Genomic DNA, 211,726 nt, shown 5'->3' on the forward strand with positions numbered 1-211,726 from the left:
ACCTCGTCCGCGCACGCGACCGCGAATGCCTCATCCCCTGGTGCCACCGCCCAGCCCGCCACTGCGACCTCGACCACCACCACGAATGGGCCCGCGACCACGGCCCCACCTCCACCACCAACACCGCACCACGCTGCCGCCGACACCACCGACTGAAAAACGCCCCCGGCTGGACCACCCACCACAACCCCCACCACAGCACCTCGTCAGTCACCACACCCCACGGCGCCACCTACACCGCACACCACGAACCCATCCTCACCCCACGACCACCCCGCCAGACGCCGCCACGGCCACCGAAACCACCGCGACCACCGCTCCCCGACGCCGCGCCCTTCTAGACGTCGTAGAACGGTGGCGGCCCCGCCGTCGCGGCAGCCACACTCGGAACCGGCGCCGGACACGCCGGGACCGCTGACCGATGCACGTCTAACCGACGATCGCGACGCCGTCGGGGTCGAGTGCGAGGCGTACCTCGTCGCCGGGACGGACGGTCTCGGACATCGCCGCCACCGCATCCACGGTCGACACGCCCGGCACGGACGCCGACACGTCGACCGTCACCCGCGTGTGGTCACGGCGACGCGCCCGCGTCACGACCTCACCCGGCACACCGTCGGCGGCGACGCGCAACGCGTGCGGCCGGAGCCCGACCGTCACGGCGGCGCCCGACGACCCACTACCCCTCGACCCGGTACCCGTCGACGCCGCACCCGTCGACGCCGCAGCGCCTGTCGACGAAGCGGCACCCGCCGGGGCCCACGGGAGGTCGACGGAACCGAACGGGCAGCTCACCCGGCCGTCGACGAGCTCGCCGGACAACACGGTGGTGACGCCGAGGAAACGGGCCACGCGTTCGTCGGCGGGTGCGCGCCAGACGTCGACGACGTCGCCGGACTGGCGGACATGGCCGTCGTCGAGAACGGCCAGGCGGTCGGCGAGCGTGAAGGCCTCCTCCTGGTCGTGGGTGACGAGCAGGGTCGTGGTCTTGGCGCGGCGCAGCACGCCGACCAGGTCGAGGGCCAGCGACTCGCGCAGCTCGGCGTCCAACCCGGACAGTGGTTCGTCGAGGAGCAACAGCCGCGGCCGGGGCGCCAGCGCACGCGCAAGCGCGACCCGCTGCGCCTCGCCGCCGGACAGCTCGGTCACCGGCCGTCGCTCGTATCCGGCCAGGCCGACCAGGTCGAGCAGCTCGGCGACGCGGCGCTCGCGGTCGGCGGGCGGCGTGCCCTGCATCCGGGGGCCGAACGCGATGTTGCCCGCGACGTCGCGGTGCGGGAACAACTGGCCGTCCTGGAACACGAGTCCGAAGCCGCGCCGGTGCACGGGAACGCCCGCGAGGTCGTCGCCGTCCCAGCGGACCGCGCCGGTGGCCGGTTCGAGCCCAGCGATGGCGCGCAGCAACGTCGACTTGCCCGACCCGGACGGGCCGAGCAGGGCCAACACCTCGCCGTCGGCGATCTCCAGCGACGCGTCCCGCACCGCGGGCGTGCGGTCGTAGGTGACGGTCACGCGGTCCACGGTCAGCATTCAGAACTCCCCGACGTTCGGCGTCCGCAGACGGTCGATGACGGCCGCCACGGCCGCGGTCACGACCATCAACAGCGTGCACGCGGCGTAGGCCGCCTGTGTGTTCGGTTCGCCCGGCCTGCTGATCAGCTCGTTGATCGCGACCGGCAGGGTCGGCGCCTCGGGCCGGGCGAGGAAACTCGTCGCGCCGAACTCGCCGAGCGCCACGACGTAGCCGAACGCCGCGGCCGCCGCCAGGGACCGGGCCGCGAGCGGCAGATCGACCGTCCACCACACCCGCGCCGGCCGTGCGCCGAGTGTCCCCGCCGCCTGCCGCAGCCGCTCGTCGACCGACCGGAGCACGGGCAGCACCATGCGGATCACCAACGGCACGACGACGAGCGCCTGAGCCAACGGCACCAGCAGCGGCGACGTGCGCAGATCCCCGGGCAGCGCATCGAGGGTGACGAGATACCCGAAGCCGACGGTCACCGCCGAGACGCCGAGCGGCAGCATCAGCGCCGCGTCGAGCGTCTCACCCGCCAGACGCGCCGCACGTCCGCGCGCACGTCCCGCCGCGACGAGTGCGACGGCGGCGAGCACCCCGACGATCATCGCCAGCATCGTCGCGTCGAACGCCGTCCGGAGCGAGTTCAGCGCGGCCTCCCAGCCGGTGACGCTCAGCGCGCCGTCGCCCGACCCGGACAACGCGCGGTAGCCGTCCAGTCCCCACCCGTCGCGTGTGGACAGTGAGCGGACGACGAGCGCCGCGATGGGCACGAGCAGCGCGGCCACCACCGTCAGCGCCGCCCCGACGACCCAGCGTTCCCTACCGGCGGGCCTGCGAGCCGTCGTCGCGGGAGCGCGCAACGGCGCGGCACGCTCCCGGCGCCGCCGCGCCACCCCGCCGACGACCAACGCGAGGACCACCGCCGCCAGCTGCACCAGCGACAGCGCCGCCGCGCCGGGCAGGTCGAGCAGCTGCACGGTGCGCAGGTAGATCTCGGTCTCGAGCGTCCGGTACCGCCCGCCGCCGAGCATCAACACGACACCGAAGCTCGTCGAGCAGAACAGGAACACGACCGCGGCCGACGAGGCGAGCGCCGGGGCGAGGGCGGGCAACGTCACCGTACGGAACGCCCGCCACGGCGACGCACCCAGCGAGCGGGCCGCGTCCTCGGCCCGGGGGTCGAGGTGGGCCCACAACCCGCCCACGGTGCGCGCGACGACGGCGACGTTGAAGAACGCGTTGGCCAGCACGATCGCCGCCACCCCGCCGCCCGGCCACAGCGCCTTGAACGCCAGCCCCACGACGACCGTCGGCAGCACGAACGGCACCAGCAGGAACGTGCGCACCCACCCGGCAACCCGCAGCCGGACGCGGGCGAGCAGGAACGCCACGGGCATACCCGCGAACACCGCGACGACCGTCGAGGCCGCGGCCTGCCCGAGCGTGAACGCGGCGAGATCCCACGTCTGCGCCTGCGCCAGCGTCGCGGCGACGCCACCGTCGGTGACGCCGAGCCGCAGGATCGCCACGACCGGCCAGGCGAACAGCACGCCCAGGAACGCGACCGGCAGCACCGCGAGCGCGACGACGCCGACGCCGCGGGAGCCCGGACCGCGTCGCGCGCTCCGGCTCAGCCCTCGTGCAGCGTGCGCCACTGCTTGATCCACTGCTCCCGGCCCGCGCTGACCTCGTCGGCGGGCAGCTGTGCCGGATCGTCCGGCAGCGGGGCGGCCTGCTGCCACGAGTCGGGCAGCTCGATGCCGGACCGCGCCGGGTAGACGTACATGTTCTCCGCCACCGTGCGCTGGAACTCGGGCGAGAGCAGGAAGTCGACGACCTTGCGCGCCTCCTCGGAACGGTCGGTGCCCGCGAGCACGCCCGCGTACTCGACCTGGCGGTAGCAGGTGTCGAGCAGTGCCTTCGTGCGCGGCGTGCCGTCCTCGCCGATCTCCGCGGCGGGCGAGGACGCGTACGACACGACGATCGGCCGCGGGCCGTTGCCCGACGACCCGGAGAACTCCTGGCTGTAGGCCTCGGTCCAGCCGCTCACGACCTGCACGCCGCCCTTCTCGAGCTGGCGCCAGTAGTCGCGCCAACCGTCCTCACCCCGGTCGGCGATGGTCGCGAGCAGGAACGCCAGGCCGGGCGACGAGGTCGCGGGGCTCGGCGTCACGAGCAGCTTGCTGTACCGCGGACGCGCCAGGTCGGCGAACGTGCGCGGCTCGGGGATGTCGTGGGAGGCGAACCACTCGGTGTCGATGTTGACGCACACGTCGCCGACGTCGACCGCCGTGAGCCGGTCGCCACCGGAACCACCGCCCGAGCCGTCGAGGGCGTAGCGCTGCGGGCCCTGCGAGGCTGCCTGCGCGGTGTACGGGGCGAACACGCCCTCGTCGAGGGTGCGGGACGCGAACGTCGAGTCGACCCCGTAGGCCACGTCGGCCACCGGGTTCGCCTTCGTCAGAACGAGCTTGTTGGCCAGTTCCCCGGCGTCGCCCTGGTTGAGCACCTTGATACGGATGCCCGAGCGGGACTCGAAGTCGTCGAGCACGCGTTGCGGGGCGGCGAACGAGTCGTGCGTGGCCAGCGTGACCGTCGTCGCCTGCGACTCGTCGCCGTCACCGCCCCCGACGAGGGTGCATCCGGTCGCGAACAGGCCGGTCACGGCGAGTGCGGTCAGCTGGGTCAAACGGCGCGGCAACATCAGGCTCTCCTCGTCGACACCGTTCGCGGCGCCCGGCCCGGGTCAGACGATGCGGAGGGCAGGCGGCTCGACGTGAGAACGAGGTCGAGCGGGGCGTGCCTCCCTGCGCCGGCATGACCCGGATCAGGTGCGAACGGTCGTGGGCTCGGTGCCCACCTCTCAGTCCGGCCGGTTCACCGGACTCCCGTGGCGGCGGGCACGCCCGTCGTGATCGCCGAGACCACCCCGCCGGGACCACCCCGCCGGGACCGCTCCCGTCGGAAGTGGTCTCGAACGGTGGACTCGAACCGGCGACACGGCCGACATGCCCGACTGCGACTGTGCAGCCTACCCCTCCCGGCACCACCATGGACACATGACGGAGCTACTCAGTGACGACCGCATCCAGGCGGCGCTCGAACACCTGCCCGAATGGCACCGCGACGGCGACGCGATCGTGCGCGAGGCGAAGCTGCCGAGTTTCCCCCGCGCGATCGAGGTGGTGAACCGGGTCGCCGAGCTGGCGGAGAGCGCCGACCATCACCCGGACATCGACATCCGCTGGCGCACGTTACGTTTCTCCCTGAGCACACACAGTGCCGGCGGGCTCACGGAGAAGGACGTGTCACTGGCGACCGAGATCGACGGCGCCGTGGACGCCGTCATGGACGCTTCCTGACCCCGTCTCACTCGTGTCCTGTGACGTGCGCGTCATCCGGCAACCTTCGGGTGTTGCGCTGCGTTGCACGGGTATCCGACAGCAGAGGGAGGGAGTGCGCATGAGCCGAATCGCCTTACGTACCAACGATTTCCGTACCGGGTCCGCGATCGGGGCCGGCAGGCGACCGCGGCGCGCGATCGTCGCGGCGACGCTGTCGGTGCTCATCGTGCTCGGCTCGCTGCTGGCGGGTGCGATGCCCGCGCTGGCGGATCAGGAGGAGAAGCGGCAGGCGGCTGCCGACCCGTGGGACCCCTTCACGCAGGCGGTCGTCGTGGGCGGCACCGCGTTCATGATGTTCGTCGGGCTGGCAGGCGCCGTGCTGTACTACACGGCCAAGGGTCACCGTAGGCAGACGCAACCGCACTGATCCGCGAGCTGGGGACCTCATGGCGGCGCCGACCTTCGTCCGCAAGCCCGTCCTCACGGGCGAGCTGGTGCAGTTGCGTCCGGTGCTGTCCGCGGACGCCCCCGGGCTCGTGGCTCTGCTGCGCGAGGAGGCGCTGACGTGGTGCCCCGGCCGCGGCGCCTCCGTTCCCCCGCTCGACGACCTGGCAGCGGCCCAGCGGTGGTACGAGTCGTGCGGGGAGCGCGACGACCGGGTCGACCTGGCGGTCGTGGACCGGGCGACGGAGTCGTTCATCGGCGAGGCGGTGCTCGCCGACCTCGACCGGTACAACACATCCTGCCGGCTCCGGCTGGGCCTGCTGGGCCCCTACGGCGACGGCCACCGCGACGAGGCCACCCGGCTGCTGCTCGGCCACGCGCTCGACGGCGCCGAGCTGCACCGGGTGGAGACGCAGGTCGCGGCCTGCCACGTCCGGGCGAGAGAGGCCTACGAAGCGGCCGGGTTCGTCCACGAGGGCACGCGGCGGGAGGCGATCAGCCTCGGCGACGGCAGGGCCGACGTGCACGTGCTGGCGGTACTCGCCGACGAGGGAAGCGCCTGACCCGGTTCGGGCCCGGCGCTGCACGCCTCACCAGGTCGGAACCCGACGGATTCCTCAGCCGATCCGTGCTGCCAACGTGGACAGGCCCGGGCCGTCGAGCTCGTCCACGACACCGCGACGTCCCGCGATCGCCATGAGCAACGGTTCGCCGGGGCCGCGCACCTCGTCGCCCTCGCCGGTCGAGAAGTCCACGTCGTCGGCGACGAGGCGCAGTCCGCGGATGCGCTGCTTCGCCCGCAGCGGCGGCGCGCCCACGGCGACCGGGAGCGCGGCCGCCAGGTGCTCGACAGGCACCTGACGCGGCCTGCCCAGCGCGCGCCGGATGTCCTGGTGGTGGATCAGACCGTCGACCAGGCCGATCCGCCCACCACCGAGCGCGGTGAACCCGCGCGGGGTCAGGTGCTGGTCGAGCAGTGCGAGCAGCCGCTCCGGTTCGTAGGAGTACTCGGCGACGCCCACCTCGTTCACCGCACCCGGTCTGAACCGCCCGCGGGCGAACCGCCGCAGCACGCCCGGCGCGCCCAGCTCGTCGTAACTGATCATGTGCGCCACGACGTCACGGACGCGCCAGCCTCGCACAGACTCGGCGCGTCCCATTCGTCCGGCGTCAGCGTCGCCAGCAACTCGGCCAGCTCGGTGCGCTCCCGAGTGGCCATGGCGAGCCGGTCCGGAGCGGTCACCGCCCGTCCGACGTCCGGCGGGGCGGTGGCTCGTCCGGTACGCCCTCGATGTGGGCGCCGCCACCGGGGTAGCGCCGCGGTGTCTCGTGCGGATACTGGTCGGCCGCGCCGTCCGGCTTGCGGCGCCGGGGGAACGGCTCCTGGTGGCCCGGGTGATCGGGCGGCAGGTCGGCCCCGTGGCGCTTCTCGCCCTGGTGCCGCTCGTATCCGGCACCCCGGTCCGGATCGGGCATCCAGTCGACGCCCGGCCGCGTCCCCGGGCGGCGTTCCGGTTCGGGACTCCTGTCGGGTTCGGGCATGATTCGCCTCCAGACCCAGCCGTATTGGGACCCGGCCGTATTGGGACCCGGCCGCATGCAGACCCGGCGGCCTCCTGGCTCGGCTGCTCCTGACTCGCGTCGTCAGCGGGCCGGTCACGACCGGCTCGTCGTCAACGGTAGCCGTCGACGATGATGAGCGCCATGAGCACCGAGACCTCGACCACCGACGACGCCACAGGGCCGAGCATCCAGCAGCAGCTGTTCCCGGACATGAAGTGCTTCGGGTGCGGACCCGCCAACCCGGACGGGCTCCGGCTGAGCAGCTACGAGATCGACGGGATCGTCCGCGCGACGTTCGTGCCGTGGCCGGAGCACGACAACGGCGGCGGCTACCTCAACGGCGGGATCATCTCGACGGTGCTCGACTGCCACGGCGCGGCGGCCGTGATGCTGGAAGCCCACCGCCGAGGCTGGAAGCCCGCGCCCGGCGAGGACCTCGCCTACGTGACCGCGGGGCTCGACGTGCGATTCCGCAGGCCGACGCCGCTGGACGAGCCGGTGGAGATCACCGCCGAGCTGACGGCGGTCGACGAGCCGGAGATGACCGTCCGCTGCGAGATCCACCACGGCGGCAAGCTCCGCGCCACGGGTTCGGCCGTGTGGAAACGCTGGCGGCCGCGCACCTGACGGCCCGCGCCGCGTGCCCGGGACACGCCTGGGCACGCGGCGGGTTCGGGCGAGTCAGGCGATCCACTCCCACGTCTGCGGCCCGACGACACCGTCGACGAACAGACCGTTGGCCGTCTGGAACTCCTCGACGGCGCCTGCGGTCAGCGGGCCGAACTGACCGTCCTCGAGCAGCCGCGCGCCGAACTTGTTCAGACCGACCTGAACCGCCTCGGCCGCGGCCCCGCTGTCGCCGTTCCTCCGCGTGACGACGAGAACGGCGAACGTCTTGGGCCCGGCGACACCGTCGACGTACAGGCCGTTCGCCCGCTGGAAGTCCTCGACCGCGGCGGCCGACACCGGCCCGAACACGCCGTCGACCCGCAGGTCCGCGCCGTGGTGGTTGAGCAGGTGCTGCACGGTCTTCGCGGTCTGCGGCGGGGCGGTCCGCCTCGTCGAGACGGTCGTGAACCCGGAGTCCGCGACGGTCCACGGCGCAGGAGGCTGGGACGGCACCCACTGGCCGCGGACGAGCTTCATGAAGTAGTCCCAGTCCCAGCCGGCACCCGGGTCGGTGTGCGTGGCACCGGGAGCTTCGGAGTGGGCGATGATGTGGTCCCGATCCTTCGGGATGCCCCAGCGCGAGCACAGGTGCTGCACCAGCTTCGCCGACTCGCGGTACATCTGCGCCGTGTAAAACTGGCCTGGCTCCTGAACCCAGCCTTCGTGCTCGATGCCGACCGAGTAGTCGTTGGCGCCGTTTCCGTGCCACGAGATGCGGTTCTCCCGCACCATCTGCGTGATGTGCCCGTCGGAGGACCGGACCACGTAGTGCGCGGCGACACCGTTCTCGCCCGCCATGTGGTTGATCGCGCCGCGGTAGCTGCCCTGCGTGGTGTGGATGACCACGGCGCTGACGCTCGAGCGGGTGCCACCCAGCGCGTTCGAGCCGGCGGCGACCCAGTCGTCGGCTCCGGGGTACTCCGGCACGGAAGCCGCGGCGGCCTCGGGCAGCCCACCGCGAACGAGAGCGGGCACACCCACGACGGCGGCCGCGGCGGTACCGCCGGTCACCGCGAGCATGCGCCGACGGGAAAGGCCACGAGGGGAGTTCGGGTTCTGGTCGGTCGACATTTTTCCTCCGGGGGAACGGCAGCGACATCTCCACGGGTCCGCGCCGCCGGGGAGGGTGACGGCCCGGACTCGTTGATCGCGAACCTAGGTGCCTCGACCGGATCGAGGTCCGGAAAGCCCGGAAGTCCCTACTTTGCTACTACCGACGAACGTCGGGGGGCGGGCGTGCCGCCGAGGCGTCGACAGCCGGGCGAGCCGGCCGTGCCGAGCCGGGCCGACCGTGTCGGGCGGTGTGGGAGATGCGGGACGCGTCAGGCCCCGAAGACGCGGATGCGGTCGAAGTCCTGCGCCTTGAGCGTGCGGAACCACAGCACGTGCGACCACTGCACGGTCCCGCCGGGGTGGGTCCACGAGCCCCAGGCCGCGGCGGCCTTGCCGTGCGTGACGGCGGCCTCGACGTGCGCGGCCGTGAGCCCGTCCGGCACGATTCCCGGCAGCGCGGCGGCGACCGCCTCGCGCCCCTCGACGGTGCGCACACCGTCGGCCGTCACGATCTCGAGCACACAGTCGGGTGCGAGAACGGCGGCCAGCGCCTCGACGTCGCCGAGGGCCACGTGCTCCTCGAACCGCGCCACGAAGACGTTCTTCGGCGAGTTGCCGCACGCGTCGGTGCCCGTGATCTCCACTGCCATGGCCACTCCGTTCCCCGGTTCCCGGCTCACGCTAGCCGCAGGCACCGACGTTTCAGGCCGTGTCCCCTCCCGGAGGCGGTGACGGCTCGGTGGCACTCGTGACCATGCGGAGGGTGAGGTCGGCGTAGAAGTCGCCGAGCTGCTGCGGGGAATCGGCGCCGCCGGGCCGGTACCACCGAACGAGGTCGACACCCAGCGACAGGATCGCGCGGACGACACGGTGCACGTCGACGTCGGCGAACGCCCGCTCGTCGATCCCCTGCCGCACGGCGTCGTGGAACACGGTCGTCGTGAACCGGCGCAGTTCGAGGATCTCCTCGTGGTGTTGCGGCGAGAGGGCGCCGAGTTCGTACTGGCTGACGCGGCCGACGACGTGGTGGTCGGCGTGCCAGACGACGAACCTGCGGACGAGCTCCCGCAATCGGGCCTGCGCGTCCGGGGTCGTCTCGGCGCCGCGCAACGTGTCGAGCGAACGCACGTGCCCGGTGCGGATGATCTCGAAGAGCAGCTGCTCCTTCGAGGCGAAGTGGACGTACAGCCCACCCGGCGAGAGCCCGACGGCGGACGTGATGTCGCGCGTCGTCGTGGCGTGGAATCCGCCGGCGGCGAAGCAGCGCACGCCCGACGTGAGCAATCGGCGGGCCTGCTCGCTGCGTTCGAGGCCCCAGAATCGCGCCGACTCGGCATCCGTGCCGGCCGGGTCGTCTGCTGCACTTCCCGCCACGTCGCCCCTTCCACCGGGCTGTGCCACCGGACCGACACCGCCAGCCCGGACCGACACCGCCAACCGGGCTGGTCCGGTCGCACGCGCTCGACCTTGCGGCTATGACGTGGTTCACAGTAGCATCGCGAAGGCCGGTGAATGAGCGCTCAGTATCCGAGCTGTTTCACCGGCCGGCATCCGGAGGCAACGACGCCGAGGGAGGCACCGATGGAGGTGTCCTGCGCTTTTCCGACCGCGCTGAATTCGGCCGACCACATCGCTCTGGCCGAGCGACTCGGCTACGACAGAGCGTGGGTGTACGACACGCCGCAGCAGAGCCCGGACGTCTGGATGACGCTGGCCCTCGCCGCCGAACGCACCGAGCGGATCGGCATCGGCCCGGGCGTGCTCGTACCGAGCCTGCGCCACCCGATGGTCAACGCATCCGCAACCGCCACGCTGGCGGCCCTCGCACCCGACAGGGTGACGGTCGCGTTCGGCACGGGCTTCACCGGTCGTCGCGCGATGGGGTACGGGGCCGTCCCCTGGTCGTTCATGGACGCCTACATCCGCGCGTATCGCGGACTGCTCCGCGGCGAGGTCGTCGAGTGGGAGGGCTCGCGGATGCGGATGCTGCATCCCGACGGGCACGCCCCCGCGCGGCCGGTCGACGTTCCCGTCCTGGTGGGGGCGCTCGGCCCGAAGGGCAACAAGGTCGCCACCGAACTGGGCGACGGACTGTTCGCGACTCTGCAGGTACCGGAGTTCACGAGCGACTACGCCCACAGCGCCTACCTGGCTTGGGGCACCGTGCTGGACGACGGCGAACGCCCCGACTCGGAACACGCGCGACTCGCGGGCGGCCCCGGCTGGGCGCTGTCGTTGCACGGCGCCTACGAGTTCGGCGGACCGGAGGCGGTGCGGGCACTGCCGGGCGGTGGCGCATGGCTCGACGTGGTGACGGCCTCACCCGAAGCCGAGCGACACCTGTCCATCCACTCCGGACACTGCGTCGAGCTCAACGCCGCCGACCGGGCCGCATGGGACGCGGGAGGCCACAGCACCCTGCGCGACGTGACACTGAGCGACACGCGGGACGAGATCCGGGCGAAACTCGGCGATCTCCGCGCGAGCGGCGTCACCGAGATCGTCTTCCAGCCCTGCGGTCCCGATGTCCGGTCCGAATTGGAACGTTTCCTCGACGCCGCCCGCGGATGACGGGCCGCGTCCTCGCCGACCCGCCCGCCCCACGGAACGACGGCATCACCCGGACGACAGCACCATCGACCAACAGCGACCCGGGCCACGGGCCCGCAACGGAGGAACCATGAGCCACGACGTCACGACCGTGCTGAGCGACCTGTCGTTCCTGGAGGGCCCGCGCTGGCACGAGGGCCGCATCTGGGTGTCCGACTTCTACACCCACCGCGTCTACTCCGCGGCCGAGGACGGCGGTGACCTGCGTGTCGAGGCCGAGGTGCCGCAGCAACCGTCCGGACTCGGCTGGCTGCCGGACGGCCGGCTGCTCGTCGTGTCGATGCGGGACGCGCGCCTGCTGCGGCGGGAACCGAACGGGGAGCTCGTGTGCCACGCCGATCTGTCGGCCTACGTGGGCGGGCACCTCAACGACCTCGTCGTCGACGACCGGGGCCGCGCGTTCGTCGGCGACTTCGGGTTCGACCTCATGGGCGGCGCCCCGGCACGTCCGACGAACCTGTTGCGGGTCGATCCGGACGGCACGGTCACGACGGCGGCGGAGGAGGTGCTGTTCCCCAACGGCAGCGTCATCACCGACGACGGCACGTTGCTCGTGTGCGAGACGTTCGGCAACCGGGTCACGGCGTTCGACATCGCGGCCGACGGCACGCTCACCGGCAGGCGCACGTGGGCATCGTTCGGCGAACCGCCCACCGAAACGGAGATCGAGAAGGCGCTCCCCCAGGTGGTCGTCGCGGCGGACGGGTGCTGCCTGGACGCCGACGGGGCGTTGTGGATCGCCGACGCGACCGGCAACCGCGCCATCCGGGTGCGGGAGGGCGGCGAGATCGTCGACGAGATCCACCCCGGCACCGGCGTGTTCGCATGCATGCTCGGCGGCAGTGACGGTCGCACGCTGTATCTGTGCACCGCACCCGACTTCCACGAGGACGCGCGGACGTCGGCGCGCGAAGCGGTGCTGCGTTCCGTACGGGTGGACGCCGCCCACGCGGGCACCCCCTGACCGGGCACCGCAGCGTCTCGGCCGCACTCCTTGCCGTCGCGGAGCCACGCACGTCCACGACCCACTCGCCTGTAGTCACCGACATTGCAGGTGCACGATGCAGGTCATAGCTCCGAACCAGCTCTAATTTACAGGTGTAGTCTTGGTGGTGGCGGCGATTCGTACCGCCACCACCAAGACCACCGAAGAGGGAGATCGTGGATCTGACCGGCTACCGCATCATCGTCACCGGCGGCGCCAGCGGGATGGGCGCCGCGACCGTGCGCAACTACGCCGCTGCCGGCGCACACGTCGTGAGCATGGACGTCAACGAGCAAGTCGGGCGTGAGGTCGCCGCCGCCGCGGCCGAGGCCGGGCCCGGCACCGCCGAGTTCCTGGACGTCGACGTCTCCGACGCCGACAACGTCAACACCGTCTTCGACCGGGCCGCCGGCAAGCTCGGCGGCCTCGACGTACTGGCCCACCCGGCCGCAATCCAGCGCTCCGGCAACGCCGCGAACGTCACCACCGAGGACTGGGACGCGATGTTCGCCGTCAACGTACGCGGCACGATGCTGACGAATCAGGCCGCCCATCGCCTCATGAAGCAGGCTGGACGCGGCTCGATTATCAACTTCGGCTCGATCTCGGGCCTGCGACCTGAGGCCGTCGCGCCCGCGTACTCGGCGTCGAAGGGCGCCGTGCACTCGTGGACCCGCACGGCCGCGGCCGCGTGGGGCGGGGACGGCATCCGGGTCAACGCGATCCTCCCCGCAATCGCCACACCGATGTACGACGCCGCCCTCGCCCGGCTCGACGAGGCGGGCAGGACCGCGAACTACTGGCAGAACGAGGCCACGATCGCGCTCGGCCACGAGTACGGCGACCCTGACAAGGACCTCGGCCCCGTCATGGTGTTCCTCGCCTCGGAGTCCTCGCGGTTCATCACGGGACAGTTGTTGCCCGTGGACGGCGGCCAGGCGTCGGTCCGCTGACGCCGCTCGGATGCGGCGGTCAGCGACGTCGGTGACAGGATCACCCCGTGAGTTCCTCCGCGTCGCGGTCCGGTCGCGCGGCCGCCGATCTGTCCGAACCCCGTGCCCTGCGCACGCGTGAGCGGATCCTGGCGGCGATCCGCGAGGCAGCGGTCGACAGCGACCTCGACCGACTCACCGTCTCGGCGGTCTGCCGCCTGGCCGAGGTGCACCGCGTGACGTTCTACGGCCACTGGAGTTCACTGTCCGACGCCGTCGCGGATGCGTTCGCCGAACTCGTCGACTCGCTCGCCGCGGTGTCCGGCACCGCGATCGCCGAGGCCGGATCACCCGAGCGGCTCGCCCGGTTGTATGCGGCTGCGCTTGTGGATCAGCTCGCGGAACTGCGTGAGCACCGCGCCGTCTACCGGGCGCTGTTCTCCGAGAACGGACCACACGGCTTCGAGTCCGTGCTACGGGGGGCAATGCGGGAACGCGCCCAGCAGGCTGTGGATGCGCTCTGCGACTCGGGCATCGACGTGCCCGGCCGCGGCGGCGAGGCCGCCGCCTACCTCGCCGCCGGGGTGACGGCCTCGTTCGCCCACTTCGTCCACGGCGACGGCGAGGACCTCGACGGAACCGCACGGATCATCGCCGCCCAGTTGCCGTCGTGGTGGCCGGCGGCCGGCACACATCCGGCCGGATGAGACGCCGGCGCGCGTCGAAGGAGCCGCACCCCGGCTCCGTGTCCTCAAGGGCACCACCGGGTAGCACTCACAAGTCGCGTCACGTGACGGCGTCGCCGAAACGGGCACAGTCGGCGGCGCGGGACTTTACACTCACCTGACATGAGTGACCCGACCACCGACGGCACGGCCGGACGCCCGCGGCTCGGTCCGGTCTTCTACGTGTCGCTCGTCCTGTCCGTCGGGTTCATCGCCGTCGGGTTCGCGGTGCCGTCGCGCGTGGCGGACGCGCTCGACGCCGCGCGGCGGCTGGTGGTCGGCACGTTCGGCCCGGCGTATCCGATCACGGTCCTCGTGCTGCTGGTGTTCGTGGCCGCGCTCGCCGTGACCCCGTTCGGCCGCATGCGCCTCGGGACGGCCGACACGCGGCCCGAGTTCGGCCGGCTCTCGTGGCTCGCGATGCTGCTGAGCGCGGGGGTCGGGTTGAGTTTCCTGTTCTGGGGGACCGCCGAGCCACTGATCCACCTCGCCGACCCGCCGGGCGGCGTGGCGGAGCCCGGTTCGGCCGAGGCCGCCGCGGCGGGTGTGCGGTACTCGTTCCTGTTCTGGGGCCTGCACGCCTGGGCGATCTACGCGGTGGTCGGGATCGCCGTCGGCTACTCGAGCTTCCGCCACGGCCGCAAGCTGCTGGTGAGCGCCGCACTGCGGCCGCTGCTGGGCAGCCGGGTCGACGGGCCGCTCGGCAAGGTCGTCGACATTCTGGCCGTGTTCGCGATCCTGTTCGGGGTGGCCACGTCGCTCGGGCTCGGCACCCGCGAACTCAACGCCGGCCTGGGTCACGTCCTGGACGTGCCCGAGTCGTACGGCGTGAAGATCGCGATCATCGCCGGGTTGATGACCGTCAGCACCATCTCGGCCATGACGGGGCTGGGGCGGGGCATTCGCGTGCTGAGTCTGGTCAACATCGCGTTGTGCGCCGTGCTGCTCGGGTTCGTGTTGATCCTCGGGCCGACCGCCGACATCCTCGGCACACTGGGCACCGGCCTGCGCGACTACGTGGGCAGTTTCGTGCCGATGAGCCTCGCCACGGAGGGTGCTGCGGGCGACACCTGGACCCAGGAGTGGATCTTTTTCTTCTGGGCGTGGTGGATCGGCTGGGCACCGTTCGTGGGCACGTTCATCGCCCGCATCTCGCGCGGCCGGACGATCCGCAGCGTCGTGGCGGGCGTGGTGCTGGTGCCGACGGCGGTGAGCGTCGGCTGGTTCTCCGTCTTCGGCGGCACCGCCCTGCAGCGGGAGCAGGCGGGCACCGTTGCGGTGTCCGACGTCGCGGGCAACACGAAGTCCGTCGCGACGGTCGAGGTGCTGGGCAGCCTGCCGGGCGCGACGGTGGCGTTCGTCCTGCTCGTGCCGGTGTTGGCGCTGCTGTTCATCACGTCCGCGGACTCGGCGTCGTTCATGCTCGGCAGCACCACGTCCGGGGGCAGCATGAAACCGCCGAGGCCGCTGCGGCTGATGTGGTCGTTCGCCGCGGCGTTCGCCGCCGTCCTGCTGCTGGGACGCGGTGTGACGTCGTTGCAGGGCTCGGCCGTCGTCGCGGCGGCACCGTTCGCCGTGATCCTGATCGGACTGTGCGTGTCGCTGACGCTGTCGCTGTGGCGCGACCGCGCCGCCGAACGCGCGGGCCGTCCGGTCGGCGGCGATCCACCGGACTCGTGACGGCACGCCACGCGCAACGAGGTCGACTATCCGCCGTCGCAGGTGCAGGTCGGACGGCGACCGCGACGCAACCCAGGAACGCACTGCACCATCGGCACGGCCGGCGGGCTTGCGAAGCTCGCTCAGAACATTCGTGTCGAGCAGGTAGCCCACAGGTCGGGCACCTTCGGATGCAGCTGTACGGGTTCGAAGTCGACGTCGGCGTCCTCGGGCATGCTCAGCCGGTCCACCAGGTCGGCCCCGGTTTCACCAAGCCGCCGGTATTCGTCGATCGACAGGAGCACGAACGCGGGTTCACCTCGTTCGGTGATCAGAACAGGCCCCTCTTCGGCCGCGCGCTTGGCAGCGCTGACGTCCTGGTTGAACTCGCGTGCACTCATCGTGATCATCGTGACCACCACCGAAATGTAGGTACGTAACTACATTAGGGGTCGTGATCCGCCTCAAACAACGCCGTTCACCGCTACCGTGGCCGCGTGGACACACCACTGCCCGACGAAGTGGCCGACGCCGTGGGCGCGTATCTGCGGGCAGCCGACCGTGTGCTGCCGGGCGGGATCGTCGCGGCAGCCGTCGGCGGACGATCGGCGCGAGTCGGGTCGAATGGTGCGTACTTGGCCCGGCCCGAATGCACGCCACGATCACGAGTGGAGACGTCGTCTCCAAGGAGGAAGCCGGCCGGCGCGCACTCGAGACCTTCCCCGAGCACGCGCCGATCATCCACCTTGCGCTCGCCCGACTCCGGCGCACCGCCGTCCCCGCGGCACCCCCACGGGCGCATTGGCGTGAACAGACCCTCGACGCCATGCACGCGGTCATCACGGCGGCCACCGAGCCCCGGCCGCGGTTCAGGCGTGGTTGACATCGAGGTTGTCGGGGACCAGGTCGGCTCTGTCGGCGTACTGCCGGAAGTCGAACGCCGCTGCCCGGAAGTACGCCGAGACGCGCTGGGCGGCATCGCCGGTGACGCCGACGTCGGACAGCGCCTGGCCGAACAGTCGCAGGCAGGCCTCCTCCATGTCGGCGTCGGAGCCCTGACCCGCGTCCAGGCGGCGCATCGACGATTCGTCGCCGTAGCCGGCCGTGTACAGCGCGGGCCCGCCCAGCGCCTCGGCGAGATAGGCGGCGAGGCGTTCGTCGTGCTGCGGGTGCATGCCGTGGGAGAAGGGGTGTTGCGCCAGTGGGTCGTCCAGGCACAGCTCGTGCCACCGGCGGCACACCGCCAGGATGCGGTCGAATCCGCCGACGTCCCCGTACAAGCTCATGACCGGAGGGTAGCGGCGCGAACCCGGTCGTGCCCGGGGCCGAACGGGGTTACCGTGACGCCCATGGCCACGTTGACCGACGTCGAGCGGATCGCCGCAGGGCTGCCCGAGGTGACGATGCGCCCGGCGTGGGGCCAGCGCATGTGGCGGGTGCGCGACCGCGGATTCGTGTGGGAACGGCCGTTGAACGGCACCGACCGTGCGGCGCTCGGCGACGCCACCCCGGACGGCGAACTCGCGGCCGTCCGTGTCGCGGACGAGCCCACGACCCGCGAACTGCTCGCCGCCTACCCCGACCGGTTCCTGACGATCCCGCACTTCGGCAACTCGCCCGTCCTGCTCATCCGGCTCGAGGCCACCGACACCGAGCACCTGCGCGAGATGATCGTCGACGCGTGGCTCGACCGCGCCCCGAAACGACTCGCCGCCGCCTACCTCGCCGAACATCCCGAGGACTAGAGCTACCCGGAGGCCGGGACGAGGGTGTTCTGCCGGCGCTGAATCCACCATCTGCCCCCGCGGCGGACGAACACGTACAACGCGTTCATCTCCGGGGGCTCCCCCGACTCCGCCGCCGCACGGGAGGACCACGCGGTCTTCAGTGCGACGGCGACGTCGGGCGCGACGAGCTCGATGTCACCGAGTTCGTAGTGGGCGGTCGCGTCGCGGAGCGGACCGGCAAGGCCCGCCCGGACGGATTCCTCCACCGCCGACCGTCCACGGAGGACTCCGCCGACGGCGTTCACGATCACCGCGTCGTCGGCGACGTGCCGCACGAGCAGTTCCGGGTCGTTGGTGTTGAACCCCGTTTCGACGTCCGTGACGATCGCCTGCAACGCCGCGCTGTCGCTCTTGGTCATATCCACGACACCGTCGTAGTACCTCGACCTCACTCGAGGTCAAGTCGAGAACCGTGCCGGCCGGGCTCGTCGGACCCGGCCGGCACGGTTCCCATCGTGCTTGCCCTCCGATGTCAGTCGCGTTCGACGGGCATCCAGATGTCGCACGTGGCGGTACTGAAGTCATCGGCGCGGTCGAGCACCGACACGATCGACGGTCCGGGGCGGAGCCGCCACGGGTTGGCCGGGAACCAGTCGGTCGCGGTCGCGGCGAACCCGTCCTGCAGCGCCTTCGGGTGCTCCCCCGACGTGCGGAACACCGCCCAGTGCCCCGCGTCCACCTCGATGGCGTCGAGGTCGTCGGGAACGGGCGTACCGTCGTCGACGGCGACCCCGTGCAGGTAGGTCAGCTCGCTTCCCTCGGTGTAGTCGGGGTCGAGGTCGCCGCTCACCTGCAACAGTCCCGCCGGTTCGGTGTTGCTCAGCTGCTTGAGGCGGTTGTGCTCGCCGGCGGGCAGCGACTCGATGTGAGCCTGGATGTGCGGGTTCACGCCCTCGTGGATCAGCGGTACGCGCGCGGCGTGTCCTACGAGGCGGAATCCGGGGCGTTCGACGATGCGTGCGTCCATGGGCGCGTTCCCTTCGACGGTCAGGCGGAACCTGAGTTGCGATTGACTGCGAAGGGGGCCGCCGTGGCGTCGAACGTCGGCCGGACCGGCGCCGTGGACGGCACGGAACGCCCGGCCGAAGGCCTCCGTCGACCCGTAGCCGTAGCGGACGGCGATCGTCAGCAGGTCCTCACCACCGATCACGTCGGCCGCGGCGACGGTCAGCCGCCGACGCCGGATGTACTCCGACACCGGCATCCCCGCCAGCGAGGAGAACATGCGGCGCAGGTGGTACTCGGTGGTGCCGGCGCGACCCGCGAACGCGACGACGTCGAACTCCTCGCGGAGGCTGTCCTCCACGGCGGAGACGAGGCGATTCAGAATCTCGATCACGACTGCTCCCTTCGCGATCGATTCTTGCGACGCTCGGCTACTGCCCGCCCGATCTTTCCTGCCCGATCCTGTCGTCGCGACCCGCGCGCACCGCGGAATGCGTCCGCGGACGTTCGCCGCCCACACGACCCGCCCCTGATCGAGGCGCACCGCCCTGTCTGAGGTGCCGGGGACCGCCCGTCAGCACAGTGCGAGGAAGTCGCGCAGCCACCGATCCACGTCGCGCATGGTTGCGGCATCCACCACGCCGATCGCTTCGGAAAGCCGTTCCCGCGTCACGGTCCGCGGCTGCTCGGTCATGGCGAACGTCGGGTTCTCCAGCCCGAGATTCGCGCCCCGCAGTTCGACATGGTTGGGCCATCCCCGGTTCGTCGTGGTCGCAGGGACCACGATCGCGAGAGTGTCGGCCTGGTCCAGGTAGAGATCACTGGCGACGATCAATGCCGGCCGTCGGCCTGCCTGCTCCCGCCCTCGTACAAGGTCGAGCTGGGCCCAGACGACGGACCCGCGCCGCAGATCAGTCGCCATGCCGGTCGTCGCCGAGGGTCACGTCCCACGAGCGGAACTCGTCCCAGTAGTCGTCGCCCGCGCCCTGGAACGCGCGTCCGAAAGCCTCCATCCGCTGCCGGTACTCGTAGGCGTCGAGCAGCCCCTCGATGAAGCCGGCCGCAGTGACACCCCGCTCCTGCGCGTCGCGGTTGATCCGATCACGCAGCTCGGCGGGAACCTTGATGGTGGTCATGGACATGCCGTAAGGATACCAATCGGTATACGTTTATGGGTACCCGTGGGACATATCGCACCGTTCCACGCCTCGCGTCGTTCCGTGCAGGGTGTTGACCTCGCGCGGTCCCGTGGGCACGCCGCAGAGGAGCCGGCCGGCGCGGGCATCGAGGAACCGCTCGTCCCGAACCGGTTTCGTCGGTGTCGCGAACTAGGGTCCCGGCATGGACATCCACATCGCGGACGAACGCACCCAGCTCGAGGCGCGACTCAACGAGCAGCGTGAGCAGATCCTCGGCATCCTGGCGGACCTGGACGAACAGGAGGCGCGGGAACGGCTGGTGCCGTCGCTGACCACGCCCCTCAGCCTGGTGAAGCACGCCGTGTTCGTCGAGAAGGTCTGGTTCCACTGTCGCGTGGCAGGAGTGTCCCGTGCCGAGCTCGGACTGCCCGACAGCATCGACGAGAGTTTCGTCCTCACGCCGGCCGACACGATCGAGTCCGTCCGGCGCTCGTTCGTCGACGCGTGTGCGCATTCCCGCGCCGTGGCGGCCGAGCGCGGTCTCGACGAACAGTTCCCGTGGCGCCGCGGCCCCGTGGACCTGCGCTTCATCTACGGGCACATGATCGCCGAGTTCGCCCGCCACGCGGGCCACGGCGACATCCTCGTCGAACAGCTCCGAGCACGGCGGAACACGTGAGCGGCCACGGCACCAGCGGACGACGTCGGCGCGGCGGCCACCGACCGGCCGATGACATGACGAAGGAGGACGCGTGAGCGCCCCGCCGCGAACCGACACCAGTGCGTTCACCGGGCTGAGCGCGTTCCCGCTCACCCCGCTGCAGGACGACGCCGTCGGCGAGGCGGCGTTCGGCACTCTGGTCGCGCGGCTGGCCGACGCCGGGGTCGATTCGATCACCGCGCTCGGCTCGACCGGGTCCTACGCCTACCTGAGCCGCGACGAACGTGCCCGGGTGGCCCGGCTGGCCGTCGAGCACGCCGGCGGCGTTCCGGTGATCGTCGGCGTCGGCGCTCTGCGGACCTCCCACGTCCTCGCGCACGTCGACGACGCGGAAGCCGCCGGAGCGGCCGGAGTCCTGCTCGCCCCGATGACGTACCAGCCGCTGACCGACGACGACGTGTTCGAGCTCTTCCGCACGGTCACCGACCACACCGAGCTGCCGGTCGTCGTCTACGACAACCCCGGCACGACCCGGTTCACGTTCACGACCGAGCTCTACGCGCGCATCGCGCGGCTCCCCGGTGTCGCGTCGATCAAGATTCCCGGCGTTCCGGGAGATCCGGAGCGAGCCCGCGACCACGTCGCTGCGATCCGGGCCGCCGCGGGCGAGCACGTCACGATCGGAGTCTCGGGAGATCCGTTCGCGGCGACCGGGCTGAACGCGGGGTGCGACGCCTGGTACTCGGTCGTCGGCGGCACACTGCCGTCACCGGCGCTGGCGATCACCCGTGCCGCACGGGAGGGACGCGCCGCCGACGCCGTCGCCGAATCCGCACGGCTCGGTCCACTGTGGAATCTGTTCGCGGAGTTCGGCAGTCTGCGCGTGGTCGCCGCGATCGCCGAGTATCTCGGCCTCGCCCCACGCAGCTGTCTGCCGCTGCCGTTGCAGGGTCTCACCCGTCCGCAACGGGCAGCGGTAATCGAGGTGGTCGACGAACTCGGCCTCGGGCGGTAGCCGGACGAGCATGTCGCGGTGCCGCTCGCCCTCCACTGTCGGCCGACGCCCGCTCAGCGTGGCCGATAGTGCAGATACGCGGTGCCGTTGCCGAAGATGCGGTGTTCGACGAGGCGCAGGTCGAGCTGCACGTCGTCGGGCAGCGCGCGGAGTCCCCCACCGACCGCACGGGGAACCACGAAGAACCGGAAGTCCCGCACCATGCCGGCGCGGATGGCCGCGCTCGCCGTCGTCGGCCCGAAGATCTCGACCTGGCCCGCGGCATCGGCGACGATCTTCTCCAGCTCGGTGAGCCGAAGTTCGGGCACGAGTCGGACCCGGTCGGAGGCGAGGTCGCCGCGGGTCAACGTCGAGGATGCCACCACGTGGTCGATGCGGGACCACCGCCGTGCGAATTCGTGCTCGAGCGCGCTCCACGAGTCGTCCTGCGGAGGAGAATCCCAGTACCGCATCAGCAGATACGTGTTGCGACCCAGCACTTCGGTGGACACCGCGGCCATCCGGTCCACATGGAACTCGAACACCTCGCCGCTCGGCGCCGACCACTGGAAGTTGCCGTCCGCATCGGCGGCATAGCCGTCGAGCGACACGGTGGCCGTGTAGCTGAGCGTTCCCACCACGTCATCACCCCCACGACCGACCGGGGGTCGCAATCGGTTCACAGCGAACGTAGAGCGTGCGGTACCCGGGCCGCAACCGGTGCGCTCCAGAGATACCGGGCGGCTTTCTGTCCGGACCCGAGGACAGCGTGCGGCCGCGTGGTCTGTATCTGTTGTGCCCGCAGGATCCGATGGGAGAACGACGTGCCCCGAGAAAACCACCCCGACGACCCGATCGCCGACGAAATCCAGGAGAATCAGGACTCCCTCCTCGACACCGTCGGCCTGCTCGCGGAGATGCCCTGGCCGCACGCCGACGACGAGGACGAGGCCCAGCAGGACTGGCAGCTCGGGGCCTTTTCGGGGATCACCGCGTGGGGCATCCTGCGGCTCCTCCCGTTGACCGGCTGGTCGCCGCCCCGGCCCGTGAGCGAACGCGAACCGCTGACCGAGGCGATGGACCACCGGTGGGGCACGCGGCGGCCACTCGAGCTCGACTCGTTCCCCGACTACGATCCCGATACCGCCAAGCTCGACGTGCGTTCGCTCCTCAAGCTGCTCGCCCAGTACGCGGGTGGCAATCAGGCGCTGTGGTGGCAGGCGACCAACCGGCGCATCGTCGTCGCAGTGTTCGATCGCCGAGAACAACGGCTCCTTCGACGCCGCTCGGTGGAACAACTCGTCGGCATCATCGTCGCGCCGACCGAGATCCTCGACCCGCTCTCGGTGAACGACACCGACGAAGCCCATGCAGGCGACTCACTCGGCCCGCTGATGCAGGCGATCGTCGGCGTACTCGACGAGCCCCGGGACGGACGCGACGCTCCTGCACCCGCCGGGTGGGAGTCCTTGGCTCTCGTCGTCGGGCTGAGCGAGGACGGTTCGTGCAGCGAGTCGTACGGCTACGTCTACGGCCCCGGTACGGCGATCACGGCGATCTCCGTGCGGTCACGACTGATCGAACCGGAACTCGATGCGTTTCTCGCCGACCGCTGTCCGAATGAGCAGCCCCGGCCGGTGAAGGCGCTCTTCCAGCTGCGAATCACCGACGGCAGCTACGACGTCGTCCTCGAGTACGACGACCACATGCGTTGGAACGTGTCACCCGGAAGAGTCGAACAGGTCCAGGAGGAGCTGCGACCCGCGTTCGACTGATAGGAAAGCCCCGACGAAGACCACTCCGCCGCTGGGGGATCGCGATGACCGAACCGCACCTGGCCGATCTGTTGACCACCCCCGACCGGGACGCGTTCTGGGCCGAGATCGGATCGGCGCCACCGGTCCGGCGCGGACGCTACTTCGACCGGTCGCCGGTCTGGTTGGTCACCGGCTACGACGAGGCGCTCGCCGTGCTCAAGGACCCGGGATCGTTCAGCAACGACATCAACACGCGGAAGGACTCGGTGGACGTGCTGGCCACCGCCGGACTGCCCGAGGACGTCGCGCCGTACATGTCGGAAACCCTCGGTGCCTACGATCCGCCGGACCACGCGCGGCTGCGGCGCCTGGTGTCGCGGGCGTTCACGGTGCGGCGGGTGGAGTCGCTGCGGCCCCGGATCCAGACCATGATCGACGAGCTGGTCGACGATTTCCCGGACGAACCGTTCGATGTCGTCGAGCGGTTCGCCCATCCCCTGCCGGTCCGGGTGATCTGCGAACTGCTGGGTGTGCCCGGCGAGGACACGGAACGCTGGCGGCAGTGGTCGTCCGGGCTGACGGCGCCGGATCCGGGCGCGATGGCCGACAGCGCCCGCGGTCTGGTGACCTACATGTCCGAGCTGATCGAGCGGAAGCGTGCGGCCGGAGACGACGGCCTGCTCAGCGCGCTGATCGAGGTGCGGGACTCCGACGGCGACCGGCTCACCGATCGGGAGCTGATCTCGCTGTCGCTGACGCTGCTGCTGGCCGGTCACGAGACGACGGTGAGCGTGCTGAGCGAGGGGCTGTTGCTCCTGCTGAACCGGCCGGAGGAACAGGAACGCCTGCGCGGCGACCTTAACGCGGTACCGGCCGCGGTCGAGGAGATGCTGCGCGTAGCGGGCCCTGCGGAGATCGCGCCGATGCGTTACGCCAAACACGACGTCGAGCTCGGTGGCGTGACGATTCCCGAGGGCGACCCGGTGCAGATCGTCTACACGACGGCGAATCGCGACCCGCGGCGATTCGACGCGGCCGACAGCACCGTGCTCGACCGGCAGGACAATCCCCACCTCGCGTTCGGCAACGGAATCCACTACTGCCTGGGTGCTTCGCTGGCCCGCACGGAGGCCGACCTGGCCTTCCGCACCCTGCTGACCCGGTTCGACGCCCTCGGCCTCGCCACCACCGGCGACGAGATCCGCTGGCAACCCGGAACGGCCCGCAGACTCGCCGCTCTCCCGGTGCGGGCAACCAGGGCCCCGGCCCGCCACGACTGACCCGGGCCACGACCCCGAAGCACACCGTCGACAACCCGCGCGCTGACACCAGCCGAGCGGACCGGGCGGCCGTCGTTTCCCCGGGCCGAGCCGACAGGGCCGGTACCTCACCGGGACCAAGCAGATGCAGCAACAGCGCGGCCGGCCGACGATACGCTGGCCGCTCCCTCGAACAGCTCAGGTCACGAACACCAACTGAGCCGCTCCTCTCGCTCGAGAACCGTAACATGTAGAGCGCTCCACATGTTACGGTCGCGAAGTGACCCTGCTGAGCTTCACGGTGCACAACCACCAAAGCATCCGCGACGAGATCACGGTCGATCTCACGCGCCCGTCGCTGCGGACCCTCCGGCCGCAGGACGACGACTGGACGGCCGTGACGTACCCGATCGCGGGTGTCTTCGGCGGCAACGCGACCGGCAAGTCCGCTGTGCTGGACGCACTCCGCTACGCCTTCACGGCGATCAGGCTGTCCGCGACGACCTGGCAGGCATCGAAATCCATGCAGCGGGCGCCGTTCCTGCTCGACGGGACCGCGCGTACCTCGTCGAGCACCTACGAGCTCGACTTCGTCCACGAGGGACGCCGGCATCTGTACGGCTTCGAGGTCGACCAGGACGGGATCAAGCGCGAGTGGCTGCGCGATGTTCCCAGCTCGCGCTGGCGCACGCTGCTGGACCGCGACCGGGATGCGGGCAGACTGAAGTTCCACCAGAGCCTGCGCGCGAAGATCGAGGTGACAGGGCGTGAGCTCGTGCTCAGCCGGGCCCTGTTGCTGCACGACTCGCTCTTGAACCCGGTGGCTCGAGGGCTGGCCTCCGACTTCGACTGCGTGCTGGTGAAAGACTCCCACCGCGAGGCGCGCCTGGCGGGAATCGCGGACGCGCTGGCGGAAGGCGCAATCACCTTCGGCGACCTCGAAGCGCTGCTCCAGGTCGCCGACACCGGTGTCGCGACGGTCAGCATCGAGGAAGCCAACATCCCCGACAACGTGCGGCGTGCGCTCCATCGGCTCCGGCGCGAGCTGCGCGAGGACGAGGACAAGCCCAGCGAACCCGCCGACGAGGACGTCGAGTCCGGCGAACTCGACGACGACCAGCTCGCCCAGGTGGTACGGCATCTGGTCTTCACCCACCACGGCACCGCAGACGAGTGTCCCCAGTTCTCCATTCAGGACGAGAGCGACGGGACGATCGCCTGGCTCGCCATCGCAGTGCCCGCACTGGAGGCACTGCGCAGGGGCGGGTTGCTCCTTGTCGACGAGATCGACGCGAGCCTGCATCCCCACCTGCTCGAAGTCCTACTGGGAGCGTTCGCAGATCCGCTGGTCAACACTCGGCAGGCGCAGCTCCTCTTCACGAGCCACGAGTCCTACGTCCTCTCACCGCTGAGCGAGGTGACGTTGGAACCCGAACAGGTGTGGCTCACCGACAAGACCTACGAGGGCGTCACCGAGCTGACCTGCCTCGCCGACTTCCCGAAACATCCCGACGCGAACGTGGCGCGGCGCTATCTCACCGGCCGGTACGGCGGGACCCCGCGACTCTCGCCGAGCACTCTGGCGGCACTCGTCGACTCCGAGGAACACTGAGGGTGGCGGCGCGCAGGCGGGGTCGGCCAACCAGCAGGCCCAGGAAGCAATTCACCCGACGCATCCTCGTGGTCACCGAGGGATTGCAGACCGAACCCCAGTATGTCGAGGGTTTGGATCGCTATTTGCGCAGCACTGGCGCGACTGCGGTCGTGAAATCGGTCGCCGTGGGCAAAGACCCGATGAAGGTTGTCCGGAAGTGCATCGATATCCGAGACGATGCGGCAAACGTTGGGAAGGGCTACGACGTCTGCGTCTGCCTGGTCGATGTCGACGAGCACGAAGCGTTGCCGGCAGCCTGCCAACTCGCCTCCCGCGAGTCGATCCTGGTGCTGGTTTCGAACCTCAAGTTCGAAACATGGCTGCGCTGGCACGCGGAGGACAAGCGCTCCGCGCTGAGTACCACGCAGCTGGACGGTCTCATCGCGAAGCTGGGACTGGTCACGAGGAAGATGCTCGCCGGGAACTTCCCGTTCCACGCCGTACACGAGGCATGTGAGATCGCTCGGCGGGCGGACCCAGATCTCGGGCCGGGAAGAATCGGCCCCGATCCTTCCTCTGCGATGCCGGTTCTCGTGGACCTCATGTCGGGGCGACGCCACGAGTGACCACGATCCCGATCGCTCGGCTCCGCTACACGCGAACGACAGGCCGGTGGAGTCTCTACTGGCGCGATCGTCGCATGAATTTCCACGAGTACAAGCGCAACCGCCCGACGAAGAACGTCCGAGTTCGGCTCGATTACCTCGACAGCCATGAGGACCCGATCTTCTGGGGAAGGACCTCGGGGCTTGTCCCGTTGCCGAGAAAAGCGAAGGTAGCGGACGGCCGTAGCCGTATACGATCTCGCCATGCGGATCCGGCCCACGGCTCTTGACGATGCGGAGGTGCTGACCGACCTGCATCTCGACGTGTGGGATGAGGCGTACACCGGGCTCATCGACGCCGACATCCTTGCCGAGCGGCGTATCAACCGAGAGGAACGCGTCGAGAACTGGCGGAGGATCCTCACAGGCCGCACGAGAACCGAGCTCGTCGCGGAGGACGACGTCGGGCGGCTGATCGGCTTCACCAGTGTCGGCCCCGCCCGGGACGAGCCCGCTCCGGGCTTGCCGAAGCGTGAGGTGATGGCGCTCTACGTGCGAGCCGAGTGCTACGGGACCGGAGTCGGTTACGCACTCCTCGACTCGGCGATCGGCGATGCCCCGGCCTACCTCTGGGTCCTCGACGGCAACCGTCGAGCCGTCGAATTCTACGAACGGCAAGGCTTCCGCTTCGATGGCACCTGTAAGACCGAGCCAGTAGGCGTTGAGCGGCGCATGATCCGCGGGTAGTTCACGTCGGTAGCGAGACGAGCTCTGCGCGATGTCGCTTCACACATTGAACCGGAGCTGCACGACGTCGCCACGAGCAGCAACCTCTCAGGGCGGCCCCAGCACGCGCTTCAGCAGCCCCATCGAGCGTGAGCGTCTCGAGCACGACGAGCAGCTGCCGTTCCTCGTATCGGAAGTGGCTCCCCACGATCGCCGCGATCCCTTCGAGGTGCCTGGCCAGCGAGTACTGGAACTCGACCGAGTTCCGCACCGACGACCCTCGCCACTTCGCGATGGGGTCACGAAACGCCAAGCTGCCGCGACGGCCGGTAAGACTGCCTACGATCAGGTGGAGACGAGAACCGCAGCGGAGGTCCACGTGCGCACCGTACTCGCGGCCGGGGCCCGGCACTCGGTGCTACGTCGTGACGACGGGACCGTGGTGGCCACGGGCAACAATCAAGCCGGCGAGTGTGACGTCCTGCATTGGTCCGACGTCATCGCCGTAGCCGCCGGCAGTGTCCACACGGCCCGCAATACCGGCAAGTCTCACACCGTGGGGCTCCGAGCCGACGGGACCGCGCTCGCTACCGGCTGGAGTGACGCGGGGCAGACCGCCGTCACGCAGTGGCGCGAGATCACGGCAATAGCCGCCGGTTGGAGGACAACCGTGGGCCTTCGTGCCGACGGGACGGTCGTAGCCACCGGTCGCACCGCGGAAGGACAGTGTGACGTGCAGTCGTGGAGCGAGATCGTCGCGATCGCGTGCGGCGACTGGCACACGGTCGCCGTTCGACGCGGCGGCACAACCCTCGCAACGGGCAACAACCGGCGAGGACAAACCGACGTCGCCCGGTGGAGATACGTGTCCGGCGTCTCCGCCGGCTACCTGCACACCGTCGGCCTACGTGAGGACGGCACCGTCGTCGCTGTCGGCGATGGCAGCAGGGGCCAGTGTGACGTGTCGGCGTGGAGGGGCATCACCTCCGTGGCAGCCGGCTCCATCCACACCCTCGCACTGAGCCGGGACGGAACCGTCTACGCAAGGGGCGACAACCAGTTCGGCCAGTGCGATGTCCAGTCATGGACCGACATCACGGCGATCGCAGCCGGTGCGAAGCACTCGCTCGGGCTGCGCGCCGACGGAACAGTCGTGGCCGCGGGCGACCACGACGATCAGCAGTGCAACGTCGACGCCTGGGCGACTCGGCCACAGAGGAACTGAAGTCCAGCACGTCTGGCAGTCCAATGGGACCTGCGCCATCAGGTCGTCGCACGACGCGACGTCCGACTTTCAGCGCAGCGCGAGCATCTCCACCGGTTGGCCCGTGATCTCGGCGATCAGTTCGAAGTTCTTGTCCACGGCCAATACCGTCAGACCGGCCTTCCCGATATCACTCGAGCATCCACCCGACGTCACGTGCGACGTCGCACGTGAGCCGCGCAGGCGGCGACGATCGCACCCGCAGCGTCGATCGCCTCTGCGACATCCTGAGCGGTCGCCGTCGGACGATCGAGATCCGGATACTCGGTCGCATTGCGCACCTGCCGCATCCAATCGAACTCGTCGAGCGACGGATCGTCGACGAACACTGCCGCGGCGGTTCCCGTGTTCCGGTGAGCACCGCCCACCAGCCGCACACGCAGACCCTCGATCGCGAGCACGGCGGTGAGCGCCTTCCGCGCGCCGTCATACACGGCGGTGAACGCCATCCCCTGGTCGTCGGTCTCGGCGAGCATCCTCGCGGTGGTGAGGTGACGTTCCGCCGTCTGCACGACGGCGAGCGCATGCTCGACATTCGGATCCACGCGCTCGAGGCGACGGTTCGCCACCATCTGCTCGACCACGTCAGACATGCACGTCACCGGTCAGCACATCACCGGTCAGCACGTCGACGATCGGGCGCGACCTGATCGTCGAGACGAACGGCGACGGCTCGTCGGCTTCCCAATCGTCGTGTCCGAGCCGGGTCGCGTTCACGGGAAGGTCGAGTCGTTCACCCGCCTCGGTCGCGATCGCCGACAAGGTCCGGCGAGGCACGGAGCCGACGACGAGCAGATCGATATCGTTCGGAAACGCCCCACTCTCCCCTGCGCGGCGCGCGGCCCACGAACCGTAGATGAACACATGGTCCGTACCGTCGACGCCGTCGAACAGTTCACGCAGCACCGGGACGGGACCGTACGTCGCCGCGATCAGGTCACGCATGAGGGCGAACAACGGATGCTCCTCGTTCGCGCGCACGAGCCGGTTCCGCCCCTCGTGCCGATCGCGCAGCACATCGCTCTCCAGCAACCGGCCGACCTCGCGGTGGACGACAGGGCCGCTCACCCCCGTGCGACGCCCCAGCTCGGACAGCGAGAACTCGCGGTCGGGATGCCCCAGCAGCTCCGCGAGGATCGCCCCGACAGCATCGGACCGCACGAACGGCGTCAACTGCGACGGAGGAGTCTTCACAAAACGTAAAGATATCTTCCGGATATAGGAAACGTCAACGGTTCCGGTTCACACGTTCAACCGGAACTCGACCGCGTTCCGGCACAGACCGACGTCTGGCAATCGTCGGCACTCCGGATCAGTCAGAGCCACGGGAGGGCTGTCACGACGACGACTGCCCGTGGCCTGCGCGCGGATCGATCACATCGAGCCCGGGGTAGTTCTCGAAGTCCTTGATGTTCAGCGTGGCCAGCTGCGCGTTCGAGGTCACCGTCGAGGCAGCTATGTAGGCGTCGTTCGCCGACATCGTCAGCCCCTGCGCCTGCAACTGCGCAACGCTCGCGGCGTAGTGCTGGGCCGCCTCAGCTGTGAACGGGATGGTTCGTTGCCGGTAGGCCTCGCGAACGCTGTCGGCGTGCCGACGCAGCTCGACTTTCCGGCGCCCCTCATCGAGGAGCTCGACCCCCAGATGGATCTCACCAAGGACGACCGTGGTGATCAGGGTGCGGTGACTGACCCGGCGAAGGTAGGCGACGACCTCGGGGTCGGGCCGGGACCTGGCGAGCTCCGAGACGACATCGGTATCCAGGACGATCGGCTGCTCGCCCTGAGTCACTGGAAGTCCGCGTGCTCGTGCTCGAGCTGGTCGGGCACCTCGACCGGCTCAGCACCCCCGCCGCCCATATCGGCCAGGACGCGACCCACCGGGTCGTCGACGTCGGTGCTGCGCGCCGCGCTGAGGATGGCGCGAACTTCGGCCTCCATGGAGCGGTTGTGCCCGACGAGCCAGAGGATCACAGGTCAACGCCTGGGCGACTCGGCCACAGATGAACTGAAGTTCAGCGCGTCTGCCAGTCCGTTCGTCGGTCACACATTGAACCGGAACTCGACCGAGTTCCGCACGCTCGTCGAGCGCAGCAGCCGGTCCACGATCCTGGTCCACCTGCCCAGGCTGGAGGGCTGGGGAGAGGTGTCACCGGTGAAGAACGGTCCGTCGCTCGGCGGCTACGGCGCCGTCGCGATGAACGCCGCGCTGAGCGCGTCGATGACGAAGCTGCCCGAGCAGTTGCGCAAGACCCTGACCTGGGACCGTGGAAAAGAGCTGTCCGGACATGCCCAGTTCGCGCTCGAGACCGGGACGAAGGTGTTCTTCGCCGATCCGCACTCGCCGTGGCAGCGACCGACGAACGAGAACACCAACGGGCTGCTGCGTCAGTACTTCCCGAAGGGCACGGATCTATCCCGCTGGCCGGCCGAGGAACTCGAAGCCGTCGCCCTCAAACACGGCCGCGCGCCGACGCACCCGCATGCCCGCGTGCGATTTTCCGGCGACAGAGGCCACGGTCTCAAGGCCGATGTGCTCGTTGCCGAAGTACCGGTAGCGGACCAGGTCGATGCTGCGCTGGTGCTCGCGCACGGCGTGCGCGTCGTAGCGGGTGAAGTCGCCGGCAACACAGATCAGGCGGGGGGCGCTCCACAGGACCTGGGCCGCAGCTAGAGCCCCGAGCCTGTCTCGGACCAGGGCATCGAAGGCGCTCCGGTGCGCGGTCAGCCAGGCCATGTAGTACAGGCCCTGGTTGATCACGCCGGCATCCGTGCCGCGCTTGTACTCGATATTACCGACCGCAGGAGCCCGGATACCGGCTCTGAACTGCGACGATTCATAGACTACATGTCCGTGACGCTGAGTGCGCCGGTCGGTGTCGTTCATTGGGTCGGGCACTAAAAAATTCTGAATTTGAGCAGGCGGGCACCGTGGTCGCCGTAGCCTTCGGGTCGGACGTTCAGGGTCAGCGGGGCCGTGGGGCGAGTTCGAGGGCGGTGAGCCAGCGGTCGAGTGCGTCGACGGCGTCCTCGTCGACCGCGCCGCTGATCCATGCCTGCGCCCGTTCCCAGGCGGGCTGGGCGTCCGCCAGCGCCTGGTGGCCGGCGTCGGTCACGACGACACGGGTCGTTCGCCCGGTCGCCGAGGTCTCTGCGGCACGGACGTAACCGAGTTGGGCGAGCAGGTCGAGGTTCCGGCTGATCGTGGAGCGTTCGATGCCGAGCCAGCCGGCGATCTCCGACGGGCGGACGGGCTCGCCGGAGACGGCCATCTCGGAGAGCACTTCGACCTGCGCCAGAGTGAGTCCCGACTCCCGCAACTCCGCCTCGAAGCGCCGCGAGACGAGCCGTTGCAACCGCGCGATGCGCCTGCCGAGACACCGGTCAGCCATCCACAGAGCCCGCCGCCGCAGCTCTTCCGATCCCTGGTGTTGCATATGCACCTCCTCGTATGTAGTGTAGCCGACACGCTCACTGTTGCAGATACACCACATGGAGGAATCGTGTCGGACTTCGACGAGTTCTTGAAGCGCAACCAGGCTTTCGCGGCGAACGTCGACCTCGCCCGGCTGGCGATGCCGGAATCGATGCCGGAGCGGCTGCCGCTGGTACTGGTCTGTGCCGATCCGCGAGTCGAGCCGGCGGGCTTCCTCGGGCTCGGACCCGGGGAAGCGGGAGTGCTGCGGAACACGGGCGGACGGGTAGACGGCCGGGTGACCGAGGACATCGCATATCTGGCGGTGCGGCTCGGGGTCAGGATGGACGTCGCGATCGTGCATCACACGCAGTGCGGCACCGGTCTGCTCGCCGACCCGGCGTTCCGCCACTCCTTCGCAGAGCGCACCGGAGGCGACGACACCGTGCTCGCCGAGCGTGCGGTCACGGACCCGGCCGCGACCGTGCAGCGCGACGTCGAGAAGCTCCTCGGCGACCCACTGATGACCAGCGAGGTCCTCGCGTCCGTGTCGGGATACGTGCTGCGGCTGGAGACCGGGCTCGTCGAGACCGTCGTCGAACACGTCGTTGAGACCGCCGCCGAACCCGTTGCGCCGGCCAGCAGGTAGCCGAGCGGGAGGCGAGCGCCGACGGGTCAGTCGAGGATCGTCGCCGCCTGCCAGGCGCCTGGGCGCAGGCCCGTCGCCTTCAGGAAGAAGTTCGTCCGGGAACCTGAGTTCGCTCGCACATCGCGCCGCGGTGACGCGTTCGTGGGCCGGCAGGCGCTTCGCCCCTGCCGGCACGGCTACAGCGGACTGATCTCCGGCCTCGAAGCCGACGGCTTCACCGTCGTCGCTCCGCCGAACCCGCTGCGCGCTCTCGCGTCCGACGCGGCGTCCATCCGGACCCGCGTCGCGGCCGTCGACGGCCCCGTCGTGCTCGTCGGCCACTCCTACGCCGGCGCCGTCATCAGCCACGCCGCCGTCGGCCTCGACAACGTGATCGGGCTGGTCTACCTGGTCGCTTTCGGCCTCGATGTCGGCGAGAGCTGCCTCAGCGCACAGGACGGGTACGCGCCGTCGCTGCTCGCCACCGAGAACGCGCCGACCCCGTACGACGCCCCCGGCGCCCCGGGCGGCCCCGATCTCTACATCAACCCCGGCCGGTTCCGCGAGGTGTTCTACGCCGACTCCTCCGACGAGCTGGCCCGCGCGATGTACGCGACGCAGCGGCCGCTGTCCGCATTCGCGTTCACCGAGGCCGCCACCGTCCGGGGATGGGACCGGAAGCCGACCTGGTACCTCGTCTCCAACGACGACAACGCCATCCCGCCTCAGTTGCAGCGGGACATGGCCGACCGGATGCACGCACACACCGAGGACATCGACGCCTCCCACACGGCCTTCGTCTCACATCCCAAGCGCGTCGCGGACTTCGTCGAGCGCGCCGCCAAGGACTTCACAAAGCGCGTCTGACCCGCCGGGGGGCCGCGCACGCCCCCTTCATCCCCTCCAGCAAACCGCACCACTCCACCAGCCGCACCGACGGCAACCGCACATCCCTGGCAGGGCGATCCGCCGTCGCTCCACGTGCCGTGCGCAGCACCTCCAAGACCCGGCACGCGTCAGCGCGTCGCCGAGACACCGAACCAATCGTCCCCGTACCGGGGCATCCGGACGAAAGACACACATCATGACCGCAGATGCAGGCTTGTCCGTCTTCGAGCAGCTCGACCTGCCCGACACGAGCCTCGCCCGGGACACCTATGCCTATGTGGACCGGATCTCGCCCGCATTCGTTCTCCATCACAGCGTCCGTAGCTATGTTTTCGCTCGCGCTCATGCTCATGCTCAGGGTCTGCGCGCCGGTAGCGACTACGACGACGAGTTGCTGTTCCTCAGCTGTGTTCTGCACGACATCGGCCTGACTGACGAGGGCAACGGCGACCAGCGCTTCGAAGTCGACGGCGCTGACGCCGCAGCGGCATTCCTGCGCGAGCGCGGCGTCGAGGAACGGCGTATCGCCATCGCCTGGGACGCCATCGCCCTGCACACCTCGGACGGCATCGCCGCGCGGAAGGGCACGGAGGTCGCGCCGGCCCAGGCCGGTATCGGCACCGACATCCTCGGAGTCCAGCGTGACAGCCTGCCATCCGGCCTCGCCGACGATGTGCACGTCCTGCTCCCGCGCCTGGACCTGGCCTACGCGCTCAGCGACGCCATCCTCACCCAGGCCACGGCCAAGCCGCACAAGGCATCCCCGATCACCTTCCCGGGCGAGCTGCTGCGCCGTCACCTGCCGTACGGCGCCTATCCCTCCTGGTACGACCTACTGGCCTCGGCCGGCTGGGGCGACAAGCCGGTCGGTCTCACCGCCCGGCGCCGCGCTGAGACGCCTCAGCAGGTGGGGACCTTGTTCATGGAGTACCTGGAGGCAGGGGACGTCGAGGGTCTGGTGTCGCTCTACGAGCCGAACGCCCACTTCGTTCCTGCCCCCGGGACTCACTTGACGGGCACCGACGCCATCCGCGCGGCCATGCAGCAGATGGTCGACAGCGGCTCCCACCTCAACCTCGAACTGCGAGACATCCGACAGGTTGACGACATCGCCCTGGTGTCGAACAACGCCACACTCACCGGAGCCGGACCGGAGCCGGTGATCTCCACCACCACCGAGATCCTCCGACGTCAGCCGGACGGCGGCTGGGCCCACGTCGTGGACGACCCGTTCGACAACGTCGGGCGGGTGTAGATTTGTTTCCGCACGGGGCCATGAGGCCGTGAAGAAGGCGTGTGGATGTATCCTCTCCCTACTCACCCGTCGCACCGGGCAGCGCACTGTCCGAAACCCAGCACGGGCGTTCCCATCCCAGCACGGTAGGGATGAGCAGGGGTGATGACAGGTGACGAGGGGTCAGATATCCCAGCACCATCCCAGCGCGGGAGAAAAACCAAGGGCCCGACTCCGAGGAGTCGGGCCCTCTCTGACCTGGGCGTTTGCCAGATCAGCGACGTGGTGATATGTCAGCGGCTACACGTTGAAGCGGAACTCGACCACGGTGAACTGCGCGCTCCGAAACCAGCTCTGACCAGGCATTTATACATTGAATCTGAATTCGACCACGTCGCCGTCGTGCATGACGTAGTCCTTGCCCTCCATGCGGACCTTGCCGGCGGAGCGCGCGTCGGCCATGGAGCCTGCGGCCATCAGGTCGTCGTAGGAGGTGATCTCGGCCTTGATGAAGCCGCGCTCGAAGTCCGTGTGGATGACGCCCGCCGCCTGCGGCGCGGTGGCGCCCTGCGGGATCGTCCAGGCGCGCGCCTCCTTGGGGCCCGCCGTGAGGTAGGTCTGCAGCCCGAGGGTGTGGAACCCGGCGCGGGCCAGTGCGTTCAGGCCTGGTTCCTCCTGGCCGACCGATTCGAGCAGCTCCTGGACCGCCTCTTCGTCGTCCAGCTCCAGCAGCTCGGCCTCGACCTTCGCGTCGAGGAACACGGCGTCGGCGGGCGCGACCAGCTCGGCCAGCTCGGCACGCTTGGCCTCGTCGGCGAGGATGCCCTCGTCGGCGTTGAACACGTACAGGAACGGTTTGACCGTCAGCAGGCTCAGCTCACGCAGCAGCTCGAGGTCGACCTCCTTCTGCGCGGCGAACAGCGTGCGACCGGAGTCGAGGATCTCCTTGGCCTTCTTCGCGTTCTCCAACGCCGGGCGCGCCTCCTTCTTCGTGCGCGCCTCCTTCTCCATCCGCGTCAGCGCCTTCTCCAGAGTCTGCAGATCGGCGAGGATGAGCTCGGTGTTGATCGTCTCGATGTCCGACGTCGGGTCGATCGTGCCGTCGACGTGCGTGACGTCCGGATCGTCGAACACGCGGATGACCTGGCAGATCGCGTTGGCCTCGCGGATGTTGGCGAGGAACTTGTTGCCGAGCCCCGCCCCCTCGGAGGCGCCCTTGACGATGCCGGCGATGTCGACGAACGACACCGTCGCCGGGACCGTCTTCGCCGAGTCGAACATCTCGGCCAGCTTGTCCAGGCGCGAATCGGGCAGCGGGACGACACCGACGTTGGGCTCGATCGTCGCGAACGGATAGTTCGCCGCGAGCACGTCGTTGCGGGTCAGGGCGTTGAACAGGGTCGACTTGCCGACGTTGGGCAGGCCTACGATGCCGAGGGTCAAACTCACGACTCGTGAGTGTACGTGCCGCCGACACGCCCCTCACGATCCCGTGCCACCACCCCGGCCGTGGTGTCCGATTTCCGCGAGTCACGGCGCTGACCTGGTGGCAGTATCGGCGGCATGACCGAAACGGCCACCACGGGCATCTGGCTCGACACCGACCGCTGCTACGCGGCCGTGCGCTCGCGCGACGCCCGGTTCGACGGCCGGTTCATCACCGGTGTGCGCACCACCGGCATCTACTGCCGCCCGTCCTGCCCCGCGATCACCCCCAAGCGCGGCAACGTCGACTTCTTCCCCACTGCCGCCGCAGCCCAGGCCCGCGGCTTTCGCGCCTGCCGCCGCTGCCTGCCCGACGCGGTGCCCGGCTCGCCCGACTGGAACGTCCGCGCCGACCTCGCCGCCCGCGCCATGCGGCTCATCGCCGAAGGCACCGTCGAACGGGAAGGCGTCCCCGGGCTGGCGCGGCGGCTGGGCTACTCGGAACGCCAGCTCGGCCGGGTGCTCACCGCCGAACTGGGCGCGGGCCCGCTCGCACTCGCCCGCGCCCACCGCGCGCACGCCGCCCGGCTGCTCATCGAACGCTCCGCGATGCCGCTCACCGACGTCGCGTTCGCCGCGGGCTTCGCGAGCGTGCGGCAGTTCAACGACACGATCCGCTCCGTGTTCGGGATGCCCCCGTCCGACCTGCGCACCCGTGCGACGTCCCGGCGCGTCGACGACCAGGCCCAGGCGGAACCGGTGTCCGGCACGAGACTGACGCTGCGCCTGCCACTGCGCCCACCGTTCGACGGCGACGGCCTGCTGGCCTTCCTCGCGGCCCGCGCGCTCACCGGCGTCGAGACGGCCACCGCCACCCGCTACACGCGGACACTGCGCCTGCCCCACGGGCCCGGCCGGATGAGCGTGACGCCCACCTCCGCGGCGGCGGCCGACCGCACTGCCCACGTGCGGTGCGAGCTGTGGCTCACCGACGTCCGCGACCTCGCCGGAGCCGTCGCACGAGTGCGCAGGCTGCTCGACCTCGACGCCGACCCGGCAGCCGTCGACGACGCCCTCCGCCACGACGTGGCGCTGGCACCGCTCGTCACGGCCCGGCCCGGCATCCGCCTCCCCGGCGCCGTCGACGGGCCCGAACTCGTGCTGCGCACCATGCTCGGCCAACAGGTGTCGGTCGCCGCCGCCCGCACCACCACGAACCGCCTCGTCGGCGAACTCGGCGACGCCCTCCCTGGCGCCGGCCCGACGGAAGACGCCACCGAGACGGAAACGCCGATGCGGCTGTTCCCCACCGCGTCGGCCGTGGCCGACCACGCCACCGACGTCCTGCGCGGAGCCCGCAGCCGCATCGACGGGATCCGCACCGTCGCCGCCGCCCTGGCCTCCGGCGACCTCGCCGTCCACGCAGGCCGCGACCCCGACGAACTGCGCGACGACCTGCTGGCGCTGCCGGGGATCGGCCCGTGGACCGCCGACTACGTCGTCATGCGCGCACTCGGCAGGCCCGACGTACTGGTCGGCGGCGACCTCGCGCTGCGACACGGTGCCGCCGCGATCGGCATCGACCCGCAGTCACTGTCGGATCGCGCGCTTTCCTGGCGACCGTGGCGGTCCTACGCGGGCATGCACCTCTGGGCGGCCGCCGTGCAGAACCCGACCACCTCCGGCCACGCCGGCGCCAACCCGGACGGGCCGACGACACGCTCCGGAACACCACCTGTCGACGCTCAGGAAGGAACCCCATGACCACCGCCACCTGGTCCACACAGGACACCCATGTCGGTCCGTTCACGGCGATCGTGGCCGCCGACGGCGCGGTCCTCGCCTCCGGCTGGACGTCTGATGTGGACGAACTTCTCCCCGTTGTCTCGCCGTCCCTCCGGCCCGCCGAAGTCCGCGAGAAACGCGACCTGGGCGATGTCACGGCGGCCGTCCACCGCTACCACCGCGGCGAGTTCGACGCCGTCGACCCGATCGTCGTGCGCCAGCGTTCCGGGGAGTTCCTCGGCCACGCCTGGGACGTCCTCCGCACGGTGCCCGCAGGGAAATCCGTGACCTACACGGACCTGGCCGCGCTCGCCGGACGCCCGGACGCCGTCCGCGCCGCCGCGTCGGCCTGCGCACGCAACGCCTGTGCCCTGTTCGTGCCCTGCCACCGCGTGCTGCGCGTCGGCGGCGCGATGGGCGGCTTCCGGTGGGGCGTCGACGTCAAACGGCGCCTGCTCGCACACGAACACCCCGCCTGACCGGCAGGCGAACCGGTCACGACACGGATCCGGGCGGAGCGACACGCATGTCACCCCGCCCGAATCGGCACCACCCGCTCCGGCCTCGCCGCCGGCTGCGCCTCAGTTGCCCGGCTGCTGTGGTTGCTGCGGTTGCGGCTGCTGTGGTTGTTGCTGCGGCGGTTGCTGCTGCCCGCCCTGCTGCTGTTGTGCGGCCTGGAGCAACTTCCGGCATTCCGGAGCCTGCTGGAACTCGCCCGACAGCTGCGGGTTCGACTGCAACTGTTTGATCGGCTTCTGCAGGTCCACCTGCTGCAGCTTGCTGCTCGCCGACTGCACGGCCTGCTTCGTGGCCTGGTCCGAATCCGGCGCCTTGTCGAGCTCCGTCTTCGCCTCACCGGCCGTCGAACGGAGCTTCTTGTACGACTCCTTGGCGGTCGCGAGGAACTGGTCACCGCCCTCGGTGGGCGACGAACCCATCGCGTTCATGTCGGCCAGGAACTTGTCGACGCCCTGGGTGATCGCCCCGAGCATCGTCGTCATCGACTTCTTCACCGCCGCCGGATCCTGCGACTGGGGCGGCGGCGTGCCCTGCGACGATGCCGAGAACTCGGCCAGGCTCCCGCAGAACCCGTCGATCCACCGGACGCCCTCCTGGCTGACCTGCGCGTCGCCCTGGCCGCCCTGCTGCGATCCCGACGGGCCGGGGCTCGCCAAGCTCGACGCCGAACCGCTCGCCGGGCCGCCCTGCCCACCGGCGTTGTCGGTCTCCCCGCCGCCGCAACCGGCGAGCACGACCGCGCCGGCGGCGACCGTGGCGAGCAATGTCAGGTGAGGTCGCATATCCGACCCTCCGAACTGTCGTAGGTGCGCCCGGACGTCCCCGGCCGCTGGTGGCTCCGCGCAGCCCCGCGAACACCCACCGCCGACCCGGCATCGATTGCTCGGGTCAGAGGAGGAAAGCCCCGGCCTGCGTGCCGTGGCGCGTGTCAGCCCCCTGCGCCGAGTTGCGGCGCGGCGGGCAGCTCCGGCTGGGCGGCGAACAGGTCCAGGTACATGCCGCCCGCGAGCAACACCCCGAGCAGTCCGAGGACGACACCGCCCACGGCCAGGGCCGTGACCCAGGGCCGCTTGTCGGCGCGGCGCGTGTGCGCGAAGAGCACGACGGCCCCTACGACCACGGCGACGAGCGCGATGATCCCGTTGACCAGCGCGGTCGTGTGCCACGGCGCACCGTAGAACGCCTCGATCTGGTCACCACCGCCGCCGGTGCCGGCTTCGATCTGGCCGACGATCTCCTGCCGGGCACGCAACATGTCACTCAACGGATTGCCGATGAGCGAGCTCAACCCGAGCCCGGAACTCACCAGAGCGATGCCACCGAGCACACCGACGCCCGAGCCCGAGGATCCGGCACGCGACGTACCGGCACCCACAGCAGCGGCACTCTCCGCGGGAACCGTGTCATCTGCAGGACGCGTGTCGTCTGTGGGAACCGTGTCGTCTGTGGGAACCGTGGCCACTGGGGGAGCCGTGGCGCCCTCGGGCACCGTGCCCTCTGCGGTTGCCGTGCCCTCTGCGGGAGCCGTGCCGTCCGAGGGAATGCCGGAGTGGGGAGACGAGTGCGGCGGCTGGGCCTCCTCCCTCGTCTCGTCCTGATCGCCGCCGACGATCCCGGTCGCTTGTTCGGTGCCGTCAGAAGTCATTGCGGGCCAGGCTACGCAGTCCGGCCTGATACCCCAGTAAAGTGGCGGCCGTCAGGCGACGCCGATGTCCCCGTCGAGACCGCCTTCGATCCGCACGCTCGAACCGGTGCGGGCCTTGCGCACCCGCAACCGCGTCGGGATGCGCTGGCGCAGCTCCTCGACGTGCGACACCAGCCCGACGACACGTCCGCCCGCGCGGAGTTCGTCGAGCACGTCCATGACCACGTCGAGGGTTTCGCCGTCCAGCGTGCCGAAGCCCTCGTCGACGAACAACGTGTCCAGCAACGCACCACCGGTCTCGGCAGCCACGACGTCCGCCAGTCCGAGCGCGAGCGACAGCGACGCCAGGAACGACTCACCGCCCGACAACGTCTTCGCCGAGCGCACCATCCCGGAGTAGTCGTCGAGCACGTCGAGGCCCAGCCCGCCGCTCTTGCCGTGACTGCCGGGTGCGTCGGAGTGCACGAGCGAGTACCGGCCGTGGCTCATCGACCGCAACCGCGCCGTGGCCGCGACCGCCACCTCTTCGAGCCGCGCCGCGAGCACGTAGGACCGCAGCGACATGCGGCGGGCGTTCTGCCCACGGCCGTTCACGACCTCCGTGAGCGCGTCCAGCTCGGCGAACTCCTCCTCGGCGGGTGCGAGTTGCCGCAGCACGGCGTCCAATTCACCCGCGAGCGCGTCGAGGTCACGGGCGCGCCGCGTGTGTTCCTGCAGGGTCGCCGCGTCCTGTTCGGCCTGCTGCCGCGCCTGCTCGGCCGCCTGCCGGGCCGATTCGACGTCGACCACCCGGTCCGGCTCGACACCGAACAGTTCCGGTTCGGCCAGCACGGCACGAGCCGTCGCCTCGGCCTGTTCGGCGTCGGCGAGCGACTGTTCGAGCTCCGCAATCCGCTCCTGGCCGCGGGCCGCGGCGCGCGCCTCGTCGACGTCGGCGAACCCGGCCGTCCGCGCTGCCTCCGCTGCGGCCGCCACGTGCTCGTCGACGCGCTCGCGGGCCTCGCGCAGCTCGGCCCTGGCGTCGGCGAGCCCGTCGAGCGCCCCGGCCAGTTCCGTCAGGTGCGCGCGCCGCGCCGCGACGTCCGCGAACTCGCCCGCCGCCTCCTCGAGGCGTCGCTGCCGCTGCTCCACCTGGTCGGCGAGCCCGCGTCGCTGTTCCTCCGCCGCGGCCGCGTCCCGCTCGGCCGACGTCCGCTGGGCGGTGAGGTCCTCGTACTCGGCTTCGCCGGCGCGCACGAGCTGCTCCAGCCGGTCCTTGCGGCCCGCCGCCTCGGTCAGCGTGGCCAGCTCGGCACGGACCTCGTCCACTTCGGAGCGCAGCTGGTCGGCGGTCCGGTCGCCGAGGCGTTCGACGACGGCCGCGAGCGCCGCGTCGGCCTCGTGCCGTGCGGTCGCCGCCCGGCTCCTGCGCTGTTCCGCGGCCTGTTCTGCCTCGGTGGCGGCGCGTTCCTCCGCCTCGCCCACGCCGTCGCGGTTCACCGCCGGAGCGGGGTGGGTCTCGGAACCGCACACGGCGCAGGGTTCGCCGTCCCGCAGCTCACCCGCGAGTTCGCCCGCCATGCCGGCGAGTCGCCGTGCCCGCAGGTCGAGCAGCTCCTCGCGCGCCGACTGGTGCGCGTCGACCGCCGCCTGCTCCGCCTCACGCGCGCGGGCGGCCTCCTGCTCCAACGTCGGAACGCGCTCCGCCTCGCCCAGCAGGCCGGCCAGCTCGCTCTCTCGTGTGCGGACGGCGTCGAGGCGTACCGCCGCCTCGGCCGCGGCGTCCAGTTCGGACCGCAGCTGCCGCGTACGTTCCGGCAGCCCGGCCAACTTCTCGCCCAGTGCCGCCGCCTGCGCGGTGGCGTACTCGGAGGTCTCCACCAGCTCCTGCAAGCGGTGGCGATCCCGGTGCTGCTGCTCGGCCTCCTCGACGAGCCCGGCCAGCGTGCCCGCTTCTTCGCGCACCTCACCCGCGCGGGTGCGCAACGTCGCGACGTCGGGATCGCCGGCGTCGAGCTCCGAACCCACCCGACCGTCGGCACGCCCGCAGGCCACGACCGTCTCCCGTGCCCTCCGGTCCCGCTCGACCGCGCGGTCGAGCCGCTCGCGCTGCCGGTCGGCCTCCGCCGCGAGGCCGGTCACCGTCGACGCCCGCCGCGCGGCCGCGAGTTCGGACTTCCACTCGCCGCGCAGGTCCGCTTCCTTCGCCAGCTCGGCCAGGCTCTCGTGCGCGTTGCGCACCCGGCGTACCCGGTCGGCCTCGGTGCGCCGCTCCTCGAGCTCCGCCGCCGCACGTTCCCGCGCCGTGGCGGACGCGTCGGCCGCCGCTGTCGCCTCGGCGACCGCTTCGGACGCACGGTTCCGCACCTCGGCCACCCAGTCGGCGGCGGCGTCCTCGGGCGGGTCCTCGCGTGCGACCTGGCCGATCCGTGCCAGCCACTCGCGCACCGACTGCCGCTGCTCGTTCAGTTCCCGCCGCTTCTGCTGCCTGCGCTCGCTGAACCACTTCTCGGCGTCGAAGAAGCGCTGCGTGCCGAACAGCTTCTCCAGCAGGTCTTCGCGGTCCTTCGTGTCCGCCCGCAGGAACCGTGCGAACTCGCCCTGCGGGAGCAGCACCACCTGGAAGAACTGGTCACCGGTCATGCCGAGCAACCGCTCCACGGTCCGCGCGACCTCGTCGACACGGGTGACGCCCTCCGGCGGCTGCCCGCTCGGCGGATCGTCGAGCCACGTCAGCGACGCCTTCGCCTGCTGCTTCGTCGTGCCCTCGCCGCGTACCTTCGGCCGTTCGTACTCGGGATTGCGCACGATCCGGAACCGGTGCCCCTGCACCGTCAGCTCCAGTGTGACCACGGTCTGCGTGTCGCGGCCTGCCGTGTCGCAGCGGAACCGCTTGGCCTCCGCCCGTGCGCCGGGGACCTTGCCGAACAGCGCGAACGCCACGGCGTCCAGCAACGTCGTCTTGCCCGCGCCCGTGTCGCCGTGCAACAGGAAGAGCCCGTCGGCCCCCAGGGTGTCGAAGTCCACCACCTCACGGCCCGCGTACGGACCGAACGCCGAGACCTCGAGCCGGTGCAACCTCATCGCTGCTCACCGTCCTGTCCCGGATCGTGTTTGCCCGCCGCCTCCAGGGCCGCCACGAGCAACGCCTCCTCCCGGTCGTTCGGCGGAGCGTTCCGGCAGTCCTCGAGGAACCCCCGCGCGATCTCGGTGTCGGACCGGCCGCGCACCGCCTCCGCGTAGCGCAGCGCGGTCGTCTCCGCACCGTCCGGTTCCCAGTCCAGGTGCACCGCGTACGGGAACCGCTCCCTGAGCCTGCGCATCGCGTCGACGGGCCGGACCCGATCGGTCAACGTCGCCGACACGAAGCTGTCGACGTGCTGCGCGTACTCGGGCGCAGCGAGCAGTTCGTCGAGCTCGCCGCGCATCGTCGCCAGCGGCCTCGGCACCGGCAGTTCGCGGCGCCGCACCTCCCCGATACCGCCTTCGTCCACATCGAACAGGAAGACCGACTTCCGTTGTGCCATCTCGGAGAACGAGTACGCCAGCGGGCTGCCCGAGTAGCGAATGTGCTCGTCCAGCACCTGCGGTCCGTGCAGGTGCCCCAGCGCCACGTAGTCGACGCCGTCGAACACCGACGCCGGCACCTGCTCGACACCGCCGACGGCGATCGTCCGCTCGGAGTCGCACGCCGCCGCGCCGGTGACGAACGCGTGCGCCAGCACGATCGACCGCGTCCCCTCCGGCCTGGTCGCCAGGTCGTCCCTCACGCGGCGCATCGCCTCCGTCAGCACCGCGGTGTGGCCCCTGTCGTCGATGCCGAGCGCGTGCCGCGCGGTCTCCGGCTCCAGGTACGGGATGCCGTACACCACCACGGGCGCACCGGGCTTTCCGCCACCGCCGAACACGATCGGCTCTGCGATGCCTGCCACGGTGGTCCGCAGGTGCAGCCCGCCCGCCGCGGCGAACTCGGCGAACGCGCCGAGCCGGGCTGCGGAGTCGTGGTTTCCCGAGGTCAGCACCAGCTCCGCCCCGGCCTCCCTGATCCGCCGCATACCCGTCGTCGCGACGCGCACCGCCTCCGCGGACGGCACCGCACGGTCGTAGATGTCGCCCGCGACGAGAACCACGTCGACCGCCTCTTCACGAACCAGCCCCGCGAGGTGGTCCAGTGCGGCCGCCTGCTCGGTGAGCAGGTCCGCGCCGTGGAAGGTCCGGCCCACGTGCCAGTCGGAGGTATGGAGCATTCGCACGCGATCAACGCTAGGCGCCTGCACCGACAGAACCCCGCACACCCACCCGGCGTGTCACTAGAACGTGTGTTCCCGTTAGGCTGCGGCCCCCGTTGGCCGTTTTCTGTCGGGGGTGTGCGCCACCATGCGGCACGACCCGGACGGCGAACCGGACGACGAACGACGAACGAGGAGCGTGCCCTGTGGCTTCGACGGTGTTCGCCGCGGTCGCGACGGTGGCGGCGGTGCTGCTCGCGGGCGCGGTCGTGCTGCTGTGGCGGCTGTACCAGGACGGCATGCGCCGCGCCGATGACGCGGCCAAGCAGGTCGAGGCGGAACGGGTGAAGCTCGACCAGCAGCAGGCGGCGCTCCGACGGTACGAGGTGGCGTTCGCCTCGATCAGCGGCAGGGGCGAGCTCGGCGAACACGTACTGGCCGAGACCGCCCGCGCACTCGGCCTGCGGGAAGGCCTGCACTACACGCTGCAGACCGACCTCGCGGGCGGCGGCGCGGCGAAGCCGGACATGGTGCTGCGTGTCGGGGGTGACCGCACCGTGCCGGTCGACGCCAAGGCGAGTCTGGCGATCTGGGCCGAAGCGGTCGAGACCGACGATCCCGACGAGCGCATCGACGCCCTGCGCGTCCACGTGCGGAACCTGCGCTCCCGTGCCACCGAGTTGGCGGGGAAGGGCTACCAACGCTGGGCCGACGCCATCTACGGCACGGTCATGTTCGTGCCGTCGGACGCGGCGGTCGTCGCTGCGCTCGACACCGATCCAGAGCTGCTGCGGTGGATGCTCGACCGGCGCGTGTTCCTGTGCGGCCCGACGGGCTTCGCCGTCATCGCCTCGGCCGCCATGTTCGCCGCGACGGAACGCACCCTGCTGGACGACGTCGAACAGGTGAGAGCCTCCGCCGCGTCGGCCCACCGCGCGGCCGCGGGCGCCGTGGACGCCGTGAACCTGTCGAGCACGCACCTGCAGCGGTTCCTGTCCGCCCGCAAGCGGGAGTTGGAGGCGCTGGAGAACTTCCGCGGCACGGTCGCGCCGCTGACGGAGGCCGCGGCCAGCCCGGCGCCGGTGCCCGCGATCCGGAAGAACGACGAGGCCTCCGCGAACTGAGGACCGCATGTCGGATTCCGTCCCGGCACTGTGACCGGACCGGTAACCCGACGAATCACCCGAGTCGCGGCGCGCGACCTCATCCGGTCTTCACACGAGGCGCCGCGGCTGTGCCGGATGTCACGGAGCAGAGGCGCGTGCGACCACTCGGTGCGACGAACGTCGAGGATCCTTGGCGATCGTGGCCGATCTACCGGCTACGGTGTTGCCCTGTGACCGCCACACGAGATCGCCGCAGCGATCCTGACGCCGCGAACGAGGACGAGCCCGTCCCCTGGGACGAGCGTCTCGTGTTCGGTGCCCGGCGCGGTCTGCCCTGGTGGGGAGCGGTGCTGCTCGCCCTGGTCACGGCGATCGCGGGTGCGGTACTGAGCACGCAGGTGACCGACGGACTCGGCCTGCCGTTCCAGTTGATCTACGTCGCGGGCGCGCTGGCCGCGGTCGCGGCGGTGCGCAGGCGCAACCTGTTCGGGCCGATGGTCCAGCCACCACTGGTCATGGCCGTCGTCGTGCCCCTGGTCGTGCTCACCGGGACGTCGCTGCCGGAAAGCAACGACATGCTGGCCGACGTGCTGGCCGTCAGCACGCCGCTGATCAACAACTTCCCGGTGATGGCGATCGCGACGGCACTGACGGTCGCCCTCGGCGTGTTCCGCATCTACCGGGAGCGCGATCCCGACCGGCCCGTCAAGGACACCTCGAAACGTACGCGCAGCCGGGACTCCGGCGCCGGCGACGAGCGTCCTGCGGCAGCGAAGGAGAAGCGCCCCGCGAAGGGTGCGAAGGGCAAGGCTCCGGAAGATCCCGTCGCGGACTCCGACGCCGCGGCGGGGGCCGGGCGTCCCGCGGGCGACTCCGGCACGTCGGGACGCCCGCGCAAGCCACGCCCTCCGGAGGACCGCCCGGACGGCGCCCCAAGCCGCGGAGAACCGGGACGCGGCGAACCGGGGCGCGGAGAGCCGGGCCGGGGCGAACCGGGCCGAAGCGAGCCGCAGCGCAGGGGCCGACCCGCCGACGGTCCACCGGGAAGGGGCCCCCGAGGACCGGAGGACGCGCCGCCGCGCCGTCCCCGGCCCGCCGACCAGGACCGCGGGTCCCGCACGCCACCGCCGGCCGAGCGGCGCCCTCCCCGGCCCCCGCGGACGCCGCCGCCCGACGCGGGCCCCGCACCCAAACGGCCGCAGCGGCCGCCACGCGGCGAGCGTCCGGAGCCTCCGGAGCGGCCCAAGCGTCCCCGCGGAGCCGAACCGCCGCCCGGCCGCGACCGGCAGCCTCGCCGCCCGTGGGACGGCGAGGACTGAGTCCGGCCCGCCGCGCAGGCCCGGGACACCGACGCGGCGCATACGCACAGTGAGGCCGCCCTTCCCGGTCGGGAGAAGGGCGGCCTCACTCGTGTTCGCCCGCGGCGGGCCGGTCGCGCCGGAGCCTCGCCCGGCGCGACCGCAGCTGCGGGACCTCAGCGCACGCTGCTGCGGGTCTCCTTGTCGGAGCGCAGCTCCCGGGGCAGCGCGAACGAGATCTTCTCGTTGGCCGTCGTGACCTCCTGCACGTCGTCCCAGCCACGTCCGGCCAGGTCGTCGAGCAGCTCCATCACGAGCACGTCGGGCACGGAGGCACCGCTGGTCACGCCGACGGTCTCGACGCCGTCGAGCCACGCGGGGTCGACCTCGTTGGCGTAGTCGACCAGGTGGGCGTCGCTGGCGCCCGCCTGCAGCGCGACCTCGACCAGCCGCTGCGAGTTCGACGAGTTGCGCGAGCCGACCACCAGCACGAGGTCGCACTCGGCCGCCATCGCCTTGACCGCAACCTGGCGGTTCGACGTCGCGTAACAGATGTCGTCGCTCGGCGGGTCGGCGATGCCGGGGAAACGCTCGCGGAGCTGGTCGACACGCTGCATCGTCTCGTCGACGCTCAGCGTCGTCTGCGAGAGCCACACGACCTTCTCCGGGTCACGCACCTGCACCTGCGCCACGTCCTCGGGGGTGTCGACGAGCTGGACGTTCTCGGGAGCCTCACCGGAGGTGCCTTCGACCTCCTCGTGACCGTGGTGGCCGATGAGCATGATGTCGTAGTCGTCCCGGGCGAACCGGTTGACCTCCTTGTGCACCTTCGTCACGAGCGGGCACGTCGCGTCGATCGTGCGCAGGTTCCGTTTCTCGGCCTCTTCGTGCACCGCGGGCGAGACCCCGTGGGCCGAGAACACGACGAGCGCGCCCTCCGGCACCTCGGTGGTCTCGTCGACGAAGATCACGCCCCGTTCCCTCAGCGTGTCCACGACATGGCGGTTGTGGACGATCTCCTTGCGAACGTAGACGGGCGGGCCGTACATCTCGAGCGCCTTCTCGACCGTGATCACCGCACGGTCGACACCGGCGCAGTACCCGCGCGGCTTCGCGAGCAGCACACGCTTGCCGTTCTGGTCACCGCTGGGGCTGGCTGCACTCATGGGTACCAGGGTACGGACCGCACGAAAGGCCCGTCACCGCGCGAGGCATGTGGCGTCGGCCGCGGTGCACGGCGATTCCGCGGCGGTGTCGGCCCGGCCGGGAGCGGGGTGGGGCTGGGCAGGCGGAGCCCGGTGCGGCAGTCTTGGCGCATGAAGCATTTCCCGTTCCCGGTGCGGGTCGCGGCCGGCCTCGCCGCTTCGACCGCCGACACGGTTCGTGACCTGCCGAAACACCTGACAGAACTTCCGGTGACGGTCGCGAGCCAGGTGCTGCAGACCTCGATGCGGGTGCAGCAGCACGTCACCGAGCTCGCGATCAAGGGTGACGACGCGCTCGCGGCGTTCCGCGGAGTGGAGGACGAGCCCAACTGGGCGACGTTCGACGAGGACGACGACCCTGCGGCCGCGTGGGCCGAGTCCGACGTCCCGGGATCGGCGGCCACGTTCGACGACCCGTGGGACGCCGAATCGCAGGCGCTGGGCGAGGACCACGAGGACGGGGAGTTCGACGCCGCCGACACCCACATCGCGGCGACCGGCGGCCCCGTCGACACGGCCGGCACGGACCCGACCGACGGCGACACCGACACCAGCACCGGCACCGGCACCGGGGACGCGGCCTCCGCCGCCTCGCCAGGTCACGGCGACACCGGAGGGTCGGCGGCGACCACCGGCGGGAAGACCTCCGGCAGCACGCCCGCCCGGGCCTCGACATCGTCGGGGCCCGCAGGAGTGAGCGACTACGACGACCTCAGCCTGCCCGAACTGCGTTCGCGGCTGCGGTCGTTCTCCTCCGCCGAACTGGAGCAGATCCTCGAGTACGAACGCGGCAACGAGAACCGGCCGTCGTTCACGGGCATGCTGAGCCGCCGGATCGCCAACGTGCAGGCCGAGTCCGACGCCACCGGCAGCGCCACCACCGGCAGCAGCGCCACCACCGAGAGCGCCGACGCCGCGACGGGTGACGACACGGCCGACGGCGGGGCGGACCCCACGAGCGGCGAGACCACCACGTCGTGAGCACGGACGCACAGGGCACCCAGGACGGTTCGCAGAACGCGGGCGCGCAGCCGTCGACGTCCGACAACCCGTGGCCGGTCCGCACGGTCGCACGGAAGATCGCCGACTGGATCCACCGCCTCGGGTCGGTGTGGGTCGAAGGGCAGATCACGCAGATCTCGGCGCGTCCCGGCACGCAAACGGCGTTCCTGACGTTGCGGGATCCGGCGGCCGACGTGTCGATGTCGGTGACCTGCCAGCAGCGCATGCTGCGGTCGATCGACCCGCCGCTGCGCGAGGGCGCGAGCGTGGTCGTGCACGCGCGCCCGTCGTTCTGGCTGGGCCGCGGCACGCTGAGCCTGCGGGCGAGCGAGATCCGCGCGGTCGGCATCGGCGAACTGCTCGCGCGGATCGAACGGCTCCGCAAGCTCCTCGCCGCCGAGGGCCTGTTCGCGGGGGAACGGAAGCGCCGGTTGCCCTTCCTCCCGCGCGGCATCGGCCTGATCACGGGCCGCGCCTCGGCGGCGGAGCACGACGTGCTGGCCAACGCGCAGAACCGCTGGCCCGCGGTGAAGTTCCACGTCGTCAACACGGCGGTGCAGGGCGCGAAGGCCGTACCGCAGGTGGTGCAGGCCCTGTCGGACCTCGACGCGAACCCCGAGGTCGACGTCATCGTGATCGCCCGCGGCGGCGGCAGCGTCGAGGATCTGCTGCCGTTCTCGGACGAGACGCTGTGCCGGGCGGTCGCGGCGGCGGGCACGCCGGTCGTCAGCGCGATCGGCCACGAACCGGACTCGCCGTTGCTGGACAACGTCGCGGACGTGCGCTGTTCGACGCCGACCGGCGCGGCGAAGACGATCGTGCCCGACGTCGGCGAGGAGACCGCTCGGGTGCACCAGCTGCGTGACCGTGCGCGACGGGCCCTGCACGGCTGGGTGGACGGTCAGCGCAGGCAGCTCGATCAGCTGCGCAGCCGTCCCTGCCTGGCCGACCCGCTCGGCCCGGTGGAACGCAGGGAGGCGGACGTCCAGCTGCACGTCGAACGCACCCGCAGGGCCGTCATGACCACGCTGACGCACGAGCAGAGCGCCCTGACGGCCGCGCGGGCCAGGCTGACGGCGCTCGGCCCGTCGGCGACGCTCGAACGCGGCTACGCCGTGGTGCAGTACGTCGACGCCGACGGCGAGCCGAAGGTGCTGCGGTCCGTCGACGAGGTGTCCGAGGGCACGGAGCTGCGGGTGCGAGTCACCGACGGCGCGATCTCGGCGACCACGCGATAGTGTGCGCCCGGACCCGGTCTCGACGGAGGCACGGTGTCCGGCAGGCACGCATCCGAGACGTGAGGCGAACCGCGACGTGAGCGAATCCGGTGGCGACACCCCCGACAGCGCCCCCGAGAACAGCGCCCCGGGGAACGGCGCGCCCGACGACCTGTCGGGTCTGGGCTACGAACAGGCCCGCGACCAGCTGGTCGAGGTGGTGCGCGAGCTCGAGGCGGGCGGCTTGTCGCTCGAGCAGTCGCTGGCGTTGTGGGAGCGGGGCGAGAAACTGGCGCAGCTGTGCGAGACGCACCTCGCGGGTGCCCGCGAGCGTATCGAGGCCGCGCTGGCTACCGTTGAAGACGATTCCGACGCCGGCGCGGGCGACACCGCAGGCGGATCGAACGGTGACTCGCGGGAGTGACACCGCCGTGACGTCCGCGACAACTCCATGAACGGAGCATCGCGCAGACTGTAAGCAGTCAGCCGCGCCGATCTTTCCTCGAGCGCGTACCGACGCGACACCCACCTCGGGAGGCAGCATGACCACCAGCACGCCGAGACGGGGCGAGACGCCCGATCGCAACCTCGCCATGGAGCTCGTCCGGGTGACCGAGGCCGCGGCGATGGCGGCGGGCCGTTGGGTCGGCAAGGGCGACAAGATCGGTGGCGACGGCGCGGCGGTCGACGCGATGCGCCAGCTCATCGGGACCGTGTCGATGTCCGGTGTGGTCGTGATCGGCGAGGGCGAGAAGGACGAGGCGCCCATGCTGTTCAACGGCGAGGAGGTCGGCAACGGCGACGGGCCGCAGTGCGACGTCGCCGTGGACCCGATCGACGGTACGACGCTGATGAGCAAGGGCATGCCGAACGCGCTGGCCGTGCTGGCCGTGGCCGAGCGGGGCGCGATGTTCGACCCGTCGGCGGTGTTCTACATGGAGAAGATCGCCGTCGGCCCCGAGGGCGCGGGGGTGATCGACATCGAGGCGTCCATCGCGGAGAACATCCGCCGTGTCGCGAAGGCCAAGCAGAGCAGCGTCTCCGACGTCACGGTGTGCATCCTGGACCGCCCGCGGCACGAGACGATGGTCAAGGAGGTCCGCGAGGCGGGTGCGCGCATCCGTTTCATCAGCGACGGTGACGTCGCGGGTGCGATCGCGACCGCCCGGTCCAACTCGGGTGTCGACATGTTGCTCGGCATCGGCGGCACTCCGGAAGGCATCATCGCCGCGGCGGCGCTCAAGTGCCTCGGCGGCGAGCTGCAGGGCAAGCTGTGGCCGAAGGACGACGAGGAGCGGCAGCAGGCGATCGACGCGGGCCACGACCTCGACCGGGTACTGACCACGGACGACCTCGTGCGCGGCGACAACGTGTTCTTCTGCGCGACCGGCATCACCGACGGCGACCTGCTGCGCGGCGTGCACTACCGCGCGGGCGGCGCGACGACGGAGTCGATCGTCATGCGCTCGAAGTCCGGCACCGTGCGGCTGATCGACGGCTACCACCGGCTGAACAAGTTGCGCACGTTCTCGACGGTCGACTTCGACGGCGACACCGGTTCGGCCGTCCCGCCGATTCCCTGATGCGGGGCGGGCTCTCTCGCTTCGCCACCGTCGTCTCGGCCGTCGCGGCCTGCCTGGCGACCGTCGTGGCGCCCACGGCGTCCGCGGCGGTGCAGCCGGATCTGGTCGGCGGTACGCCCGCGGGTGAGACGTACCCGTTCATGGCGTCGCTGCAGGACGGCGGCGAGCACGTGTGTGGCGCAGCGCTGCTGCGACCGGAGTGGCTGGTCACCGCGGCCCACTGCGTTCAGGGAGCAGGCGGCGAGGCTCAGGACCCCGCCGCGTTGACGGCCCGGATCGGCAGCACCGACCGGACGCAAGGTGGCGAGGTCGCCGAGGCCGCGGAGGTCGTCGTCCACCCGACGTACCAGTACCCGGGTTCGACCGGCGACGTCGCGCTCGTCCGGCTGAGCGCTCCCGTGTCGCAGCAGCCGGTCGCGATCGCGGGTGCCGACGCGGCTGCCGACGATGCCGCACCCGAGGGTCCTGCACCGACCGAACCCGGAACGCCGACGCGGCTGCTCGGCTGGGGCCAGACGTGCCCGGAGAACGGCTGCGGCGAGGCTCCTGTGACGCTGCAGCAGGTCGACACGCAGGTCGTCGACGGTCAGCGGTGCGGCGCCGGGTTCGATGCGGCCTCCGAGGTGTGCACAGGGAATCCCGACGGTGCGGGTGCGTGCTACGGCGACTCGGGCGGACCGCAGCTCGTGCGCGCGGGCGAGAGGTGGCGCCTCGTCGGCATGTCGAGCCGAGCAGGCAACAACGAACCCGTCTGCGGCACGTCCCCGTCGATCTACACCTCCGCCACGGCCTACGCGCCGTGGATCGACGAGACGATGACGCGCTGACCGCTCACCCGCTGGAATGGCCCGGGAACAGCCGGGCCGACGGGTCGAGTTCGACGGCGATGTTGTTGATCGCCGTGGCGGCCTCGCCGAATCCCGTCGCGATGAGCTTGACCTTGCCGGGGTAGGCGGCGACGTCGCCCGCGGCGTAGATCCTCGGACGCGCCGTCGCCATGGTCGAGTCCACGGTGATCGAACGCTGGTGGATCTCCAGGCCCCAGTCCTCGATCGGCCCGAGGTCGGCGGTGAAGCCGAGTGCGGCCACGACGGTCTGGGCGGGCAGCACCTCCGGCCGCGTCTCCTTGGTGTCCGGGTCCTTGATCTCCAGTGCCACCTCGGCGAGCGTGCCGTCGGCGTCGCCGCGCAGTTCGGCGACCTCGGCGTCGGTGATGATCCTGATGCCGGCCTCCCGTGCCTCGCGGATGATCGACTCGGCCGCCCGGAACTTGGCCCTGCGGTGCACGAGCGTCACGCTGCGGGCGACCGGGTGCAGCGCCAGCACCCAGTCGAACGCCGAATCGCCGCCGCCGACGACCACGACGTCCTTGCCCGCGTGCTCGTCGAGCGCGGGCACGAAGTGCACCATTCCCCTGCCGAGCCAGCCGTCGCCCGCGGGCAGCGGCCGGGGCGTGAACTCGCCGATACCCGCGGTGATCAGCACCGCCTTGGCGCGCACGGTCTCCCCGCCGGCCTCGCCGTCGAGTGTCATCGTGAGCCGCTCGCCGTCGTCGTCGAGCGCGTGGGCCTTGCGACCGAGCAGGTACCGCGGGTTCCACTGGTTCGCCTGTTCGACGAGTCCTTTCACGAGGTCGCGTCCGCGCACCCCGGGGAACCCGGCCACGTCGTAGATCATCTTCTCCGGGTACATGGCTGTGACCTGGCCGCCCGCCTCGGGAAGCGAGTCGACGATCGCCGCCGACAACCCGCGGAACCCCGCGTAGTAGGCCGCGAACAGGCCCGTCGGTCCCGCGCCGACGATGAGCACGTCGACATCGGCGAGCTCGGCCGCCCCGGTGGGAACCGTCGTCCCGGTGGGCCCCGTTTCCGTGAAGCCCGTCGTCTCGGTGGTCTCCGTTGGTTCGGCCATGGGCGCACCGCCCTTTCCGCCGTCGATGAGTAGGCGCACTCTTGATCGTAATGCCGTGACGCCGGTGATGTGATCGCCGCGACACCCGGCACCGCCGTAGGCACCCGTCCCGCCGCCTGTCTCGGCGACGTGCCGCACGACACCCGGCGCATCGGGCGGCAGCGGGAGCAGACTGGGGACATGGCAGAGCAGGAATTCCGGATCGAACACGACACGATGGGCGAGGTCAAGGTTCCGGCCGACGCCCTGTACCGCGCACAGACACAGCGGGCGGTGGAGAACTTCCCGATCTCCGGCGCGGGCCTGGAACGCGCCCAGATCCGGGCGCTCGGGCTCCTCAAGGCGGCCTGTGCCCGGGTGAACGCGCGCCTGGGCGTGCTCGACGCCGAGGTGGCCGCGGCCATCGCGAGCGCGGCCGACGAGGTCGCCGAGGGGCGCCACGACGACCACTTCCCCATCGACGTGTTCCAGACCGGCTCGGGTACGTCGTCGAACATGAACGCCAACGAGGTCATCGCCACCCTCGCCTCCCGGGCGCTGGGTCGGGACGTGCACCCGAACGACCACGTCAACGCCTCGCAGTCGTCCAACGACACGTTCCCCACGACCATCCACGTCGCCGCGACCGAGGCCGTGCTCACCGACGTCGTCCCGGCGCTGGAGCACCTGGCGACGACGATCGAGCAGCGGGCCGCGGAGTGGGCCGAGGTCGTGAAGTCGGGGCGCACGCACCTGATGGACGCCGTCCCGATCACGCTCGGCCAGGAGGCGGGCGCGTGGGCGTCGCAGGTGCGGTTCGGCATCGAACGCCTGCGCAGCGGACTGCCGAGGCTGGGCGAGCTCCCCATCGGCGGCACGGCGGTCGGCTCCGGACTCAACGCGCCCGCCGGGTTCGGCTCGGCCGTCGCCGACGAACTCGCCAAGGTGACCGACCTGCCGCTCGCCGAGGCGCGCAACCACTTCGAGGCGCAGGCCTCGCAGGACGGCGTGGTCGAGACCTCCGGGCACCTGCGCACGGTGGCGGTGTCGCTGAACAAGATCGCCAACGACCTGCGGTGGCTCGGTTCCGGGCCGCGCACGGGACTGTCCGAACTGGCGCTGCCCGATCTGCAGCCGGGCTCGTCGATCATGCCGGGCAAGGTCAACCCGGTCATCCCGGAGGCGACGCTCCAGGTCGTGGCACAGGTGATCGGCAACGACGCGGCCGTCGCGTTCGCCGGGTCGCAGGGCAACTTCCAGCTGAACGTGAACCTGCCCGTGATCGCACGCAACGTGCTGGAGTCGGCGCGGCTGCTGTCGGCCGTGTCGCGGCTGCTGGCCGACAAGGTGTTCGCGGGCCTGACCGTCAACACCGAGCGCACCCAGGCCTACGCCGAGGGCTCGCCGTCGATCGTGACGCCGCTCAACGCCTACATCGGTTACGAGGAGGCCGCGGCCGTGGCCAAGCAGGCCCTCAAGGAGCTGAAGACGATCCGGGAGGTCGTCGTCGAGCGCGGCTACATCGAGCAGGGCAAACTCACCGAGGCCCAGCTCGACGACGCCCTCGACGTGCTCGGCATGGCACGCGGCGGGAAATGAGGACCCCGTGGGGCCGCCGCGCACGGCGGTGGCCCCACGGCTACAACGGTGCCGGGTACGTCGGCGCCGGGTAGCTCAGTGCCGGAAGCTCAGCGCCGGGTACCTCAGCGCCGGGAGCTCAGCGTCCGATGCGTCAGCGGCGCAGGCGTCGCCAGGTGCGCACCGCCAGCGGCAGGAAGACCGCCGTCAGCAGGACCGGCCACCCGACGGCGAGCCACGGTGCGGCGCCGACGACCCACGAGTCGCCCACGCCGGGAGCACCGAGCAGGTCCCGCACGGCCGTCGTGGTGCCGGTGAGCGGATTCGCCTCGGCGACCACGCCGAGCCACCGCGGCATCGTGGCCGTGTCGACGAACACGCCGGACAGCATCAGCAGCGGCCACACGGCCACCTGCACCGCGTTCACCGCCTCCTGGCTGCGCACCCGCAGGCCGACGAACATGCCGAGCCACAGCATCGCCACCCGCAGCAGCACCAGCAGGCCCACCACGGCCGCCCACGCGGCAAGGCCCGCGTCGGGCCGCCACCCGAACAGCAACCCGGCCACGGCGACCACGGCCAGTCCGACCACGGAGTTCAGCAGGTCGGCCGCGCACCGGCCGGTGAGCACGGCCGCACCGGACACCGGCAGCGACCGGAACCGTTCCGTGACACCCCGCGACGCGTCGAGGGACACGGCCGACATCGTGGACTCCAGGCCGAAGAACATCGTCACCGCGAGCATGCCGGGCATCACGAAGTCCACATAGGATCCGCTACCGGACCGGCCCAGCGCTCCGCCGAGGAGTCCGACGAACATCGCGAACACGAGCACCGGGAACAGCCAGCCGAACACGACGACACCAGGCCGGTTCCGCCAGTGTTGCAGTTCCCGCACCGTCATCGTCGCGACGTCGGCCAGCCCCTGTCGCAGTCCTCCCACGGCCGGGGCCGGCGTCCGCGGAGTCGTCGAGGTCGTCGTCGGAGTCGTCATGCCGGCACCGTTCCTTCCACATCGGACCGTTCCGTGCCGGTGTCTCCCGTGCCGGGCTCTTCCGCCACGGAACCGGTCAGTTCGAGGAACGCGTCGTCGAGCGTGGGTGTGCGGATCGCGACGTCGGCGAGGTCGACACCGGCCTCCCGCACCGCGCCGACGACGTTCGTCAACGCCCGGCCGCGGTCGGTGACGGGCACGCTCACACAGCCGTCGGCGACGTGGGCCTCGGCGCTGGCGAACGGGCGCACGAGACCGGGGACACGGTCGGCGTCGGCGCGAACCTCGGGGGTCAGTTCGAGCCGGTCGTCGCCGACGCGCGCCTTGAGTACCGCCGGAGTGCCCTCGGCGACCACCCTGCCGCGGGCGACGAGCGAGATGTGATCCGCCAACCGGTCGGCCTCCTCCAGGTACTGGGTGGTCAGCAGCACCGTCGTGCCGCGGGACGCGAGGTTCCGCACGGCGTCCCAGACGTCCCGCCGGGCCGCAGGGTCGAGGCCGGTCGTGGGCTCGTCGACGAACAGCACCTCGGGCGCGACCAGCAGCGCCGCGGCGAGATCCAGCTTGCGGCGCATGCCGCCCGAGTAGGTGGCGAGCCGTTTGCCCGCGGCGTCGGTGAGGCCGAACCGTTCGAGCAACTCGTCGGCACGGTGTGCCGCTCCGGTACGCGACAGCCTGCCGAGCCTGCCGAACATCACGAGGTTCTGCCTGCCGGTGAGGTCCTCGTCGACAGCGGCGTACTGGCCGACCAGACCGATCCGGGCCCGCACGCCGCGACCGTCGGTGCGGACGTCCCGCCCGGCGACGCGCACGCTTCCGGAGTCGCAGGCCAGCAGTGTCGTCATGACCCGGATCGCGGTCGTCTTGCCCGCCCCGTTGTGACCCAGCAGGCCGTGCACGGTCCCGCGGCCGACCGTGAGATCGAACCCGTCCAGCGCCGGGGCACCGGCGCCGGGATACGTCTTGCGCACACCGGCCGCCTCGACGGCGAACGTGCGCAGCTGATCCGACATTCGTCCCCTCCCTTTTCGTACGGCTTACCGTACAGCGTACGTAACACCGTACGGTAGATTCGCCGCGGAGGAAACCGCCTGCCGGAAGGAACCGACGTGGCCAAGGGCACCGCGCTCGCCGACCTGACGCGGAGCATCTACCTGCTGTGGGGACACCACCCGAAACCCGGCCGCTCGGGGCTGACGGTGCCCGCGATCGTCGAGGCGGGTACCGAGCTCGCCGACACTCACGGACTGGCCGCGGTGTCCATGCGGAAGGTCGCCGAGCATCTGGGCGTGGGCGCGATGTCGCTGTACGGCTACGTCCCCGGCAAGGAGGACCTCACTGCGTTGATGACGGACGCGGCGTACGGCGAGCTCTACGACGACGTCACCACACCTGCCGACGCGGGCGACTGGCGCGAGGCGATGCGACTGGTCGCACGCCGCAACTGGGAGCTGTACGAACGACATCCGTGGCTGCTGGACGTGCGCACCCCGCGGCCGGACCTGGGACCGGGCGTCGTGCGTAAGTACGAGGCCGAACTGCGTCCCCTCGACGGCATCGGACTGTCGGACGTGGAGATGGACAGCGTGCTCACGCTGATCCTCGGCCACGTCACCGATTCGGCGCGCAGTCACGCCCAGCACCTGCGGGACAACGCGGGCATGTCCGACGTCGAGTGGTGGGACACGGTCTCACCCGTGCTGGATCAGGTCATGAAGGACCAGGAGCTGCCGGTGTCCGGCCGGGTCGGCGCCGCGGTCGGCGCGGAGTTCCAGGCCGCCACCAACCCGGAGCACGTGTTCACGTTCGGCCTCGAAGTGATCCTCGACGGCGTGCAGGCACGCCTCAGCTGACGCCGGCGTGCGTCAGAGCGCGGCGTCGAGCAGCTGCCGGGCCGCGTCCCTGGCACCCGCCACCGCACCGGCGACGACGTCGAACGAGGCCGCCACCGCGGCGCCCTCGAACAGCATGAACAGGGACGCCGCGACCTTCCGCGGATTGCGGGCGCCGGTCTCGCGCACGAGCTGCCGCAGGTAGTCCAGCACCCACTGCTTCTCGCTCGCGATCGCCGGGCGCGCGGGGTGGTCCGGGTCGGGCAGCTCGGCCAGCGCGTTGACGAACGCGCAGCCGCGCGGATTCTCCGCGGCCATCCACGATTCCAGGGCGTCGAACATCAGGAGCACACGCCGCCGAGGGGAGAACCTACCAGGCTGCTCGACGACCGCGGTCACGTGTTCGCGCCACCGGGCGTCCCGGCGTTCGAGGTACAGCCGGACGATGGCGTCCTTCGAGCCGAACCTGTCGTAGAGCGTCTTCTTCGTGACCCCCGCCTCGGCGGCGATCATGTCGACGCCGACGGCGTGGATTCCGTTGTCGTAGAAGAGCTTCTCCACGACCTCGAGCACCCGCTCGGCCGCGGGTGTCATCACCGGCTGCTCGGTCATCCCCCGATCCTATCCCACCCCGCCCCGGCGACCTTGACGGTAAACAGACCTGTCTAGTAGTGGTAAGTATACCGGTCAGTTTAGTTCGACCCTCGGGTCGACCAGGGGAGGATTCGTGGGGACGTCACGCACCGACGCCGGACTCGCAGTGGGATTCGTACTGCTGTGGAGCTCCGGTTTCATCGGCGCGACCATGGGGACCGCGCTCGTGAGCAGCGCGACGCTGTTGGCCTGGCGGTTCGCGGCGGTCACCGCCCTGCTGGGACTGTGGTGGCTGACCTTCCGGCGACGGCGCATCCCGCTGCGGGAGCTCGGCGTGCACGGGCTGCTCGGGCTGCTGACGCAGGTCGGCTACCTGTCCGGCGTCGTGTGGTCGGCCGAGCTGGGCGTTCCCGCGGGCACGGCGGCACTGATCGCGGCGCTGCAGCCGATCGTCGCCGCGGCACTGTCGGGACCGCTGCTCGGTGAGCACACGTCGGCGACCCAGTGGCTCGGCCTGGTCCTCGGCCTCGGCGGCGTCGCGCTCGTCGTGTCGGGCGACCTCGCGGGCAGTGCGCCCGCCCTCGCGTACACGCTGCCGTTGCTGGCGATGCTCAGTCTCGTGGCGGGCACGTTCGCGCAGCGCAGACTCCCCTCGGCGCTCCCGCTCCCCGAGTCGCTGTTGATCCAGGCCGCGCTCTCCACTCTCGTGTTCCTGCCGGTCGCTGTGTTCACCGGCGACGTCGCGCCACCGATGTCGGGCGACTTCTGGTTCGCGATCACCTGGCTGGTCGTCTTGTCGACATTCGGGGGATACGGGTTCTACTGGGCCGTGGCCCGGCGCGGCTCGGTGCGCCGCGTGTCGACCCTGCTGTACCTCACCCCGCCGACGACGATGCTCGCCGCGCTGCTGATGTTCGGGGAACCGGTGACCGTCGAGGGCCTGGCGGGACTCGTGGTGTGCTTCGGTGCCGTGCTGCTCGCGCTGCGTTCACCACGCGAGCTGTCGGCCTCGCGCGCGACGATGGAGCCATGCACCGCGACTCCGACCACCGCGAACCCGGGCCCGCCGAACCCGTCGGCCTGCGCCTCGGCGACGTCGTCCGCGCCTCCGGCGAACTGGCCGCCACGCGATCACGCAAGGCCAAGACCGCGATCCTGGCGGACGTCCTGGGCCGCGCGCAAGCGGGCGAGCTCGCGCCCACGGTCGCGTTCCTGACCGGCGCACCGACGCAGGGCCGCATCGGTGTCGGGTGGCGAACGCTGCGTGACCTGCTCGGCCGTCCGGCGGAGACACCGACCCTGACCGTGGCCGAGGTCGACACCCTCCTCGGCGAGGTGGCCGCGACGAGCGGCGGCGGGTCGGCGGCCCGTCGCCGCGAGCTGCTGTCGAGCCTGCTGGGCCGCGCCACCTCCGCTGAGCAGGACTTCCTGCTGCGCCTGCTCACCGGGGAACTGCGGCAGGGAGCGCTGGAAGGCGTCATGATCGAGGCGATCGCCGCGGCCACCGGCGTCCCCGGCGACCTGGTGCGCCGTGCGGTGATGCTGTCGGGCGGCCTGGCCGAGACGGCCGCGGCGGCCGCCACCGGCGGACGGGAGGCCCTGCTGGCGTTCCGGCTCGAACTCGGTCGTCCGGTCCGGCCCATGCTGGCCTCGCCCGCGGAGTCGCTCGACCAGGCCGTCGCCGGCATCGCCGAGCCGATCGTGGAGTACAAACTGGACGGTGCACGGATTCAGGTGCACCGCGACGGCGACGAGGTGCACGTCTACACCCGAACGCTGCGTGAGGTCACGCGGCACGTCACCGAGCTCGCCGACCTGGTGCGCGGCCTGCCGTGCACGTCGGTGGTGCTCGACGGCGAAACGCTCGCACTGACCGACGACGGCAGACCACGGCCGTTCCAGGAGACGATGTCCCGTTTCGGCAGCACGCGGGAGGAGCAGGTCAGGGAACTGTTGCTGCGGCCGTACTTCTTCGACTGCCTGCACCTCGACGGAACCGACCTGCTGGACGCGCCGTTGCGGGAACGCCGGCACGCACTGCACCGGGCCGCGGGCGAGCACGTCATTCCCGGCGAGGTCGCGCCGGCCGACCCGGCGGCGCTGCTGGAGTCCTCGCTCGACGCGGGGCACGAGGGCGTGATGGTGAAGGACCCGGACACGCCGTACGCCGCGGGCAGGCGCGGTCGCGCGTGGCTGAAGGTCAAACCGTCACACACCCTGGACCTGGTCGTACTGGCCGCGGAGTGGGGCCACGGCAGGCGCACCGGCTATCTGTCCAATCTGCACCTCGGCGCGCGCGACCCGGACGGCGGTGAACCGATCATGGTCGGCAAGACGTTCAAGGGCCTCACCGACGAACTCCTGGAGTGGCAGACCCGCCGTTTCCCCGAGCTGCAACGCGGCAGCGACGGCTGGACCGTCCACCTGCGACCGGAACTGGTGGTGGAGATCGAGCTCGACGGGGTGCAGACGAGCACGCGCTACCCCGGCGGCGTCGCGCTGCGGTTCGCGCGGGTGTTGCGGTACCGGCCGGACAAGGAGGCCGCCGACGCCGACACGATCGACGCGGTCACGGCGATGCTCCGCAGCTGACCGTATCTGTCAGAGCTGCACGCCGCGGGTGAGCGCGCCGTCGACGACGAGGTTGGTGCCGGTGACGAAACTCGCCGCGGGACTGGCCAGGAACGCCACGGCCTTCGCCACTTCCTCGGGCGTGCCCATGCGGCCCGTGGGGTTCAGCGACAAGGCGTACTGGAACAGCTCGGGGTTGTTCTCCTCGTTGCTCGCCCAGATACCGCCGGGGAAGTACGTGTTCCCCGGCGAGACGCTGTTGGCGCGGATCGGCTTGCCGGCCAGCTGGTGCGCCAGACCCTGCGTGTAGTGCACGATCGCGGCCTTGAACGTGCCGTACGGGCCCGCGGCGAAGTCCACCTCGCGTCCGGACACGCTCGAGATCGTGACGATCGAGCCGGCGCTGCTGCGTTCCAGGTGCGGCATGGCGGCGTTCACGGTCCGCACCGTGTGCATCATGTCGACCTGGAAGCTCGTGTTCCAGTTCTCCTCCGAGTCCGGGATGGCGAGCGCGCTGACGTTCGCCACCACGATGTCCACGCCGCCGAGCTCCTGCGCGCTCGAGTCGACCCACCTGCCGATGCTGTCGCCGTCGCCGACGTCGACAGCACTGCCGGTCGCGGTGTGCCCCGCCTCGCGCAGCTCGCCCACCATGGCGTCCACATCGGACTCCGTGCGTGCGCACAGCGACACGGCCGCGCCCTCGTCGGCGAGCGTGCGCACGGTCGCGGCACCGATACCCTTGGTGCCGCCGGTGACGAGCGCCTTCAGTCCGCCGAGTCCCAGGTCCATGGGTCGTCCTCCGTATCGTCGGGGTGGGCCGTCCTCACAGCTCCACCGGTCCTCACAGCTCCACCGGCCCTCACGGCGTCACCGGAAATCACGGCGTCACCGGCAAACACAGCGCCGCCAGAAATCACGGCGTCACCGGGAGTCACAGCGCCGCGGCCCGATCCCGCAGGCTGCGGTGCATCGCGTCGTAGGGGTCGGCGGCGGGCAGCAGGGTCTTCGCGAGCTTCGTGGCTGCGCTGTAGTTGGCGTCGCACACGTTCGCCAGCGGCGACTCGCTGATCTGCGTGACGAGTTGATAGCCGTCCATGGCGTCGAGGCCGTACAACTCGCCGAGCCACCGGATCATGTCGACCTGACTCGCCCGCCACGCGTCTTCGAGCGGCCTGCTCGACCCGATCACGGTGAGGTACTCGTCCGACTCGATGCGCGGCCACGCCGGGCCGCCGCCCTTGATCAGGTCCACCAGCAGCGTGACGTTCATGGCGCCTTCGACGGCCGTGCCACAGGATTCGCCTTCGCCCTGCCGGTAGTGGCCGTCGCCGACGGAGAACAGCGCTCCGTCCACATTGACCCCGAGATAGCACGTCACGCCGGGCTTCATCTCGGGCGTGTCCATGTTTCCGCCGAAGACGTCCGGCACCAGCGACGAGCGCGCCTCCCCCGCGGCGGGTGCCACGCCGACGGTGCCGAGCATCGGGGCGATCGGCAGTTCGAGCGTCAGGTCCGTCGACTGCGCGGCGAACTCCACCGTGCCGCGGTCGCTGTTGACCTCGTAGATCCACGTCTGCTCGGGCAGCGGCTCCTGCAACAGCGCCGTACGGTCGGTGCCGGTCAGCCCGCCGAACAGCGGAATGGTCGTCGACGCGCCCCAGCCCCGCGCCGGCGTCAGGTCCACGATGTGCAGCGCCAACGTGTCCCCCGGCTCGGCGCCCTCCACGTGGAACGGGCCGGTCTGCGGATTCACGTACGGCATGTTCAGCGACGCGCTGGGCAGGTCCGTGACATCGCGCAGCCGGCCGCAGAACGCGTCGTCGGTCCACAGCCGCAGCAGCGTTCCGGGCTTGATCCGGTGCGACGGCGCGACACCCCCGAACGTCCACGCGTACTGCTCCGGGGTCGGGGTGTAGTCGACGACGTCCACGAGGCCTCCTTCGGTCGAGCCGCCCGTCCGCGCAGGTTCCGTCTGCCTTCCTAACGCACCGGGCGCGCCGGGGCCAGAGCCGGCACCGGTCGTGCGACGAGCGGAAACACGGCGAAACCCTGGCGTGACATCCGGTGGTGCGCACCCGCGGCCCGCACCACCGGGCTCGACATCACCCGCGGCCGCGGTGTCCGGGCATCGCGGTGTCCGGGCATCGCGGTGTCCGGGGATCGCGGTGCGGGCGTCAGTCCAGGCAGAACTCGTTGCCCTCCGGGTCGGCCATGACGATCCATCCGGCGCCGAGCGGCGGTGCGGGCTCGAACCGTTCGAGGCGCTTCGCGCCGAGCGCGACCAGCCGCTCCGCCTCCTCCTCCAGCGCGGCCATCCGCGGGTCCCCTTCGAGCCCCGGCGCGGCGCGTACGTCGATGTGCAGCCGGTTCTTACCGGCCTTCTCCTCCGGAACCCGCTGGAGGAAGATCCTCGGGCCGGCACCGTCGGGGTCGACGATCGCGTTCGCGTCGTTCCACCGTTCCTCCGGCACACCCATCGCGGCGAGTGCCTCGTTCCAGGTCGCGTGCCCGCCGGGCGGGTCCATCTGCCGGTAGCCGAGCACGTCCGCCCAGAACGTGCCCAGAGTTTCCGGGTCCACGGCGTCGATGGTGATCTGCAGGTGCCGTGCCATGGTCAGCGCTCCGTGTGCGTGTAGAGGTCCCGCAGGAGCGCGACCTCGGCGAGGTGGTGGATGAGTTCGCGGTTGATGTGGAGGACCAGCCGGGCCATCGAGCTGTCGGCGAACGGCCCCTCCGCAGGTCCGCACGGCTGTGCGAGGCCGTCCTCTCCCAGCGCCTCGACTCCGGCGAGCCACGTCGCGTGCTCGGCGTCGAGCTGCGCCAGCGCCTGATCGGCCGTCTCGGCGTACTCGAACGAGACGTAGTCCGTGGCGGTGCGGCCGAAGTGCGCCGCGTTGCGCATGGCGAGCACGCCCACGATCACGTGCCCGAGGCGCCAGGCGATCGTCGTCACCGGCTCCGGGTCGGGCGGCGGAACGGCGAAGTCGATGGTCATCGCGCCGGAGCCGCCTTGGACGGGCGCCGTGCTCGTGCCCCGTGGCCGGACGTTCCACGCGCCCGGTGCGGGTTCCCAGAAGTACTCGTCGTCGGTCAGCCCGTCGAGGCGTGTCCGGACCTGGTTGTCCCAGTGCCACGAGAGCTGATCCCGCAGGACGGCGTTCCACTCCCCGTCCGTGTCCCGGCGCGGAGTGTCGGTCGTGAAGGTCGATTCGGTCATGAGGCCAGTCTCGCGCGAAATGCGGACAGTTGCGGTCCGCGATGTGTGCCAGGATCCGGACATGACCGCCGAGGGGACCACCGAGCGGGTGCTGCGCCTGCTGGAGCTGCTGCAGCGCAGGCCCGTCTGGACCGCGAGCGAACTGGCCGCGGAGCTCGACGTCACCAACCGGTCCGTGCGCCGCGACGTCGAACGGCTCCGTGCGCTCGGCTATCCGGTGCACGCTACGGCGGGCGTCGGCGGTGGGTACCAGCTCGGCGCGGGCACCCGCCTTCCCCCACTGCTGCTCGACGACGCCGAGGCGATCGCGACCGCCGTGTCGCTGCGGATCGCGTCCGGCGGCACGGTGGCGGGCACCGGCGAGTCGGCGTTGCGGGTCCTGACCAAGCTCGACCAGGTGATGCCGCCCCGGCTGCGCGGCGAGGTGCGCGCCGTGCACACCGCCACGGACACGCTCGTCGCCCCGGGCGCCGAGGTCGACCCGGACACGCTGCTGACCCTGGCCAGGGCGTGCCGCGACACCGTGCGCGCCCGGTTCCGGTACACGACGGTGCGCGGCGACGCCCGAACCCGCACCGTCGAACCGGTGCGCATGGTCGCCACCAGCCGTCGCTGGTACCTCATGGCATGGGACACCGGCCGCGAGGACTGGCGCACGTTCCGCCTCGACCGCATGACCGACGTGACGGCGACGACCTGGCGGTTCCACCCGCGCGAACACCCGGACCCGGTCGCCTACGTGCAGGAATCGGTGACCGCCTCGCCGTACCGCCACACCGCCCGGGTGCGCGTCCACGCGAGCGCCGACCGGGTCGCCGAGCACGTGCCGCCGCAGGCCGCTCGGGTCGTACCGGAGACCGACGAGCAACCCGGGGTCGGTGAGCAGTCCGAGGCCGGGGAACGGTCCGGGAACGGGGAGCGGGCCGAGGCCGGGGAGCGCTGCCTGCTCGTCTCGGGCGGCGACGACCTCGACTGGATCGCCCTGCACATCGCCAGCCTGCCGTTCGACTGCGAGATCCTCGAACCTCCCGAGTTGCGCGACGCCGCCGCCCGCCTCGCGCGCCGACTCACCGGCATGGCCACCGCGGCCGACGCGGACACGTGACGGCGCGCACCCGCTTTCCGCCCCCGCGTCCAGTACGCTGAAGTCTCGTGCAGTTTCTCGATGGCCACGGGCCCGCTCACGACCTGACCTACGACGACGTCTTTCTCGCGCCGGGCCGCTCGGCGGTGGAGTCGCGCTTCGACGTCGACCTCTCGACGGTGGACGGCACCGGCACGTCGATCCCCCTCGTCGTCGCGAACATGACCGCGGTCGCAGGCCGCCGCATGGCCGAGACGGTCGCGCGGCGCGGCGGGCTGGTCGTGCTGCCGCAGGACGTCGACCCGGCCGCGGTCGCCGACATCACGGCGTGGGTGAAGAGCCGCCACCCGGTGTGGGACACCCCGCTCGTGCTCACCCCCGGTGACGCCGTCGCCGACGCGCTCAACCTCGTCGGCAAGCGCGCGCACGGCGCGGTCGCGGTCGTCGACTCCGACGGCAAGCCCGTCGGGATCGTCGACGAACAGGCGTGCACCGGCGTCGACCGCTTCGCCCGCCTCGGCGAGATCATCGACGAGAACGTGCTGGTCTGCCCGATGGACACGCCGCCGCGCGAGGTGTTCGAACGCGTGCAGGACCACGGCGGCCGCCTCGCGCTCGGCGTCGACGCCGACGGCAGGCTCGCGGGCGTGCTCACCCAGGTGTCGGCACTGCGGGCCGGCATCTACACGCCCGCGGCCGACGACGCCGGGCAGCTGCGCATCGCCGCGGCCATCGGCGTGAACGGCGACGTCTCCGCCAAGGCCGAAGCCCTGCTGAAGGCGGGTGTCGACGTGCTCGTCGTCGACACGGCGCACGGCCACCAGGAGAAGATGATCGCGGCGCTGAAGGCCGTGCGGTCGGTGCTGCCCGCCGACTCGGCGGTGCCCGTCGTCGCGGGCAACGTCGTCACGGCGCAGGGCACGCGTGACCTCATCGAGGCCGGCGCCGACGTCGTCAAGGTCGGCGTCGGGCCGGGTGCGATGTGCACGACCCGCATGGCCACCGGCGTCGGCCGCCCGCAGTTCTCCGCCGTGCGCGAATGCGCCGAGGCGGCTCGTGCGCTCGGCAAGCACGTGTGGGCCGACGGCGGCGTGCGCCATCCGCGTGACGTCGCGCTGGCCCTGGCCGCGGGCGCGTCGTCGGCCATGGTCGGCTCCTGGTTCGCCGGCACGTACGAATCCCCCGGCGACCTGCGCTACGACGAGCAGGGCAGGCCGTACAAGGAGTCGTTCGGCATGGCCTCGAAGCGGGCCGTGAGCGCGCGCACGCGGACCGACAACGGTTACGAGCGTGCCCGCAAGAGCCTGTTCGAGGAGGGCATCTCGTCGTCACGGATGGCGCTGGACCCGACGCGACCCGGCGTCGAGGACCTCATCGACTCGGTGACCGCGGGCGTGCGCTCGGCGTGCACCTACGCGGGCGCGACGAACCTGGAGGAGTTCCACCGGCGCGCCGTCGTCGGCGTCCAGTCCGCGGCAGGCTTCGCCGAGGGCCGCCCCCTGCCCGGCGGCTGGTGACGTCAAGCGCCCCCCAAGGGCACTGTGGTTGCGTTGAACGCGACCACTCTTCCCCTCGCGCTCCGCGGGCACGGCCGTGGAAGCGAGGGGAAGAAAAGTCGCGCTGAGTGCAACCATGGTGCCCTTGGGGGCGTGAGAACGGGCGGGCGTGGGTCAGCCGTGGTATTCGAGCATCTCGGTGACCAGGGCGGCGATGGGTGAACGCTCCGAGCGCGTCATCGTCACGTGCGCGAACAGCGGGTGACCCTTCAGCTTCTCGATCACCGCCGAGACGCCGTCGTGCCTGCCGACCCGCAGGTTGTCACGCTGCGCGACGTCGTGCGTGAGCACCACGCGCGACGCCGACCCGAGCCGCGACAACACCGTGAGCAGCACGTTCCGCTCCAGCGACTGCGCCTCGTCGACGATCACGTACGAGTCGTGCAGCGACCGCCCACGAATGTGGGTCAGCGGCAGCACCTCGAGCATGCCGCGGTCCAGCACCTCGTCCACGACCTCCTGGCTGACCAGCGCGCCGAGCGTGTCGAACACCGCCTGCGCCCAGGGCTGCATCTTCTCGTTCTCGGACCCCGGCAGGTAGCCGAGGTCCTGGCCGCCGACCGCGTACACCGGCCGGAAGACGACGACCTTGCGGTGCATCCCCCGTTCCAGCACGGCCTCGAGCCCCGCGCACAGCGCGAGCGCCGACTTACCGGTGCCGGCACGGCCGCCGAGCGACACGATGCCGACGTCGGGGTCCAGCAACAGGTCGAGCGCGATCCGCTGTTCGGCCGACCGGCCGTGCAACCCGAACGCCTCGCGGTCCCCGCGCACGAGCTTGACCTGCTTGTCCTGCGTGACCCTGCCGAGCGCGCTGGACGTGCCCGCCAGCAGGCGCAGGCCGGTGTGACAGGGCAGTTCGGCCGCGTCGGGCACGCCGAAGTCGGCGAGGTCGGCCGAGCCCTTCGAGAACATCCGGTCGATGGCCTCCTGCGGCACGTCGAGGTCGGCGGTGCCCGTCCACCCGGACGGCGTCACCTCCTCGGCGCGGTACTCGTCGGCGTCCAGGCCCACGGAGCCGGCCTTGACCCGCAGGGGGATGTCCTTGGTGATCAGGGTGACGCCACCGGCACGCTCCTTCGACAGGTTCAGCGAACACGCGAGGATGCGGTGGTCGTTGGCCTCGGTGCGGAACCCCGGCGGCAGCACCGTGGGGTCCGAGTGGTTCAGCTCGACGTGCAGGGTGCCGCCGTCCTCACCGATCGACACGGGGGCGTCGAGCCTTCCGTGCTTGCGTCGCAGGTCGTCGAGCAGCCGTAGGGCCTCCCTCGCGAACCAGCCCAGTTCGGGGTGGTGCCGCTTCCCTTCGAGTTCGTTGATCACCACGATCGGCAGAACCACCGGGTGCTCGGCGAACCTCGTCATCGCCCACGGGTCGGACAGCAGTACCGAGGTGTCGAGCACGAAAGTCCGGGGCTCGCCCGGGGACCCTGCGGCGTCGGGGTCGAAGCCCGAGGTGCCGGTGGTAGCGGGGCCGGAGGCATCTTGGGGCGAACGCTGCGCAGTCACGACGGCATCTCCCTCAGGGGCGTTGGCACCACGCCCGCACTCGCTGGGCCGGGCACTGCCCTGGCTGGTCGCTGACCTGACGACGTCAGGTCGCACGGCCACGAGGGCCCGGTGCCGGCCCCCTCGTGTGCTTGAACGGCTTCGCCGTTCGCTGTGTCACTGCCACGACCAGGGCCTCCCGCGACGAACCACATCGGTTCGTGGTCCGTCACCCGCGAAACTACCGCCGCGGATCGATAAACGCAGGCATCCAGCCAGGTGATTCACCGATTTGTCATGTCGCCGCCGGACACGGGTCACGCACGCCCTGCGGCCGCCACCGAAAGTCACGAAACCCCGCTCCGGCGCCGTTTTCGTCACTGGGAAAGACGAACGGTTTCGCACGCGTTACAAAGACGGAAGCGCTATACCAGGAAACGCCTACCACGGGCAAGATCCGTACCCCGAGCCGGTGATCGACAAGCGTATAGCACCCACCGTCTCCGCAGGTCAATACCTATACCGGGCAGCTCTCGCCCCGGCCCGGGTCCCCGGGGAGAGACGACGGACTCAGCCGCCGTACCGCCGATTCCGCACCGCGTAGTCACGCAGCGCGCGCAGAAAGTCGACCCGACGAAAAGCCGGCCAGTAAGCCTCGGTGAACCAGAATTCGGAGTGCGCCGATTGCCACAGCAGAAAACCGGACAAGCGCTGTTCTCCGGACGTCCGAATGATGAGGTCCGGGTCCGGCTGCCCCGAAGTATACAAATGTTCGGAGATATGGTCGACATCGAGAATCTTGGCGAGTTCCCGGATGGAGGTGCCCTCGTCGGCGTGCTGCCGGAGCAGCTTGCGCACGGCGTGGGCGATCTCCTGCCTGCCGCCGTAACCGACGGCGACGTTGACGACCATGCCCTTGCGGCCGTCGGTGCGCTGGGCCGCGGCGGTGAGCCGGGTTGCGACGTCGGCGGGCAGCAGGTCCTGCGCCCCGACGATCGACAGCTGCCACGGGTTGCCCGGCGCGGCCAGCTCGTCGACGACGTCCGGGATGATCTGCAGCAGAGCCTGCACCTCCTCGTTCGCACGATTGCGCACGTTGTCGGTGGAGAGCAGGAACAGCGTCACGACCTCGACGTTCGCGTCGCGGCACCAGCCGAGGAAGTCGGCGATGCGCTTCGCCCCCACGCGGTGACCGCCGTTGACGTCCGTGAAACCCGCCTCTCTGGCCCACCTGCGGTTGCCGTCGAGGATGATCCCGATGTGCTGGGGGTGCCTTCCCCCGGACTGCTGCTGCAACCGCCAGGAGTAGAGGCGGTACACGACCCTGGAGGCGAACGACCGAAGACTCACGTCCAGGCAGCGTACGCCTGCCCGGGTGGGCATGGTGCGAGCTCGTCATCACTTCCGAACGTGACGTTCACACCTCACGGGTGCACCCGGCACCTACGCCCTCGTAACCTGGTGGTGTGAGCACTGTGAGCGACGAGCACACGGGACGGGCAAAGCACCCGGAGAACGGGACGGAGCGTCCGGAGAAGTCGGTCCACGACCGGCCACGACTGCGCGGCCATCTGCACTTCTGGAGTTTCTTCGGCGCCGTCGCTGCCGGCGCCACCCTCATCGCTCTGGCCGCGGCGACGGTGTCGGGACTGGCCGCGCTCGCTACGTCGATCTACGGAGCGACGGTCCTCGGCCTGTTCGGTGTCAGCGCGCTGTATCACCGGCACATCTGGAGCCCGCGCGCGTACCAGTGGATGAAGCGCGCCGACCATTCGATGATCTTCCTGTTCATCGCCGGTACGTACACGCCGTTCACGCTGCTGGCGATGTCGCAGCCCACGGGCTACATCGTGCTCACCGTGGTGTGGACGGGCGCGATCGCAGGCGTGGCGCTGAAGATGCTGTGGCCGGGGGCGCCACGCTGGCTCGGCGTGCCGATCTACGTGGCGCTCGGCTGGGTGGCCGTGTTCGTGCTGCCCGAACTCGCCACCGACGGCGGCATCGCGGCGCTGGTGCTGCTGCTCGTCGGCGGCGCGCTGTACACCCTCGGTTCGGTCTTCTACGCGACGCACTGGCCGAACTACTGGCCCAAGACGTTCGGGTACCACGAGTTCTTCCACCTCTGCACTGTGCTGGCCGCGATCTGCCACTACATCGCCATCTGGCTCTCGATGTACTGACACCGGCCGCGGGCCGTCACGGGCAGAACCGCGCGGCGAGCTCGGCGATGCGCTCGTCGCGATGATCCGGGCGCAGCCGGCCTGCGCGTTCCAGCAGGCCGAGGCCGTGCAGCGCACCCCACAGCACCTCGGTCACGGTGCCGTCGCCGTCGTCGCCGATCGCGCCGGCGAGCGCGGCGAACCCTTCGCGCAGTTCGGCCTCCGCGTCCTCCTGCGCGAACCGCGCATCGAGGGGCAACTGGAACATCGCCTCGTACAGCGCCGGGTGGGCCGCGGCGAAGTCGAGGTAGGCGACGGCGACCGCCTCGACGGCGCGCCGCCCCCGGTGCGCACCCACCGCGGTCCTGCACACCTGCGCCAGGTACTCGCTGTCGTCACGGCGGCCGTCGTCGGCCTGATGGTCGGTGTCGAACTCGCCGTCGCCGTCGTCGTCCACCCCGTCCTGCTGCGACTACCGGTCGGCGCCGCCCTCGACGGTCGTGCCCACGAGGCGCGCATGCTCGGCCGCACCATGCCGGTCTGGTACGTCGCCTCGCTCCTGCTCACCGCGGCGCTCACGATCGCGACGTGGGGCACGAGCGCGGCCGTCACGGCAGGCATCGCCACGGCGCTGCTGGTGATCAGCGTGGTCATGTCGGCCACGCTGCTCGTGCCGATCAACAACAGGACGGCAACGTGGACGGCCGACGACCACCCGCCGGACTGGCGCGACGTGTACCGGCGCTGGGACCGCCTGCACTACGTCCGCGTCACGGTCCTCGTCGGCGCCTTCGTCCTCGTACTGGCGGCCGCGACGGCGGTGTGACGCGAGTGTGCCGGCGGGTCACGTGGACCCGCCGGCACACTCGCGGACCCTCGCCCCGGGCCGCCACCTCGATGCCGACCCTCGATGCCGACCCGCGACGCCGACGGTCGGGCTTCGCTCGTCAGGCGTCCGCCGGGGTGAACTTCTCCCGGTGGATGTTGCGGGGCGCCATGCGCCTGCGCTTGAACGCCTTGACCCCGGCCTCGACCATCGCGGGCGGGCCGCACAGCCAGCCCGTCCAGCCGCGCGCCGAGGGAACGTCCTCGACGAAGGCGTCCGTCGGGAAGCCCTCCCGGTAGCCGTCGGCCGGCTCGTGGGACAGAACCGGGACGAACCGGACGTTCGGGTACTGCTCGGTCAGTTCGGTGAGCCGGTCGCCGTCGTAGAGCTCCTCCTCACCGCGAACGCCGTGGTACAGCACGACCTCCCGCTCCGGGTGCCTGCGCAACGCCGTCCGCACGATGCCGACCAGCGGTGCCAGGCCGGTGCCGCCGCCGATGAGAACCATCGGCCCGCCGTCGTCCTCGGACTCCGGCGGCAGGTGGAAATCGCCCAGCGGGCCGGAGATGTCCACCCGGTCGCCCTCGGCGAGGCCGTCGAACAGCCAACCGTGGGTGGCCACACCGCCGGGCACGAGCTTGACGTGCAGTTCGAGCACCTTGTCCTCGTCGGCCGTGTTGGCCAGCGAGTACTGCCTGCGCTCACCCGAGCCCGGCACGACCAGTTCGACGTACTGGCCCGCGTCGAACGTCAGCGGCTCGTTCAACCCGAGCAGGATCCGCCGGGTGTCGCGGGCGATGTCGGAGACCTCCCGCACCGTGGCGACCATGTCCCGCAAGGGATTCGCCGTCCGCGCCGCGCTGGTGCCCTGTGGGCGCAGTTCGACGTCGCCACGCGGCCGTGCCTGGCAGGCCAGTGCCATCCCGGCACAGCGTTCCTCGTCGGACAGTGTCTCCACCGGCGACGAGCCGTGATCGACCTCGCCCGCGACGACGTGCAGCTTGCACGTGCCGCAGGTGCCCTGGTTGCACGAGTTCGGCATCCACACACCCGCCCGCAGGCAGGCGTCCAGCAGCGCCTGGTCCTCACCGCACTCGACGCTGCGCCCGCCGACGGTGACCGCGAACGTCATGTCAGACCTCCCAGGTCACGTGCAGGCTGGTCGGCCCGCGGAACCCCCAGCCCCAGAACTCGACGCCTTCGCGGGTGTCGCGCTCCAGGTTGGGGATCGCCTCGAACAGCTCCTCCAGCGCGATGCGCATGGTGTGGTTGGCGAAGTAGATGCCCGCGCACGCGTGGTTGCCCGCGCCGAACGCGAGGTGCGGGAGCGGCGGACGGTGCAGGTCGTACGTGGTCGGCGCCTCGTACCGGCCGGTGTCGTGGTTGGCGGAGCCGTACGACATCATCACCGGCGTGCCCTCGGGCAGGTCGACGCCCGCCACCGTCACCGGCTTGGTGGAGATCCGCGCGGTGGCCGACCAGATCGGCGACGTCCAGCGCACACCCTCGGCGATCGCACGCGGGACCAACGTCGGGTCGTCGACGACCTCCTCCAGCTGCTCCGGCCTGCTGAACAGCCCCACGAGCGTGGAGGCCATGCCGTGGCCCGGTTCCTGCATCGCGCCGAGCAGGTAGACGTAGATCGTCGGGTAGATGTACTCGCGGTCGCGCGTCTGGCCGGGCGGCATGCCGTCGTGCAGCCAGTGCGAGATGGCGCTGTCGTCGGGGTGTTCGATCCACTTGTCGATCAGCGGGTCGACGATCGACCGGATCTCGGCCTTGGCCTCGTCACCCTCGACGAAGCCCTCCGGGTTCGCGAACTCGCCGTCGGCGGTCATCTCCGCGTTGGTGAACGAGCGGTTCAGCTTGGCGAACCATTCGCGCAGCTTGTCCGATTCGACGTCCTGCAGTCCGAGCAGGTCGCCGAGGGAGCGCACGCTCACCGGCTCGCAGAACTGGGCGACCAGCTCGGCCTGACCGTCGCTTTCGAACTGCTCCAGGTAGCGCCGCGCGATGGGCCGCACGAGGTCGTCGATCCACCGGTCGACCTCGGCGGGCTGCAGGGCGGGCTCGATCATGGTGCGCAGGTCGGCGTGCACGTCGCCGTTGACACCGATGACCGCCGGGTGCCCGAACGTGCGGCCGCCCGCCGGGGTGATGACGGCTTCGAAGTCGGGACTCGTCGCGATCTCGCGGCAGACCTCCTCGGTCGAGGCCACGTACGAACCCAGCACGGGCACGTATGCCAGAGGCGCCTCGGCGCGCAACCGTTCGTACGTGGCGTACGGGTTGCGTTCCAGATCGGCCATCGTGACCTCGTCGAGCCAGGACAGATCGGGCCGTTCGGTGGTCGTCATCAGGGCGTCTCCTCCCACGTCGTTGTCCGGGATGAGCACGGACCGTAGGGCCGCCCACACACCCCGGGCGACACGCGTCGCGCGCCGACGACACCGATCGCGCGGCCGGAACGATTTTTCGTCGTTCCGGAACCCGCCGGGCGGAACCCGCTGCGCACGCCCGTGGCACGGTTCCTAGTTCGTGATCTGTGTCTCGGGTACGGTTTGTGCCTATGCGCGCACGACGTGGTCGCGCACCGCACGACTGGGACCAGGCGTCCCGGGAGGTGGCGGACGCGTACTTTCCCCACGAGCTCCGGCCGCTGGGTGGTGGCCGCGAGCCGCGACTGACGCTGCGCACCCTCGACCTCGGCCCGGTGCTGGTCGGGCACGTCGGCTGGGGCGCCGACGTCGGCATCGAGTGCGACTATCCGGGCGCCTACGAGGTGAACCTGCCGCTCACGGGTCACCTGGAGAGCCGGGGCAGGACCGGGCCGGTGTCGTCGGTGCCCGGGCAGGGCACGATCTTCCGCGCCGACACGCCGTCGCTGATCAGCCACTGGGACGCCACCTGCACCGTGCTGGGCGTCAAGTTCGACAGCGCGTGGCTCGACCGCGAGTCGGAACGGATCATCGGCACCGATCGGGCGGGACTGCGCGCGGAGCTCCCCGACCAGTTGCAACTCGATGCGGGACGTGCGCACGCCTGGCGGCAGGTCGTGGGCAGTCTCGCCGCGCATCTGCAGAACCCCGAGCTATTCTCCGACGTCGGGCCGGTGCGGGAGCAGCTCGCCGGCGCGGTCGCCGCGGGGTTCCTCCTCGCGAGCTGCCCCGATTCGGGCGAAGGTGCCCCCGCGCGACCGCGCTCGATCCGCAGGCTGCTCGACGAGCTGCACGAGGACCCCGGCCGGGCGTGGACGGCGGGCGAGATGGCGACCGTCGCGGGCACGACGGCACGGCGGCTGCAGGAAGGGTTTCGCCGATGGGTCGGGACCACGCCCACGGAGTACCTGACGGACGTGCGCCTGCGTCGCGCGCACGCCGACCTGGTCGGGCCGGCCGCGCCGACGGTCAGCGACGTCGCGGCGCGCTGGGGTTTCTCCAGTGCCAGCCGGTTCGCCGCGGCGTATCGCAAGCGCTACGGCAGGCCGCCGTCGCAGGCGCGGGACTGACGCGTCGACGCGTAGGCTGCGGCCGACCATCCCCCGGAACGTTCGAGGAGTGACGATGACCCGCGCCGATTCCCGCACCGGACTGCGCTGATGGCGAGCGGCAACGGCACCGTCGGAGTCGGCGTCGTGGTGCGTGACGCCCACGAACGCGTGTTGCTCGGGCTGCGCGACAAGGCAGGCGAACCGACCGTGTGGTGCCTGCCCGGTGGCGCGGTCGACCCCGGCGAGAGTTTCGAACGCGCCGCCGCACGCGAACTCGCCGAGGAGACCGGACTCGTCGCGGGATCCGTGGACGTCGCGCACCTCGTGCTCTCGCCCGAACCGGGCGTCACTGCCACCGCCGTGGCACTCGCCCGCGACGTCCGCGGCGAACCACAGGTGCTCGAACCGCAGGTGTTCCGCACCTGGGAATGGTTCCCCGGCGACGCGCTGCCGGACGCGCTGTTCCCCGCGACCCGCCTGGCGCTCGACGCGCTGGCCACGGGGTCGGCGCCGGACGCGGCCGCGTCCTACCACCTCGAACGTGTCTAGTCCGCGATGATCGGGGCGGCCAGGAACCGCTCCGGGACGGCGAACGCGTCGACAGCGGACCGGGATGCGCTATAGTAGAGACGCAACTTGGTTGCGACGAGCTGCCAGGCGTTCGAGGACGTGACTGGAAGTAAGGGCCCGGGCCCCCGCGGGATAGCGGGACCGGGCCCTTGCGCATCCCACGGACGCAGCGTTGCTAGAGGCGCCGCACGTCGATGACCTGACCGTCGTTCAACACCTCCCAGGGCTCGGGGTCACCGCCCTTCTCGGCGACGGTGAAGGCACTGACGACGACGTCGGCCACCCACAAGACCGGGTCCGTGCTCTTGCGTGCGAAGTCGATGGTCAACCGGCCGGACAGTTGTCGACGTGACCGGGCGACATCGATCGTCTTCCTGTCGTTCTTGTCAGCCTGACTGCGTGATTCCACGACGAGCCGACTCACATACTCGGTGCGCTGCAATGTGGCTGCAGCGGCGGTCAGCAAGCGTGATCTGCAGTCCTCGAGTTTCTGCGCGGCACTGGTCTGTGTCACGACGATCGTTCCGAGCAACTCCAGCCCGGCGACCTGTTTGGCGAGCGCCACACGGCGCGCTTGATTCTCATCGGCGAAATGCACAGCTCGCACACCGTCACGGTCAGCCAGCGATTGAAGCTCGCCCCGTATCGCGCGACGTTGGTCCGCATCGGTCACCACGTTGGCCAAGGCATACACGAACCGGCCGTTGGGCAACTGCGGGAACGACTCGTCAACGTGCGCCCACACATGTCTGTCGGCCGAGCCCATGACTCTTCTTATCAGGAACAGCCGACAGCCTGATCTTGAGGACTCCCGCCGCTAGTCCGCGATGATCGGGGCGGCCAGGAACCGCTCCGGGACGGCGAACGCGTCGACGAGTTCACGAGCCCGTGGGCGCAATTCCCCGCACAGCTCGTTCACCGCCGCCACCACGGCTTTGGCGCGCTGGGCCGTGAACCGGCCGTGCTCGAGAAACCAGGCGCGGTCGGCCTCGATGTTGGCCAGCGCGTAGAGGTCGCACACTCGCTCGAGGAGCGCCTTCTTGTCCGGGTCGGTGCACCGGTCGATCGCGCCGACGAACGCCTCCAGCACGATCCTGTCGACGTGCACGCGGCCCGCGCGCAGCACATGGTCCTGCGCGCTGTTGAACACCTCGAAACCGTTGTCACGGCCCGCTTTCCGCAACCGCTTCACGAGACTGTCGAGCACATGCTCCTCCCGGTCCTCGAACGCGGCGATCTGCCAGGCACGGTCGAACAGCGAGTCCTCGTCGTCCCGGCGCGGGCTCGCGTCCATGATCCGTTCGATCACCTTGCGCGCCGAAGTCCGTTCGATCACGGTGTCGACGACCTGCTCCGCCACGAACCGCGCCGTCTCGAGTGGACTGAGGTCCTGCACCTCCTGCTTGTAGCTCGTCAACAGTCCCTTCGCGACGAGCTGCAGCAGCACCGTGTTGTCGCCCTCGAACGTGGTGAACACGTCGGTGTCGGCCTTGAGCTGCGGCAGGATGTTCTCGGCGAGATATCCCGCGCCGCCGCACGCCTCCCGCGCGGCCTGAATCGTCGACGTCGCGTGCCAGGTCGCGACCGCCTTCACTCCCGCGGCGTGCGATTCCAGCTCGCGGCGGCTGCGCTCGGCCGGCTCGGCAGTGTGCTGCAGCTCGTCCAGCGCGGCGACGAGCTCCTCCTGCGCGAAGTGCAGCGCGTACGTCGTCGCGAGCGCGGGCAGGAGTTTCCGCTGGTGGCCGAGGTAGTCCAGCACGACCACCTCGTCGTCGGTTCCGGGCCGTTCGAACTGCGTGCGCCGGTCGCCGTAGCGCACCGCGATCGTCAGCGCCCGTTTCGTCGCGCTGCCCGCACTGCCCGCGACACTGACCCGGCCACGCACCAGCGTGCCGAGCATCGTGAAGAACCGTTTGCCGTCGCTCGAGATCGGGCTGTCGTACGTGCCGTCCGGGGCGACGTCGCCGTAGCGGTTCAACAGTGCGGTCCGCGGGACGCGCACCTCGTCGAACGTCAGCCGCCCGTTGTCGACCCCGTTGAGACCGGCCTTGTGGCCGCAGTCCTCGATCGTCACGCCCGGCATCGCGACACCGGCGTCGTCACGGATCGGCACCAGGAACGCGTGCACCCCGCGACTCTCACCTCCGGTGACGAGCTGGGCGAACACCGCCGCCATCCGCCCGTCGCGCGCGGCGTTGCCGATGTACTCCTTGCGCGCCGACGCGTCCGGAGTGTGGATCACGAACTCCTCGGCGGCCGGGTCGTACGTGGCCGTGGTGCGCAGGTTCTGCACGTCCGAGCCGTGGCCGTACTCCGTCATCGCGAAGCACCCGGGCAGCTCCAGGTCCATGATCGAACGCAGGTACTTCTCGTGGTGCTCACGCGTGCCGAGCAGCTCCACCGCGCCGCCGAACAGTCCCCACTGCACGCCGGCCTTGACCATCAGCGACAGGTCTCCGAACCCGAGCATCTCGAACGCGACGATCGTCCCGCCGATGTCGCCCTTGCCGCCGTACTCGACGGGGAAACCGAGGTGCGGCCTGCCCGTCGCGGCGAGTTCGTGCAGCTGCCCGAGCACCTGCGCGCGGTGCTCCTCGCGGCCCAGGCCGTACGCGTCGGGCTGGGCCGTACCCGCCACCTGTGCACGCACGTCACGGCGGATGCCCGCCCACCGGCCGTCGAGGACGTCTGTCAGGGAGTTCATGCCGCCAGCGTGCCGGACGAGCCCGGCGAGCGCACTGTGACACGCACCGGTTCCCGCGGTCTTCACTCGCCGGGAGCCACAGTGGACACTCGCCCGAGGGTGCGCCCCGGGATCGGCGGACAGCGCTCGGGCGGCAACGTTCGGTGGGCGGGCTCGGTGGGCAGGGTTCGGTGGGCAGGGCGGTGGGCACGACTCAGCGGGTGAGCGCCCGCACGAGGTCGTCCTGCTCGGTCACCGGCCGGTCGCACACGTACCCGTGGCACACGTAGGCGGTGGATTCGCCGTCGACCAACGGCCGGCCGGACAGCAGCGGCACCCCGCCCGCATCGAGGTCGCCGCCCGCATCGGGTTGCCCGGCCACGACGACCGCGCCGCCCGGCACTCGATGCGCCGCCGTCTCGAACAGCTCCGAACGCGACGACTCCGTCTCCCCCACGACCGCGACCTGCACCGGCCCGGCCAGCAGCGACTCCGCCACGGCCGCCCAGTTGCCCGCGAACCGCGGCACCTGCATCACCAGTGCGCCCGCCCGCGCGACGGCCTGTTCGCAGATCGACCGGTACCGGCTCGCCCTGTCCGGCCCCGCGAGCACCGACGCCGTCAACAACGCACTCGCGAGCGCCGACGCGCCGGACGGGCTCGCGTTGTCCGTCGGGTCCGCAGGTCGGCTGAACAGCTCCTCGGCGTCGTCGGCGGTGTCGTGGAACGCGCCCGGGGCCTCCGCGGCGAACCGGTCGACCGCCTCGTCGAGCAGTCGCAGCGCCTCGGTCAGCCAGCCCGCCTCCCCGGTGGCCTGGTGCAGCGCGAGCAGGCCGTCCGCGGTGCACGCGTAGTCCTCGAGCACGCCTGCCGCGTCGCCGACCTCGCCGTCACGGGAACTGCGCCGCAGCCGGCCGCCGACCTCGTGGACGTTGAGCAGCAGCCGGGCCGCCTCGCTCGCGGCGTCGACCCACTCCGCCCTGCCCAGTGCGACGCCCGCCTCGGCCAGCGCCGCGATCGTCAGCCCGTTCCACCCGGCGATCACCTTGTCGTCGCGCGCGGGCTGCGGCCGCCGGTCGCGCGCCGCGAGCAACGTCTCGCGCACGCGCTGCCAGCGGTCGGTGTCGTCGGGGTCGGCGGGCAGCTGCAACGTCGAGGTGCCGTGCTCGAACGTGCCCTCCTCCGTGACGGCGAAGACCTCGGCGGCCCAGGCGCCGTCGTCGTCGCCGAGCACCTCGACGAGCTGCCGCGGCGTCCACACGTACGTCGAGCCCTCCACGCCGTCGGTGTCGGCATCGAGGGACGCGGCGAACCCGCCCTGGTCGGTGCGCAGGTCCCGCAGCAGGAACTCGGCCGTCTCGGTCGCGATACGGCGAGCACCCGGATGGTCGGTGCGGCGCGCCATGTGCGTGTAGGCGCGCAGCAGCAATGCGTTGTCGTACAACATCTTCTCGAAGTGCGGGACGACCCACCGGCCGTCCACGGAGTACCGCGCGAACCCGCCGCCGAGCTGGTCGTAGATGCCGCCGCGCGCCATCCCCTCCGCCGTCAGTTCCACAATGGACAACGCGGCTGGGTTGGCGGTCCGCTCGTAGTGCCGCATGAGGAACTCCAGCACCATCGACGGCGGGAACTTCGGCGCCCCGCCGAACCCGCCGTAGCCCGGGTCGGTCTCCTGCCTCAGTTTCGTGACGGAACTCGTCAGCGCCTCGTCGTCGAGCGTCTGCTGGCGCAGCGGACCGGACTGCTCCACGACATGATCGACGACCTTGCCCGCGCCTTCGACGAGTTCGTCCCGCCGCCCCGACCACGCCTTCGCGACCGCGTCGAGCACCTGGCTGAACGCGGGCATGCCGTGCACCGGCCGGGGCGGGAAGTACGTGCCGCAGTGGAACGGTTTGCCGTCCGGGGTGAGGAAGCACGTCATCGGCCAGCCGCCCTGGCCGGTCATCGCCTGCGTGGCCGACATGTAGACGGCGTCGAGGTCCGGACGTTCCTCGCGATCGACCTTGATGTTCACGAAGTGCTCGTTCATCACCGCGGCGATGTCGTCGTCCTCGAAGGACTCGTGCGCCATGACGTGACACCAGTGGCAGGCCGCGTAGCCGATCGACAGCAGGATCGGGACGTCGCGTTCGGCCGCCTCGGCCAGGGCCTCCGGACACCAGGGCCACCAGTCGACCGGGTTGTCGGCGTGCTGGAGCAGGTACGGGCTCGTCGAGTTCGCAAGGCGATTGGCCATACCGAGAGTCTCCCTTGCCGCCGCGCGCCACGCACGTGTGCCCGGCCGGAGACGAGACTTGTCACCGGTCCTCGGCAACACGGCGACCGTCGCGGCCGTCACCGCACCACCACCCGCTGCGCAGCAACGGGGCATTCCGGTTGCATCGGACCAACCGGGCGGTCACGATCCTCCGTATGCGCCCTGCCGGCGAGTTCTGCTGGATGGACCTGAAGACACCCGACCTCGACGCGACGGAGCGGGAACTGGATGCCGCGCTGGGCTGGGAATGCGTCGTCGACCCCGACGATCACCGCGACCCGGCGACGGCGCGCAAGGCCCGCTTCGACGGCCACTGGATGGCGGGACTGAGCAGCCTCCACAGCGGCGCGTATCCGCCGGGCACCGCGCCGCACGTGAGCTACTACGTGGCCGTCGAGGACGCCGCCGCCGTGCACGACACCGCCGTCTCCGCGGGCGCCACGTCGGTCGTCGAGCCGTCGCCGATCGGAGACCTGGGCGTGCTCGCCACGATCGTCGACCCGTTCGGCGCGGCCGTCTCGCTGTGGCAACCCGGCACGTTCGCGGGATGGACGCATTCGACGGCCCCGGGAACCCCGCGACGTCTGGTGCACACGTCGGTCACACCGACCGCCGCGGCCGGGTTCTACCGCGACCGGCTCGGCCTGCCCATGACCGGCGCCGTGTTCCGCATCCGGACCGGTGAGCCGCCGGGATGGACGGCCGTCATCCAGGTCGCGGACCGGCCTGCGACGGCGTTCGCGCCCGTCCACCTGCCGTCGGGGCACACGTTCCTGTTCGCCTGACGGCCGTCCGGCCGCGGTCCGAGGTCAGGATTCGTCGCGCTTGGCCTGTTCGCCGGATGCCGCCGACACGGTCTCGGCCCCGCTCGCCGCGTCCCCGGTCCCGTCCCCGTCGCCATCGCCATCGCTCGGTCCGGACGAGTCCCCGCCGGAGTCGCCATCGGCGTCGGCGAAGCTCGCGGGGACTCGCTTGAGGTGCTTGGTCATCGACCGCACCAGGAACACGACCGCGATCAGGAACACCAGCATCAGCAGGAGCCCGACCGGGGAGGACTTGCCGAAGTCCTGTCCCTGCCCGCCGGTGTCCTGCTGCTGGGCCAGAACCTCGGTCGCCGCCATGGCCGGACCGGTCATCGCCGCAGGCAACATCAGGGGTTCACCTTCTCTCGCACGCCCGCGAACAGATCGTCCTCCGGAACGGTGCTGTCGACAAGCGAGCGGGCGAGTTCGTACTCCTCGGTCGGCCACAGCCTGCGCTGCGTCTCGAGCGGGACGGCGAACCACCGGCTGGTCGGATCGATCTGGGTCGCGTGCGCACGCAGGGCGTCGTCACGCTGCTCGAAGTGCTCCGAGCACGGCACCTGGGTGGTCACCCGCTCCATAATGTCGGGCTTGTCCGGGTCCCACCGTTCCAGCCACTCCGCCCACGGCGATTCCTGCCCGGCCTCGAGCAGCGCCTCGTGGAACGCGGTGATGCGGGCGCGGGAGAAGCCGTGGACGTAGTAGACCTTCGACGCCTGCCACGGCTCGCCCGCGTCGGGGAACCGGTCCGGGTCGGCCGCGGCGTCGAACGCGGCCATCGACACCTCGTGCGTGCGGATGTGATCCGGGTGCGGGTAGCCGCCGTTCTCGTCGTAAGTGATCACGACGTGCGGCCGGAACTCCCGCATGACCCGCACGAGGGCCTCGGTCGGCTCCTCGAGCGGCACCCGCGCGAAGCAGCCCTCGGGCAGCGGCGGCAGCGGGTCGCCCTCGGGCAGCCCCGAGTCGACGAAGCCGAGCCAGCGGTGCTGCACACCGAGGACCTTCGCGGCGGTGGCCATCTCCTCACGCCGGATCTCGTCCATGTGCTCGTGCACCTCGGGCCGGTCCATCGCCGGGTTGAGCACGTCACCGGCTTCACCGCCGGTGCAGGTCACGACCATGACGTCGGCACCCTCGGCCACGTACCGGGCCATGGTGGCCGCGCCCTTGCTCGACTCGTCGTCGGGGTGGGCGTGCACGGCCATCAGCCGCAAGCCCTTGCTCGCCGCCTCCGCCTGCCCGGCTTCGACCGGTCCCGTTCCGTTCGATCCAGTCATGACCGACCAGACCCCTCTCACACCTGTGCTGTATCCGCTGCTGTCCACTGCCGTGCGCCGGCGTACTGCCTTCCGCCGACACACAGGGTCGTGCCCGCCGGCGTCACCTCCCACGCCCCGGTGCGCGCGGCCTCACCGGCACGATCCCCGGGCCGGCCCGCAGACCCCGGAGCCCGCACCCGGCAGGCCTCCCCGGATACTCGTAACGCCGGGGACGACATCCATCTTCCTGGTAGCCACGACAGTCCCGACCGGAGGCCTCCGTTTTGCCCGAGGAGCCGACACCCGACGACGCCGCGGCCGACACGCAGGCGGCCGGTGCGCCGCAGCCGGACCCGCAACACGCCCGGGACCGGTTGGCCGACCGATACGGTGCCGCGCGCACGCCGAAGCGACGCCGCGGCCGGTGGCAGGTGTGGACGTTCACCGCGATCGCGCTGGTCGTGAGCGGTGTCGCCGCCTATGTCGGGTATCAGAACCTCGCGGGAGCACCCATCGACGCCCAGCGCGTGACGTACGAGGAGCGGCCGGGCGACGCCGTGCAGATCACCATCGACGTCTCGCGCAACGACCCCGACCGAGAGGGAGTGTGCATTGTACGTGCGCGCAACCGCTCCGGCCAGGAAAGTGGGCGGAAAGAGATCCTGGTCGCACCGGGCCGGGAACGCGTCTCCACGGTGATCCAGAGCATCGGCCGACCCGTCACGGCGGACGTCTACGGCTGCAGCTACGATATTCCGCAATATCTGTCAAGCCCCTAGCGGCCAACGGAGTGAAACGAGCGCCGAGTGTCCGACGGCAATTGCGTTGAGCGGCATTCGGCGGCTGTTTCGTGCTACGCTCGACCATCGGCACGGTCCTAGCGGGGCCGTGTCTTTCCTTATTTGACACCGCGCCGCCAGGCGTGGCGGCCGGCCTGCACACCCAGGCTCGGCAGGCTAGGAGGAGATGGTGACCGTGAGCGACACCAAGGTGACCTGGCTGACCCAGGATGCCTACGACAGGCTCAAGAGCGAGCTCGATGAGTTGATCGAGAATCGTCCGGTCATCGCCGCGAAGATCAACGACAGCCGCGAGGAAGGCGACCTCAAGGAGAACGGTGGCTACCACGCGGCCCGCGAGGAACAGGGCCAGCAGGAAGCCCGCATCCGTCACCTGCAGGAGCTCCTGCGCAATGCCAAGGTCGGCGAGGCTCCGTCCAACAACGGAGTCGCCGAGCCGGGCATGGTGCTGACCATCCAGTACGACGGCGATGACGATTCCGAGACGTTCCTGCTCGCGACACGTGAGGAAGGCGGCGGGGGCGAGCTCGAGATCTACTCGCCGGACTCGCCACTGGGGCAGGCGTTGCTCGGTGCCAAGGAGGGCGAGACGCGGGAGTACCCGCTGCCCAACGGCAAGACCGAGAAGGTCAAGCTGCTCAAGGCGGTTCCCTACAGCGCCAGCTGACGGGGATCACCCCAGCGACCACGAACGGCGCGTCCCGGCTCACAGTCGGGGCGCGCCGTTCGTCGCATCGGGCTGCGGGCCGGTTCCCGCTTCCGCAGGTCGGTGGCGGACGCCTCTGCCACGCTGGTGCCCATGAGCGCCGAGTTGCCCATCTGCCTCACCTGCGGGACGCAGTACGCCGAACCGCGGCCGGACTGTCCGATCTGCGAGGACGAACGCCAGTACGTGCCGCCCTCCGGCCAGCAGTGGACGAACCTGGCCCGGCTGCGCGAAGCCGGCTACACGGTCGCCGTCGAACAGCAGGCCCCCGGCGTGTACGGCGTCGGCACCCGCGAGCGGTTCGGGATCGGCCAGCGAGCGCTCGTCGTGCCCGCAGCATCGGGGAACGTGCTGTGGGACTGTGTCGCCTACCTGGACGACGAGATGATCCGCCGGGTCACCGAGCTCGGCGGGATCACGGCGATCGCGATCAGCCACCCGCACTACTACACGACGATGGTCGACTGGGCCGACGCGTTCGACGTCCCCATCCACCTGCACGAACGCGACCGCCCATGGGTCGGCAGGCCGAGCGGGCGGATCCGGTTCTGGGAGGGCGACACGCTGCGTCTCGCCGACGACCTGACCCTCGTCAATCTCGGCGTCCACTTCGCGGGCGGAACCGTGCTGCACTGGAGTGACGGCGCCGCGGGCAAGGGCGCCCTGTTCTCGGGCGACATCGTGCAGGTCGTGCCGAACCGCGAGCTCGTCGCGTTCATGTACAGCTACCCGAACCACATCCCCGAGCGGCCCAGCGTCGTCCGGCGCGCCGGGGAACTGCTCGCCGGGTTCGCGTTCGACGACATCTACGGCGCCTGGTGGGACGCGACGATCACCGGCGGGGCGAGCCGGGTCGTCGACCGGTCGGTGGCGCGCTACCTGGAGCAGACCGCAGGCTGACGGCGCGGCACGACGAGGTCCCGCCCGCGACCCGGCGCGCCGACGACGCACGCCCGTACGCGGTCGACGTTTGGCGGAGCTGAACGACGGGGTACTGCGCGGTCTGCACCGCCGACAGGAGCCGGAGCGGGACATGACGGACCGTATCGCCGACATCTGGGGCCAGCGAACTCCCTATGCCCGGGACACCGCGTGGCCGGTACGCCTCGATCAGCACCTGCAGGAGGGGGTGTCCGAGTCCGACGTGCAGCATTGGGTGCAGTCGGCCTGTGTGCTCTGCAGCAACGGTTGTGCCTGCGACATCGCCGTCAAGGACGGGCGCATGGTCGGTGTTCGTGGCCGCGGCGGGGACGTCGTCAACCACGGCAGGCTGGGGCCGAAGGGGCTGTACGGCTCGTGGCAGTGGAACGGACGGGACCGCCTCACCCGTCCGTTGATCCGCGAGCACGGCGAACTGGTCGAGACCGACTGGAACACCGCGATGGACCGGATAGTGCAGCGGTCCCGGCACCTCCTCGACGAGGTGGGGTCGTCGTCGCACGGCTTCTACACCAGCGGGCAGCTCTTTCTCGAGGAGTACTACACGCTCGGCGTGATCGGCAAAGCGGGACTGGGCACACCGCACATGGACGGCAACACCCGGTTGTGCACGGCGACCGCCGCAGCGGCGATGAAGGAGAGCTTCGGCTCCGACGGCCAGCCGGGCAGCTACACCGACATCGACTCCTGTGACGCGCTCTTCCTGTTCGGACACAACATGGCCGAAACGCAGACGGTTCTGTGGATGCGGGTTCTCGACCGGCTGCACGGCCCCGACCGGCCGCGGATCGTCGCGGTCGACCCGCGGCGCACCAAGGTCGCGGACGCCGCGGTCGAGTCCGGCGGTGTACATCTCGCACCATTGCCCGGCACGAATCTGGCCCTGATGAACGGCCTGGTGAACCAGCTGATCACGCAGGGGTGGGTGGACGAGGAGTACGTGTCGGCCCACACGCTCGGCTTCGAGGAGCTGGCGCGCACCGTCGAGCCCTACACGGCGGAGAAGGTGGGCGAGATCTGCCGGGTGCCACCGGACGACCTCCGGCGAGCAGCCGAGATCTTCGGAACCTCGGAGCGGGTGCTGTCCACCGTCCTGCAAGGCTTCTACCAGTCCCACCAGGCGACCGCCTCGTCGTGTCAGGTGAACAACCTGCATCTGCTCCGTGGGCTGCTCGGCCGGCCGGGGTGCGGCGTGCTCCAGATGAACGGGCAACCCACCGCGCAGAACACCCGCGAGTGCGGTGCCGACGGCGACCTGCCCGGGTTCCGCAACTGGGAGAACCCGAACCACATCGACCAACTGGCCGAGTTGTGGAACGTGGACCCGCTCGTCATCCCCCACTGGGCCCCGCCGACGCACGCCATGCAGATCTGGCGGTACGTGGAGCAGGGCTCCATCGACTTCCTGTGGATCTCGGCCACCAACCCCGCGGCCTCGATGCCCGAACTGCCCCGCATCCGGAACATCCTCGGCCGCGAGGAGCTGTTCCTCGTCGTCCAGGACGGTTTTCCCAACGAGACCACCGAGTTCGCCGACGTGGTGCTGCCCGCCGCGATGTGGGGCGAGAAGCAGGGCACGTTCACCAACGTCGACCGGACGGTCCACCTGTCGGAGAAAGCCGTCGACCCTCCCGGTGCGGCTCGCAGCGACCTGGACATCTTCCTCGACTACGCGCGGCGGATGGACCTGCGCGACCGGGACGGCGAACCGCTCGTCACGTGGCACGACCCGGAAAGCGCCTTCGAGGCGTGGAAGGAGTGCACGCGGGGGAGGCCGTGCGACTACACGGGACTGTCCTACGACAAGCTCCGCGGTGGCAGTGGAGTGCCCTGGCCCTGCAATGCGGAGAATCCCGACGGCAGCGACCGGCTCTACGCCGACGGCGTGTTCCCCACTGCTCCGGAGGTGTGCGAGAGCTACGGGCACGACCTGCTCACCGGCGGTGCGACCCCACCGACGAACTACCGGGCCGACAGACCCGACGGCCGGGCCTTTCTCAAGACCGCGGAGTACACGCCCGCCCCGGAGGTGCCGAGCGAGGAGTACCCCTACGTCTGCACGACCGGGCGCACGGTCTACCACTTCCACACGCGGACCAAGACCGGCCGCGCGGCGCAGCTGCGCACGGCTGCCCCGGAGCCCTGGGTCGAACTCTCGCCGGGCGACGCCGAGGCGTTGGACGTCGCCGAGGGAGACCTGGTGCGGGTCGAGTCCCGCCGTGGTGCGATGGAGGCCCCGGCGAGGGTCGGGCGCGGACGCGACGGCACCGTGTTCCTCCCGTTCCACTACGGATACTGGGACACCGCCGGCTCCGACGGGCAGTCGAGGGCTGCGAACGAGTTGACGCAGACCGAGTGGGATCCCGTGTCCAAGCAGCCGCTGTTCAAGGTCTCGGCCGTCCGGGTCACCAAGCTCGCGCCGGGGCGGGGCTGCGCTCCGGCTCCGACCACCACCGCTTCCGCGCCGCACGATCCGGCGGCCGTACCCGCGACCCGGGGCGATCAGGGGTCCGAGACGCGAGAGGACCCCGGCGTCGCCGATCCACCGGGCCGGGCGCCGACCCCGGAGCACACCCCCGGCGTGCCGCAGCCCGTGTCGCCGCACGCCGCACGGAGGAGGTGAACCGTGCATCTGCCCGTCTACGTCGGCTTGCTCGACTCCTCACTGCGCTCGCTGGCCGACGCCTTCCGCCAGGTGAGCGACGGTCACGGCGAGGAACCCGACGTCGAGTACCTCTGCGGCGTCCTCGCAGGCCAGGTCGACGAGCAATGGGAAGCCCTGGCACCGGTGATTCGTCGCTACGGGGAGAACCGCGAGCACGAGCCCGAACGACTGCACGCGACCGGCCTCGACAGCACCCGTAGCGGCGGTGTCGGACTACTGCGGGACCTGCAGGACCTGTACATGCTGGGCTCGTTCGTCGACATGACGTGGACGGTGGTGGGCCAGGCGGCGCAGGGCCTGCGCGACAGAGAGCTGCTGCGCATCGTGCAGACGCATGAGCAGGACACCTCGCGGCAGCTGCAGTGGTTGCAGACCCGGATCAAGCAAGCGGCACCGCAAGCCCTCATCGCCGCGAAGTAGGTGGGAGCATGACAGGCGCATCGCCGGGCGGCGCATTGGGAGCTGCCGAGAAGCGTGCGGGCAGAGCGGGAGCCGGCATGTACGCGTTCAGCCTGTGCCTGGTCGTGCTGGCGGCCGCCGGTCTCGCAGGGCTGCTGCTCCAGCAGCCCTATCTGTTTCCCAGCCTCGGCCCCGTCGTGATGCTCTACTTCGACTCTCCGATGCAGGAGTCCGCACGCCCCCGCAACACCCTGGTCGGGCACGCGGTGGCGATCCTGGCCGGGGCGACCTGCCTCGCGGTGTTCGGACTCGCCGACCATCCCTCGGTCGTTCAGGAAGGCATCAACGGCATGCGCATCGGCGCCGCCGCCCTGTCCGTGTCCCTGACCGCCTTGTTCCTGCGCTTGCTGGCCTGCCCGCATCCACCGGCGGGCGCGACAACTTTGATCATCAGCCTGGGACTGCTCACCTCCGCGAGCGAGTTGGCGTCCGTCGCCGCCGCCGTCGTCCTCGTCACCGTGTTGGGCGTGGGCGTCAACCGGCTCCTCGGCGTGCGCCAGCCGCTCTGGTCCTGACGGTGCCGAGGGCTCGACGTGGCTCAGCCCTGCGCGATCCGCTCCAGCAGGGGCCGTACCCGCGGCGCGACCGGTGTCGACAGGGCGATCGACGTCGACGTCCTTCGCACGCCGGGAACACCGACGACCTCGTCGATCACGCGCTGCAGGTCGTCGTTCGAACGGGCGACCATGCGGACGAACAGGTCCCCCTGACCCGTCGTGGCGTGCACCTCGCACACCTCGTCGATGGCGGCGAGTTCCTCCGCGACCTCCCCGCGCCTGCCCTGGGCGATCTCCAGCACGGCGAACGCGGTGAGGCCGTAACCGAGCGCGTCCAGGCGCAGTTCCGGCGGGAACCCCGTCAGCACGCCGTCGGCGGAGAGCCGGTCGAGCCGGGCCTGCACCGTGCCGCGGGCGACGCCGAGCCTGCGCGCGCATTCGAGCACGCCGAGCCTGGGCGCGTCGGTCAGCAGCAGCAACAGCCGGGCGTCGAGCGCGTCGAACGTCATGGCATCCCCTCTGGGCAGATTGTTCATGATGATCCGACTCATCGTGACATGACTGGGCAGATTGCCCAGAAGAATCGGCGACGATTGCCCACTCTGCCCGTCGAGTCCATGCTCACGGGCATGACGACGGAATCAACGGCGACTCCCGCAGAGCAGGCGATCGACGACATCGACTACAACCAACTGCGACAGCTCGTCGGACTGGTGGACCACGACGACTCGGCCGACCCGTTCCCGGTCAAGGCGATGGACGCCGTCGTGTTCGCGGTCGGCAACGCGACCCAGACGGCGTGGTTCTACCAGGTCGCGTTCGGCATGCAGCTCGTCGCGTACGCAGGCCCGGAAACCGGGGACGCCGACCGCAAGTCGTTCGTGCTGAAGTCCGGCTCCGCGCGATTCGTGATCAACGGCGGCGTGCGGCCGGAATCCCCGCTGCTGGACCACCATCGCAAGCACGGCGACGGCGTCACGGACCTGTCGCTCGAGGTGTCCGATGTGGACCGCTGCATCGAACACGCCCGCAAGCAGGGCGCGACCGTGCTCGCCGAGCCGTACGACGTCTCGGACGAGAACGGCACCGTCCGCATGGCCGCCATCGCGACCTACGGCGACACGCGGCACACACTCGTCGACCGTTCGCGCTACACGGGTCCGTACCTGCCCGGCTACGTGGCGAGGACGTCGGCCGTGACCCGCCCCGAAGGCGCGCCCAAACGGCTGTTCCAGGCCGTCGACCACTGTGTCGGCAACGTCGAGATCGGCGACATGGACCACTGGGTGAACTGGTACCACCGCGTCATGGGCTTCGTGAACATGGCGGAGTTCGTCGGCGACGACATCGCCACCGAGTACTCGGCGTTGATGAGCAAGGTCGTGTCGAACGGCAACCACCGAGTCAAGTTCCCGCTCAACGAACCCGCCGTCGGCAAGAAGCGCTCGCAGATCGACGAGTACCTGGAGTTCTACGGCGGCGCGGGATGTCAGCACATCGCCCTCGCCACGGGCGACATCATCGCGACCGTGACGGCGATGCGCGCGGCGGGCGTGGAGTTCCTGAACACGCCGGACTCGTACTACGACGACCCGGAACTGCGGGCGCGGATCGGCGAGGTGCGCGTCCCCATCGAGACGCTGAAGGAGCACGGAATCCTCGTCGACCGCGACGAGGACGGCTACCTGCTGCAGATCTTCACCAAGCCGATCGGCGACCGGCCGACGGTGTTCTACGAACTCATCGAGCGACACGGCTCGCTCGGCTTCGGCAAGGGCAACTTCAAGGCCCTCTTCGAGGCGATCGAGCGCGAACAGGAACGCCGCGGCAACCTCTGACCCGAGGGAGGGAGAAAAGCTCCCAAGGGCACCTTGGTTGCACTGGACGCGCCGAATCCTCCCCTCACGCGCGGCAACGGCGCTGCGGCAGCGCTTCCACCGCGAGGGAAGATTCGGCCCGCCAGCCCATCCGCCAGCCCTCACGGGTACGTCGGCACTGGCTGCGTTCGATGCACCACGGTGCCCTTGGGGGCACTACCGTGCGTGATCAGTGGTCGGCGGAGGCCACGGTGTAGCCGGCGCGCTGCAGTTCGGCGATCACGTCGTCGCAGTGCTCCGGACCGCGCGTCTCCAGTTTCAGCGCCACCTCGACCTCGCCGATGCCGAGCCTGCCCGAGATGCGGGAGTGCTCGATGTCGACGATGTTCGCGCCGAGCTCGCTCATCCGCGTCACCACACCGGCCAGCGAACCGGGCCGGTCCGGCACCCACAGCCGCACGTACAGGTACCGCGCCGCGGCCGTCATACCGTGCTGGATGATCTGCATCAGCAGGAGCGGATCGACGTTCCCACCGGACAGCACCGCCACGACCGGCGGTTCGAACGCACCCTCGTGCTCGAGCAGCGCCGCCACCGGCGCCGCACCCGCGGGTTCGACGACGAGTTTGCGCCGCTCCAGACAGTTCAGTACCGCCCGTGACAGCGCTTCCTCCCCGACCGTCACGACGTCGTCCACCAACTCCGTCACGTGTTCGAACGTCAGCTCCCCCGGCCGGGCCACCGCGATCCCGTCGGCGAGCGTCTGCGTGCTGTCCAGCCCCACCGGTGCGCCCGCGGCCAGGGACGGCGGGAACGCGGCCGCGGAGTCGGCCTGCACCCCGACGAGCTGCACGTCGGGCCTGCTCGCCTTGACGGCACTCGCCACACCCGACACGAGCCCGCCGCCGCCGGTGGACACCAGCACCGTGCCGACGTCCGGCACCTGCTCGAGGATCTCCAGTCCGACCGTGCCCTGACCTGCGATGACATCGGGGTGATCGAACGGGTGGATGAACACCGCACCGGTACGTTCCGCGAACTCGGCCGCCCCCGCGAATGCCTCCTCGAACGCCGTGCCCACGAGATGGACGTCGGCGCCGTACCCGCGCGTGGCGGCGACCTTCGGCAGCGGCGCCTTCCGCGACATGAACACGGTCGCCTGCGTGCCGACCAGCGACGCCGCCAGGGCGACGCCCTGCGCGTGGTTGCCCGCACTCGCCGCGACGACCCCGCGAGCGCGTTCCTCCGCGGAGAGCTCGTGGATCCGCGTGTACGCGCCCCGCACCTTGAACGAACCCGTGCGCTGGAGGTTCTCACATTTCAGGTGGACCGGACCGCCGAACGTGTCGGCGAACTCACGCGCGTGCTCCATCGGGGTGACGCGGACGACGCCGCTGAGCAGGTCCCGCGCGTGCTGGATGCGGTCAAGGTCGACGAGCCGCGTGGCGGTCATGACTGTGACGACTCTCCCTCCGATATAGGAGCTTCCGTGTATGTCGCGCGTAAGCGTTGGGTACCCTGGAGCCGAACCAGGGGGACGAACACACGACCGGAGGAACAGCATGGCACGGCCGTCGGTACCGCGAGACGCACGCTCGCAGGGCCGTGTCACACCGCTGCTCGCCGGCATCGTGTCGGCCATGGCCCTCGCGGGCGCAGCCGTGTTCACGGTCGGCTACGCCTCGTGCGGCGACCCCGGGCAGTACGTACGGCACGCCGACAACGTGCACTTCATCGGCGGCTGCGTGGACGGCGAGGACCTGCCCGCAACCGGGCCCGGCGACCAGCGCGGCCCGGCCGGCGGCGACGACGAGGCGCCGCGCAACTACCGGCCGTAGCCGTCGCCGGAGGGTCAGGCCAACGCCTGGCGCAGGTCGTCGACGAGGTCGTCGGCGTCCTCGATGCCCACCGACAGCCGCACCAGTTCCGCGGGTACCTGCAGCAGCGACCCCTCGGCCGACGCGTGCGTCATGCGTCCCGGGTGTTCGATCAGCGATTCGACCCCGCCGAGCGACTCGGCCAGGATGAACACGTTCGTGCCCGCGGCGGCCTTCAACGCGGCCTGCTCGCCGTCGACGTGGTCGAACGCGACCATCCCGCCGAACCGGCGCATCTGCTTCGCCGCGACGTCGTGTCCGGGGTGCTCGGCCAGGCCCGGGTAGTACACGCGCGAGACCTTCGGGTGGTCCTGCAGCATCGCGGCGATGCGTTCGGCGTTGTCGCAGTGCCGTTCCATCCGCACCGACAGGGTCTTCAGCCCGCGCAGCGTCAGCCACGCGTCGAAGGCGCCCGGCACCGCACCCGCCGAGTTGCGCAGGAAGAACAGCTGTTCCCGCAGGTCGTCGTCGCCGGTTACGACCGCGCCGCCGACCACGTCGGAGTGCCCGCCGAGGTACTTCGTCGTCGAGTGCACGACGACGTCGGCACCCAGGTCGAGGGGTGTCTGCAGGTACGGCGTCGCGAACGTGTTGTCCACGACCAGCTTCGCTCCGCCCTCGTGGGCGATGCCCGCGAGGGCGGTGATGTCGGAGATGCCCAGCAACGGGTTGGTGGGCGACTCGCACCAGACGAGCTTCGTCTCCGGGCGCATCGCGGCCCGCACCTCGTCGACATCGGACAGGTGGGCGACGCTGTAGGTGACGCCCCAGCCGGTGAGGACCTTGTCGATGAGACGAAAGGTTCCGCCGTAGACGTCGTTGCCGAGGACCAGGTGGTCGCCGGGCCGCAGCGTGGTGCGCAGCACGGCGTCACTCGCGGCCATGCCCGAACCGAACGCCAGCGCGTGACGGCCGTTCTCCAGCGCGGCGAGCGCCTCCTCGAGGGCGGTGCGCGTCGGGTTGGCGGTGCGCGAGTACTCGTAGTCGCCTTCCCGGGTGCCGCCGACACCGTCCTGGGCGTACGTGGAGGTCTGGTAGATCGGCACGATGACCGACCCGGTTCGCGGGTCGGGCTCCTGACCGGTGTGAATGGCGCGGGTGGAGAAGCCGGTGTCGGCGGATTCGTGGGACATGTGCCCACCCTATTGCGGGCTCCGGCGCCGGACACCCCGACACGGGAAACGACGGAGCCCCGGCCGCTCGAAAGCGACCGGGGCTCGGGACGTACTGCTCTTCAGGATCTCACCACTGTGGTGGGTGGCCCGGAGGCGGCCCCTGCGGTGGCTGGCCCTGTGTCGGTTGGCCCGGAGGCGGCCCCTGTGGCGGGCCGTACCCGCCGGCCTGGCCCGGATGCGGCGACTGCGGAGGAGGACCGTAACCAGCCGACTGCTGCTGCGGCGGGCCGCCCGGGCCTCCGGGCGGGCCGGGCGGACCACCGAAGCCGCCCGGAGGCCCGGGCGGACCGGCGTTGCCGGGACCGCCGGGCTTCGCCTGGAGGCCCACCATCCAGGCGGTGCCGTAACTGGAGCCGAGAATGCCCACCAGCAGGATCACACTGCCGAAGATCAGGGTGAACACGACCCGCGTCACGTTCCCCCCTTCGTTGAGGAACATCGCGGAGAACACCAGCATCAGCAGGCCCGGGGCCGCCGCCATGATCGGCAGGTTCCTGCGCAGTTTCGGCGGCAGTTTGTCGTTGAGCGCCCACAGCACACCGGCGCCGACGGCCAGGATGCCGGACACCAGAAGCATGACGACGTGGAACGTGAGGGTGGCGACCGTGTCCTCGGCCTGCTCCACGTTCTCCTGGAGCGTGCGCAGCTGCTCGCAGCTCTGATGCCCCTCGCCGAGCTGCTGGACGCACTGGTCGTACGTCATCCCTGCTTGGCTCGCAGCCTCCGGCACCTCCGGTGCACTCCCGATGTCGACCCACAGCGTGATCGACAGGATCAGCGTGACGAGGCCGAGCAGCGCGATGGCACCGCCGGTGACCCAGGCTCCGACGTTCGAACCGCCGCCGGGGCCCGCGGGCCCGAACTGCGACGGCGGTGGACCACCGAAGCCACCCGGATGCCCGGCAGGAGGCCCGCCCGGCACACCGAAACCCTGCTGTCCACCGAAAGCCTGCGGCGCACCGGGACCGCCGACCCCGTAGGGGTGCGGTCCCGGCGCGCCGGGCTGGTTCGGCGGTTGCGGCGCGCTCATGCGTCCGTGAACCCCTTCGCCGAAGATCGGTCCGTGCTCGGCGCATCAGCACCCCGGACCGGCACCATGTCGTTCAGCACCGCGTCGCTCAGGACGTCACCACTGCGGCGGCTGGCCCGGAGGCGGCCCCTGCGGGGGCGGGCCGCCGTAACCACCGGGCTGCCCCGGCTGCTGCGGCGGCTGGCCCGGCTGACCGAAGCCACCCGACGGCGGGTTGGGCCCACCGGGCTGGCCGAAGCCGCCCGACGGCGGGTTCTGGCCGCCGGGCTGGGGGAAGCCACCCGACGGCGGGCCGTAGCCACCCGGCTGACCGGGCTGCTGCGGCGGCTGGCCGGGCTGGCCGAAACCACCGGGCTGGCCGTACGGCGGCTGCCCGAAGCCGCCGGGCTGCCCACCGAAGCCACCGGGGCCACCCGGACCACCGAAGCCACCCGGGCCGCTGTCCATGCCGAGATACGCGCGGGTCTGCGGGAAGAAGCCCAGGATTCCGGAACCGGCCGCGATGATACCGACGAAAATCCCGATCATCGGGGCTGCGGTGAAGTAGATCGCCACACTGATGATGGCCAGGAGGAGGATCGCGCCACCGGAACCGGCCAGCAGGAAGTGTTGGATCCTCTTGCGAAGGAAGACCATCACACCACCGGCGACCATGCCGGCGTACGGGATCAGCAGCAAGAAGTTCGTCACGACGGCGCCCGTCGACACGTACGTGAGGCCGGCCAACGAGATGGCGCCGATCAGCCCGAAGATCAGGAAGATGGCGCCCAATCCACAGTTGACGCCTCCGATAACCATGGACAGCGTCTTCGCCGTGTCGTTGCCGCCGCCCTGCTGGCCTCCGTAGCCCGGCTGACCGCCGAACTGCCCCGGAGGCGGTCCGCCGAAGCCTCCCGGCTGACCGGGAGGCGGGCCGTAGCCCTGCGGCGGCTGGCCGAAACCACCCTGCGGCGGCTGGCCGGGAGCACCGAAGCCCTGCTGACCCTGCGAGGGGTCGAAGCCACCGGGCTGACCCGGCGCGCCGAAGCCCTGCTGGCCCTGCGACGGGTCGAAGCCCTGCTGGCCCTGCGGAACGCCGTAGCCCTGGGGGTTCACCGCGGCGGGGTTGTCCGCCGCACTCGGGGGCGGGGCGTACGGGATCGACGCCTGCGGCTGCATGTCGGGCGACACGAGCTGCGTCGACTCGGACCCGCCCTGGGGTGGCTGCTGCTGACCGGGCTGCGGAGGCTGGACGACCTGGGTCGCCTCCCCACCCTGGTCGGCGGGCTGCTGCGGCGCCTGGGCCGCGTCGCCTCCCTGGTCGGCGGATTGCTGCGGTGGCTGGCCGCCCTGGTCCGACTGGCCGGGCTGTACGACCTGCGTCGGTTCGGCCGACTCGAACGGACCGTCCTGGGCGGGCTGGGAACCACTCGGCGGCCCCTGCGGCGGCTGCTGCTGCTCGCCACCCCCGGGCTGGTTCGGTGGCTGCGGAGCACTCATGTGGGCTTGAACCCCCTTGACGAGGACCTTCTGTCTCTAGCTCGGGCACACGCTAGCGGATACACCCGATCGTGACCCGGAACGCCCCGCTGGGCAGCGGGCAGAACCAGGCAAACCGAACGCCGCTCACTCCCGGCCGGAGATGAACGCGAGCAGGTCCTGTCTCGTGACGACGCCCGCGGGTTTGCCACCTTCCAGCACGAGCGCACCGTCGGCCGAGGTCAGCGCGTTGATGGCGGCCGTGATGGACATGCCGGCGCCGATCGTCGGCAACGGCGGCGACATGTGGTCCTGCAACATGTCGGCGAGTGCGACCTTGCCGCCGAACAGCTTGTCCAGCAGGTCCCGCTCGTTGACGGCGCCGACGACCTCGGCGGCCATCACGGGTGGCTCGGCACTGACGACCGGCATCTGGCTCACGCCGAACTCGCGCATGATCGCCACGGCCTCCGTGACGGTCTCGTGAGGATGCGTGTGCACCAGGTCCGGCAGGGTGCCGTCCTTGCGGCGCAGCACATCACCGACCGTGGCGTCCGTCGAGTCGGGCGGCAGGAAACCGTAGGAGGCCATCCAGGAGTCGTTGAAGACCTTGCCCAGGTAGCCGCGGCCGCCGTCGGGCAGCAGCACCACGATGACGTCGTCGGGGTCGCACCGCTTGGCCAGTTCCACCGCGGCGGCCACGGCCATGCCGCACGACCCGCCGACGAGCAGTCCCTCCTCGGCGGCGAGGCGACGCGTCATGATGAACGAGTCGGCGTCGGAGATCGCGATGATCTCGTCGGCGACGTCGCGGTCGTAGGTCTCCGGCCAGAAGTCCTCACCGACGCCTTCGACGAGGTACGGCCGCCCCGTACCGCCCGAGTACACCGATCCCTCCGGGTCGGCGCCGACGATCTTGACCGTGCCTTCGGAGGCGTCCTTGAGGTAGCGGCCGGTTCCGGAGATCGTGCCGCCGGTGCCGACGCCCGCGACGAAGTGGGTGATCCTGCCTTCGGTCTGCTGCCACAGCTCGGGGCCGGTCGAGTGGTAGTGGCTCTCGGGGTTGCTCGCGTTGGCGTACTGGTTGGGCTTCCACGCACCCTCGATCTCGGTGACGAGCCGATCGGAGACGCTGTAGTACGACTCGGGGTGCTCGGGCGGCACCGCGGTCGGGCAGACGACGACCCGCGCGCCGTAGGCCTCGAGGACGTTGCGCTTGTCCTCGCTGACCTTGTCCGGGCAGACGAACACGCAGTGGTACCCCTTGCGCTGCGCCACCATCGCGAGCCCGATCCCGGTGTTGCCGGACGTGGGTTCGACGATCGTACCGCCCGGTTTCAGCTCCCCGGACGCCTCGGCGGCCTCGACCATCCGCAGCGCGATGCGGTCCTTCACGCTGCCACCGGGGTTGACGTACTCGACCTTGGCGAGCACGAGCGGGCCTGCTCCGTCGGTCACGGAGTTCAGCTTGACCAACGGGGTGTCGCCCACGAGGTCGATGACGTGTTCGGCGTATTCCATGCCGCCAGAGTAATCAGCCGATGACCGTTGCACATCGTTAGTCGGGGTTCTTTTCGATTTCATTGTCCGAAAAGGACCACTGTGATTAGCTCACGTCGTTTCGACCGTCACGTCCGTAACGAGGAGTCCCCGCCGTGAAAGACCTGCCGAGACGGCACAACCGGCTGGCGCGAGCCGCCACCGCCACCGCGCTGACAACCGCACTGCTGGCCGCGTCCGGTGGCGCCGCCGCAGCCGCACCGAACGCGAACGCCTTCGGGTGGTTCTTCGACGACGTCCCCACGTTCACCCTCAACGTGCTGTTCACCAACGACATGGAGTCCGCGCTGCTCGGCGTGTCGGGAGACGGCACCGACGAGGGCGAGATCGTCGACAGCGGGCAGAACCCGTACGGCAGCCCGTCGCGGATGGCGACCGTGATGGACGACCTGCGCAAGGAGGCCGTCACGGGCAGGCCGGAACCCGGGCAGTCGCCGTGGCGCGGCGAGGTCACCCTCTCGGGTGGCGACAACTTCCTCGCGGGCCCCGAGTTCTCCGCAAGCCAGGAGGAAGGCGCCCCGTTCTACGACGCCCGCGCGGTGGAGGAGATCGGCTTCGACGCCTCCACGATCGGCAACCACGAGTTCGACTTCGGCCCCGAGACGTTCGCCGACTTCATCTCCGCGTTCGACGGCTCGTTGCAGTTCGTGAGCACGAACGTCGACGTCTCCGGTGAGCCGACACTCGACGCCCACGCCAAGGACGGCACGATCCTCAAGAGCAAGGTGCTGCGTTCGCGGGGCCAGCGGATCGGCATGATCGGCCTGACCACGCCGGAGCTGCCGTCGCTGTCGAGCCCGCGGAACGTCGAGGTCGACGCCGAGATGGCGAAGCTGACCAACGCGCTCGCCTCCGACTTCGCCGACCGCGGTATCGACAAGGTGCTGCTCGTCTCGCACCTGCAGGACATCGACAACGAGCTCGAGCTGGTGCCGCAGCTGAAGGGCGTGGACGCGGTCGTCGGCGCGGGCGGCGGCGAGATCCTCGCAGGCGAGGACGACCGGCTCATCCCGGGCGACGAGGCCGAGCGCGACTTCCCGCTCTACGCCGACGACTCCGAGGGCAACCCCGTCCCCGTCGTCACCACGACCGGTGACTACAAGTACGTCGGCAGGCTCGTACTGAACTTCAACTGGCGCGGCGAAGTCATCGGCGTCGACGAGGACGAGTCCGGCCCGGTGCGCGTCTCCGGTGTCGGTCCCGACGCGGTCCACGGCGACAAGAAGATCCGCTCCGAGGTGGAGGAGCCGGTCGCCGAGCACCTGGAAGGGCTGGCCGAGACCACCGTGGCGACCAGCGAGGTGCCGCTCAACGGTGTCCGGAACGACGTGCGCAGCAGTGAGACGAACCTCGGCAACCTCGTCGCCGACGGCCTGCGCTGGACCGGCCAGCAGAAGGCGGAGGAGTACGGCGTGAGGCCGCCGCAGGTCGGCATCCAGAACGGCGGCGGCATCCGCAACGACTCGACGCTGCCCGCGGGCGACATCAGCGCGCTCGACACCTACGACGTCGCACCGTTCTCGAACTTCGTCGCCGTCGTGCCCGAGGTCCCGCGGGAGACGTTCCGTCAGCTGCTCGAGCGCGGCGTGGCCGCCTCCCCCGACGCGGCAGGCGCCTTCATGCAGGTCTCCGGCGTGACGTTCACCTACGACCCGAGCGCGAAGGCGCAGGTCGTCGACGAGAACAGCGGTGAGGTGCTGGAGCCGGGCGAGCGCGTGCAGGACGTGACGCTCGACGACGGCACGGTCGTCGTGGAGAACGGTGAGGTCGTGGAGGGCGGGCCGATCTCGGTCGCCACCAACGACTTCTCCGCACGGGGCGGCGACGGCTACCCGTTCGGCGACCTCGACTTCACCTCGGTCGGCGCCACGTACCAGCAGGCCGTCGAGGGCTACCTCACCGACGGGCTGGGCGGCTCGGTCACCGCCGAGCAGTACCCGGAGGGCGGCAACGGCCGCATCACCACGACCGGCTGACGATTCCCTGCGCGGCACGGGGCGGCGTGGCGAGCCTGCGGGCTTGCGGCGCCGCCCCGTTCACGTGACCCGCGATAACACCACTGGCCAGGGCGCGCAGCGGAAGGCAGGATATACGTAAGCATCCGCTTAGGTCGATCCGAAGGAGTGTCCACCATGCCCGAAGCCGTGATCGTGTCCGCAGCCCGTTCGCCCATCGGCAGGGCGGGCAAGGGATCGCTGGTGGACAAGCGCCCCGACGACCTCACCGCGGAGATGGTGCGCGCCGCCCTCGACAAGGTTCCCCAGCTCGACCCGGCCGACATCGACGACCTGATGCTCGGCTGCGGCCTGCCCGGCGGCGAATCCGGCTTCAACATGGGCCGCGTCGTGGCGAGCCTGCTCGGCTACGACCACCTGCCCGGCTGCACCATCACCCGCTACTGCTCGTCGAGCCTGCAGACCACCCGCATGGCCATGCACGCCATCAAGGCCGGCGAGGGCGACGTGTTCATCTCCGCCGGCGTCGAAACCGTGTCCCGGTTCGCCAAGGGCAGCTCCGACTCACTGCCCGACACGCACAACCCGCTGTTCGCCGACGCCGAGGCGCGCACCGCCGCCACCGCCGAGCAGGAGACCGACAGCTGGACCGACCCGCGGGACAACGACCAACTGCCGGACGTCTACATCGCCATGGGCCAGACCGCCGAGAACCTCGCCCGACTGAAAGGCATCTCGCGCGACGAGATGGACGAATTCGGCGTGCGTTCGCAGAACCTCGCCGAGAACGCCATCGCCGACGGCTTCTGGGCCAAGGACATCACCCCCGTGACCCTGCCCGACGGCACCGTCGTCGACGCCGACGACGGCCCCCGCGCGGGCGTGACGATCGAAGGCGTGTCCGGTCTCAAGCCGGTGTTCCGCCCCGACGGCCGCGTCACCGCCGCCAACGCCTGCCCGCTCAACGACGGAGCCGCCGCCCTGGTGATCATGAGCGACACCAAGGCCAAACAGCTCGGCATCACACCGCTCGCCCGCGTCGTGTCCACCGGCGTGTCCGGCCTCTCGCCCGAGATCATGGGCTACGGCCCGGTCGAAGCCTCCCAGCAGGCGCTGTCCCGCGCGGGCATGTCCATCGGCGACATCGACCTCGTCGAGATCAACGAAGCCTTCGCCGCCCAGGTCATCCCGTCCTACCGCGACCTCGGCATCGACCTGGACAAGCTCAACGTCAACGGCGGCGCCATCGCCGTCGGCCACCCGTTCGGCATGACCGGCGCCCGCATCACCTCCACGCTCATCAACTCGCTGCAGCACCACGACAAGCAGTTCGGCCTCGAAACCATGTGCGTCGGCGGCGGGCAAGGGATGGCCCTCGTCCTCGAACGCCTCAGCTGAAGCCGGGAGAAGTGTGCTGCCGGGCTTGCATAGCGGTGCCGGTAGCAGAACCTCAGCGCGCCACTGGCTCCGGAATCGGCTTCTCATGAATGTCCAGCACTGTGCGTGGTCGTGTGTGTGCAGGAGCAGGTGACGGTTGAGTAACGTCTGCCGGTGAGCGACGAAGAGGACTACCGACGGGAGGCAGCCCTGTCCTAATGTCTCGCCATGTCCACATCGGTCTTCGTCACGGGCGAGGCCAAAGCACCCTCGAACAACCCGATCACCAGCCAATACGGGCTGTTCTTCATCGCCTTCGAGATCGATCCGGACACCCACCGAATCCTTGATGCCGAGTGCTCGGCGACGTTGGCCCTGACGAACAGGTTCGTCAAAGGCTTGTTCGTTCGAGAGTGCATCACGGAGGAAGGTCTGCTCACGGAACGCATCACCGCGCGCTATCACGGCTCGTCACAGCGAGCCCTGATCGCAGCCCTGCACCACGCCGCGACCAAGTATCGCAGCGCGGTCGGCCTCGCCGCGGGCTGACGTCTCCGTAACACCCCAGCGATTGCCCGGCCCCTGACAGGGCCGGACCCAGTCGGAAACACGCACACGACCCGACGCGGTCGGTGCGCGTTTCCGACTTTTTTGCGTTTGAGGAAGAAAGGACGGCAGCGACGCGAACATGATTACGGACGGGTTCCTCTATCTCGGTGTGCTGCTGGGGCTGGCGGCGGTCATCGTCTACGTCACCCAGCGCCGGCAGTACCGGTTCCTCAAGTACGTGCCCGGATTCGTGCTCCTCTACCTCGGAGCGGCGCTGCTGAACACGATCGGCGTGTTCGGCGAGTCCGACTCCGTGGACGCGACCGGCGACGCGGTGAAGGACGCGCTGCTGCCGGCGATGATCCTGCTGCTGCTGTTCAAATGCGACATCCGCAAGATCATCAAGCTCGGCCCGAAGCTCGTGCTGACGTTCGTCGTCTCGGCCCTGAGCATCGCGGTCGGCTTCGTCGTCGCGTTCCTGATCTTCCAGGCGACGCTCGACCCCGAGGCGTACAAGGCGCTCGGCGCGCTCACGGCGTCGTGGACGGGCGGCTCGGCCAACCTGGTCGCCGTGCAGTCCATCGTGGATGCACCCGAGTCGCTGGTCGGCTACGTGCTCATCGTCGACACCGTGCTCTACTCGGTGTGGCTGCTGCTGATGTTCAGCTCCGTCGGCGCCGCCGAGCGGTTCAACCGCTGGACCAAGGCGAAGGCGATCACCTTCGACGGGCACGCCGAACAGGAGCGTGAGCGCCCGATCGACCTGACCTCGCTGATGACGCTGATCGGCTTCAGCCTGCTCGTCTCCGCGGTCGCGACCTGGGCGGGCGGCCTGCTGCCGGAGCTCGGCGACGTCGTCACCAGCACCACGTGGACGATCCTCATGGTCAGCGTGCTCGGCCTCGTCATCGCCTCGACCCGGTTCGGCAGGACCGCGGGGTCGGCCGAACTCGCGATGGTGATGCTCTACGTGATCATCGGCATCATCGCCTCCGGATCCGACTTCTCGTCGCTGGCCGAGGCGCCGCTGTACCTGGTGATCGGCATCATCGCGCTGCTCGTGCACGTCGTCATCATGGTCGGCTACGCCAAGGTCACCAGGTCCGAGCTCTCCAGCCTGGCCGTGGCCAGCACGGCCAACCTCGGCGGTATGGCCTCGGCACCGGTCGTGGCGAGTGCCTTCCACCGGCAGATGGTGCCGGTGGGTGTGCTCTTCGCCCTGATCGGCGCGTTCTCCGGCACGTTCGTCGGCCTCGCGACGGTGAACATCCTGGGAGTGATCTGAGGTGCTGCCCGCAGTCACCGACCTGCGTGCGCGGCCGTACTCGGCACCGCTGTCTCGCCCGTTCATCACGGCACGTCGACGTGTCGACACGATGCTGGGCGTGCTCGTCGAGCTCGAACTGGCCGACGGGACCGTCGGCCACGGCTCGGCAGGGCAGTCCTTCGGCGTCACCGGAGAGTCGGTGGAGTCGGTACTGGCGGTCCTGAACGGCCCGGTGAAACAGGCGCTGACCGAGCAGCCCGCGGCAGCGCTGCGCGGGGCGGCGGCGGGCATCGCGGACTCGTGCGTCGGGAACTTCGCCGCCAAGGCCGCGGCCGACGTGGCGCTGCACGACGCCTGGGCCCGGACGCTCGGCGTGCCGCTGGCCGAAGCACTCGGCGGGGACGCCACGACGGTGCTGCGCACCGACATGACCGTCAGCCTCGACACGCCGCAGCGCATGGCCGACGCCGCCGTCGAGGCGGTCGGCGACGGCTTCGACGTGCTGAAGATCAAGCTCGGCAACGACTGGCGCGCCGACCTGGACCGCCTGCGCGCGGTGCGCGACGCCGCACCGGACGTGCGGTTCCGGCTCGACGCGAACCAGGGCTGGGACGTGAAGGCGGCGATCCGCGTCATCCGGGCCATCGAGGACGCGGGCATCCCGCTCGAACTCGTCGAACAGCCCGTCGGCAAACACGACCTGGCGGGTATGGCCGCGGTGACCGCCGCGGTCGACGTACCGGTCATGGCCGACGAATCGGTGTCCTCATCGCGCAGTGCACTCGAGATCGTCGAACGGCGCGCGGCCGACCTGCTCAACATCAAACTGGCCAAGTGCGGCGGGATCGAGGAGGCGCTGGCCATCGCCGACATCGCCCGCGCGGCCGGGATCGAGTGCATGGTCGGCGCGATGATGGAGCCGCGGGTCTCCATCGCGGCGGCCGCCCACCTCGCGGCCGCCCATCCCGCGATCACCCTCGTCGACCTCGATTCGGCCGAGTGGATCGACGACCCCGACCTCGGCGGCGGCTACGCCCTGCGCGGCAGCGAGATGCACCTGCATCCCGGGCCCGGCATCGGTTTCGCTCCATGGGTGAAAGGAGAACAGGAATGAACCTCCGCAAGACGACGGTCGCGCTCCTGGCCACAGGGCTGGTCGGCGCGAGCGCAGGCACGGCCACGGCCGCGCCACAGAACGGCATCGAGGTCGGCGACCACGCCTTCGTGGACGTCACCACCGCGACGATGTGGACCGAACCCGGTCTGGACCGGCCGGTCGACGCGCCGTCCACGACCAACCCGGTCGATCTGGACCAGTGGAACCGGAACCTGGCCGACACCGAGACGCGCCGGTGGCTCACCGGCAATCTCGAGACGCAGGCCGTGCTCGGCTCCGAGGTCGAGGTCACCGAGATCGACGGCGACTGGGCTCGCGTCGTGGTCGAAGGCCAGGGAACGCCGCGTGACGACCGCGGCTACCCCGGCTGGGTTCCCGTCGAGCAGCTCGTCGAGAACGACCGGTTCGACACCCTGACCGAGACCCGTCCGTGGGCGCAGGTGACCGACAACAAGACCTGGCTCACGGGCACCCCGACGGGTGCACGGAAGTTGTCGGAGATCAGCTTCAACACCCGGCTGCCGGTGCTCGCCGAAACGCCGGCGGCGGTGCGGGTCGCCCTCCCGGACGGCTCGCACGCCTGGCTCGACCAGGACGCAGTCGACGTGTACGGCCAGGGTGAGAAGCCCGCTGCGCCGACCGGTGAGGACCTGGTCTCCACGGCGAAGCAGTTCCTGGGGCTGCGTTACCTGTGGGCGGGCGTCTCCGCGTACGGGTTCGACTGCTCCGGCTTCACCTACAGCATCCACCGGGCCCACGGGGTGTCGATCCCGCGGGACTCCTCGGTGCAGGCCGAGCACGGCCAGGACGTCGCCGTCGACGACCTGCAGCCGGGCGACCTGCTGTTCTTCGCCCAGCCCGGCGGGGTCGGCCGCGTGCACCACGTCGGCATGTACATCGGCGACGGGCAGATGATCCACGCACCCAACGCCTCCGAGTCGGTGTCGATCGTCGACTGGCAGTCCTGGGACGTCGACGACGAGTTCTCCGGTGCCAAGCGCATGATCTGAGCGACGGCGCCGAGCCGGTCCGAGTTCCGGCGATGAGCGGCTCCCGGGTGATGCGACCTCACCCGGGAGCCGCTCTTTTCGTCGGATGCGGGGTGCGTCCTCGGCGGCCACGGCGTCCTCGGCGTCCGATGCCTGCCTTCGTGGTGGTCCGCCCGGGTGGAAAGAGGTCCCGCCCGCGCGAACCGCGCGCCGGTACGTGCCCGCGAACGACGACAGCCGCCCGGCCGAAGTCGGCCGGGCGGCTGTCGCAGGAGGGTTACGCGGAGAGGCCTACTCGCCGCCCTGCAGGTAGGTCAGCAGGCGCAGGATCTCCAGGTACAGCCAGACCAGCGTCGTCATCAGGCCGAAGGCCACGTACCAGGCGAACTTGTTGGGCACGCCCTGGCGGATCGCCTGGTCGGCCATGTCGAAGTCCAGCAGGAAGCTGAACGCGGCCACACCGATGCAGACGATGCTGAAGATGATCGCCATGGTGCCACCGTCGCGGAGGCCGACGTTGACTCCGAACAGGCTCATCACCAGGTTGAACAGCATCAGGACGGCGACACCGCCGATGGCGCCGATCATCCACTTGCGGAACTTCGGCGTGACCTTGACGGCGCCGGTCTTGTAGACGATCAGCATCACGACGAAGACCGCGGCGGTGCCGACGACGGCCTGTAGCGCCACACCGTCGACGATCATCTCGAACACGCCGCTGATCGCGCCGAGGAACACACCCTCGGCCGCCGAGTACGCGAGCGTCATCGGAGCGCTGGCCATCTGCTTGAAGATGATCACCAGGGCCAGGATCAGGCCGACGATCATGCCGCCGATCATGGCGCCGGTGACGGCACCCATGGAGCCTGCCGCGATCTGGCTCTGGGCCCAGATCGCGGTGATGATGCCGATGAGCAGCGTCACACCGAGGCTGGCGCCGGTCTTCATGACGACGTCGTCGACCGTCATCGGACGGTCGGCTTCACCCGAGGGCGCCTGCGGCGTTCCGTAGCCGGGAACGCCACCCTGGGGCTGCTGGAAGCCCGCGTACGGCGCCTGACCGGCCGCGCCCTGCGGCAGGTTACGGAAGGCGGGGTTGCTTGAGGTTCGCACTGATCCTCCTGGATCTACTGGCCTTGCACCGGTACAACGACCGGGCGCGCCGGCCGGTTCCCGTAGGTCGGTAAACCCGACTTTACCCACGATCCCCGCTGCGGGTGGCGGGGACGTGGGAGATGTTGCGACCCCAGATCGGACAAGGTCCACTCAACTGGCCGATTGCCGGCTGCGCTGCCGGAAGCGAGTATCACGAGTCGTATCCGACCGACTACCGAACGCGTGCCCGCCACGCCGGTCGAGTCGTCGGGCGGGGTGGCCTCGACCGTCCCCGGCCGCCACGCCTCGCCGCCTCTGGGGGCGCGGTGCACCGCGGGCGCAGTTCGTGACCTTAGGGGGACCCCGTGGCGCCTACCCTGCGCCCTTCCCACCGGAACTCTGCGCGCACGCAGCGTTCCGGCACCGGACACTCGTCGACGGCCCCGTTCGCCTCGACGACACCGTTCACCTCGACGACACCGCGCCCGTCGAGCCTGTCGCGCTCCGGGCTCGTCCGGCGCGGCGCCGTCGCCCTGCGACTGCTCGTCGCCCTCGCGCTCGCCACGTTCTCGCTGGTCGTCGTCGCTCCCGCGGCCTCCGCGGAGGTGCGGGAGGGCAACGGGCACGAAACGACGCCGGGCCAGCCCTACGGCGGCCAGGACCGCGACCGTGACTGGCACGGCTCGTACCTCGTCGGCGGCAAGCAGGTGTTCTGCGTGCAGTTCGCGCTGAAGGCACCGAACTCGGACGAGCAGTACCGGCCGGGTGACGAACTGCTGACCAAGTGGGGCGAGAAGATCCCCGAGGACATCGCCGCCAACATCTCGTACCTGCTGCTGCGCTACGGCGACACGCACAGCGACGACGAGGCGGCCGCGCTCGCCCACCTGCTGCACTCGTGGACGGCCGCCCCGCGCACGCCCGCGGATCTCGACCGGGACCTGCCGTTCGACAAGATCGCCTACGACGTCGACGGGCAGTTCGCGAAACTGCCGCAGGGCGCGAAGGACGCGGTGGAGCGGCTCCGCGCCGACGCCGAGGCCAACCGCGGTCCGTGGCAGGCCGAGGTCACGGCTCCGGAACAGGAACAGACCATCGGCGAGGCCGGCGAGTGGTCCGTGTCGGTGACCAACGCCGCGGGCAAGGGCGTGCCCGGTGTGCCGGTGACGCTGTCCGCCGAGGGCGCCCGGGTCGGCGGCGAGCGGGCGAGCGTGACGACCGGTGACGACGGCACCGCCACGTTCCGGGTCACGCCGGAGGCCGGGGAGCCGTCGGTGACGGCCACGATGTCGGCCCCTGCGGCCCGCCCGTACGTGCAGAGTCCGGTCACGGCCGACACCCAGCGCGTGGTCTCGACCGGTGGGGAACAGGAGCTGACGGCGTCGGCGACCGGGACGGCGAAGAACGCGCCCGGCGGCGTGAAGGTCACGAAGATCGACGCCGAGTCGAAGAAGGGCATCGCGGGCGTGCCGCTGCGCGTCACCGCGGGCGACAAGGAGTCCGCGGCCACGGGCGACGACGGCGAACCGCTGGTCGGCGAGGACGGCAAGCCCGCCGTCGTGACCACCGAGGGCGCAGGCGGCGTGGCCACGGTCGACGGACTGCGCGCACCGCAGCGGATCTGCGTGATCGAGGTGAGCCCGCCGAACGGCTACACCGACGCGTTCGATCCGAAGAATCCGCCGTCGGCGTGCGGAGAGATACAGCCGGGCGGGACGCTCGAGCTGACGATCAGCAACGAGGCGGATCAGGTCCCGACCGTGATCCCCGCCGGTGAACAGGGCGGGCCGATGGCACAGAGTCCCACCACGACGGCGACGCCGACGGGCGCGCTGATCGGCACGGGCGGTCTCGTGGTCGCGGTGGCCGTCGCGGGCGGAGTCCTCGCGCGTCGCCGGCAGTTGTCCGGACGCTGACATGGCGAGACGTGACCGGGTCGGCGCCTATCTGCTCGGCGCCGCATCGGTGCTGGTGGCGCAGGCGTTGGTGGGCGCGGCGGTGCTGATGCCGCCCACCGACGCCGTCGCCGGTACCGCAGAACCCGCGGACGAACGGCAGGTCGCCCGCGGGGAGTCCGCCGAAGCGGAACGACCGCAGCCGACCACATCGGACAAACCGGACAAGCAGGCGACGCCCCGTGACGAACCGGCACCGAGCACGGAACCGGACCGCAACACCGGGCCGGACCGCAGCACCGAACCGGACGTGACACCGGCGCCGAGCGGCCAACGTCCCGGCACGATCCGATTGCCGGACGGCGGCTCGGCCACGCTGGTCCGTCACGACCTCGGCCCCGACGCGGTACTGCCCGTCCCCGAGAATCTCGGCGAGGCCACGTGGTGGGGCGCCGGCCTGGGCGCCCCGAGCGGCGCCAGCGTCTTCGCGGGGCACGTCAACTGGCAGGGAAGGGAAGGTCCGTTCTCGGAGTTGTGGCAGGTCCGGGTCGGTGACCGGGTCGTCGTCGCCGACGACGGCGGGAAGAAGTTCCGGTACGAGGTCTCGCGCATCCTGACGCTGCACAAGGACGAGGTGCCCGAGCGGGCACGGGAACTGTTCGGGCAGAGCGGCAGACATCGCGCCGTGCTGGTCACCTGCGGAGGCACGTGGCAGGGCGGGACGAACGGTTACGCGGAGAATCGCGTCGTCATCGCCGAACCCGTCTGATCACCCGACTCGCGGCCCGCACCGGGTCGCGGGGCGTTCAGCACACGTTCCCGTCCGGGCCAGGTGTCCTGTCACCACAGCCGGCGCCCACGAAGGTACGGTCTTGAGTATGGCTTCCGAGCACGACAACCGACTGCTGCCGCTGCGGCGGGAATTCAGCCAGGCGTGGCACGGGTTCGACCGCGCCCAGGTCCTGCAGTACGTCGAGCACCTCGAGGCTCAGGTGCAGCACATCGTGGCCGATCGGGACAACGCGAACGCCCGGCTCACGACGCTGTCCCGTGAACTCGAGAACGCCCGCCGGGAGGTGACCCGGCTGCAGCAACGTGTGGAGGAGCTGAAGAAGCCGCCGGAGCGTCCCGAGGACCTCGACGAGCGCATGCAGCGTTCCGTCGATCTCGCCAACACGCGGGCCGAGGAGATCGTGAACCGCGCCGAGGAGGCCGCCACGAAGACGTGGGCCGAGAGCGGCGAGGTCTCGAAGAAGCTGCACGAGCGCTACATGAAACTGGTCGAAACCCTCGACCAGCACGCCGAGGAGCTGCAGCGCGAGCACACCGACGCGTTGGCGGCCACGAAGGCCGACGTGCAGAAGATGACCACCGAGGCCGCCGAGCGGCAGGAGCGGCTCGACCGCGAGGCCGAGGAGAAGCGCCGCACCATCGAGCGCGAGTTCGACAAGAAGATGGCCTCCGAGAAGGCCGCGCTCGAAAAGCACGTCGCCGACACCAAGGAAGCCAGCAAGAACGCCGCGGAACGCCGCATCACCGAGGCGACGACCGAGGCCAAGCGCATGGTCGACGAGGCCACCGCGAAGGCCAAGAAGCTCGTCGACGACGCGACCGCCGACGCCGAACGCCGGACCGCGGAGGCGAACGGGGTCGTCGAGCGGCTCACCAAGATCCGCAACGAGGCTCGCGCCCGCCTCAAGGCCGCCGAGGACGCCCTGCACGCGGGCGAGTCGGCCCTCGACCCGGTCGACGACGAGGACACCGAGCTCTCGGAACTGCCGGAGTCGCTGACCACGCCGTTCGACGCGGCCAAGACGGCCAACGCCGTCCAGCTCTCCCACACCACCGGGAACGGGGCCGCGGCCGATCCGGCGTCGGAGTCGGACAGCGGGTCGGCCGACGGGGCGGGCAACGGGTCGGGCGACCCCGAGGCCACGCGACCCGCACAGCGGCCCGTGAAGGCCGGCACCACCAACCAGGCCACGGCCGACTCGACGGGCTCGGAAGGCACCACGAACTCGAACACGGCGAGCTCGAACACGGCGTCCCCGAACACCGCGCCGTCGAACACCGCGCCCTCGAACGACGGGAGCTCGGCGGCGGGTTCCACCTCCGGAGCCACGGACTCGTCCGCCGAGGCGACGACCCCCGGCACTTCCGCGCAGCGGCCGTCGCCCGGCCCCAAGGGCACGTCCTCGCAGTGATCTCCCCGCGGTGACGCCACCCTGGTGACGTCGCTGGTCGCCGACCCGACGTCGCCGGGGACGACGTGGCGGCCCGGACGGCCGGCGCCGCCACGCTCGCGGTGGGCCCGCCCCGGAGGGGCCGAGCCCACCGCGGAGACGTCAGACGACCCGGCGGGCGCTTTCCAGGTTCTCGGCGAGGCGGTTGATCGTGGCGGCCTGCGCGACGTAGTCCATCGCGCTGAACTCCCACGGGTAGACCTGCTTCGCCTTGGCGGCGGGCAGGTTCGCGAACGTCGGCTGCTTGAGCATCTCGTCGCCGCTCATGGCGCGCAGCGAGTAGAGCACGACGTCGGTGCGGAAGTCGGTGATGTTCTCCCACGCGACCTGGCGCCAGTAGTAGGTGTCGCCGCCAGGGTCAGGGTACTTCAGGCCGAGTTCGGTGTAACTGCGCAGTGCCGGGTCGTCCTCGGCCTTGGCGATGTGGACGCCGTCGGTCTCGTAGGCCGCGACCGCCATCACGGTCAGGCCGGACGAGGCGGCCTCGCGGAGCCGGTCACGTGCGGAGTCGTACTCCCGCTTCTTCTCGGTGAGCAGCTGCTGGTCGACGCCGAGCGACTTCGCGAACTCGGTGGTGCGTTCGACGACCTTGTCGGCGGAACCGGTCATCGCCAGCGCGACGATCGGCGCGATCTTCGCAGCGTCCTCCTGCTGCTTGAGATCCTTGAAGCCGTACAGCGGCTTCTTCGGATCGACCTTGCCGGAGGCGTCCTCGGGATAGGCGTGCGTGATGATCAGGTCCGGCTTCTGCGCCTCGAGACGCACCAGGTTGATCTCGCCGTACGTGGCGCCGACCTCGGTGACCTTCGACGTGTCCTTGCCGTCGAAGTTCACGTCGGCGTCGAGGCCGGTGTAGCCGAACGACGCGACCGGCACGATGCCGTAATTCCACAGCGACGCGATGGCGTCGTTGAGCCCCGCGATGCGCTTCGGTGCGCCGTCGAGCGTGACCGTCTCGCCGCGATCGTCGGTGAACGACCAGCCGCCGGCGCCGTCACCTCCGGTGTCGTCGTCCGAGGTGTTGGGACCGCACGCGGACAGGAATCCGGTGGCGGCGAGGGCGGCGGCGCCACCGAGCAGGCTCCGACGGGACAACCGGTAGGGACCGGGAAGTGTTCCAGACATGCGCACCAAGATAGGCAAGCCTAAGTTAAAAACCTAGCCCCTGTGACGTACGGCCGATCCGCTGTCGATGCGCCGCGGTGGGATCGCGCGCCGACGGCCGCCGTCGTGGGCGTTCCGCGATCCCGTCATGCGGGCCCGAGCCACCGGCACAACAGCAGGCACACGTCGTCGTCGTGGTCGGTGCCGCCGAGCATCTCGTGCAGCACGTCGTCGGTCCGCTCCCCGACCTTGCCGTCGCCACAGCGTTCGAACGCCGCCGCCAGCCGCGCCATCCCGGCGTCGATGTCACTGGTGCGGCGTTCGATGAGCCCGTCGGTGTACAGGGCCACGGACGAGTCCGGGGTGAGCCTGCGGCGGTGTTCGGGAATCGACGGCGACAGGTCGATGCCGAGCATCGGCCCGTGGTCGACGTCGAGGTATCCGACCTCCCCGTCGGCGTCCTGCACCAGCGGCGGCGGATGCCCCGCACTCGCCCACCGGATCATGCCGCTGCGCAGCTGCACCTCGACGACGACGGCAGTGGCGAACAGTGAGCCCCGGCTCTCCCTCAGCAGTTCGTGCACGAGTCGCAACGACGACGCAGGGCCGTGTCCCTCCATCGCGTAGGCGCGCAGCGCGTTCTGCAACTGCCCCATGACGACGGCCGCGTCGAGACCGTGACCGGTGACGTCGCCGACGGTGAGCACGACCGTCCCGTCGGAACGGCTGAAGGCGTCGTACCAGTCACCGCCGATGTGGACACCGCGCGTCGACGACCGGTACCGCGCGGCGATGTCGAACTCGTCCAGTTCGGCCAGCGCAGGCAACATGGCGTGCTGCAGCCGCTGCGCCAGCTCGTGCTCCCGCTCGTACTCGTAGGCGTTGCGCAGGCCGAGCGCGGCGCGGCCCGCGACGGCGTGCGCGAGCGAGATGTCGTCGGCCGTGAAGCCGCGATGCCTGCGTTCCAGATCCAGCACGCCGAGCGCGTGGCGGCCTGCCAGCAGGGGCACGCTCAGCCTGCTCGTTCCGGTACGAACGGAGCGCCGCGTGATCAGGGTCTGCTGGACGGTCGGGTCCGGCCGCACGTCCCCCGACGACGGTGTCGCACACCGCAGGCCGTCGTCGGTGGAGCGCCACACGCGCGTGCTGTCGGCCAGCCCGTGGGACTGCACGAGCGCGGCGACCTGCGACAGCATCTCCGTACTGTCGAGCGACGTCGCGGACGCGCGGCTGACCTCGTCGAGAAAAGCGGTGCGGTCGATGTCGTCCCGCGACGGCGATCCCGTCACGGGCCGGTCGGCCAGCCGCCACCGCAGGTCGCGGTCCGGCCCGCCACGGGCGGGAGTGCGCACCTCCTGCGCGGGCAGCTTCGCCTCGCCCGATTCTCCCGCCGCGACCTCGGTCAACGCCGCCACGACGTCGCCCACGGGCGTCGCCGGGTCCAGGGTCCCGAGCACGTCGGCCACCACCGCCCACGCGTCGGTGGACAACCGCCCTGCGCGCACAGCCCTGGCGAGTTCCGCGCTGAGCGGGTCGCTCAACTCGCGCTCGACACTCACCGGGGTTCACCTCCGCCAGAAGCCGGGCTTCCACTATGCCCGCTGCCAGCGAAGATGTCTCGCATTACTCGCCGAGGGTGTCACCCAAGAAGACCATCGTGCGAAGTTCGTCCGAGTGCGTGTACCGAGCCGCCACAGAGGGCACACGGGGGTTGTGAACAATCCGCGGTCGACGCCCGATCGGCGGAGTCACCGGGCACCGGGTGTTGGCACCCGTCCGGCCTCCGCCGCATTCACGGCAAGGACCGCCGAGCCGACGGGGCCGACGATGATGATTGAGCAGAGCCGCGTCGCGGCCGACACCCTCGTGGTCGACATCGCGCTGACCACGGACCTGCACGGTCCCACGGACGCCCGCCACGCCGTGGACGCCGCACTCGGCGTCACGGACGAGTCGTCCCGGCAGAACGTACTCCTGCTGGTCACGGAGCTGGCGTCGAACGCGGTCGTGCACGGACGTCCGCCGTGCAGACTGCGGGTGCGCACCGGCGCGGGGAGACTGCGCATCGAGGTGTCCGACGCCGACCCGCGGCGCCCCGAGGTGCTGCATCCGGGCCCGGAGGTCGACCACGGTCGTGGCCTGCTGCTCGTCGCGGCGCTGGCGGACGACTGGGGTGTCGATCGGGCCCGCCGGCCCGCGGGGCAGGACGGGAAGGTCGTGTGGGCCGAGCTGCCGTACCCGCCGCCGACATCGCCCGAACGAGGGGTTTCGCGGCCGGTGTTCGGCCGCTGACGACACCGTGACCGGAGCGACCGTGTCCCTCACCGACGCGGCTGCGCTGCAGGTGAGCGACTCGCCGGACGGCCGGCTGCGGCCACCCGCACTAGGACAACCTCGGAACCGACCCCACAATGGGTGAATGACGACGTGGGCACGACTCGTACCGGCACTCCTGTTGCCTGCCGTCGTGCTGGGCGGGGGCGCCGCATGCTCCGACGAACCGGGCCCCGCCCCCGCGCCGAGCACGTCGGCGTCCGCCGAGCCACCCTCGGGTTCGACGCCGCGGTCTCCGACCTCGCCGGACCAGCCGGCCGGCCCCCGCGGAGCCGCCGACACCGGCCCCGGCTGTGGGGAACGCGCGCTCGAGGCGGGCGAGTTCAACCCGGACTGCAAGGAGTACCAGGGCTATCTCGACCCCGGCGGTCGCGGCCGCGACGACACCGCGGGCGAGGCGCAGCTCGAATACGCGTGCGAACAGGGCTACATCCCCAAGGAGAAGTGCTGAACCTGCCCGGCCTTCCCCGGAACCGTCGACCGGAGCCGGTTCTCGGCGCGGCAACCACCCGCCGCACGCCACACGGGTGGTTCACGGTCCGTGGTCGTGCGGCCGGGCATTCCGGTGGCGGTGCGCCCGGACGCGGGCCGCGCGGACCGGAGTCCTGCCCCACGACGGCCCGAGCGAGCCACTCACGGTCGCATCCGTCGACCGCTCCATCCCCGACACGTCCGTAACCGCTTCGTCCCTGGAAACAGCCCGTGACCGGCGGCAGAAGCGGTCGACGGCGGCGCCGGGCGCAGTCCCGGCGGCGCGGCGTCGTCCACCCCGGCGACGCAGATTCCGGGAACGGTCAGGAGCACCTCACCATGAACGCCAACGGCACGACCGGCCGGCGCCGCATCCTGCGGTGGCTGCTCCCCGCACTGCTGATCGTCGGCTGGCTCGTCGTAGGCGGGGTGGGTGGCCCGTTCGCGGGCAAGCTGACCGAGGTGGCGGAGAACGACAACTCCGCGTTCCTGCCCGAGACGTCCGAGTCCACCAGGGTCGCAGAGCTGGAGCGCACGTTCACCGACGACGAATCCGTGCCCGCCGTCGTCGTCGCCGAGCGCACCCCCGGCGTGACACGTGCCGACCAACGGTTCCTCGCGGAGAAATCCGCGGCCTTCACCGCACTACCCGGTGTGGCCGGCGAACTGCCGCCACCCGTCCCCTCCGACGACGGCCGGGCGCTGCAACTGGTGGTGCCGATCGCCGCCGACACCGCTCCCGACGCGGCGGTCGAGAAGCTCCGGGAGATGCTGGCCTCCGACCGGCCCGGAGGCCTGACCGTCCTCGTCACGGGACCGGCCGCGCTCGGTGCCGATCTGGGAGAGGCGTTCGGCGGCATCGACGGACTCCTGCTGCTCGTCGCGGGTTCGGTCGTCGCGCTCATCCTGGTCCTGGTCTACCGCAGTCCCCTGCTGCCGGTCCTGGTGCTGCTGTCCGGCGTGTTCGCTCTGGGACTCGCCAGTCTGGTGGTGTACCTGCTCACCGACAACGGCGTCATCGACCTCGACGGACAGAGCCAGGGCATCCTGTTCATCCTCGTGTTCGGCGCCGCGACCGACTACGCGTTGTTGCTGGTGTCCCGATACCGGGAGCAGTTGCGGGACACCGACGACCGGCTGGCCGCGATGGCATCGGCATGGAAGGCCACCATCGAGCCGATCGCGGCATCGGCGGGCACTGTGATCCTCGGCGTGCTCTGCCTGTTGTTCAGCGACCTCCGGTCGAACCAGGGACTCGGGCCGGTCGCGGCCATCGGCATCGGCTCCGCGTTGTTCGCGGCCACGACGTTCCTCCCTGCCGTGCTCGCCGTCTTCGGCCGGTCGGCGTTCTGGCCGTACCGGCCGAAGGTGGGTTCACCGCATCCGGAGGAGAGCGGCCTCTGGCGGCGGATCGCGGCACGCGTCGGCTCCTCGCCGCGACTGATCTGGGTGGCCACCACGCTGGTGCTGCTCGTGGGAACGGCGTTCCTGCCGCAACTGCGGGCCTCCGGCACCGCCGAGTCCGACGTCTTCCTGAACGACGTGGACTCGGTCGCGGGCCAGGAGGTCCTGAGTGAACACTTCGTCGCGGGGTCGGGCAGCCCTGCCGTGATCATCGCCGACGCGGGCCGGATCGACGACGTAGCGGCCGCGGCACGGGTCGACGGCGTGGCCGAGGTGTCGATCACGACCGGACCGGACGGCGAACCGAGGACGGAGGACGGCGCGGCGCGCATCGAAGCCACCCTGTCCGATCCGGCCGATTCCGGATCGGCCGTCGCCACCGTGGAACGGCTGCGCGAGGCCGTGCACGCGGTACCGGGCGCCGATGCGAAGGTCGGCGGACGTACCGCCGCCCAGCTCGACACGCAGAACGTCTCCGAGCGCGACCGCAATCTGATCATGCCGATCGTTCTCGGGGTGATCTTCGTGGTGCTCGCGTTGCTGTTGCGCTCGCTGCTGGCACCGCTGCTGCTGATCGCGACGGTCGTGCTGTCGTTCGCCGCGACCATGGGGGTGTCCGCGCTGGTGTTCAACCATGTGCTCGACTTCCCCGGAGCGGACCCGGTCGTGCCACTGTTCGGCTTCGTGTTCCTGGTGGCGCTCGGCATCGACTACAACATCTTCCTCATGACCAGAGTGCGTGAGGAGACGCTCCGGCAGGGCACCAGGGCCGGCGTACTGCGCGGGTTGACGGTCACCGGCGGCGTGATCACCTCCGCGGGAGTCGTGCTGGCCGCCACGTTCGCCGCGTTGGCGGTGCTGCCGATCCTCTTCCTCGCGCAGATCGCGTTCATCGTCGCGTTCGGGGTGCTGCTCGACACGCTGATCGTGCGGTCACTGCTCGTCCCGGCGCTGGCGATCGACCTCGGCGGACGCATCTGGTGGCCGTCGCGGCTGCGGGAACGCAGCTGATCCGCACCGGCCTCCGTCCGACCGCGGCCGCCGCCATGTCGCCGGGACGTCGTCAGACCGGTGCGATGCGGGCCTTGAGCAGGCAGAAGGAGTTGCCCTCGGGGTCTTCGAGGACGTTCCACGGCTCCTCGCCGGTCTGGCCGATGTCTGCCGGACGTGCCCCGAGTTCCAGCAACCGTTCGAGTTCCGCGTCGGCGTCCCGATCGGTCGGGTTGAGGTCGATGTGGAGCCCGGACTTCGCCTCGGCCGGTTCGCCGGTGCGGAGGATGATCGTCGCCTGCGGACCGCCGAAGCCCTCGCGCGGCCCGATCTCGACGGCGTAGCCCTCGCCCTCCTCCGCGTACTCGCGGCCGAGCTCGACGAAGTCCAGAACCTCGCACCAGAACCGCGCCAGCACCTCGGGGTCGCGGCAATCGAGGACGAGCTCACCGATACGACAGGCCATTGTCCGATCCTGCTTTCACCGTGGGAACCGTGTACCTGTCCCGCCGGGAGGCTCACCCGGCGGGAACAGGTCCGGACCGTATCGGCAACGGACACGGCGGCGCGACGGTTTTTTCGAGCCCGAAACCCGCGCCGCCGTGGACCGCCCGCGTTCCGGGGTGCCGGTTGCTCCGCGACGAGTCACCCGTCGAGCTCGACCAGACGTACCGGGCCGAGCAGTCCGGACGGTTGGACGTCCCATTCCGCGGGCGGTGTGGTCCGCCAGCTCATGAAATGGTCGTCGGGCAGCGTCCCGGCGCGCGCCATCGCCCGCACTCGGTTCGCCGCGAGGTTCGTCACCTCGATGTCCAGCACGTTCTCGCCGGCCCGGAGTGTCTCGCCGAGCGGGAGCCGGAACGGGATGGCCCACGCGACGCCGACCTCGGTGCCGTTCACCGTGATCCGGGCGGTCTCCCGCACGGTGCCGAGGTCGAGCGCCCAGGCACGGTTCGCGTCGCCGGGTTCCAGCGTGAACGTCAGCGAGTACCGTGCGGTCCCCGAGAACGCCGCTTCCGGTTCGCCCAGTTCGGTCCACGAGGTGAGCGCGTCGAGCGTGCGCCGGCGCGGCAGGTCCGGACCGCCGTCCAGGAACTCCAGGGACCACCGGCCGCGAAGGTCGCGGCGCTCCCCTTCCGGCGTGGACGTGCGGAAACCGGGTGCGCTGATGCGCCGCCGCTCGAACGCACGGAGGACGACGCTCTCGCCCGGGTCGAGGGACACGTGCACCTGACTGCTCCGCCGCGCACGCCGGTGGCGGGCACGGCCACGTTCGTCCCGCAGTGGATCGAGCGCGGCAACCGATGCTGCCGTGGTTCCGAGCGTGTGCCAGCCGCGGACCGGCTCCGCGGTCAGGTTGGCCACGAAGTAGTCCGCGCCGTCGTCGTGGAACCGGCGCACCACGTGCAACCCCGCGTCGGCCAGCGGTTCACGCACCGCACCGGCGTCGGCGAGGGCGTCGTCCACACCGCTGCGGTCGGTGACCACGACACGGCCGGCACCCACCCGCCGCGTCCCGTGGGCGCCGGTGCCCGGTGCCAGCGCCGCGATCAGTTCCCGCAACCGGGTGCGACGCTCGTCGAGCCCGCCCAGCCCGGGAACGTCGCGGGGCGACGCGCCCACGAAGATCACGGTCGCTCCGGCGGTGGCGAACTCGTGGAGCTTGGCGAGCGTGTCCACGGGCATCAGCTCGGCACCGGGGACGACGACGGCCGCATAGCCGGACCGTCCATTGGAGACACCGCCGCGACGGCCGTCGAACTCGGCGAGCTGCCGATCGGATGCCCAGTCGAACTGCCAGCCCCTGCGTTCCAGTCCACCCACGACCTCGTCGGCCCCGCTCGGATGCGGATACATCCAGCCGTCGCCGTCCCAGTGGTAGTCCGGCGTCAGCTCGCCGTCCTGCTCCCGCATACCGCCACCGTCCGGCGTGGCCCACACGTCGTGCTGGGGCCAGTACACGAGCACGTCGTTGCCGTGCCTGCCGTGCTGCAGGATCGACTGGCACCGCGTGATGTATCCGGTCAGTTCCGAGACGTACCGCCACCAGGGATTCTCCGGGCGCAGCTGGGTGGCCGCGTAGAAGTTGACACCCGGCCACGGGGCGTCCTGCGGCGAGTACGTCGTGCCGTGGAACACCACGTGGTTGATGCCGGCGGCGAACAGGATGTCGACCGCGGGTTTGATCTGCGACAACGACACGTGATGGTGCTCGTCCCGCCAGGTGACCGTCTCCGCGCCGACGAGTTCGCCGCCGCCCAGGTGTGCGGCCGAGGACGCCATGCGCCACACGAGCGGCACGGGGTCCTGGGCCCCGGCGCCGTGTCGCAGCCCGGGAATCGGGATGTTCTCACCACCGGTGTACTCGGTCTCCGGGATGTCGGCGGCGCCGTAGACGTCGAGCAGGTTCGCCGGCGACCCGTGTGCCTGGTTGCGGGTGAGCCAGTCGCGTTCCGCGCTGAACTCGGTGAACGGCCGCGCGAACCGTTCGAGGAACAGGTCGGAGTAGGTCTCCCGCACGTCCGACAACAGCCGGGTCCGGGTCTCGGACGTGTCTCCGGTGTCGAACAGTTCCGGCAGGTGCGGCGTGAGCTCGTAGCCGCGGAGCCGGGCGAAGTCCCGCAGTGCCGACGGCGTCCAGTCGATTCCTCCCAGCTCGAAGGAGTCGTGGAACAGCGCGCGGATCCCGTTCCGACTGCCGACGGCGTCGGCGAAGTGGTCCAGATGGTGCCGGATGGCGCTCTCGTCGAAGTAGTCCGCCATCAGGCCCTTGCCGCCGGGGCCCGCCCGCTCGACGCGTTTGAGTACCCAGCCGTTGAACACCCCGGTGAGCCGCCAGTTTCCGGGTGGGGCGGTCCAGTCCAGCTTCCGGTTTCGGTCGATCCGTGCGGTCAGGTCCACGGTCTCGCCGGTCTCGACCTCGCGGGCCACCAGCGCGACCGGCTCGGGTTCAGGGATGGGCGGCATCGGCGGGCGCAGGTCCGGACGCGACAGTCGCTCCTCGTCGACCAGGTCCGGATGCGGCGGATGAATCGTTTTCACCGGTTCGTCGAGCCGCTGCCCGCCTCGCAGTTCCCAGTGTTCGACGAGGGCGCGACCGGCGCTCTGCCGCACGTCCATCCACGGGCCGCCGAAGGTCCAGCCCGAGCCCGACGTCAGATCGACACCGAGGCCACGTTCCGCAGCCGACCGGAGTGCCGTGTCGAGGGCGGCGAGCCATTCACGGCTCAGGTAGGGAAGAATCCGGTCCTCGTCACGCTGCGATTCGTAGATGGGCTGGATCTCGACCCCACCGAATCCGTGGCCCGCGAGCTGGTCGAGCTCGTCGCGGAGGCCGTCACCCGTGACCGCGCTGCCCAGCCACCACCAGCGCGTCCACGGTCGTGTTTCCCGGTCGAACGCGGGCCAGCGGAGCGGATTCGACGCGCCCTCGGATGCCGGGGATCGCGCCGCCTGTGCCGCTTGTGCCGGCAGTGCCGCACCGCCGACCACCGCGATCCCCGTCAACGCTCCGCCGTAGATGAACTGCCTGCGATTGAGCATTTCCACCCGCCTCACCGTTGAAACGTTTCAAGAAACGCTAATCGTTTGCGAAGCGAACAGTCAACCGCGGCCCCTACCGGCCGATCGGGTCATACCCGGCGCCGCAACGGGGCCACGGCCACCCTGCGGCGGAACAAATCCCGTCGCGACGCGTTGCACCGGGAGTGAAGAAGATCGGATTCCTGTCCTTCGGCCACTGGTCCGACGCGCCGCACTCGCAGACACGCACGGCCTCGGACGCGTTGCTACAGGCGATCGAGCTCGCCGTCGCGGCGGAGGAGCTCGGGGCCGACGGCGCCTACTTCCGCGTCCACCACTTCGCGCGGCAGCACTCGTCGCCGTTTCCGCTGCTGGCGGCGATCGGGGCGCGCACGAGCCGCATCGAGATCGGCACCGGCGTGATCGACATGCGCTACGAGAACCCGCTCTACACCGCCGAGGACGCCGGTTCCGCCGACCTCATCGCGGGCGGACGGCTGCAGCTCGGCATCAGCCGCGGCTCGCCCGAGCAGGTCGTCGACGGCTGGCGCTACTTCGGCTTCGAGCCCCGGGAGGGCGCGACCGACGCGGACATGGGCCGCGAACACACCGAGACGCTGCTCTCCACCCTCGAGGGCAACGGCTTCGCGCGGCCGCACCCGCGCCCCATGTTCCCCAACCCGCCCGGCCTGCTGCGCGTCGAGCCGCATTCGGACGGCCTGCGCGAGCGCATCTGGTGGGGATCGGGCGCCAACGCCACGGCCCAGTGGGCGGCGCGACTCGGCATGAACCTGCAGAGCTCGACGCTCAAGGACGACGAGAGCGGCGAGCCGCTGCACGTTCAGCAGCGCAAACAGATCGAGGCCTACCGCGAGGCGTGGGACGCGGCAGGACACGCACGCACGCCGCGAGTCTCGGTCAGCCGCAGCATCTTCCCCATCGTCAGCGACCTCGACGACATGTACTTCGGCGATGCGGGCGAGTCCGGGGACAAGATCGGTTACATCGACGCCCATACGCGCGCCGTCTTCGGGCGTTCGTACGCAGGCGAGCCGGACGTGCTCGTCGAGCGGCTCGCCGAGGACGAGGCGATCGCCGCGGCCGACACGCTGCTGCTCACCGTGCCCAACCAGCTCGGGGTCGACTACAACGCGCATATCCTCGAGAGCGTCCTCACCCACGTGGCGCCGGAACTCGGCTGGCGCTGAGCACGGGACGAGGCGACGGGTCGAGGCGCCGGGTCGAGGCGCCGGGTGGAGAAGCCGGTGACGCGCGAAGGGAGCTGACCGGGTGGCACGCCTTCGTGTCGGTTGTGCGATGTGGACGCACCCTGCCTGGCAGGGACGGTTCGTACCGCCGTCGCTGCCGGCCACGCGACGGCTGCGCGCCTACGCCGGCTGGTGCAACGCGGTCGAGGGCAACACCACCTTCTACGCCACGCCCACGCGTGACACCGTCGCGAGCTGGGCTGCCCAGACCGACTCGGACTTCCGGTTCGTGGTGAAGCTGCCGAAGGTGGCCACGCACGAGCGCCGGTTCGTCGGCGTCGAGGCCGAGATGCGCGCGTTCCTCGACGCGATCGAACCGCTCGGCGAGCGCGCGGTGCTGTGGACCCAGCTGCCGCGCTCGTTCGGCCCGCCCGGACTCGATGCGCTCGGCCGGTTCCTGCGCAGGCTGCCGCCCGACCTCCCGCGTGCGGTGGAGGTGCGCGACCCGGTGTTCTTCACCGACGCCGGCGCAGCCTCCCGACTCGAGGCCACACTCGCGGGCGCGAACGCCGAGTGGGTGCCGTTCGACACGACTCTGCTGTTCGCCGCCCCGACGACCAGCGAGGCCGAGGAGGAGGCGTGGCGGCAGAAGCCACGGCTGCCGCGGCGGACACGCGCACTGACCGACCGGCCGATCGTGCGTTACCTCGGCCGAGACTCGGTCGACGAGACGATCGCGGGCTGGGAGCCGTGGACCACGGTGGTCGCCGACTGGGTGCGCGAGGGCCGCTCACCCACGGTCTTCCTGCACACCCCCGACAACCGCGACGCACCCATGCTGGCCCGCCGGTTTCATCAGGACGTCCGAACCCTGGTGCCCGACCTCGACCCGCTGCCGGAACCGGAGCCGATCGCACCGGCGACCCTGTTCTGACACCGCCGGCGCCGGATTCGACCTCCCCGGGCCGTCGACGAGCCGACCGGGCTACAGCAACTGCGGCATTCGGGTCGCCCGGTTCGCCACGGTCGCTGCGGCGGTCGCCACGACGACGAGGGCCGCGACGATCGCGGCCCCTCCCCACGTCAAGGGTGCGAAGTCGAGCACGGTGGCAACGGGAGTGAGGGTCGCGGCGAGACCCGCGAGCAGTGCGGTCACGGCCCACGCGGGGAAAGCGGGATTGGCGGTCCAGGACAGGGCAGGCTGACTGCGCAACGTCCAGGCGATGAGGGCGTGCGCGGTGAGCCAGGTCAGCACAGCACCGGTGCGGGCTTCGTCGGTGCTTGCGCCGAGCTCGGTGAGCAGCAGGTACGCCGGCAGGACAGCGAGGGTGAGCGTGGCCGCGGTGGTGGCGATGGCGGTCACGACCACCCGGTCGAGGAATCGGCTGTCGGCACGACGGGGCGGCCGGCGCATCGCTTGGGGGGCCGCCGGCTCGGCGACGAACGCAACCGAGGCACCGAGGTCCATGAAGATTTCCAGCAGGACGATGTGCACGGGCTGGAACGGACTGGGCAGGCCGAGCGCAAGGGCGAGGAGCAGCACGAGCACGAGCGCGAGCTTCGCCCCGAGATAGAACGCGACGGCCCGGCGCAGTTGGGCGCTGATGTTGCGGCCCTTGGCCACCGCGGTGATCACGGTCGGGTACGCATCGTCGGTGAGGACGACACCGGCGGTGGCGCGGGCGAGTTCGGCGCTGCGACGGCCCAGCACGATGCCGACGTCGGCGGCGGCGAGTGCCGGAGCATCGTTGGCACCGTCCCCGGTGACCGCGACGACCTCGCCCCGCTGTTGCAGGGCCCGTACGACACGGTGCTTGGCAGCCGGGGTCGCGCGGGGGATCACACTGCCGTGCCGGAGGCGGGTGGCCAGGTCTGCGTCCGACAGCGCATCGAGGTCCTGGCCGCGCAGGGTCTGGCCGGCGGGCAGCCCGGCCTGCGCGGCGACCGCGGCGGCGGTGGCGGGGTGGTCCCCGGTGACCACGATGGTGGCCACACCCGCGTCGGCGAACTCGGCGACGGCACCGCGAAGGCCGGGGCGGATCGGATCGGTGAACGCGGCGAGTCCCACGTAGGACAGCTCCCGTTCGACCGTTTCGCGGTCGAACGTTTCGGGGTCGTCGGGTTCGCGGTCGAGATACCGGTGGGCGAAGGCGACGACCCGCATCCCACGGCCCGACAGCGTGTCGAGTTCGGCGTCGAGCGCACTGCGCGTGGCGGGGTCGAGGCGGCAGCGGTCCAGCACGGCCTCCGGCGCGCCGGACACCGCCAGCACGATGCCGTCGCCTGTGGTGTGGGCGCGGGACACGAGCTTGCGGATCGGGTCGAAGGGGAACGTCGCCACCTGCCTGCCCTGCTGGGCGATGCCGGCCTCGGCGGCAGCGTGGGCGAGCTGGGTTTCCAGGGGATCCCGCTGTGCCGCGTCCTCGGATTGGCAGGCGAGCGCGACCTCCAGTACCCGCGAGCGGTCACCGCGGATCTCGGCGAGTTGCAGATCGTTCTCGGTGAGAGTGCCGGTCTTGTCGGTGACGACGGTGGTCACCGCGCCGAGGGTTTCCCCTGCACGCAACCGCCGCAGCAGCACTCCGCGACGCGCAAGCGCGCGGCCCCCGATCGCGAGCAACACCGTGATCAGGATGGGGAGTTCTTCGGGAACGGTCGCGAACGCGATGGTCAGTCCGGAGAGCAGCATTTCCTGCCAGGGCTGCCCGGTGAGCAGGCCGACGACGGGCACCAGCACGCTCGCCGCGATCGCGACGATCGCCACCGTCCTGGCCAGCTGGGACAGCCCGAGCTGCAACGGGGTCGGCGGCTCCTTGGTGTCGGCGACGAGTTTGCCCAGTCGCCCCAGCTGTGTCGTCCCACCGGTGGCGACCACGACGGCACGACCCTCGCCCGCAAGTACCGCGGTGCCGGCGTGCAGCACGCCGGAGCGTTCGGCGAGCTCGGTCCGTGCGGGCACCGGATGCTCGGTCTTGCCGACCGGGGCGGCCTCGCCGGTCAGGGTGGACTCGTCGGCCCGCAGCCCGCTTGCGAACAGCACGCGTGCGTCCGCGGGCACGACGTCGCCTGCCTCGACCGCGACGACATCGCCGGGTACGAGGTCGGCGGAGGGCACCTCGACGACGCCGCCCTCGCGCACCAGCCGCGCCGTCGGGGCGGTCAGCGCCTTCAACGCAGCGATGGCCCGCGCGGCCCGCATCTCGCTGGCCGTCTCGAGCGCCGCGACCACGACAACCACCGACGCGATCGCGATCGCGTCCACCATGTCCCCGAAGACGCCGGAGAGCACGGCCACCGCGATCAGCAGCAGTTGCAGCGGCTCGGTGAAGGATTCGGCCAGTTCCTCCCACCACGGTTCCCGCTTCTCGGCAGCAGCGGTGTTCGGGCCGTGGCGGGCGAGACGGCGCACCCGCTCGTCCTCCGGTAGTCCGGTCCTCCCGGTGTCCAGCCGCTCGACCACGTCCCCCGCGGTGAGGGCGTGCCACGCGGGTGACTGTTCCCCTCCGGTCACGCCGACTGCGGTGTCGGCCTCTCCTGCACGGGCGCGGGGCATCAGCTGTCCTCGACCGCGCGCAGCCTGCGTTGCGGTGCGTCCTCGACGGGAGGTTCGACGGGGGCTTCACGGCTCAGCGCGGCCTGCTCGAAGTCCGCCAGGTCCCGCGCGGCCTGTTCCACCGCCTCGCGGGCAGCCTGCCCACCGGGTGCGTCGAAGTAGTCCCGCGCGGCGATCTTGGCCAGCCACGAGCGGTACCGCTCCAGGTCGGACTCAGACTCTTCCACCTCGGCATAGGTAGCCCGTCCGCGCGCCCGCTCGGACTCCAGCTCCTGCCGGAACTCCGGTAACCGTTCCAGCATCTCCGCGTACTCGTCGTCGCGGGCGGCGTTGAACTCCGCGACCACGCTCCGCTCCTCGTCGCCGTCGGCGAAACGCATCGTCAGCACGCGCGCACTGCCACCCTGCCTGCGCACCTTGTCGGCCAGCCGCCGCACCTGCCGCACCACCTCCGGTTCGGCAGGCAACAGGCACACCGACTGCTGCAGGTACAGCGCCCCCAACGAGCGCAGCTTGCGCCACACGGTCACGCGCAACGTCCCCGCCGCGCCCGCGGTCGACACGCTGACCATCAGCCAGCTCCGGCTGTCGGCTTCGCTCGTCACGCCGCAATGTTACTCCCGTAACACCAGCACGCAAGGGCCTCGGGTGCAACGCATCAGCGGAAACGTTGCGCGTCACAGTGCGCGCGTAAGTGAGATGATGATCTTGACGAACCGGCGACCTGTTCGGGCACCACGGGCTGGTTGACCTCTAGTTCGGTCGAAATCTTGGCGCCGTGTCGATGGAGCCCTTCGGACGTGGAGCGTGACGATGAAGATTCGGCCGCACGTGAGTGATCCAGTGGCTCAGAATGATGTCGAAGCAGTGGTGGAACGGTTCGCCCCAGCCGAGCTCCGTCAGTGGATCGCAGGGCGGGCACGACCGCTGCCGCTCGATCCCGGGAGTGCGCCGGTGCGACTACCCGAGTCGCTCTCGCGGGCCAGCGTCGTCGGTTCGCTCGGCCAGGGAGCTGGTACGTGCTACGCACGTCCTGCTGCGGGCACTTGTCGAGCAGGCGGGCTTCCGAGTCGTGGCTATCGAGGGCACCATCGAGACGGCTGTCGCGCTCGAACGGTTCGTCCGCACCGGCGAGGGCGAGCCCGCCACGCTCATTGCCACCAGTCGCCGGTGACCCGCGCACCGTGCCACCGGTGGAAACCCACCGCTACCGCGTCGCCGCCCTGACCGTGGGCTCGGGCTCGGCACCGTTCGCCGTCGCGGACCCGCCCTACGAGCTCACCGAGTACGCGTTCGCCGACGCACCCCACGACATCGCACTACTGGAGTTGGCAACCTCGAACCGTGTACTCCCGAAGCCTCCCGACCCCTAATCCAATCCTTGGAGTGCCCCGGTGGGAACCGCAAAGGATGGGAACGGGACTGACCAGGGTGCGCTCACCGGGACTTTGACGATCAACGCGGTATTCGACCTCCCCGAAGCACCCCGGAAGTCGTCATGATCAGCCCAGCTGCACGGTGGTATCGCGATCACGTGAGAGCACGACGTGCACCTGTACCTCAAGCGTGCCCATGGCACGGCCCTGCGGTTCGGGACGGCGCGCGCCGGCTGAACAGCAGGACTCGCGGTCCGGAGTGCACAACTCGCTGTCGGGAACGCAGGACTCGAGGTGTCACAGGAGCTTGGCCGGGGTGATGGGCAGGTCGCGGAGGCGTTTGCCCGTCGCGTTGTGGATGGCGTTCGCGACCGCCGCCGCGACACCGGTGATGCCCACCTCACCGATGCCGAGCAGGCCCAGCGGCATGGTCGGGTCCGGCTCGTCGAGGTAGGCGATGTCGATCGGCGGGATGTCGGCGTGGACGGGCACGTGGTAACCCGACAGGCTCGGGTTCATGATCCGGCCGCTGCGCGGGTCCACGTGCGCCTCTTCGGTGAGCGCCATCCCGATGCCCATGACGATCCCGCCACGGAGCTGGCTGACCGCGGTCTTGCGGTTCATGACACGGCCGACGTCGAACGCGCCCGTCCACCGGGAGACGCGCACCTCGCCGGTGTCGGCATCGACTCGGACCTCGCAGAAGTGCGCGCCACATGCGGCCTTCTGCCACCTGCGCATGTCGCGCGCCGTCCTCGCCATGAACCGCGCCTGGCCCGCCGCCTTGCCGATCCTGGTGTCCGAACCGACCGCCGCCTCGATGTAGGGCACCTTCGCGGCGGCGACAATCTCGGCCGGCGTTCGGCCCGCTGTGCCCGAACGCCGCGCCAACGTGTCGAGCCGCCGCGTGAGCTTCCGGCACGCAGCGAGCACGCTGGCCGCGACACTCGAGGTCTGCATCGAGCCGCCCGCCATCGCGCCCTCGGGCAGCGCCGAGTCGCCGCACTCGACGTGCACCGCGTCGAACGGCACGCCGAGCGCGTCGGCCGCGATCTGCGCCTGCACTGTCGCCGCACCGACGCCGATCTCGTGTAGTCCACTGCGGACGGTCACGCTGCCGTCGGCGGCGAGCCGTACGGTCACGTTCGCCGTGAGACGCAGTTGCGGGTGGTACGCCGTCGCCACGCCCGTGCCGACGAGCCAGCGGCCGTCGCGTGTCGTGCCGGGCTCCGGCGAGCGGTCGGCCCAGCCGAAACGATGCGCGCCCAGCTCATAGGCCTCACGCAGCATCCGGTGCGAGAACTTCTTGCCGTCGATGGGATTTCGCTCGGGCTCGTTACGCATGCGCAGCTCGATCGGGTCGGCGCCCAGCTCGTACGCGAGCTCGTCGATCGCCGACTCGAGCGCGAACGACCCGATCGCGTCGCCCGGTGCGCGCACGGCCGTGTTCGGAATCCAGTCGAGCGTCACCGAGCTCTGCCCCGTACGGATGTTGGCGGCGCCGTAGAGGTGGTTCGCGGGTGTGACGGCGGGTTCCGGCTGACCGCCGACCGGGCTCTTCCTGGTGACCGCGGTGTGCACGAGTGCGGTGAGCTTCCCGTCCCGACCGGCGCCGAGCGCCACGCGCTGAGTCGACGGTGTCCGCGCGCCGACCGTGCGGTAGACGTCCTCGCGGGTGAGCGACAGCCGGACCGGGCGGCCCGTCGCCCGCGCGGCGAGCACCGCGAGGATCACACCCGGCCACGCGAAGCCCTTGCCGCCGAACCCGCCGCCGACGAACGGCGCCAGCACCCGCACCTTGGCCTCCGGCACCCCGAACCGGAGCGCGAGATGCGCGCGCAGCCACGCCATGTTCTGTGTCGCGTCGTGCACGGCGAGCTCGTCTCCGTGCCACACGGCGGTCGTCGCATGCGGCTCGATCGCGTTGTGGTGGTGCTGCGGCGTCGAGTACTCCGAGTCGACGACGACCGGTGCCGCCGCGAGTGCCGCGTCGGCGTCGCCCTTCTTCGCACCGGTGGGCATGAGCATGTTTCCCTTGTCCAGCACGGCGTTCGGCAGCTCCGCGGCGAAGTCCACAGTGGCGGGAAGACGCTCGTAGGTCACCTCGACGAGCGCGGCCGCCTCGCGTGCGGCGTGGGAATGCTCGGCCACGACGACGGCGACCGGCTGGCCGTCCCAGTGCACCTCGTCGGTGTTGAGGTAGTTGACCTGCGTGCCGGAGACCATCGTGCTCATGTTGACGGGGGAGACTCGCTTCGGCGGGTTGAGCTTCGGCGCGTTGTGGTGCGTCAGCACCGCCACCACTCCGGGAAGCGCCTCGGCGGCGGAGGTGTCGATGCCGGTGATCCGGCCACGGCTGACGGTCGCGGTCACCAGTGCCGCATGGGTGAGGCCGGCAAGGTCGTGCTCGGCCGCGAAGCGCGCCGCGCCGGTGGTCTTCGCCGGCCCGTCGACGCGATCGACCGGTGCGCCGACCACGGGCTCACGGGTGGTGTTGTGAGTGCTGGTCATGCGGCACTCCCGGCTGCGGCGTGTTCCTGGAGCTCGCGCAGGGTCGCCACGATCGTGCGGCGTGCGAGCTCCACCTTGAACGCGTTGTCGTGTTGTGGGGTGGCCGCGGCGAGCTCGGCCTCGGCGGCACGGGCGAAGGTCTCCTCGGTGGCGGGTGCGCCGACGAGCAGTCGTTCGGCCTCGGCGGCACGCCACGGGAGTGGCGCCACGCCGCCCAGCGCGACGCGTGCGTCGACGATCGTGTCACCGTCGAGGCGCAGCGCGGCCGCCACGGAGACGAGCGCGAACGCGTACGAAGCCCGGTCGCGCACCTTGCGGTAACGGGACCGCGGGGCCGCGTCGGCAGCGGGCAGCTCGACGGCGGTGATCAGCTCGTCACGCTCGAGCACGGTCTCGACATGCGGAGTGTCGCCCGGCGGCCGGTACAGCTCCAGCACGGGAACGCGGCGCGTACCCCGGATGCTCTCCACCTCGACGACGGCGTCGAGCGCCGCGAGCGCAACCGCCATGTCCGAGGGGTGCGTCGCGACGCAGTGCTCGCTCACCCCCAGGATCGCCGCGTCGCGCGTGATGCCGCCGAGTGCGCCGCAGCCGCTGCCCGGCTCGCGCTTCGCGCACGGCGACGCGGTGTCGTAGAAGTACGGACATCGCGTGCGCTGCAACAGATTCCCGCCGACGGTCGCCATGTTGCGCAGCTGCGCCGACGCGCCGTTGAGCACTGCCTGCGAGAGCACGGGGTAGCGCGTACGAACGAGCGGGTGCGCGGCGAGCGCGCTGTTGCGCACGCCGGCTCCGACGCGGACACCGCCGCCGGGCAACTCGTCGATGCCGGTCAGCGGCAGCCGAGTGACGTCGACGACCACGTCGGGCCGCTCGACGTTCTCGCGAATGAGGTCGACGAGATTCGTGCCGCCGCCGAGGAACTTCGCGCCCGGCCTCTCGGCGACGGTGCGCAGCGCGGTGGTGACGTCCGTGGCCGTCACGTAGTCGAACGTTCTCATCGCACGACCTCCGCGACCGCCTCGACGACCCCGTTGTAGGCGCCGCAGCGGCAGATATTGCCGCTCATGCGTTCCCGGATCTCCTCGTCGGTCAGCTCCTCGCCCTCGGCCGCCGGGTCCTCGCTGACGGCGCTGGGCATGCCGTCCTTGTGCTCGGCGAGCATCCCGATCGCCGAGCAGATCTGGCCGGAGGTGCAGTAGCCGCATTGGAACCCGTCGTGGCGGACGAAGGCCTCCTGCAGCGGATGATCGACGCCTTCGATCGTCGTGATCTCGCGGTCGGCGTACTGCACGGTGAGCGCGAGGCAGGCGTTGATCCGCTCGCCGTCGGCGAGCACCGTGCACGCGCCGCACGCGCCCTGGTCGCAGCCCTTCTTCGTGCCGGGCAGCCCGAGGTGCTCGCGCAGCGCGTCGAGCAGGCTGACCTGCGGGGGAATGTCGAGCCGTCGGTCGGCCCCGTTGACGCGCAAGCGCACCTCGGCCATCGCGGTCTCCTTCGTCGTGGTGGATGTACCGCGAAGTTAACAGAACGCCGTACCGCTAACAAGAGAACGGTGTTCCTTTAACCCGTTACCTATACTCCGCTGAGACATGGATCAGGAAACGTTCGTACGGGCAAGGCGTCCGGAACAGAAACAGCAGCGCCGCGAGGCGATCCTCGCGGCGGCGGGGGAGCTCGCGCTCGAACGCGGGGTGCGCAACGTCAGCCTCGGCGACATCGCCAAACGGGTGGGCTTCGCGAAGTCGAACGTGGTGCGCTACTTCGGCACCCGTGAGGAGATCTACCTCGAACTCTCACTGGTCCACGGACGGCAGTGGGTCGACGAGGTCAAGCGGCGGCTGCCGTGCGAGGGGATCGTCGACGCGCTCGTCGAGCCGCTCGGCGAAAGACCGCTGCTGTGCGACCTGATCAGCCAGGGCGGCACGTCGCTCGAGCACAACGTCGGGGTGGAGGCGGCGGCGGAGTTCAAACGCACCATGCACGGGCTGATCGTCGAGCTGGCGGTGGCGATCGCGGAGTGCTCCGCCGAGCTCACCGAAGCCGAGGCGAGCGAGGTGGTCACGGCGGCGGCCGCCTGCGCGATGGCGTTCTACCCGGCCGCGAACCCGCCGCCGACACTGCGCGAGGCCTACGACCGCCATCCCGAGCTGGCCGCCATGCAGGTGGAGTTCGTGCCCGCGACGAAGCGGGCGGTAGCCGCGCTCCTCGCGGGTATTCCGACGTTGCGGTGAACGCCGGAATACCCCCGAAGGAGCCGGATCGGTCGGTGTCTGCGAGTCGTCAGCGAACGTGGAAGGTGTCGGGGTGTGCGCCGACGCGTTCTCCGCGGTCGAGGCCCGCGAGTGTGCCGAGGTCGTCGCGGTCGAGCTCGAAGTCGAACAGCTCGAGGTTGGCCTTGATGCGCGACGGCGTGACCGACTTCGGGATGATCACGTTGCCGAGCTGCAGATGCCAACGCAGCACCACCTGTGCGGGCGTCTTGCCGTACTTCTCGGCGAGCGCGGTCACGGTCGGGTCGGTGAGGACGTCGCCGCCCTGCGCGAGCGGGCCCCACGCCTCGGTGGCGATGCCGTGCTCGGAGTGGTACTTGCGCAGCTCCGGCTGTTGCAAGTACGGGTGCAGCTCGACCTGGTTGACCGCGGGGACGATGTCCGACTCCTCGGCGAGCCGGTCGAGGTGTTCGGGCTGGAAGTTCGACACGCCGATCGCCTTCGCGCGACCCTCGGCGTGGATCTTCTCGAACGCGCGCCACGTGTCCACATAGCGGTCGACGTCCGGCATCGGCCAGTGGATCAGGTACAGGTCGACGTAGTCGGTGCCGAGCTTCTCGAGGCTGGTGTCGAACGCCTTGAGCGTCTCGTCGTAGCCCTGGTCGGCGTTCCACAACTTCGTGGTGAGGAAGATGTCCTCGCGCGCGACGTCCGAGTCGGCGATGGCCTTGCCGACCTCGCCCTCGTTGCCGTATGCGGCAGCGGTGTCGATGCTGCGGTAGCCGGCCTCGAGCGCGGAGGTGACGGCTGCCACCGTCTCGTCGGCGCCGACCTTGAAGACGCCGAAACCGACCTGCGGCATCGCTACGCCGTTGTTCAGTGCGATCGTGGGTACGTTCGTTGGTGCCATGCCCGGTCCAACGCGTGTCCGGCCGCGTGTATTCGCGTGAGCAACGGGGGCTTGATCACATCGCACCCCAGCTCGGGGAACCTTCGCGCGCAGGACGCGCACGGTGCGACCTCGCCACCCTCGGAGTGCCCCCGACGGGACTCGAACCCGCACTGAATCGGTTTTAAGCCGACTGCCTCTGCCGATTGGGCTACGGGGGCACCTAGCAGCTTAAGGCCCTGCGCACGGCTGGGGTCCGTGAACCCCGTCACCCGGCCTGCCACCCGCCGACACCCGGCCGCGCGGACTCGGCCACCGACACACGAATGCGGCCCCGAGTCGTCACCTCGGGGCCGCATCTCGAAGCCGGTCGTGTCCGGGTCAGGACTTGGACGCCCTGTTGAACTCTTCCTTCGGGTTGTTGATCTGCCCGAGCGAGATCGTCTCGCGCTTGAACAGTCCGCCGAGGGCCCAGTCCAGCATGATGCGGACCTTGCGGTTGAAGGTCGGCATCGCGTGGACGTGGTAGGCGCGGTGGAAGAGCCAGGCGGGGAAGCCCTTGATCTTCATCTTCATCGCGTCGGCCACACCCTTGTGCAGGCCGAGACCGGCGACCGCGCCCAGGTTCTTGTGGTAATAGTCCGTCGGTTTGCCGCCGCGCAGCGAGGCGATGATGTTCTTCGCCAGGTGGCGGGCCTGCCGCACGGCGTGCTGCGCGTTCGGCGGGCACGTGGCCGTGGGGTCCTCCTCGGTGCGCGACAGGTCCGGCACGGCCGAGACGTCACCGGAGGTCCACACGTCGGAGTGGCCGACGACGTTCAGCGCGGCGGTCGCCTCGAGCCGGCCGCGCTTGTCGGTCGGCAGGTCGGACTCGGCGACCACCGGGTTGGCCTTCACGCCCGCGGTCCAGATGATGGTGTCGCTGTCGAACTCGGTGCCGTCGGACAGCACGACGTGGCCGTTCTCGAACGACTTCGCCGCCGTCGACAGGTACACCTCGATGCCGCGCTTCTCGAGCTGCTCGACCGTCCACACGCCGAGGGTGTCGCGCACCTCGGGCAGGATCCGGCCTGCCGCCTCGACGAGCACCCAGCGGATGTCGTCGGGCTCGATGTTCTCGTAGTACGTCGAGGCGTCGCGGGTCATGTCCTCGAGCTCGGCCAACGCCTCGATGCCCGCGAAGCCGCCGCCGACGACCGTGAAGGTCAGCAATCGCTTGCGCAGGTCGGGGTCGAGGGTGCTGGACGCCTCGTCGAGCTTGGTGAGCACGTGGTTGCGCAGGTAGATGGCCTCGCCGACCGTCTTGATGCCGATGCCCTGCTCGGCGAGCCCCGGGATCGGCAGCAGGCGCGGCACCGAGCCGAGCGCCACGACGAGGACGTCGTAGCCGAGCTGCTCGATGTGCCCGTCGGCGGCCTCGACCGTCACGGTCTTGCGCTCGTGCTCGATCTTGTTCACCCGAGCGGTGAGCACGTGACAGCGTCGGAGCACCCGGCGCAGCGGCACCACCACATGCCGAGGCTCGATCGACCCGGCGGCCGCTTCCGGCAGGAAGGGCTGGTAGGTCATGTGCGGCTGCGGATCGACGATCGTCACGGAGGCCTCGTTGGCCCGGAGCTTCTTCTGGAGGCCCAGCGCCGTGTAGAGGCCGACGTATCCGCCGCCGAGGATGAGGATCCTCGTCGGTTCCGACTTGACTGCCATGTGCTTCAGTTTCCCACTAACCGCCAGTACCCACTAACCGGGTTGGCCAGGTGTGATCGGTGTCGCCGCTTCAACCCAAACGATTCAGTTGACAGGACCTTTACACGGACCTACGGGGTGTCGCAAGGGTCGCGGCAGGGCCACGACGGGGGCTCACGGGCCGCTCCGGAGGTCCAGCACCGCGTCGACCCGGTCGCCGTCGACGGTGAGTACGGCGCCCCTGTCGACGAGCAGTCGTCGAGCCCCGACGTTCGCCGTCGTCGTGCTCGCGACCACCCGCCGCGCCGTCGTCACACGCGCCATGGTCAGCAACTCGGCCAGCACGGCACGCCCGAGGCCCAGGCCGCGGTACGACCGCCCCAGCCACATACCGACCTCGACGTCCACACCGACCGGTTCGAGGCGCGCGGCACCGACCACACGCTCGTCGACCACCACGAGATACGTCTGCTCCACCGGGCGCTCCGCCTCGATCGACCTGGTCAGGTGGAAGTCACGGAACGCCTGCCGCCGCGTGTCGTTCCACCCCGGCTCTCCCGCGACGGGCGGCATGACCTCCAGCGGATCGGTTTCGGCGACGGCGACCGCCAGCAGGTCGGCGAGGTTGCGGCCGTCGAGCGGGCGCAGCTCGCATCGCGGAGCCGCCATTCGCCTCACCCCCACGTCCCGAGTGGATCCCCCGGTGCCGGCGACGCTGTGTACTCGCCGAATCATCACCGGGACAGGTCAATGCTGCGCGACCAGGTCCACGCGACAGCGGCCGGTGGCCGCGCGCGCAAGCCGCGCATCGGCGGTCACGAGCGGAATGCCACGCTCCTCGGCCACTGCGACGTACGCCGCGCCGTACCCGCTGACGGCGTCGCGCAACCGCCACATCCGGACGAGCAGTTCGTCCAGCGGAACGGACTCGACCCCGAGCAACGGGAGCCGCTCCACCGCGCGGGCACCCTGCCCTTCCTTGAGCTTGCCACCGAGCGTGAGCCCTCGAGCCACCGAGAAGACCTCGGCCTTCCAGTGTTCGGGTGCCACCCACTCGAGGTCCCGTGCCAACGCGGCTCGCGCGCCGCGCCCGCGGGCGTCCGCATAGAGCAACATGTTCGCCAGGACCGAAGCGTCGACGACGATCACGCGGCGCCGTCCGCACCGGACACCCCGAGGCCACCGCCCCGCTCCCCCGGCCGTGCCTGTTCCAGGAGCTCCGCGGCGCCCGGGGCGTCACCCTCGGCGCCACCGCCGGCGGTGAGCTCCCGTTCGATCTCCGAGATCAGCTGCCGATTGCCACTGAACGCGGCCTGCCGCTGCAGCACGCTCAGCAGGAAGGCCTGCAGCGACTGCCCGCGCTCCCGGGCGTCCCGCGCCAGCGCGTCCTTGACGTCGTCCGGCACGTCACGAATGGTCAACACCGCCATGGCTGCATTTTGCAGTCATAGTGCAGTCCAGGTCAAGTCAACCCTGGAGGCCGGCGAGTTCCTTCGCGCTGCTCAACACGTCGCGGAGCATCTCCGGGGTGAGCCGTCCTGTGAAGGTGTTCTGCTGGCTGACGTGGTAACAGCCGACGAGGTGCAGCGGGGCCGGACCTGCCAGTTCGACGTGGGCGGCGTGGCCGAACGTCGGCCGCGGTCGCGGCACCTCCCACCCGGCCCGCGCCAGCACCGGCAACAACGCCTGCCAGCCGAACGCGCCCAGCACGACGATCGCGCGCACGGTGGGAGCGAGCAGGTCGAGTTCCTCGGCGAGCCAGCCGCCGCACGTGTCCCGTTCGGCCGGGGTCGGCTTGTTGGCGGGCGGGGCGCAGTGCACCGGCGAGGTGATCCGCGTGCCGTACAGCTCCAGGCCGTCGCCGGCATGGGTCGCGGTCGGCTGTGATGCGAGCCCGACGTCGTACATGGCCCGGTACAGCACGTCGCCGGAACGGTCGCCGGTGAACATGCGGCCGGTGCGGTTGGCGCCGTGGGCAGCCGGCGCCAACCCGACGATCACCAGTGCGGCGTCGGCGGGCCCGAACCCCGGCACCGGCCTGCCCCAGTACGTCTCGTCGGCGTAGGCCGCGCGTTTGGTCTCCGCGACGTGCTCGCGCCACTCGACCAGCCGCGGGCACGCACGGCATTCGGTCAGGTCCGCGTCCAGTTCAGCCAGCGTCCGTCCCACAGGCGCCATTCTCACCCCGTCGACCGGGCACCCCCACCGGCACGTCTGCACAGCCGCTCCACCGCGTCGGCGGCCCTGTCGATACCGCCGCCCGCGCGGACCTCGTCCCGCAGTTCCCTGGCCCGGCGAGCCTTGCCGAGGGCGGCGTCGACGGCGGCGCGCAGGGTCGGCGCGTCCCACGGCTCGTCGGGCTGCACTCCCGCTCCGATCGCGGCGAGCATGGCGGCGTTCGCCGACTGGTCGACGGCCTGCGGAACGAGCACCGTCGGCACGCCGAACCACAGCGACTCCGCCGCACTGCCCATGCCCGCATGGCTGACGAACACCGCGGCGTGTTCCAGCACGTCCAGCTGCGGCTGCGTGCGGGCGGCCGTCACGCCCGGTGGCAGCTCGCCGAGGTCGGCCGGGTCGACCTTGCCAGTGGCGAGCACGACGCGGTGATCGTCGGCGAGCCCGTCGACGCAGGCGCGGTAGATGTCGGGCCGTTCGGTGTAACTCGTTCCCAGTGCGACGTAGACGAGCGGGCGGTCGTCGCCCGGTCCCGGCCTCCACCCGGTTCGGCGGGCCGGATCGACACACGGGCCTGCGAACACGTAGCGATCGGCGACGCGGTCGGCGTTCGGCTGCAGCACGCGGGGGATCAGCACCACACACGACGGCGGCGTTCCGGTGAACTCGTCGGCGTCGATGTCCATGCCGTTCTCGTCGAGCCACGCGCGCAGCGTCGCGTAGTACCGCGCGCCCGACGGCGACGCCCGCAGCGCCTGGTTGAACTCGGCCATCTCCTCCGCCATGCCCTCCCACGCGACGTAGGCGGTGGACAGCTGCACCGCGGGTACGTCCCAGTGGTGGGCGGCGACACGGCCCGCGAACCCGCCGATGTCGTAGAGCGCCGCGTCGGGCCGGTCGATGCCGCCTGCGACGGGGAGCGCCGTGATCGCGTCGTCGAGGAACACCTGCATGGCCTCGCCCGTGTCCTCGGGCCAGTGCTCGTCGGCCGCAGGCATGATCGACGCGTGCGTGACCACCTCGGCGCCCGTCGGTGCGACCAGGTCGGCCAGCCTCTCGCCGACGACGTACGTGACGCGGTGTCCCCTGGCCTCCAGCTCGGTGATCAGCCCGAGACCGGGGTACACGTGACTCGGCGCGGTGACCCCGACCATGACCAGATGCATACCGAGGATCCTCGCAGCGCCGGCGATCACGGGCACAGCGAATTTCCGCCCCGCGTGAACGACGGCGAGCCTGTCGGCGCGAGCGCATAGGTTGGGGACATGCCAGACAAGCCTGACACCGCTTCGACGACCGCAGCCGAGACCGAGCCGGCGGCCACGCCGCAGGCCGAGCCGACCGACGACCTCGTCACCACCCAGCACTCGATCACCGTGAAGCGCCGCAAGCTCGCCTACACCGCGCAGACCGGTCGGATCGTGCTGCGCAAGGAGGTCCTCAACGACGGGACCTTCGACGGCCACAAACCGAAGGCCGAGGTCTACGTGACGGCCTACACGCTCGACGGCGCGGACCCGACCACGCGGCCCGTGACGTTCGCGTTCAACGGCGGTCCCGGCTCGTCGAGCATCTGGCTGCACCTGGGCGTCCTCGGCCCGCGGCGCGTCGTGTCCGGCGACGTGAACGACCCCGAGCCGCCGCCGTACGGCCTGACCGACAACCCCGACACGCTGCTCGCCCACAGCGACTTGGTGTTCATCGACCCGGTGTCGACGGGCTTCTCGCGCACGGTCGACGGCGAGAAACCCGCCGAGTACCACGGGTTCACGCCCGACGTGGAATCCGTGGGCGAGGTGATCCGGCTGTGGACCTCGCGCAACCAGCGGTGGCTGTCGCCGAAGTTCGTCGCGGGCGAGTCGTACGGCACCCTGCGCGCGGCCGCGCTCGCCGCGCACCTGCAGAGCCGCCACGGCCTGTACCTGAACGGGCTGCTGCTCATCTCGTCCGTGCTGGACATGGGCACGATCCGGTTCACAGAGGGCAACGACCTGCCGTACTCGCTGTTCGTGCCCACCTACGCGGCCATCGCGCACTACCACGGCAGGCACGGCGACCGGGCACTCGACGACGTGCTGGCCGAGGCCGAGGAGTTCGCCTCCCGTGACCTGCCGTGGGCGTTGCAGCGCGGCGCCCGCCTCGACCCCGACGAGCGCGCCGGGATCGTGGCGAAGCTGGCGGAGCTGACCGGCCTGTCCGAGGCCTACGTCGACCGCGTCAACCTGCGCATCGAGCACGTCCGGTTCTTCACCGAGCTGCTGCGCGACGAAGGACTCGTCACGGGCCGGATGGACGGCCGGTTCACCACGTGGGAACCGGACGGCGGACGTGAGCACATGAGCGACGACGCATCGGTGTCGCGGATCATCGGCGCCTATTCCGCCGCGCTCAACCACTACGTGCGCGCCGAGCTGCAGTACGAGAGCGACCTGCCGTACGAGATCCTCTCCACCGACGTGAACCGGGCGTGGTCCTATTCGGACTTCGAGGGACGCGCCGTGTCGGTCGTCGACTCGCTCAGCGGCGCCATGCGCGAGAACCCGCACCTGAAGGTGCACGTCGCGCTCGGCCACTACGACGGCGCCACGCCGTACTACGCCGCCGAGCACGTCATCGCCCAGCTGCAGATCCCCGACGAGCTGCGGGGCAACGTCGAGACGGCCTACTACCCGGCGGGCCACATGATGTACATCCACCCCGAGTCACGGGTGCAGCAGGGCAAGGACCTGGCCGCGTTCGTCAAGTCGGCGTCCAACCGCTGACGCGACCGGTGCTCGCCGCCCGTGGTGCCCCGCTCGGTGCGCCACGGGCGGGAGCCCGTCACGGGCGGACCGTCAGCGGTGGAGCGTCGCCGGCGAGGCGTCGTCAGGCCAGCGACAGGGCGATGCCGTCGAGGATGTCGTGCTCGCTGACCACCAGGGAGTCGGGTCCGCCACGGGTCTGCAACTCCTCGGCGAGCGTCTGCACGACGAGTGAGCCGGCTCCGATGACGTCGACCCTGCCAGGGTGGATGACCTTCTTGGCCGCGCGGGCGTCGTGGTCGGCGGCGAGCAGTTCGGAGGTCACGCGGTCGATCGTGCCGTGCGAGAGCAGCGACAGGTGCGTGGCCTGCGAGTCGTACTCCGGCAGGTCCTGGGCGAGCGCCGACAGCGTGGTGATCGTTCCCGCGACGCCGATCCACGTCTGCGCCTTGGCCACGTCGACGACGTCGAACGCCTCCGCCAGCACCTCACGCGCGACCCCGCGGGCCGCCTCGACGTCCTCGGCCGTCGGCGGATCGTTCGGCAGAGCCCGCTCGGTGAGGCGCACGCACCCGATGTCGACGGACTTCGACGCCAGGATCTCGGCCTGCGCACCGTCCCACGTGCCCAGCACCAGCTCGGTCGATCCGCCGCCGACGTCCACCACCAGGAACGGCCCGTCGTCCGGGTCCTGCTCACCCACCGCTCCGGTGAACGACAGGCGTGCCTCCTCGTCCCCGGTGATGACCTCGGCCTCGACTCCGAGCACCTCACGGGTCATGGCGAAGAACTCGTCGCGGTTGCTCGCGTCGCGCGTCGCCGACGTGGCGACCATGCGCACCTTCTCGGCACCCTTCCGGCGGGCTGCGACCGTGTAGGAGGCCAGCGCCTCCCGCGTGCGCTCCAACGCTTCGGGCGCGAGCCGGCCGGTGGCGTCCACGCCCTGGCCGAGCCGCACCACCTTCATCTCCCGGTGCAGGTCACGCAGGTCGACACTGCCGTCGTGGCGGTGTGTCAGCTCCGCGACCAGCAGGCGGATCGAATTGGTCCCACAGTCGATGGCGGCTACACGAGACATGCGCCAACACTAAACGCAGCCTGCCGTGTGCCCGAAACGCCCACGGCGACGATCCACGGGCCGCGATCACCACACCGCGGTCACGAGCCTTCCGGTTTCGCCGGCCGCAGCAAATCCGAGGGCGGAGGCGACGTCGACCCCTCGTCGTCGTCCCCGTCCGGCCACTCGCACTCATCGGATTCCGGGACTTCCTGGCCCGCCTTCCCCGTCTTCTCGGGGCACAGGCACGACGGCGGCGGCACGCTCGACGGATCGCCGGTCGGCTCATCACGGGTGGCCTCGTCGCCGGAGCCCGACTCGTTGGCGGCCTCGTCGGTGGGCCCCGGATCCATCGCGTCCGAGTCTTCCGGCTTCGGGCATTCCGGAGGATCGGTCGGGCCCGGGGTCGGGCCGGGCTCTGACGGCGGCGGATCCGTCGGCGGCGTTGTCGGCGGCGTCGTCGGCGGCGTTGTCGGCGGCGTCGTCGGCGGCGTTGTCGGCGGCGTCGACTGCCCGTCATCCGGGCCGCCGCCTCCGGGATCGCTTCCGCTTCCACCACCGCCGGGACGGTTCCCCTGGCCTCCGCCGCCGGTGCCGCCGTTGCCACTGCCGTCGTCGCCGGAGCCGTTGCCGGGCCGGTTCGGAGGTGGTGGCTTCGGTGCCGTGGCCTCGCCGTTTCCGTTTCCGGGTTTGCCGGCGTCGTCCGTGGCACCGCCCCCGTCGCCACCCGAGTCACCGTCGGGCCGAGGACCGCCGTGGTTCGGCTCGGGCGCTGGCTCGGGCGCTGCCATGACGTCAGGAGGTGGCGGCCGGTCGGGTTCCGGCTGCGACTCGGGGGATTCGACCGCGAGTGCGGGCGGCACACCGAGTGGCACGTCACTGTCCGGGATGGGCAGCACGCCGTCGCGGTAGGCCTGGGCCCAGCGGATCACGGTCTCGACGTACGAGCGGGAGTCGTTGTAGCGGTGCAGGGCCGCCCGCAGCTGTCCGCCGTTCCGCAGGTCCAACCCGCCGGAGCAGACGTAGCGCCCTGCGGCGAGCGTCGCGTCGTGGACGTTGTTCGGGTCGGCCCGACCGTCGCCGTTGCCGTCCGCGCCGTACGTGCGCCAGGTGCCGGGTATGAACTGCATCGGGCCGACGGCCCGGTCCCACGTCGTGTCGCCGTCGAGCGCGCCACCGTCGGTGTCCCGGATGGCGGCGACCCCGGGACCGCCGTTGAGCACCGGCCCGGTGATGCGTACGCGGGTCGCGCCGTCGGCGTCGACGAACCCGCCCCGCGCGTGGTTCGACTCCGAACGTCCGATGCTGGCCAGCAGGGCCCAGTCCACACCGCAGTCCGGCAGTTCGGCACCCAACGTGCGTGCGGCCTGCCGGTACGCCTCGAGCATGCTCCCGGGGATTCCCAACGGCCCCGGTGCGGGCATCTCGATCATCAACTCGTCGAGTTCGGGCGGTGACGGCAGGCTCCCGTCGACCCCCACCCGATTCCCGCTCTCGGTACTGCCTGCGCCGTCGCCGGGTTCGGCCGCAGCGGTCGGATCGGTCGATCCGTACGCGTGTTCGGCCCGGTCACTCAGCAACGCCGCGGGCACCACCGCCAGCGATACCGCCAGCGCGATGGCAGCCGACTTGTGCCGGAACCCGGCTCTTCGCGGTCTGGTCACGCCCCCTCCTCGCGCGTGCGCCTGCGACGCTCGTGTCCGCCGGAGGAATGCCCAACGGAGGCGGCTCCCACACGCGAACGAGTGGCTACTCGCGAGGTTGGTCCGGTCGGGCTACGCATTTCCCTCACCACGACCCGCTCACGACGACGCACGGCGTCAGTCGTCGGCCGCGCAGTGGTCGGCCGCGCAGTCGTCGGCCGCGCAGTCGCCGTTCGGCCAGCCGAGCTCGTGCAGCAACTGCAGCGTCTCGTCCCCGAACGGGTTCACACCTTCGCCGCGCGCGAGCGTGTGCGCGAGGTGCACGTGCAGGCACTTGACCCGCTTCGGCATTCCGCCCGCGGTGACCTCGTGGCCCAGCGGGTCGATCGCGTCGCGTTCGGCCAGGTATTCCCGGTGGGCACGGAGATACGCGGCGGCGAGGTCCTCGTCGGAGTCGAGCCGCTCGGTCATCTCCCGCATCACGCCCCGCGCCTCGATCCCGCCGACGAGCGAGCTCAGGTTCGGGCACGTCAGGTAGTACAGCGTCGGGAACGGCGTGCCGTCCTCGAGCCGCGGACTGGTCTGGACGACGCTGGGATGCCCGCTCGGGCATCGCGCCGCGACCGCCCGCAGCGCCCTCGGCGGCCTGCCCAGCTGCTCCGCGATGATCTCCCGGTCCGCAGCGGTCACCGGTTCGAAGTCGGTCCTATTCACCTTCGGTCACGCCATTCCAGAGTTGCTCGTACCAGGCCCCGTGACGCTTCGGCGCGCCGTCCTCCGGCGCAGGCTCCCGATCGGCCTTCTCGTCCTCGGGCAGCTGCACGATGTACGGCGTCTCGCCCGGCATCACGTACCGAAGTCTGCGCCTCGCCTCCGCCTCGACCTGCGCCGGGTCGGACAGTTCCGCCTGCCGCTCCTCGAGGCGTTCGACCTGCTGCCGGAGCTGCTCCTGCCGGGCCTCCTGCTCGGCGACCTCAGCACGCTGCGACAGGTACGTCCGCAACGGAACCGCGATGGTGAACGCCAGCGCGCACACCACGATCGCGACGACCGCCGCGCGGCGCGTCGTGGACATCCCCAGCACCCTGGCCGCAGTCGCGGCGCGCTTCGCGGCCGCCGGGCGGCGCAGGGCCGACCTGCGGTCGCCGGAACGCCGAGTGCGCTGCGACGACCGCAGGTCGCGGGGGGCCGAGCCGCCTGCTCGGCCCCCACCGCGCCTGGTGCGCCTTCTCCCCCGGTCGGCCACGGTCGCGTCAGCTCTCCGGCGTGAACCGCGGGAACGCCAGATCGCCCGAGTAGCGGGCGGCATCCCCGAGGGTCTCCTCGATACGGAGCAGCTGGTTGTACTTCGCGACACGCTCGCTGCGTGCGGGCGCTCCGGTCTTGATCTGGCCGACACCCGTGGACACCGCCAGGTCGGCGATCGTCGTGTCCTCGGTCTCGCCGGAACGGTGGCTCATCATCGACTTGTAGCCGTACGACGTCGCCAGGGCCACGGCGTCCAGCGTCTCCGACAGCGTGCCGATCTGGTTGACCTTCACCAGCAGCGCGTTCGCCGCGCCGCGGGAGATGCCGTCCTCGAGCCGGTCCGGGTTCGTGACGAACAGGTCGTCGCCCACCAGCTGCAGCTTGTCGCCGAGCTGCGACGTCAGCGTGACCCAGCCGTCCCAGTCGTCCTCGGACAGCGGGTCCTCGATCGACACGAGCGGGTAGGCGTCGGCCAACTCCGCGTAGTAGGCGCTCATGTCCTCGGCGGTGCGCTTCGAACCCTCGAAGGTGTAGACACCGTCGGCGTGGAACTCGGTCGCCGCCACGTCCAGCGCCAGCGCGATGTCCCGGCCCGGCTGGTAACCGGCCTTCTTGATCGCCTCGACGATGATGTCGAGCGCCTCACGGTTGTTGCTCAGGCTCGGGGCGAACCCGCCCTCGTCGCCGAGCCCGGTCGCCAGGCCGCGGGACTTCAGCACCGACTTCAGCGCGTGGTACGTCTCCGTGCCCCAGCGCAGCGCCTCGCGGAACGAGTCCGCGCCGATCGGGGCGATCATGAACTCCTGGATGTCGACGTCGGTGTCCGCGTGGGCACCGCCGTTGAGGATGTTCATCATCGGAACCGGCAGCACGTGCGCGTTCGGACCGCCGAGATACCGGAACAGTTCGAGGTCGGCCGAGTCGGCCGCGGCCTTCGCGACGGCCAGCGAGACGCCGAGGATGGCGTTGGCGCCCAGCCGCGACTTCGCGGCCGTGCCATCGAGGTCCAGCAGCTTCTGGTCGACGATGCGCTGGTCGACCGCGTCGACGCCCGCCAGGTCGGGGCCGATCTCGTCCAGCACCGCGGCCACGGCGCGCTCGACGCCCTTGCCGCCGTAGCGGTTGGCGTCGCCGTCCCGCAGTTCCACGGCCTCGTGCTCACCGGTCGACGCGCCCGACGGGACCGCGGCCCGCGCCAGCGTTCCGTCGTCAAGGGCCACCTCCACCTCGACCGTCGGGTTGCCACGAGAGTCGAGAATCTCCCGCGCGCCTACCTGCTCGATCACCGCCACACTTGCTCCTCACCCGGTTGTGCCGTTCTGACGGCACTCAACGTAGTCGCCTGGAAGGGAGCGTATCGGGCGTTGTAGATCACCCGTTGGAGGCACGCGCACGTGGACGTGCACAGATGGCGGCTCGGGCGGGCAGTGGCAAACATCTCAGCGCCCGATCGGGTCAACCCGCGGCGTGGTCTCCGGCACCTTCGGCGTTACCGGACTCCTCGTCACCCGCGTCCTCGACGCTCTCCGCTCCGTTGCCGGAGACGACCTCGCCGTTCCGGATCTCGCGCCAGCCTGCGGGCAGGTCCGCGGTGTCGGAGATGTGTTGCCAGAACGTCCAGCTGTTGCCGCCGATGTCCTGCACCGTGAACAGCCTCGCCCCGTACGGCTGGTCCTGCGGGCGGGACACCTCGAGGCCGTCGCCGACGGACTCGTCCACCCGCTCGAACTGGGCGTCGACGTCGTCGACATACACGACGTTCAGCTGGCCGACCGGCCCGTCAACGCCCTTCGCGGGCCAGTACTCGTCGCCGACACCGGCGAGGTGGATGTCGGAGCCGCCCGCGCTCAGCGTCGCCTGGAACACCTCACCGACCGCATCGACGTAGCGGACCTTCTCGGTGAACCCGAACACGCGGGTGAGCCACTCCACCGCCTCGGTGGCGTCCGTGTAGTAGAGGTACGGCGCGATGCCGAGGTACCTCGGGTCTTCGCCTGTCATCGCGGGGTCGCTCATGGCGGGCTAGTCCACCACACGGATGATCGCCACTTATCACGGCCCCGGCCGGTAGGCGCGAGCCCGGCACACACTCCGCCACCAGGTTGATCATCGAACGGGTGTCGGGTCAAGGTCTCGATTAGCGCCTCCGACGCGGGTACCGTCGCTGAACCATGGGTGACTCGACGCCATCGAATCCACCTCCGGCGGGCCTTCCGAAGCCGTCCGGCCGATCGGCGGCGCACACGGGGGACTCGCCCGTCCACGCATTCCGGCAAGCCGAGGCACTCGTCAAACGGCGCCGCCCGCTCGACGCGCTGAAGGCCCTCGAACCGGTCCTCGAAGCCGAACCCGACAAGCCGAGCGTCCAACTGCTCGCGGGCCGGGCCTACTTCCACTCCGCGCAGTTGCGACGCGCCGAGCACGCACTGAGCAAGGTCATCGAGCACGACCCGTCCGACCACTACGCCCGGTTCGTGCTCGGCAAGACGCTGCAACGGCTCGGCCGGTTCGCCGAGGCGCTGGGACAGCTGCGGATGGCGTCGGCGATGCATTCGCAGGCCGAGTACCAGGACGCGATCGGCGAGGTGTCGGCGAGGCTCGCGCTCGGCGGCAACTGACCCGTCGCGCCGGAGCCCGTCAACCCGGGGCCCGGTCCGCGTAGCCGCCGGCCTTGTCGGCGACGCGGCCCGCGTACTCGTCGGCACCGCCTCGGGCGGCGGGCTCCCGGAATCCGCCGACCGCCTTCCACCAGCCCTCGGCCGTGGACAGGTCGCGTCCGTCAGCGCAGAGGTACCGCGCCGCCGTCAGCGCCGCGTCGTCGATGTCCTGCGGGTCGGGACCACGCCCGTCGGTGGTCGCGCGCTGTTCCCAGCGTTGCCAGTGCGCGGGCAGGAACCGCATCGGCCCGACCGTCCGGTCCCACGTCGCATCGCCGTCGATCTCGCCCCGGTCGGTGTCGCGGACCTGGGCGCGTCCCTGTGAGCTGTCCAGCGGCGGGCCGGTGATCGGTGACGCGGGCAGGCCGTCGGCCCCGATTCCCGGTTCGCCCCCCCGCGGCGCCGTGCTGTGATTCGACCTGCCCGATCGCCGCGAGCGTGTTCCACGACAGGTGACAGCCGGGGCGCTCACCCCGCATCCACATCTCCGCACGCCCGTACGCGGCCGCGGCCCGTGCCGGGATCCCGGTGGCGCGGGCGACCTGCCGCGACCACGTGTCGAGCTCGTCCTCGTCGGACTGCGCAGGCCGGTCCACCGGCGCAGCCGTCGCGGCCGCGGGCACGGTCGGCCGGGTGGGCGGCTGTGACTGCGGCGGGGACTGCGGCGACGGTGTGGAGCCCTCGGCGTTCGGCTGCTCCCCACGGTCCATACCGACCGTGAAGACCAGGACCAGGCCGGTCGCGACGAGGCCGAGCGTCAGAGCGATGCGCGACAGCGCCGGACCGGGCAGCGGCCACGACGGTCCGCCACCGCGTGTAGAGGACGAAGGGCGTTCGCTCACCCGGCCAGGCTACGCGGGCGAGACCGGCCAGAACTCCCGCCATCCGTCGGCATCGAGCTCGGCCGGATCGCGGCCCGCGGCCCGTGCGGCACGTTCGGCCTCCCGGACCCGCTCGGCGAAATCCTTCGCGACCGCGCGCAGCGAGCCCTCGGCATCGGTGCCGGTACGTGCGGCCGCGGCGGCGATCCGGAACAGCCGCGACCCGTCGTCGGCACCGCCCGGGATCAGGTCGAACGGCACCCCGGCGCGACCGGTCCGTTGGCCGAGCTTGCCCGCGAGCGCGGCGGCGGGCTGGCCGAGCGCGACCCCGTCCACGAGCGACTCACGCTGCTTCTCCTGCTGCTTCAGCTCTTCCCAGGAGACCTGTTGCTGCTCCGCCGAGTCGACCCGGCCCACGCCGGTGAACAGGTACGGGTGCCTGCCGACCAGCTTCGTCACCAGCCGGCTCGCGACCTCGTCGATGCCGAACGCGTCGGTGTCGTGCTCGGCCGCCACGCGCGCGTGGAACAGCACCTGCAGCAGCACGTCGCCGAGTTCCTCTCGGAGCGCGTCCCGGTCGCCGTCCTCGATCGCCTCGAGCAGCTCGTAGGTCTCCTCGACGAGGTACCGGCGCAGCGACTCGTGCGTCTGGGCGCCGTCCCACGGACAGCCACCCGGCGAACGGAGCCGGTCCATCACCTCGACGGTGCGTTCCAGTGGGGGCGCCGGCGACTCGATCACCGTCGCACCCTCGGCGATGAGTTCGGCCGCACCGGGCTCGCCGGCGTCGCACGCCACCAGGACCACGCCGCTCTGCCGCGTGAGTTCGTCGGGGTGCGGAGCGGGTTTCGCGTCCAACGCCGCACGGAGCGGGTCGGGCAGGCCCGCTGCCGCGTAGACGTGCTCCGCCCCGCGGACCACGCTCAGCGCGGCGGCGGGCACGTGGTCGGGCAAGGCCGGACTGCACAACACCACGGTCGCCGATCGCCAGGTCATGAGTTCACGGTACGTGACCGCAGGAGCCTTCCCGTCAACTCGTCCTCGTTGGGTGCAGGCGACAACGCCGCTTCGTCCCACAACCCGTAGCGCGGATTGATCCGCACGCCGACGTCCTCGGCGACCGGCTGCAGCATCCGCAGGCCCGCGAAGTAGAGGTACTCGGGATTGACCTGGGGCTCGGCGGCATCGGCCTGCCCGGTGGTCCGGCGCTCGTCCACCAGGCCGACCAGCCAACCGGCCTGCTGCCTGCTCGGCTGGACCACGACGACCGTGCCCTCCCGCGAACCGAACACCGCGCTCGTCGCCAACTCCGGATCGTTCTGGAGCGCCTCGGCGAAGTCGAGCTTCTCGTCGACCAGCTGATGACCCGCGTCCCGCGCGATGGCCCGTGCCCGCTCCGGATCGTCGGCGATCCGCCTGCCGAGCGCGGTCGCCTGCTCCTTGGCACTGTTGCCGGGCTCGTCACCGGTGATGACGGTGCCCACCAGGCTCACCGACAGCCTGCCGATGTACTTGCGCGCCAGCTCCTGCAACACGACCTGGTCCGAGGCGAGGTCACGCACCCTGCTCGGCTCCACTCCCGCCGAGCGGGACACCTCGTCGACCCCACCGCTGCCACGGATCAGCTCGTCGATCTCGCCACGGTCGGCCGTCACGCCTTCACGTTTCGCCGCGATCTGCGCCAGCTGGTGGATCACGCGCCCGCGAACGACCTCGCGCGCGAACATGTCGACCTTGCCCTGCCGCTGTGCCTGTTGCGCCTGCGGCACGTTGTCGAGCAACCAGTCGATCTCCTGCTGCACGTCGTCCAGCGGCACCGACCGGTCACCGACGATGGCGGCCGAATAGACCTGGCTCGGCCCCGAGCCGCAGCCGGCCAGTACGAGACCTGCGAGCAGGGCGGTCAACAACGCGATGGGGCGACGCATGATCCGGATCACAGGCGGCAGCTTCGCACACACCCCACCGCCTCACGCAACCACGAACCCGGCCCGCACCGCCCGACTTCCGTTCCGAATCGTGGCGACGACAGCGCGCACCCGCGACCGCGTCCCGGACGGCGATCACGCGGGCACGACGACTATCCGCGCGGCGTCAGGTCGAACGCCGCGTGCGCGGAACCGGGACGATTCCCGCCCGCGGGTGTGGCGCCCCGGGCGGGTTCACCGGCAGACCTGCAGGCGCACCGGCGGTCGGTCCACGGGACACGCGCCCGACGTCCACGACGACCGCGTTTGACAAGGAACCGTGACCATGAACATGTTGGCACACAACGGATTCCACCCGCGAACACAGGAAACCGGGTGCGCGTCGACGTGGCACGAGTGTCGAATTCTTTCCGCGAATAACCACTATTTCCGGGGATTCTCTCGAATCGAATCGACGATTACCGTTGAGCCATGCCCCGAGTTTCACAGCAACAGACAAGCGACGACGCGTTCGAAACACTTGTCGCTCGAGGAGTCTGCCGCGACCGCGCCCGGAAGGGCCGCGGCAGGCACCACCCGTGCTCACACCGCCGCAGGCTGTTGCGTCATCGACGTGAGGAGGTTGCTGCACCAGTCGAGCAACGCCTCGTCGCGCAACGGGGGTGCGCCCATCCGGCCGCCCGCGGGCCCTTCGGTCGGTTTCGGCACCGACACCGTGTGCGTCACCGCCTTGTACACGGCCTTGGGATAGAGCCGCTTCAGCCGCACCAACTGCGAATCGCCCAGTGGCAGCGGCGTGAAACGGATCGTGTTGCCCTGCACGGTCACCTCGGTCACGCCGGCCTTCCGGCACGTCTGCCGGAAGGCCGCCACCGCAAGGAGCCTGCGCACCGGTTCCGGCGGCTGGCCGTAGCGGTCCACGAGTTCCTCCAGCACACTGTCCAGTTCGGACTGATCGGTCGCCGCCGCGATCTTGCGGTAGGCCTCGAGCCGCAGCCGCTCGCCGGGAACGTAGTCGTGCGGCAGGTGCGCGTCGACCGGCAGATCGACGCGCACCTCTGCGGGCGCCTCGTCCTCGGCCGACTCGTCGCCCGCGCTCCGGCGGAAGGCGTCGACCGCCTCACCCACCAGGCGCACGTACAGGTCGAAGCCGACACCGGCGATGTGACCCGACTGCTCGGCACCGAGGATGTTGCCCGCACCGCGGATCTCGAGGTCCTTCATCGCCACCGCCATACCGGCACCGAGCTCCGTGTTCTGCGCGATGGTGGCGAGGCGGTCGTGGGCCGTCTCGGTGAGCGGTTTCTCCGGCGGGTACAGGAAGTAGGCGTAACCGCGCTCCCTGCCGCGGCCGACACGGCCGCGCAGCTGGTGCAGCTGAGCCAGTCCCATCATGTCGCCGCGCTCGACGATCAGCGTGTTGGCGTTCGAGATGTCCAGACCGGTCTCGACGATGGTGGTACAGACCAGGACGTCGAAGTCGCGCTGCCAGAAACCCTGGATGACCTGTTCCAGCTTGTGCTCGGGCATCTGTCCGTGCGCAGTCACGATCCGCGCCTCCGGGACGAGTTCCCGCAGCCGCGTCGCGGCCTTCTCGATCGACGAGACCCGGTTGTGCACGAAGAACACCTGACCGTCGCGCAGCAGCTCACGCCGGATGGCCGCGCCGACCTGCTTGTCGTCGTACGAGCCGACGTAGGTCAGGATCGGGTGGCGGTCCTCCGGCGGAGTCAGGATCGTCGACATCTCGCGGATCCCCGCCATGCTCATCTCGAGCGTGCGGGGGATCGGCGTCGCCGACATCGTGAGCACGTCGACGTGCGTCCGGAGCGCCTTGATGTGCTCCTTGTGTTCGACGCCGAACCGCTGTTCCTCGTCGACGATCACCAGCCCGAGATCCTTGTACCGCACGCCGCTCTGCAGCAGGCGGTGAGTACCGATGACGATGTCGATCTCACCTGCGGCGAGCCCCTCGAGCGTCTTGTCCGCCTCGGCGGGCTCGGTGAACCGCGACATGCCGCGGATGGTCACGGGGAACGACCCCATCCGCTCGGTGAAGGTGTTGAGGTGCTGTTGCGCGAGCAGCGTCGTCGGCACCAGCACCACGACCTGCTTGCCGTCCTGGACCGCCTTGAACGCCGCACGTACCGCGATCTCGGTCTTGCCGTAGCCGACGTCCCCGCAGATCACCCGGTCCATGGGGACGCTGCGTTCCATGTCGGTCTTGACCTCGTCGATGGCCGCGAGCTGGTCGTTCGTCTCGGCGAACGGGAAGGCGTCCTCCAGTTCGCCCTGCCACGGCGAATCCGGACCGAACGCGTGGCCGGGCGCCGCCTGCCTCGCGGCGTAGAGCTGCACCAGCTCGGCCGCGATCTCCTTGACCGCCTTGCGGGCCTTCGCCTTCGTGTTCTTCCAGTCGGAGCCGCCGAGCTTGTTCAGCGTGGGAAGCTCGCCGCCCACGTAACGGGAAACCTCGTCGAGCTGGTCGCTGGGCACGAACAACCGGTCGCCGGGATGTCCCCGCTTGGACGCCGCGTACTCGAGCACGAGGTACTCCCGCGTCGCCCCACCGATGGTGCGCTGGACCATCTCGACGAACTTGCCGATGCCGTGCTGGTCGTGCACGACGTAGTCCCCCGCCTTGAGCGCGAGCGGATCCACCGCGTTGCGCCGCCTCGACGGCATCTTCGTGTTGAGATCGCGTCCGGAACGTCCGGCGGTCGCACCGCGCCCGGTGATGTCCGATTCGCTCAGGACGACCAGTGCGCTGTCCGGGGCCACGAACCCGTCGGAGATCGCACCGCAGGTGACCGTGACGACGCCGGGCCGCGGCGCCTCGGCGAGCGACTCGGCGTAGCTCGCGGGCACCTCGCCCGCCGACAACTGCTCGACGGCACGCTGCGCCGTACCCGAACCCGCGACGACGACCACGGCCGCGCCGCCGGCCGCGGTGTGGGCGCGGAGGTCGGCGACGACCTTCTCGAGTTCGCCGTGATACGAGGGCGCCTGCTCGACCGCGACGTGAACGGCGTCGTCCTCACTGGTCAGCTGCGACAACGTCCACCATGCGCGGTTCGACTCGGTCGCATGGGTGCGCACCTCCCCGAGGCCCCGGTAGGCCGACGCACCCAGGTCGATCGGGGCACGGCCTCCGTCGGCGGCGGAGGTCCACGACGCCTCCAGGAACTCCTGCCCGGTGCGCACGAGGTCCGCGGCACGCGCGCGCACCTTCTCCGGGTCGCAGAGCACCACGTGCGTGCCCTCCGGCATCGCGTCGGTGAGCAGTTCGAGCTCGCCCTCGCACAGCACGGGGATCAGCGACTCCATGCCCTCGGACGGGATGCCGTCCGCGAGCTTGGTGAGGATCTCGGCGAGCTGCGCATCGGTGACGTGTTCCTCGGCCAGTTCGGCGGCCCGTGCCTTGACGTCGCCGGTCAGCAACAGCTCCCGGCACGGCGATGCGGTCACCTCGGGAATCTCGCCGGGCAGGGACCGCTGATCCGAGACCGAGAAGGCGCGGATCTCGCTGACCTCGTCGCCCCAGAACTCGACGCGGTGGGGGTGCTCGTCGGTCGGCGCGAAGACGTCGAGGATGCCACCGCGCACCGCGAACTCGCCCCGCTTCTCGACCATGTCGACGCGGGTGTAAGCGAGCTCGACGAGCCGCTCGAGCGCTCCTTCGAAGTCGAGTTCCTCCCCGACCTTCAGCTCGACGGGAGCCAGCGAGCCCAGGCCGGGCGCCATCGGCTGGATGAGGCTCCGCACCGTCGCCACCACGACGCGCAGACCGCCGTGTCCGGGCTGCGCCAGCCGGTGCAGCACCGCCAAGCGTTTGCCGACGGTGTCCGCCCGGGGCGACAACCGCTCGTGAGGCAGGGTCTCCCACGACGGGAAGTCGGCGACGGAGTCGTCGCCGAGCAGGCTCCCGATCGCCGCAGTCAGTTCCTCGGCCTCCCTGCCGGTGGCCGTCACCGCCAGTACCGGCTTGCCCGCTCCCGCGTCCGATGCGAGCGCCGACAACACCAGCTGCCGGGTCGCAGGCGCGCCGTCGAGGTCGAGCATCGGTGCGCCCGCACGCTCGAGAACCGTGCGCACGGCGGAATCGGACAGAACGGCCGACAGCAAACCGGCCAACGTCGGCTGGGACACGGAGCGTCTCCCTCGGGTGCGAACGCGCGGACACACCTGTGCCCGGGCAACACCGGGCACAGGTACTCGAATCGTCGAACTATGGGGTTCTGGTTCCCAGCCTACGTCCTGAGCGGCGGCACCCCGTCGACGGCGCCTCTCGCGGCGAGCTGCGGCCGGCGGGGCAGCTCACTCGGCCACACGCAGCTTCGGCTTGTGTTCGAGGTTCGACAGGCCGTTCCACGCGAGGTTGACCAGATGGGCCACGACCTCGTCCCGCTTCGGCTTGTGCGCGTCGAGCCACCACTGGCCCGTGAGCGCGACCATGCCGACGAGTGCCTGCGCGTACAGGGGCGCGAGCTTGCCGTCGTATCCCCTGGCCGAGAACTCCTCGCCGAAGATGTCCTCCACCTGACTCGCGATGTCGTTGAGCAACGTGGAGAACGTGCCCGTCGAACTCGCGACCGGGGAGTCCCGCACCAGGATCCGGAATCCCTCGTGCGATTCGTCCACGTAGCCGAGCAGGGCGTTGGCGGCCTGCTCGAGCATCGCCCGCGGATGGTCGGCGTGCAGACTAGACACCATGCGGTCGAGGATCGCCTGCGCCTCCCGGTCCACCACGACCGCGTAGACGCCTTCCTTCCCGCCGAAGTGCTCGTACACCACCGGTTTCGAGACGTTCGCTCGCCGCGCGATCTCCTCGACGGACGTGCCGTCGTAACCCTTCTCCGCGAACAGTGCCCGAGCGACGTTGAGCAACTGCTGCCTACGCTCGGTGCCCGTCATGCGCACGCGGGCCGCCGCAGGGGCATCGGGTTGCGTCCCCGCGGCGGCCGCGTCCCGCTTAGCGCGCCGTCGACCTGCCATTCGCCGAACCGTACAGGCACCCCGAGCCGCTCACGCGGTCGAGAGCTTCTCCAGGCGCTTGGCCGTGGGCCAGCGCACCTTGTGGGCCCAGCCCAACTTCTCGAACGCCCAGATCACGCGGGCCGAGATGTCGATCTGGCCACGCTGCACACCGTGCCGGGCCGACGTCGGATCGGCGTGGTGGAGGTTGTGCCACGACTCGCCGAACGACGCGATGGCCAACGGCCAGAAATTGGCCGACCGGTCACGTGCGCTGAACGGCCGCTCCCCGAGCATGTGGCAGATCGAGTTCACCGACCACGTCACGTGGTGCAGCACGCAGACTCGCACCAGTCCGGCCCAGAAGAAGGCCGTCACGAAGCCCCACAGGGACCAGGTGACCAGGCCGCCGATAATGCCCGGAACCACGAAGCTCGACAGCGTCCACAGCCCGAACATCCTGTCGATCCTGCTGATGGCGGGGTCCTTGAGCAGGTCGGGTGCGAACCGTTCGTGGTTGCTCTTGTCCCGCTGGAACAGCCAGCCCATGTGCGCGTGCCAGAACCCCTTCGCCACGGCCACCGGCGTGGTGCCGAACAGCCACGGCGAATGCGGGTCGCCCTCACGGTCGGAGAACGCGTGGTGCCTGCGGTGATCCGCGACCCACGTGATCACCGGCCCCTGCACCGCACTGCTGCCCGCGATGGCGAGCAGCGCCCGCAGCCACGGCTTCGCCTTGAACGAACCGTGCGTGAAGTACCGGTGGAATCCGACGGTGATGCCGAGGCCGGAGAAGGCGTAGAACACGACGAAGAGGCCGACATCGACCCACGAAAGGCCCCAGCCCCACGCAAAGGGGACCGCGGCGACGAGCGCCACCAGCGGTGCCAGCACGCCGAGATAGACCGCGAACTGAACACCGGGCCCGCGCTGGCCGTCCAGGATCGGCTTACGACCGGACTTCGGTGTCTCGTCCGCGTCCAGAGTTGCCGTCATGCACGTCACTTCTTTCCACGAGGACCGCCGCCACCACGCCCGCGGACGGGCCGGAGGCGACGACGGAAGGGTCACCTAACCTACGATTGCGTAAGTTACGCTACAGGAGGTTTCCCACCCGGGGGAGAGGCGAAAACGGGCCGCTTCGGACCTGCCCGCAGCGTGCAACCTGCAGTGGATATCCTGACCAGGCGCGATCCGCCGTAGTGTAATTGGCAGCACTTCAGATTTTGGTTCTGACAGTCCAGGTTCGAGCCCTGGCGGCGGAGCAGAGCGGAGTCCCGGTAGCCCAGGGGGTGTGTGTCCGCTGGACGGCGAAGAGTCCAAGGTCGCGGCCGAGCCCGGCATCGCCCCCGGCGGTGCGGCCGCAGAACGCGGCGCGGGCCCATCCGCTGCGACCTCAGGCGCCGGGTTCACGGCCGATCCCGGCGCGCCGACCTCTGCGACGACGCAGGATCCCGCCACCCCACCGCTCGGCGACAAGTCGGACGCCTGGCTGCTCGGACGGGCCCGCGAACTGATCGCCCTCGTCCAGCGCAGCGAGAAGCACGAGCAGCAGGAGATCATCACCAGGCTGGACGAGCTGCTCCACGAGACCCAACGACGGGGCGAACCTCTGCTGGTCGCGCAGATACTGCGCGCCGCGGCACTGTCACGGCTCATCAGCGCGAGCGCCCCCGACGAGGCGGGGCGGCAGCTCGACGAGATGCTCGCGCACACGCGCAGGCACGGTGCCACCCTGCTGCGTGCGGACGCGCACGCGCTGCGCGGCCGCCGTCTCGTCCTCGCGGGACACGAGGACGCGGCGCTGACGGAGATCGCCAGGGCGCTGGCACTGCTCGACGACCCGCCGTCACAGGAGCTGGGCCTGGGCAGGCGCGCCTGGGACCGCCTGCTGTCGACGGCGCTCAACGACTGCTGGATCGTGCTCAACCAGCTCGGCGTCTACGAGGTCGCCGAGGAGGTGATCACCCGTGCGCACCAGGCCGTCCGGGACAGCGCCGGGCCGCACGAGATCACGATGCTGCTGATGAACCGGGTGAAGATGCTGCTCGGCTGGGGCCTGCGACTCGAACGCATCGGCCGCAGCGACCAGGCGGGCGAGCGGTTCCGGACGGCCGCCTCGATGGCGATCGCCGTCGAGGCACCGTTCGCCGAGTCGCTGTTCCCCCGCAAGGCCGGGGTCGCCGCGGTCGACCAGGTCGCGTCGCTGGCGTCCGCGCTGGCCCTCGCCGCGCCGAGCGACGCGCACATCGAGCGGCTCCGCAGTCTGCGGGCCGCACCGCTGTACCCGTACGACAATCCGCTGCTGTCGATCGCGCTCGCCCGCTGCCTGGAGTCGATCGGCGAGCACGAGGAAGCGTTCCGCCTCCTCATGGAGGACCGCCACCACATCCCCGAGGAGTACCCGCAGCCGTCGATGCGCATCGGCCTCATCCACGAGCTGGCACGGTTCGCCGACCGGTACGACATCGGCGACCCTCGCGCCACGCTGGCCGACTACGCGGGGGCCCTCGAAGCCGAGCTCTGGTCGATGCGGGAATCCCAGAGCGCGGCCCTCGACACCCGCCGCGAACACGAGCGACTGTCGGCCGCACACGGAGCGATCACCCAACAGGCGTTGCAGGACCCGCTGACCGGCCTGCCCAACCGTCGCGCACTCGACGACCGGCTCCGCGCGTTCGCCACGTCGACGTCGAGCGACCCGCTCGCCGTCGCGCTGATCGACCTCGACGGCTTCAAAGGGGTCAACGATCAGCGCTCGCACGCCGACGGCGACGACGTGCTCCGCGTGGTCGCCAGCACACTCAGGGACTCGTTGCGCGGCGACGACATCGTCGCGCGCTACGGCGGCGACGAATTCATCACACTGCTGCCGGGCGCGACGTTATCGGCGGCCCACCAGGCGATGAACCGCGCGGTGACGGCGGTGGACGAGCTACCGCAGCACCTGTCCCACGGTGTGACGTTGTCGGTCGGGCTGGTCGCCCTCCGGGCCGGCGAGCACGGGGAGGAGGTCCTCTCCCGCGCCGACGCCGCCATGTACCAGGCGAAACGCCGCGGCGGGAACCAGATCGCCTCGTGCGGAGAGGTGGCCGACGAGACGGAGACCGCAACGGGGGGCGGCCCCACGTCCGACGCGGGCCAACCGACGTAGGATCGTTAACCGGCCGAGATTAATCCCCGGTGAATCCCATCCCCGGTGAATCCCAAGGAGTGCCGTGACCGGGCCGCTGAGCACAGTCGTCCTCGCCGCGGGCGAGGGCACCCGCATGCGTTCGGATCTTCCGAAGGTGTTGCACCCCATCGCGGGGCGTCCCCTCGTCGAACACGCCGTCCGCGCCGCCGCGGGGCTCCGGCCCGACGAGCTCGTGGTCGTCGTCGGCCACGGGCGCGAGCAGGTGGGCGCGCATCTCGACGTGGTCGCCGACGCGATCGGCCGCACCGTCAAGACGGCGGTGCAGGAGGAGCAGCGCGGCACCGGTCACGCGGTGCGCTGCGCGCTCGAGGCGCTGCCCGCGGGGGACACCGGCACGGTGCTGGTTACCTACGGGGACGTGCCACTGCTCGACACCCCGACGCTGACCGACTTCCTCGCCGCGCACGAACGCGACGGCAACGCCGTCACCGTGCTCACCTCGGTGGTCGACGATCCGTCGGGATACGGCCGCATCGTGCGCGACGCCGACGGGGACGTCACGGGCATCGTCGAGCACAAGGACGCCGACGACGCCCACCGCGCCATCACCGAGATCAACTCCGGCGTGTACGCCTTCGACGCCGCGGTCCTCGCCGACGGCCTGTCCCGGTTGTCGACCGACAACTCGCAGGGCGAGCTCTACCTGACCGACATCCTCGGCATCGCCCGTGGCGACGGGCGCCGCGTCGGCGCTCTCCCTGTGGCCGACCCGTGGCTGACGGAGGGCGTCAACGACCGCGTCCAGCTCTCGACCCTCGGCACCGAACTCAACCGCCGGATCGTCACGCGGTGGCAGCGCGAGGGCGTCACGATCGTCGATCCGGCGTCCACCCGCATCGACCTCGACGTCACGCTGTCCCGCGACGTCGTCATCGAACCGGGCGTGCAGCTGCGCGGCGCCACGACGGTCGCCGCGGCCGCGACCGTCGGCCCGGACACGACGTTGACGGACGTGCGCGTCGGCGAGCGTGCGAGCGTCGTGCGGACCCACGGCAGCCAGTCCGTCGTCGGCGACAACGCCTCGGTCGGGCCGTTCGCCTACCTCCGTCCCGGAACGACCCTCGGCGAGGCGGGCAAGATCGGCACGTTCGTCGAGACGAAGAAGGCCGACATCGGCACCGGGACGAAGGTGCCGCACCTGACGTACGTCGGTGACGCCACGATCGGCGAGCACAGCAACATCGGCGCGTCGAGCGTGTTCGTCAACTACGACGGCATCTCCAAGCACCACACCACGATCGGTTCGCACGTCCGCACGGGCTCGGACACCATGTTCGTCGCCCCGGTCACCGTGGGGGACGGCGCCTACAGCGGCGCAGGAACGGTGATCCGTGAGGACGTCCCGCCCGGCGCGCTCGCGGTATCAGGGGCACCGCAGCGCAACATCGAAGGCTGGGTGCCGCGGCGTAGGCCGGGTACCCCAGCGGCGGAGGCCGCAGAGCAGGCCGTCGCCGACCAGGAGGAAACCGACACCGACGGGGAGTCGCCAGCATGAGTCCGAAGTCCGGAACACCCAAGAAGAACCTGATGCTCTTCTCGGGGCGTTCACACGTCGAGCTCGCCGAAGAGGTCGCGAAGAACCTCAACGTGACGGTCACCCCGCAGACGGTGCACACGTTCGCGAACGGCGAGATCTACGTGCGGTACCAGGAGTCCGTGCGCGGCACCGACGCCTTCGTCATCCAGAGCTTCTCCCCGCCGATCAACGAGTGGCTGATGGAACAGCTCATCATGATCGACGCGCTGAAGCGGGGCAGTGCCAAGCGCATCACGGCGATCGTGCCGTTCTATCCGTACTCGCGGCAGGACAAGAAGCACAAGGGCCGTGAGCCGATCTCGGCACGCCTGGTGGCGGATCTGCTCAAGACGGCCGGTGCCGACCGCATCCTGACGGTGGACCTGCACACGGCGCAGATCCAGGGCTTCTTCGACGGCCCGGTCGACCACCTGCACGGGCAGAACGTGCTCGCCGACTACATCAACGAGCACTACAGCGATCACGACATCACCGTCGTCTCCCCCGATTCCGGCCGAGTGCGGCTCGCCGAGAAGTGGGCGCAGCAGCTGGGCGACCGGCCGATCGCGTTCATCCACAAGACGCGCGACCCGGACACGCCGAACCAGGCGGTCGCCAACCGCGTCGTCGGTGACGTCAAGGGCAGGCTGTGCGTGCTGATCGACGACATGATCGACACGGGCGGCACGATCAGCAAGGCCGTGGACGCGCTGCTGGACCAGGGCGCCTCGGACGTCGTCATCGCCACGACGCACGGCATCCTGTCCGACCCGGCGACCGAGCGGCTGTCCAACTCCAAGGCACGCGAGGTGATCGTCACCAACACGCTGCCGATCCCGGAGGAGAAACGCTTCCCCACGATGACCGTGTTGTCGATCGCCCCGCTGCTGGCGCGGGCCATCCAGGAGGTCTTCGAGGACGGCTCGGTGACGAGCCTGTTCGATGGCAGCGCCTGATCCGGAGCTGTTCGCCCCGGCATCCGCCGCGGCGAACGACGTGACGGAACGACCCCGTGGCGGCCGACGGTTCCGCCACGGGGTCGTTCCGTGTCCGGGGCCGGCCGCCGGAGCACGCCGAAGGCCGCCGCGGCCGCGTTGCCTACCGGCCCCGCCCCGGGGCGCCGCCTTTTGCACAAAGCGGGGCGGGGGTCAAGCACCGTTTCCGGCTGGATTACACTGGGCGAGTTGTCTCGGCGAGGCGGGGCCGGATGCGAGTCCGGCGCCCGACGTGATCGACGCGGCGGCTTGAGAGGCCACCCGTGCGCGCACGTCGTGGTACTCGCCGCCGGACAGCCACAGCGACAACCGCTGGTGCCGACCAGCAGCCGAGAACGCCCCAGTAAGCCCAAGCAAGTAAGCCCCACCCACCAGGGCCCCACCGCGAGGAGTGCATCACCGTGTCCGAGGTACGCCTGACCGTCGAACCCCGTAACGAGTTCGGCAAGGGAGCGGCTCGCCGCACCCGCCGTGCCGGCAAGATCCCCGCGGTGCTGTACGGCCACGGCGAGGACCCGCGGCACCTCGCACTGCCCGCGGTCGACTTCGCCCGCGTTGTGCGTGAGAACGGCCAGAACGCCGTCCTGACCCTCGACGTCAACGGCTCGAACAGCAAGAAGACCGAGCTGGCACTGACCAAGACCATCACGGTCCACCCGCTCAAGAACTACATCGAGCACGTCGACCTCCTCGTCGTGCGCCGCGGCGAGAAGGTCACGGTCGACGTGCCGATCGTGCTGAACGGCACCGCCGCCCCGGGCACCCTGGTCAACCAGGACGTCGACACCATCCAGATCGAGGTCGAGGCGCTGCACATCCCGGAGCAGTTCGACGTCGACATCGACGGTGCCGAGGCCGGCCACACCGTGCACGCCTCGGACGTCACGCTGCCCCGCGGCGCCGAGCTCGTGACCGACCCGGAGACGCTGGTCGTCGCGGTGAACGAGGCACCGACCGAGGAGGCCATGGAGGCCGACGTCGACGCCGAGGGTGCCGGTGTGACCGAGGAGCCCTCCGACGAGGGTGGCGACAGCTCGGAGAGCTGACGCTCACTCCTCCTCGTCCATCATGACGAACGATCTTCCCGGGGCCGGCGAGCAGGTGCTGCTCGCCGGCCTCGGCAATCCCGGGCCCCGTTACGCCGGCAACCGGCACAACGTGGGTTTCATGGTTCTCGACGAGCTGGCCTCCCGCGTCGGCGGGAAGTTCAAGGCGCACAAGGGCGGTGCCGAGGTCCTCGAAGGGCGTCTCGGCGGACGCAAGGTGGTGCTGGCGAAGCCCCGCTCGTACATGAACCTCTCCGGCGGACCGCTCGCGGGCACCGCCCGCTTCTACAAGATCGACGCGAGTGGTCTGGTCGTGATCCACGACGAACTCGACGTCGACTACGGGGCGCTGCGCCTGAAGCTCGGCGGCGGCGACAACGGACACAATGGACTGCGTTCCATCACGAAGTCCTTCGGCACCAAGGATTACTTCCGCGTGCGATTCGGCGTCGGCAGGCCGCCGGGCAGGATGGACGCCGCGGATTTCGTGCTCAAGGACTTCTCGACGACCGAGCGCCGCGAACTGCCGCTCAACGTCGATCGCTGCGCCGACGCCGTCGAAGAACTCGTCGCCCGGGGACTGACGGCGGCGCAGAACGCCTTCCACGGTTCCTGACCGAGCTCCTCGAACCTCGCAGGCCCGAGGAACCCGGCTGCGGGCACCGCAGGTCACCCGGCCACGTAGGCACGGAGCGTCACATCGGACACGCAAACTAACCCGACAGGGTCTTCCCGTACCCCTGAACGAGTCGCATCATAGCTGCACTCTTCCCGACGTCTCACCACCGCGACTATCACAGAGAGCCGCGAGTGACCCGACGTGGAGGTGCAGGTCATGGCGATCACGGCAGACGAGGCGCGCACCGTCGCCTTCCCCGATTCCGGTTTCGGCAGGCGCGGGTACGCCAAGCACGAGGTCGACGCGCTGCTCGACCGGATCGCGGCAACCCTGTCCGATCAGGACGACCTGACGGCGGCCGAGGTGCATCACATCCAGTTCGGACGGCCACCGATCGGCAGGCGCGGGTACGACGAGAAGAGCGTCGACGAGTTCCTCGACGCCGTGGAGGACACGCTACTGGCACGCACCGGCGCCGCCGGGGCGCACCACGTCCCCTCCGCTCGCACCGAGTCTCCCGCGGTCACCGAGGTGCCCACCGCCGACATCCCTGTCGTGAACCTGCCCGCAGCCGATCAGGCACCGCAACGGTCCCGGGACAGCTGATCTCCACAGAACCCGCCCGGCGCCTGATCGGGTTGCCGATCAGGCGCCGGCGTCCATCCTGTCGCGGTACTGCTCCGCGGTCGCCGCGCGCTGCACCTTGCCGGACGGCGTCTTCGGCAGGCTGCCCGTCGGCAGCACGACGACCGCGTAGGGCCGCGCGTCCACGGCGTCGCGCACGCGCGCCGTGACCTCCTTGACGATGCGCGTCTCCTCGGCCTCGTCACCGGCGGCCTTGGACTCCAACACGACGGCGAACCGCTCGCGGCGGGTGCCGGCATCGATCCGCACGGCCACGGCGTTGCCCGCCCTGACACCGTCGACCTCGCCCGCCGCACGCTCGACGTCGGTCGGATAGACGTTTCGGCCACCCAGGATGATGACGTCCTTGCTGCGGCCGCAGATGACGATCTGCCCGTCGACCAGGTATCCGATGTCGCCGGTGGCGAACCAGCCCTCGGAGTCCTGCGTTTCGACCGGCCCGTCGACCGTCAGGTATCCCGGCGTGATCGCCTCGCCGCGCAGGCGGATCTCGCCCACCTCGCGTTCGCCCAGCACCGTCCCGCCGTCGCCGACGATCTGCGCCTCGATCCCGTCGAGCGGCCTGCCCAGCACGGCGAATCCGCGGACCTGCTCGGTGCCGCGCCGCTCGTCACCCTCGGGCACCGCCACGGCACGGTTCTCCGCCTCCAACGGCCCGGCCTCGACGACGTCGACCGTCAATCCCGTCGACAGCGGCGCGAACGACACGGCGAGCGTGGCCTCGGCCAGCCCGTACGCGGGGAACACGCATTCGGCGGGCATGCCGAACCAGCCGCCCGCATCGGTGAACGCCGCCACGGCGGCCTCGTCGATCGGCTCGGCGCCGTTGAGCGCGATGCGCAGCGTCGACAGGTCGTAGGCATCGCCGTCGTCGACCCGGGCGAGCCTGCGGCCCACGACGGCGTAGGCGAAGTTCGGCGCAGCCGTGATCGTCCCGCCGTACCGGGAGATCAGGTCCGGCCACAGCAGCGGCGAGCTCAGGAACTCGACCGGCGTGACCTTGACCAGCTCGACACCGAAGGTCATGGGAACGGTCAGAAAGCCGACCATGCCCATGTCGTGGAACGTCGGCAGCCACGACACCATCACGTCGCTCGCCGGGTCGAGTTCGGAACGCCGTGCCATGGCGCTGATGTTGCTGTAGAGGTTGCCGTGGGTGATCCGCACGGCCTTGGGCTCGGCGGTCGAACCACTGGTGAGCTGCAACAGCGCCAGGGCGTCCTCCGCGGTCGGCACCGGCTCCGCGATCGGCTCGGAGTCGAGCAACGTCTCGATGGTGCGGTACTGGATACCGTTCTCCTCCAGCACCGGCGCCAGCTGGCCGAACGGCTCGCCGAGCAGCACCAGGTCCGACCCGATCATCTGCAGCACCTGCAGCGTGTCGGCCGCCCAGTGCGCCAGATCGGTCCGCGGGGTGGGCTGGTGCAGCATCGTGACGCTGCCGCCCGCCAGCCACACGCCCTGCACCGTCGGCGCGATCAGCTCCGGCGCGGCGGCGAGGACGGCCACGGCACCGCCGGGCTCGAACCCGTCCCCTGCCAGACCACCCGCGAGGTGCCGGGCACGTTCGTGCACGTCCCTCCACGTCCTGCGCACGGGCGCCGAAGGCTCACCCGTGACCATCCCCCGCTGCGTGCCGCCCGCCTGTGCGGTGGCGACCATCGTGTCCACGAACCGGCTCATGACACATGACTGTAACCGCGGGTCACACCGCTGCGGCGATCGGCCGTGCGGTGAATCGGCCGTACGGCGGCGTCACTCCACCGCTTCGGACGCCTCCAGCCACCGCTGTTCGAGCTCCTCCTTCTCGGCCTGCAACGCCTTCAGCTCGTTGTTCAGCTCCATCAGCCGGTCCGGTTCGGTCGCCGCGTCGGCGAGCGCCGCGTGCAGCTTCGACTCCTTCTCACCGAGCGCGTCGAGCTTGCGTTCCAGCTTGCCGAGCTCCTTGGTGATGGCCCGCCACTCGGCGTTGGACAGCTTCGGCGGGGCCTGCTCGGTACTCGCCCGCGACGCAGCGTTGTCTCCGGCTCCGGCGGATGCGGCGGCCGCGGGCCGGTCCGCGATGGTCTGCCTGCGCTGCAGATACTCGTCGATCCCGCCGGGCAGGTCGGTGATCGCGCCGTCGCCGAACAGCGCGACGACGTTGTCGCACACGCGCTCGGTGAGGTACCGGTCGTGGGAGACGACGATCAGCGTGCCCGGCCAGCCGTCGAGCAGGTCCTCGAGCTGTTGCAGGGTGTCGATGTCCAGGTCGTTGGTGGGCTCGTCGAGCAGGAGCACGTTCGGTTCCGCCATGAGCAGCCGCACCAGTTGCAGCCTGCGCCGCTCACCACCGGACAGGTCGCCCACGGGCGTCCACTGCCGTTTCGGCGGGAATCCCAGCTTCTCGGCCAACTGCGACGCGGACAGCTCGTGCTTGCCGAACTGCACCCGCGCGGCGACGCGTTCCACCGCCTGCAACACCCGCAGGTCGGCGGGCAGGTCGTCGAGCTCCTGCTTCAGGTGTGCCAGGTGGACGGTCTTGCCCTCGACACGCCTGCCGGTCTCGGGTTCGCGTTCCCCGGCGAGCAGCTTGAGCAGCGTCGTCTTGCCTGAGCCGTTGACGCCGACGAGGCCGATCCGGTCTCCGGGTCCGATCCGCCACGTCACGTGGTCGAGCAGCGTTCGGTCGCCGACGCTCAGCGACACGTCCTCCAGCTCCAGCACGGTCTTGCCGAGCCGGCGCCTGGCGAAGCTCATCAGCTCGACGGTGTCGCGCGGCGGCGGGACGTCGGCGATCAGCGCCTCGGCCGCCTCGATCCGAAACTTCGGCTTCGAGGTCCGCGCCTTCGCACCACGTTGCAGCCACGCGAGCTCCTTGCGTGCCAGGTTCTGCCGCTTCTCCTCGGCGGCCTGGGCCAGTCGGGCGCGTTCGGCACGGGCGTACACCCAGTCCGCGTAGCCGCCCTCGTACTGCTCGACCCGGCCCGACGTGACCTCCCACGTCCGGCCGCACACGGTGTCGAGGAACCAGCGGTCGTGCGTGACGACCACGAGCGAGGACTTGCGCGCGAGCAGGTGATCGGCGAGCCAGCGGACACCTTCGACGTCGAGGTGGTTGGTGGGCTCGTCGAGGACGATCAGGTCGAGCTCGCCGACGAGCGTGGCGGCCAGCGCGACCCGGCGGCGTTCCCCACCGGAGAGGTTGGCCGTCGCCGTGTCGAGTCCGATCGCCCCGATGCCGAGTCCGTCGACGATCGACCGCACCCGCGCGTCGGCGGCCCACTCGTGTTCGGCGTCGAAACCCGCCAGCACGACGTCGCCCACGGTGCTGCCCTCGGGCAGGTCGGTGCGCTGCGTGACGACACCCATGCGCAGGTCGCGCATGCGGCTCACGCGCCCCGAGTCGGGGTCGGTGATGCCGGCGAGCACCTCCAGCAGGGTCGTCTTGCCGCCGCCGTTGAGCCCGACGACGCCGATGCGCTGCCCTTCGCCGACACCGAGGGACACCTCGTCCAGCAACGGCCGGACGCCGTAGGACTTGCTCACCGATTCGAGATTGACCAGGTTGGCCATGTGTCGGACAAACCTCTCGCGGATGCGGAAACGCTGTGCGACCACGCGGGTCGCGTGGTCGATGGTGACAGTGCGGCCCGCCGTCGCCTGCGGGTCCTCCCCCGGGGCCACGCGTGGTTCCCGGGCAGGAACCCGCCCACGACCGCGGCGGGAACCGAGACCACCGGATCCGACGGGACCCGGGGCTCGGATCGGGTCATGCGTGTGCCTGCGGCGGGTGCGGACCCCACGGCGGCTCGCCGCCCGACGGGCCGCCGTCCGGCTCGACCACCCGCGCCCCCGGCGCCGGACCGCTCGCGACGCGCACCGTGCGGCACACGCCCGCACCGGACAGCCGCGCCGACACCTGCACCGCCGACTCGGCGTCCTCGCACAGGAACGCGCACGTCGGACCGGAGCCGGACACGAGACCGGCCAGTGCGCCCGCCTCGACACCCGCTCGCAGCGTCCGCCGCAGGTTCGGCCGCAGCGACACGGCCGCGATCTGCAGGTCGTTGCCGATCAGCTCGGCCAGGCGATGCGGGTCACCCGACGCCAGCGCTTCGATGACGACGTCGTGGTCGCCGGCCGCGGGCGGGGGCTCGCCCACGTCCCGCAGCCGGTCCAGTTCCTTGTACACCCGCGGCGTGGACAGGCCGCGCTGGGCGAACGCGAGCACCCAGTGGAACGTGTGCCGCGTCAGCACCGGCAGCAGCTCCTCGCCGCGGCCCGTACCGAGCGCGGTGCCGCCGAGCAGGGAGAACGGCACGTCGCTGCCGAGTTTCGCCGCCAGCCGCGTGAGCTCGTCGCGGGAGAGGTCGAGCTTCCACAGTGTCGACAGCGCGAGAAGCGTGCCCGCGGCATCGGCGCTCCCGCCCGCCATGCCGCCCGCGACCGGGATGCCCTTCTCCAGTGCGATCCGCACCGGGCCCAGCTCGGCCGGGCTCGTGTCCAGATGCTCCGCGAGGACGTCGATCGCGCGCCATGCCAGGTTGCGCTCGTCGCGCGGCACGATCTTCTCGCCCTCGCCGACCACGTGCAGCGACGACTCCTCCGCGGCCGACACGGTCACCGTGTCGGTCAACGACAACGCCTGGAACACGGTCGTCAGCTCGTGATACCCGTCGTCGCGCGCAGGCCCCACCGCCAGGTGCACGTTGATCTTGGACGGCACCGTGACGGTCACGGGGGTCGGTACGACGGCAAGCACATACCCAGGGTACTTGGCGCCCCCGCGACCACAGGCGCAGCCGCGTGTCAGCGCGTCGACGAGGGGCGGTGGTCGCAGCCGCGGATCCCGGCCGGCCGCACGAACCGCGCCCGCCAGCGCTCCGTAGTACTCGCCACAGTCGGCATCGAACGGCAACACGTCGAACGTCGAGGTCACCGCCTGGAGCTACGAGATCGCTACGGCCGAGGGCACGACACGCGCCCCGGAACCCGCAACACGGCCTCCGGGATCCGCAACACGGTCCCCCGGGAACGCAACACGGGCCCCGGGATCCGCAACACGCGCGGGTCGGTCAGGCGGCGACGGTACGCAGGCCGCAGAGGGTGTGCGTGACGTGGGCGCCGCGCTCGGCCATCCACGCCAGCGCCGCGTCGGCCCGCTGCCCCCGCAGGCCGATGCGGAACCGCGCGACAGGTGTGTCCCCGAACCGCGTCAGTCCACCGCCGATCGTCGCGATCTCGACGTCGAAGCGGCCGCCCGCCTCCGGCAGGAGCGCACCGACCGAGGCGAAGCCGACGAGCACGACGTCCACGACCACGTCGAACCGCGCCGCCTCGGCCGGGGACGTCTCCACCGACGGGAGCAGTTCGTCGGCGATCCGGCTGCCGCGCGTACCGGCCAGCGTCAGCAGGTTGCCGCTCTCGACGACCGAGCCGTGGTCGAGCAGTGCCACGTCGTCGCACACACGCCGCGCCACACCCGCCTCCGACGTCGTCAGCAACACGGTCGCGCCCAGTTCCGCACGCGCCCGGTCGAGCACCGACAGCACGGCGCCGCTCTCGTCGGCGTCGACACCGGACGTCGGATCGTCGGCGAGCAGCACCGCGGGCCCGCCCGCGAGTGCCCGCGCCACCGACACCCGGCGCTGCTGCCCCGGCGTCAGGTCGGCGGGAACCTGCGCGGCGGCACGGCTCAGACCGATGACGTCCAGCAGCGTGGCGACGCGCTGCCTCCTGCGCGCACCGTCGACGCCCACCCGCTCGAGCGGGGCGGCGATGTTTCCGGCGACGGTCCGTTCCGGGCGCAGCCGCGAGTCGACCACCGCGACCTGGCTCTGCGCCTCGCGCAGCTTGCGCCCGTCGAGGGTGGTCGTGTTCAGCCCGTCGTAGCGGACGGAGCCGCGGTCGGGGCGCTCCCGCAGCGCGACGCAGCGCGCCAGCGTCGACTTGCCCGCGCCCGTCTCGCCGACGACGCCGAACAGCGCGCCCGCTTCGACATCCAGGTTGACGTCGTGCAGCGCCTGCACGGGGGCGTCCGACTCGGTGGTGCGGAACGACTTGCTGACGTTCTCGACGGTGATCACAGCAGCTCCAAGACAGCTCGGTGGCTCACCGGCCCGCGCGGTCAGGGACCGGGGCCGGGAGGGAAAAGGCGGAAGATCGGATCGGACGGCGGCGCCGAGTTCGCGCTGCGGTGTCCGGCTCATCGGCCGGTTCACCGCTCGGCGAGTCGGATCCGGTCGCGGCCGCCAATCGGATTCGGCGGTTCCGCGGACGGGATCACCCGCGAGGCGGGCGATGCTCAGCGCTCAGACCAGGGTGGCGGAGCGACGACACGCAGACACGGTGCGCCGACTGTGATCAACGACCAGACGCCGGGTGAGCGGCTCGGAAAAATACATCGCGTTCCTCCATCGCTCCTGGCGGTAGCACCGTCCTCGAGGGAGGTTGCTGCGACGTCGACGAGCCAGGTCTCTCGGTCGCTCGGGATGGAATTCCCACATAGTAGACACGAAACATCGCCGTAATGGCAAGCCGACGGGCGTAGATCACACCGACGGTGACACGAGGAACGCGACCGCCGGAATCACACCTCGGCGGCCGCCCGCGCGATCGCCACGTACTCGTCGATGCCGAGCTGTTCACCCCTGGACCGCGGATCGACGCCGGCGGCGGCCAGGATCTCTCCCGCCCGCTCGGCCGAGCCCGCCCACGACGCGAGGGCCGCGCGCAACGTCTTCCGCCGCTGCGCGAACGCGGCGTCGACAACCGCGAACACGGTGTCGCGGTCCGCATCGGTGCGCTCGGGACCGCGGTCGAAGGCGACGAGCGACGAGTCGACGTTCGGCACCGGCCAGAACACCGACCTCGGCACGGCCGCCACTTTGCGGGCCGTGCCGTACCAGGCGAGCTTCACGCTCGGCACGCCGTAGACCCTGCCGCCGGGGCCCGCTGCCATGCGGTCGGCCACCTCGGTCTGGACCATCACGAGCACGCGCCGCAGCGACGGCAGTTCGGCGAGCAGGTGCAGCACCACGGGAACCGCGACGTTGTAGGGCAGGTTGGCGACGAGCGCGTCCGGCTCGCCGACGTGGCCGCTGTCGACCCTCAGGGCGTCGTCGGCGACGACCGCCAGCCGTGACACCGCCTCGGGGGCGTGCGCCGCCACCGTGCGTTCCAGCCGTCCCGCCAGCGCCGGGTCGATCTCCACCGCCACCACGCGCGCGCCGGTACCGAGCAGTCCGAGCGTCAGCGAACCCAGCCCGGGGCCGACCTCGAGCACGAGCGGGTCGGTGTCGCCGTCGAGGCCGACCTCGGCCAGCTCGACGATCCGCCGCACCGTGTTGGCGTCGTGCACGAAGTTCTGGCCCAGCTTCTTGGTCGGGCGGACGTCGAGCTCCTCGGCGAGCTGCCGGATCTCGGCGGGCCCCAGCAGCCCCGGTGGTTCAGCGGTCACACCGATGAGTTCAGCACAACGCGGCCCGGCACCCCGCGAAGGGGTACCGGGCCGCTGTGATCGTCCGCCTGTCGCGAGCCTTACGTCGGCAGGCCGAGCTGCGACGCGCACGAAGGCCAGGCGCTGTAGCCGCCACGGTCGTCGCGCACCTTGGTGGCGGTGGCGATCTGCTGCTCGCGGGTCGCCTCGTGCGGGTAGGCCGCGTACTGGTCGCCTCCGTAGGCGTCCCAGGTCTGCTTGTTGAACTGCAGGCCGCCGTAGAAGCCGTTGCCCGTGCTGATGGACCAGTCGCCGCCGGACTCGCACTGGGCCAGCCGGTCCCACACGGCGCCACCGGTGATCTGTGGCTGCGGGGGCTCCTTGGTGCCCACGCGCACGACCTTGTCCTTGGCCTCCTGAAGAACCTTGGAGTCGACCTCCTCGCGGGCGATCTCCTCACCGTTCTCCTTGGTGACCCGGTAGGTGACGAGCTCCTCGCCCGCCTTGCCGGGCTTCTCGACGACCTCCTTGCCCTGCTCCAGCTCGGGGTCCTCGATGGTGCGGACCTCGGGCTCGATGGTCTCCTTCTGCTTGACCACCGAGACGCCGGTGCGGCTGATGTAGACCTCGGCGCCGTCCTCGAGGCTCATCTGCTTGCCGCTCTGGATGCGGTCCTGCGGGCCGAGCTTCATGCCGAGCTCGTCGACCAGGTCGCCCGCGGTGACGGCGTGGGTCGTGACCTCGCGGGGCTCCTTGCCGCCGTCGTAGATCGTGACGCTCTTCTGCGTCCGGACCTCGAGCGTCATGCCGTCCAGGGGCACCTCGCTGTCGAGCGGCGCGGACAGCTTCGCACCCTCGTTCTTGAGGTCCTGCATCCCGAGCTGGGTGAGAGCCTCGTCGACGGTGGTGGCGCGGACCCACACCTGGCGCTGCTCACCGTCGACCGACACGGTCATGTGGCGGCCGCGCTCGAGGGTGATGACGCCGCCGTCACCGACCTCAGCCTGCGGCGAGGGGGACAGCGCGTCGTGCTTGCCGACGTCGATGTCCGCGTCGTCCAGCACCTCGCCGACGGTGTCGCCGTAGCTGCGGACCGTCTGTTCCTCGCCGTCGACGTTGAGCGTGACGCTCTTGTTCATCGCCAGCGCCGCCGCACCGCCGCCGGTGAGCGTGATCAGCATGGCGAGAACCGAGCCCTTGAGGAACCGCTTCTTCCACGTCTTGACCGCGCTCGCGAGGCCGTCCTCGGGCTCCTCGACGCTCGTGCCCGCCGCCGCGGCGGGCGCGGGCGGGGTGTCGACGATCGGCGGAAGCATCGTCGTCTCGGCGTTGATCAGCCGGATGAGCTCGTCCACTCCGACATTGGCCTCGGCCATGAGTGTGTCGGCGTCGGGGCCGAGCACGGCGAGGATGTCGTCCCGCGTGATCCGCGGGTCGGAGGAGAACTCTGGGTCGCTCGGTCGGTCGAGCAGAGCCGTCGAGCCGGCCGGAGCCGACGACGAGCTCGCGTCTGCGCGCCCGTAGCTACCAGTCACAGGGTCAATCCCTTTCACGCATGGCCAGGACTCCCGCAGTCAGCGTCGTCCCCTGACATTCCCGCACGGGCCGTGACCCGGCGGGCGATGCCGTCCCCGACGAACACCGACGTGACTGTGGGCGTGCCGCATCGAGACAGTCGATCTCAACCGGCACGGTCACGGGACCGTAACGGGTGCCGGGGGGTTGCGCAAACACGGCCCGCGATCCCGTGACCTTCGTCACCTGGGCCGATCGACGGTTGCACCCCCGTGGTTGTCGCAGTGCGATCACGCCGAGGTGACGCTCCGCGACGGCGAGAGGCCGAACACCCGCTCGGCATTACTCCGAACGGAGTCGGCGACCGTGTCGACCGGCTCCCCACGAAGCTCCGCGAGCCCGTGAAGGGTATAGGCCGCGCAATACGGCTCGTTCGGGTGTCCCCGATAGGGGTGCGGAGTGAGGAACGGCGCATCGGTCTCGACCAGATACTGCTCCGCGGGTACGAGCTTCGCCGCCTCGTGCAGGCCCGCGGCGTTCCGGAACGTGACGGTGCCCGCGAACGACAGTACGTAGCCGGCGTCGACGCAGCGGCGCGCCATGTCGCCGTCCCCCGAGAAGCAGTGGAATACCACGGTGTCCGGGGCGCCCTCCTCGTCGAGGATCCGCAGGATGTCCTCGTGCGCCTCGCGGTCGTGGATCATCAGCGGCTTGCCGATCCGCTTGGCGAGGTCGATGTGCCACCGGAACGCCTCCTGCTGGGCGTCCGGCGGTGAGTAGTCCCAGTAGTAGTCCAGACCGGTCTCGCCGACGGCGACGACGCGGTCGCCCGCCACGAGACGTTCGATCTCGGCCCGCTCGGTGTCGCCGAAGTCCGCGGTGCGGGTCGGGTGGATCGCCACGGCGGCGAACACGCGCGCGTCCCACGTCGCCGCGTCGGCGGCCCACCTGGCGGCGGCGAGGTCGTCGGCGACGGTCACCACCCGCTCGATGCCCGCCCTGCCCGCGCGGTCGAGCAGTCCCGCCACGTCCGCCGGTGTGCCGTCGCCGCAGGCGTCCAGGTGGGTGTGCGCGTCCACCGCGGGCGACGGCAGGCGTTCCGGCACCGGCGGCGGCGCGTCACGGTCTCTCTTCCGGCTCACGTCTTCTCCCCGGCTGGTCGTGTCACGATCGGTTCAGCTCTGGATGGGCGCCCACTCGGGGCCGGTCTCGCCCAGCGACGCGTCGAGCTTGGCGAACAGCGGCGACGGCTTCTCGAGTGGCCTGCCGACCTCCACCGGTGTCGACTCCCACGTCGCCTGCTCGTGCGAGTAGTCGCCCGTGAGGATCGGATTCGTGCGCCCGGGGATGTCGAGGTCCTCGACGTCGTGGCACTCGGGCTGCGCCGCCCACACACCCGTGCCGCCGAGGGCCTCGTGGACCTTCTGCGCGGCGTGCGGCAGGAACGGAGTCAGGAGCGCGTTCGCATCGGACACGACCTGCAGCGCCGTGTGCAGCACCGCGTCCCGTCGGTCCGGATCCTCCTTGAGTTTCCACGGCTCCTGGTCGGACAGGTACTTGTTGGCCGCGGACACGACGCGCATCGCCTCGCCGGCCGCCTGCTTGAAGCGCGAGTGCCGCAGGTGCGTGCCGACCGTGTCGAACGCCCCGCGAGAGAGAGCCTTGAGTTCCTCGTCGGCGGGCGCGGGCGCGGTCGGCGCCGGTACGCCACCGTTGTTCTTGTGCGCCAACGAGATCGACCGGTTGACGAGGTTTCCCCACTCGTTGGCGAGCTCGAAGTTGGTGCGGCGGACGAACTCGTCCCAGGTGAAGTCGGTGTCCTGCGTCTCGGGACCGGCGACGCTGATGAAGTAGCGCAGCGTGTCGGGACCGAACTCGCGCAGGAAGTCCTCGACGTAGATGACCGTGCCGCGCGAGGTCGAGAACTTCGACCCGCTCATGGTGAGGAACTCGCTCGAGACGATCTCGCCGGGCAGGTTCAGCGTGCCGTACGGACCCGGCTCGCCGCCCTTGTCGCCCTGGCCGTTGTGGCCGAGCAGGAACGCGGGCCACAGCTGGGCGTGGAACGTGATGTTGTCCTTGCCCATGAAGTAGAAGGACTGCGCGTCCGGGTCGGTCCAGAACGGCTTCCACGCGTCCGGGTCGCCGCTGCGCCGGGCCCACTCGACGCTGGCGGAGAAATAGCCGATGACCGCGTCGAACCACACGTAGAACCGCTTGAGCGGCTGGTCGCGCCACCCGTCGAGCGGCACCTTCACACCCCAGTCCAGGTCGCGCGTGATGGGACGGGGGCGCATGTCGTCGACGAGGTTCTTGGTGAAGTTCAGAACGTTCGGGCGCCAGTCGGTCTTGGTCGACAGCCAGTCGCCGAGCGACTCGGTGAAGGCGGGCAGGTCGAGGAACAGGTGCTCGGTCTCGACGAATTCGGGCTTCTCACCGTTGATGCGCGAACGCGGGTTCTTCAGCTCGGCGGCGTCGAGCTGGTTGCCGCAGTTGTCGCACTGGTCGCCGCGCGCCCCGTCGTAGCCGCAGAGGGGGCATGTGCCCTCGATGTAGCGGTCCGGCAGCGTGCGTCCCGTCGACGGGCTGACGGCACCGGTGGTCGTCTTCGGCACGACGTAGCCGTTGCGGTGCAGCGCCAGGAAGATCTGCTGCACCACCTCGGCGTGGTTGCCCGTCGTGGTGCGCGTGAACAGGTCGTAGGACAGGCCGAGGCCGCGCAGGTCCTGACTGATCTGGCGGGTGTACTTGTCGGCCGTCTCCTGCGGCGAGAGGCCTTCCTTGTCGGACTGCACCAGGATGGGCGTGCCGTGTTCGTCGGTTCCGGAGACCATGAGCACTCGGTTGCCGGCCATTCGCTGATACCGCGAGAAGACGTCGGAGGGGACGCCGAAACCGGACACATGACCGATGTGGCGGGGGCCGTTGGCGTAAGGCCAGGCCACCGCGGTCAACACAGAGGTGCTCATACTTGAACAGGTTACGGCGGCCCGTACCAGCACCTTGAGGGAGGCGGGCGGCCGAACACGGGTGGCGCACGTGCGTCTCGCCGGGACGGGGTTCGGGCGGGCACCGTGGTGCGTGACGCCGTGCAGCGGGAAGCGGCCGGGCAGCGGGGTGCGGGCAGCGGGGTGCGGGCAGCGGGAAGCGGCCGGGCCGACGTCTCCGGCCGCCTTCGGCGTCGTGGCCGCCCCGACGGTGGGAGGATGGTGCCTCCCGCTACGCGACCAGGGACGGAGGCCGGAAGCGGTGTCGGCGACACGGTTGCTCGTGCTCGGTGTGGTGCGGATGCACGGCGGATCGGGTGGTGCGCACGGCTACCAGGTGCGGCGGGAGCTGTTGTCGTGGTCCGCGGACAAGTGGGCCAACGTCCAGCCGGGGTCGATCTACCACGCGTTGAAGCGCCTCGCGCTCGAAGGACTGCTCGAGCAGGTGGAGACGCCGCAGGGGAAGGGCCCCGACCGGCTCGCGTACACCCTGACCCGCGCGGGCGAGGACGCCTTCCAACGGGAGCTGCAACAGCGCATCGCCGACGTCGACGGCGCAGCCGGGGGTGCCCACGAGTTCTCGGCCGCGCTGGTGTTCATCACGTGCCTGCCCCGCCGACTGGCACTCGACCTGCTCGAGTACCGCCTCGTCCAGCTCGACGGTCAGCGCGAGAACGTCACCTCCGTGCTCGACAAGGGCATCGAGTGGGGACAGCCCGCGCACGTCAACGAGCTGTACCGGCTGTGGCTCGCCCACTGCGACGCCGACATCTCGTGGACCACGGACCTCGTCGCGCGGCTGCGCGCGGGCGAGTACGTGATGGCCGACGACGCAGGCCACAACTTCGGTTCCGCGGCGCACGGCGCCACGTCCTGATCCGAGGAGCCCCGACCCGCGCCGTCGCACCGGAGCTCGGCCCGCCGCACGGGGACCGTTCGCTCTGCGCGGTATCGCTCCGGGCGAAAACTCGTCGCGTCGCCCGCCTTCGGCGGCCACGCTCATCCTAACTCGACTCCACCCTGCTAATCAAATTTGACTAGATGCTGTTCGCGGAGGACAGTGGCCGCATCACCGGCCGTTCGGCCGGACCACGCGGTCGGCCACGTCCACACGCGACGGCGGACCCACACTTCACTCGACGGGGGTTTCCTTGATCAAGGCACGTGGCCTGCAGCGACGGTTCACGTCGCGCGGGCGCACCGTGGACGCGGTGAAAGGCGTCGACATCGACGTCACCGAAGGCGAGCTGGTCGGCTTCCTCGGGCCCAACGGCGCGGGGAAGACGACGACGCTGCGCATGCTGACGACCCTGCTCACGCCCACGGCGGGCGAGGCACAGGTGGCCGGATGCGATCTGCGCGCCGATCCGGTCGGGGTGCGCAGGCGTATCGGTTACGTCGCGCAGGGCGGCGGCACCGGGCCCGAATGCAAGGTGGCCGAGGAGATCGAGCTCCAGGGCAGGCTCTACGGGCTCGGCAAGGCCGACGCGATCGAGCGGGGCAAGGAGCTGACCGAGCAACTCGACCTGTCCGGATTGGACCAGCGGCTGACGAAGACACTCTCCGGCGGTCAGCGGCGCAGGCTCGACATCGCGCTCGGGCTGATCCACTCACCGAAGCTGGTGTTCTTCGACGAACCGACGACCGGGCTCGACCCGCAGAGCCGGGCGAACCTGTGGGAACACATCCGCATGCTGCGCTCCGAACAGGGCGTGACCCTCTTCCTCACGACGCACTACCTGGAGGAGGCCGACGCGCTCTGCGACCGCATCCTCGTCATCGACGGTGGCGAGATCGTCGCCGAGGGCACACCGGACGCACTCAAGGCGCGGGTGTCCGGCGACAGCGTCGCACTCGGTGTCGACGACGACGTCACGACGAGGGCCGCCGAGATCGTCGGCAGAGTCGAGGGCGCCCACGAGCTGACGACCGCGCCCGGTGAGGTGCGATTCCGCGTGCCACGCGGCGACACGGCACTGCCCGCGCTGCTGCGGGCGTTCGACGCCGAGAACCTGACGATGCAGTCGATGCAGGTGCAGCGGCCGACCCTGGACGACGTGTTCCTGACCCTCACCGGCCGCAGCCTCCGCGACTCCAGCGGCAGCGACTCCAGCGGCGGCGACGCGGACGCGGCAGCCGAGGCATCGGCCGACGACAACGAGCGAAACGAGGTGCCGACCCGTGCTGCGTGACACCTGGCTCATCTTCCGGCGCGACGCGACCCTGCTGTTGCGCAATCCCGCGTGGTTGGCGATCGGCGTGATGCAGCCGGTGCTGTACCTGGTGCTGTTCGGCCCGCTGATGGAGCGGATCGTGACCAGCACGCCCGGCTTCCCACCCGGCAGCAGTTGGACGATCCTCACCCCCGCGCTGATCGTTCAGCTCGCCCTGTTCAGCGCGACGACGGCGGGCTTCTCGCTGCTGGCCGACCTGCGCAACGGCGTGGTCGAACGACTCCGCGTCACGCCGGCCAGCCGGGTGGCACTGCTGCTCGGCAAGGTCCTGATGAACGGCCTGACCACGGTGGCGCAGGCGATCATCATCACCATCCTCGCGTTCCTCGTGTTCGGCCTGTCGGCGCCGATCGGCGGGATCCTGCTGACACTGCTGATCGTGGCGATGCTGTCGGTGACGTTGGCGTCGGCGTCGTACGCGGTCGCGCTGACCCTGCGCAACGAGCAGGCGTTCCCCGCGCTGGTGAACTCGGTGATGATGCCGGTACTGCTGTTGTCCGGAATCCTCGTGCCGATCACGACCGGACTCGCACCGGACTGGTTGTACGCGATCTCGCGGGTCAATCCGTTCACGCACATCGTCGACGCGGGCCGTGCCGGGTTCCGCGGCGACTTCTCCGTTGACGCGCTGCTCACCGGGTCGATCGTGCTCGTCGTACTGATGTCGCTGTGCGTGTTCTGGGGCGCGCGAACGTTCCGGAGGGAGAACGCCTGACACGCCGCGGGTGATGGCCGCCTGACGTGCGCGAACGCACGTAGGGTGGCCGTCACCATCGCTTCCGGCAGCTAGGGGGACCCGTGACGGAGCCCGCGGGCGCGAGCGGCGTCGGACTGGAGCTGCGCGAGTCCGTGCCGGACTGGACGCGGCTGCGCGCGAGGGCCGTCACGTTCGCGTCGATCACCGTCACCGAGAACCTCAACTGGAGCGAACCGAGTTCGGCCCGGCAGCTCACGTGCGCACTCGACGCGGGCGTGCACGCGGGGATCCGCCATCTCGCCAGGGAAGGCGGCGCCGTCGACCAGGCACGGCACGTCGTGCGCACCGGCGCGCCGCTCGGGGCGTTCGCACCCGGAGTGCTCGCGCCCGCCCTGGACGCCCGCGCGGCCGGGATCGACGACCGGTTCGTCAAGACGTGGATCAAGACGATCCGCGGCGAGGCCGGGATCGGCAAGGCCCTGGTGTACGCCGAGTTCGAGGACTGGCAGCACCGGTTCCACCCGGACAAGTGGGCCGACGCCGGCGTGGTGCTGTGGCTCGTGCGGCGCAACGGCATCCCCGGCAGGCCGGGCTGGTTCCACAGCAGACTCGGCGTGCACCAGCACACCGGCGACGGCCCCGGCGCGACGTCGGCGCTCGTCTACCCGTTCACCCTCGCCGACGTGCTGCTGTGAACCCGCCGTGGGCCCACGTGGCCCTACAAGCTCGAACAGCTCAAAGGAGACCACCCGGGCGAGATCCTTCCCGAGGATTTCCTCGTCCCCATGGGCCTCAGCGCGTATGCACTCGCCAAGGCGATCCACGTGCCCGAGTCACGGATCGGAGCGATCCTCAAGGGGCAGCGCGCGATCACCGCCGACACCGGACTCCGGCTGTCCCGCTATTTCGGGTTGAACGACCACTACTGGACCCGCATCCAGGAGTCCTACGACGTCGAGATCGCCCGCGACGCGATCGGCGACCAGCTCGAGGACATCGAGCCGATGGCGGCGGCGTAGCGGCCGGCGACTATCGGGCCTCGATGCGGGTTCGGGTGAGGAAGACGTTGTACGGGCCCCACTGCGAGACGAGGTAGTAGAGGTCGAATCCGCCCGGCCGGTCGCCCGGCGCTCCGGCCGCGCCGTCCGCCGTCCCGTCGAGCGACCAGGGGTGGAGGAACCCTCCGTAGATCGCCGGGTGTTCGTCGCCGGACACGACGACGTCTCCCGCCGTCCACGGACCGGTCGGCGCGGGTGCACTGCGGAGCACGAGGCCGCGGCGCGGTTCGTCGAGGTGCACCATCAGCCACCGCCCGCACCCACGGTGATAGCCGACGGACATCTCCCCGACCGACCCGTCGAAGACCGGTGCCGCCGCGTCCTCGTCACCACGCCAACCGGCACCGTCCCAGTACTCGTACGCCCGTACGCGCAGCAGGTCCGCGGGCCGCACCCGGGCGAGGTAGGGCAGGTCGTGCCTGCCGTTGGTGGTGCCGAACAGCAGGACGTGCTCGCCGTCGCGGGCGAACGCGCCGACCTGGAACCTGCTCCCGCCGCCGGGGTTCTTCCACCGAGCCCCGCGGGGTCTGCTCCACGTGCGCCCGTCGTCGTGGGACACGGCGACGCCGGCATGGTCGGTGCGCCAGTGTCCGGGCTCGCCCCACTCGCGCACCGACATGTAGTGGGCGTAGTGCACGCCGTCGACGGTGATCGCACCGTTCGGCACGACCGTCACCTCACGCCTGCCCGACGGGATGACCTGCGCCGCCCCACCGCCGCGCCGGGTCACGACGCCGCCCAGTGACAGCCCGCCGGAGAGGTCGCGGGCGGTGGACCAGGCGAGCACGTTGCTGCGCCAGTCCGCCGACCCCGGCCCGGCGCCGTGGCCGCCCCAGCCGTCACCGAAGGTGTCACCGAACAGCGCGAACACCCTGCCGCCACCCGCGTCCCACAGGATGCCGAGGTCCGTCGCGGCGATCGCGAACCGTTCGGCGGTCCGGTTCGGCGAGTCGGCGCCCGTGACCGGGGCGATCCGTTCCGTCTCCGCGGGTGCGACGTCCATGCCGCGAACGTAGCGGCGATCGACCCGCTCCGCCCGACCCGTCGTGGAGATCAACAAGTAATCGCCGGGAAACACCGGCGACCTAGGTTGCCGCCCGGGCTCGTGTTCACCCACGTGCCCGCGACCCAGTTCCCGACGAACGGAGCAGCACGCGTGCACCGCACTCGTTCGCACCGCACTCGCCACACCGGCCTGGCCCTGTCGGCCCTGCTGACATCCACGGCGGTCGCCTCGCTGATGACCGCGCCCGCGTCGGCGGCACCACCCGGCCTCGCCCACCAGGACCCGACGACCCTCACGCTCGGCGAAACGGTGAAGGCGTTGAAGACCAACAAGGTCACCGCGATCGAACTGCTCGAGGCGTACCAGCAGCGCATCGAAACCTACGACCGGAACTACAACGCCTTCACCCAGATGAACCCGGACGCGAAGACCCAGGCGATCGCCTCCGACGAGCGCCGTGAAGGGTCCAAGAAGGACGTCGGCCCGCTCGACGGTGTTCCCGTCGTCATCAAGGACTCCCTCAACGTGGCGGGCATGCCGACCACGTCCGGCTGGGAACTGACGTCACCGGTCACCGACGGTGTCTCACTGGTGCCGGAGGACGACGCCCCGGTCGTGGAACGGCTGCGCGAAGCCGGCGCGGTGATCGTCGGGAAGACCAACCTGCCGGTGCTGGCAGGCTCCGGCTCCAACGCCAACAATTCGGCGTACGGCCCCACGTTCAACGCGCTGGACCAGGAGTGGGCGCCCGGCGGCTCCTCCACGGGGTCGGCCACCTCGGTCGCCGCCGACTTCGCGACGGCGGGCATCGCCGAGGAGACCGGTGGGTCGATCCAGAACCCCGCCTCCGCGCAGTCGCTCTACGCCGTGAAGCCCACCTTCGGGCTGGTGCCGAACACCGGCAACTTTCCCCTCGCGGGCAACACCCGGGACGTCCTCGGTCCGCTGGTCAAGAGCCCCGAGGACGCCGCGCTGATGCTCGACGTCATGGCGGGCGAGCACGCCGGCGACCCGAAGACCGAGGGCGCCGTCGTCCCCGAGGGCGGCTACACCTCCGCACTGTCGAAGAAGGCGTTGAAGGGCAAGCGGATCGGGTTGTACGGACCCGGCTGGCGCTCCGGTGAGAAGGGTGAGTTGTCGCCGGAGACCGCCGAGCTGTACGCGCAGGCGGTCGCGAAGCTCGAGGAGCAGGGCGCGACCGTCGTCGAGGATCCGTTCGCGGGCTCGGGGTTCGCCGAGCTCGCCGAGGTCGGTGACGGCGGTTACGACGGCCGCGGCAGCCTCGGCAACTCGCACGCGGTCGAGGACTACCTCCGCGGCCTGGGCGAGACGTCCCCGGTCGGATCGCTCGAGGAACTCGACGCGTGGGCGGACTCGCACGGGTTCGCGGACGACCAGCGCATCGACGAGATGGTGGCCAAGCTCGACTCGGAACCGCCGGTGGACGAGGAGTTCGAGCGCGCTTCGGCCGAGTACCAGCGGATCTTCGACCGGGTGATGGACGACCGCGACCTCGATGCGCTGGTGTTCCCGCAGCAGGTCGAGGCGATTCCCGGCATCTACGACGGCGAGATCAACGCCTCGACCGTCTCGGAGATCAACATCGCGGGCCTTCCGGGTGTGGTCGTGCCGGACGGCGCGTACGCGGGCGGCAAGCCGTTCAACCTGATCTTCGTGGACAAGAAGTGGACCGAGGCCGAACTGCTCGGCTACGCCTACGACTACGCGGAGGCCTACGGCGGCCGCGTCGTCAACCGGGACCTGTCGCACACGCCCGGGCCGGAAGCCCCGGACGAGGAGTGATCCGGTCCGGCGGCACGTGACCGCCGGGTGGCGGGTGACCGGTCCGGTCACCCGCCACACCGACGTCCGCCCGTGCCGGTTCGGCGGTCGCGTCGGACACCTTCCGCTCGGAATCCGCCGCCGACCGGGTGACAATGCCGAGCATGCGACTTCGGCGTACGGCACTCGACTGCGACCTGACACCCGAGCAGGTCCTCACAGTGCTGTCCCGTCGCGCGCGCGAACGCGGTCTCGCCGGGCCCGCCGCACTGACCGGCGACTGGTTCGGCTCCCCCGCCGTCGTCGCACCGTCCGTCCGGCTCGAGCCGGTCACCGGTCTCGCCGACGCCCTTGCCACGCCGTCCGACCTCCCTGCCGGTACCGACGGTTCCGGCAAAGTGGACCCCGACGTCCCACCCGGCGCGGTCGGTGGCGGCTGGTTCGGTTACCTCTCCTACGACCTGTCCGACCCGTCGCGGCGCCGCGGCCCGCTACCGCCCGCCGTCTGGGGCTGGGCAGGCCACGTGCTGCGCCTCGACACCGACGGGCGCTGGTGGTTCGAAGCACTCGACGGCACCCCCGGAGGTGACGTCGACGCCGACGAGTTCCGCGACCTGCTCACGCCCGGCGCGACCACCGCGGACCCCGCCCACACCTGGCACGCGACGTCGCTCGACCGGCCACCCCGCGCCGATCACGAACACGCCGTCACCGAGTGCGTACGCGCCATCGGGGCGGGCGAGGTGTTCCAGGCCAACATCTGCACCCGCTTCACCGGCACGTTCGACGGCTCTCCGCTCGCACTGTTCACCGAGGGCGCCCGCCGGCTGCACCCGGCCCGCGCCGCCTACCTCGCCGGCGACTGGGGCGCGGCCGTGTCGATGTCGCCGGAACTGTTCGTCGCCCGGCACGCCGCGACGGTCCGGTCCACCCCGATCAAAGGCACCCGGCCTCGACGCGGCCCGGAGGACGACCAGGGTGCCCGGCTGCTCCGCGAGTCGGTCAAGGACGTCGCCGAGAACGTGATGATCACCGATCTGGTGCGCAACGACCTGGGCCGCGTGTGCGAGACCGGCAGTGTGCGCGTGCCGGAGCTGCTCGCCGTCCGGCCCGCGCCGGGCGTGTGGCACCTCGACTCGACGGTCGTCGGCACCCTCCCCGCCTGCACCGGCGACACGGAGCTGTTGCGCGCGGCGTTCCCTCCCGGCTCGGTCACGGGCGCGCCGAAGATCCGTGCGCTGGACCTGATCGCCGAGCTCGAGCCGGTGCCGCGCGGGCTCTACACGGGAGCCGTCGGCCTGGCCTCGCCGGTCGCGGGCACGGAACTCAACGTCGCGATCCGCACCTTCGAGATCGCGGCGGGCGAGGTGCACGTCGGCGTCGGCGGCGGCATCACGGCCGACTCCGACCCGCGCGCCGAATGGAACGAATGCCTCGACAAGGCCGCCCCGCTGGAAACGCTGCTGGCCTCGCCGCCCGGCGACGTCACCGACCGCGAACAGTCCCCGCCACCCGCCGACGCCGACGAGCGCGGCCCGGGTCAGTCCGCGCGCGCCGCCACGACGGCGTCGTAGAGCTCCTTCTTCGACACGCCCGTCTCCTTCGCGACCTCCGCGGCGACGGTCTTGAGCCGCTCCCCCGCCTCGACCCGGCGCGTCACCTCGCCGACCAGGTCGGCGACGCTCACGTCCCGCGGCGCGGCACCCGCGAGCACGACGGTGATCTCCCCGCGCACGCCGTCGGCGGCCCACTCGGCCAGCTCGGCGAGCGTGCCGCGGCGCACCTGTTCGTACGTCTTCGTCAGTTCGCGGCAGACGGCCGCGCGGCGGTCCGGCCCCAGCCGCTGCGCCGCGTCGGCCAACAGCGAGGCCAGCCGGTGCGGCGATTCGAAGAACACGGTCGTGCGCTTCTCCTCGGCCAGCTCGTCGAACCACCGGGCGCGTTCACCGGGCTTGCGGGGAGCGAATCCGTCGAAACAGAACCGGTCCGGAGCGAGTCCCGACAACGCCAGCGCCGTGGTCACCGCCGACGGCCCCGGCACGCAGCTGACCGGCAGGTCTTCCTCGGCGCACGCCGCGACGAGGCGGAAGCCGGGGTCGGACACGCTCGGCATTCCCGCATCGGTCACCAGCACCACGACCTCGCCCTCGCGCACGGCGTCCAACAGCTTCGGCAACCGTGCGCTCTCGACGTCCTCGTAGAAGCTGACGACCTTCGCCGTCGACGCGACGTCGAGTGCCGTGGCCAGTGACCGCAGCCGGCGCGTGTCCTCGGCGGCGATGACGTCCGCGGTTCGCAGCGCCTCCGCGAGGCGGGGACTGGCGTCACTGCGGTCGCCGAGCGGCGTCCCGGCGAGGATCAACGGCATACCGCGAGGCTATCCGGCACGCGTCCCGCCGACCCCGCGGCCGCGCCCCCAAGGGCACCTTGGTCGCATTCAATGCAACCAAGGTGCCCCGGGGGCGTTTCGACACCGACACGGCTGCACGGGGCTCAACACCGCCGGCCGTAAGATCGGCCTCCGTGACCGCCGTACTGCCGCGACCGCACCGCGCCGGAACCGGTCCGGCCGGGCAACCGCCGTCGGATCGCGAGGCCGCGCTGCTCGGCACCCCGATGCCCGCCGACCGCATGCGCGCCCTGTGGGTCACGCTCGTCATCACCACCGTCGGCGGCGTCGTGCGGCTGTGGAATCTCGGCCACCCCACCGACGGCGGGTCCCCGGTCTTCGACGAGAAACACTACGTCCCGCAGGCGTGGCAGATGCTGCGCAACGGCGGCTACGAGGACAACTACGGCTACGAACTGGTCGTCCATCCGCCGCTGGCGAAGCAGCTCATGGCGATCGGCGAGTGGCTGCTGGGCTACAACGGCTGGGGCTGGCGGCTCACGGCGGCGCTCGCGGGCACGCTGATCATCCTGCTGGTCGTCCGCATCGCCCGGCGGCTGACGCGGTCGACGCTGCTCGGCGCGATCGCGGGCATCCTGGTCATCTGCGACGGCGTACTGCACCTCCAGTCGCGGATGGGGATGCTCGACATCTTCCAGGCCCTGTTCGTCGTCGCGGCGTTCGGCTGCGTGCTGATCGACCGCGACCAGGTGCGGGAACGCCTCGCGACGGCCGTCCGGGAGGGCTGGGCGTGGAACACCCCGTTCGGCCCGCGGCTGGGGTTCCGCTGGTGGCGGTTCGGGGCGGGCGTGATGCTCGGACTGGCCACGGGCATCAAGTGGTCCGGCATGTACTGGGTGATCGCGTTCGGCCTGCTGACGATCGCGTTCGACGTCGCCGCCCGGCGCACCGCGGGCGTCGCCCGGCCGTGGACGGGCATGCTGCGCCGCGACCTGGCTCCGGCGCTGTGGAGCATCGGCGTGATCTCCGTGCTGGTGTACCTGTCCACCTGGTGGGCGTGGTTCGCCTCCGAGACGGCGACGGACCGGCACTACGCCGAGATCAGCGGCGACGGCTCGCTGGCGTTCCTGCCGGATGCACTGCGCAACCTGGTGCTGTACACGCTGAACGTCCTCGACTTCCACAGCAGCCTGGCCACGCCCGACGGCGATCCGCACCCGTGGGAGTCGAAGCCGTGGACGTGGCCGATGGGCCTCCGGCCGATGCTGTACCACCACGAGTCCGGTGGTCATATCGACGGCTGCGGGCAGAGCGACTGTGTCCAGGCGACGATGCTCATCGGCACCCCCGCGATGTGGTGGCTCGCGCTGCCGGTGCTGGGCTGGGGCCTGTGGCGGACGGTCTTCCGCGCCGACTGGCGGTACGCCGCCGTGCTCGTCGGCTACGGTGCGGGCCTGCTGCCGTGGTTCGTGAACCTCGACAGGCAGATGTACTTCTTCTACGCCACGCCGCTGGCGCCGTTCCTGATCCTCGGCATCACACTCGTGCTGGGCCACCTGCTCGGCCGCGCGCACGCCGGGTTCGAACGCCGGGGCACGGGACTGCTCGTGGTGTCGCTGTACACGGGCCTGGTCGTGGCGAACTTCGTGTGGCTGTGGCCGATCCTCGTCGGTGAGCCGATCACTCCGGAGCGGTGGAACGCGGAGCTGTGGCTTCCGTCCTGGCGGTGAGCCTGCCCGCGCGGAGCACACCGACCGCCAGCAGCGCCTGACCCGCCAGATACGTGATCATCACCCACAGGTCGTGCGCGGGAGGGTCGTACCAGTCGGCGAACGCGCCCAGCGCGATGAGCCCGTCCGACACGAAGAACACCGCACCGCCGATCCCGGCGAGCCGACCTGCCCCCGTGGCGAGCACCGCCATCGACGTGAGGCAGAGGCCGTAGACCGCGACCGGGACGAGCATCCCGCCCGCACCCGGCGCGCAGAGCCCGAACAGCACGCCGAACGCCGCGAGGTATCCCGCCACGGCCGGAGTGCGCAGCAACGACGCGTGCCGGTACGGCCAGAACGCCACGACATACGTGACTTGGGCCAGCAGGAACCCGCCGACCATGGCCAGGAACGCGACGTCCCCCGTGAACGCCGCGGGCAGCGTGTCCCCGAGCCACGAGAAGGCCAGCGCCACCGTCACGAACCGCACCGGCCGCGTGCGCTCGGGCGCCGCACACCACAACCACCCCGCGAGCAGCGGCATGAGCAGCACCTGAGTCGGCCGCGACAGTACTGCGGGGCCGGTGACCTGCACGACCAGGTGCACAACGGCCACCGCGGCGTACGCGACGGCGAACACCACGGCCGGCACGACACGACGGGACGGGCCCGCCGGGTTCCGGGTCACCGCGAGCGCGGCACGATCTGCGTCACCGGTCCGTCGGCGGACGCACCGATCCGGGAGAGCCAGCCGCCGACCTCCCGCTCCACGGCGTCGAGCGTAGGCCGGTTCCGCGGCTGCGGATCCAGCGACGCCCGCAGCAGCCGGGCGTGCACGCTCTGCCGGGGCAGGTGGCTCGCCGGTTCGGAGCGGGCTGCGGCCATCAGCGCGGCCATCGGCGTCTCTCGGGTGCCGCGCGGCGGATGTCCGGACAGCGCGTAACTGACGGTCGCGGCGAGCTGCCAGGCGTCCGAGGCCGGGGTGGCGGTCGACCCCTCCGCGATCTCCGGTGCCGTGTAGTCAGGGGTGCCGATCATCATGCCCGTGGCGGTCAGCTTCGCGTCGCCGGCGCTGCGGGCGATGCCGAAGTCGATCAGGTGCGGCAGGCCCTGCGGGTCGAGGATGACGTTCGACGGCTTCATGTCGCGGTGCAGCACGTCCTTCTCGTGCGCCGCCGACAGCGCGCCCGCGAGCGTCGCCCACAGTTTGCCCGCGGACATGTCGTCGAGCGCACCGCCCGTGTCGACCGTGTCGGCCAGCGACCGGCCTTCGAGGTACTCCATGACCAGCGCCATGCCGTCGTGTTCCTCGACGAGGTCGTAAACGCGCACGCAGTTGGGATGCGACAGCATCGCCAGCGCGCGGGCCTCGCGCCGCATGCGCTCCTGGGTCTCCTGGTCGGTGACGTGCGCGATCTTCAGCGCGACCGTGCGGCCCAGCTGGGTGTCCCGCGCCTGCCACACGGTGCCGAACCCGCCCTGGCCGAGCTTGCGGATGCGCTCGAACCGGCCGTCCGACCCGTTCGACGCCGCAGGCACGGCCGCGGCCGCTGCCATCGGCGGGGACGGCGCGACGGCCGTGGGCGCGTACTGCCGCTGCGGCGGTTCGGGTTCCGGCCGCCGCTGGGGTTCGGGACGTGGTTCGGGCCGCGGGGCCGGCCGGGGTTCCGGCGGCGCGTCCGACCGCTGGATCGTCGACCAGCTGGGAGCGCCGACGATCGCCACCGGGATGATCCCGAGGATCACGGCGGGCAGGAAGCCCAGCCACAGGTGGATGGCGGTGTTGGCCTCGACGCCCGCCGACAGCAGGACGAAGGCGACGTACGAGCCCCAGACGAAGCGGCCCGGCCACTTCGGCCCACGGCGCAGCGCGACCCGGCCGAGCAGCATGACCGCCAGCAACGTCAGGATCGGCAGGCCGACCAGGCCGCCCAGGTAGTAGCCGTAGGCCAGCGAGTCGCCGGACGGGTAGAACAGCGTCTCGTAGATGTTCTGCCCGCCGCCGAGGTACTCGGTCTGCGGGCCGACGAAGCAGTACTCCCGCGACATGTTCGCGACGTCGGTCGGGGTCAGCCCGCCGGTACCGCCCGCGAAGACGTCGCGGTAGATGCCGGAGACGCCCGTCGCGAGCAGCCACGGCATCAGCAGCACCGTGACGAGGGCGATGGCGCCGATGGCGATCAGTGGGGCGCCGGTGTAGCGGTTGCCCGTGAACTTGCGGACGATCGCGATGACCAGCGCGCCGAACACGGGCCACAGACCCATGAGCAAGCCCGCCATGCTGGTCGCCCACACCCAGTCGCCGGGGCAGAACCCGGGCTGGAAGATCCGGTACGCCAGCGACAACAACGAGCCAGCGATCGATTCCACCTCTCGCGCCTCCGTGCCTGTCGCTGATGACGTCCTCGGCCCACGGGCCTGCCGGTGCACAGTATGTCGGCCGCCGTGGCCGCGGGCGCATCCGCCTCGCCGGGCGTCGCTCTGGTGCAGCGCACATGCAACGTCCTACGGTCGAGAGTCGAAGACTCAGCGCAGAGCACAAGGCACGAAGGAGAGCCGCGATGGGCGCGTACGCCGACACCTACGAGCGCAGCATCAACGACCCGGAGGGTTTCTGGCTCGACGCCGCCCGCGGAGTGACGTGGACGAAGGCACCCACGAAGGCTCTGGACGACTCCCGCGCCCCGCTGTACCGCTGGTTCCCCGACGGTGAACTGAACACCGCCCACAACGCGCTCGACCGGCACGTCGACGCGGGCCGCGGCGAGCAGGCCGCGCTGATCTGGGACTCGCCCGTCACGTCGTCGCAGCGCACCTACACCTACGCCGAGCTGCGCGACGAGGTGGCCCGGTTCGCGGGCGGCCTCCGCTCCCTCGGCGTCGGGAAGGGCGACCGGGTGATCATCTACATGCCGATGGTGCCCGAGGCGGTCGTCGCGATGCTGGCGTGCGCACGCCTCGGCGCGGTGCACTCGGTCGTCTTCGGCGGATTCGCCCCGAAGGAACTGGCCGCGCGGGTCGAGGACGCGAAGCCGACGGCGATCGTCGCGGCCTCCTGCGGCATCGAACCGGGCCGGGTCGTCGAGTACAAGCCGATCGTCGAGGACGCGCTCGCCGCCACGGAGCACCAGCCGGACCACGTGGTCGTCCTGCAGCGGGAGGCGAGCCGCGCCGAGCTCACCGGCCGGGACGTCGACTGGGCGGACCTCATGGCCGGCGCGACGCCCGCCGATCCGGTGCCGGTCGCGGCGACCGACCCGCTCTACGTGCTCTACACGTCCGGCACCACGGGCAAGCCGAAGGGCGTCGTCCGGGACAACGGCGGGCACGCCGTGGCGCTGACGTGGTCGATGGGTGCGGTGTACGACATCCACCCCGGCGACGTCTGGTGGACGGCCTCCGACGTCGGCTGGGTCGTCGGCCACTCCTACATCGTCTACGCGCCGCTGCTGATCGGTGCCACGACGGTGCTGTACGAGGGCAAGCCGGTCGGCACGCCGGACGCGGGCGCGTTCTGGCGCGTCGTCTCCGAGCACGGGGTGAAGGCACTGTTCACGGCGCCCACGGCGCTGCGCGCGGTCAAGCGCGTCGATCCGGACGCGGGGGAACGGGACAAGTACGACCTCGGCGGCTTCACGACGCTGTTCATGGCCGGGGAGCGCCTCGACCCGGAGACGTACCACTGGGCGCACGACAAGCTCGGGGTGCCGGTCGTGGACCACTGGTGGCAGACCGAGACGGGCTGGCCGATCGCCGCCAACCTGCGCGGCCTCGAGCCGATGCCGGTCAAACCGGGGTCGGCGACGATGCCGGTGCCGGGCTGGCACGTGCGGATCCTCGACCAGGACGGCGTGTCCCTCCCCGCGGGCAAGGAGGGCGCGATCGCGATCAGACTGCCGCTGCCTCCGGGCGCGCTGCCGACGCTGTGGGGTGACGACGAGCGGTTCAAGGAGGCCTACCTCTCCCGCTACGACGGCTACTACCTCACCGGCGACTCCGGCTACCTCGACGAGGACGGCTACCTGTTCGTCATGGGCCGCACCGACGACGTCATCAACGTCGCGGGCCACCGGTTGTCGACCGGGTCGATGGAAGCGGTGCTGGCCGCCCACCCCGCGGTCGCCGAATGCGCCGTGATCGGCGTGGCCGACCAGCTCAAGGGGCAGCTGCCACGTGGGTTCGTCGTGCTCAAGGCGGGAGTGGACATCGCAGAGGACCGGCTGCGCGACGAGCTCGTCGAGGCGGTGCGGTCGGAGATCGGCCCTGTCGCCGCGTTCCGGGAGGTGTCGGTCGTGCAGGCGCTGCCGAAGACCCGCTCGGGCAAGATCCTGCGCAAGACCATGCGCGGCATCGCCGACGGCCGCGACGAGCCGATCCCCTCGACCATCGAGGACCCGGAGGTGCTCACCGCACTGAAGCCGGTGCTGCGCACCGACGCCTGATGGGAAGGTGGGACGAGCCGGCCGTACAGGACCGGCTCGCCCCACCCGGGCGCCCCGCCCGGCGCGCAGCGTCCCCTGGGCGGGCCACCGCCGGCCGTCCGAACCCGCCGAATCCGCGCCGAAACGGCCACACCGGTCACGGCCCGGTAACGTTTAGCCCATTCGGGGCGACACTCCCGGGAAGCGGTAATCCCGCGGGAACCGGGAGCGAAGCCGAACCGAACAGGGTGTGAGCGGAAGATGTCCTACCAGCGTTTCGTCGCGCTCGGCGACAGCCTGACCGAGGGTCTCGACGACCCGTACCCCGGCAGGCCGATGTACCGCGGCTGGGCCGACCTCGTCGCCGAGCGCCTGGCCTGCGACGAACCGGCGCTCCACTACGCCAATCTGGGCGTGCGGGGCAAACGCCTCGATCAGATCGTCGTCGAGCAGGTTCCCGCGGCGGCCGACCTCGAGCCGGACCTGGTCGCGCTGTGCGGCGGCGCCAACGACCTCATGGCGACCCGCGGCTTCGACCACGAGGTCGTGGCGAACCGGGTGCGCGCCGCGCTGCGACTGCTCACCGACATCGCACCGGAGGTCGTGGTGTTCACGCTCTCCGACGTGTCCGGGCGGATCCCGCTGGTCCGCTGGATGCGCTCGCGCATCGAGGCGTTCAACGACGCGGTGCGCACCGCCGCCGACGTCCACGGCGCCCGCGTGGTCGACCTGTGGCCGGACGAGTCCGTCCACGACCTGCGCTACTTCGGCCGGGACCGGCTGCACCTGAGCGAGCACGGCCATCGGCGGGTCGCCGGACACGTGCTCGACACCCTCGACGTGCGCTACGAGCCGAGCTGGCTCGCCCCGCTGCCGGGCGCACCCCACTCGCCGGGTCCGCTCTCCCACGCACGCTGGTTCTGGGGTTCGGTGCTGCCGACGGCCCGTACCCGGGTGACGAACCGCCTCACCGGCCGGTGCTCGGGCGACGGGTTCACGCCGAAGCGCCCGCAACTGCGGCCCGTGCTCGACGACCTACTGTCCGTCGACCGCGACACGCCCCGGCCCGCCTGAGCTCCGGTCGTCGCCGTGCGAGTTGCCGCCTTCCGGCAATCGCGCGAGCGGCGGCCAGTACGATGACCCCCATGTCACAGGCCGTAACCAGCGGAGCGAAGGTCTCGTTGACCGGCATCAAACCGACCGGTGAGCCGCACCTCGGCAACCTCGTCGGAGCGATCCGGCCGGCACTGACGCTCACCGAGGAATACGACTCGGTCTACTTCATCGCGGACTACCACGCGCTCACCAGCCTGCGGGACCCGGAGGAGCTGCGGCAGTACACGCGCTCGGTCGCCGCGACCTGGCTGGCCGCGGGCCTGGACCCGAAGCGCACGACGTTCTACGTGCAGTCGGACGTGCCCGAGATCTTCGAGCTCAACTGGGTTCTCTCGTGCATGACGGCCAAGGGTCTGATGAACCGGGCCCACGCCTACAAGGCGGCGCGCGACAAGAACGTCGAGGCGGGCGAGGACCCGGACGCGGGCGTCAACATGGGCCTGTACAACTACCCGATCCTCATGGCCGTCGACATCCTGATCATGGAGTCGGACGTCGTGCCGGTCGGCAGGGACCAACTGCAGCACGTCGAGTACGCGGCCGACATCGCGGGCAGCTTCAACCACGTGTACGGCAAGAACTACACGCTCAAGGTGCCCGAGGCGATCGTCCCCGACGAGAGCCGAGGGCAGACGCTGCCGGGGCTCGACGGCCGGAAGATGAGCAAGTCGTACGACAACACGATCCCGCTGTTCCTGCCCGAGAAGAAACTCCTCAAGCTGGTGCGGCGCATCCCCACCGACAGCACGCCGGTGGAGGAGCCGAAGGACCCGAACACCTCGGCGCCGTTCCAGATCCTCGAACAGTTCGCGTCGCCCGACCACGCGCACGTCGTGGAGGACACCCGCAAGCGGCTCGAAGCGGGCGGCATGGGCTGGGGCGAGCTCAAGAACGTCCTGTTCGAGGTGCTGAACGCGGAGATCGCCCCGCTGCGCGAGCGGTACGAGGCCCTGATGGAGCCCGGCAGTGAGCTCGACACGGTGCTCGCCGAGGGCGCGCAGAAGGCACGGGAGCGCGCGGGCCGCGTGCTGTCGCAGGTGCGTGAGGCGATCGGGCTGACGGGCGTGGCGCGCTGATGAAGGTCCTGGGGGAAGGCGACAGGGAGTACGCGGGCCGGTATCGCCTGCTGGCGATGCTCGGCGAAGGTGGCATGGGCCGGGTGTACCTGGCGATGGCGCCGGACGGCAGGCCCGCGGCGCTCAAACGCATCCACCCGGCGTTCTCGCACGACCAGGGGTTCCGGGAGCGATTCCGTCGCGAGGTCGAGACGTCCAGGCAGGTCTCCGGTGCCTTCACCGCGGCCGTCATGGACGCCGACACGGAGGCGGAGCAGCAGTGGCTCGCGTCGGTGTACGTGGCGGGGCCCTCGCTCCAGGACGCGATCGACACCGCGGGCCCGTTGCCGCCGGAGGCCGTGCGGCACCTCGCCGCGGGCCTGGTGTCGGCGCTGGCCGACATCCACCGCGCCGGCCTGGTCCACCGCGACCTGAAGCCGAGCAACGTCCTGCTGGCCTCCGACGGCCCGCGGGTGATCGACTTCGGCATCGCCCGCGCCGTCGAAGGCAGTTCCGAGCTGACGAGTACCGGTTCGGTCGTCGGTTCGGCCGGGTTCACGTCACCCGAGCAGGCCGAGGGCCGCAGCCTGACGACGGCCAGCGACATCTTCTCGCTGGGCACACTGTTGGTCATGGCTGCGACGGGCAAGAGCCCGTACGCCGGCAACACGACCCCGCAGACGCTCTACAACGTCGTCCACGGCGAGCCGGACCTGAGCAAGGTCCCGCCCGAGCTGATGTCGATCATCGGTCCGTGCCTGGCGCGCGACCCCGCGCAGCGGCCGACGCCGGACCAGCTACGCGGGCTGATCGGCACCCTGCCGCCCACGAACAACCCGTGGCCGGAACGGGTCCGGCAGGAGATCCGGGGCCACGAGGACGACGTCGACGCCGTACTCGCCGGGTCGGACCTCCGGAAGTCGCGCGGCGGCCTGGTGGTCGCGCTCGCCGCGCTGATCATGGTCGCGGCACTCGGCGTGACCGGGCTCGTCGGCGTGACCACACCCCAGGCGGGCACGGCGACGACCGTGGCGGCCGAGGAGCCCGACCCGATCCCGACCACCGAGGCACCCACCGGGCCGCTGGCGCCGGCGTCGCTGCGCAAGCTCGACCCGTGCAAGCTCGTCACCAGCCTGAAGTCCCGCGGCAGCACCGATTACGACTCGTGCCGGTTCGAGGTGAACGAGAACGTGACGGTGACGCTCGAAATCGGCTCGCGTGTCCTGTCGAGTTCCAGCAGATCCGAGGGGAAGACGGCCGGGCTGGCCACGCTCGTCAGGGGCCCCGAGGACGGGCGGTGCACCGTGGCCGGCGTGCTCCCGCAGACGCCGACGAACAGCATCGGGGTCACCGTCGGCTGGTACGGCGACGGCACACCCGGCAAGGACTACACGCCGTGCAAGACGGGGAAGAAGCACCTCGGCGAGGCGGTGAAGGCGGCCCGGAAGGGCGACGGCACGTGGGACGAGCAGTACCGCGCGCTCGCCGAGGTCGACACGTGTCTGCTCGTCAGCAGGCAGCGGGCGCAGGACGTGTTCGGGCAGACGCCGTCGGTCGAGTCGGACCACCTCCGCGAGTGCACCTACAGCGGTGGCGGCGAGGGGGTCGTGTCCGTCGGCATCAGTGGCGACCCGGCCGAGTCCTCGTCGGACGACACAAAGAAGGTCGAGGTCGGCGGGAGGGACGTCTACCAACGGCCGAGTTCGACAGGATCCCCCTCGTGCCAGATCGAGTGGGCGCAGGCGCCCGTGTCCGGGGAGGACTCCGACTACTACGCGCAGGTCGTCGAGGTGTCCTATAGGGGCCGGTACGACGACGAGAGCACGACCGCCGAGCTCGCGTGTGAGCGCGCCCGCAAACTCAGCGAAGCCGTGCTGGAAGGGCTGCCGACGTCGTGAAGCCACTGCAACCGGAACAGTCCCACCCGATCGGCCACTACCGCCCGCTGGCACTGCTCGGTGAGGGCGCCATGGGCCAGGTGTTCCTGTGCCTGAGCCAGGACGGCCGGGTCGCCGCGGTCAAGCGCATCCACCCCGGATTCTCGAAGGACGACGGCTTCCGCGTGCGGTTCCGGCAGGAGGTGGAGGTTTCCCGCCGGGTGTCCGGGGCCTACACCGCCGCCGTCATGGACGCCGACCCCGAGGCGGAGGCGCCGTGGCTGGCGTCGGTGTACGTGGCGGGCCCGCCGTTGAAGGACGCGGTCGACGCGTCCGGCCCGCTGCCGGTGCCGTCGATGCGCAGGCTGATCGCGGGCCTGGCCACGGCGTTGTCGGACGTGCACCGCGCCGGGCTGATCCACCGCGACCTCAAACCGGGCAACGTGCTGCTCACCTCCGACGGCCCGCGGGTGATCGACTTCGGTATCGCCCGTGCCGCCGAGGGTGCCGAGTTCACCAGCACCGGCACGGTCGTCGGGTCGCCCGCGTACATGTCGCCGGAACAGGCCGAGGGCAAGGACCTCACGCCGGCGAGCGACATCTTCTCGCTGGGCACGCTGCTGGTGATGGCCGCGACCGGGCAAGGCCCGTTCACGGGAACGACCGCGGCGCAGACCCTGTACAACGTGGTGCACGAGCCGCCGCAGCTCGACGGGGTGCCGCCCGAGGTCCTGCCGGTGATCGAGGCGTGCCTCGCCCGCGATCCCGACGCCCGGCCGACGCCGGCGCAGCTGCTCGACATGGTCGGCCCGATCGACCACGAGGGCCCGGTCTGGCCCGCCGAGATCCAGCGGCTGATCGACGCCCAGGAGGCGGAGGTTCGGCACGTGCTGGCGCTGCCGCCGCCGGAACCGCCCCCACCTCCCCGCAAGCCGCGCTGGCCGAAGGTGACCGCGCTGGTCGGAGCGACCGCCGCCGTGGTGGCTCTCGCCGTCGTGCAGGGCTTCTCGCCGGTCGCGGGCACCGTGATCGAGCCGGACCAGCGCGAGCCGGTGGCGCAGGCACTCGGCGTCGACCGCCTGCGCGACATCGACGCGTGCGCGCTGCTGGAGGGGGAGACCTTCGGCGACACGACGTTGCAGCCGTCGGCCTATTCGACGTACCTGCATCGTTGTCGCTTCGGCCAGGGCGGATTCTCCTCGGGTTCGATCAATCTCGAGCTCGGAGCGACGATCGACCGCTCCCGCATGAGCGCCACCGGGGACCGGGTCGCGGGCCAAGCCGTGTTGCAGGAGAGCACGAGCTCGGGCTGCAGCCGGGCGGTCGCGTCGCCGTCGTCGCCGCAGCAGGCGATCACGCTGGAGGCGTCCGAGGACGCCGGGATGTGCGATCACCTGACCGCGGCCCTGGACCTGGCTGTCGACAAGCTGCGCACCGACCCGCCGAAGCAGAACCTGCCGGAGGGCAGCCTCGCGCGGGCGGACCTGTGTTCGCTGATCGACGACCAGGCCGTGCAGCAACAACTCGGCGTCGTCCAGTCCAAGACGGCCGACGACCTGAGCAGCTGCCGCATCGACGCCATCAAGGGCCACGGCACCCTGCGCGCCGAACTCACGCCCACGTCGACGTTCGGCCCGGAGAACAGCTACCGCGACGTCGAACCGGTCCAGCTCAACGGCGTCACCGGGTATCAGAACAGCCGCAGTTCTGCCTGTTCCATCGACTGGAAGCACCGCGACTTCGAAGAGGGTTCGGACGACGTGCTGCCGACGATCGAGACGGCCAGCGTCACCTTCTCGGCCAACGACGACAAGGCCAAGCCGTGCGAGCACGCGAAGGCCCTCGCCAACTCGGTACTCAAGAACCTACCCCCGGCCGGCTGACCCCACCCGCCGTGTTGCGCCTTCGGGGGCGCGTGTTGCGCTTTCCGGGGCGCGTGTTGCGCCTTCCGGAGCGCGTGTTGCGCTTCCCGGGGCGCGTGTTGCGCCTTCCGGAGCGCGTGTTGCGCTTCCCGGGGCGCGTGTTGTCGTCACGACGCCACGGCGTGGCCAGCAACACCGCCAGCACTGGCCCTTGTCCGTGGTGGGCCGATCATGTTGCCCCATCGTTCTCGGTGTAGACCAGGACGCGCGCGACACGAGCACTGCTTGCCGCCACGAGCCCGGTGTTCACGCCGGCCCGGAGCTGATGCCGGCCCGCTACTGACAAACGTCCAGGGGCTCCTGGCGAAGAGCTGTCGCGTCCTCCACCTCACCGTCGAGCACCATAGTCGCGGCTTCATCTGCAGCCTGGACCAACGGGCTCAACTATCGAGATCCGACCTCCAAAACTCGACCTCCTCGACGATCTTTTCCGGACCGTTGACAACAAATAGCCCACTCGGCGCATCACGGAACGACACCCTCATCCTCTTGCGTCCACCACCACCGAGAAAATCGCTCCATTGTCGCCCGACGGGACTTGCGCCAGTCACATCCTTACCCCAACTCCACCACTCTTTTGCCGCAAGAAACTGTTCCAGCTTATTTGGGCAGAACATAATCCTGAAGTTGGTCAGGTACACCCACCCTCCAACCTGCCTATACCAGCTCTGCCTGCGATTTCCAGGGTAAACAACAAGAACCTTCTCACCCTCGAACCGCAGGAAGTTCTCAGGAAATTTCGGGTACGACTCGGCCATAAAATCCTCGATTCTATTCATAACTCTACATCTGGGCGAAAGCCTTGGCGCCGGTAACGCGGCTGCAAACCTGTAGCGTCGATTTCATCTTGGATTCTCGTTATTTTTCACAGACCTTTGATTCAACCCCCACCGCACTAGAACATTCGCCGACGTGTGCGTTTAAACACGCGTGAAGAGTGGGGCACCGAACGCTGGACGATCTGACACCACACTCGCAATCCGCCGCCACAGTAGCCCTTTGCACTAGCTTTCATTTCTCCACAAGTCGCGCCACGAGAACCTGAATCCCGCTTGCTTGATCTGCCGTTCACGCAACGTCCTTCCAACCTGGAGAACAATCAGCGAAGCAGGGAAGACCGTCACCTGAACAACAAATGCGGAAATATGCCCATGCGTGAAAAGTACAATTATTCCACCTACGACGTAGGTCACGACCCCTACGTTTCCGGAAATAAACAGGGCTCTGTGCCACCGCCTCCACTGAGGCTTCCCCGTCGAACCCATAACACCCGCCCTACGTTTTCCGCGAAGTACGCGAAGTACGCGAAGTACGCGAAGTACGCGAAGTACGCGAAGTATAGATGACATCTTCAGAATCTGAAACCGTCACCCACGGCAACTATCCCGCCGTGTTGCATTCCCAGGAGCCCGTGTTGCGCTTTCAGGGGCGCGTGTTGTCGATTCGGGAGCCCGTGTCGCGCTTTCAGGAACCCGTGTCGTCGTCCCTGGCGGTCAGCGTGCCCACGGAGATCGCCGCCGCGTGCTACTCGGGCGTCGATGCACTGGCGCGGTCACTGCTCCGTGATGGCGACGACGGGCGGACGCTCGATCAACTACGCGCGGACGTGACCGCTGACCTGCTTCTGGGGCGCGGTCCGGGAACGGCAGCTCCCGAGGCTACGGCGATGCTCTCTGTGCACGGCCCCGTCGACGCGGCCCTGTCGATCTCCGACGAGGAGTGCGAGCTGGACGGTTGCGGGCCGATCCCGGCACCGATCGCCCGCGAGATCATGACGAACGAGCGGAGTATCTGACATGCGGTGCTGTGCGATCCGGGTACGGGCGAGCCGGTGGATCTGGGGCGCACCCGGCGACGACCGAGCGCGGCGATCCGGGAACTGGTGCGGGTCCGGCACCGCGAGTGCGTCATGCCGTGGTGTCACCGCCCTGCCCGGCACTGCGATCACGACCACGAACGGGCTTGGGCCGGTGGGGGTTCCACGTCGACGGCCAACGGCGGCCCACGGTGCCGACGGCACAGAGCGACTCACACCGCGCACCGCGAACCCGTCCTCACCCCGAACATGCCACCGGCCACACACGCCCGGAAACGCACGGGCCACGAAGACGCACACAGCCCCCGGAAACTGCAACACGGGCCCCGGAATCGACAACACAGCCCCCGGGAACTGCAACACGGGCCCCGGGGAGCGCAACACGCGTGTAGTGCAGGACGTGCGGACGACGCGCCAGACAACGGCTCACACGTCGTAGTCCACGGTGACCTCGCCGGAGACGGGGACGCTCTGGCAGGTCAGGACGAAACCGGCGTCGACCTCGGCCTGTTCGAGCGCGAAGTTGCGGCGCATCGCCACCTCGCCGCCGGTGACCTTCGCCCGGCACGTGCCGCACACGCCGCCCTTGCACGCGAACGGCAGGTCCGGCCGCACGCGCTGCGCACCGTCGAGAATGGACACGTCGCCGGGAAGCGCCGTCGTGGTGCGCCTGCCGTCCAGGACGACCGTGACGTCGCACGCGTCGGCCGTCGCCTGCTGTTCGACGTGCCGCACCGGTTCCGGGGGCACGTCACCCGCATAGAACAGTTCGGCGTGAACGCGGTCGACGGGCACGCCCACGTCGCCGAGCAGGTCGCGCGCGCCCGCCACCATGTCGAACGGACCGCACAGCCACCACCCAGCGATCTCCCCCGGCTCGCCGACTAGCGCCAGCAGTCCGCGGAGCTTGTCCGCGTCGAGCCTGCCGGTGAACAGCTCCGCCTCCCGAGGCTCCCTGGACAGCACGTGCACCAGTTCGAGCCGCTGCGGATAGCGGTCCTTCAGGTCGGCCAGTTCGTCGGCGAACATGACGGTGTCGCTGCGGCGGTTGCCGTACAGCAGCGTCACGGTCGCAGCCGGGTCGCGCAGCACCGTCGCCGCGATCGACAGCAGCGGAGTGATCCCCGATCCCGCACCGATCAGCACGTGCCTGCCCGACGTCTCGGCCGGGGTGAACGTACCCGTCGGCGCGGCGACCTCGACCTCGTCGCCGGGCCGCACCTCCCGCACCAGCCAGCCGGAGAACAGCCCACCCGGAACCTCCCGCACACCGATCCGCAGCGCACTCCCCTCCGCCGCGCAGATCGAATACGACCGGCGCTCCTCCCGCCCGTCGATGCTCCGGCGCAGCGTGAGGGACTGTCCCGCGCGGAAATCGTAGACGTCGGCCAACTCGGGCGGCACGGCGAACGTGACCGCGACGGCGTCGTCGCACAACCGGTCGACGCCCGCCACGGTCAGCGTGTGGAACTCGCCTCGCAGCCGGGACCGGACGGGTGTGGTGGATGCGGTCACGTCAGATCTCCTTGACATGCTCGAACGGCTCGGAGCAGGCCGGGCACCGGCGCAGCGCCTTGCACGCGGTCGGCCCGAACTCGGACACCGGTTCGGTGTCGGCGGCTCCGCAGTGGGGGCAGCTCACCCGGCGCTGCGGCGGGAACAGCTGCACCGGCACCGGGCCGCTCCCCCGCCGCGGCGCGGCACCCGGCGGTGCGATCCCCGCCTCCGCGAGTCGCCTGCGCCCCCGCTCGGTGATCCAGTCCGTACTCCACGGCGGATGCAGCACCGTGCGGACCTCCACCTCGCCGAAACCCGCCTCGTGCAACGCGTGGACGAGGTCGTCGCGCATGGTGTCCATCGCGGGGCAACCGCTGTAGGTCGGCGTGATCGACACCGTCACGCCGTCGGCCGTTTCGGTGACCTCCCGCAGCACGCCCAGGTCGGCCAGCGTGAGCATCGGCAGTTCCGGGTCGGTCACCGTCTCGGCCACCTGCCGCGCGGTCACGGACGTGCCCGTGGGAACGGTGGCGCCCGTGGACACGCCTGCCCCCGTGATCTCGTCGGTCCTGGCCGTCACCATGTCGCCTCCGGGTGCGCTCGCGCAACGCTCTGCAGTTCCGCCAGCAGGTAGCCCATCGCCTCGGTGTGCCTGCCGTCGCGGCCCTTGCCGCCCGCGACGCCCGCCTTCGCACGGACCTGCGGCGGCTCCAGGGTGGCGGCCGACAGAACCTGCGCGAGCACGTCGTCGAACTCGTCGCGCACCTCGGCCGGATCGACGGCGACACCGTGCAGCCGACGCTCGACGTCGTGCGTCTCGAACAGCTCCGCCACCAACGGCCACACGTCGTCCAGCGCCGCGACCGTACGGGCGTGCGAGGTTTCCGTGCCGTCCCCGAGCCGCACGACCCACTGCGCCGCGTAGTCGCGGTGGTAGGTCAGCTCGTTGACGCCCTTCTGCGCGATCGCGGCCAGCACCGGGTCGGCCGACTCGCGCAGTCGCTGGAACACCGCGAGCCGCCACGTCGTGAGCACCAGCACCGTCGCGATGAGCTGCGCGAAGTCGGCCTGTTCGCGTTCGGCGAGCCGGACGTTGCGGAACTCGTGTTCACCCCGGAAGTAGGCGTAGTGGTCCTCGCCCCGCTCGGTGCCGTCGGCCTTGCCCGCCCGCGCCAGCAACAGCCGCGCCTGGCCGAGCATGTCGAGACCGATGTTGGCGATCGCGACCTCGTCCTCCAGCTCCGGCGCCCGGGTGCACCACTGCTGCAGCCGGTGCGACAGCACGAGCGCGTCGTCGCCGAGCATCAGGCAGTACTGCGCGAGATCGTCTCCGTCCACACCGGCCGGCACCGTCGTGTCCACTCCGGACAGCGGATCCTCGAATCCGGTGCCGAACGCCCACCGCGCGTCGTCGTGGGCGTCGGCCAGCGCCTCGTAGGCGTTGTCGAAAGCCATGTGCGTTCCCTCGTTCGGGAGGCGGAATGCCCGCCCCGGCGACCTACATGTGCGGGACGTTCTCCGGGATGTCGTAGAAGGTCGGGTGCCGGTAGACCTTGTCGCCGGACGGGGCGAAGAACGGATCCTTCTCGTCAGGACTGGACGCGGCGATGTCGGCGGCCTGGACGACCCAGATGCTCACGCCCTCGTTGCGCCGCGTGTACAGGTCACGCGCGTTGCGGAGAGCCATGTCGTCGTCGGCGGCCCGCAGCGACCCGACGTGCACGTGGTTGAGTCCCCGCTTGCCTCGTACGAACACCTCGTACAGCGGCCATTCGCCCGTCATGCCGCGACCTCCTTCCGCTGCTGCTGTTTCCGCGCGTGCGCGGCCGCGGCCTCACGTACCCACGCGCCGTCCTCGTGCGCCGCGCGACGCCGCTCCATCCGCTCGGTGTTGCACGGCCCGCCGCCGGAGATGACCTGTTTGAGCTCGTCCCAGTCGATGGCGCCGAAGTCGTAGTGCCCGCGGTCGGCGTTCCACGACAGGCCCGGATCCGGCAGTGTCACCCCGAGCGCCTCGGCCTGCGGCACGGTCATGTCGACGAACCGCTGCCGGAGCTCGTCGTTGGTGTGGCGCTTGATCTTCCACGCCATCGACTGCGCCGTGTTGGGCGAATCGTCGTCGGGCGGGCCGAACATCATCAGCGACGGCCACCAGTACCGGTTCACCGCGTCCTGCACCATCTCGCGTTGCGCATCGGTGCCGGACATCATCGTCATCAGCAGTTCGTAGCCCTGCCGCTGGTGGAACGACTCCTCCTTGCAGATGCGGATCATCGCGCGGGCGTACGGCCCGTAGCTGCTGCGGCACAGCGGAACCTGGTTGCAGATCGCCGCGCCGTCGACGAGCCAGCCGATCACGCCGACGTCGGCGAACGACAACGTCGGATAGTTGAAGATCGACGAGTACTTCTGCCGACCGCTGATCAGCTTCTCGGTCATGTCGTCACGGTCACCGCCGAGGGTTTCCGCCGCCGAGTACAGGTACAGCCCGTGGCCCGCCTCGTCCTGCACCTTCGCCAGCAGGATCGCCTTGCGGCGCAACGACGGCGCCCGGGTGATCCAGTTTCCCTCCGGCTGCATGCCGATGATCTCCGAATGCGCGTGCTGCGCGATCTGCCGGATCATCGTCTTGCGGTACGCCTCGGGCACCCAGTCCCGCGGCTCGATCCGCTGGTCCTTCGCGATCACGTCCTCGAAGTGCCGCTCCAAGCGCCGCTCCGAGTCCGCTTCGGACAGTGCTGGTTCGGTGACGCTCATGCCGCCTCCTTCGCGACGAGGGTGAGCACGTCGTACTTGGCGACCGAGTCGCCGTCGGCGTTGGTCACGTCGGCGTCCCAGCACACCTCGCCGTAGTCGGCGTTCTCGCGCGGCGTGATCTGCTTGCAGGTCAACGTCACCGTCAGCGAGTCGCCGGGCTTGACCGGCGTGAGGAAGCGCAGGTTCTCCAGGCCGTAGTTGGCGAGCACGGGGCCGGGCTCGGGCGAGACGAACAGGCCCGCCGCCAGCGACACGACGAGGTAGCCGTGCGCGACGATGCCGCCGAACAGCGGGTTCTCCACGGCCGCGGCCTCGTCGGTGTGGGCGTAGAACGTGTCGCCGGTGAACTCGGCGAAGTGTGCGACGTCCTCGGCCGTGACCGTGCGCGGACCCGCGACGACCGCGTCGCCCACGCGCAGTTCGGCGAGCGACTTGCGGAACGGGTGCACGTCGGTCGTCGTCCGCGGGGCGCCAGGCGTCCAGCGGCCGGTGACCGCCGCGAGCACGGCCGGGCTGCCCTGGACGGCCGTGCGCTGCATGTGGTGCAGCACGCCCCGGATGCCGCCCAGCTCCTCGCCACCGCCGGCACGTCCCGGGCCGCCGTGGACGAGCTGCGGCATCGGCGAACCGTGCCCGGTCGACTCGCGTGCGTCGTCGGCGTCGAGCACCAGCAGCCTGCCGTGCCACGGCGCCGCGCCGAGCACGACCTCGCGTGCGAAGTCCTTGTCACCGGTCACGACCGACCCAGCGAGACTGCCCTTGCCGCGGGCGGCGAAGTCGACGACCTGGTCGGTGGAGGTGTAGGGCAGCAACGTCGACACGGGGCCGAACGCCTCGACCTCGTGGGGTTCGGCCCGCTCCGGGTCGCCGGACAGCAGCACGGGTGAGAGGAACGCGCCACGCTCGGCGTCGGCACCGGTGACCTCGACGTGCTCCGGATCACCGAACACCACGGTCGCCGCGCCCTGCAACGCCTTCAGACTGCGGCGCACCTCCTCACGCTGTTCGAGACTCGCCAACGCACCCATGTCCGCACTCGCCGGGTCGCCGACCGTCACCCTCTCCAGCCGCTGCCGCGCGGCCTCGGCGACGTCGTCGAGCAACGCCGCGGGCACGAAGGCACGGCGGATCGCGGTGCACTTCTGCCCCGCCTTGACGGTCATCTCCGTGACGAGCTGGTCGACGTAGAGGTCGAACTCGGCGGTACCCGGGGTGGCGTCCGGACCAAGGATCGAACAGTTCAACGAATCCGCCTCGGCGTTGAAGCGCACCGAGTTGCGAACGAGCGCCGGGTGGGCGCGGAGCTTCCGTGCCGTGTCGGCCGAGCCGGTGAACGACACGACGTCCTGTTCGGTGACGTGGTCGAGCAGGTCGCCCGCGCTGCCGCAGACGAGCTGGACCGACCCCTCGGGCAGGATCCCGGATTCGACGATCAGCTCGACGAGCTTCTCGGTGAGATAGGCGGTCTGGCTCGCGGGTTTGATCAGGCTCGGCATGCCGGCGAGGAAGGCGGGCGCGAGCTTCTCCAACGGTCCCCATACCGGGAAGTTGAACGCGTTGATCTGCACGGCCACGCCCCGCAACGGTGTCGCGACGTGCCGCGCGACGAAGGTGCCACCCTTGCTGAGCGGTTCGACGTCACCGTCGACGTACACCGTGTCGTTCGGCAGTTCGCGTTTGCCCTTGCTCGCGTACGCGAGCAGCACGCCGATGCCACCGTCCACATCGAACTTCGAGTCGCCGCGTGTGGCGCCGGTGCGCGCCGAGAGTGCGTAGAGCTCGTCGCGGTGTTCCCGCAGGTGCGAACCCAGTGCCTTGAGCAGTGCGGCGCGCTGGTGGAACGTCAGCTCGCGCTGCGCGGGACCGCCGGTCCGGCGCCCGTGGTCGAGCGCGGCGGCCAGATCGATGCCGTCGGACGACACGCGGGCCACCTCGGCACCCGTCACGGCGTCGCACACCGGCGCGCCGTCACCCCCGCCGCGCTGCCAGCGTCCGCCGACGTAGCTGCGCAGAACGCCGGATCGCGTCCCGTCCTCGTGCGAATCGGCTCCGTTGCCCATCGATCCTCGCTCTCTCGACCACGAGTTCCGGCGGGTCCGGACGTCGCGCGCCCGGCGATCTCGTACGACCGCAACCTCGCGGACCGGGACTCGTGCAATTACTAACCGAACGGTCGGGAATTAATGTTAGCGTGGCCCACGCCGGACGGCAAGACCACGAATTCGCCGGGCCTCAACTCCAGTCGTGGAATCCCTTGCCCACCTTGCGGCCGAGCTCGCCCGCCGCGACCTTGTCCCTCAGGAGCCGCGGGGGCGCGAACCGCTCCCCGAGCGCCGAATGCAGGTGCTCGGCGATCGCGAGGCGCACGTCGAGCCCCACGAGGTCGGTCGAGCGCAGCGGGCCCATCGGGTGCCGATATCCCAGTTCCATCGCGTTGTCGATGGCCTCCGCGTCGGCGACGCCTTCCTCGAGCATCCGGATGGCCTCCAGCCCGAGCATCACGCCGAGTCTGCTCGTCGCGAATCCCGGCGAGTCGCGCACCACGACGTCGGTCTTGCCGAGCGCCCGAACCCAGCCGCGGACCCGTTCCACGACACCCCCGTCGACCGCGGGCGGCATGACCACCTCGACCAGCTTCGACGCGGGCACGGGGTTGAAGAAGTGCATACCGAGGAAGCGTCCCGGCCTGCTCAACGGAGCGCCGAGTTCGGCGACCGGCAGCGAACTCGTGTTGCTCGCGAGCACCGTTTCGGCGCCGACGACCGCTTCGGCCTGCGTCAGCACCTCCACCTTCACCTCGGGCCGCTCCGGCACGGCTTCGACCACGAGCTCGGCGTGCGCGGGCAGGTCACCGACCGCACCGGCCACGGCGACCCGTTCCGACACCACCTCGGGCGGGTCTGCGAGCTTGCCCCTGTCTGCGGCCTTCGACAGCCCGTCGGCGACTCGCCGCCGCGCCGCCTCGGCCGCCTCGTCACCGCTCTCCACGACGACGACCCGTGCCCCGAGCACCGCGAAGACCTGCGCGATCCCCGCTCCCATCCGGCCACCGCCGATCACGCCGACGACCTTCGGACCGGTGGGCACGGACGCCTCGTTCATGGGATTCTCCTCTTGACATCGGTTCTCGCGCTGGCCTTTACTCGTCACGCGAATTCATTACCGTCCATTCGGTCAGTTAGCAACACCGGTCAGCAATCGACCCGATCGAAGAGCAAGCCGGTCGGCGAGTACGTCGGTCGGCCTGCTGCGACGGGCGAGCCCCGGCGAACAGGCAAGGCGGTGAAGCCTCGTGTCCCATCCGGCGGCACACGTCCCGGCGGCGCAGGTCAGCGACGCTGCGCGCACCATGCTCGAATCCGACACCGCCTCGGCCACGCTCGGCATCGACGTCACCCGTGCCGTCGACGGTGAGGCCGTCGCCGCCATGCGGATCACCGAGCACATGGTGAACGGCCACGGCATCGCGCACGGCGGATACCTGTTCCTGTTGGCGGACACGACGTTCGCCGCCGCATGCAACAGCCACGGCCCCGTCACCGTCGCCTCGGGCGCCGAGATCTCGTTCGTGACCAGCGTGCGCCTGGGCGACGAGCTCGTCGCCGAAGCCGTCGAGCGCACCCGGTACGGCCGCAACGGCATCTACGACGTCACCGTGCACCGCGAGACGGGCGCTGGGCGCGAGGTCGTCGCCGAGTTCCGCGGCCGCAGCAGAACCGTCGGTCAGATCACGTCCTGAGGAGCCCGCGACCATGACCACCACGCACAACGAGGTGCCGAACACGCAGCGGCGGGGCTCGGCGCCCGCGCTCGACGACCTGTCGGCGGAGGAGCGGCTGAGCATCGACGAGCTCCGCGCGCTGCAACTCGAACGTCTGCAGTGGACACTGCGGCACGCCTACGAGAACGTTCCGCTCTACCGCCGCAAGTTCGACGAGGCAGGTGTCCGTCCGGAGGACTGCCGGGAGCTCGCCGACCTCGCCAAGTTCCCGTACACCACGAAAAGCGACCTGCGCGACGCGTATCCGTTCGGCATGTTCGCCGTCCCTGAGAGCGAGGTCAGCCGGATCCACGCCTCGAGCGGCACGACGGGCAAGCCGACGGTCGTCGGCTACACCGCGACCGACATCGACAACTGGGCGGGCGTCATGGCGCGGTCCATCTTCGCCGCGGGCGGCCGTCCCGGCCACAAGGTCCACGTCTCCTACGGCTACGGCCTGTTCACCGGCGGGCTCGGCGCGCACTACGGTGCCGAGAAACTCGGCTGCACCGTCGTCCCCGCCTCCGGCGGCATGACGGCACGGCAGGTGCAACTCATCACCGACTTCCGGCCCGAGGTCATCATGGTGACGCCGTCGTACATGCTGACGCTGCTCGACGAGTTCGAACGCCAGGGCATCGATCCGCGCTCGACATCCCTGCAGGTCGGCATCTTCGGTGCCGAACCGTGGACCGAGCACATGCGCCGCGAGATCGAGGAGCGCATGAACCTGCACGCGGTCGACATCTACGGACTGTCCGAAGTGATGGGTCCGGGTGTGGCTCAGGAGTGCGTCGAGACCAAGGACGGGCTGCACGTCTGGGAGGACCACTTCTACCCCGAGGTCGTCGATCCGCTCGAGGACACCGTGCTCGACGACGGTGTCACGGGGGAGCTCGTGTTCACCTCGCTCACCAAGCAAGCGCTGCCGATCATCCGCTACCGCACGCGGGACCTCACGGCGCTGCGCCCCGGCACCGCACGCCCCGCGTACCGGCGGATGGACAAGGTGACCGGCCGCAGCGACGACATGATCATCCTGCGTGGCGTGAACGTGTTCCCCACGCAGATCGAGGAGATCGTCCTCGGCACCGACGGGCTCGCGCCGCACTTCCAGCTCCGGCTCACCCGGCAGGACCGGATGGACCACCTGACGGTGCTCGTCGAGGCGGATCCGGACGCGCCGCAGGAACGCAGGCGGGCCGCGTCGAACGAGGTGGCCGAGCGGGTCAAGGACGGCGTCGGGGTGACCGTCGGGGTGGAGGTCGTCGATCCGGAGTCGCTCGAACGCTCGGTCGGCAAGCTCCGCCGGGTGGTCGACCAACGGCCGCCGCAGTGATGCGAGCTGCGATGATGTGGCCATGACCGAACCACCCACGGTGACCCGTACCCGGCGCGGCAGGCCCGGTTACGACCTCGAGTCCCTGCTGATGGTCGCGGTCACGCTGTTCAACGAGCGCGGCTACGACGGCACCAGCATGGAGGATCTGTCGCGCAAGCTCGGCATCACGAAGTCGGCGATCTACCACCACGTGCGCAGCAAGGACGAACTGCTGCAGCTGGCCGTGGGCCGCGCGCTGGACGGCCTGTTCGCGGAGGTCGACCGGCTGGAGTCCGTCGACGGCCCCGCGATCGAGAAGCTGGAACGGCTGGTGCGAGCCAGCGTCGGCGTGCTGGTGGAGCAGCTGCCGTTCGTCACGCTGCTGCTGCGCGTCCGCGGGAACACGAAGGTCGAGAAGGCGGCGCTGGCGCGCAGGCGCGAGTTCGACCAGATCGTGGCGGACCTGGTCAGCAAGGCCGCGGCCGACGGTGACCTGCGGCCGGACGTCGACCCGGCGACCTCGGCCCGGCTGCTGTTCGGCATGGTGAACTCGCTGGTCGAGTGGTACCGGCCGCGCGGCGGCGTCGACGCCGACACGGTGGCCGACGCCGTCGCCGCCGTGGCCTTCGACGGCCTGCGCGTCCGCCGCGCCGGCTGACGCACGACGCCGCCGGCACCAGTCGAACCGGCCTGCATGGGACGGTATCGGCGAGGTTGTCCCCGTCCGGGGCCGCGATTAGCCTTGCCCGACGTGCCCCTCCGCCGAAACACCGGGTTGGCGTTCGGCATCGTGGCGCTCGAGTTCGGCGCTGCCGTCACGGGGTTCGTGGCCTCGACGCTGCTTCCGGTGGTCGCCACCGATCTCGTCGCACGCGACCGACTCGGCCTGCTGATAGCCGGGTCGACGTTGGGGCTGTTCGTCGCGCTACCGCTGGCCACCCGGGTGATCCGGCGGATCGGCGCAGCCGCGGGTCTCACCGCCGGTGTCGTGGGATACGTCGGAGGGCTGGCCGTCGCGGCGTCGTCGGGCACTGCATGGGTGTTCGCCGCGGGACAGTTCTCCGCGGGCCTGTCGAGTGGGCTGCTCGGCGTGTTCGGCATCGGCGCGGCCATCGAACACCTGGACGACCGGATTCGCGAACGCGTGGTGGCGGCATCCGCGGCCATGTGGATCCTGCCCGCGCTCGTGGGACCCGCGGCCACACTCGGGCTGGAGCATCTCGTCGGCTGGCGTTGGACGCTCCTGGTCCCGGTGCCGATCGTCCTGTTCGGCCGAGTGCTGGTCGCCCGTGTGGTTCGCCGCAGCGCGGCCGCGTCGGCCGAGCCTGCTCGACCGCTCGGTCGGACGCTGCTCGTGCCGCTCGGGGCGTGCGTCCTCGTCCTCGACGTCGGTGGCGGGCCGCTCGCGGTGCTGGGCTGCCTGGTCGCGATCGCGGGAACCGTAGCGATCATGCCCCGCGGCACCGCAACCCTCCGCCGGGGCACCCCGCGGCGCTGGCGGCGATGGTGCTGTTCGCGTTCGGATACTTCGGGGCGGACAGCCTCGTCACGGTGCTACTCACCGACGGTTACGACACCGGGCTCGGCCAGGCCGCGATCGTCCTCGGAGCAGCCCCTTTCGCGTGGGGCACGACGAGTCTCGCCACGACCGTGTTGCGAAGACACCGGAGCGGGCACCGCTTCCCCGTCATAGGCCTGGCGATGGCAGCAGTCGGCACCGTCGGGTTGACGGCCCTGCTCGCGACGACTCCGTCCGTACCGGCCGCCGTGGCGGCGTGGGCGTTGGCGGGAGCCGGTGTCGGCCTGGCCTACCCGAGCCTGTATCTCATGGCCAGCACCGCTGGTTCGAGCGGCTTCAGCGCCACGGAGCTGGCCACGGCGGTCATCACCGCCGAGGCGATCGGAGGGCTGCTCGGCCGTTCCGCCGGCGGCGCGCTCACGTCCACCGGAACAACCGGCGGCCTGTTCGTCACCTACCTGCTCTATGGCCTTGCCCTCGGAGCGGCCGCTGTCGTCGCTGTCCGCGCACCGCACCGCGCATGAACCCGACCGGGTCCGTACCGGCGGATCGGCCGACCCGTGAGCATGGTTCGCCGCCGGCCCGCGGTGGTCAGGGGATCTGGCCGATGGGGCTGAGTGCGACGACGGGGATCGCTCGGCCGGTCCGCTGCTCGTACTCGGCGAAGCCGGGGTAACGCTCGGCCTGGATGCGGTACTTCTCAGTGCGTTCCGGCTCCTCCAGGTCCGTGGCCTCGACGTCGAGGTCGATGTCGCCGACCTCGATCCGCGCGCTCGGGTTGGCGCGCAGGTTGCGGTACCAGTCCGGGTGGGTGTCAGCGCCCCCGTTGGAGGCGAACACGAGATAGCGGTCGCCGTCGGTCAGATACATCATCGGGTTGACCCGCTGCTTGCCACTGCGGGCACCCAGGGTGTGCAGCAACAGCAGCGGTGCGCCTTCGAACGGTCCGCCGACCTTGCCGTGGTTGGCACGGAACTCCTCGATGGTCCTGCGGTTGAAGTCCGCGGCGTCGCTCATGCCGTCCTCCTGCGTGTGTCGTCACTTGCCCCCCGTCGTCCATCGTCCGGCAACGACGGCCGTCGCGCCGGACGAAGATCCGTCGGCCCTGTCAGTCGTCCTGATAGGCGGGCGGCAGTTGGCCGAGTGGCGCGGTGCGTTCGAGATCGGCCGGGCGCAGGCGAAACACCTGCAGGGGCGTCCCGAAGTACTTGTCGGTCTCCCCGACCCATTGCATGCCGTTGCGGCGCACGCTCGCGGCGGCTCGCGTGTTGTCGGGCCGCACGACCGCGTACAGCTCGTCCACGTCATGGGAGAACGCCCAGTTCGCGAGCTCGTAGCCCGCCTCGCCCGCGTAACCGCGTCCCCAGAAATCGGGATGCAGCTGCCAGCCGATTTCGAGGTCGTCGTTGCCCGGCGGGAGCGGCAGGATCGACGCGCCGCCGATGACGCGGCCGTCGCTGCGCCGTTCGACGGCCCAGTGCCCGGCGGCCACGTCGAGGCAGGCGGTCTCGGCGATCCACTGCTGCAGCAGCCGCCGCATGGCCGCTCGATCCGGCACTCTGGCCATGGCCGGGCTGAGCCAACGGGTGACCGACGCGTGCTGATAGATCGCCAGCGCGTCGGGCGCGTCCGCGACGTGCCAGCCGCGCAACACCAGTCTGGGGGTGATCAGGGCGGGCCGCGGCGGCCCGGTGTTCCGATCGCTCGCCGTCATACGGAACTCCTCGCCGACCACGGCGGCCGGGCCCGCGCCCGGTCGCCGGAGTGCGCTCGCGGTGTTCATCGGACCATCCCGCCGTCCAGCTCCCAGCGCTGCGTCGACGCCGCCATGTCTGCCGTGTCGACGAACCCGAGCAGCCTGTCGACGCCGTCCGTGTTGCCGCCCTGCGACGCCGCGGTCAGCGATGCGCGCGCCGATGCCGGAACGGCCTCGGGCGGCACCACGAGCAGCGTCAACCGGCCGCGCCCCTGGCCACCGATGACGGTCACGGTCTCCGGTGGCTGGGAGTTGAATCCTTCGACCCGGATCCGCACGCCGTCGATGACCACCTTGCGCGCGACGGGCTCCCACGCCGCGAGGTTGTATGTCACTCGCTCCCACGGGCCCCACGGTGTTCCCAGGGCCTCGAGCAGCTCCGGCAGTTCCGCGGCGAGGTCGCGGGAGCAGGGCCACCACGCGCCGTCGACGTGTCCCGTGGCGCGCTGTTCGGACTTGACCCGCAGCCGAGCATGGCGCTGTGGTGCGGAAGGGGCGAGAGAGGTCTGTGTGTCGATGGTGGGTGTGCGCGGGATCGACGTCATGTCGATTCTCCGTCCCGGCCGCGATGCGGCCGACGTGGTGTTTCGTCGTCGGAGACGCGAGCTTGGCCGCTCACGCGCGAAGTGCCGTCGACACTTCCCAGTTTACGCGCTCGCGGCGGTTTCCCGGTGCGCCCGCTTTCCTTGGCGTATGACGTAATGTCGGGATGACCGGGTAGCCACGAGACCGCGACGCCGCGGCCCGGGTCTGGCACGGCCGGTGCCGCGTGCGCCCGAGCGTACGATCACGGCGCCGCCGACCACGACAACGCCGTGCGGCCACAGCAACAAGGCCGTGCGACCACACCAGCGCGACCACAACGGAGTCCCGGAGGATCGAGGCTCGTATGGACACCGACATGGACGTCGACAGCACCCCTGCACTACAACGCGCTCTGGACGGCTACGTCCGTGCGGTCGCCGCCGAACTGGACGTCCCGGACGAGGGCATGAGCTTCGAGATCAGCGACACCGCCACCGCGTATCTCGGCCTGTCCACGCGCAGGCCGACGTGGCCGGGCCGCGATCTGATGCTGATCTGGGACGAACGCGCCGGGTGGGCGGTCGCGGTCGAGACGAACCCCGCCGAACGCCCGGTCGTGCTCGCACGGCTGAGCGACGAACCGGTGCCGTCGCCACGCACGGTCGCCCGCTGGGTCAGGGGAATCCTGGCAGGCCCCTCACTGCCTGTTGAACCCCGGCAGGCGAGAAGGGCGAAGGCCGTCGACCGACATGCCCTCGCCCTTCAGCTCTCCGCCTATGTGCCGGACTGAGAACCCGCCGCCGCTATGCGGCCGCGCGGGCCCGGTCGGCCGCACGCAACGGGGCACCCATCTCGTGCAGGTGCTCCAGTACGTGCCGGTACGACCGGATCAACCCGGTCTGGCTGTACGGAATGCCGTGGTCGTCGCAGAAACGGCGCACGATGGGCTGGGCACGCCGCAGGTGCGGGCGCGGCATATTCGGGAACAGATGGTGCTCGATCTGGTAGTTCAGCCCGCCGAGCAGGAAGTCCGTGAACCAGCCGCCCCGCACGTTCCGTGACGTGAGCACCTGCTTGCGCAGGAAGTCCACCGACTGGCCGCTCATCGTCGGCATTCCCTTGTGGTTGGGGGCGAACGAGCATCCCATGTAGATGCCCCACAGCATCTGGTGCACCGCGATGAACAGCACCGCGATTCCCGGCGACAACACGACGAACACGGCTGTCAGATATCCCGCCAGGTGCGCGGTGAGCAGGACGCCTTCGACCTTGCGGCCCTTCGTCTTGCCCTGCCACACCGCCTTCATCCCGTTGAAGTGCAGGTTCAGCCCTTCCAGGCACAGCAGCGGGAAGAACAGCCACGCCTGGTGCTTGGCCATCCAGCGCAGGAATCCCTGTTTGAGCCGGGCCTGTTTGCTGGTGAACGCCAACGCGGAGATGTCGAGGTCCGGGTCGTGGTCCTCGTGGTTGGGGTTCGCGTGGTGACGATTGTGCCCGCTGACCCACCAGCGGTAACTCATCCCGACGAGTCCCCCGTGCACAGTGCCGATGACGTCGTTCGGCTTGCGGGTGCGGAAGATCTGCTTGTGCCCCGCGTCGTGGCCGATGAACGCCAGTTGGGCGAACACGACGCCCAACACGGCGGCGATGCCCAGCTGCCACCAGCTGTCGCCGAGGAACGCGAACGCCACCCAGGCACCGGCGAACACCAGCAGGTTGGCGGAGATCCGGAGTGCGTAGTAACCGTACCGACGGCGGAGCAGCCCCGCCTCCCGCACCTCGTGGAGCAGAGCCGCGTACTCTCCGCCGGTCTTCGCGGGAGCTTCGGCGAAATCGGTCATCGGAGCAGCTCACTTCCGAACGCCGCGGGCGCGGAGGAGAACGAGATGCGGCGCGCGCGGTCGGCCGCCGCGGCCGTCACCGGCACGGCCGTCGGAGGCTGGGTCGGCACGTGGCTGAACACCACGGGTGCGACGTCGGTACCGGATGCACGTGAGTGAACGTGAGCGGTGGACATGGGGAACTCCTTGACGGCGACGGGTCTGGCGTCGCCGGTTCTGAGACGTGTACGCGAAGGCGTACGTCGATGAGCGAACTCGACTCGTCGCTTCGGAGCGGTCTCCGTTCGGAAGCGGTGTCCGTGTGGAAGCGAGGTCCGTTCGAATAAGTAGGTTCAGGGCAGGTCGCGTATCTCTGCGTCAATCACAGCGTGTCAATCACAGCGTTTGTTCGAAACAGCGTCGGTTGACCGGTGTCGTTCACACGGTCGACGTTGATCACAGCCGCCGGCTGTGCACGGAGGGCCCGCCACTTCCCGAGCCTACACGTCTCCGTCGCGACTGAATAGGCATGACCCGATGCCCAGCAGCCGCCGGGGGCACGGTGACGGGTTCACTGCCTTTACCCGCAGGAGCGACCGGCCCGGCCATGAGGCGACTCCCCCCGCGGTCGCTGATCAGGCGGTGCCACTGTCCCTGCGCAGTTGACTGCCGAACATCTCGCGATAACGACCAGGCCGGCAGCCCGACATGATCCCCGCGGATTCAAGACTCCGACGTCCCAGCCCACTCGGTGTCCAGTGAAGCCACGCGTTGCGCCGTCGGCACGCACGGCAGCGCGCTAGAGGGAACCACGCCGCCCAGAAGCAACCATGTGATCCTTCAAGTCCGCCTGCACTGAGACGCGACCATCACGGGACCGGATTCCCCGTCCACCTGAAGAGAACCAACCAGTCACGGTGCCAACAGGAGATTAGCGAGGTTTTTTCGACTCTTGAGTTTCCTCAATACGTAGTGCCACCCCCAGAGCGAAAAAACTGGGAGCCCACTCGCCGACAAATATCCCCCAACGGTCCGCGCGCGCGGTAGAATTTTCCGCATTCAGCGATGCAACCCAGCTGACCACACTTAATCCGATCGAGGCCATGCCTGCGGCGAACATGTGACCCGAATTGATCCCCTGCTGACGCATCATTGTCAGCATTTTCACCCTCCAATACCGTTCCACTTGTTGACGCTAGCGGCTCACTGAGTTGATCTCAGCGAGTTTCAGGTCGGCCGGTGTTCGAGGTGAGTGAGGGCGAGTGCGGCTTGGATGATGCTGCCGATCTTGCTGGGGCTGGCGGTGATCCGTTGTAAGGTGCGCCAGCGGCCGGTGAGCAGGGCGAATCCGCGTTCGCCGAGGCAGCGCAGCCTGCGTAGCAGGGCGTTGTAGGTGCGGTTGTCGGCATCGAGGACTTGGTTGCCGGGTGGGTGTTTGATCGGGGTGTGCACTCCGATTCCGGTGCCTTCGTAGCCGCCGTCGGCCAGGGTCGGCAGCCCCTGTGAGGCGGCGGCGTACAGCGCGCCCAGCGCATGTTCGCGGGCGGCGGTGAGGTCGT

General features: G+C 70.5%; 202 protein-coding genes, 2 tRNA genes, 2 pseudogenes and 2 riboswitches. Of the genes and pseudogenes, 97 read left to right on the forward strand and 109 right to left on the reverse strand.

The annotated features are described in order from the left end of the window. Positions 1 to 429 precede the first annotated feature (429 nt). Genes LY13_RS09110 through LY13_RS09120 form a run of 3 tightly spaced genes read right to left on the reverse strand, consistent with a single transcriptional unit; the run spans position 430 to position 4,223 of the window. Entirely contained in the window at positions 430 to 1,530 is a 1,101-nt protein-coding gene (locus LY13_RS09110) for an ABC transporter ATP-binding protein (RefSeq protein WP_253827884.1), read from the reverse strand. Next, the gene (locus tag LY13_RS09115) at positions 1,531 to 3,174 is read right to left on the reverse strand and encodes an ABC transporter permease (protein WP_372493800.1); all 1,644 of its coding nucleotides are present in this window, start codon (positions 3,172 to 3,174) and stop codon (positions 1,531 to 1,533) included. Beyond that, complete coding sequence (locus LY13_RS09120) at positions 3,150 to 4,223, reverse strand: thiamine ABC transporter substrate-binding protein (protein ID WP_253827885.1); 1,074 nt, start codon at positions 4,221 to 4,223, stop codon at positions 3,150 to 3,152. The genes LY13_RS09115 and LY13_RS09120 overlap by 25 nt, the downstream gene beginning before the upstream one ends. A 97-nt stretch (positions 4,224 to 4,320) precedes the next feature. Next, a riboswitch (TPP riboswitch) is annotated at positions 4,321 to 4,414 on the reverse strand. A gap of 164 nt (positions 4,415 to 4,578) precedes the next feature. Between LY13_RS09120 and LY13_RS09125 the strand changes: the two genes are divergently transcribed. The 3 genes from LY13_RS09125 (at position 4,579) to LY13_RS09135 (ending at position 5,870) form a co-directional block, all read left to right on the forward strand. After that, positions 4,579 to 4,881, forward strand: coding sequence for a 4a-hydroxytetrahydrobiopterin dehydratase (locus tag LY13_RS09125; protein ID WP_253827886.1), 303 nt, complete (start codon positions 4,579 to 4,581; stop codon positions 4,879 to 4,881). A 100-nt stretch (positions 4,882 to 4,981) separates the two neighbouring features. Continuing rightward, positions 4,982 to 5,290, forward strand: a complete 309-nt coding sequence (locus LY13_RS09130; protein ID WP_253827887.1) for a hypothetical protein — start codon at positions 4,982 to 4,984, stop codon at positions 5,288 to 5,290. A gap of 19 nt (positions 5,291 to 5,309) precedes the next feature. After that, positions 5,310 to 5,870, forward strand: coding sequence for a GNAT family N-acetyltransferase (locus tag LY13_RS09135; RefSeq protein ID WP_253827888.1), 561 nt, complete (start codon positions 5,310 to 5,312; stop codon positions 5,868 to 5,870). A 54-nt stretch (positions 5,871 to 5,924) separates the two neighbouring features. Here the strand turns inward: LY13_RS09135 and LY13_RS09140 are convergent, their stop codons facing one another. From LY13_RS09140 to LY13_RS09145, 3 genes are read right to left on the reverse strand one after another with little or no spacing between them, the layout of a single operon-like run. After that, positions 5,925 to 6,413, reverse strand: coding sequence for a maleylpyruvate isomerase family mycothiol-dependent enzyme (locus LY13_RS09140; RefSeq protein ID WP_308216292.1), 489 nt, complete (start codon positions 6,411 to 6,413; stop codon positions 5,925 to 5,927). Continuing rightward, complete coding sequence (locus tag LY13_RS25920) at positions 6,410 to 6,550, reverse strand: hypothetical protein (protein ID WP_308216293.1); 141 nt, start codon at positions 6,548 to 6,550, stop codon at positions 6,410 to 6,412. Before LY13_RS25920 ends, LY13_RS09140 begins: the two co-directional genes overlap by 4 nt. Continuing rightward, entirely contained in the window at positions 6,547 to 6,849 is a 303-nt protein-coding gene (locus tag LY13_RS09145) for a hypothetical protein (RefSeq protein ID WP_253827889.1), read from the reverse strand. Before LY13_RS09145 ends, LY13_RS25920 begins: the two co-directional genes overlap by 4 nt. Before the next feature lie 162 nt (positions 6,850 to 7,011). On the opposite strand from LY13_RS09145, the gene LY13_RS09150 reads away from it, so the two are divergent. Beyond that, on the forward strand, positions 7,012 to 7,497 hold the full coding sequence (locus LY13_RS09150) for a PaaI family thioesterase (protein ID WP_253827890.1): 486 nt from the start codon (positions 7,012 to 7,014) through the stop codon (positions 7,495 to 7,497). A 54-nt stretch (positions 7,498 to 7,551) separates the two neighbouring features. Here the strand turns inward: LY13_RS09150 and LY13_RS09155 are convergent, their stop codons facing one another. From LY13_RS09155 to LY13_RS09165, 3 genes are all read right to left on the reverse strand, one after another. Next, on the reverse strand, positions 7,552 to 8,610 hold the full coding sequence (locus LY13_RS09155; RefSeq protein ID WP_253827891.1) for a peptidoglycan recognition protein family protein: 1,059 nt from the start codon (positions 8,608 to 8,610) through the stop codon (positions 7,552 to 7,554). Between the two features lie 251 nt (positions 8,611 to 8,861). Beyond that, entirely contained in the window at positions 8,862 to 9,242 is a 381-nt protein-coding gene (locus LY13_RS09160; RefSeq protein ID WP_253827892.1) for a nuclear transport factor 2 family protein, read from the reverse strand. A 52-nt stretch (positions 9,243 to 9,294) separates the two neighbouring features. Beyond that, complete coding sequence (locus LY13_RS09165; RefSeq protein WP_253827893.1) at positions 9,295 to 9,966, reverse strand: TetR/AcrR family transcriptional regulator; 672 nt, start codon at positions 9,964 to 9,966, stop codon at positions 9,295 to 9,297. Between the two features lie 207 nt (positions 9,967 to 10,173). Between LY13_RS09165 and LY13_RS09170 the strand changes: the two genes are divergently transcribed. From LY13_RS09170 to LY13_RS09190, 5 genes are all read left to right on the forward strand, one after another. Further along, positions 10,174 to 11,163, forward strand: a complete 990-nt coding sequence (locus tag LY13_RS09170; protein WP_253827894.1) for an LLM class flavin-dependent oxidoreductase — start codon at positions 10,174 to 10,176, stop codon at positions 11,161 to 11,163. A gap of 109 nt (positions 11,164 to 11,272) precedes the next feature. Beyond that, positions 11,273 to 12,166: an SMP-30/gluconolactonase/LRE family protein gene (locus LY13_RS09175; RefSeq protein WP_253827895.1), complete on the forward strand. Its 894-nt coding sequence runs from the start codon at positions 11,273 to 11,275 to the stop codon at positions 12,164 to 12,166. Positions 12,167 to 12,363: 197 nt separating this feature from the next. Continuing rightward, positions 12,364 to 13,140 carry an SDR family NAD(P)-dependent oxidoreductase gene (locus LY13_RS09180; protein ID WP_253827896.1) on the forward strand — a complete coding sequence of 259 codons (777 nt, stop codon included), beginning with the start codon at positions 12,364 to 12,366 and terminating at the stop codon, positions 13,138 to 13,140. 47 nt (positions 13,141 to 13,187) lie between these two features. Beyond that, positions 13,188 to 13,826 carry a TetR/AcrR family transcriptional regulator gene (locus tag LY13_RS09185; RefSeq protein WP_253827897.1) on the forward strand — a complete coding sequence of 213 codons (639 nt, stop codon included), beginning with the start codon at positions 13,188 to 13,190 and terminating at the stop codon, positions 13,824 to 13,826. 141 nt (positions 13,827 to 13,967) lie between these two features. Further along, positions 13,968 to 15,524, forward strand: coding sequence for a BCCT family transporter (locus LY13_RS09190; RefSeq protein ID WP_253827898.1), 1,557 nt, complete (start codon positions 13,968 to 13,970; stop codon positions 15,522 to 15,524). 122 nt (positions 15,525 to 15,646) lie between these two features. Here LY13_RS09190 and LY13_RS09195 read toward each other — a convergent pair whose 3' ends face one another. Beyond that, positions 15,647 to 15,904 carry a type II toxin-antitoxin system prevent-host-death family antitoxin gene (locus tag LY13_RS09195; protein WP_253827899.1) on the reverse strand — a complete coding sequence of 86 codons (258 nt, stop codon included), beginning with the start codon at positions 15,902 to 15,904 and terminating at the stop codon, positions 15,647 to 15,649. Between the two features lie 53 nt (positions 15,905 to 15,957). On the opposite strand from LY13_RS09195, the gene LY13_RS25925 reads away from it, so the two are divergent. Continuing rightward, on the forward strand, positions 15,958 to 16,386 hold the full coding sequence (locus LY13_RS25925; RefSeq protein WP_308216294.1) for an aminoglycoside adenylyltransferase domain-containing protein: 429 nt from the start codon (positions 15,958 to 15,960) through the stop codon (positions 16,384 to 16,386). Here the strand turns inward: LY13_RS25925 and LY13_RS09205 are convergent. Continuing rightward, complete coding sequence (locus tag LY13_RS09205; RefSeq protein WP_253827901.1) at positions 16,373 to 16,789, reverse strand: globin domain-containing protein; 417 nt, start codon at positions 16,787 to 16,789, stop codon at positions 16,373 to 16,375. The genes LY13_RS25925 and LY13_RS09205 overlap by 14 nt on opposite strands. Positions 16,790 to 16,852: 63 nt before the next feature. Between LY13_RS09205 and LY13_RS09210 the strand changes: the two genes are divergently transcribed. After that, the gene (locus LY13_RS09210; protein WP_253827902.1) at positions 16,853 to 17,248 is read left to right on the forward strand and encodes an MmcQ/YjbR family DNA-binding protein; all 396 of its coding nucleotides are present in this window, start codon (positions 16,853 to 16,855) and stop codon (positions 17,246 to 17,248) included. A gap of 2 nt (positions 17,249 to 17,250) precedes the next feature. Here the strand turns inward: LY13_RS09210 and LY13_RS09215 are convergent, their stop codons facing one another. From LY13_RS09215 to LY13_RS09230, 4 genes are all read right to left on the reverse strand, one after another. Then, positions 17,251 to 17,649 (reverse strand): SgcJ/EcaC family oxidoreductase, encoded by a 399-nt coding sequence (locus tag LY13_RS09215; RefSeq protein WP_253827903.1) that lies wholly within the window; start codon positions 17,647 to 17,649, stop codon positions 17,251 to 17,253. 113 nt (positions 17,650 to 17,762) lie between these two features. Beyond that, positions 17,763 to 18,629 (reverse strand): GyrI-like domain-containing protein, encoded by an 867-nt coding sequence (locus tag LY13_RS09220; protein ID WP_253827904.1) that lies wholly within the window; start codon positions 18,627 to 18,629, stop codon positions 17,763 to 17,765. Positions 18,630 to 18,809: 180 nt separating this feature from the next. Continuing rightward, entirely contained in the window at positions 18,810 to 19,157 is a 348-nt protein-coding gene (locus tag LY13_RS09225) for a type II toxin-antitoxin system PemK/MazF family toxin (RefSeq protein WP_253827905.1), read from the reverse strand. Further along, positions 19,147 to 19,377, reverse strand: coding sequence for a ribbon-helix-helix domain-containing protein (locus LY13_RS09230; protein ID WP_253827906.1), 231 nt, complete (start codon positions 19,375 to 19,377; stop codon positions 19,147 to 19,149). Before LY13_RS09230 ends, LY13_RS09225 begins: the two co-directional genes overlap by 11 nt. Positions 19,378 to 19,576: 199 nt before the next feature. Between LY13_RS09230 and LY13_RS09235 the strand changes: the two genes are divergently transcribed. Both LY13_RS09235 and LY13_RS09240 read left to right on the forward strand, forming a co-directional pair. After that, positions 19,577 to 20,053 carry a DinB family protein gene (locus LY13_RS09235; RefSeq protein ID WP_253827907.1) on the forward strand — a complete coding sequence of 159 codons (477 nt, stop codon included), beginning with the start codon at positions 19,577 to 19,579 and terminating at the stop codon, positions 20,051 to 20,053. Between the two features lie 73 nt (positions 20,054 to 20,126). After that, positions 20,127 to 21,050 (forward strand): dihydrodipicolinate synthase family protein, encoded by a 924-nt coding sequence (locus tag LY13_RS09240; protein WP_253827908.1) that lies wholly within the window; start codon positions 20,127 to 20,129, stop codon positions 21,048 to 21,050. 53 nt (positions 21,051 to 21,103) lie between these two features. Here the strand turns inward: LY13_RS09240 and LY13_RS25930 are convergent, their stop codons facing one another. Then, complete coding sequence (locus LY13_RS25930; protein ID WP_253827909.1) at positions 21,104 to 21,670, reverse strand: dihydrofolate reductase family protein; 567 nt, start codon at positions 21,668 to 21,670, stop codon at positions 21,104 to 21,106. A 183-nt stretch (positions 21,671 to 21,853) separates the two neighbouring features. Between LY13_RS25930 and LY13_RS25935 the strand changes: the two genes are divergently transcribed. The 7 genes from LY13_RS25935 to LY13_RS09275 all read left to right on the forward strand — a co-directional run bounded on the left by LY13_RS25935 (position 21,854) and on the right by LY13_RS09275 (position 28,195). After that, positions 21,854 to 22,804, forward strand: a complete 951-nt coding sequence (locus LY13_RS25935; protein WP_253827910.1) for a hypothetical protein — start codon at positions 21,854 to 21,856, stop codon at positions 22,802 to 22,804. 44 nt (positions 22,805 to 22,848) lie between these two features. Next, the gene (locus LY13_RS09255; protein WP_253827911.1) at positions 22,849 to 24,066 is read left to right on the forward strand and encodes a cytochrome P450 family protein; all 1,218 of its coding nucleotides are present in this window, start codon (positions 22,849 to 22,851) and stop codon (positions 24,064 to 24,066) included. Positions 24,067 to 24,325: 259 nt separating this feature from the next. After that, the gene (locus tag LY13_RS09260) at positions 24,326 to 25,657 is read left to right on the forward strand and encodes an AAA family ATPase (RefSeq protein WP_253827912.1); all 1,332 of its coding nucleotides are present in this window, start codon (positions 24,326 to 24,328) and stop codon (positions 25,655 to 25,657) included. A 68-nt stretch (positions 25,658 to 25,725) separates the two neighbouring features. Further along, on the forward strand, positions 25,726 to 26,265 hold the full coding sequence (locus LY13_RS09265) for an RloB family protein (RefSeq protein ID WP_253827913.1): 540 nt from the start codon (positions 25,726 to 25,728) through the stop codon (positions 26,263 to 26,265). Then, a complete protein-coding gene (locus LY13_RS26155; protein ID WP_372493801.1) occupies positions 26,262 to 26,534 on the forward strand; it encodes a DUF3024 domain-containing protein in 273 nt (90 codons plus the stop codon). The genes LY13_RS09265 and LY13_RS26155 overlap by 4 nt, the downstream gene beginning before the upstream one ends. Further along, the gene (locus LY13_RS09270; protein ID WP_253827914.1) at positions 26,509 to 26,991 is read left to right on the forward strand and encodes a GNAT family N-acetyltransferase; all 483 of its coding nucleotides are present in this window, start codon (positions 26,509 to 26,511) and stop codon (positions 26,989 to 26,991) included. The genes LY13_RS26155 and LY13_RS09270 overlap by 26 nt, the downstream gene beginning before the upstream one ends. Positions 26,992 to 27,022: 31 nt before the next feature. Continuing rightward, positions 27,023 to 28,195, forward strand: a complete 1,173-nt coding sequence (locus LY13_RS09275) for an RCC1 domain-containing protein (protein WP_253827915.1) — start codon at positions 27,023 to 27,025, stop codon at positions 28,193 to 28,195. Between the two features lie 69 nt (positions 28,196 to 28,264). Here LY13_RS09275 and LY13_RS25640 read toward each other — a convergent pair whose 3' ends face one another. The 5 genes from LY13_RS25640 to LY13_RS09295 form a co-directional block, all read right to left on the reverse strand. Continuing rightward, complete coding sequence (locus tag LY13_RS25640; RefSeq protein ID WP_301298710.1) at positions 28,265 to 28,390, reverse strand: PIN domain-containing protein; 126 nt, start codon at positions 28,388 to 28,390, stop codon at positions 28,265 to 28,267. After that, positions 28,387 to 28,827, reverse strand: coding sequence for a HEPN domain-containing protein (locus tag LY13_RS09280; RefSeq protein WP_253827916.1), 441 nt, complete (start codon positions 28,825 to 28,827; stop codon positions 28,387 to 28,389). The genes LY13_RS25640 and LY13_RS09280 overlap by 4 nt, the downstream gene beginning before the upstream one ends. After that, positions 28,820 to 29,428, reverse strand: coding sequence for a winged helix-turn-helix domain-containing protein (locus LY13_RS09285; RefSeq protein ID WP_253827917.1), 609 nt, complete (start codon positions 29,426 to 29,428; stop codon positions 28,820 to 28,822). The genes LY13_RS09280 and LY13_RS09285 overlap by 8 nt, the downstream gene beginning before the upstream one ends. A 142-nt stretch (positions 29,429 to 29,570) precedes the next feature. Then, positions 29,571 to 30,023, reverse strand: coding sequence for a PIN domain-containing protein (locus LY13_RS09290; RefSeq protein ID WP_253827918.1), 453 nt, complete (start codon positions 30,021 to 30,023; stop codon positions 29,571 to 29,573). After that, positions 30,020 to 30,172, reverse strand: coding sequence for a hypothetical protein (locus tag LY13_RS09295; protein ID WP_253827919.1), 153 nt, complete (start codon positions 30,170 to 30,172; stop codon positions 30,020 to 30,022). Before LY13_RS09295 ends, LY13_RS09290 begins: the two co-directional genes overlap by 4 nt. Positions 30,173 to 30,308: 136 nt before the next feature. On the opposite strand from LY13_RS09295, the pseudogene LY13_RS09300 reads away from it, so the two are divergent. Further along, positions 30,309 to 30,683, forward strand: a pseudogene (locus tag LY13_RS09300) (IS30 family transposase); the annotation flags it as partial. 514 nt (positions 30,684 to 31,197) lie between these two features. Here the strand turns inward: LY13_RS09300 and LY13_RS09305 are convergent. Then, positions 31,198 to 31,668 carry a MarR family winged helix-turn-helix transcriptional regulator gene (locus tag LY13_RS09305; RefSeq protein WP_253827920.1) on the reverse strand — a complete coding sequence of 157 codons (471 nt, stop codon included), beginning with the start codon at positions 31,666 to 31,668 and terminating at the stop codon, positions 31,198 to 31,200. Positions 31,669 to 31,734: 66 nt separating this feature from the next. Between LY13_RS09305 and LY13_RS09310 the strand changes: the two genes are divergently transcribed. From LY13_RS09310 to LY13_RS09320, 3 genes are all read left to right on the forward strand, one after another. Next, on the forward strand, positions 31,735 to 32,295 hold the full coding sequence (locus tag LY13_RS09310) for a carbonic anhydrase (protein ID WP_253827921.1): 561 nt from the start codon (positions 31,735 to 31,737) through the stop codon (positions 32,293 to 32,295). A gap of 141 nt (positions 32,296 to 32,436) precedes the next feature. After that, a complete protein-coding gene (locus tag LY13_RS09315) occupies positions 32,437 to 33,141 on the forward strand; it encodes an alpha/beta hydrolase (RefSeq protein WP_253827922.1) in 705 nt (234 codons plus the stop codon). A 217-nt stretch (positions 33,142 to 33,358) separates the two neighbouring features. Further along, the gene (locus LY13_RS09320) at positions 33,359 to 34,417 is read left to right on the forward strand and encodes an SgcJ/EcaC family oxidoreductase (RefSeq protein WP_253827923.1); all 1,059 of its coding nucleotides are present in this window, start codon (positions 33,359 to 33,361) and stop codon (positions 34,415 to 34,417) included. 345 nt (positions 34,418 to 34,762) lie between these two features. Here the strand turns inward: LY13_RS09320 and ychF are convergent, their stop codons facing one another. Beyond that, positions 34,763 to 35,845 carry a redox-regulated ATPase YchF gene (gene ychF, locus LY13_RS09325; protein WP_253827924.1) on the reverse strand — a complete coding sequence of 361 codons (1,083 nt, stop codon included), beginning with the start codon at positions 35,843 to 35,845 and terminating at the stop codon, positions 34,763 to 34,765. A 114-nt stretch (positions 35,846 to 35,959) separates the two neighbouring features. Here ychF and LY13_RS09330 point away from each other — a divergent pair, with 114 nt between their 5' ends. After that, a complete protein-coding gene (locus tag LY13_RS09330; RefSeq protein WP_301298711.1) occupies positions 35,960 to 37,585 on the forward strand; it encodes a DNA-3-methyladenine glycosylase 2 family protein in 1,626 nt (541 codons plus the stop codon). Further along, positions 37,582 to 38,085: a methylated-DNA--[protein]-cysteine S-methyltransferase gene (locus LY13_RS09335; RefSeq protein ID WP_253827925.1), complete on the forward strand. Its 504-nt coding sequence runs from the start codon at positions 37,582 to 37,584 to the stop codon at positions 38,083 to 38,085. The genes LY13_RS09330 and LY13_RS09335 overlap by 4 nt, the downstream gene beginning before the upstream one ends. A gap of 102 nt (positions 38,086 to 38,187) precedes the next feature. Here LY13_RS09335 and LY13_RS09340 read toward each other — a convergent pair whose 3' ends face one another. The 4 genes from LY13_RS09340 to LY13_RS09355 form a co-directional block, all read right to left on the reverse strand. Continuing rightward, positions 38,188 to 38,907 carry a hypothetical protein gene (locus LY13_RS09340; protein WP_253827926.1) on the reverse strand — a complete coding sequence of 240 codons (720 nt, stop codon included), beginning with the start codon at positions 38,905 to 38,907 and terminating at the stop codon, positions 38,188 to 38,190. 146 nt (positions 38,908 to 39,053) lie between these two features. Further along, complete coding sequence (locus LY13_RS09345; protein WP_253827927.1) at positions 39,054 to 39,770, reverse strand: hypothetical protein; 717 nt, start codon at positions 39,768 to 39,770, stop codon at positions 39,054 to 39,056. Positions 39,771 to 39,821: 51 nt separating this feature from the next. Then, positions 39,822 to 42,833, reverse strand: coding sequence for an AAA family ATPase (locus LY13_RS09350; protein ID WP_253827928.1), 3,012 nt, complete (start codon positions 42,831 to 42,833; stop codon positions 39,822 to 39,824). Next, positions 42,830 to 44,002, reverse strand: a complete 1,173-nt coding sequence (locus LY13_RS09355; RefSeq protein WP_253827929.1) for an exonuclease SbcCD subunit D — start codon at positions 44,000 to 44,002, stop codon at positions 42,830 to 42,832. Before LY13_RS09355 ends, LY13_RS09350 begins: the two co-directional genes overlap by 4 nt. A 182-nt stretch (positions 44,003 to 44,184) precedes the next feature. Between LY13_RS09355 and LY13_RS09360 the strand changes: the two genes are divergently transcribed. Both LY13_RS09360 and LY13_RS09365 read left to right on the forward strand, forming a co-directional pair. Continuing rightward, positions 44,185 to 45,102 carry a DNA recombination protein RmuC gene (locus LY13_RS09360; RefSeq protein ID WP_253827930.1) on the forward strand — a complete coding sequence of 306 codons (918 nt, stop codon included), beginning with the start codon at positions 44,185 to 44,187 and terminating at the stop codon, positions 45,100 to 45,102. Positions 45,103 to 45,314: 212 nt separating this feature from the next. Next, complete coding sequence (locus tag LY13_RS09365) at positions 45,315 to 46,403, forward strand: DUF6542 domain-containing protein (RefSeq protein ID WP_253827931.1); 1,089 nt, start codon at positions 45,315 to 45,317, stop codon at positions 46,401 to 46,403. Positions 46,404 to 46,558: 155 nt separating this feature from the next. Here LY13_RS09365 and LY13_RS09370 read toward each other — a convergent pair whose 3' ends face one another. Then, positions 46,559 to 47,548 carry a 4-hydroxy-3-methylbut-2-enyl diphosphate reductase gene (locus tag LY13_RS09370; RefSeq protein ID WP_253827932.1) on the reverse strand — a complete coding sequence of 330 codons (990 nt, stop codon included), beginning with the start codon at positions 47,546 to 47,548 and terminating at the stop codon, positions 46,559 to 46,561. Between the two features lie 150 nt (positions 47,549 to 47,698). Between LY13_RS09370 and LY13_RS09375 the strand changes: the two genes are divergently transcribed. From LY13_RS09375 to LY13_RS09395, 5 genes are all read left to right on the forward strand, one after another. Further along, positions 47,699 to 48,568 (forward strand): lipid droplet-associated protein, encoded by an 870-nt coding sequence (locus LY13_RS09375; RefSeq protein ID WP_253827933.1) that lies wholly within the window; start codon positions 47,699 to 47,701, stop codon positions 48,566 to 48,568. After that, positions 48,565 to 49,827 (forward strand): exodeoxyribonuclease VII large subunit, encoded by a 1,263-nt coding sequence (gene xseA, locus LY13_RS09380; RefSeq protein ID WP_253827934.1) that lies wholly within the window; start codon positions 48,565 to 48,567, stop codon positions 49,825 to 49,827. The genes LY13_RS09375 and xseA overlap by 4 nt, the downstream gene beginning before the upstream one ends. 151 nt (positions 49,828 to 49,978) lie before the next feature. Continuing rightward, on the forward strand, positions 49,979 to 50,230 hold the full coding sequence (locus LY13_RS09385) for an exodeoxyribonuclease VII small subunit (RefSeq protein ID WP_253828065.1): 252 nt from the start codon (positions 49,979 to 49,981) through the stop codon (positions 50,228 to 50,230). Between the two features lie 118 nt (positions 50,231 to 50,348). Continuing rightward, complete coding sequence (gene glpX / locus LY13_RS09390) at positions 50,349 to 51,389, forward strand: class II fructose-bisphosphatase (RefSeq protein WP_253827935.1); 1,041 nt, start codon at positions 50,349 to 50,351, stop codon at positions 51,387 to 51,389. After that, positions 51,389 to 52,216: a S1 family peptidase gene (locus LY13_RS09395; protein WP_253827936.1), complete on the forward strand. Its 828-nt coding sequence runs from the start codon at positions 51,389 to 51,391 to the stop codon at positions 52,214 to 52,216. The genes glpX and LY13_RS09395 overlap by 1 nt, the downstream gene beginning before the upstream one ends. 4 nt (positions 52,217 to 52,220) lie before the next feature. On the opposite strand, the gene LY13_RS09400 is transcribed toward LY13_RS09395, so the two are convergent. Beyond that, the gene (locus LY13_RS09400; RefSeq protein WP_253827937.1) at positions 52,221 to 53,300 is read right to left on the reverse strand and encodes an NAD(P)/FAD-dependent oxidoreductase; all 1,080 of its coding nucleotides are present in this window, start codon (positions 53,298 to 53,300) and stop codon (positions 52,221 to 52,223) included. 180 nt (positions 53,301 to 53,480) lie between these two features. Between LY13_RS09400 and LY13_RS09405 the strand changes: the two genes are divergently transcribed. Further along, entirely contained in the window at positions 53,481 to 54,878 is a 1,398-nt protein-coding gene (locus tag LY13_RS09405) for a class II fumarate hydratase (protein ID WP_253827938.1), read from the forward strand. A gap of 133 nt (positions 54,879 to 55,011) precedes the next feature. On the opposite strand, the gene LY13_RS09410 is transcribed toward LY13_RS09405, so the two are convergent. After that, positions 55,012 to 55,851: an ABC transporter permease gene (locus tag LY13_RS09410; RefSeq protein WP_253827939.1), complete on the reverse strand. Its 840-nt coding sequence runs from the start codon at positions 55,849 to 55,851 to the stop codon at positions 55,012 to 55,014. Further along, on the reverse strand, positions 55,848 to 56,864 hold the full coding sequence (locus tag LY13_RS09415; RefSeq protein ID WP_253827940.1) for an ATP-binding cassette domain-containing protein: 1,017 nt from the start codon (positions 56,862 to 56,864) through the stop codon (positions 55,848 to 55,850). Before LY13_RS09415 ends, LY13_RS09410 begins: the two co-directional genes overlap by 4 nt. Positions 56,865 to 56,960: 96 nt before the next feature. On the opposite strand from LY13_RS09415, the gene LY13_RS09420 reads away from it, so the two are divergent. Then, complete coding sequence (locus tag LY13_RS09420) at positions 56,961 to 57,704, forward strand: TetR/AcrR family transcriptional regulator (protein ID WP_253827941.1); 744 nt, start codon at positions 56,961 to 56,963, stop codon at positions 57,702 to 57,704. Positions 57,705 to 57,716: 12 nt separating this feature from the next. Here the strand turns inward: LY13_RS09420 and LY13_RS09425 are convergent, their stop codons facing one another. Beyond that, positions 57,717 to 58,295: a TetR/AcrR family transcriptional regulator gene (locus tag LY13_RS09425; RefSeq protein WP_253827942.1), complete on the reverse strand. Its 579-nt coding sequence runs from the start codon at positions 58,293 to 58,295 to the stop codon at positions 57,717 to 57,719. A gap of 115 nt (positions 58,296 to 58,410) precedes the next feature. Between LY13_RS09425 and LY13_RS09430 the strand changes: the two genes are divergently transcribed. Then, complete coding sequence (locus LY13_RS09430; RefSeq protein ID WP_253827943.1) at positions 58,411 to 59,493, forward strand: DMT family transporter; 1,083 nt, start codon at positions 58,411 to 58,413, stop codon at positions 59,491 to 59,493. Further along, on the forward strand, positions 59,394 to 60,869 hold the full coding sequence (locus LY13_RS09435) for an ATP-dependent DNA ligase (protein WP_253828066.1): 1,476 nt from the start codon (positions 59,394 to 59,396) through the stop codon (positions 60,867 to 60,869). The genes LY13_RS09430 and LY13_RS09435 overlap by 100 nt, the downstream gene beginning before the upstream one ends. Positions 60,870 to 60,878: 9 nt before the next feature. Here the strand turns inward: LY13_RS09435 and LY13_RS09440 are convergent, their stop codons facing one another. The 4 genes from LY13_RS09440 to LY13_RS09455 all read right to left on the reverse strand — a co-directional run bounded on the left by LY13_RS09440 (position 60,879) and on the right by LY13_RS09455 (position 64,068). Next, entirely contained in the window at positions 60,879 to 61,640 is a 762-nt protein-coding gene (locus LY13_RS09440) for an SDR family NAD(P)-dependent oxidoreductase (RefSeq protein ID WP_253827944.1), read from the reverse strand. Positions 61,641 to 61,782: 142 nt separating this feature from the next. Further along, complete coding sequence (locus LY13_RS09445) at positions 61,783 to 62,781, reverse strand: acetamidase/formamidase family protein (protein WP_253827945.1); 999 nt, start codon at positions 62,779 to 62,781, stop codon at positions 61,783 to 61,785. 244 nt (positions 62,782 to 63,025) lie between these two features. Continuing rightward, positions 63,026 to 63,463 (reverse strand): VOC family protein, encoded by a 438-nt coding sequence (locus LY13_RS09450; RefSeq protein WP_253827946.1) that lies wholly within the window; start codon positions 63,461 to 63,463, stop codon positions 63,026 to 63,028. Between the two features lie 2 nt (positions 63,464 to 63,465). After that, positions 63,466 to 64,068: a DinB family protein gene (locus LY13_RS09455; RefSeq protein ID WP_253827947.1), complete on the reverse strand. Its 603-nt coding sequence runs from the start codon at positions 64,066 to 64,068 to the stop codon at positions 63,466 to 63,468. A gap of 61 nt (positions 64,069 to 64,129) precedes the next feature. Between LY13_RS09455 and LY13_RS09460 the strand changes: the two genes are divergently transcribed. Both LY13_RS09460 and guaB1 read left to right on the forward strand, forming a co-directional pair. Next, a complete protein-coding gene (locus LY13_RS09460) occupies positions 64,130 to 65,173 on the forward strand; it encodes a helix-turn-helix transcriptional regulator (protein WP_253827948.1) in 1,044 nt (347 codons plus the stop codon). A gap of 47 nt (positions 65,174 to 65,220) precedes the next feature. Continuing rightward, complete coding sequence (guaB1, locus tag LY13_RS09465) at positions 65,221 to 66,669, forward strand: GMP reductase (protein ID WP_253827949.1); 1,449 nt, start codon at positions 65,221 to 65,223, stop codon at positions 66,667 to 66,669. Positions 66,670 to 66,822: 153 nt separating this feature from the next. Here the strand turns inward: guaB1 and phoH2 are convergent, their stop codons facing one another. Together phoH2 and LY13_RS09475 are read right to left on the reverse strand one after the other, a co-directional pair. After that, positions 66,823 to 68,217 carry an RNA 5'-3' helicase PhoH2 gene (gene phoH2 / locus LY13_RS09470; RefSeq protein ID WP_372493802.1) on the reverse strand — a complete coding sequence of 465 codons (1,395 nt, stop codon included), beginning with the start codon at positions 68,215 to 68,217 and terminating at the stop codon, positions 66,823 to 66,825. Positions 68,218 to 68,766: 549 nt separating this feature from the next. Next, the gene (locus tag LY13_RS09475) at positions 68,767 to 69,546 is read right to left on the reverse strand and encodes an isoprenyl transferase (RefSeq protein WP_253827950.1); all 780 of its coding nucleotides are present in this window, start codon (positions 69,544 to 69,546) and stop codon (positions 68,767 to 68,769) included. A gap of 209 nt (positions 69,547 to 69,755) precedes the next feature. On the opposite strand from LY13_RS09475, the gene trhA reads away from it, so the two are divergent. Beyond that, positions 69,756 to 70,376: a PAQR family membrane homeostasis protein TrhA gene (gene trhA, locus LY13_RS09480; protein ID WP_253828068.1), complete on the forward strand. Its 621-nt coding sequence runs from the start codon at positions 69,756 to 69,758 to the stop codon at positions 70,374 to 70,376. 16 nt (positions 70,377 to 70,392) lie between these two features. On the opposite strand, the gene LY13_RS09485 is transcribed toward trhA, so the two are convergent. After that, positions 70,393 to 70,812, reverse strand: coding sequence for a TetR-like C-terminal domain-containing protein (locus LY13_RS09485; protein ID WP_253827951.1), 420 nt, complete (start codon positions 70,810 to 70,812; stop codon positions 70,393 to 70,395). On the opposite strand from LY13_RS09485, the gene LY13_RS09490 reads away from it, so the two are divergent. Then, the gene (locus LY13_RS09490; protein ID WP_253827952.1) at positions 70,774 to 71,181 is read left to right on the forward strand and encodes an anthrone oxygenase family protein; all 408 of its coding nucleotides are present in this window, start codon (positions 70,774 to 70,776) and stop codon (positions 71,179 to 71,181) included. The genes LY13_RS09485 and LY13_RS09490 overlap by 39 nt on opposite strands. A gap of 121 nt (positions 71,182 to 71,302) precedes the next feature. Here the strand turns inward: LY13_RS09490 and LY13_RS09495 are convergent, their stop codons facing one another. Both LY13_RS09495 and LY13_RS09500 read right to left on the reverse strand, forming a co-directional pair. Continuing rightward, positions 71,303 to 72,313 carry a 2Fe-2S iron-sulfur cluster-binding protein gene (locus tag LY13_RS09495; RefSeq protein ID WP_253827953.1) on the reverse strand — a complete coding sequence of 337 codons (1,011 nt, stop codon included), beginning with the start codon at positions 72,311 to 72,313 and terminating at the stop codon, positions 71,303 to 71,305. 1 nt (position 72,314) lies between these two features. Next, complete coding sequence (locus LY13_RS09500; RefSeq protein ID WP_253827954.1) at positions 72,315 to 73,538, reverse strand: cytochrome P450; 1,224 nt, start codon at positions 73,536 to 73,538, stop codon at positions 72,315 to 72,317. Positions 73,539 to 73,750: 212 nt separating this feature from the next. On the opposite strand from LY13_RS09500, the gene LY13_RS09505 reads away from it, so the two are divergent. Together LY13_RS09505 and LY13_RS09510 are read left to right on the forward strand one after the other, a co-directional pair. Next, complete coding sequence (locus LY13_RS09505) at positions 73,751 to 74,689, forward strand: AraC family transcriptional regulator (protein ID WP_253827955.1); 939 nt, start codon at positions 73,751 to 73,753, stop codon at positions 74,687 to 74,689. 90 nt (positions 74,690 to 74,779) lie between these two features. Then, the gene (locus tag LY13_RS09510) at positions 74,780 to 75,220 is read left to right on the forward strand and encodes an NUDIX domain-containing protein (RefSeq protein WP_253827956.1); all 441 of its coding nucleotides are present in this window, start codon (positions 74,780 to 74,782) and stop codon (positions 75,218 to 75,220) included. Between the two features lie 196 nt (positions 75,221 to 75,416). On the opposite strand, the gene LY13_RS09515 is transcribed toward LY13_RS09510, so the two are convergent. From LY13_RS09515 to LY13_RS09525, 3 genes are all read right to left on the reverse strand, one after another. After that, positions 75,417 to 76,007 carry a hypothetical protein gene (locus LY13_RS09515; RefSeq protein ID WP_253827957.1) on the reverse strand — a complete coding sequence of 197 codons (591 nt, stop codon included), beginning with the start codon at positions 76,005 to 76,007 and terminating at the stop codon, positions 75,417 to 75,419. Between the two features lie 51 nt (positions 76,008 to 76,058). After that, positions 76,059 to 77,945 (reverse strand): acyl-CoA dehydrogenase family protein, encoded by a 1,887-nt coding sequence (locus LY13_RS09520; protein WP_253827958.1) that lies wholly within the window; start codon positions 77,943 to 77,945, stop codon positions 76,059 to 76,061. A gap of 193 nt (positions 77,946 to 78,138) precedes the next feature. Then, on the reverse strand, positions 78,139 to 80,166 hold the full coding sequence (locus LY13_RS09525) for a thioredoxin domain-containing protein (protein ID WP_253827959.1): 2,028 nt from the start codon (positions 80,164 to 80,166) through the stop codon (positions 78,139 to 78,141). Between the two features lie 176 nt (positions 80,167 to 80,342). Between LY13_RS09525 and LY13_RS09530 the strand changes: the two genes are divergently transcribed. Beyond that, positions 80,343 to 80,972: a VOC family protein gene (locus tag LY13_RS09530; protein WP_253827960.1), complete on the forward strand. Its 630-nt coding sequence runs from the start codon at positions 80,343 to 80,345 to the stop codon at positions 80,970 to 80,972. 24 nt (positions 80,973 to 80,996) lie between these two features. Here LY13_RS09530 and LY13_RS09535 read toward each other — a convergent pair whose 3' ends face one another. Next, positions 80,997 to 81,338 (reverse strand): hypothetical protein, encoded by a 342-nt coding sequence (locus LY13_RS09535; protein ID WP_372493803.1) that lies wholly within the window; start codon positions 81,336 to 81,338, stop codon positions 80,997 to 80,999. After that, on the reverse strand, positions 81,338 to 82,198 hold the full coding sequence (gene mca / locus LY13_RS09540; RefSeq protein WP_253828070.1) for a mycothiol conjugate amidase Mca: 861 nt from the start codon (positions 82,196 to 82,198) through the stop codon (positions 81,338 to 81,340). The genes LY13_RS09535 and mca overlap by 1 nt, the downstream gene beginning before the upstream one ends. A 338-nt stretch (positions 82,199 to 82,536) precedes the next feature. On the opposite strand from mca, the gene LY13_RS09545 reads away from it, so the two are divergent. The 6 genes from LY13_RS09545 to LY13_RS09570 all read left to right on the forward strand — a co-directional run bounded on the left by LY13_RS09545 (position 82,537) and on the right by LY13_RS09570 (position 88,336). Continuing rightward, the gene (locus tag LY13_RS09545; RefSeq protein ID WP_443678905.1) at positions 82,537 to 83,031 is read left to right on the forward strand and encodes a DUF4307 domain-containing protein; all 495 of its coding nucleotides are present in this window, start codon (positions 82,537 to 82,539) and stop codon (positions 83,029 to 83,031) included. Between the two features lie 190 nt (positions 83,032 to 83,221). Beyond that, positions 83,222 to 83,719, forward strand: a complete 498-nt coding sequence (gene greA / locus LY13_RS09550; RefSeq protein WP_253827961.1) for a transcription elongation factor GreA — start codon at positions 83,222 to 83,224, stop codon at positions 83,717 to 83,719. Positions 83,720 to 83,851: 132 nt separating this feature from the next. Continuing rightward, the gene (locus LY13_RS09555) at positions 83,852 to 84,658 is read left to right on the forward strand and encodes an MBL fold metallo-hydrolase (protein WP_253827962.1); all 807 of its coding nucleotides are present in this window, start codon (positions 83,852 to 83,854) and stop codon (positions 84,656 to 84,658) included. Positions 84,659 to 84,791: 133 nt separating this feature from the next. Continuing rightward, complete coding sequence (locus LY13_RS09560) at positions 84,792 to 87,320, forward strand: molybdopterin oxidoreductase family protein (RefSeq protein ID WP_253827963.1); 2,529 nt, start codon at positions 84,792 to 84,794, stop codon at positions 87,318 to 87,320. 3 nt (positions 87,321 to 87,323) lie between these two features. After that, on the forward strand, positions 87,324 to 87,782 hold the full coding sequence (locus tag LY13_RS09565; protein WP_253827964.1) for a hypothetical protein: 459 nt from the start codon (positions 87,324 to 87,326) through the stop codon (positions 87,780 to 87,782). Positions 87,783 to 87,790: 8 nt separating this feature from the next. Next, entirely contained in the window at positions 87,791 to 88,336 is a 546-nt protein-coding gene (locus LY13_RS09570; protein ID WP_253827965.1) for an HPP family protein, read from the forward strand. Positions 88,337 to 88,359: 23 nt separating this feature from the next. Here LY13_RS09570 and LY13_RS09575 read toward each other — a convergent pair whose 3' ends face one another. Continuing rightward, positions 88,360 to 88,827, reverse strand: a complete 468-nt coding sequence (locus LY13_RS09575; protein ID WP_253828072.1) for an Lrp/AsnC family transcriptional regulator — start codon at positions 88,825 to 88,827, stop codon at positions 88,360 to 88,362. Between the two features lie 120 nt (positions 88,828 to 88,947). Here LY13_RS09575 and hppD point away from each other — a divergent pair, with 120 nt between their 5' ends. After that, entirely contained in the window at positions 88,948 to 90,156 is a 1,209-nt protein-coding gene (gene hppD / locus LY13_RS09580) for a 4-hydroxyphenylpyruvate dioxygenase (RefSeq protein WP_253827966.1), read from the forward strand. 208 nt (positions 90,157 to 90,364) lie between these two features. Here the strand turns inward: hppD and ilvA are convergent, their stop codons facing one another. Then, positions 90,365 to 91,588: a threonine ammonia-lyase gene (gene ilvA / locus LY13_RS09585; protein ID WP_253827967.1), complete on the reverse strand. Its 1,224-nt coding sequence runs from the start codon at positions 91,586 to 91,588 to the stop codon at positions 90,365 to 90,367. Between the two features lie 109 nt (positions 91,589 to 91,697). Here ilvA and LY13_RS09590 point away from each other — a divergent pair, with 109 nt between their 5' ends. Continuing rightward, entirely contained in the window at positions 91,698 to 91,973 is a 276-nt protein-coding gene (locus tag LY13_RS09590; protein WP_253827968.1) for a hypothetical protein, read from the forward strand. A gap of 14 nt (positions 91,974 to 91,987) precedes the next feature. Here LY13_RS09590 and LY13_RS09595 read toward each other — a convergent pair whose 3' ends face one another. The 4 genes from LY13_RS09595 to LY13_RS09610 form a co-directional block, all read right to left on the reverse strand. Further along, positions 91,988 to 93,145 (reverse strand): cystathionine gamma-synthase, encoded by a 1,158-nt coding sequence (locus LY13_RS09595; protein WP_253827969.1) that lies wholly within the window; start codon positions 93,143 to 93,145, stop codon positions 91,988 to 91,990. 109 nt (positions 93,146 to 93,254) lie between these two features. Next, on the reverse strand, positions 93,255 to 94,217 hold the full coding sequence (locus LY13_RS09600) for a hypothetical protein (RefSeq protein WP_253827970.1): 963 nt from the start codon (positions 94,215 to 94,217) through the stop codon (positions 93,255 to 93,257). Positions 94,218 to 94,313: 96 nt separating this feature from the next. Then, entirely contained in the window at positions 94,314 to 95,696 is a 1,383-nt protein-coding gene (locus LY13_RS09605; protein ID WP_253827971.1) for an AI-2E family transporter, read from the reverse strand. Positions 95,697 to 95,822: 126 nt separating this feature from the next. Further along, the gene (locus LY13_RS09610; RefSeq protein ID WP_253827972.1) at positions 95,823 to 97,196 is read right to left on the reverse strand and encodes a cystathionine beta-synthase; all 1,374 of its coding nucleotides are present in this window, start codon (positions 97,194 to 97,196) and stop codon (positions 95,823 to 95,825) included. Positions 97,197 to 97,330: 134 nt separating this feature from the next. On the opposite strand from LY13_RS09610, the gene LY13_RS09615 reads away from it, so the two are divergent. The 6 genes from LY13_RS09615 to LY13_RS09640 all read left to right on the forward strand — a co-directional run bounded on the left by LY13_RS09615 (position 97,331) and on the right by LY13_RS09640 (position 104,510). After that, positions 97,331 to 99,211 (forward strand): bifunctional metallophosphatase/5'-nucleotidase, encoded by a 1,881-nt coding sequence (locus tag LY13_RS09615; protein WP_253827973.1) that lies wholly within the window; start codon positions 97,331 to 97,333, stop codon positions 99,209 to 99,211. A 156-nt stretch (positions 99,212 to 99,367) separates the two neighbouring features. After that, positions 99,368 to 100,588: an acetyl-CoA C-acetyltransferase gene (locus LY13_RS09620; RefSeq protein WP_253827974.1), complete on the forward strand. Its 1,221-nt coding sequence runs from the start codon at positions 99,368 to 99,370 to the stop codon at positions 100,586 to 100,588. 207 nt (positions 100,589 to 100,795) lie between these two features. Then, positions 100,796 to 101,116 (forward strand): DUF3870 domain-containing protein, encoded by a 321-nt coding sequence (locus LY13_RS09625; protein ID WP_253827975.1) that lies wholly within the window; start codon positions 100,796 to 100,798, stop codon positions 101,114 to 101,116. A gap of 139 nt (positions 101,117 to 101,255) precedes the next feature. Further along, complete coding sequence (locus LY13_RS09630) at positions 101,256 to 102,401, forward strand: DUF819 family protein (protein ID WP_253827976.1); 1,146 nt, start codon at positions 101,256 to 101,258, stop codon at positions 102,399 to 102,401. 1 nt (position 102,402) lies between these two features. Continuing rightward, a complete protein-coding gene (locus tag LY13_RS09635) occupies positions 102,403 to 103,497 on the forward strand; it encodes a dipeptide epimerase (RefSeq protein WP_253827977.1) in 1,095 nt (364 codons plus the stop codon). Next, positions 103,494 to 104,510, forward strand: a complete 1,017-nt coding sequence (locus LY13_RS09640; RefSeq protein WP_253827978.1) for a C40 family peptidase — start codon at positions 103,494 to 103,496, stop codon at positions 104,508 to 104,510. The genes LY13_RS09635 and LY13_RS09640 overlap by 4 nt, the downstream gene beginning before the upstream one ends. 270 nt (positions 104,511 to 104,780) lie before the next feature. On the opposite strand, the gene LY13_RS09645 is transcribed toward LY13_RS09640, so the two are convergent. Further along, positions 104,781 to 105,602 carry a Bax inhibitor-1/YccA family protein gene (locus LY13_RS09645; protein ID WP_253827979.1) on the reverse strand — a complete coding sequence of 274 codons (822 nt, stop codon included), beginning with the start codon at positions 105,600 to 105,602 and terminating at the stop codon, positions 104,781 to 104,783. A gap of 476 nt (positions 105,603 to 106,078) precedes the next feature. On the opposite strand from LY13_RS09645, the gene LY13_RS09650 reads away from it, so the two are divergent. The 3 genes from LY13_RS09650 (at position 106,079) to LY13_RS09660 (ending at position 109,683) form a co-directional block, all read left to right on the forward strand. After that, a complete protein-coding gene (locus LY13_RS09650) occupies positions 106,079 to 107,500 on the forward strand; it encodes an MSCRAMM family protein (RefSeq protein ID WP_372493805.1) in 1,422 nt (473 codons plus the stop codon). Position 107,501: 1 nt separating this feature from the next. Beyond that, positions 107,502 to 108,248 carry a sortase domain-containing protein gene (locus tag LY13_RS09655; protein WP_253827980.1) on the forward strand — a complete coding sequence of 249 codons (747 nt, stop codon included), beginning with the start codon at positions 107,502 to 107,504 and terminating at the stop codon, positions 108,246 to 108,248. A gap of 109 nt (positions 108,249 to 108,357) precedes the next feature. Further along, positions 108,358 to 109,683 carry a cell division protein DivIVA gene (locus tag LY13_RS09660; protein WP_308216295.1) on the forward strand — a complete coding sequence of 442 codons (1,326 nt, stop codon included), beginning with the start codon at positions 108,358 to 108,360 and terminating at the stop codon, positions 109,681 to 109,683. A 141-nt stretch (positions 109,684 to 109,824) separates the two neighbouring features. On the opposite strand, the gene LY13_RS09665 is transcribed toward LY13_RS09660, so the two are convergent. Beyond that, complete coding sequence (locus tag LY13_RS09665) at positions 109,825 to 110,847, reverse strand: ABC transporter substrate-binding protein (RefSeq protein ID WP_253827981.1); 1,023 nt, start codon at positions 110,845 to 110,847, stop codon at positions 109,825 to 109,827. Positions 110,848 to 110,972: 125 nt separating this feature from the next. Next, positions 110,973 to 112,385, reverse strand: coding sequence for a PP2C family protein-serine/threonine phosphatase (locus LY13_RS09670; RefSeq protein ID WP_253827982.1), 1,413 nt, complete (start codon positions 112,383 to 112,385; stop codon positions 110,973 to 110,975). Between the two features lie 268 nt (positions 112,386 to 112,653). Here LY13_RS09670 and LY13_RS09675 point away from each other — a divergent pair, with 268 nt between their 5' ends. The 3 genes from LY13_RS09675 (at position 112,654) to LY13_RS09685 (ending at position 116,046) form a co-directional block, all read left to right on the forward strand. Continuing rightward, positions 112,654 to 113,118, forward strand: a complete 465-nt coding sequence (locus LY13_RS09675) for an ATP-binding protein (protein ID WP_253827983.1) — start codon at positions 112,654 to 112,656, stop codon at positions 113,116 to 113,118. A gap of 127 nt (positions 113,119 to 113,245) precedes the next feature. Beyond that, positions 113,246 to 113,611: a hypothetical protein gene (locus tag LY13_RS09680; RefSeq protein ID WP_253827984.1), complete on the forward strand. Its 366-nt coding sequence runs from the start codon at positions 113,246 to 113,248 to the stop codon at positions 113,609 to 113,611. 359 nt (positions 113,612 to 113,970) lie between these two features. After that, the gene (locus LY13_RS09685) at positions 113,971 to 116,046 is read left to right on the forward strand and encodes an MMPL family transporter (RefSeq protein ID WP_253827985.1); all 2,076 of its coding nucleotides are present in this window, start codon (positions 113,971 to 113,973) and stop codon (positions 116,044 to 116,046) included. Between the two features lie 52 nt (positions 116,047 to 116,098). Here LY13_RS09685 and LY13_RS09690 read toward each other — a convergent pair whose 3' ends face one another. Together LY13_RS09690 and LY13_RS09695 are read right to left on the reverse strand one after the other, a co-directional pair. After that, positions 116,099 to 116,491 carry a VOC family protein gene (locus tag LY13_RS09690; protein WP_253827986.1) on the reverse strand — a complete coding sequence of 131 codons (393 nt, stop codon included), beginning with the start codon at positions 116,489 to 116,491 and terminating at the stop codon, positions 116,099 to 116,101. Positions 116,492 to 116,670: 179 nt separating this feature from the next. After that, positions 116,671 to 119,568: a glycosyl hydrolase gene (locus LY13_RS09695; protein WP_253828074.1), complete on the reverse strand. Its 2,898-nt coding sequence runs from the start codon at positions 119,566 to 119,568 to the stop codon at positions 116,671 to 116,673. A 164-nt stretch (positions 119,569 to 119,732) separates the two neighbouring features. Between LY13_RS09695 and LY13_RS09700 the strand changes: the two genes are divergently transcribed. Both LY13_RS09700 and LY13_RS09705 read left to right on the forward strand, forming a co-directional pair. Further along, a complete protein-coding gene (locus tag LY13_RS09700; RefSeq protein WP_253827987.1) occupies positions 119,733 to 120,755 on the forward strand; it encodes an LLM class flavin-dependent oxidoreductase in 1,023 nt (340 codons plus the stop codon). An 82-nt stretch (positions 120,756 to 120,837) separates the two neighbouring features. Further along, positions 120,838 to 121,689 (forward strand): DUF72 domain-containing protein, encoded by an 852-nt coding sequence (locus tag LY13_RS09705; RefSeq protein ID WP_504964899.1) that lies wholly within the window; start codon positions 120,838 to 120,840, stop codon positions 121,687 to 121,689. 51 nt (positions 121,690 to 121,740) lie between these two features. Here the strand turns inward: LY13_RS09705 and LY13_RS09710 are convergent, their stop codons facing one another. Both LY13_RS09710 and LY13_RS09715 read right to left on the reverse strand, forming a co-directional pair. After that, positions 121,741 to 124,308: a cation-translocating P-type ATPase gene (locus tag LY13_RS09710; RefSeq protein ID WP_253827989.1), complete on the reverse strand. Its 2,568-nt coding sequence runs from the start codon at positions 124,306 to 124,308 to the stop codon at positions 121,741 to 121,743. Next, positions 124,308 to 124,913, reverse strand: coding sequence for a Chromate resistance protein ChrB (locus tag LY13_RS09715; protein WP_253827990.1), 606 nt, complete (start codon positions 124,911 to 124,913; stop codon positions 124,308 to 124,310). Before LY13_RS09715 ends, LY13_RS09710 begins: the two co-directional genes overlap by 1 nt. Positions 124,914 to 125,501: 588 nt before the next feature. On the opposite strand from LY13_RS09715, the gene LY13_RS09720 reads away from it, so the two are divergent. Continuing rightward, positions 125,502 to 125,681: a hypothetical protein gene (locus LY13_RS09720; RefSeq protein ID WP_253827991.1), complete on the forward strand. Its 180-nt coding sequence runs from the start codon at positions 125,502 to 125,504 to the stop codon at positions 125,679 to 125,681. A gap of 300 nt (positions 125,682 to 125,981) precedes the next feature. On the opposite strand, the gene LY13_RS09725 is transcribed toward LY13_RS09720, so the two are convergent. Genes LY13_RS09725 through LY13_RS09735 form a run of 3 tightly spaced genes read right to left on the reverse strand, consistent with a single transcriptional unit; the run spans position 125,982 to position 129,681 of the window. Next, a complete protein-coding gene (locus LY13_RS09725) occupies positions 125,982 to 128,195 on the reverse strand; it encodes a xanthine dehydrogenase family protein molybdopterin-binding subunit (RefSeq protein ID WP_253827992.1) in 2,214 nt (737 codons plus the stop codon). Continuing rightward, on the reverse strand, positions 128,192 to 129,196 hold the full coding sequence (locus LY13_RS09730; protein ID WP_253827993.1) for an FAD binding domain-containing protein: 1,005 nt from the start codon (positions 129,194 to 129,196) through the stop codon (positions 128,192 to 128,194). Before LY13_RS09730 ends, LY13_RS09725 begins: the two co-directional genes overlap by 4 nt. Beyond that, positions 129,193 to 129,681, reverse strand: coding sequence for a 2Fe-2S iron-sulfur cluster-binding protein (locus tag LY13_RS09735; RefSeq protein WP_253827994.1), 489 nt, complete (start codon positions 129,679 to 129,681; stop codon positions 129,193 to 129,195). Before LY13_RS09735 ends, LY13_RS09730 begins: the two co-directional genes overlap by 4 nt. Positions 129,682 to 129,787: 106 nt before the next feature. On the opposite strand from LY13_RS09735, the gene LY13_RS09740 reads away from it, so the two are divergent. Then, positions 129,788 to 130,429 (forward strand): TetR/AcrR family transcriptional regulator, encoded by a 642-nt coding sequence (locus tag LY13_RS09740; RefSeq protein ID WP_253827995.1) that lies wholly within the window; start codon positions 129,788 to 129,790, stop codon positions 130,427 to 130,429. Between the two features lie 49 nt (positions 130,430 to 130,478). On the opposite strand, the gene LY13_RS09745 is transcribed toward LY13_RS09740, so the two are convergent. From LY13_RS09745 to LY13_RS09780, 8 genes are all read right to left on the reverse strand, one after another. After that, the gene (locus LY13_RS09745) at positions 130,479 to 131,318 is read right to left on the reverse strand and encodes an aldo/keto reductase (protein ID WP_253827996.1); all 840 of its coding nucleotides are present in this window, start codon (positions 131,316 to 131,318) and stop codon (positions 130,479 to 130,481) included. Between the two features lie 126 nt (positions 131,319 to 131,444). Further along, positions 131,445 to 131,518, reverse strand: a tRNA-Leu gene (locus tag LY13_RS09750). Positions 131,519 to 131,678: 160 nt separating this feature from the next. Continuing rightward, a complete protein-coding gene (locus LY13_RS09755; protein WP_253827997.1) occupies positions 131,679 to 133,001 on the reverse strand; it encodes an NAD(P)/FAD-dependent oxidoreductase in 1,323 nt (440 codons plus the stop codon). Between the two features lie 153 nt (positions 133,002 to 133,154). Beyond that, a complete protein-coding gene (locus LY13_RS09760) occupies positions 133,155 to 133,649 on the reverse strand; it encodes a GNAT family N-acetyltransferase (protein ID WP_253827998.1) in 495 nt (164 codons plus the stop codon). A gap of 78 nt (positions 133,650 to 133,727) precedes the next feature. Beyond that, positions 133,728 to 134,129, reverse strand: coding sequence for a type II toxin-antitoxin system VapC family toxin (locus LY13_RS09765; protein ID WP_253827999.1), 402 nt, complete (start codon positions 134,127 to 134,129; stop codon positions 133,728 to 133,730). Further along, positions 134,126 to 134,410, reverse strand: a complete 285-nt coding sequence (locus tag LY13_RS09770) for a FitA-like ribbon-helix-helix domain-containing protein (RefSeq protein ID WP_253828000.1) — start codon at positions 134,408 to 134,410, stop codon at positions 134,126 to 134,128. Before LY13_RS09770 ends, LY13_RS09765 begins: the two co-directional genes overlap by 4 nt. Before the next feature lie 37 nt (positions 134,411 to 134,447). Continuing rightward, a complete protein-coding gene (locus tag LY13_RS09775) occupies positions 134,448 to 135,158 on the reverse strand; it encodes a uracil-DNA glycosylase (RefSeq protein ID WP_253828001.1) in 711 nt (236 codons plus the stop codon). Positions 135,159 to 135,160: 2 nt separating this feature from the next. After that, positions 135,161 to 136,324 (reverse strand): macrolide family glycosyltransferase, encoded by a 1,164-nt coding sequence (locus LY13_RS09780; protein WP_253828002.1) that lies wholly within the window; start codon positions 136,322 to 136,324, stop codon positions 135,161 to 135,163. 99 nt (positions 136,325 to 136,423) lie between these two features. On the opposite strand from LY13_RS09780, the gene LY13_RS09785 reads away from it, so the two are divergent. After that, complete coding sequence (locus LY13_RS09785) at positions 136,424 to 137,920, forward strand: S10 family peptidase (protein ID WP_253828003.1); 1,497 nt, start codon at positions 136,424 to 136,426, stop codon at positions 137,918 to 137,920. A gap of 103 nt (positions 137,921 to 138,023) precedes the next feature. Here LY13_RS09785 and LY13_RS09790 read toward each other — a convergent pair whose 3' ends face one another. From LY13_RS09790 to LY13_RS09815, 6 genes are all read right to left on the reverse strand, one after another. Continuing rightward, positions 138,024 to 138,977 (reverse strand): Ppx/GppA phosphatase family protein, encoded by a 954-nt coding sequence (locus LY13_RS09790; protein WP_253828004.1) that lies wholly within the window; start codon positions 138,975 to 138,977, stop codon positions 138,024 to 138,026. Between the two features lie 80 nt (positions 138,978 to 139,057). Next, the gene (locus tag LY13_RS09795) at positions 139,058 to 140,620 is read right to left on the reverse strand and encodes a lytic transglycosylase domain-containing protein (protein WP_253828005.1); all 1,563 of its coding nucleotides are present in this window, start codon (positions 140,618 to 140,620) and stop codon (positions 139,058 to 139,060) included. A 156-nt stretch (positions 140,621 to 140,776) separates the two neighbouring features. After that, positions 140,777 to 141,313: a DUF501 domain-containing protein gene (locus tag LY13_RS09800; RefSeq protein WP_253828006.1), complete on the reverse strand. Its 537-nt coding sequence runs from the start codon at positions 141,311 to 141,313 to the stop codon at positions 140,777 to 140,779. Next, entirely contained in the window at positions 141,306 to 141,674 is a 369-nt protein-coding gene (locus LY13_RS09805; RefSeq protein WP_301298714.1) for an FtsB family cell division protein, read from the reverse strand. The genes LY13_RS09800 and LY13_RS09805 overlap by 8 nt, the downstream gene beginning before the upstream one ends. Before the next feature lie 178 nt (positions 141,675 to 141,852). After that, positions 141,853 to 143,139: a phosphopyruvate hydratase gene (eno, locus tag LY13_RS09810; protein ID WP_253828008.1), complete on the reverse strand. Its 1,287-nt coding sequence runs from the start codon at positions 143,137 to 143,139 to the stop codon at positions 141,853 to 141,855. Between the two features lie 163 nt (positions 143,140 to 143,302). Then, positions 143,303 to 143,848, reverse strand: coding sequence for a VOC family protein (locus LY13_RS09815; RefSeq protein ID WP_372493806.1), 546 nt, complete (start codon positions 143,846 to 143,848; stop codon positions 143,303 to 143,305). Between the two features lie 170 nt (positions 143,849 to 144,018). Here LY13_RS09815 and LY13_RS09820 point away from each other — a divergent pair, with 170 nt between their 5' ends. Continuing rightward, positions 144,019 to 144,465, forward strand: coding sequence for a tetratricopeptide repeat protein (locus LY13_RS09820; protein WP_253828010.1), 447 nt, complete (start codon positions 144,019 to 144,021; stop codon positions 144,463 to 144,465). A gap of 19 nt (positions 144,466 to 144,484) precedes the next feature. Here LY13_RS09820 and LY13_RS09825 read toward each other — a convergent pair whose 3' ends face one another. From LY13_RS09825 to LY13_RS09850, 6 genes are all read right to left on the reverse strand, one after another. Then, complete coding sequence (locus LY13_RS09825; RefSeq protein ID WP_253828011.1) at positions 144,485 to 144,748, reverse strand: lysozyme family protein; 264 nt, start codon at positions 144,746 to 144,748, stop codon at positions 144,485 to 144,487. Positions 144,749 to 145,355: 607 nt separating this feature from the next. Next, entirely contained in the window at positions 145,356 to 146,321 is a 966-nt protein-coding gene (locus LY13_RS09830) for a nucleoside triphosphate pyrophosphohydrolase (RefSeq protein WP_253828012.1), read from the reverse strand. Beyond that, positions 146,318 to 147,253, reverse strand: coding sequence for a hypothetical protein (locus tag LY13_RS09835; RefSeq protein WP_253828013.1), 936 nt, complete (start codon positions 147,251 to 147,253; stop codon positions 146,318 to 146,320). Before LY13_RS09835 ends, LY13_RS09830 begins: the two co-directional genes overlap by 4 nt. Positions 147,254 to 147,835: 582 nt before the next feature. Then, entirely contained in the window at positions 147,836 to 151,387 is a 3,552-nt protein-coding gene (gene mfd, locus LY13_RS09840; protein ID WP_301298745.1) for a transcription-repair coupling factor, read from the reverse strand. 183 nt (positions 151,388 to 151,570) lie between these two features. Continuing rightward, positions 151,571 to 152,167 carry a TetR/AcrR family transcriptional regulator gene (locus LY13_RS09845; protein ID WP_253828075.1) on the reverse strand — a complete coding sequence of 199 codons (597 nt, stop codon included), beginning with the start codon at positions 152,165 to 152,167 and terminating at the stop codon, positions 151,571 to 151,573. A 111-nt stretch (positions 152,168 to 152,278) separates the two neighbouring features. Continuing rightward, complete coding sequence (locus LY13_RS09850) at positions 152,279 to 153,223, reverse strand: acyl-CoA desaturase (RefSeq protein ID WP_253828015.1); 945 nt, start codon at positions 153,221 to 153,223, stop codon at positions 152,279 to 152,281. Positions 153,224 to 153,420: 197 nt separating this feature from the next. Between LY13_RS09850 and LY13_RS09855 the strand changes: the two genes are divergently transcribed. The 7 genes from LY13_RS09855 to LY13_RS09885 all read left to right on the forward strand — a co-directional run bounded on the left by LY13_RS09855 (position 153,421) and on the right by LY13_RS09885 (position 160,205). Further along, positions 153,421 to 153,492: transfer RNA gene (locus tag LY13_RS09855), tRNA-Gln, on the forward strand. A gap of 227 nt (positions 153,493 to 153,719) precedes the next feature. Then, a complete protein-coding gene (locus LY13_RS09860; RefSeq protein WP_253828076.1) occupies positions 153,720 to 155,381 on the forward strand; it encodes a GGDEF domain-containing protein in 1,662 nt (553 codons plus the stop codon). 64 nt (positions 155,382 to 155,445) lie between these two features. Beyond that, positions 155,446 to 156,918, forward strand: a complete 1,473-nt coding sequence (glmU, locus tag LY13_RS09865; protein ID WP_253828016.1) for a bifunctional UDP-N-acetylglucosamine diphosphorylase/glucosamine-1-phosphate N-acetyltransferase GlmU — start codon at positions 155,446 to 155,448, stop codon at positions 156,916 to 156,918. Continuing rightward, positions 156,915 to 157,895, forward strand: coding sequence for a ribose-phosphate diphosphokinase (locus LY13_RS09870; RefSeq protein ID WP_253828017.1), 981 nt, complete (start codon positions 156,915 to 156,917; stop codon positions 157,893 to 157,895). Before glmU ends, LY13_RS09870 begins: the two co-directional genes overlap by 4 nt. A 440-nt stretch (positions 157,896 to 158,335) precedes the next feature. After that, entirely contained in the window at positions 158,336 to 158,980 is a 645-nt protein-coding gene (locus LY13_RS09875) for a 50S ribosomal protein L25/general stress protein Ctc (RefSeq protein ID WP_253828018.1), read from the forward strand. 22 nt (positions 158,981 to 159,002) lie between these two features. Beyond that, entirely contained in the window at positions 159,003 to 159,596 is a 594-nt protein-coding gene (pth, locus tag LY13_RS09880) for an aminoacyl-tRNA hydrolase (protein WP_253828019.1), read from the forward strand. Positions 159,597 to 159,815: 219 nt separating this feature from the next. Beyond that, positions 159,816 to 160,205 carry a DivIVA domain-containing protein gene (locus tag LY13_RS09885; protein ID WP_253828020.1) on the forward strand — a complete coding sequence of 130 codons (390 nt, stop codon included), beginning with the start codon at positions 159,816 to 159,818 and terminating at the stop codon, positions 160,203 to 160,205. A gap of 39 nt (positions 160,206 to 160,244) precedes the next feature. Here the strand turns inward: LY13_RS09885 and LY13_RS09890 are convergent, their stop codons facing one another. The 8 genes from LY13_RS09890 to metG all read right to left on the reverse strand — a co-directional run bounded on the left by LY13_RS09890 (position 160,245) and on the right by metG (position 172,148). Continuing rightward, complete coding sequence (locus LY13_RS09890) at positions 160,245 to 161,927, reverse strand: fatty acyl-AMP ligase (protein WP_253828021.1); 1,683 nt, start codon at positions 161,925 to 161,927, stop codon at positions 160,245 to 160,247. 72 nt (positions 161,928 to 161,999) lie between these two features. Next, the gene (locus tag LY13_RS09895; RefSeq protein WP_253828022.1) at positions 162,000 to 163,799 is read right to left on the reverse strand and encodes an ABC-F family ATP-binding cassette domain-containing protein; all 1,800 of its coding nucleotides are present in this window, start codon (positions 163,797 to 163,799) and stop codon (positions 162,000 to 162,002) included. 196 nt (positions 163,800 to 163,995) lie between these two features. Further along, positions 163,996 to 164,988 carry a 4-(cytidine 5'-diphospho)-2-C-methyl-D-erythritol kinase gene (locus LY13_RS09900; RefSeq protein ID WP_253828077.1) on the reverse strand — a complete coding sequence of 331 codons (993 nt, stop codon included), beginning with the start codon at positions 164,986 to 164,988 and terminating at the stop codon, positions 163,996 to 163,998. Positions 164,989 to 165,301: 313 nt separating this feature from the next. Further along, positions 165,302 to 166,312, reverse strand: a complete 1,011-nt coding sequence (locus tag LY13_RS09905; protein WP_253828023.1) for a methionine ABC transporter ATP-binding protein — start codon at positions 166,310 to 166,312, stop codon at positions 165,302 to 165,304. Positions 166,313 to 166,636: 324 nt separating this feature from the next. After that, positions 166,637 to 166,724: riboswitch (SAM riboswitch) on the reverse strand. A 91-nt stretch (positions 166,725 to 166,815) separates the two neighbouring features. Then, the gene (rsmA, locus tag LY13_RS09910; RefSeq protein WP_253828024.1) at positions 166,816 to 167,685 is read right to left on the reverse strand and encodes a 16S rRNA (adenine(1518)-N(6)/adenine(1519)-N(6))-dimethyltransferase RsmA; all 870 of its coding nucleotides are present in this window, start codon (positions 167,683 to 167,685) and stop codon (positions 166,816 to 166,818) included. A gap of 80 nt (positions 167,686 to 167,765) precedes the next feature. Continuing rightward, entirely contained in the window at positions 167,766 to 169,136 is a 1,371-nt protein-coding gene (locus tag LY13_RS09915; RefSeq protein ID WP_253828078.1) for a resuscitation-promoting factor, read from the reverse strand. Between the two features lie 333 nt (positions 169,137 to 169,469). After that, on the reverse strand, positions 169,470 to 170,321 hold the full coding sequence (locus LY13_RS09920) for a TatD family hydrolase (protein WP_253828025.1): 852 nt from the start codon (positions 170,319 to 170,321) through the stop codon (positions 169,470 to 169,472). A 33-nt stretch (positions 170,322 to 170,354) separates the two neighbouring features. Continuing rightward, entirely contained in the window at positions 170,355 to 172,148 is a 1,794-nt protein-coding gene (gene metG / locus LY13_RS09925; RefSeq protein ID WP_253828026.1) for a methionine--tRNA ligase, read from the reverse strand. A 280-nt stretch (positions 172,149 to 172,428) separates the two neighbouring features. Between metG and LY13_RS09930 the strand changes: the two genes are divergently transcribed. The 5 genes and pseudogenes from LY13_RS09930 to LY13_RS09950 form a co-directional block, all read left to right on the forward strand. Continuing rightward, a complete protein-coding gene (locus tag LY13_RS09930) occupies positions 172,429 to 173,043 on the forward strand; it encodes a PadR family transcriptional regulator (RefSeq protein WP_253828027.1) in 615 nt (204 codons plus the stop codon). A 274-nt stretch (positions 173,044 to 173,317) separates the two neighbouring features. Then, positions 173,318 to 174,358 carry an ATP-binding cassette domain-containing protein gene (locus tag LY13_RS09935; protein WP_253828028.1) on the forward strand — a complete coding sequence of 347 codons (1,041 nt, stop codon included), beginning with the start codon at positions 173,318 to 173,320 and terminating at the stop codon, positions 174,356 to 174,358. After that, positions 174,348 to 175,115, forward strand: a complete 768-nt coding sequence (locus tag LY13_RS09940; RefSeq protein WP_253828029.1) for an ABC transporter permease — start codon at positions 174,348 to 174,350, stop codon at positions 175,113 to 175,115. Before LY13_RS09935 ends, LY13_RS09940 begins: the two co-directional genes overlap by 11 nt. An 83-nt stretch (positions 175,116 to 175,198) precedes the next feature. Further along, positions 175,199 to 175,792: a GH25 family lysozyme gene (locus LY13_RS09945; RefSeq protein WP_253828030.1), complete on the forward strand. Its 594-nt coding sequence runs from the start codon at positions 175,199 to 175,201 to the stop codon at positions 175,790 to 175,792. Positions 175,793 to 175,852: 60 nt separating this feature from the next. Beyond that, positions 175,853 to 176,116 (forward strand): annotated as a pseudogene (locus LY13_RS09950) (HigA family addiction module antitoxin); the annotation flags it as partial. A gap of 10 nt (positions 176,117 to 176,126) precedes the next feature. On the opposite strand, the gene LY13_RS09955 reads toward LY13_RS09950, so the two are convergent. After that, on the reverse strand, positions 176,127 to 177,158 hold the full coding sequence (locus LY13_RS09955) for a glycoside hydrolase family 183 protein (RefSeq protein WP_253828032.1): 1,032 nt from the start codon (positions 177,156 to 177,158) through the stop codon (positions 176,127 to 176,129). A 153-nt stretch (positions 177,159 to 177,311) separates the two neighbouring features. On the opposite strand from LY13_RS09955, the gene LY13_RS09960 reads away from it, so the two are divergent. Both LY13_RS09960 and LY13_RS09965 read left to right on the forward strand, forming a co-directional pair. After that, positions 177,312 to 178,964 (forward strand): amidase, encoded by a 1,653-nt coding sequence (locus tag LY13_RS09960; RefSeq protein WP_253828033.1) that lies wholly within the window; start codon positions 177,312 to 177,314, stop codon positions 178,962 to 178,964. A 143-nt stretch (positions 178,965 to 179,107) separates the two neighbouring features. Beyond that, positions 179,108 to 180,517 carry an aminodeoxychorismate synthase component I gene (locus LY13_RS09965; RefSeq protein WP_253828034.1) on the forward strand — a complete coding sequence of 470 codons (1,410 nt, stop codon included), beginning with the start codon at positions 179,108 to 179,110 and terminating at the stop codon, positions 180,515 to 180,517. On the opposite strand, the gene rsmI is transcribed toward LY13_RS09965, so the two are convergent. Next, entirely contained in the window at positions 180,484 to 181,311 is an 828-nt protein-coding gene (gene rsmI / locus LY13_RS09970) for a 16S rRNA (cytidine(1402)-2'-O)-methyltransferase (RefSeq protein ID WP_253828035.1), read from the reverse strand. The two genes, LY13_RS09965 and rsmI, sit on opposite strands and share 34 nt — an antisense overlap. A 155-nt stretch (positions 181,312 to 181,466) precedes the next feature. On the opposite strand from rsmI, the gene LY13_RS09975 reads away from it, so the two are divergent. After that, positions 181,467 to 183,023 (forward strand): dolichyl-phosphate-mannose--protein mannosyltransferase, encoded by a 1,557-nt coding sequence (locus LY13_RS09975; protein WP_253828036.1) that lies wholly within the window; start codon positions 181,467 to 181,469, stop codon positions 183,021 to 183,023. On the opposite strand, the gene LY13_RS09980 is transcribed toward LY13_RS09975, so the two are convergent. Both LY13_RS09980 and LY13_RS09985 read right to left on the reverse strand, forming a co-directional pair. Beyond that, positions 182,974 to 183,657, reverse strand: a complete 684-nt coding sequence (locus LY13_RS09980) for a lysoplasmalogenase (protein ID WP_253828037.1) — start codon at positions 183,655 to 183,657, stop codon at positions 182,974 to 182,976. The two genes, LY13_RS09975 and LY13_RS09980, sit on opposite strands and share 50 nt — an antisense overlap. Before the next feature lie 32 nt (positions 183,658 to 183,689). Continuing rightward, positions 183,690 to 185,375: a serine/threonine-protein kinase gene (locus tag LY13_RS09985; protein WP_253828038.1), complete on the reverse strand. Its 1,686-nt coding sequence runs from the start codon at positions 185,373 to 185,375 to the stop codon at positions 183,690 to 183,692. Between the two features lie 125 nt (positions 185,376 to 185,500). On the opposite strand from LY13_RS09985, the gene LY13_RS09990 reads away from it, so the two are divergent. From LY13_RS09990 to LY13_RS10010, 5 genes are all read left to right on the forward strand, one after another. Then, positions 185,501 to 187,447, forward strand: a complete 1,947-nt coding sequence (locus LY13_RS09990) for a propionyl-CoA synthetase (RefSeq protein ID WP_301298715.1) — start codon at positions 185,501 to 185,503, stop codon at positions 187,445 to 187,447. 240 nt (positions 187,448 to 187,687) lie between these two features. Then, positions 187,688 to 188,500 carry an SGNH/GDSL hydrolase family protein gene (locus LY13_RS09995; RefSeq protein ID WP_253828040.1) on the forward strand — a complete coding sequence of 271 codons (813 nt, stop codon included), beginning with the start codon at positions 187,688 to 187,690 and terminating at the stop codon, positions 188,498 to 188,500. Between the two features lie 71 nt (positions 188,501 to 188,571). Beyond that, positions 188,572 to 189,618 carry a tryptophan--tRNA ligase gene (locus tag LY13_RS10000; RefSeq protein ID WP_253828041.1) on the forward strand — a complete coding sequence of 349 codons (1,047 nt, stop codon included), beginning with the start codon at positions 188,572 to 188,574 and terminating at the stop codon, positions 189,616 to 189,618. Then, positions 189,618 to 191,495 (forward strand): serine/threonine-protein kinase, encoded by a 1,878-nt coding sequence (locus LY13_RS10005; protein ID WP_253828042.1) that lies wholly within the window; start codon positions 189,618 to 189,620, stop codon positions 191,493 to 191,495. The genes LY13_RS10000 and LY13_RS10005 overlap by 1 nt, the downstream gene beginning before the upstream one ends. Then, positions 191,492 to 193,357 carry a serine/threonine-protein kinase gene (locus LY13_RS10010; protein WP_253828043.1) on the forward strand — a complete coding sequence of 622 codons (1,866 nt, stop codon included), beginning with the start codon at positions 191,492 to 191,494 and terminating at the stop codon, positions 193,355 to 193,357. Before LY13_RS10005 ends, LY13_RS10010 begins: the two co-directional genes overlap by 4 nt. A 419-nt stretch (positions 193,358 to 193,776) precedes the next feature. On the opposite strand, the gene LY13_RS10015 is transcribed toward LY13_RS10010, so the two are convergent. After that, positions 193,777 to 194,175, reverse strand: a complete 399-nt coding sequence (locus tag LY13_RS10015) for a hypothetical protein (RefSeq protein WP_253828044.1) — start codon at positions 194,173 to 194,175, stop codon at positions 193,777 to 193,779. A gap of 611 nt (positions 194,176 to 194,786) precedes the next feature. Here LY13_RS10015 and LY13_RS10020 point away from each other — a divergent pair. Beyond that, positions 194,787 to 195,191: a hypothetical protein gene (locus LY13_RS10020; RefSeq protein WP_253828045.1), complete on the forward strand. Its 405-nt coding sequence runs from the start codon at positions 194,787 to 194,789 to the stop codon at positions 195,189 to 195,191. Between the two features lie 447 nt (positions 195,192 to 195,638). On the opposite strand, the gene paaE is transcribed toward LY13_RS10020, so the two are convergent. The 7 genes from paaE to LY13_RS10055 all read right to left on the reverse strand — a co-directional run bounded on the left by paaE (position 195,639) and on the right by LY13_RS10055 (position 202,568). Continuing rightward, positions 195,639 to 196,745 (reverse strand): 1,2-phenylacetyl-CoA epoxidase subunit PaaE, encoded by a 1,107-nt coding sequence (gene paaE, locus LY13_RS10025; RefSeq protein ID WP_372493804.1) that lies wholly within the window; start codon positions 196,743 to 196,745, stop codon positions 195,639 to 195,641. Then, a complete protein-coding gene (gene paaD, locus LY13_RS10030) occupies positions 196,729 to 197,292 on the reverse strand; it encodes a 1,2-phenylacetyl-CoA epoxidase subunit PaaD (RefSeq protein WP_301298716.1) in 564 nt (187 codons plus the stop codon). Before paaD ends, paaE begins: the two co-directional genes overlap by 17 nt. Next, a complete protein-coding gene (gene paaC, locus LY13_RS10035; protein WP_253828047.1) occupies positions 197,286 to 198,164 on the reverse strand; it encodes a 1,2-phenylacetyl-CoA epoxidase subunit PaaC in 879 nt (292 codons plus the stop codon). Before paaC ends, paaD begins: the two co-directional genes overlap by 7 nt. A 43-nt stretch (positions 198,165 to 198,207) precedes the next feature. After that, the gene (gene paaB / locus LY13_RS10040) at positions 198,208 to 198,492 is read right to left on the reverse strand and encodes a 1,2-phenylacetyl-CoA epoxidase subunit PaaB (RefSeq protein WP_253828048.1); all 285 of its coding nucleotides are present in this window, start codon (positions 198,490 to 198,492) and stop codon (positions 198,208 to 198,210) included. Next, positions 198,489 to 199,466: a 1,2-phenylacetyl-CoA epoxidase subunit PaaA gene (gene paaA, locus LY13_RS10045; protein ID WP_253828049.1), complete on the reverse strand. Its 978-nt coding sequence runs from the start codon at positions 199,464 to 199,466 to the stop codon at positions 198,489 to 198,491. Before paaA ends, paaB begins: the two co-directional genes overlap by 4 nt. Beyond that, complete coding sequence (gene paaZ, locus LY13_RS10050) at positions 199,463 to 201,526, reverse strand: phenylacetic acid degradation bifunctional protein PaaZ (RefSeq protein ID WP_253828050.1); 2,064 nt, start codon at positions 201,524 to 201,526, stop codon at positions 199,463 to 199,465. The genes paaA and paaZ overlap by 4 nt, the downstream gene beginning before the upstream one ends. A gap of 172 nt (positions 201,527 to 201,698) precedes the next feature. After that, positions 201,699 to 202,568, reverse strand: coding sequence for a 3-hydroxyacyl-CoA dehydrogenase family protein (locus tag LY13_RS10055; protein WP_253828051.1), 870 nt, complete (start codon positions 202,566 to 202,568; stop codon positions 201,699 to 201,701). Between the two features lie 247 nt (positions 202,569 to 202,815). On the opposite strand from LY13_RS10055, the gene paaI reads away from it, so the two are divergent. From paaI to LY13_RS10080, 5 genes are all read left to right on the forward strand, one after another. Further along, positions 202,816 to 203,205, forward strand: a complete 390-nt coding sequence (gene paaI / locus LY13_RS10060) for a hydroxyphenylacetyl-CoA thioesterase PaaI (protein WP_253828080.1) — start codon at positions 202,816 to 202,818, stop codon at positions 203,203 to 203,205. A gap of 13 nt (positions 203,206 to 203,218) precedes the next feature. Continuing rightward, positions 203,219 to 204,565 (forward strand): phenylacetate--CoA ligase PaaK, encoded by a 1,347-nt coding sequence (paaK, locus tag LY13_RS10065; protein ID WP_253828052.1) that lies wholly within the window; start codon positions 203,219 to 203,221, stop codon positions 204,563 to 204,565. Positions 204,566 to 204,587: 22 nt separating this feature from the next. Then, on the forward strand, positions 204,588 to 205,205 hold the full coding sequence (locus LY13_RS10070; RefSeq protein ID WP_253828053.1) for a TetR/AcrR family transcriptional regulator: 618 nt from the start codon (positions 204,588 to 204,590) through the stop codon (positions 205,203 to 205,205). 93 nt (positions 205,206 to 205,298) lie between these two features. Continuing rightward, positions 205,299 to 206,240, forward strand: a complete 942-nt coding sequence (locus tag LY13_RS10075) for an MFS transporter (RefSeq protein ID WP_253828054.1) — start codon at positions 205,299 to 205,301, stop codon at positions 206,238 to 206,240. Positions 206,241 to 206,248: 8 nt separating this feature from the next. Then, on the forward strand, positions 206,249 to 206,590 hold the full coding sequence (locus LY13_RS10080; protein ID WP_253828055.1) for a hypothetical protein: 342 nt from the start codon (positions 206,249 to 206,251) through the stop codon (positions 206,588 to 206,590). 67 nt (positions 206,591 to 206,657) lie between these two features. Here the strand turns inward: LY13_RS10080 and LY13_RS10085 are convergent, their stop codons facing one another. The 3 genes from LY13_RS10085 to LY13_RS10095 all read right to left on the reverse strand — a co-directional run bounded on the left by LY13_RS10085 (position 206,658) and on the right by LY13_RS10095 (position 208,367). Further along, complete coding sequence (locus LY13_RS10085) at positions 206,658 to 207,083, reverse strand: nitroreductase family deazaflavin-dependent oxidoreductase (RefSeq protein ID WP_253828056.1); 426 nt, start codon at positions 207,081 to 207,083, stop codon at positions 206,658 to 206,660. A gap of 91 nt (positions 207,084 to 207,174) precedes the next feature. Then, on the reverse strand, positions 207,175 to 207,780 hold the full coding sequence (locus LY13_RS10090) for a GNAT family N-acetyltransferase (RefSeq protein ID WP_253828081.1): 606 nt from the start codon (positions 207,778 to 207,780) through the stop codon (positions 207,175 to 207,177). Positions 207,781 to 207,845: 65 nt separating this feature from the next. Next, positions 207,846 to 208,367: a DUF5994 family protein gene (locus LY13_RS10095; protein ID WP_253828057.1), complete on the reverse strand. Its 522-nt coding sequence runs from the start codon at positions 208,365 to 208,367 to the stop codon at positions 207,846 to 207,848. Positions 208,368 to 208,711: 344 nt separating this feature from the next. Between LY13_RS10095 and LY13_RS10100 the strand changes: the two genes are divergently transcribed. Beyond that, complete coding sequence (locus tag LY13_RS10100) at positions 208,712 to 209,137, forward strand: DUF6292 family protein (RefSeq protein WP_253828058.1); 426 nt, start codon at positions 208,712 to 208,714, stop codon at positions 209,135 to 209,137. A 13-nt stretch (positions 209,138 to 209,150) separates the two neighbouring features. Here the strand turns inward: LY13_RS10100 and LY13_RS10105 are convergent, their stop codons facing one another. The 4 genes from LY13_RS10105 to LY13_RS10120 form a co-directional block, all read right to left on the reverse strand. Next, a complete protein-coding gene (locus LY13_RS10105) occupies positions 209,151 to 210,188 on the reverse strand; it encodes a fatty acid desaturase family protein (RefSeq protein WP_253828059.1) in 1,038 nt (345 codons plus the stop codon). After that, the gene (locus tag LY13_RS10110) at positions 210,185 to 210,364 is read right to left on the reverse strand and encodes a hypothetical protein (RefSeq protein ID WP_253828060.1); all 180 of its coding nucleotides are present in this window, start codon (positions 210,362 to 210,364) and stop codon (positions 210,185 to 210,187) included. The genes LY13_RS10105 and LY13_RS10110 overlap by 4 nt, the downstream gene beginning before the upstream one ends. Before the next feature lie 734 nt (positions 210,365 to 211,098). Beyond that, positions 211,099 to 211,353 carry a hypothetical protein gene (locus LY13_RS10115; RefSeq protein ID WP_253828061.1) on the reverse strand — a complete coding sequence of 85 codons (255 nt, stop codon included), beginning with the start codon at positions 211,351 to 211,353 and terminating at the stop codon, positions 211,099 to 211,101. 41 nt (positions 211,354 to 211,394) lie between these two features. Continuing rightward, positions 211,395 to 211,726, reverse strand: a 332-nt coding sequence (locus tag LY13_RS10120; protein ID WP_253828062.1) for a transposase family protein, incomplete at its 5' end; no start/stop codon positions are given.

It is taken from the genome of Prauserella aidingensis, from assembly GCF_024171865.1.
In the GTDB taxonomy this organism is placed as follows: domain Bacteria; phylum Actinomycetota; class Actinomycetes; order Mycobacteriales; family Pseudonocardiaceae; genus Prauserella; species Prauserella aidingensis.

Coding starts and splice junctions, on each gene's coding strand:
- LY13_RS09495 (WP_253827953.1), bottom strand. CDS start 72,313: ATGACGTTCGCGGTCACCGTCGGCGGGCGCAGCGTCGAGTGCGGTGAG.
- LY13_RS09410 (WP_253827939.1), bottom strand. CDS start 55,851: ATGACGACTCCGACGACGACCTCGACGACTCCGCGGACGCCGGCCCCG.
- LY13_RS09120 (WP_253827885.1), bottom strand. CDS start 4,223: ATGTTGCCGCGCCGTTTGACCCAGCTGACCGCACTCGCCGTGACCGGC.
- LY13_RS09110 (WP_253827884.1), bottom strand. CDS start 1,530: ATGCTGACCGTGGACCGCGTGACCGTCACCTACGACCGCACGCCCGCG.
- LY13_RS09790 (WP_253828004.1), bottom strand. CDS start 138,977: ATGTCTCGTGTAGCCGCCATCGACTGTGGGACCAATTCGATCCGCCTG.
- LY13_RS09870 (WP_253828017.1), top strand. CDS start 156,915: ATGAGTCCGAAGTCCGGAACACCCAAGAAGAACCTGATGCTCTTCTCG.
- LY13_RS09710 (WP_253827989.1), bottom strand. CDS start 124,308: ATGCCCCGCGCCCGTGCAGGAGAGGCCGACACCGCAGTCGGCGTGACC.
- LY13_RS09125 (WP_253827886.1), top strand. CDS start 4,579: ATGACGGAGCTACTCAGTGACGACCGCATCCAGGCGGCGCTCGAACAC.
- LY13_RS09740 (WP_253827995.1), top strand. CDS start 129,788: ATGGATCAGGAAACGTTCGTACGGGCAAGGCGTCCGGAACAGAAACAG.
- LY13_RS09425 (WP_253827942.1), bottom strand. CDS start 58,295: ATGACCGAGCAGCCGGTGATGACACCCGCGGCCGAGCGGGTGCTCGAG.
- LY13_RS09460 (WP_253827948.1), top strand. CDS start 64,130: ATGACCGCCGAGGGGACCACCGAGCGGGTGCTGCGCCTGCTGGAGCTG.
- LY13_RS09370 (WP_253827932.1), bottom strand. CDS start 47,548: ATGAGTGCAGCCAGCCCCAGCGGTGACCAGAACGGCAAGCGTGTGCTG.
- LY13_RS09735 (WP_253827994.1), bottom strand. CDS start 129,681: ATGGCCGAGGTGCGCTTGCGCGTCAACGGGGCCGACCGACGGCTCGAC.
- LY13_RS09455 (WP_253827947.1), bottom strand. CDS start 64,068: ATGACCGAATCGACCTTCACGACCGACACTCCGCGCCGGGACACGGAC.
- LY13_RS09520 (WP_253827958.1), bottom strand. CDS start 77,945: ATGAACTCCCTGACAGACGTCCTCGACGGCCGGTGGGCGGGCATCCGC.
- LY13_RS09205 (WP_253827901.1), bottom strand. CDS start 16,789: ATGAGCTTGTACGGGGACGTCGGCGGATTCGACCGCATCCTGGCGGTG.
- LY13_RS09730 (WP_253827993.1), bottom strand. CDS start 129,196: ATGAGAACGTTCGACTACGTGACGGCCACGGACGTCACCACCGCGCTG.
- LY13_RS09745 (WP_253827996.1), bottom strand. CDS start 131,318: ATGGCACCAACGAACGTACCCACGATCGCACTGAACAACGGCGTAGCG.
- LY13_RS09560 (WP_253827963.1), top strand. CDS start 84,792: ATGACGGACCGTATCGCCGACATCTGGGGCCAGCGAACTCCCTATGCC.
- LY13_RS09195 (WP_253827899.1), bottom strand. CDS start 15,904: ATGAGTGCACGCGAGTTCAACCAGGACGTCAGCGCTGCCAAGCGCGCG.
- LY13_RS09965 (WP_253828034.1), top strand. CDS start 179,108: ATGCGACTTCGGCGTACGGCACTCGACTGCGACCTGACACCCGAGCAG.
- LY13_RS09555 (WP_253827962.1), top strand. CDS start 83,852: ATGAGCGCCGAGTTGCCCATCTGCCTCACCTGCGGGACGCAGTACGCC.
- paaC (WP_253828047.1), bottom strand. CDS start 198,164: ATGGCTTTCGACAACGCCTACGAGGCGCTGGCCGACGCCCACGACGAC.
- LY13_RS10015 (WP_253828044.1), bottom strand. CDS start 194,175: ATGAATAGAATCGAGGATTTTATGGCCGAGTCGTACCCGAAATTTCCT.
- LY13_RS09150 (WP_253827890.1), top strand. CDS start 7,012: ATGAGCACCGAGACCTCGACCACCGACGACGCCACAGGGCCGAGCATC.
- LY13_RS09490 (WP_253827952.1), top strand. CDS start 70,774: ATGGTCGGTGTCGAACTCGCCGTCGCCGTCGTCGTCCACCCCGTCCTG.
- LY13_RS09605 (WP_253827971.1), bottom strand. CDS start 95,696: ATGAGTGCTCCGCAGCCACCGAACCAGCCCGGGGGTGGCGAGCAGCAG.
- LY13_RS09230 (WP_253827906.1), bottom strand. CDS start 19,377: ATGTCCATGACCACCATCAAGGTTCCCGCCGAGCTGCGTGATCGGATC.
- LY13_RS09375 (WP_253827933.1), top strand. CDS start 47,699: ATGAAGCATTTCCCGTTCCCGGTGCGGGTCGCGGCCGGCCTCGCCGCT.
- LY13_RS09415 (WP_253827940.1), bottom strand. CDS start 56,864: ATGTCGGATCAGCTGCGCACGTTCGCCGTCGAGGCGGCCGGTGTGCGC.
- LY13_RS09395 (WP_253827936.1), top strand. CDS start 51,389: ATGCGGGGCGGGCTCTCTCGCTTCGCCACCGTCGTCTCGGCCGTCGCG.
- LY13_RS09175 (WP_253827895.1), top strand. CDS start 11,273: ATGAGCCACGACGTCACGACCGTGCTGAGCGACCTGTCGTTCCTGGAG.
- LY13_RS09235 (WP_253827907.1), top strand. CDS start 19,577: ATGGACATCCACATCGCGGACGAACGCACCCAGCTCGAGGCGCGACTC.
- LY13_RS09225 (WP_253827905.1), bottom strand. CDS start 19,157: ATGGCGACTGATCTGCGGCGCGGGTCCGTCGTCTGGGCCCAGCTCGAC.
- LY13_RS09890 (WP_253828021.1), bottom strand. CDS start 161,927: ATGAGCCGGTTCGTGGACACGATGGTCGCCACCGCACAGGCGGGCGGC.
- LY13_RS10055 (WP_253828051.1), bottom strand. CDS start 202,568: ATGAACGAGGCGTCCGTGCCCACCGGTCCGAAGGTCGTCGGCGTGATC.
- LY13_RS09775 (WP_253828001.1), bottom strand. CDS start 135,158: ATGGCGCCTGTGGGACGGACGCTGGCTGAACTGGACGCGGACCTGACC.
- LY13_RS09660 (WP_308216295.1), top strand. CDS start 108,358: ATGGCTTCCGAGCACGACAACCGACTGCTGCCGCTGCGGCGGGAATTC.
- rsmI (WP_253828035.1), bottom strand. CDS start 181,311: ATGCCGTTGATCCTCGCCGGGACGCCGCTCGGCGACCGCAGTGACGCC.
- LY13_RS09270 (WP_253827914.1), top strand. CDS start 26,509: ATGCGGATCCGGCCCACGGCTCTTGACGATGCGGAGGTGCTGACCGAC.
- LY13_RS09525 (WP_253827959.1), bottom strand. CDS start 80,166: ATGGCCAATCGCCTTGCGAACTCGACGAGCCCGTACCTGCTCCAGCAC.
- LY13_RS09275 (WP_253827915.1), top strand. CDS start 27,023: ATGTCGCTTCACACATTGAACCGGAGCTGCACGACGTCGCCACGAGCA.
- hppD (WP_253827966.1), top strand. CDS start 88,948: ATGACGACGGAATCAACGGCGACTCCCGCAGAGCAGGCGATCGACGAC.
- LY13_RS10085 (WP_253828056.1), bottom strand. CDS start 207,083: ATGAGCGACGCCGCGGACTTCAACCGCAGGACCATCGAGGAGTTCCGT.
- LY13_RS10005 (WP_253828042.1), top strand. CDS start 189,618: ATGAAGGTCCTGGGGGAAGGCGACAGGGAGTACGCGGGCCGGTATCGC.
- LY13_RS09590 (WP_253827968.1), top strand. CDS start 91,698: ATGGCACGGCCGTCGGTACCGCGAGACGCACGCTCGCAGGGCCGTGTC.
- LY13_RS09825 (WP_253828011.1), bottom strand. CDS start 144,748: ATGCGGTTCCTGCCCGCGCACTGGCAACGCTGGGAACAGCGCGCGACC.
- LY13_RS09210 (WP_253827902.1), top strand. CDS start 16,853: ATGGCCACGTTGACCGACGTCGAGCGGATCGCCGCAGGGCTGCCCGAG.
- LY13_RS09675 (WP_253827983.1), top strand. CDS start 112,654: ATGATGATTGAGCAGAGCCGCGTCGCGGCCGACACCCTCGTGGTCGAC.
- LY13_RS09625 (WP_253827975.1), top strand. CDS start 100,796: ATGTCCACATCGGTCTTCGTCACGGGCGAGGCCAAAGCACCCTCGAAC.
- LY13_RS09760 (WP_253827998.1), bottom strand. CDS start 133,649: ATGGCGGCTCCGCGATGCGAGCTGCGCCCGCTCGACGGCCGCAACCTC.
- LY13_RS09690 (WP_253827986.1), bottom strand. CDS start 116,491: ATGGCCTGTCGTATCGGTGAGCTCGTCCTCGATTGCCGCGACCCCGAG.
- paaI (WP_253828080.1), top strand. CDS start 202,816: ATGCTCGAATCCGACACCGCCTCGGCCACGCTCGGCATCGACGTCACC.
- paaE (WP_372493804.1), bottom strand. CDS start 196,745: ATGTCAAGGAGATCTGACGTGACCGCATCCACCACACCCGTCCGGTCC.
- LY13_RS09145 (WP_253827889.1), bottom strand. CDS start 6,849: ATGCCCGAACCCGACAGGAGTCCCGAACCGGAACGCCGCCCGGGGACG.
- LY13_RS09770 (WP_253828000.1), bottom strand. CDS start 134,410: ATGGCGGTGTTGACCATTCGTGACGTGCCGGACGACGTCAAGGACGCG.
- LY13_RS09955 (WP_253828032.1), bottom strand. CDS start 177,158: ATGGACGTCGCACCCGCGGAGACGGAACGGATCGCCCCGGTCACGGGC.
- LY13_RS09515 (WP_253827957.1), bottom strand. CDS start 76,007: ATGGGCTCGGCCGACAGACATGTGTGGGCGCACGTTGACGAGTCGTTC.
- LY13_RS09330 (WP_301298711.1), top strand. CDS start 35,960: ATGACCGAAACGGCCACCACGGGCATCTGGCTCGACACCGACCGCTGC.
- LY13_RS09575 (WP_253828072.1), bottom strand. CDS start 88,827: ATGACGTTCGACGCGCTCGACGCCCGGCTGTTGCTGCTGCTGACCGAC.
- paaB (WP_253828048.1), bottom strand. CDS start 198,492: ATGACGGGCGAATGGCCGCTGTACGAGGTGTTCGTACGAGGCAAGCGG.
- LY13_RS09725 (WP_253827992.1), bottom strand. CDS start 128,195: ATGACCAGCACTCACAACACCACCCGTGAGCCCGTGGTCGGCGCACCG.
- LY13_RS10070 (WP_253828053.1), top strand. CDS start 204,588: ATGACCGAACCACCCACGGTGACCCGTACCCGGCGCGGCAGGCCCGGT.
- LY13_RS09215 (WP_253827903.1), bottom strand. CDS start 17,649: ATGACCAAGAGCGACAGCGCGGCGTTGCAGGCGATCGTCACGGACGTC.
- LY13_RS09130 (WP_253827887.1), top strand. CDS start 4,982: ATGAGCCGAATCGCCTTACGTACCAACGATTTCCGTACCGGGTCCGCG.
- LY13_RS09450 (WP_253827946.1), bottom strand. CDS start 63,463: ATGGCACGGCACCTGCAGATCACCATCGACGCCGTGGACCCGGAAACT.
- LY13_RS09835 (WP_253828013.1), bottom strand. CDS start 147,253: ATGCGTCGCCCCATCGCGTTGTTGACCGCCCTGCTCGCAGGTCTCGTA.
- LY13_RS09570 (WP_253827965.1), top strand. CDS start 87,791: ATGACAGGCGCATCGCCGGGCGGCGCATTGGGAGCTGCCGAGAAGCGT.
- LY13_RS09815 (WP_372493806.1), bottom strand. CDS start 143,848: ATGACAGGCGAAGACCCGAGGTACCTCGGCATCGCGCCGTACCTCTAC.
- LY13_RS09780 (WP_253828002.1), bottom strand. CDS start 136,324: ATGCATCTGGTCATGGTCGGGGTCACCGCGCCGAGTCACGTGTACCCC.
- LY13_RS09535 (WP_372493803.1), bottom strand. CDS start 81,338: ATGTTGCCTGCGGCGATGACCGGTCCGGCCATGGCGGCGACCGAGGTT.
- pth (WP_253828019.1), top strand. CDS start 159,003: ATGACGAACGATCTTCCCGGGGCCGGCGAGCAGGTGCTGCTCGCCGGC.
- LY13_RS09350 (WP_253827928.1), bottom strand. CDS start 42,833: ATGAGGTTGCACCGGCTCGAGGTCTCGGCGTTCGGTCCGTACGCGGGC.
- LY13_RS09850 (WP_253828015.1), bottom strand. CDS start 153,223: ATGACGGCAACTCTGGACGCGGACGAGACACCGAAGTCCGGTCGTAAG.
- paaZ (WP_253828050.1), bottom strand. CDS start 201,526: ATGGGCAACGGAGCCGATTCGCACGAGGACGGGACGCGATCCGGCGTT.
- LY13_RS10000 (WP_253828041.1), top strand. CDS start 188,572: ATGTCACAGGCCGTAACCAGCGGAGCGAAGGTCTCGTTGACCGGCATC.
- LY13_RS09610 (WP_253827972.1), bottom strand. CDS start 97,196: ATGGAATACGCCGAACACGTCATCGACCTCGTGGGCGACACCCCGTTG.
- LY13_RS09320 (WP_253827923.1), top strand. CDS start 33,359: ATGACCGCAGATGCAGGCTTGTCCGTCTTCGAGCAGCTCGACCTGCCC.
- paaA (WP_253828049.1), bottom strand. CDS start 199,466: ATGAGCGTCACCGAACCAGCACTGTCCGAAGCGGACTCGGAGCGGCGC.
- LY13_RS09135 (WP_253827888.1), top strand. CDS start 5,310: ATGGCGGCGCCGACCTTCGTCCGCAAGCCCGTCCTCACGGGCGAGCTG.
- LY13_RS09530 (WP_253827960.1), top strand. CDS start 80,343: ATGCGCCCTGCCGGCGAGTTCTGCTGGATGGACCTGAAGACACCCGAC.
- LY13_RS09400 (WP_253827937.1), bottom strand. CDS start 53,300: ATGGCCGAACCAACGGAGACCACCGAGACGACGGGCTTCACGGAAACG.
- LY13_RS09155 (WP_253827891.1), bottom strand. CDS start 8,610: ATGTCGACCGACCAGAACCCGAACTCCCCTCGTGGCCTTTCCCGTCGG.
- LY13_RS09755 (WP_253827997.1), bottom strand. CDS start 133,001: ATGGCAGTCAAGTCGGAACCGACGAGGATCCTCATCCTCGGCGGCGGA.
- LY13_RS09630 (WP_253827976.1), top strand. CDS start 101,256: ATGATTACGGACGGGTTCCTCTATCTCGGTGTGCTGCTGGGGCTGGCG.
- LY13_RS09190 (WP_253827898.1), top strand. CDS start 13,968: ATGAGTGACCCGACCACCGACGGCACGGCCGGACGCCCGCGGCTCGGT.
- LY13_RS09345 (WP_253827927.1), bottom strand. CDS start 39,770: ATGACTTCTGACGGCACCGAACAAGCGACCGGGATCGTCGGCGGCGAT.
- LY13_RS09500 (WP_253827954.1), bottom strand. CDS start 73,538: ATGACGACCACCGAACGGCCCGATCTGTCCTGGCTCGACGAGGTCACG.
- LY13_RS09655 (WP_253827980.1), top strand. CDS start 107,502: ATGGCGAGACGTGACCGGGTCGGCGCCTATCTGCTCGGCGCCGCATCG.
- LY13_RS09830 (WP_253828012.1), bottom strand. CDS start 146,321: ATGACCTGGCGATCGGCGACCGTGGTGTTGTGCAGTCCGGCCTTGCCC.
- LY13_RS09685 (WP_253827985.1), top strand. CDS start 113,971: ATGAACGCCAACGGCACGACCGGCCGGCGCCGCATCCTGCGGTGGCTG.
- LY13_RS09255 (WP_253827911.1), top strand. CDS start 22,849: ATGACCGAACCGCACCTGGCCGATCTGTTGACCACCCCCGACCGGGAC.
- LY13_RS09805 (WP_301298714.1), bottom strand. CDS start 141,674: ATGTCCACGACGCGCCGCGCGGCGGTCGTCGCGATCGTGGTGTGCGCG.
- LY13_RS09895 (WP_253828022.1), bottom strand. CDS start 163,799: ATGGCCAACCTGGTCAATCTCGAATCGGTGAGCAAGTCCTACGGCGTC.
- LY13_RS09785 (WP_253828003.1), top strand. CDS start 136,424: ATGCCAGACAAGCCTGACACCGCTTCGACGACCGCAGCCGAGACCGAG.
- LY13_RS09340 (WP_253827926.1), bottom strand. CDS start 38,907: ATGCGACCTCACCTGACATTGCTCGCCACGGTCGCCGCCGGCGCGGTC.
- LY13_RS09505 (WP_253827955.1), top strand. CDS start 73,751: ATGCGCGCACGACGTGGTCGCGCACCGCACGACTGGGACCAGGCGTCC.
- LY13_RS10100 (WP_253828058.1), top strand. CDS start 208,712: ATGGACACCGACATGGACGTCGACAGCACCCCTGCACTACAACGCGCT.
- LY13_RS09140 (WP_308216292.1), bottom strand. CDS start 6,413: ATGATCAGTTACGACGAGCTGGGCGCGCCGGGCGTGCTGCGGCGGTTC.
- LY13_RS09620 (WP_253827974.1), top strand. CDS start 99,368: ATGCCCGAAGCCGTGATCGTGTCCGCAGCCCGTTCGCCCATCGGCAGG.
- LY13_RS10090 (WP_253828081.1), bottom strand. CDS start 207,780: ATGACGGCGAGCGATCGGAACACCGGGCCGCCGCGGCCCGCCCTGATC.
- LY13_RS09995 (WP_253828040.1), top strand. CDS start 187,688: ATGTCCTACCAGCGTTTCGTCGCGCTCGGCGACAGCCTGACCGAGGGT.
- LY13_RS09160 (WP_253827892.1), bottom strand. CDS start 9,242: ATGGCAGTGGAGATCACGGGCACCGACGCGTGCGGCAACTCGCCGAAG.
- LY13_RS09885 (WP_253828020.1), top strand. CDS start 159,816: ATGGCGATCACGGCAGACGAGGCGCGCACCGTCGCCTTCCCCGATTCC.
- paaK (WP_253828052.1), top strand. CDS start 203,219: ATGACCACCACGCACAACGAGGTGCCGAACACGCAGCGGCGGGGCTCG.
- LY13_RS09820 (WP_253828010.1), top strand. CDS start 144,019: ATGGGTGACTCGACGCCATCGAATCCACCTCCGGCGGGCCTTCCGAAG.
- LY13_RS09600 (WP_253827970.1), bottom strand. CDS start 94,217: ATGAGCGCGCCGCAACCGCCGAACCAGCCCGGCGCGCCGGGACCGCAC.
- LY13_RS09280 (WP_253827916.1), bottom strand. CDS start 28,827: ATGTCTGACGTGGTCGAGCAGATGGTGGCGAACCGTCGCCTCGAGCGC.
- LY13_RS09305 (WP_253827920.1), bottom strand. CDS start 31,668: ATGCAACACCAGGGATCGGAAGAGCTGCGGCGGCGGGCTCTGTGGATG.
- LY13_RS09990 (WP_301298715.1), top strand. CDS start 185,501: ATGCAACGTCCTACGGTCGAGAGTCGAAGACTCAGCGCAGAGCACAAG.
- LY13_RS10095 (WP_253828057.1), bottom strand. CDS start 208,367: ATGACGTCGATCCCGCGCACACCCACCATCGACACACAGACCTCTCTC.
- LY13_RS09510 (WP_253827956.1), top strand. CDS start 74,780: ATGGCGAGCGGCAACGGCACCGTCGGAGTCGGCGTCGTGGTGCGTGAC.
- LY13_RS09170 (WP_253827894.1), top strand. CDS start 10,174: ATGGAGGTGTCCTGCGCTTTTCCGACCGCGCTGAATTCGGCCGACCAC.
- LY13_RS10105 (WP_253828059.1), bottom strand. CDS start 210,188: ATGACCGATTTCGCCGAAGCTCCCGCGAAGACCGGCGGAGAGTACGCG.
- LY13_RS10110 (WP_253828060.1), bottom strand. CDS start 210,364: ATGTCCACCGCTCACGTTCACTCACGTGCATCCGGTACCGACGTCGCA.
- LY13_RS09595 (WP_253827969.1), bottom strand. CDS start 93,145: ATGTCCCACGAATCCGCCGACACCGGCTTCTCCACCCGCGCCATTCAC.
- LY13_RS09695 (WP_253828074.1), bottom strand. CDS start 119,568: ATGCTCAATCGCAGGCAGTTCATCTACGGCGGAGCGTTGACGGGGATC.
- mca (WP_253828070.1), bottom strand. CDS start 82,198: ATGGCCGTGCACGCCCACCCCGACGACGAGTCGAGCAAGGGCGCGGCC.
- LY13_RS09405 (WP_253827938.1), top strand. CDS start 53,481: ATGGCAGAGCAGGAATTCCGGATCGAACACGACACGATGGGCGAGGTC.
- LY13_RS09845 (WP_253828075.1), bottom strand. CDS start 152,167: ATGACGGGCACCGAGCGTAGGCAGCAGTTGCTCAACGTCGCTCGGGCA.
- LY13_RS09665 (WP_253827981.1), bottom strand. CDS start 110,847: ATGTCTGGAACACTTCCCGGTCCCTACCGGTTGTCCCGTCGGAGCCTG.
- paaD (WP_301298716.1), bottom strand. CDS start 197,292: ATGGTGACGGCCAGGACCGACGAGATCACGGGGGCAGGCGTGTCCACG.
- metG (WP_253828026.1), bottom strand. CDS start 172,148: ATGAGCACCTCTGTGTTGACCGCGGTGGCCTGGCCTTACGCCAACGGC.
- LY13_RS09640 (WP_253827978.1), top strand. CDS start 103,494: ATGAACCTCCGCAAGACGACGGTCGCGCTCCTGGCCACAGGGCTGGTC.
- LY13_RS09680 (WP_253827984.1), top strand. CDS start 113,246: ATGACGACGTGGGCACGACTCGTACCGGCACTCCTGTTGCCTGCCGTC.
- glpX (WP_253827935.1), top strand. CDS start 50,349: ATGACCACCAGCACGCCGAGACGGGGCGAGACGCCCGATCGCAACCTC.
- LY13_RS09335 (WP_253827925.1), top strand. CDS start 37,582: ATGACCACCGCCACCTGGTCCACACAGGACACCCATGTCGGTCCGTTC.
- LY13_RS10080 (WP_253828055.1), top strand. CDS start 206,249: ATGGCAGCAGTCGGCACCGTCGGGTTGACGGCCCTGCTCGCGACGACT.
- LY13_RS09440 (WP_253827944.1), bottom strand. CDS start 61,640: ATGGACCTGGGACTCGGCGGACTGAAGGCGCTCGTCACCGGCGGCACC.
- LY13_RS09295 (WP_253827919.1), bottom strand. CDS start 30,172: ATGGAGGCCGAAGTTCGCGCCATCCTCAGCGCGGCGCGCAGCACCGAC.
- ilvA (WP_253827967.1), bottom strand. CDS start 91,588: ATGACCGCCACGCGGCTCGTCGACCTTGACCGCATCCAGCACGCGCGG.